Below are 224,198 nucleotides of genomic sequence, written 5' to 3' on the forward strand. Positions count from 1 at the left end.
ACAAACAAGATACCATTAAAATTAAAAGCTATAAAAGAACAGACCGTTTCAAAGCTAGCTTTGAAACGGTCTGTGAATCTATTAACTTAGTCCAATAATCTGTAACGCTTATTTAGGACTAGTCATAGTCAATCTTAAAAAATATCCAATTCTCAATATTGAATGTAAAATATCCAACAAAATCCGGAAGAATGGACATTGGGAATTCTGGATTGGATATTCTGCTTTAAAAATTAAAAACAAATCCCGGATAGCAACATGCATTTTAACTTTCATTTCTGTTGGTGATTCCCCGGAATCATGATTGTTCTGTATGGAGTTATTTTAAGCCCAGATTCTTTTTCTCCAGTAAAAGTTCAATCGATTGTTTTACACGTCTTGTCCTCGTTTCCGGTCGCTTGGCCGTTTTTATCCACAGGAGGTATTCCTTCTGATGTCTTTTGCTGAGCCCGTTAAAATATTCTGCTGCTGTTGTATGTTTTTCGAACTCTTCCTTAAGTTCCTGTGGAATTGTCAGGTCTATTTCAGGAGGAGTGTTTATCTTGGCCCAATTGCCGTTTTGTTGGGCAGCTTCAATCTTTTTTAAACCCACAGGTTTTATTTTCCCTTCTTTTAACAATGCGGCAACGCGTTTTTTATTGGATTCCGACCAGACACTGTTTTCTTTTCGGGGAGTGAATTTTCGGGCATAGCGGTCTTCATCCAGCTTTTTTACCAAACCGTCGATCCAGCCCCAGCATAAAGCTGATTGAACGGACTCTTCGTAAGAAATTCCGGGAACGTCTGTGTGTTTTTTTAAATAAACCAGCCACAATTCAGTTTCTGTATCGTGGTTTTGCTCCAGCCAGCTTTCCCATTGTTCGGATGTTTCAAAAAACATTGTTTTCATTTCTTTGAAATTGAGTTGTCTTTTGCAAGATACAAAAAACACCCGCAGACTGTTTTGTATAGATCTACGGGTGTAAAGTTATTTTTCCTGTTTTCTGTTACTTGAACTCAACCGGAAGCAGGTATTTAACGGGAACTGCTTTGCCGCGTTGTTTCCCGGGTTTCCACTCCGGCATTTCAGAAGCAATAATTACAGCTCCTTTTCCGGCGGCATCATTTTCTTTTTCAACTACTTTAATGTCGGTAACTTTGCCCGCAGCATTTACGGTGAACGCGACTTTTGCTTTTCCTTTTATTCCTTTTTCCCGCGCTATTTTCTGTTGCATTTTGTAAACATAGTCACCCAATGCCTCTGACCTTCCGGGGTATTCAGGCATATCTTCTACTACTATAAATACTTCTTTTTCCCCACTAGCAGGTGGCGGTGGAGTTAACTTTTCCTTTTTTCCTGGAGGAGGTGGGGGAGGTGGCGAGGCAGGTGCTGCCGGACCAATTAAAATAACCGCATCTCTCAGAACGTATTTTTTATAAAATGCTCCCTCTTTCATTTCCCCGGAAGTAATCTGAGTGTAGTGTTCCACCAGGGTTTCTTTTCCGACAAATGACAATACAATACTCGATTTTTCAGGGACATCCAGTGAGAATGTGCCATCTCTGTCAACTACAGTTCCAACAGTTCCTCCCTTAACAACTACCGATGTTCCGGGCATTGGATCACCATTTTCATCCGTAACCATACCATTTAGCTTGATGGTTTTTTGTGAAATCAACTTGCTTGCTTCTACTTCACCGGTCTCCTGTTCTTGAATGGGAGCTTGATATTCCGGTTCAGCAAAAGCAAACAACAGAAGCGCAAGGGCAGGTAATGCCCACATAAATTTTACTCCGCGTATGTGCGGCGTTCTCTTTTTCGTCATCATTTTTAATCGATTTGCGTTAAGGGCGAAATTCAGGTTGTTGGTGATGCCAATAATCTGCATGCCCATTAACTGGTTTACTAATAAAGCCTGGTAGCGGGCTACAGTGTGTCCCTGCGCAAGAACACCTTTGTCGGCCAGGTACTCGTGGTTTTGTTTAATGGATCGTTCAAAGAACCAAATAAATGGGTTGAACCAAAAGATGACTGTTAACAGTTCTATAAAAAGCAGGTCGAACCAGTGATTCTCACGAATGTGCACTTTTTCGTGAGCCAGAATTTCCGGCAGGTCGTCCTGTGTGTGAAATTTCGGATTGATAAATATTACATTGAAAAACGAGAAAGGGAGACCGTATTTCTCATTTTCAATAATTCTGACACCTTCCAGCGATTTCATCCGGTGTCTGATCATCAGCGACAATAACACGCCGGTTTGTATGATTAGTCGTAGCATGAAAATGGCTGCTCCGGTGAGATAGACAATCAGAAGTGCGTGTTGCCAACTGAAAACCGTACCACTATCGTTAATGGCTTCTGTAATGGGGATATTTTTAAAAGTGTCGGCAATGGTACGAACCGGTGCATTGGTGCCGGCCTGGGCTAAAACGTTATATTGGAGGGGGAAAACCGGCAGGAGCGCCGCGGTAGCCAGGGCCGCCAAAAGATAAAAGCGGTTAGCCTGGTGGAAAGTTTCTTTTCGAAGGAACAGCCAGTAAACTGAATAGAACAGTACAATACCGGCCGAGGCACTGACTAAATAAGTTAATAGCGTTTCCATGGTTTTTCTTCCTTCTCTTTTTTGATCTCCTCTTCTGTAATTTTCATAATTTCTTCCAGTTCTTCGAGGCTCAGGTTGTTCTCTTTGGCAAAAAAGGTGGCCATTTTAGGGAACGAGCCGTTGAAGTAGTTTTTCAGTAAAGAACCAAACTGAACGCGGGTGTATTCCTGTTTGCTTACTTCGGCATAAAAGAGATTTACATTGCCTACTTTTTTGCTTTGCACAAAACCTTTTTTCTCCAACACCTTTAGAACGGTAGCGACGGTGGTATAAGCCGGTCTGGGCTCCTCAAATTCGTCTACAACTTGTTTTACTACTGCCTCTTTTAGTTTCCAGAGGATATGCATAATTTGCTCTTCGGCTTTTGTAAGTGTCTTCATTCAAAAAAATATTAGCTACTACAAATATAGTAAGTAAAATTAATTCTCAAACTATTCTTTTAATAAAAATACTAGAAAGATAGTAGTTCGGATTTGGAGAATAAAAAAACCAGCTGAATTTCAGCTGGTTTTATGCTCGTTCTTTTGTGGTGTCTATTCCCAAACAAAATTCTGGCTTGCAATTGAAATTTCTTCAATGTTGTACCAGTAATTAGAAGCCGTTGCTGTACTTTCATATTGGATAGCCTGCAGTTCGAGAGTGTATGTATCTCCCGAAACCAGTTGTTTGGCGAACGTTCCGGTGCCCGCAGCTATTTGGAATGTTACAGCAGAGCTCGACAAACTCGTGCCGACAAATGCAATAGCGCCTTCGTCGTCTTTTAAGCGAACGACATAATTGTCCGCATCTGTTACTTTATCCCACTTTACGGTTATAATTCCTGAACCGGTAGTTACAGTAACTTCAGTAATTTCAGGAATTTCGAGTGTTCCCATTTCTGTGGTTTCGGCCAGTGTATGTTCAATACCTTCGTTAACAACGGTAAACGAGAAATCACCAAATTCCAGTGCGTCCTTTGAATAGTCAGCTGCGGCAGGTTCTTCATAGTACGTTTGCTTGTTGGATTCATAGCTCGTCAGATCCTTTGTTCCTCCCTCGGGGAGTGTAATGGTGGCTGAGCTCATCGGATAGTTGCCGTAAACATAATATGCCCTGGCATAATGTACTGTGTCGTTTACCAGTTTTTTAATTGTCAGTACTTCTCCGTAAGCAGTAAAAGGTTCGGTTTCGTCATCATTACAAGAAGCCATTCCTGCAACAATCAGGAACATCATTAATAACTTTCCAATTTTCTGAATAGTAATCATTTGATTAAGATTTTATTTAATTACAAATTAAGTAAGAATTATCTTACATTTCCAGTCTCTGCATACACAGATGCACCAATTGAGATATGGTTGCGTAGGAATAACCAATTTTTCGAGAAAAAATTTTTCAGTACCGTCTAACTGCTTGGGAAAACGTCACTAATGATCTCTTTTAGAATGTAGTCGGCCGTTTCAATGTTGGGGATGTTGGCAAAAGTAAGCGTGAGCTTTCCGTTGGCTTCTTTCATTTTGCCCTTTGATTTTCCCTTTTGGATGTGTTGAACGATTCTGACAAATGTATCCGACTGGTAGAACGAGGAACGTTGATCGGAAACAAAATAGCAGATCATTTTTTTCTCTTTCAGGATGATTTTTTCCATGCTGAGTTCAATCGCTTTCCAACGTAATGGGAGCACGTCCAGCAATTCACGGCTCATGGCGGGCAGGGCACCAAACCGGTCGATCAATCCCTTTTTGTAGAGTTCGAGTTGTTCATGATCTTCGATGTTGTCGAGTTCGCGGTACAACAGCATTCTTTCCGAATTCCCAGGAATGTAATCGCTCGGGAAAAGTAATTCCATATCGGTGTCGATTACGCAGTCGTTCACGTATTTTAGCTTCAGGAAAGCCTGTGATTGATTGTCATCCTGTTCGGCAAATAAATCGCTGAATTCTTCCTGTTTCAATTCCTGAATAGCTTCGTTCAGAATACGGTGATAGGTTTCAAATCCAATGTCGGCGATAAATCCGCTTTGTTCGGCTCCCAGCATGTTTCCGGCCCCACGAATATCGAGGTCCTGCATCGCAATATTAAATCCGCTGCCCAGTTCCGAAAACTGCTCAATGGCCTGAATTCTTCTTCGGGATTCAGGACTTAAGGAAGACAGCGGAGGTGTGATGAGGTAACAAAATGCTTTTTTATTCGATCTTCCAACCCGTCCGCGCAACTGGTGCAATTCGCTCAATCCGAAGTTTTGGGCGTTGTTAATGATAATCGTGTTGGCATTCGGAATATCGAGTCCCGATTCGATAATGGTGGTTGCGATCAAAACATCAAACTTGCCGTTGATGAAATCGAGCATCACTTTTTCCAGTTTCGGGCCTTCCATTTGCCCGTGGCCAACCACTGTTTTCACGCCCGGCACAATTCGCTTGATCACATCTTCCACCTCAAAAATATTTTGTACGCGGTTGTGGATAAAGAAAACCTGCCCGTTACGGTCGAGCTCGAATTCGATGGCTTCGCGAATCATTTGCTCGTTAAAGCCATGAGCTTCTGTTACGATGGGATAACGGTTGGGGGGAGGCGTTTGAATGATGGAAAGATCGCGTGCTCCCATCAGCGAAAATTGAAGGGTTCTTGGGATTGGAGTAGCAGTAAGTGTCAGTGTATCAACATTTACTTTTATTTCTTTCAGTTTTTCTTTTACCGAAACTCCAAATTTCTGTTCTTCGTCGATAATCAGCAGGCCAAGATCGTTGAACTTCACGTCTTTGCTTACCAGTCGATGTGTTCCGATGATAATGTCGGTCTTTCCGCTGGCTACCTCTTTGAGTGAATTCTTTATGTCGGCAGTCGATTTTAAGCGGCTTACGTAATCAATTTTCACCGAGAAATCCTGCAGACGTTCAGAGAAGGTTTTAAAATGTTGTAGCGCCAGAATGGTGGTGGGAACCAAAACAGCTACCTGTTTACTATCGGCTACTGCTTTAAATGCAGCACGAATGGCGACTTCTGTTTTTCCGAAACCCACATCGCCGCAAACGAGGCGGTCCATCGGGATCGTTTTTTCCATGTCGCTTTTTACCGCCGAAGTTGCCTTTTCCTGATCGGGCGTGTCTTCGTATATAAACGAAGCTTCGAGCTCGGTTTGCAGGTACGAGTCGGGCGAAAAGGCATAGCCTTCTTCGGCTCTTCTTTTGGCGTACAAGGCAATCAGCTCCTTGGCAATGTCTTTCACTTTTGCCTTGGTGCGGTTTTTCATTTTTTGCCAGGCACCGGTTCCCAGTTTATTGATGTTGGGCTCGGCCCCGTCTTTCCCTTTGTATTTCGAGATGCGGTGCAGCGAATGAATGCTCACCAGCAGCGAGTCGTTATCGCGGTACACCAAGCGGATGGCTTCCTGCATTTTGCCATTTACGTCGGTTTTTACCAGTCCGGCAAATTTTCCGATTCCGTGATCGATATGAACCACATAGTCTCCCGGGTGAAGCTTGTTTATTTCCTGTAGCGAAATCGCTTCGCGCTGCGCTTTCCTGGTTTTAAGCTTAAACCGGTGGTAACGCTCAAATATTTGATGGTCGGTATAAAAACAGGCTTTTATGTCGTGGTCGATAAATCCTTCGTGCAAAATAAAATCAACCGGATTAAAGTGCACACGAATATTGGTATCCCTGAAAATGGCTTGCAGTCGGTCGAATTGTTTTTCCTGGCTCGACAAAATAAAAAGTTCGTAACCGTTGCTTTGGTGTTCCACCAGGTTGGCGCCCAGCAATTCGAAGTTTTTATTGAAAACCGGCTGAACCGAGTTCGAGAAACTGATGATTTCGTTGGGTTTGAAGGCCCGGGCAATTCCAAAATCAAAAACCGTCGACGCGGCCAAATCTTTTTCCAGTTCATTGCCTGAAATGATCAGCCCGGAGAAATCCTCTTCTTCGCGGCTGACAAGGGTTTGCCGGTGAATGTCGGACATACGGTCGAAAAAAATGTTCAGATCGTTGCCAAACCACAGCGGATTATCCTGGATAAATTGAGCCAGCGACACCCTGCTTCCTTCAATTTCAGCGTTCTGAATATTGGGGACAATGGTTATTTTCTCGAGTCGTTTTTTCGAGAGCTGATTTTCGATGTCGAAACTGCGGATCGAATCAATCTCGTCGCCAAAAAAGTCGATGCGGTAGGGATCCTCGTGCGAAAAAGAGAAGATGTCAACGATGCTTCCACGTACCGAAAATTGTCCCGGTTCGTACACAAAATCAACGCGTTCGAATCCGTATTCATACAAAAACTCATTCACAAATTCAATCGAAAGTTTGTCTCCGATTTTTACCTGTAAGGTGTTGCTTTCAAGGCTTTCGTTCGAGATTACTTTTTCAACCAAAGCTTCGGGGTACGACACCAGCACATACGAATTCTCCTTTTTCGATAAAAGGTTGAGCACTTCGGTGCGTTGAACAATATTTTCCTGCTCGGGCTGATCGTATTGCACCGAACGCTTGTACGATGAGGGAAAAAACAGCGTTTGCTCCAACAGTCCGAGGTTGTTCAGGTCGTCGTAAAAGTAGGCTGCCTCTTCGCGGTCGTTGAGCAGTACTACAAAATTTTTACCGGTGTTTTGAAAAAGTTTGGCGAGTAAAATGGTTTTGGCAGAGCCAATAAGCCCCTGCAGGTGAACTTTCTCACCCGGGGGGACAAGCAGCTTTTTTTCTACTTTAGAAAAGCCGGGATGCCCTTCGAAATATTTAAGAAACAGGTTGGTTTCCAAAACCAAAATTTTTCGCAAATATAGTTTTTACCTGAAAGCTGGGAACAAAAAAAGGAGCAATAATGCTCCCTGAGTATCTAAATATAAAATTAGCTTTTACCAGCTCCAGTTCGGAAAAACATTTCCGGCACCGTTCGAATGAAACCTCACCCGGAACTCTCCTTTACTATTGATTTTTACATTGTCGTCAACCATATATGCAGTGACTTTTCCTTCGTCATCGAGTGTTAGCGGATGGGTCAATGCGATGTAATTCATGCCGTTTTTCGGGATCAAAAAATGACCTTCCGGCAATTGAAAGCAGGCTATTTTTGTAATGTTCCCTGAAGCCGATAAAACTGTAGTGTAACTTTGGGCAACAAATGGTTCTTTATCTGCTGAACCTTTGGAGACAGGAAGCCACACAGTTAACGTTTTTGAGAAATCTACTTCGGCCTGGGATTTTGCTTTGTACGAAAACATCAATACAAAGCCAAGCAAGAATAGGAATGCTAGTTTTTTCATTATCACAATCTTTAAGTGGGTTTGTAAATCAATTCCTAAGTTAAGAATTGTTTTTGATGAATTCTAATATTTGTTGGGTATCCTTTGTGGCATCCACTTCGGTGTTCTTGTAAACGATCTTTCCGTTTTTGCCGATAACAAAAGTCCATCGGCTGGCGGTAACTCCCCTGACAAGGTCAACATCGTGTCCGTCGATTTCGCGGGTAATGCTGCCTCCCTCGCGGGTGGGTACCCCAAATTTTTTTGCAATTTCGCCACCGGCATCCGATAGAAGAGGAAAGTTCAAATCGTTTGCTTTTTTGAACAGTTTTAATCCTTCCACGTTGTCGCCACTAACACCCACTACCATGGCATCAGCCGATGCAATTTCACTTTTAAAATCGCGGTAGGCGCAGGCTTGTTTGGTGCAACCGCCTGTCATGGCTGCCGGGTAGAAATAAACCACTATAAATTTTTTGCCAACATAGTTTTTCAAATCCCAGGTCAATCCATCGTCGGCCTGCGTTTTAAACTCAGGAGTTTTGTCTCCCACGTTCAACTCCTGTGAGCGGACGTTTGTGGAAACAATGGTCAATAGCATCATGGCTGTAAGTATTGTTTTCATCGATTTCAAATTTTCAGTTTTTGAATGTTAGTATTACTACAAATTTAAACTCAAAATGTTCTGGCAAAATACTGTTGTAAAACTACTTTCAATGTAGTTGAATGGATTTTTTAACCGCCTTAAAATGTTTAACTTTAGGAAAATCATCGTTACATGGGACAAGCTTATTCTTATCAGTGCGATCACTGCGGCTACGAAGAGAATTTTAAACAGGGGCACGGTTTTTTAGTGCACTCCCAACCGCTGCGCGACTACCTGAAACAACCCATGCAGATATTTCACTATAAAACGCACCGTTTACTGCAAAAACTGGCGTCGGAGACCCGACCTTTATTTCTAAAAGCCGGATTTCAGATTTACAAATGTCCGCGCTGTAAAACGCTGCACGATAAAATTGAAGTAACGGTTTACGATGAAGAAAATGTGGTGCACAAAACAGAATTCAGGTGTTCCCAGTGTAAATCGCGGCTAAAGCTGACCAATATTCACCGGCTTAAAAAGGCAATTTGTCCGAAATGTCGTCGCCGCACGTTTCACCGCAATCATACCTATCTGGCTTTGTGGGATTAATTTGTCGTTTTGCTGATGCATTCGTCGTACAGTTCCCTGAACTTTTGATTATCCGGATAATGCATGCTAAGCGATTTAAAATGAAAGGCTCCCTTGTCAAACTGTTTTTCGTAACTCAGGTAAATTTTTCCTAAAAAGTAAGCAGAAAGGGTAGATGTAATTGTGGCCGACGAACTGGAAAGTTTTTCCAGTTCGGTAAGTGCTGCCAGCATGTTTTCGTCTTTGTCGTTACTGAAAAATGGTTTTAAATAGTTGTCGAAATATAGAATCAAGGCGCTGTACAAGTCAAATAATTCGCGTTGATCTGAATGGAGTGCCGAGGCATGATCCTTTAACTCGAAGAAAAGCGTTAATGTTTTCTTCCGGGTAGAAATGGCATTGAAAATTTTAAAGCGCTTCAGCTCATAACGTAGCTGATACGAAAGCGTGATTAAACGAATGGCTTTTTGATGAAAGGTTTCAGCCGCTTCAATGTTGTATTTGTTCAGCGTTTGTTCAAAGGCAGAGTAGTTGGGTTGGTTGGTGCCGGTAACATTTTTCCAATAACTCAAATCAATTTCGAGAACGGCCCGGTAATAGTCGTCGATTGTGTTATTTTGAGCAAGCAGAACCGACGCCGAGTCGTAATGTTGGTTATAAATGAGGTTGAAAATATGATTCGTTGGTTCATGCTGAGCGCTTGTCTTCAGCTGAACGAAAATCAAAAGCAACAATACAGGAAGTAAACTCTTGGTCATGTATCACTGTTTTTTGTATTCCAGCAACATCCCGAAATGAGGGATTCCGTCCTCCAGGTATTCTTCGGTGATGACGACAAAACCAAGATCTTCATAAAATTTCTGCAGGTACTTTTGGGCGCTGATTTTGATTTTATCGGCCTTCCATTCTTTTAAAATGTAAGCTTTGGCTTCCTCCATCATCTCAATACCTATTCCTGTTCCGCGCTCCGACTCTTTCACAACAACCCGCCCGATGGAACAATCGTTAAAACGCGAACCCGGTTTTAGAAGCCGTGAACAAGCAACCATAATGCCGTCTTTACGCAGAAACTGGTGAATCGCTTCTTTGTCGTGACTGTCCAGATCGTTGTACACACAGTTTTGCTCCACTACAAAAACTTCGGAACGAAGCTGTAGTAAGTCGTAAAGCTCGTCGGTGGTCAGCTCGGAGAAATGTTTGAATTCGAATTTCATGAATAAACTTTTTTAGGACTGTGTTGCAAATTTAAACGAATAAACTTGCAAGCAAGGTAAAAGCCAACCCGCATAATGCAATAATCGTTTCCATCACGGTCCACGATTGTAAAGTTTGTTTTTCGTTCATCCCGAAATATTTGCCGACCAGCCAGAATCCGCTGTCGTTGACATGCGACAACAAGGTAGCGCCAGAAGCAATGGACAAAACCACCAACGCTCTTTGAGGATCATTCAATCCCAATTCGTTAATTACGGGTGCAATAATTCCTGCGGCTGTGATCATCGCCACGGTAGCAGAACCCTGTGTTACCCGAACAATGGCTGCAAGAATCCAGGCCAATGCGATAGGTGGCAAGGCAGAATTTGCCATCGATTCTGCCATCATTTTACCGATTCCTGAGTCCACCAGTATTTGTTTGAGAACTCCTCCTGCTCCGGTTATTAAAATGATAATTCCTGCCGGGCCAAGCGCTTTGGTGCTCAGATCGAGTATGGTCTGTTTGGGCATTCCTCGTTTCACGCATAAAACATAAATCGCAATTAAAGTGGCAATGATCAAAGCAGTAAACGGGTGGCCGATAAATTCAACACCATCGGTCAGCATCGATTTTTGGATCACTCCTTTTTCAACAAGAAGTGAGGTTAAGGTATTCAGTAAAATTAATACGAGTGGTATTGAAATGATCAGGGCAACAACACGAAACGAAGGCAGATCTTTGTCTTTTTTTGTTTCGTCGAAGGAATTTAAGAATTCAGCAGGTGGCAAAATGTGAATTTTCTTTGAAATGTATTTTCCCCAGAAAGGCCCGGCGATAACAGCCGTTGGAAATCCCAGGATAACGCCAAAAAATATCACCCAGCCCAACTGGGCATTCAGAATATCGGAAACAGCTACCGGACCGGGAGTCGGAGGAATGAAGCTGTGAGTAACCGCAAGCCCGGCTAAAAGCGGGATTCCATAGTAAAGCAGCGACTTGCCGGTGTCTTTGGATAAAGCATAGATAATAGGAACCAGGATGATAAAACCCACATCGAGAAAAACAGGAATGGCAACGATAAAACCGGTGATCACCATTGCCCAGGTTGCCTTTTCTTTACCGAACTTTTTCACCAGCGAATGGGCGAGCGATAAAGCTCCTCCCGAACTTTCAAGCATTTGGCCGAAAATGGCGCCCAGTCCAACCACTGTGGCTACAAAACCCAGTGTGCTACCCATTCCGCCCTGAATGCTCTGAAGGATATTTTTCACTGGCATTCCGGTCAGAACTCCAACATAGATCGAGATGATTAGCAGGGTGATAAAAGCGCTTATTTTTAATTTGAGCACCATGAAAAGCAAGAGTGCAACTGCCGAGGTGACCAAAAAAAAGATAAAAAATGTCGACATCGTTTTTAGGTTTAGTTTGCTTAAAATTAGTTAGATCAGCCGGCCGTCCATATCTTTTCGTTCTTTTTCAGACTGAAGTGGAAATTTTACCGGCTGATTATCACGTGTTGAGCGGTAAATAGCCGTAAACAACTCAACTGTTTTTCGTCCTTCTTCACCGGTTACCAATGGTTCGGTGTTCTTGCTTAATGCCGTCAAAAAATCTTCAATTTGTTTTTGCATGTAATAAACCATTGGATCGACAGATTGGAAAAATGCAGCGTCTTCTTCTTTCCATTGATTTAGGAGTTGTTCTTCGCCGGGAACAGTCCAGATATCGTTTGCCGGAGGTTCCAGTATTCCCGACATGCCCGCAATAAACATGGCCCCGCCATCGGTTTGAACACCCACCGAAGCACCATTGTCGCCATGAATGTGTACTTTCCCGTAAATTCCGGGTTTGGTTGAATTGCTAACGATAATGTTGCCAATTCCGCCATTTTTGAATTTTATAATCGCCAGTGCCGTATCTTCCACTTCGATATACGGGTGATTCAGGTTTTTCCAGATGCCATAAACTTCATCGATTTCGCCCATGTACCAGAGCAGGATATCCAGCTGATGCGGCGCCTGGTTCACCAGAACACCGCCACCTTCCATCTTCCAGGTTCCGCGCCAGGCATCTGCATCGTAGTAAGCTTTGTCGCGCCAGCCGAGAATATTTACGGTTCCAAAAACCGGTTTACCGATTTTGCCGTCTTCAATCGCATTTTTAATTCTTTTAACCGGTTCGTACCAACGCCGCTGACTAATAACTCCGAGTTTAACACCGTGCTTTTTACAAACACTTATTATTTCATCGGAATCGGCAAGTGTTGAGGCCAGCGGTTTTTCAACCAAAACGTTTGCTCCGGCTTTGGCAGCTTCCAGCGTTGGCCCGAGGTGAAAAGGATGAGGCGTACAAACAATAGCCAGATCAATTTTCTTATCAGAAATGAGTTTTGAAATATCGGTAAATGCTTCCACGTTGTATTCTGAAGCAAAGTTTTTCGCCGTTTCAAGTGTTCGGCTCCAAACACCTGAAAGTTGGGCATTGGGCAGATTCTGAACGGCTTTCGCATGAAGATGAGCTACTTTTCCGCAACCCAGAATGGCAATATGGTATAGTTCTTTTTTCAAGTTGATTGAAGTTTTAGGATTTATGTGATTTTGGCATTTTCGAATAGAACGGAAGAACTATGGAACAAGAATAACTTTCTTTAACCCGGGTTCTTTGTTGTACAACCGTTTAAACCAATCAGCGCCTTCCGAAAGCGGGGCAACAGCCGAAATCATGTCATCCACCTTAATTTTGCCGGCGGCAATCAGTTGAAGCACGGTTTCGTATTCTCCCCTGATGGCGCAACTTCCCTGTACTTTAATTTCGCGGGTAACGACACTTTGAAGCGGAAAATCGATGGTGGGCGAGAGGTTTCCAACCAACACCACTTTTCCTCCCTTTCTGACGATTTCGATCGCATTATTAACGGTCGGGCTAATTCCAACGGCTTCAAAAACATGGTCGACTCCGCGATTATTCGTGCGGGCTAAAACTTCCTTTGTCAATTTATCTTTATTTGAATTCAAAATCACTTCAGCGCCAAATTTTTTTGCCATTTCCAGTTTCGAATCGTCAATGTCGATAGCAACAAGCGGTGAAGGATTTGAAAGCGCCAAAAGTTGAACGAGGAACAAACCGATCATCCCGGCGCCAACAACAGCAGCACTATCTCCCAGTTGAATTCCAGACTGATGAATGGCATGCCGCGCAACAGCAGCGGGTTCCACCATGGCTGCCTGTTCAAAACTGACATTGTCCGGAAGTTTGTAAAGAATGTGTTCAGGCACCGTTACATATTCAGCAAAAGCTCCATGTTTTTTGTAAGTCCCGGGCGACACGCCAAGTACTTGCCGGTTCTCGCTCAAATTATAATGACCGTTCAAAGTGTACCAGTCGTTTAGCGGATAAATCGTTGAATCGAAGGTCACCCTGTCGCCAATATTCCAGCCTGATACTTCGCTACCAAGAGCCGTGATAATCCCCGAAGCTTCGTGCCCCATAATAATCGGGGGTATTCTCCTGCCGGTACTGCCATCCATACCATGAACATCAGAACCGCAAATTCCGCAGGCTTTTACTTTTACCAGTACTTCATTTTTTGCAGGAACAGGTTCAGCAACATCTTTGTAAACCAACTCATTGTAGTTTTCCAGTATCAGTGCTTTCATAGTTTAGGTTTGATAATTGGAATTAAATATAGATATATGAAAGGACGTTAACAAGTGGATCAACGAACTCTTTTGTTTGGGGAGCTGTCCGGACTGTTGTACCTTTTGTTTCATTTTCAGAGATTTTAGGATGGATAGAGTGAATGATTGAAGGGGAGCAGGCATTTTAGTGCGTTCTGGTTGTGTTTCAAAAGATTTTAGTTCAGAAAATATGTGTCAGATGTTAGCCGGTAAGCGTATACGGTAATAATTTCCATTTTTGTCGCGGAAATAGTACTTTTCGCGGTGGATGTGGCTATTGAATTTGTAGACATCAGATACAAAACTTTTGCAAGTAAGAACTATGAAAGAGATTCTTCAGAAAATTTCGGAGTGCATTGAAATGGGAAAGATCAATCGGGAAGCGCCTTTCCCGGTGGAAATGAAGGGACAAGACGGAGTTGACGAGCTTACACAGCAGGCACTGATGGAAGGGATAAGTACACAGGAAATTCTGAGCCAGGCACTGATGCCCGGCATGGAGAATGTTGGGATAAAGTTTCGCGAAAACAAGGTTTTTGTTCCCCAGGTGTTGATGTCGGCCAAAGCGATGAGTAAAGCGCTTGTTCATCTCAAACCCTATTTTTTATCGGGACAAGTCACCCAAAAAGGAACCTTTATAATCGGCACGGTGGAAGGCGATTTTCACGATATCGGCAAGAGCCTGGTTTCGATGATGGTGGAAGGAAACGGTTGGGAGGTTATTGACCTGGGGACGAACGTGAAAGCAGAAACGTTTATCGAGGCGTTAAAGAAACATCAGAATGCAATTCTCGGGCTTTCGGCGCTGTTAACCACGACCATGATGAGTATGGAGAGAATTACAAAGGCGATCAGAGCCGAGATTCCGGATGCTATTATTGTAGTGGGCGGTGCGCCGGTGAACCAGGACTTTTGTGACAGAATCGGAGCAAACGCTTATGCTGCCGATCCGCAGGGACTGGTGGAATACCTGAATTCGGTAGTACGCTGAGAAAATGGGCAAAATCGTTGAGCAAATAAAGCAAGGGAAAATTTTGGTGTCGGATGGCGCCTGGGGAACCTTTCTTCAGCAAAAAGGATTAAAGCCCGGTGAATGTCCGGAAGAGTGGAACCTCTCTCATCCCTGTGATGTGACCGACATTGCGGCGAGTTATATCAGTGCGGGAGCCGATATGGTAAAAACCAACAGTTTTGGGGGCAATCGTTTCAGACTCGAGAAGTATGGGTTAGGCCATAAGGTTTTTCAACTGAATAAGCGCGCTGCCGAATTAAGTCGTAAAGCGGCCGGCGATAAGTTCGTGCTCGGATCAGTTGGGCCAACCGGGAAAATACTCATAACCGGTGACGTGAGTGAAGAGGAGCTATATGAAGCTTTCAAAGAACAGGTGTTGGGCCTGGAAGCGGGTGGCGCCGATGCGATTTTGATTGAAACCATGACCGATCTCGACGAAGCACAAATTGCGATCAGGGCGGCAAGGGAAAATACACGGTGTGAAGTTTTTTGTACGATGACGTTCGGGAAAACGGCAACCGGGGAATTTCGCTCAATAATGGGTGTAAGCCCTGAAGAAATGGTTAACCCATTGATTGAAGCCGGTGCCGATATGATAGGCGCCAACTGTGGTAACGGAATGTTCAGTATGATCGGAATTGTTGAGGAAATCAGAAAAGCAAATCCCGATATTCCGGTGTTGCTAAATCCCAGTGCGGGGATTCCTGTTTACCGGGACGGTGAAACATTTTTCCCGGAAACTCCCGAAGAAATGGCCAGGCTGGTACCGGAGTTACTAAGGGTCGGTGCGAATGTTATCGGCGGTTGTTGCGGAACAACGCCTGAACATATTTGGATGTTGGGGGAAGAGAGGTTAAAAAATAATTTGGTGTAATTCTCTATGCTCTCTGTGGTAAATAAAAGAAAATTAACCACAGAATTATCAGAGAACTCATGTAGAAACACAGCGGTAAAAAGATGAATAAAATTCCACTTCATATTGTTTCGGGCTTTTTGGGAAGCGGAAAAACCACCTTTCTGAAACGGATCATCGAACAAAATGCGTCGAAATTAAAAATCGGGATCGTTCAGAATGAATTTGCCCCTTCGAATATCGACGGGATGGAGCTGAGAAAATGTGGAGGAAATTTTCAGTTGCTGGAGTTCAAAAACGGATCGGTGTTTTGCGATTGTCTGCTGGGGGATTTTTCCCGTTCGCTTGAACGTTTTGTTGATGAACATCAACCGGATGTGGTAATTGTGGAAGCGTCGGGGCTTTCGGATACTACATCGGTGGCGGAAGTGCTTTCTTCGGGACAGCTTGCTGAAAAGGTATTTCTGGCGTCGAACTGCTGTATTGTTGATGCCGGGAATTTTGGGAAGGTGGGCTTGATGAGGCAGCGCGTGAATCATCAACTTCGGATGGCCGACCTTGTTGTGGTGAATAAAACTGATCTTGCCCGGAATGATACAGATAATCTTCTCGAAGAAATCAAAAAGATAAATCCCTTTGCAGAAATTAGATCGACTTCGTTTTGTCAAATCGATTTTCAATGGGGAGTTGGTACAATTAGCAAATTTTATCCTGACGAAGTACAGGGAATGCCGCGTCCTGCTGTAAATTCGATGGTTATAAAAACGAAGAAAGAAGTATCTGAGGCAGCCTTGCTTGCGTTTTTGAACGAATGGGCGCCCAAAGCCTATCGAATAAAAGGCTATGTGAAGATGCCGGGGCAAAAAGTTGCGGCAGTTCAATGCACATTCGATAAGGTTTCGGTAACCAAAGTCGACGACGATTTTCTCCCGACGGAACTGGTTGCTTTAAGTGATCAGTTTTCCCTGCGCGATTGGAGCCGGGCCTTTCGGGAACTCCCCCGAAAATAGTGGAGAAAAGCGTTTTCCCTGTGCGGGATTAGCATTCAATTTTCATGAAATCAAGCATTGGTTCTTATGCCTCCGTACAAAAACCAGCGGCTTTTGCGCTTGTTTAACCGACTTCCGGCCTCCAATTTAAACCGAAAATTAAATTGTTTGTAGAAACATTTTAAATTAGCTATTTTAGAACGCCTTTTTTGCGGATAAAAAGGTGTTCGTCTACATTTGTGTTGCTCTTTTAAAGAGTTATTAAATCAACCAAAATATTAATAGATTATGAGCAAATTTTTAACTGCCTCAATTGGAAGAAAGTTCATAATGAGTTTGTCAGGGCTCTTCCTGATGGTATTCATTGCGGTCCATTTGGGGCTCAACCTGTTACTTATTTTTGATGACAGTGGTGATCTGTTTAATCAGGGAGCTCATTTTATGGCTACCAACCCACTTATCAAGGTAATGGAACCCATTTTAGGATTGGGATTCATAGTTCACATCTTATGGTCGTTCACGTTGGAGTACCAAAACTGGAAAGCACGTCCGGTAAAGTATGCCAAAAAGAACATGAGTGGAGCCAGTTCATGGGCATCGCGCAACATGCTGGTGCTCGGAGCGCTGGTGCTGGTTTTCCTGATCATCCACATCCTCGACTTTTTTGTGAAGATTAAATTTACCGGCGATCCTTCACTCACTGAAGTACTCGTTGCCGGGGAGCATATGGAGAATACCTATGCCCTTGTTTCGGGAGCTTTTATGAGCAGTACTGCCCTGTGTGTATTGTACATCCTTGGTGGTATTTTGTTGGGAGTGCACCTTTCACACGGATTCTGGTCGTCATTCCAGACACTGGGGTTAAACAACAAATACTGGTTAAAAAGATGGCAGATTGTTGGCCAGATTTATGCCGTAGTAGTTGCCCTTGGTTTTGCGATTATCCCGCTTTATTTCATGTTTGGATTGTACAATTAAAAAGGAAAGAATTATGAGCATTTTAGATAGTAAAATACCTCAGGGGCCATTGGCAGAAAAGTGGACCAAGCACAAGGCGACTATTAAAGTGGTGAGCCCTGCCAACAAGCGTAAATTGGAAATTATTGTGGTTGGTACCGGTTTGGGTGGTGCTTCTGCAGCTGCCTCACTGGCCGAACTTGGATATAAAGTAAAAGCATTTTGTTACCAGGACAGCCCGCGTCGTGCGCACTCGATTGCCGCGCAGGGTGGTATCAACGCTGCAAAAAACTACCAGAACGACAACGACTCGGTTTTCCGTCTGTTTTATGATACCATTAAAGGTGGTGACTACCGTGCACGCGAAGCCAACGTTTACCGTTTGGCCGAAGTTTCACCAAATATTATCGACCAGTGTGTGGCACAGGGTGTTCCGTTTGGTCGCGAATACGGTGGTTTGCTCGACAACCGTTCTTTTGGCGGGGTGTTGGTAAGCCGTACGTTTTATGCACGCGGACAAACCGGACAGCAGTTGTTAATCGGTGCTTACCAGGCGCTGAACCGTCAGATTGCCAAAGGCGCTGTTGAAATGTACAACCGTCACGAAATGCTGGACGTGGTTAAAATTGACGGAAAAGCACGTGGTATTATTGCCCGTGACCTGGTAACCGGAAAAATCAAAAGATTTGGAGCACACGCCGTAGTGGTGGCAACAGGTGGTTACGGAAACGTATTCTTCCTTTCAACCAATGCAATGGGAAGTAACGGATCGGCCGCTTGGCAATGCTACAAAAAAGGAGCTGTAATGGCGAATCCTTGTTTTGTGCAGATTCACCCGACCTGTATTCCGGTTCACGGCGATCAGCAGTCGAAACTGACGTTGATGTCGGAATCGTTGCGTAACGACGGTCGTGTTTGGGTTCCAAAGAAAAAGGAAGATGCAGTAAAACTGCAAAAAGGCGAAATTGGCCCGAACGATATCGCTGACGAAGACCGCGATTTTTACCTCGAAAGAAGATATCCATCATACGGTAACCTTGTTCCGCGTGACGTTGCTTCGCGTGCTGCAAAAGAACGCTGCGATGCAGGTTTTGGTGTAAATGCCGAAGGAAAAGCTGTATTCCTCGATTTCAAATATTCAATTGAAAGACTGGGTAAAGATGTAATTACAGCCCGTTACGGAAACCTGTTCCAGATGTACGAAAAGATCACCGATACTGATCCGTATAAAGAGCCGATGATGATCTATCCGGCTATTCACTATTCAATGGGTGGAACCTGGGTTGACTACAACCTGATGACAACTGTTCCGGGTTTATACTCGATTGGTGAAGCCAACTTCTCTGACCACGGAGCTAACCGTTTGGGCGCTTCTGCACTGATGCAGGGACTGGCTGACGGATATTTCGTATTGCCTTACACCATTGGTGATTACCTGGCAGATGAAATCATGACTCCAAAAACCGATGTAAATGCGAAAGAATTTGCTGAAGCAGAAAAAGCAGTTACCGATCGGATTGAAAAACTATTCAATATTAAAGGTTCAAAACCGGTTGATTATTTCCACAAGAAACTTGGACACATTATGTGGGAATACGTGGGAATGGCCCGTAATGCAGAAGGCTTGAAAACAGCCATTAAAGAAATTCAGGAAGTGCGGGCTGAGTTCTGGAAGGACGTTAAAATCCCTGGAGAACTGGATAACCTGAACCCTGAGTTGGAAAAAGCAGGACGTGTAGCCGACTTTTTCGATATTGGTGAACTGATGGCTCGTGATGCGCTCGACAGGAACGAATCGTGTGGTGGTCACTTCCGCCTGGAATCGGCAACCGAAGAAGGCGAAGCAAAACGTAACGACGAGCAGTTTACTTACGTTTCGTGCTGGGAATATAAGGGAGAAGGCAACGAGCCGGTATTACACAAAGAAGATTTGGTTTTTGAGAATGTGAAACTCACACAACGTAGTTACAAGTAGTCTCACTACTCAAATCTATTAATCTTAAAATCGAAAAGAAATGGCTGATAAAATTCTGAAACAACTCAAAATAAAAGTTTGGAGGCAAAAGAATGCCAAATCCAAAGGAAGATTCGAGACTTATACGATCGAGAATATTTCGACCGGATCTTCTTTCCTTGAAATGATGGACATTTTAAACAACGACCTGATTGAAAAAGGAATTGACCCGATCGCTTTTGACCACGATTGCCGCGAAGGTATTTGCGGAACCTGTAGTCTGTACATCAACGGACGCCCACACGGACCAGATACAGAAGTAACTACTTGTCAGTTGCACATGCGTAAGTTCAAAGATGGCGAAACCATCACTATTGAACCCTGGCGTGCCCGTGCTTTCCCGGTAATTAAAGACCTGGTAGTAGACCGTAGTGCATTTGATAAAATTCTTCAGGCCGGTGGTTTTGTATCGGTTAATACCGGTGGTGTGCCCGATGCCAATGCAATTCCTGTAGCCCGCGAAGATGCAGAAGAATCGATGGATGCTGCGGCATGTATCGGCTGCGGCGCCTGTGTGGCTGCGTGTAAAAACTCGTCGGCAATGTTGTTCGTTTCTGCTAAAGTTTCTCATTTGGCAAAATTGCCACAGGGAAAAGTGGAAGCTAAAACACGCGCCATGAGCATGGTAGCAAAAATGGATGAACTTGGTTTCGGCGGTTGTACCAACACCCGCGCTTGCGAAGCTGAGTGTCCGAAAAGCATTTCTATCATGAATATTGCCCGTCTGAACAGGGAGTATTTAAAAGCCCGTTTGAGCAGATAGTTTGTTAACTTATTATAGACAAAAGGCCTTCTCTTCATCCGGGAAGGCCTTTTTTTGCACATAATTCACAACCGGATGTGTATAAGTTAGAAGGCGAAGACCTGCATTTGGATTGCCGATTCTTTAAATTCGCAGAAACAAGTAGGACAAATGCCATACAGAAGATTACCCACAACGGACAAAGCACGACTTCGTGCACTGGAAGCAGCACTAAATAAGGTAAGTACAATTACCACCCGAAATATTCCTTTTGCCAAACATTCGATAGAAGAGCTTCAAAACGTGAAAACCCAGTTTGAAAATGCTCTGAAGCACTACGAACTGAACATTAAGCAGCAGTCGGATAATAACAAAAATTACAAGGCAACGCAGGAAACTGCACGTTTATATCTTTCCCATTTTATTCAGGTTTTGTTATTTGCTTCGGAAAGAGGTGAAATAAAAGGTGGACTAAAATTTTACGGGAATTTACAGGAAATGGGTGGAAAACTTCCTTCACTCAACACCGAACAGGAAATACTGGAATGGGGAAGGATTGTGGTGAATGGTGAGCAAAACCGGGTTCGTCAGGGCGGAAGCGCTATTTACAGTCCGTCAATCGCGTTGGTAAAATTCAAATTGGAAGAATTTAGCGATGCAGCCATATTTCAGCAAAACCTGAAACGAAATACGCTAAGGGCTTTCGAGAAAATGCAGCAGTTGCGTAAATCGACCAACGACTTTATCTCTCAATTGTGGACCGAAATCGAAACTCACCTGGAACTGGAAGCAGGTTCAGAAGATGAAAAACGCAATCTGGCCGAAGAGTTTGGTATTGTTTACGTGTTGCGCCGGAAAGAGAGAAAATTGCTACAGAAGCAAAACGTTGAACAAACAAAGGAGACAGAAAATGAGGTTTCTTTGACGGAAAAAGCAGAAGAAAAACCCAGGTTTGTTCAGCGCGATTTGTTTATGCAGTTTAACTAAAACACCATGTCGCGGGCAACAATCGCGTTGGCATTGTTTTCCTTTTTAATCAGGTATAAAATAGCAGCGATAATCAAAAAACTGAAGGTTGCGGCAAAATAGCTTGTAGCGCCATAATCTTCCATTCCTTCTCCAATGGTTCCGTTGTTCACCAAAAACATGGCAATAACAGCCATTGCATTGTTTAAGAAGTGTCCCAGCATCGGGAGCCACATCGATCCACTCCATACCAGGAGGTATCCAAAAACAGCACCGAGAAACATGCGTGGAAAGAAGCCAAAAAATTGCATGTGCATGGCACTGAAAAGAATGGCCGATATCCAGATTCCCCAGTGATGATTTCGGGTCATCCGGGTGAATATCTTCTGAATAACTCCGCGAAACAGCAATTCTTCACCGATAGCCGGTAAAAAAGCTACCATAAAAAGATTGAATGCAAGTCCGGGAATGGTTTTTACATCCAGAAACGCTTCGGTTAGACGGGCCGCTTCATCTTCCGAGTTCCGCATCCATTCTTCCACGCCCGATAACCACCCGGGCAACGACAGGCGGCTGTTTAATTCTGCGGTGAAATTGATAAAGGGCATCATAAAAACCATTAGTACAATTACCAACAGGAAAGTTGAGCCCCGGAACGATGTATTCAGATAAAGATATTTTGATACACTTCCCTGGTAAAGATAAGCGAGAATGAGCGGCGGAAGCACAAACAAACCGATCGCCTGAACGGTTTGAAAGTATTTCAGGAAGTTCAGACTTTCAGGATTTTCCAGGTCGGTAAGTGTGGGAAGATTCAGTAGCGAATCGAACCCAAAAACAGGTACAGCAATTATCAGAGACAGGATCAGGAAGGTTAAAAAACAAACCAGAATTACAAAAGCTGAAAACAAAAGTTGAGGGAACGGCTTCATTCCCCTGAATGCGGTAATTGCCATATTTTACGATTTTGGGGTAAAGATAAAAGAATTGTAATTGATGGTAACAGATAGTAATTTGTTGTTTTTCATTTACGAAAACAACTATTAATTACAATGAATCACAACAAGTCGCTAAAAATTACTCCTTAATTTCCCTGATTTTCATATTCCGGAACATGGTTAAGCCGCCGTGGTCCTGCAGTCCGATGTGACCACTTTTGCCCATCCCGTATTCAGGGGCATCTGCCCATTTGCTGTTAGCCTTTCTGGCGTTCCAGTCATCCGACCATAATTCGTAAGTAACTACTTTCGTGCCGTTTAGCCAGTGTTCTACATGCGGACCATTCACAATAATACGGGTGGTATTCCATTCTCCCACAGGTTTTACTTCAGCATTTTCGGGCGCATTCATCGCATAGTTCGCTCCTGTGTATTGGTCATTGTGAATCTTGTTGGGCCAGCCTTTGTCGTCAATTAGCTGGTATTCAGGGCCTGATTCATAGATGGAGTTGGTCAATCCTTCCTGAACATGATAAAAAATACCGGAATTACTTTTGGGAGAAATTTTCCATTCCACGTACAATTCGAAATTGGTATATTCTTTTTTGGTAACAATGTCGCCACCATGATCGGAGCCAACGCCTGAATTTTGTAACTCATCATTTACGATCTTCCAGCCGGCAACCGGGCCCCCGTTAAAGGTTTTCCAGTTGTCGAGCGATTTTCCGTCGAAAAGGAGTTCCCAACCCTCTTTTATTTCTTTTTTGGTGAGGGTGTTGGTTTTTTGTTCTGTCTGGCACGAGGTAATCAGTAGGATGATTCCCAACGCGAGTAATCCGCTAAATGTTTTCATTAGGCAATTGAATTTAGGATTTAGATTGTCTTTCAAAAATACAAATTCAGCCTGAAACAACTCAGACAAAATCACTTTCTTTTTTGTCTAATAATGAGGTATTTTAGTGGATTACGTTTAATTTTAACCGATATCAAAAAAATACTCCTTGAAACTGAACAAAAGCATAATTGGGATGGTGCATGTGGGGGCTTTGCCCGGAACACCTAAAAGCGATGCATCTATCTCTGAGTTGATAGCCAATGCGCTTGCTGATACGGAGATTCTTCAGGAAGAAGGTGTGGATGCCATCATGATCGAAAACATGCACGACCGCCCTTACCTGAATCGCGAAGTGGGGCCCGAGATTGTAGCATCGATGACAGCCATTGCCTGTGCACTTCGTTCTGTAGTAAAAATACCGCTGGGAATTCAAATTTTGGCTGGAGCCAACAAAGCAGCACTGGCCGTAGCACTGGCTGCCCGATTTGATTTTATTCGTTCAGAAGGTTTTGTTTTCGGGCATTTAGCCGACGAAGGAATGATGAACAGCGATGCCGGAGCGTTGCTGAGGTACCGGAAACAAATTGGTGCCGATCGGGTGAAAATATTCACCGATATCAAAAAGAAGCATTCGTCGCACGCAGTGTCGGCTGATGTTTCGATTGCGGAAACAGCTAAAGCAGCTGAGTTTTTTCTTTCGGACGGAGTGATTGTTACCGGGAGTTCAACCGGGGAGAAACCATCGTTGGAGGAGTTGAAACAGGTGAAAAGCTCGGTAAAAATTCCTGTACTTATTGGTTCGGGTATCGACGCCGGGAATATCCACGAATACTGGAACTGGGCAGATGGATTTATTATCGGATCGTCGCTGAAAAAGGACGGAAACTGGAAGAATGAGGTAGACCGGGAACGCGTGAAACATTTTATGCTTACTATAAACCAACTCAGCAGATAGCTTATGGAATTTGATACCTGGCACTTGTGGATACTTGCTGCCATCGTTTTTCGACTTAACCGGTAGAATTTCTTTCTATTCTTTCATCAGGTCTTTGTCGTAATCTGTTTTATTCACCCAGCCCGCCGGAACATTTTCGCCTCCCATGTAACGGTTGTAGTAATTTCGCACGGCACCCGAATACTCGTAATTGTCAAAAATATCGCCGTTTCCCAAAATTCGTGGGTCGTTTTGTTGAGTAAGTTTTTCTTTCATTTCTGTTTCCAGCCGGGTTTTTATTTCCAGGTAATTAGTGTCGGCGGCCAGGTTGTTCATGCAATACGGATCTTTCAAAACATCATACAATTCCTCCTCTTCACGTTTGCCAAAATTAAGTTGCCAGTATTCCATCACACCTTTTTTTCTGCGGGTATCCAGAATGTAAGTTTTGGTTGGACTTCCGTCGCAGTTCAGATAACCGGTTTCCGGATTTCCCAGCGGCCAGCGATCGGGTTCGAAATTGTGGAGGTACAAAAACCCGTCGCTAAGAATACCTCTGACGGGATATCCTTCATCGTTCGGACGGCCCACATCGTGGCGTTCTTTTCCCACCAAAACAAAATTGCGATTGGGGTTTACCGTTCCTTCTTTTTCTGAATTGAAAATATCGGTCAGGCTTTTTCCTGATATTGGCTGCATTCCTGCGTTACCCGGATCAACACCGGCAAGCTCGAAATACGTAGGCGCAAAGTCGATAAAATTGACAAAGTCGTCGACCACTCGTCCTGGATTTTTAATGCCTTTGGGCCACATAATTGCCAGGGGTAAGTGGTTTGAGTATTCATATACTTGTCCTTTTATTCTTGGGAAAGGCATGCCGTTGTCGGCGGTAACCACCACAATTGTATTTTCCAGTTCACCCAGTTCTTCCAGTTTTTCTAGCATTTTCTGAAGGTGCGAATCAAAATACTCAATTTCAAAAGCATAGTCGAGCAGGTCTTTTCGAATGATATCTACATCGGGCCAAAAAGCCGGGACTTCATCAATTTCAGCGGTATTTTTTCCACCCTTTTTTATTCCCGATTCAAATTCGTAGCCGCGGTGTGGTTCGGTGCTTCCGTACCAAAAACAAAAAGGTTGTCCTTCGGGTTTTGCTTTCAGGAAAGCTTCAAAGTTACGGGCATAATCATTTTTGTTGATTTCGCTGGTTGGTGGCGTGGTAGTAAATTCATCAAATTTTGGGCCGGTAAGTTGACGGTTTTTTCCGTCTGTTTTTCCGGGATCTCCGGGTGCCCATCCTTTGGCAACACTTCCCACAAAATACCCGTTTTCACCCAAAGCTTCGGCATAAGTTTTAAACTTGACCGGGAAATGAGGAGAGTGGTTACAGGCTTCTTCGAGTTGCCAGCTGTTGCGACCGGTTAAAATACAAGCCCGCGACGGCGCACATTTGGCATTGGGAGTATAGGCGCGGGTAAATAAAATTCCGTTGCTGGCCACCCGGTCAAAAGCCGGAGTATTCACCCATTGGCAGCCATAAGCGCCGAAGTGTTTCCACGAAGCATCGTCGGCAATGGCAAACAAAATGTTGGGTTTTTGAATTTTTTCTTTACTGGGTTGACAGCCTTCAAAACACAAAAAAAAGGCGCTGAAAAGAAAAACTTGAAGAAAAATAGTTTTCATGGGTTTAGATTTTTGGATGATTGTTTTTCCTTTAAAAGTTTAAATGTACTTTTAACTTTCCGTTCAAAATTCAATTATTTGTCAATAGTAACGATTAAAAAAATGAAGATGAAAGTAGCTCTGATAAATTGAGCGAACTTCATCGAATACCTTCACAATTTAAATTTAAACAAATGAAAAATACCTGGTTTATTTTCGCACTGATGTTGCTTTTCTCTTGTTCGCAACCACAACCCAAACAACCTGTTTTGATCGACAAAGCAAACTTCGAAGTCGAGCACGACGGGAAACCGATTGATCTTTACACCTTGAAAAACAACCAGGGAATGGTCGCGCAAATTACCAATTTTGGCGGGAAAGTTGTTTCGTTATGGACTCCCGATAAACAAGGGAACTTTGGTGATATCGTTTTAGGCTTTAATACAATAGATGAATATTTGAAAACCAGCGAGAAGTACTTTGGCTCGTTGATTGGCCGCTATGGAAACCGCATTGCCAATGGTCAGTTTACGATTAATGATACCGTTTATACACTTGCCAAAAACAATGGTGAAAATGCATTGCATGGTGGAATTGTTGGTTATAATAATGTGGTTTGGGATGTCGAGCAACCCGATGATCAAACACTGGTGCTGACTTATCATTCTCCCGACGGGGAAGAGGGTTATCCCGGAAATCTGGATGTGAAAGTTCAGTATAAACTTACCGATGCGAACGAAATTAAAATCGAATATTGGGCAACTACCGATAAGGCTACCCCGGTTAACCTGACCCACCATTCGTTTTTTAACCTGAAAGGTGCCGGACAAGGTGATGTAAATGAGCACGTGGTACAGATCAATGCTGATAATTACACTCCGGTAGATGCAGGGTTGATTCCAACCGGCGAAATTGCACCGGTAGAAGGAACTCCGATGGATTTCAGAACTCCGATAGCTATTGGTGCCCGCCTCGGCGACGATTTTGAACAGCTGAAATTGGGTAATGGTTACGATCACAACTGGGTGTTGAACCAAGCTGCCGACGGATTGACTTTTGCGGCAAAAGTAGTTGAGCCGCAAACCGGTCGTACGATGGAAGTGTATACCAACGAGCCCGGCATGCAGTTCTATGGCGGTAATTTCCTGGATGGAAAGGCGGTTGGAAAAGAAGGTGTTCCGTATGTATTCAGAGGTGCTTTCTGTATGGAAACACAGCACTTCCCTGACAGTCCGAACAAACCCGAATTCCCATCGACTATTTTGGAGCCGGGAAGCAAATACTACTCAATTTGCGTCTATAAATTTGGTGTAGAATAATACCTTGTTTCAAAGATATTGAGAAGGCTCGGAGGTTTCCGGGCCTTTTTGTTTTTTAAGGCTCGATCTGATTCGGATGCTCATCGAAAAAGGATTAGGTAACATTCTGCCATTAAGCTCATTTTTGAGTTCAGCCCCTAAAAAAATTTCTATATTTGCATATTTTTTAAAATCAGCAGATTAGGAAGGTGATTATATGAGGAATAAATTTCAGGAATACAAACAATTAGATTTATCGCAAATCAACAAAGATGTGCTGGAGCGTTGGGAAAACGATGATACTTTTCACAAGAGTATTTCCACGCGCGAAGGGCACCCCACTTTTGTATTTTACGAAGGCCCGCCATCGGCAAACGGAATGCCCGGCATTCACCACGTAATGGCGCGTGCGATCAAAGATATTTTCTGTCGTTACAAAACCATGAAAGGATTTCGTGTTCACCGCAAAGCCGGTTGGGATACGCACGGACTTCCGGTGGAACTGAGTGTTGAAAAAGCGCTCGGTATTACCAAAGACGACATTGGCAAAAAAATTACCGTAGAAGAATACAGCCAGGCCTGTAAAAAAGAGGTGATGAAATACACCCGCGAGTGGGAAGAACTCACCCGTAAAATGGGCTACTGGGTAAATATGGACGATCCGTACATTACCTACGACAACCGCTATATTGAATCGGTTTGGTGGCTGCTGAAACAGATCTACCAAAAAGGATTGTTGTACAAAGGGTACACCATTCAACCCTACTCGCCGGCCGCCGGGACAGGTTTGAGTTCGCACGAGCTGAACCAGCCGGGTTGTTACCGCGATGTAAAAGACACCACGGCTATTGCGCAGTTCAAGGCAATTCGTAACCAACGGTCAGAGTTTCTTTTCGAAGGACTGGATACTGATCTGTACTTCCTGGCGTGGACGACCACTCCGTGGACTTTGCCATCGAATACGGCACTGTGTGTTGGACCCAATATTAACTATGTAAAAGTTCGGTCGTTCAATCCGTATACCGGTTTGCCTGTTACGTTGATCCTGGCTAAAGATCTTTTCCCGGTGTACTTCTCTGCAAAAAATGCCGAAATGGCATTGGAAGAATACAATCCGGGCGATAAAAATATTCCTTACAAAGTGCTGGCTGAATATACGGGCGGGCAACTCAAAGGTGTTCAGTACGAACAGCTGATCGAATGGGTAAAACCCGAAGGAAAAGCTTTCGAAGTGATCACTGGCGATTTTGTGACTATCGAAGACGGTACCGGAATCGTTCACATTGCTCCTACTTTTGGTGCGGATGACGACCGCGTGGCCAAACAACACGGAATTTCTCCGTTGGTTGTGAAAGACGCCGATGGAAAAATGCAGGCGTTGGTAGATAGAAAGGGACGTTTCTACCCGACCATCGACCTTGATCCCGAGTTTGTTGAAAAATATGTCAACACCGAAAAATACCACGGCTTTGCCGGTCGCCCGGTAAAAAACGAATACGACGATAAACTGGATGAGGATGATCCGACAGTGGACATCGACATTTCGGTGATGCTGAAACAAGAGAACAAGGCTTTCAAAATAGAAAAGCATGTTCACAGTTACCCACACTGCTGGCGTACCGATAAGCCTGTTTTGTACTACCCGTTGGATTCATGGTTTATTAAATCCACTGCTGTGAAAGACAAGATGGTGGAGTTGAACAAAACCATCAACTGGAAACCGGTTTCAACGGGTACGGGGCGTTTTGGAAACTGGCTCGAAAACCTGGTGGACTGGAACCTTAGCCGTTCACGTTTCTGGGGAACTCCACTGCCGATCTGGCGCACCGAAGATGCTCAGGAAGAATTGTGCATTGGTTCGGTAGAGGAGCTGATGAATGAAATTCAGAAATCAGTGGAAGCCGGTTTTATGACCGAAAATCCGTTTGATGGATTTGAAGTGGGGGACAACTCGTTGGAGAACTACGAAAAGATCGACCTGCACAAATCACATGTGGATCCGATTGTTCTGGTTTCGCCAAGCGGACAGAAAATGTACCGCGAATCGGATCTGATCGACGTTTGGTTTGATTCAGGTGCGATGCCTTATGCGCAGCGTCATTACCCATTCGAGTGGAAGGAAAATTTCAAAAGTGTATTCCCGGCCGACTTTATCGCCGAGGGAGTGGATCAAACCCGTGGTTGGTTCTTTACTTTGCATGCCATCGCTACCATGATCGACGAATCGGTAGCATTCAAAAATATTATTTCAAACGGGCTGGTGCTCGACAAAAACGGCATGAAAATGTCGAAACGTCTGGGTAACGCAGTCGATCCGTTCGAAACCATCGAGAATTATGGTTCCGACCCGCTGCGCTGGTACATGATTACCAATGCGCAACCGTGGGATAACCTGAAATTCGACATTGCCGGAGTAGAAGAAGTAAAACGTAAGTTCTTCGGAACACTTTACAATACGTATAGTTTCTTTTCGCTTTATGCCAATGTTGACGGCTTTAAATATGCCGAAGAAGAAATTCCGGTGGCTCAGCGTCCGGAGATCGACCGCTGGATTATTTCGCTGCTCAACTCACTGGTAAAAGAAGTGGGCGAAAGCTACGAAAGTTACGAGCCAACCCGTGCAGGCCGTGCCATTTCGGAATTCGTGACTGAAAACCTGAGTAACTGGTTTGTGCGTTTGAGCCGCAAACGTTACTGGGGAGGCGAATATTCACAGGATAAAATTTCTGCATACCAGACGCTTTATACTTGTCTGTCAACAGTGGCTAAACTGATGGCGCCAATCGCACCGTTTTATGCCGATCTGCTTTTCAGTGACCTGAACAAAGTGACCGGAAAAGAAGCCGATCAGAGTGTTCATTTGCTGGATTTCCCTGGGTACGACGCAACACTGATCGATAAAGACCTGGAAGAAAAAATGGACATCGCTCAACGAGCTTCGTCGATGATTCTGGCATTGCGCCGTAAAGAAAAACTGAAAGTGCGTCAGCCGCTGGCGAAAATTATGGTGCCGGTATTAAATCCGCATTTTAAAGAACAGTTCGAAGCAGTTTCGAGTATAATTCTGGCAGAAGTGAATGTGAAGGAAGTTGAATTTCTGACCGACACTGCCGGGGTGATTAAAAAGAAGATCAAGCCAAATTTCAAAACTCTTGGGCCGAAATACGGTAAGATCATGAAACAGATCGCTGCAGCGGTAAATCAGTTTGATCAGGCCACCATTTCAGGCATTGAAAGCACTGGTGAATACGAACTGGTCGTTGGCGACGAAAAAGTGATGCTGGCGCTTGAAGATGTTGAAATTCAGACAGAAGATATTCCGGGCTGGACAGTAGCTACTGAAGGGCAGATGACCATCGCTTTGGATATCAATGTTACTGAAGAATTGAAACAGGAAGGAATCGCCCGCGAATTCATCAATAAAATTCAGAATTTGCGCAAGGAAAGTAACTTTGAAGTAACGGATAGAATTAAGCTTTCGATTGAGAAAAATGAAGCCTTTAATGAGGCGTTGGAAAACCATCGTGAATACATCTGTACACAAACACTTGCCGATGCGTTGAAGCTTGTAGATAAAGCAGATGAGGTATTTGCAAAAGAGGTGGAAATCGACAAAGATGTAAATGCCAAAATCGAAATCGAAAGGTTGTAGAAATATAATGTTTAGAAGCACCTGATATGATAGGTTTTTTTTTTACTTTAGGAGCTTCTTGAAAAATAGAAAATGAACTAAAACCCAACAACTATGGGAGTTAAAAACAGATATTCGGATGAGGAGTTGATGGAATTCAAAGAGATCATCCTGAAAAAGCTTGAAAAAGCACAGGCTGATTACGAAATGTACAAGAATTCGATTACTCAAGGAGATGGGAATGACATCTCGGACACTTCGCCAACGTTTAAGGTATTGGAAGAAGGAGCAGCTACCCTCTCTAAAGAAGAAGCAGGGAAACTGGCTCAACGCCAGCAGAAATTCATTCAACATTTGCAGGCTGCTTTGGTTCGTATCGAAAACAAAACATATGGTGTTTGTCGGGAAACAGGCAAACTGATTTCAAAAGAAAGATTGCGGGCTGTTCCTCATGCAACGCTTAGTATCGATGCTAAAAACAGTCAAGGCTGAGGAAGTGAAAAAAGATTTTAATTTGCTCTTCGAAACCAGCGTGAACTGACATTCGGAGAGCTTTTTATTTTAATGAAACAGACATGTCGCGGACTAAAAAAGCGCTACTAATCATTTTTTTGATTTTGATAGTTGATCAGGTTTTGAAGATCTGGATCAAAACAAACCTGGCCATAGGTGACGAAATCGTCATTTTTAAAGATTGGTTTATCCTTCATTTTGTGGAGAATAACGGAATGGCCTTTGGCTTCGAGTTTGCCGGTGAATACGGGAAAATGTTTTTGAGTGTATTTCGCATTCTGGCAGTGGTTGCCATTGGTTGGTATCTTTTTAAACTGGCGAAAAGCAAAGAAGTACCGTTTGGTTTCATCGTTTGTATTTCGCTGATTTTTGCAGGTGCCATCGGAAACATCATCGACAGCTTATTTTATGGACTCATTTTTAACGATAGTTACGGGCAGGTAGCATCGCTTTTTCCTGCTGAAGGTGGCTATTCCAGCTTTCTGCATGGCAGAGTGGTGGACATGTTTTATTTTCCTTTGATCGAGGGGCGTTATCCGGAATGGGTACCCAGTGTGGGAGGAGACCCTTTCATTTTTTTCCGCCCGGTGTTTAATATTGCCGATTCGTCGATTACAGTTGGCATTTTCGCCATTTTGTTATTTTACCGCAAGTATTTCAACAAGGTAGAGGTGTCAAACGAAACAAACACAACTGCTGAAGAAACTACTCAGGGGTAAGGAGATTGCAGTACATAGATTTGACCTGAAAATCCTTCATTTATCTTACCTTTGCACCATTATTCGATTTCATAAATATTATGGGAAATCAATTATTTATTTACAATACTTTAAGTCGTAAAAAGGAAGAATTTAAACCGCTGGTGGAAGGGAAAGTGGGACTTTATGTTTGCGGTCCTACGGTTTACAGCGATTCGCACCTCGGACATGCCCGTCCGAACATCACTTTCGACCTTTTGTTTCGCTACCTTACTTTTTTAGGTTACAAAGTACGTTATGTCCGGAACATTACGGATGTGGGTCACCTGGAAAACGAGTCAGAAGAAAGCGGCGAAGATAAAATCGGCAAAAAAGCGAGACTCGAACAATTGGAACCCATGGAAGTGGTTCAGAAATACATGAACTCGTTTGTTCACAATATGGAGAACCTGAACGTGTTGCCTCCGAGCATCGAACCGCGTGCGAGCGGCCACATTATTGAGCAACAACAAATGGTTCAGGAAATCCTCGACAATGGTTTTGCTTACGAATCCAAAGGGTCGGTGTATTTCGACGTGGAAAAATACAACCAGAAATATAGGTACGGGATTTTGTCGGGCCGTAACCTGGACGATATAAAAACCAATACGCGCGAGCTTGACGGACAAAGTGAAAAGAAAAACTCTTTCGATTTTGCTTTGTGGAAAAAGGCATCGCCGGAGCACATAATGCGCTGGCCGTCGAAATGGAGCGAAGGTTTTCCGGGCTGGCACCTCGAATGTTCGGTGATGAGTACCAAATACCTCGGCGAACAATTTGATATTCACGGGGGAGGTATGGATTTAACTTTTCCGCACCATGAATGTGAGATTGCACAAAACGTAGCCTGTAACGGCCGGGAAGCGGTAAGGTACTGGATGCACAACAATATGATTACCATCAACGGGCAAAAGATGGCGCGTTCGCTGGGGAATTTTATTACGCTTAAAGAGCTGTTTTCGGGAAAACACGCCATGTTGCAGCAGGCGTATTCGCCCATGACGATCCGTTTCTTTATTCTGCAGGCGCATTACCGCAGCACCATCGATTTCTCTAACGAAGCTTTGCAGGCGTCGGAGAAAGGTCTGGAGCGATTGATGAGCTCGCTTAAAACTTTGGGCGAATTAAGTGCTTCCGATGTATCGACTGTGGATGTGGCCGCGTTAAAAGAAAAGTGTTTTGCTGCCTTAAGCGACGATTTGAACAGTCCGATTGCGATTGCTCATCTTTTCGATGGCGTCAAAATGATCAACTCAATAAAAGCCGGAAACGAGAAGATTTCGGCAAACGATCTGACAGAGCTGAAAAGCTTTTATCATGCCATTATCTTTGATGTGCTGGGTTTGAAAGAGGAACAAACCTCCGATTCGGGAGATAACCAGGTTTTGGCAGGAGCAATGGAGTTGCTGATTAGTTTGCGTACCGAAGCAAAAGCGCACAAAGACTGGGCAACAGCAGATAAGATTCGTAACGATCTGAATGCGCTCGGGATTGAATTAAAAGATACCAAAGACGGGGTAGAGTGGAGCCTTAAATAAAGGCAGATTTTAGAATGATGATTAACGATTGATGATTGACGAAGGTATTTTATTCGTTGTAACATTGAAAAAATAAACTGAGTAAGAGAGTCTCTGAACTTTAAACTCTAAACTTTAAACTAGTTATGTTTTCAGGAATAGTTGAAGAATACGGAACAGTAGTAGCCATCGAAAAGGATCAGGAAAACGTTCATTTTACGCTGACCTGTTCGTTTGCCGATGAATTAAAGGTAGATCAGAGCTTGTCGCACAACGGCGTTTGTTTAACCGTTGTTTGGATTGATAAAGCGGAAAAAAAATACAAGGTGACAGCCATTAAGGAAACGCTTTTGAAGTCGAACCTGGGTTTGCTGGACGTCGGTTCGAAAGTGAATCTTGAACGCAGCATGATGATGAATGGCCGTTTGGATGGGCACATCGTGCAAGGTCATGTGGATCAGACAGCTGTGTGCAAAAAAGTAGAAGAAGCTGATGGCAGCTGGTACTACACTTTTGAATACGATTTCGATATTGAAAAGGCAAGACAGGGTTACATGACCGTTGAAAAAGGATCGGTAACCGTTAACGGAGTAAGCCTCACAGTGGTGAATTCAAAAGACAATTCTTTCCAGGTTGCAATCATTCCGTTCACGCACGAAGTGACTAATTTTCATACTTTTAAAGAGGGATCGGTCATCAACATTGAGTTCGATATCATTGGAAAGTATCTGAGTAAACTGAACTCATACAACAGCTAAGAAATTTCAAATAGAATAGAGAGGTCCGTTTTTCGGGCCTTTTTTTGAACCAAGAGGAGAGATGCCTGTTATTTTGCCGAAGATTGGGTAACTTAGAGACATGAATCCGACAGCACTCATAACAGGCGCATCCAAACGAATTGGTAAAGCTATTTCGGAACATCTGGCCGCAAACGGATGGAATGTAATCATTCATTTTAATCGTTCGGCAGAAGAGGCCATTGAGCTTGTGCAGGAACTTGGTGATAACTATCCGACACAGCTTTTTTCGTCGGTTACTGCCAATTTGAGCAATAACCATGAGGTGGAAAGCCTTATTCCGAATATCGTTGCAAAATCGGGGCCTTTTGATTTGCTGGTCAACAATGCTTCCGTTTTTGATAAAAGCTATCTGCGCGAAACATCCGAAAGGCTTTATGATAGCCAGATGAATGTGAATCTGAAAGCTCCTTTTTTCCTGACGCGCGATTTTTCAGTGTACTGTAAAAAAGGGAACATCATCAATTTTGTGGATACCCGAATTACCGGAAACACTTCCAATTTTGCTGCTTACACCCTGTCGAAAAAGGCCTTGTGGGAATTAACCAAAATGGCTGCGTTGGAGTTTGCTCCCGAAATCAGGGTGAATGCCATTGCTCCAGGTGTTACCTTAGCGCCGGCAGATGAGGATGAAAACTACCTGCAAAATCTGGCTAAGAGTATCCCAATGAAACAGCCGGGTGGCGTGGACCCGATTCTGAAAAGTATTGATTTTATTCTGGAGAACAATCATTTAACCGGGCAACTTTTATTTGCTGACGGTGGCGAAAATCTTGGAAAAAACATTGAATAAATGGCGATAATACGTGTAAAAAACCTGCTGATAAGAACCTATATCGGTTTTAATCCTGAAGAGTTGGTCAACAAACAGGATGTGGTGATTAATATTGAAATTGAAACGGATATACCGGCTTCAGCGCTGGAGTCAGATGAACCTGACGGCATTTTTGATTACAAAACCATCACCAAAAAAATAATTGTATTTGTTCAGGAGGGTAGGTTTAAATTGCTCGAAGTGTTGACCCGCAATATTCTTGATCTGGTAATGGAAGACGAACGCGTGATCCGGGCAAAAGTGGAGGTGGATAAACCGCATGCGCTTCGCTTCGCAGAATCAGTTTCGCTTGAAATGGAGGCAAAAAGATGAATACGGTGATTATCGGTATCGGTTCCAACATCGATGCTGAGACCAACATCCCCAAAATGATGGAGATACTTCGCGCAAAGGTGGAGGTGGTGAAAGTGTCGGAAATGATTCAAACCAAAGCCGTGGGGATTGTCGATCAGGCCGATTATACCAATGGTGCGGTGAAAATTAATACGGAACGTAACCGGAAGGATCTGACGAAGTTGTTAAAATCGATTGAAGATCAACTCGGACGCGACCGGACCGGGCCAAAATTCGGGCCCCGAACCATGGATCTCGACATTGTGGTTTGGAACGGTGAAATCGTAGACCAGGATTACTATACGCGTGATTTTTTGCAGAAAAGTGTAGAAGAAGTTCAGTAAACTTCTTTTGCTAGGCCTGGTTTTTTAGGAAGAGTTGGTTCAGGCCAACTATTCCGTTTATTTCTTCCAAATCGCTTACCACGAAATCGGCTCCGTTTTCGGCGAGTTCCTTTTCATTGTTTTCGCGTGCAATTCCCAGTGTCAACCCAAAATTACCTTTTGCGCCGGCCTGAACTCCTGACACAGCATCTTCAACGACAATCGATTTTGCAGGAGTTGAACCCAGCATTTCGCAGGCGGTGATAAAAATATCGGGTTCCGGTTTTCCGTGTAATCCCAGTTCTGCCGAAACTACACCATCAACACGGGCTCCAAATGTTGATAATAAATCAACCGCTTCAAGAACCGGTGCACAGTTTTTGCTCGATGAAGCCACTCCCAGCTTTATTCCAGCTGCTTTAAGATCTTCCAGTAGCTTTGCTGTCGATTCGTAGACCTGCACACCATCGCGTGCAATCACCTCGTTAAAAGCGTGGTTTTTGCGGTTTCCAAGGCCACAAATCGTTTCTGTTCCGGCTTCGTCGGCAGGATCGCCAAACGGTAAGGAAATGCTTCTGGATTCGAGAAAGGAGGCAACGCCTTTGTAACGGGGTTTTCCGTCAACATAAGCGAGATAATCATTTTGGGTGAATTCCTCAAAACTTTTGTTGTGTTCCGCTGCCCATTTCTGAAGAAATTCGTCAAACATCTTTTTCCATGCCGCTGCATGGGTAATGGCTGTTTTGGTGATCACTCCGTCCATGTCAAAAATTACCGCTTCGAATGCCAGTTTTCCCATTTTCTGTAGTTTTTAATTCCTTTCGCAAAAGTAGTGGTTTTTTTAGATGATGTTCAAATACTTGTAAAACTGATATTTGTCCTGTTAGAATTGCCTGAAAGCTTTTTACCTTTGGGCATGTTTAAGTTTTTACTTGCCATATTTCTTCACAACCGCAGCTACCTGAATATTAAAAACAGGGATGCGTTTCCATGTTTATAGCATTCTTTTTTTCTATTATTCCCTCATTCATCCTCTAAAGTTTAATATTTAAAAGAATTCAGACATGGAATTACCTTTTGCAGAGTCGTACAGAATAAAAATGGTGGAACCCATTTACAGGAGTACCCGCGAACAGCGCGAGGAGTGGATAAAACAGGCACATTACAATTTATTTAACCTTAAAAGTGAGCAGGTTTTTATCGACTTGCTTACCGATAGCGGAACCGGCGCCATGAGCCATAACCAGTGGGCTGCCATGATGACGGGGGATGAAAGTTATGCCGGTTCGTCATCGTATTATCATCTGAAAAATGCCATCCGCGATATTTTGGGATTTGAGTATTTTCTTCCCACACATCAGGGGAGGGCAGCCGAAAATGTTTTGTTTTCGGTATTGGTAAAAGCCGGAGATGTAGTTCCCGGAAACAGTCATTTTGATACCACCAAAGGGCATATCGAATTCAGAAAGGCTTCGGCAATTGATTGTACTATTGATGAGGCTTTTGATACTGAATCGCTTCATCCGTTTAAAGGAAATGTCGATCTCAGAAAACTGGAGAGCGTTTATTCGTCGTACCACCAGGAGGAGATTCCGATGGTCATTGTAACGCTCACCTGCAATACTTCGGGTGGTCAGCCGGTTTCGATGCAGAATTTGAAAGATGTTTATGAGCTTTCCAAACGATACGGGATAAAAGTGGTATTCGACTCGGCACGTTTTGCTGAAAATGCCTGGTTTATAAAAGAAAGGGAGCCGGGATACGGCGATAAGTCGATTCGCGAAATTGTGGCTGAAATGTTTTCGTATGCCGATGCAATGACGATGAGCAGCAAGAAAGATGGCATTGTAAATATTGGTGGTTTTATTGCCATGAAAGACGAGAAGCTGTTTCAAAATGCTTCGGTTTTCAATATTATGTACGAAGGCTTTAATACATACGGAGGAATGGCAGGCCGCGATATGAATGCTCTTTCTGTAGGTTTGAATGAAGTAACCGACGATCATTACCTGGAGAACCGCGTTAAACAGGTAGAGTATCTGGGAAACAGGTTGATTGGGTGGGGAATTCCGGTTCAGAAGCCGATTGGCGGACATGCGGTGTTTGTGGATGCCCGCAAGTTTTTGAAACATGTCCCGAAAGAAGAATATGTAGCGCAGACCTTGGCAATAGAGCTTTATTTGGAAGCCGGCGTGCGCGGTGTTGAAGTAGGAACATTGTTGGCTGACCGTGATCCTAAAACCGGTGAAAACCGTTACCCAAAACTTGAAATGTTACGACTGGCGATTCCTCGACGCGCATACACCAACAATCACATGGACGTGGTGGCTGTGGCACTCAAGAACATTTTCGACCGCAGGGAAAAGATCACTCACGGGTTTAAAATTGAAAAAGAAGCGCCCATCATGCGGCACTTTACAGTTGAACTCGAAAGAATAGTATAACAACTAACTTTTAATGGCATGTTCTTCAATGAATTCGTTGAAGTTCATGCCAAAGTTTTCTCCCATACTTTTCTTGTAACGCGAGCAGAAAGACTCGAACTGGAATTTGGCCAGATGAACGTTATTAACTTGTTGATGTGCCCAAACTTGCAAAAAAACAGCTTCTTCGCTTAGTTCGTCGTAGTCGAGCATGCGCTGGGCAACCTTTTCGACTTCATGAATACGGTTCTCTTTTTGCAGAAATGTGGCCAGCTTTAACAGGTTGTCCATTACCTGGTTGCCAATGAATCCGCGAATATCGTCGAGCCAGGGCCAGTCAATCCCTTTTAAAAGGCTTCCGTTTTTCACCAGTAAATAAAAGCTGTCAAGCTGCTGGCGGTTCATCCCTTCCGGGATCATGCATAACTTAAAGGCCTCGAGGTAATCACAACTAAAGCTTCCGGTAGTTTTAATCTGTAAAAAGCCGTTGTTTAATACCACTTCAACGCTGTCGAGCAGAAGAAGTAATTTCCTTAATTTATTGAGCGTTACCGCACGGTTGTTCGCGATTTTGCGGGTCTGGATTCCTTCCCATAAGATCGAATCTACTTCGGCAATGGGAACACCCATTTTATTTCGTGCCGATCCGATGAGAATGAAAACAAACAGTTCCTTTACTTTGGGCGTAAACAAGCTGGTGATATCCTCTCCTTTTGTGTCGAGCGCCATAAACTCTCCAAAAAGGCGAATGTGATTCGTTGCGGCGGTTTTGGGCGTTTCCAGTCCGCGGTAATGTTTTTTAGAGGTTTTCCGGGTAATAATCAACCAGGTAAGAAGGGCTAGAAATAACAAAGTCATTCCGATGAACCCAATGTATAGCGGCCGTATAAGGCTTTCGTCTTTCTTATCCCGTTCTGGCAGAGCAAGAATTTCTTCATCCAAGGCCAAACGGTTAATTTCCTCGTTTCCTAAAGGACGGTTCCATATGTTTAGATTGTCGATATAACCACGCATACTTGCACCGTCGGAGAGCGCGCTTCCAATATGTAAGTCGCTTGTTCCCGAGTAGGGAGGATGTCCGTCTGACCCGCCAACATTTTTCCCGTTCAGAAAAATAGCTTGTTGACCGGTTTCGATAATATAGCGCCAGGTAAGATGGTACCAAACATTGTTCTTCAGTACTTCTTCCGACATGAAGTCGTTCGACCATAAGCCAAAATACGGATGTCCGGACCGCAAAACGAGGTGCATCCCACGGCGGTAACCCTGCTCGTTGTTTCCGAGGATGGCATTGTCGCCAAATTCAAGAATATCAGTGAATTTTACAAAGCAACTAACGGTGAAACTGCTGTTTTGCAAGCCATACAGTCCCGGCTCTCCAATCAGGATATTAGCGTTTTCAGGAAGCTTAAGTACAGTTCCCCGGTCGATGTCCTGGCTAAAAGAGTAATTGGTTCCTGTATAATCTCTGTCCGGATTTACGTTGTCAGTTAAGTTCCCGTCGAAGTTGAACTTGGCTGTCAGTCCCTGGTTCAGGTTAAGGGGAGAGGCCAGGATCGAATATTCTTCGGGTAAGGCCATTTCAGCCGTCACAATTATTTGAGAAGGAGTCATGTTGTACCCCGGAGCAAAGGGAGACAGGATCATTTCTTCTCCTCCACGGATCGGAAAACTGAATTTCCCTCCGGAAATCAGTATCTCGGGATTTTTCCAGTAAACCCGTTCCAGGTTTTTTCCCACTGTCCGGACTTGTCCTTTTATATCGTTAAAAGAGTTGAGCTGCGCTATAAGAAAATCGAAACTCATAACGGTATTGCCAACGCTGATAAAATTAGGTTTCTTGCCGTATTTGGTCCAGCTGTCGAGCAGAAAGTTCACATAATCCGGGACCTGGTTTTTCCCCAGCTTGTTAGACACAACGCCTGTTGGGAGGTTCTCAAAATCATTGATTTTAAAAAGTTCCTTGTTAATGTTTGATTCCGAGCTTAGTATAACCGAGTTCGGCGTAATCTGGCTTGCCGATATTTCCAGCGCGTAGTTTTTAATAGGGTGAAGGATTCTGCTCTCGTTGGTAATGTTGCCATCTACGAAAAAAATTACCCGGCGATTCGCCTGTACCAAATAATTGGTTGACGGCCATGTTTCTCCCTGAGGTAAAAAGAAAATACGGTCGGAAATAGAAGAAGCATTAATGACAGAATCCAAAAAGTGAATATTCCCGTCGAAATGTATAAAAACCGGAACAATTTTCGATTCTTTGTTGTCGATTATACTTCGTATTTTGGCCAGAACAGTTGTCAGCTCCAGGGTGCTGTTCTGAATATAGGCATAGCGCTCTGTCGATTCAATATCCAGTTCAATTCCCACCCAATCTCTGGATTCGATAAAATCCCATAAACGGCTATTGGAGAAATCGTTGTTGGCGATTTGGGCAATAAGATAGGTATTGTCTGCAAATTCAGAAGCTTGGGTTGGAGTAGTCAAAAACATACTCATCCAAACAAAAATAACTCCCCAAAAACAGCCCGTTTTGTTCATTTCAGCCTTAAATAGTTCCTTAATTTGCTATTATTTTCTCCTCAAATATATCAAAAATGAATAGAATGAAAATATTTCATGAGAAAAGTTTGGAATTTATAATCTATTTTATTTCAGAATATTGTAAAAAAAATTAAGATTAAATTAAGAGGTGTTTAAGTAGTCGATGAGGTTTTGGTTAATACTGTGCTAATAGCACGCACTTATCTTGTGCATCTTTTAAATTCAGGATGACAGATAAGACAATCAAACGAAGGCACTACCTTATTTTTATAGCAGGAGGATTAAGCGTTATCCTTTTTATTTTGTTATTCAATAAAACGGTTGAATATACTTCCAGCAACGAATTTTGTAACAGTTGCCATATTCATACCCATGCCGAAGCGAGTTGGAGGTTATCGGTTCATAACAATACATCAAGTGGAGTTTCGGTAAAATGTGTCGATTGTCACTTACCGCCTGAAGATCAAACAGCCTATTTTCTATCCCGGAAAGCATATCATGGAGCACACGATCTTTATGTATATCTAACTAAGGATGCAGATGAGATTGATTGGCAGGCAAAACGATCAAACGATGCAGCTAAGCGATTTGTGTATGAAGACGGATGTTTAAAGTGTCACACCAATCTGTTTCCTTCCACTTTGAGTAGTCAGGGAGGACAACAGCATCTAAAATACATTCGTAACCCTCAGAGCAGCTCTTGTTTGCAGTGCCATCACGAAATGGGGCATTACCGTGGAGAGCAGTCTGGATTTGCTGATGAGGAGAGTGAAACACCCAAAGAGGTTTTCAAGGAACTTACGGTTGTAAATGATTTTAAAACTTTTGAAGAAAAGATTCCGGGAACAGCGGTTTCGTTTAAAATGATTGCGGTTCCGGGAGGAACATTTAAAATGGGCAGCCCGCAGGATGAACCTTATCGACGAAACGATGAAGGACCGGTGCGTGAAGTGGCCGTTGATAGTTTGTGGATGGCTGAAATTGAAGTTTCGTGGGACGAATACCTGGCCTTTTTCTCTGCAACAAGTTCTCAGGGAAGAAAGGAAGCCGTTGAATTGGACGAGGAAACCGATGGTGTATCGGGAGCAACACCGCCCTGGGGAGCGCCCGATCAGGGCTGGGGAAAAGGAAGCCGCCCCGCAATAACCATGAGTCACCATGCTGCCGAAACCTACTGCCGCTGGTTGAGCCAGGTTACCGGAAGAAAATACCGTCTGCCCACTGAAGCAGAATGGGAATATGCTGCGCGAGGCGGCACACAGACTCCCTATTTCTTTGAAGGTTCTCCGAAAGATTATGAAGCCGATGGTTTCCTGAAAAAATTGCTGGGCGCCAATACCGGGTTATTTAGCCAATATGTGGTTTGGAACGGAAACAGCCCCGGAAAAACACAACAACCCGATGTGGTGGAAAGCAATCCTTTTGGTCTGAAAAATATGCTGGGGAATGTGGCTGAATTCTGTCTCGACTACTACGATCCTTCGGTGTACGGAAAATATCCGAAAGGTGTAATCCGTAATCCACGGGGGCCACGAAGTGGCAGCGAACATGTAGTTCGCGGAGGGTCGTTCCAAAATACACCAAAAGATTTGAGGGTTGCCCGGCGTGATTTTACCAGAACCACCGACTGGCTGGTAACGGATCCGCAGATTCCGAAAAGTATCTGGTGGTATTCCGATGTAAAAAGCGTCGGGTTTAGGGTGATTTGCGAGTATCATCCGGAAGAACTTAAAAACACAGAAAAATAAAAAGATCAACCATGGATAAGAATCAACTATCACGAAGGAATTTTCTTGGGAAATCGGCCATTATTGGGGCGGCCGGTGTAATCGGGATGAGTGCACTCAGCTCTTGTTCCGGGAAAACCAAAGCGGTTGATTATGAATTTCCGCCTTTGCTCGATCAGGCACCTGATGGGAAGCCGTTAAAAGCAGGTCTGGTGGGTTGTGGAAACCGCGGAACAGGCGCGGCACTTAACTTTCTGGCGGCTGGCAACGATTTGCATTTGGTCGCTTTGGCCGATGTTTTTGAAGATAAAGTGTGGGACTGCCGGAATAAGTTGATGAAACAACGGGTTGAAGTTCCTGAACAGAATTGTTTTTGGGGCTTTGATGCTTACAAAGAATTGTTGGCGCTGGATCTCGATGTGGTAATTCTGGCAACGCCACCGCATTTCAGACCGATGCATTTCGATGCTGCCATTCAGGCAAAAAAGAATGTATTTCTCGAGAAACCGGTTTGCGTTGATCCGGTGGGAGCCCGGCAAATTATAGCCACGGCTAAAAAGGCGGAGAACATGGGATTAACTGTAATCACCGGAACGCAGCGGCGTCATCAGCGCGATTACCTGGAAACCTACAAACAGGTTGCCGGAGGTGCCATTGGCGATTTGGTTGCGGCAAAAGCTTTCTGGATGCAGTCGCACGTTTGGTTTCGTACCCGTGAAGAAGGCTGGAGCGACATGGAATACATGCTGCGCAACTGGAATAATTTCTGCTGGCTTTGTGGCGATCATATCCTGGATACGCATGTTCATAACATTGATATCATAAACTGGTTTATGGGAAAACATCCGGAAGAGGCGGTCGGTTTTGGGGGCCGCGCTCACCGGTTGACCGGCGACCAGTACGACTATTTTTCCATTGATTTTGATTTCGGAAACGGTGTTTTTTCGCACAGTTTTTCCCGGCAGGTGGATGGATGTGCCAATCAGCTGGGCGAATTGATAATGGGTACCGAAGGCTACACCAACTGTAAAAACACAATTTACAATCCGGACGGATCGGTGAAGTGGACCTATGAATATCCGAAAGATAAAGATGGCCGCTCAACCGGTGTAGTGAAAGTTTCTCCATACGTTCAGGAGCATATCCATCTGGTTACAGCTATCCGTACAAATGCTCCTGTAGTGGAAGCTGAGCGTACTGCTATTTCAACGTTAACGGCAATTATGGGGAGAACTGCAGCTTATACCGGGCAGAAAGTGACCTGGGATGAGATGATGACATCGAATATGAAATTAGGTCCCGAGAAATATGAAATGGGACCGGTGGATATGGAATTTCCGGTGCCTGTGCCCGGAACTGCGCATAAAGCTTAAAAACGATAAGTATGATTTCCGTAGTTATACCACTTTACAACGAAAGCATTTTGGTTGACCGTCTTTTGGAAGCAGTAACCCAAAATGTGAGGGCGCTAAATGAGCCCTTCGAGGTGGTGTGTGTCGACGACGGAAGTACAGATGAAACGCTGGCCAAATTGCTACAGTTCAGAAAGGAAGTTCCGGAGGTAAAAGTGATTTCGCTGTCGAGAAACTTTGGCTTACAGGCTGCAATTACCGTCGGGCTGGAATATGCCAAGGGCGGGAAAGTAATCATCATGGACGGTGATCTGCAGGATCCGCCTGAATTGATTCCGGAGCTACTTCAAAAAATGGAAGAAACAAACTGTGATGTTGTTTCTGCAGTGCGTAACAAACGGATGGAGAGTTTTACCAAGCGTTTCTATATTAAGGTTTTTCATAAAATATTTGCCAGTATTTCTGAAGGCAATCAGGTGGAGCAAAGTGGGAATTTTTGCCTGTTAAACCGCAAAGCCGTGAATTCGATTCTGGCTTTTTCGGAACGTAACCGGTATTTCCCGGGCATCCGGAATTTTATCGGATTTCAGCACGAGTTTGTAGTATACGACCGGGCCGATCGTGTCGAAGGAAAAGCTAAGATGACTACCAGAAAATTATTCTCGCTGGCTGCCGATGCGATTTATTCCTTCTCGAAATGGCCGATAAAAGCCTGCCTTTATTTGGGCTTGCTGGGCGTTGTTGTTTTCCTGCTTGCCATTGTTTATACGCTGGTCTCGAAATTTACCGGACTGGCACCTTTCGGATGGTCTTCCACATTCTTGGCCATCAGCTTTTTTGGCTCAGTGCAGCTTACTTTCCTGGGCTTAATCGGCGAATACATTTTTCGCATTTATAAGGAAGTTCAACGACGGCCGGTTTACCTGGTGAAACAGGTTTTCGGCGATACTGAAAACGACCATGAAGTCAATAGTAAAATAAATCCAACAAAAAGATCTGATGCATAATACATCCAAAATATTCACTGCACGCAATGTGTTTGTCCTTAGCCTGGTTTTGGCTGGGGCAATACTGGCATTGCTGGCTCCAAAAGCTGCGGTGAATGTGGATGAAATGCTGCACTATCCTCACGCTCAAAAAGTAGTCGAGTGGTACTATACGGGCGGTAAGGATGTATCGTGTATGGAAACTCCGGTTACCAATTTGAAATATTACGGGCAATCGGTTGACAATTTCACGGCCTTGTTTAATCGTATATTCTCCATCGAAAACGAATTTCTCACCCGGCATTTTACCGGTGCTTTCTTCTTTTGGTTGTTGCTCTTGGTGGCGGGACTACTGGGAAAAGAGATCAGTGGCTCATTCTGGGTTGCGGCACTTGTGGTGCTTTCGCTGATGGTAACACCGCGTCTTTTCGGTCAGGCCTTTGGTAACCTGAAAGATATTCCCTTTGCCACCGGATATGTAGCCGGTATACTTTTTATCATACGTTTTCTGAAAGCGTTGCCTCAACCGAAATGGAGAACCGCAATTCTGTTGGGGTTAAGCATCGCATTTACTTGTTCGGTGCGCATTGGCGGGCTCATTCTCTTTGCGTATTTGGGAGTGGGCTTACTCGCTATCTTGTTTGTAAAGCCTTTTTTACTTAAATATTTTATTTCAACTAAATCTTGTTTTGTGAGGCTGACGGGCCAGTTGTTAGTAATAGCGGTTTCCGGTTATTTTATCGGGCTGTTATTCTGGCCCTTTGCCTTGCAGGATGTCTGGCGTCACCCGCTCGAAAGTCTTTCGGTGATGGAACACTACAAAGTGAGCATCAAGCAGATTTTTGAAGGATCGGCGGTCTGGAGTTCGCAATTGCCGTGGAATTACCTGCCACGCTGGTTTTGGATAACAACACCCGAATTTGTTTTACTGGGCTTGATATATTTTATCGCCTTTTTAACCTATATGTTTACTAAACTATTTAACGAACAACTCTTTTTAGAGTTGTTCGTGTTTTTTACACTTGCCTTTCCTGTTTTCTATGTAATTATAATTAAATCGAATTTGTACAGCGGAATTCGTCAAATGCTGTTTGTTGTTCCGGTTATGATTGTTCTGAGTTCACTCGGTTTTTATAAGATGATTCGTTCACAAAAAAAAACGGGACGTAAAATTCCATACCTGTTGCTTTTCTTTGGTTTAATGGTATTGCCGATAGTGCATCAGGCCAGTACTTTTCCGGTTGATTATGTTTATTTCAACCATGTGAATGGCGGGAATAAAAAGGCCTGGAGCAATTACGAATACGACTACTATTTTCATGGGATGAAGGAAGCGACCGATTATCTTTTAACTGAAATTGGCGATAAAAATGCTGTGGTGGCGATGAATTGCCAGTTGCCCAATTATTTCGAAAAGGTACCTAATGTTTCGTTTCAGTATACCCGCTATCTTGAGCGAAGTTCAGCCGACTGGGATTACGCTTTGTTTGGTGTTAACTACATTCATCCCTGGCAGTTGAAACATGATACCTGGCAGTCGGCAAAAATCAAAAAAGTATTTTACCACAAGGGAAATCCATTGGTGGTATTACTCGAAAGAGGAGATAAAAAGGATCTTCGCGGAATACAAGCCGTTAAAAACGGTAAGTGGGAAGAAGGCGAGGATTTATTAAAAAAAGCATTTGAAGTTGAGCCAAACAATGTTTGGATCTGTGTAAATTTGGCGAATCTTAATTTAGCCCGGAGAAATTTTGCAGAAGTGGATGATTGGCTTCAAAAGGGAAGGGCAATACATCCGTTTTACGAACCGTTGTATTTGATCGAAGCACAAAAATTTTACGATCAGGGGGAATACGAAAAAAGTATGACGGTTCTCGAAAAGCTGATTGAGGTCAATCCCCGGTATTTAAATGCCGGCCCGTTATTGAAGAAAGTAAAAGAAAAAATAAGTATAAAACAGAATTAAAAAACGTTGAAAATGAAAAGAGTAATTGCATTGATCGGATTGTTTATGATGAGTTTGCCCACTTTGTTAATGGCCCAGGAACAGGGAACTTACATTGAAAACCTGGGAGCTCAGGACAGTTCTTATATGGATGAGGGATTAGTTACTTCCACTCAGCAATCATCGGGTTCAAATTCAACCGTAATTATTGTGATTGTGGTTGTGGTAATTGTGGCTGCTGTTGCGTTTTTCCTGTTGAAGAAAAAGAAAAAGTAAATAATTATTTCTTTATCAAGTGATTGAAATGAAAAACCCGGTTTTTAAGACCGGGTTTTTTATTGAATTATAGTTGATTATCCAATTTTTTCGATGGCAGTTTTTATTCTGTCGATGGATTCCTGCTGACCAAGAAGCTCGCAAATTACAAACAAATCGGGTCCCATGTTTCCTCCAACCAGGCACAGGCGAAGCGGGTTCATCACCACGCCAAAACCCCATTCTTTTTCGTTCATAAATGCTGAAAAAGCTTCTTTTATCGACTCGGCTTTCCATTCCGATACCGTTGCAAAAACGTCGGCAATAGCCAGCAGTTTTTCAGGAGTATCCTCTTTCCACCGCTTGCTGATGGTCTTTTCGTCGTACGATTCCGGAGCTAAAAAGAAATATGAACTCTGCTCCCAAAGGTCGGTAACAAATTCGCAGCGTTCCTTCACCTCGGCAACTACGGCGAGTATCTTTTCGTCAGATGCAACTACTTCTTTTTTCTCTAGTATAGTTTTAAAAAGTTGAGCGAGTTCGTCTACCGGTTTTTGCTGAAAATAATGCTTGTTGAACCATTTCGCTTTTTCAGGATCAAAACGTGAACCTGATTTTACGACACGATCAAGACTAAAAATTTCTCCCAACTCTTCCAGCGAAAAGAATTCCTGATCGTTGCCCGGGCTCCAGCCCAGTAAGGCCAGCAAGTTGATGAATGCTTCCGGGAAATAGCCATCTTCACGGTAACCACGCGAAACGTCTCCTGTCTCAGGATCGGTCCAAAGCAGCGGAAATACCGGAAAGCCCATTTTATCACCATCGCGTTTGCTAAGTTTTCCTTTGCCTACCGGTTTCAAAATCAAGGGTAAATGGGCAAAGCGCGGACGTGTATCTTCCCATCCAAAAGCCTTGTATAAAAGGACGTGAAGCGGCATCGAAGGCAACCATTCTTCTCCGCGAATCACATGCGTAATTTCCATCAGATGGTCATCCACCACATTGGCCAAATGGTAGGTTGGCATTCCGTCGGATTTAAAAAGAACCTTGTCGTCGAGACTTTTTGTTGTGTTAAATGTTACGCTGCCGCGAATTAAATCTTCCTCTGTTACGTCGGTATCTTCGGGCATTTTAAAACGAATAACATAGGCTTCACCAGCTGCAATTTTATCTTCAACTTCTTTTGCTGAAAGATTTAGTGAGTTGTTCAGTTTTTCGCGCGTACCAATTCCGTATGAGAAGGTTTCCTTGTTGGCTTCTGCTGTATTTCTTAAGGTTTCAATTTCTTCCGGAGTGTCGAAAGCATAATAGGCCCAACCACTGTTTATCAGCTGATCAGCATATATTTTATAGATTTCTTTGCGTTCACTTTGTCGGTACGGACCAAAATCTCCTCCAATTCCGGGGCCTTCCACCGGATTCAGACCACACCACCTCAAACTTTCAATAATGTAATCTTCGGCGCCCGGTACATAACGGTTTTGATCGGTATCTTCAATACGAAGGATAAAATCGCCTCCGTGTTTTTTGGCAAACAGGTAATTAAAAAGGGCTGTGCGAACACCTCCCATGTGCAAAGGTCCTGTAGGACTGGGGGCAAATCGTACCCTCACTTTTCTTTCGCTCATTGTGTTGATATTAATTCGGGGCAAAGATAAAAAATTAGGAATGATTCATCGATTGAATCTTGTTTGTACTTCAAAATGAACTTGTATTGCCCCGGATTTTTAGTACAACTTGTTTGAAGTTTATTTTCTGTCTTTTATCACTTTTTATTCTTTCTGTATGTTTTTACTTTGTAGTACTTAATTTTTAAAAAAATCCGAAAGATGTACGGCAAAATGAAACAGGATCTTCAGCAAACACTCGAGCAGCTGAAGGAGCAGGGTTTATATAAAACTGAGAGGATCATTACCTCTTCTCAGAGTTCAGAAATTAGTGTATCCGGCGGTCAGGAGGTTTTAAACTTTTGCGCCAACAATTACCTGGGGCTGGCGAACAACCCTGAAGTGGTGAAGGCGGCTCAGGATATTATGAATGAATGGGGTTTTGGACTTTCGTCGGTGCGCTTTATTTGCGGAACCCAGGATATTCATAAGCAACTGGAGCAAAAAGTTTCTGAATTTTTGGGAACTGAAGATACGATCTTGTATTGTGCCTGTTTTGACGCTAACGGTGGTGTTTTTGAACCGCTGTTGGGTGAGGATTCGGCTATTATCTCTGATGAATTAAACCACGCTTCGATTATTGACGGAGTGAGATTGTGTAAAGCGCAGCGCTTTCGTTACAAACATTCCAACATGGAAGAGCTGGAACAATGCCTGAAAGATGCAGCTGGTGCAACCTATCGTTTAATTGTTACCGACGGTGTTTTCTCGATGGATGGCGACCTGGCAAAATTGCCTGAGATTGTTGCCCTGGCCGAAAAATACGACGCATTGATAATGGTGGACGAATCGCATGCTACGGGTTACATCGGAAAAACCGGTCGCGGAACTGCCGAACATTATGATTTGCTCGGAAAAATAGATATCATCACCACTACTTTTGGAAAAGCCATGGGCGGCGGAAACGGCGGTTGTACTTCGGGTCGGAAAGAGATCATCGATATGTTGCGTCAACGCTCGCGTCCGTATTTGTTCTCCAATACGCTTGCACCGGCAACTGTTGGCGCTACATTAAAAGTTATTGATATGCTTTCGGGTTCATCTGACCTTCCGGCCAAAACAATGGCAAATGCCAATCGTTTTCGCTCGAAAATGGAAGCAGCTGGATTTGATCTTGTAAAAGGAGACACTGCCATTGTTCCGGTAATGCTTTATGACGAGCCTTTGGCCATCAAATTTGCCGACGAATTGTTAAAAGAAGGAGTTTATGTTATTGGATTCTGTTTCCCGGTAGTACCTCGCGGTAAAGCCAGAATTCGTGTTCAACTGTCTGCAGCTCATTCTTTTGAGCAAATCGATAAAGCAGTTGATGCCTTTGTAAAAGTGGGTAAAAAACTGGAAATTATATAGTCCTATATAAGTTGTGTTAAAACCGGGGACGCTCTTTTTGGGCGTCCTTTTTTATTGCTTTTTTTACTATTTGCAGCATCAATTTACGATTTAACGGTTTTTTTGGGCCTAAAAAAATCAAATTTGTATTGCTGATTTAGCGCTTTTCTTCGTCAAAAGCATTATGAAGATATCCGGAATAGAACGTTATGTACGGACTGATTCCGACCCCAAGGAATGAAACTAAATGTAAAAAAGGTGGTCTCTGAAAAGAGCCACCTTTTTTGGTTTATGATTGAGTAATGCTATGCTTCAAACGAATCTACCTTACGGTAAGCTTCAATAAGGGCCAGTTCGCCTTCTTTTCCACCAATGCTTTTTCCATGTTCGCAACACAAGGTCCCGTTGTAACCTTTATCGTAAATGTGTTTGAATATATTTTTGTAGTTGATCTCTCCGGTAGTAGGTTCTTTTCTGCCCGGATTATCGCCAATGTGGAAAGCTCCGATATAATCCCAACAAAGATCAATGTTCATAATCAGGTTTCCTTCAGTAATTTGCTGATGGTACATGTCGTCCACAATTTTGCAGCTCGGATGATTTACGGCAACGCAAATCATTTTTGCCTGCGACATTTTAGTTAGGAAAAGTCGTGGATGATCTACCTGATGATTCAGCGGTTCAAGAACCAGTTCCAATCCTGTTTTGCCGGCAATTTCACAGCAGGCACGCATGTTTTCAACAACATTGAGGGTTTGGTAATCCCAGTCCATCTTTTCGTCGTAAATTCCCGGAGTGATCAGCCCGGTCTTAGCACCGGTTCTTTTCTGAACTTCAACAGCTTCGGCTGTTTTTGTTTGCAGTAACTTTCGGACTTCCGGATCGTTGGTTACCATGTATTTAGCCCCATGATCAGCATAAACGATAAACGGACCCAAATCCAATCCGAGTCGGGCCAGCTCGTTCGCAATTTTTTCCTGCATTTCAGGTGTTCTGCCGGCCAGGCCATTGTCGAAAACTGCCCGGAAGCCCTGATCGGCAATGAATTTAATGTTTTCAATCGGATCGTTTCCTACATGGTTACTGAACATGCCAAGCCCCGGAGCATACTTTAATTTGAATTTTGCAGCATTCGAACTTTCGGCGGCTGTCGCAGAAGTGCCTAACATGGTGCCCAGGCCACTCAAAGCTATACTACTGGCGGCAGTGTTCTTGATAAAGTTTCTTCTTTTCATCGTAAATATGGTTTAAAAATAATTCACTGGTCAATTAGCTTTAAAAGTAAAGAATATTCTCAAAAGAACTTCAGTTACATCGCTTCTTTGATGCGAAAATGCAAATCTGAACCTTCTGTTTATTATGCTTCATTTTAGTGGTAATTATTTAGAGAAACAGCGGATTTGCCGGATCGGCTTTGGAAGATGTTGATTTGTATGCCTTTAAGTTGATTTCAAAAGCAATTGGTATATCCGCGCCCGGCTTTGCCTCTGTCCCGGGATGCTCTATCGCATCCCGGTAGCTAAATTAACAATACTAAATTTAGTAGGTAAGAGCGTGTAAAAAGTTTGATTACTGGAACAAACTATTTGCATTCATCGAACTCACCGTTCATCACTTTTTTGACAGCATTGAGGTATCCGTATCCGTTTAACATATCGGGCAACAGGTAGCTGCCTTCCACCCATTCGTTCCAGGCGTTAATGGTAATCAGCCTGGGTTGTTCGGGGTGACTGTCGGCATATTTTTTAGCTTTTGAAAGTAAGGCTGCAAAACTTTCAGGCGTATTGTGGTAATGTACCACGTCGTTTATGCCTTTTGCAGGAAAGCGTGGGGTATCGTCCCAGCCAATGGAAACACAGGGGAACAGGGGCACGTTTAGGATCGAATCCATTTGTGTTCTGATTTTTACGGAGTTGGCGCCGTAAGCTAAATAATCTTCTTTCATCCCACCCATATTGTACATGGCAACACTGTTGAATCCCATTTTAGTTACGTTCTCTGAAAATTGATCAGCAGCCTCTTTCGACATGATGGAGCCTCCGCCTTGATTCCACTGAATATGCAGCCCCGGGAATCCGGCTTTTTTTACTTCCTCCCTGAAATAGTCGAGCGCTTTTCGGGCTTCTTCCACGCTTCCTCCAAAACCTTCGAGCAAGTTGCCGATACTGAAAATAGAAAATACCGGTTTGCCATCGATTTTGAAATAATTGGGCTGGTTGAAATATTGCTTAATTACCCTGTCAACAATAATTTTAAAATTGTCCCAGTCTACGGCACCGTCCCATAGCAGCGAGGTATCGTCTTTAAATTTGTGCACATTCCAGTAGTTGCGTTTTACATCGTGGTTGGCCCACATGATATAAAACTGCATGTCGGAATTGTTTTTTGCTTTCAGGAAGCCATCGTTGAGGGCGCTTTCCAGGAAAGGGCCTCCATCGAACCAGTACCAGTCGAAAACAAAAATATTTACGCCATGACTGGTTGCTGCATCAATCCATTTCTCCATTACGCGAGGGTCGTTGTCCAGTTCGTACCCCCAAAGCGGTTGACGCGGCTGGTAATGTCCTTCGAAGCGCGGATTTCCTTTTTTTATTACTTCCCACTCGCCAGTTCCTTCGGGCCACAGCATATCGCCAAAGCGTTCATCGTGGTGGCACGACGGCCAGATGTAAGCAGCTACATAATAGTCGTTGTTCTCAGCCGTTACGTTAGCCGGTTTTTCGGGTTGGCTGCAATTTATCAGGAGTGCCGAGCTTAAAAAAATCAGAGCAAAGAGGAAGTACTTCGGGTTTAGTCTTGTCCTTTTCATTTTTTGGTTTAGTTTTTAATGATGATTCAGGTATATATAGCGCCTGATACACGGTTGATTAAACACTGACAGTATTTTGTGTTGTGCAAAATATAGCAGGCACCTAAATATACTTAATATAATGTGAGTTCGATCTGAGCGAATGTATAAATTTCTATTTGATCGAGGATTTCCTTTATTCTCAGGCGAGCTTTCTAGGTGAAAGCGAACAGGTAATCAGATGTTCCGGAACAGCTTGCGACTCCTGAATATTTTTCATAATTTAGACATTAGTTAAAAACCACAGCACGATTAATCCCGTTTATCGTTTCAATTTTTAACTGGCTCTGTTCACCTTATCCTTGAGGAGGTATGTACACCGGCCTGTATAAGACAAGCGATAAAGAGGCCGCCCCTGGCCTTCGAAACTTCGGACGGCCCACAGTTGACAACGAAACTCTTCGTTATGGTAACCGCCTAAATTAATAATTCGTCCATCCTCAACAATCTTATGGAAGATCATGATCATCTGACGAAAGATGATGATTCTACCCTGGAGGTAAAAAACGCTGAAAGTCACGCTTGAAATTTTCAGAGAAGTATATGTCTTTTAGTCGTTAATAATTCTGCTTCCCCACCAATTATTTCCCGGATTAAAATCAGGCGACAAGAATTCGAGGCGTTGTTTTTCGAGCTGAGGCCATCGCTTTTTGATAACCTGTTGCAGGTATTGCTCTCCCTTTTCTGCCGTCCACTCCGGGTCGCGCGAAGGGTATTTGGCTCCCATCTCATTCAACTGAACGAAAAGCTCTTCATTCAATTGTTTAACCAGCCCGGGATGGTCGGCGGAAACATCGCTGGTTTCAGCCTTGTCATCCTTCAGATTGTAAAGTTCTTCGTGCCCGTCTTCGTAATAATGGATCAGTTTCCAGTCGCCCTTTCTAATAATCGACGACGGTTCTCCTCCCTGGTTTCCGTAGTGTGGGTAGTGCCAGATGAGCGCCCGTTCGGCAATGCTTTCTCCTTTTAACAAAGGGAGCAAACTCACGCCATCGGTATGTTCTTCGGGCTTAAGATCTGCTCCGGCAAGTTCGAGGAGGGTAGGGTAAAAATCGGTTCCGCTAACGGGAGTGTTGCATGTTTGCCCGTTGCCCATTCCCGGGACTTTTATAAAATAAGGTTCGCGGATTCCGCCTTCAAACTGGTAGCCTTTGCCTGCACGAAGCGGCAGGTTTGAGGTAGCGAAAGCATCGCCGGCAGCGACTCCTCCGTTGTCAGAGGTAAAAATTACGATGGTGTTTTCTGAAAGCCCCAGTTCATCGAGTGTATTCAGCACATAGCCAACTGCGTCGTCCATCGATTCAACTAAACCGGCATAAACCGGATTGTCTTGAATCTGCCGGATCGGGAAGAAATGGCCCATTTCGAATCCACTTTCAGCAATACCCAAATCTTCGGCTTTCTGACGGTACTTGGCCCACTTTTCCTGCGTAGTTTGAATCGGTCCGTGAACGGCGTAGAATGAGAGGAAGGCAAAAAAGGAAGTGTCGCGGTTACTTCTGATAAAATTAGCTGTTTCTTTTGCCAGTCGCATCGTCAGGTTTTCTCCGTCGGGGCCGTTTTCGAGGTTGGGGTTGGTCCACGGGGCAAAGTAGCCGCCAATCGGGCTTCCTTTGTCCCAGCCCCCCTTGTTGATGTCAAAGCCATGGTCTTCGGGCCACGAGCCCTTGTCGCCCAGATGCCATTTTCCTGCAAAAAAGGTTCTGTATCCGGCTTCTTTCATGGCTTCAGGTAAAGTTATGTAGTCTTTGTTTAAAGCGTGATTGTACTCCGGAGGAAGCAATTGATTGGAACGTCCTGCATTTCTCCAGTCTTCTCCTGTAGGTGCGCCAATCCAGTCGGTAATTCCATGGCGTGCGGTAAATTTCCCCGTCATGATGCTGGCTCTCGACGGACTGCAAACCTGGCAGGCAGCATATCCATCGGTGAAAATCATACCTTCATTGGCAATCCGGTCGATATTGGGCGTTTCGTAAAATTTACTTCCGGTTACGCTCAAATCGTGATAGCCATAGTCATCGGCCAGAATAAACAACACATTGGGTTTTGCTTTTTCCGGTGTTTGGTGTGAACAGGAAATGAGCGAGAGTGTCGTTATCAGTATCCCAATTCCCGTTTTCCAGTATGAATTTCTTAGTATCATCGCATTTTATTTTTGAAACGGGAATACTTCAGAAGGCGTACGGGCATTTTCCATCAGCGCTTCGAGTTCCTGAACCACCTCCGGGTGATCAGCTGCTACGTTGTTTTCTTCTCCCGGATCACTTGCCAGATTGTAGAGCTCAGTGGTCATTTTTTCGGGATGATTGACATTGTAATGTATAAGCTTCCAATCGCCTTGTCGGAGAGCTTTCCGGCCTCCCATTTCGTGGAATTCCCAATAAAGATAATCGTGTTCTTTTTGATCTTTGCCAAGAAGGGTGGGCAGGAATGATATGCCATCGATGTTTTCAGGAACCTCGGCTCCGGTTAATTCACCCACGGTAGGAAATACATCCCAAAAGGCTGAAATGTGATCGCTTTTGCTTCCGGCTTTAATTTTATTGCCCCAAACGGCAATCATCGGGACACGGATTCCTCCTTCATACAAATCACGTTTGTAGCCTTTAAAAGGTCCGTTGGAGTTAAAGAAGTCCGGATCGGCGCCACCTTCCATGTGTGGGCCGTTGTCGGAGGTGAAAATGATGAGTGTATTGTCGTAAACTCCCAGTTCTTTGAGCTTGGCAATAATCTCGCCTACCTGCATATCGAGGTAATCAACCATGGCAGCGAAAGCCGCATGGGCCTCAGGTTGCGAGCCATATCCTCCTACTTTGTAATTATCTCCGTCATCCACGCCCTTGAAATTTTTTTCGGGATCAAATTTTCCCCTGAATTTTGCGATGTATTCTTCCGTGGCAAACAGTTCTGCATGAGGAATAATAGAGGGATAATACATAAAGAAAGGCTTGTCTTTGTTGTCGTCCAGGAACTTTAGCGCTTGTTTGTGAATGACTTCAGGCGCATATTCCTTGGTTTGTTTACCGGCATTTCCTTCGAGTATTACTTTCTCCTGATTGTGCCAAAGGTGATAGGGATAATAGTTGTGCCCCATTCTTTGGCAATTGTATCCGAAAAATTCATCAAAACCCTGCATGTTCGGATCTCCTTCGGAGCCGGGATAACCGAGTCCCCATTTACCGAATGCGCCAGTTACGTATCCGTCATTTTTTAAGGCTTCAGCCATGGTAATTGCGTCGGCTTGCATGGGGTATTGCCCCTCCGGTTTCCATTCTTTGTTGCCCCGGATGAATGTGTGCCCGGTGGTTTGTCCTGTCATTAACGAAGAACGAGAAGGTGCGCAAACCGTACAGCCTGCGTAATGTTGGGTAAACTGCATTCCCGATTCTGCAAGCTGATCAATATTGGGAGTCTGAAAATGTGTTTGACCATAGCAGCTCAAATCTCCCCAACCCAGATCATCGGCCAAAATGTAAACAATATTAGGTTTTGTTACCTCTGAACTTTCTGGTCTGGTTTGGGTTGTGCACGAATTCAGGAAAACTGAAATCAGAAAAATGAACAGGATTGACTTTTGCATTTTTTTGAAAATTATAGTTGAATTTATATCGATTTTAATTCAACAGTTCCCGTTTCCAGGTTCTCACCTGTTACCTCAAGGGTGATGGCTCCGGCTTCTTCCAGCGACTGAACGGTTACCACCAATTTTCCGTTGAAAGCTTTCATCGTTGGCAGGTGAAACATCTCTAAGGATGTGGCATCGCCGTTACATGCCACTTTGTATTTTCCGGCTCCGCTTACCTTAAAATGAAGTGGGTTTCCGGCATTCGGGCAAAGGTTTCCATCTTTATCAACTATCGAAACGGTAACATAGCTGAGATCCATTCCATCTGCAGCAATCTCCTTTCTGTCGGCTTCCAATACGAGGTGATGAGGCGCTCCGGCAGTGTGTATTTCCTTTTCCAATGCCGGTTTCCCGGAATCATCAAGTGCTACTACTTTTATTGTTCCCGGTTCGTATTTTACATCCCTCCACATCAGCCGATTCCGCTTAAGAAGGGAGTCTTTGTTTTTATGTTGTACGCCCATGCTTTTGCCGTTTACAAATAACTCGGCACTGTTGTAACTGGTGTATGCGAAAACAGGAATTGTTTCGCCTTCGCGGCCTTCCCAGTTCCAGTGCGGCAGGACATGAAGGGTGGGTTCTTTGGTGTTCCATCGGCTGCGATAAAGGTAGTATCGGTCTTTGGGAAGCCCGGCCAGATCACAGATTCCGAAGTATGAACTTCTCGATGGCCAGTATTCATCATAGGGAGTGGGTTCGCCCAGATAGTCGAAACCTGTCCAGACAAACTCTCCGATTACCCAATCAAAGTCGTCCTGCCAATAGAAATCCTCATCTGGAATATTTGACCACCAGCAGGCTTCGAGGTCGTACGACGAACATTGACCGTCGGGATAGGTTTTTTGCTTTAATTCTTCCACCGGGAATTTGTATACTCCACGTGAACTAACCGTGGATGCGGTTTCGGAACCCAGAATAAATCCTTGCGGGAAACGTTCGTAAGCTTCGTTGTAAAGCGGCAGGCGATAGTTTAACCCGGGAATATCCCAAATGGCGCCAAAACCGTTTTTCAAGGTGTTGGCCACCTGGTCCATCCCCACGGTAACCGGTCGGGTAGGGTCTTCGCGATGAAAAATATCCTGAAGCCATTTTCCCCGTTTTATTCCTTCGTTTCCCCATTGGTCGGGGACTTCGTTGCCGGCACTCCACATAACAATACAAGGGTGATTACGCGTTGCGCGAACCAGGTTTACCACATCTTTTTCGGCATATTCATCAAAAAAGCGATGGTAGCCGTTTTTTACTTTTGGGCGTTTCCATTCATCAAAACTTTCAGCGAGGAACAAAAATCCCATTTCGTCGCAAAGCTCGAGCTGTTCGAGTGACGGCATGTTGTGTGACGAACGCATGGCATTGCAGCCCATGTCCTTTAAAATCGTGAGCTGGCGTTTTAGTGCAGCTTTGTTAACCGCGGCACCCAACGGTCCCAGGTCGTGATGAAGGCAGACTCCTTTAAACTTGGTGGCTTTGCCGTTTAATATTAGTCCTTTGCCGCGTTCGTATTTTACATCGCGTATTCCAAAGCGAATCGTTTGTTCGTCTTTTAGTTGGCTTCCCGAGTAAAGCTTCATGGAAGCGTAATACAGGTGAGGAGTTTCGGTGTCCCATATTTTGGGTTGGGTGACGGCCAGGTTTTGCGCGGTCTTGTTGCCAAATAGCTGTTCGGAACTGGCTGAAGCAACCATTTTCCCGTCTTCGTCCCTGATTTCGGTAACCACTTTAATATCCTTGCCGTCAATTTCAGAGGTGATATTCACTTGTGCATGGTCTTCCGACACAAAAGGAGTGGTGATAAAAGTGCCCCATTGCTTAAAGCTGGTGTCGTTTTTTACAATGAGCTGAACTTTGCGGTACAAGCCTGCTCCGGGATACCATCGGGAAGATTCTCCCTGATTTTCGAGTCGCACCGCCAAAAGATTTTCTGTGCCTGGATGGAGGAACTGCGTAATATCGAAATAGAAATAGGCGTAGCCGTACTTCCACTCGCCCACTTTGTTTCCGTTAACAAACACTTGCGGTTCGGCCATGGCTCCGTCGAAAACCAGCAATACTTTATTCCCTTTTTGTAATTCGGGGACTTCGAAACTATTGCGATACCAGCCTACGCCGATATATGGCAGAGCACCTGTTCTTCCGGTTTTTTCGGTGGCTGTTTTTTCCTGATTTTGCTCAATTTGAACGGTTTGTTTGTCGATTTCCTTATCGAAGGGACCTTTGATTGCCCAATCGTGCGGAATTCTCACTGTTTCCCAGTCGTCGGTATTCAACCCTGCGGCCTGGCCGTTTTCAATATCCTGGTTGATGAATTTCCAACCTTCATCAAGCGTGTAAACTTTACGGGTGGCTTGATCAGTGGCACATGCAGAAAGCAGGCAGATGATAGCAAAAAAGTATATTATTGGTTTCATTGGATGATTCGTTTTAGTTTTGGTTTTATTTCAATTTTGAACGTTTCGTTTTCAAAAACAAATAGTGGAACGGATATTCACCGATTAAAATTTCGGTACGAAATTGATTAATGGCAAATATGGGAACTTTCCGTGAAACTATCTTCCGATTGCACTATTTCATTAAGAGGAAACGTCTTATCCCGATCAACGCGGGAAAGGCTGAGACGCAAGTTCTCAGGCGCGTTTAAGCGGCAGGCTAAAAGAAAAAAGACTGCCCTCTCCCGGTGTGCTGCTCACCCGAATTTCTCCTCCGTTTTTTTCAACAAACTCTTTGCAAAGAATCAAACCAAGGCCGGTTCCTTTTTCATTGGCGGTTCCGTCTTTCTGAATCGAATATTCTACTTTGAATAACTTTTGCAGGGTGTTTTCATCCATTCCCATTCCATGATCGCGGATGCTGCATTCCAGCATTTTCCCATTTGCCGAGACCGATACGTCGATTGTATCTCCTTCGTAAGAGAATTTGATGGCATTGTTCAGTAGGTTGCGAAATATAAAATTCACCATGTTAAAATCGGCCACTACCATTTCGCGGTTTGATGGCCAGTTTATCGTCAGGTTTTTTGACTTGGCGGCTTCTTTAAAAAGAATTTCGTTGGTCGACAGTACTTTGTTGATATAAAACGGCTGTGGATCAAACTGGAGGTTCCCGGTTTGCGTACGCGACCATTCGAGGAGATTCTCGAGTAGATTGTAGCCGGAAGTAGCGGTTTGAAACATCCCTTCTATCAATGTTTCAAAGTCTTTGGAATTTTTGATGTCGCTGTTGGTGCGCAGCAGGTCGGAAATTCCGATCAGCACGTTGAACGGATTTTTCAGATCGTGCGCAATGATGGAGAAAAACTTATCTTTGGTAGCGTTAAGCTCTTTTAGTTTCTTTTCATCTTCTTCCAGCTGTTTCAGGTTTCTTTCCAGTAAAATCTTCTGTTTGTTAATGGTTTTGTAGTTTTCGTTTAATACCGCTGCATGTTTTTTTCTCAGCCAGAGGTAGTAGGCCAGGATAATAACCACAATTACGAGCAATACTGCAGCAAGTGCTGCAAAATAAAATTGAATACGGCTTTTGAATCTATCGTGTCTGTTTTTCTCTTCGGCTAATTTTGCATGCAGCTGATTTTGTTGCTGCTGTTCTTTTACGAGTTCCTGATGTTCGAATTCACCCAGTACCTGTGCAATTTTATTGGGTTGCAGCAACTGGTTCGTTTTTTCTTCGAGGTGTTGCATCTGGTAGGCTTCTTTGTACCGCCCAAGTTCGGCCAGCGCTTTTGTTTTCTCGCTAAAAATGTCGGTGTCAAGGTCGTGCCGGTCCAGCTTTTCACAATATTTCAGTGCCGTGTCAAAATAAGTCAGGGCTTCAGCATAGTTTTTTTGTTTTAAGGCCAGGCTTCCATGGAGGTAGACTACTTCAGCCTTAAGGCGCTCAAAGTTTTGCTTTTTGACCATCTTTTCTGCTTGCTCGATATTTGTTTCAGCTTCGTCCAGGTTGTCGGTTTCGAGGTAATAATAGGCAGATAAAATGATCGCATATGTTTCCATATGCGGGTCTTTCATTTCGGGTAACAACTTCAAGGTTCTTTCCAGGTTGTTCAGCGCCTCGTCCAGGTTTTTAAGTTTTATATTGACATAACACAAGCCGGTTGACAGCACTGCAATGTTGTCTTCCTGGTTTAGCCGTTCGGCAACATTCAGCGCCTTCATGTAGTAGCGGTAAGCGCTTCGGTAATCTTTTATGTATTCATAATACCAGCCAATGTTGGTGTAAGCTTCTGTTAACCCGGCGCTTTCGTAGTTTTGGTTTTCAGAAAGATTTTTAGCGATGATGGTATATTCGAGTCCTTTTACGAAGTCGGAACCATAGGAATACAAAAGACCAAGATTCAAATAGCTGGCAACCAGAAAAGTAGTGTCTTTTATCTCTTCAAAAATAACAATGGCTTTTTCAAGATTTGTGATGGCCTGTTTCCAGTTTCCGGTTAGGTCGTAACTGTAGCTGATTCGAAATAATGCAACTCCTTCTCCCTTGGTATATCCGGTTTGTTGGGCCAGATTTAATGCTTTTTCTGCGTAAAACAACGAGCTGTCATGACTTGAAAATGCAAAATAACCCGCCAATGAATTGTAATTATCGATCAGTTTGCTGGTATCGGTTTCGGTACGGCATACAGTTTTTAGTGAGTCGATCTTTTCGGTAAAGGCAAATGATGAAAAACTAAATAGCACAGCCAAACAGAAAAAAAGGAACTGTGTCGCGTGTATATATTTAATTTTCATTTAGTCATGTATTTCGGCCAAATATAACAAAATCGTAAAAATACAGGAAGCGATGACTTACGATTATAACCAATATAAATAGAGTTCAAATAACATTGTTATTTTTGCGTTTTTACAGAAAGAATTTAATTCGGGCAATAATTTGGTAGCTTACCGATTGATGTGGAATATGGCCTATATTCTTTTGTGGTATTTATAAAGAACTAAACTTTTTTTACCTTGTAGTCTGTAAAAGAAAGCAAACTGTAAATTTATATGGGAAAACAGCTTCGCTATCTGCTTTTTATAACGCTCATTGTTTTTACTTCTTGTGGGCTTTTTCGCGACAGGAAAGCTGAGAAGGAGAGAGAAATAAAATTAAAACACGACTTGCCCCAAATCCTTGATGACGGTGTGCTTAATGTAATTACATCCTATAGTGGCACCAGTTATTTTTTGTACAAGGGCCAGCCAATGGGGTACGAATATGAACTCCTAAAGCGCTTTGCAAAACATCTTGGCGTTGAGGTCAATATTAGTGTGTCGAATAATATCGACACCATGTTTTACCAACTGGGTGAAGGGAATGTGGATTTGATTGCTCACGGTCTGACCGTTACTAACGAAAGGAAGAAAAAAGTCACCTTCTCCGATTATCTTTATCTCACACACCAGGTGTTGGTGCAGCGAAAACCCGAAAATTACCGGAAAATGAAGTGGAGCGAGGTGCAGGCCTCGCTGGTTCACGATGCCATTGAGTTAATTGGAGACACGGTGTCGGTTAGCGCTAATACTTCTTATTTTGCCCGGTTGGCCAATTTGAGTGAGGAGATTGGAGGGGAAATCCATATTGATACTTTACCCGGCGATTTATCTACCGACAAGATTATTGAAATGGTGGCCAATGGTGAAATAAAGTACACCGTTGCCGACAATAATATTGCGAGTATTAACGCGTCCTATTACCCCGAACTGGATATTCGTGTACCCATAAGTTTTTCGCAACGCATGGCCTGGGCGCTGCGACCCCAAAGTAAAGAGTTGGAAAAAGCGTTAAACGAGTGGATCAAAACCATGAAAGACGGAGTGGCTTATTATGCCATTTATAACAAGTATTTTAAAAACGAACGCGATTTCAGAAGTCGTGAAAACAGTGATTTTTACAGTTTGAACAACAACCGCGTAAGTGTTTACGACGAATTGATTCAGGCCAGCGCTGACACCTTGGGGTGGGATTGGCGTTTAATGGCTTCGATGGTTTTTCAGGAATCGAAGTTTAATCCGAACCTCGAGTCGTGGGCCGGTGCGAAAGGATTGATGCAACTGATGCCTGCCACTGCCGAACGGTTTGGGGTGAAAGACCGGGCCAATCCGGAACAGAGCATTGAAGCTGCTACCAAAATTCTAAAAATATTGTGGGATCGTTTTGAAGAAATTCCCGACTCCATTCAACGCATAAAATTTACCATGGCGGCGTATAATTGTGGCTACGGTCATGTGGAAGATGCGCGTAATCTGGCCATTTTGGAAAAGCTCGATCCAAAAGTTTGGGATAAAAATGTGGAGGAGACAATGCTGAAACTGAGTTATCCTGAAAATTACAACAAGCGGGTGGTTAAATACGGGTATGTTCGTGGTGTGGAACCCTATACATACGTAAAAGAAGTTTTTGACCGGTTTGAGAATTATGTATTATTTCTTGAATAAACCGATTTATTCTATTGGTCAGGAACAATAATTTGAATAAAAAAAGCGGAGAGGTAATCTCCGCTTTTCTGTTGTATAGCTATTTGTTATTCTTTTGTTGGGTGTTGTTCGGGAAGATTTCCGGTCCATTTCCGAAGGGTATAATTGATCCGGATGGTGATCATATACATCACCGGTGAGATGATCAGGGTAAGTATGGTTGCAAAAGTTAATCCAAATACAACCGTCCACGACATGGGGCCCCAGAAGGCTACGCTTTCCCCACCTACCGAAATCTGAGGATCGAAATGTGTGTACAACGAAAAGAAGTCGAAGTTAAGTCCGATAGCCAAAGGCAGCAATCCAAGAACAGTGGTAATTGCCGTCAGTAATACCGGTCGTAAACGGGTACGTCCGGCTTCAACCAGCGCTTCACGTTGTACATCTTTTGGTAAAAATGCATCTTCAGGTAAGCCCAATTCTTCGCGTTTTCGTTGTCGGGTCAGATCGATATAGTCGATCAGTACAATACCGTTGTTGACCACGATGCCGGCCAGCGAGATGATACCAATCCCGGTCATGATCACCACAAACTCCATCTGGAAGATTCCCAGTCCAAGAAATACCCCGATGGTACTGAAAATAACGGTGGCAATAATAATTGCCGGGCGGATAAACGAGTTAAACTGTGTTACCATGATGATCATGATCAAAGCAATGGCAATCAATAAGGCAAACACCAGGAATTGCATACTTTCGGCTTGTTCCTGTTGTTCACCGGTAAACGCATAGGTATAACCTTCCGGCATCTGATAGTCTTCCAGTATCTGTGCAATACGGGCATTGATTTCGTTGGCATTGTATCCTTCGACCACTCCGGATGATATGGTGATTTCGCGTTTAAAATCGATGCGGCTGATTTTATCATAGGTAGTGGCATACTTAAAACTTGCTACCGATGAAATGGGGACGCTGTGTTCGTTTACTTTAATTCGTTGGTTCATTAAGGTTGAAACGTCATTGCGATATGCCTCGGCTAAACGCACAAATATGTCGTATTCATCTTCTCCGTCTTTGAATTTACTGGCTTCGTAACCATACAGAGCATTTCTGAAGGCCAGGGCAATTTCCTGTGTCGAAAGTTCATACAAACGGGCTTGCTCACGGTCCACTTCAATCAGCATTTCCGGCTGGTTTACATTGATGTTGAGTTTCAATTCATCAATTCCCGGAATATTATCGGCTTCAATCAGGCGAATAAAATCATCCGTTATTTTTATGAGCTGATTAAATTCATCTCCCGAAACATCTATGTTGATGGGTGCTCCGGTTGGTGGGCCGTCATCGTTTTTCTCGACATAGATTTTGGCGCCAACAAAACCATCAAGTTTTTTGCTGATTTCCTGCATGATTTTGCTGGTGTTGATTCCTTCTCGCTTTTTGTACTCTACAAACGAAACTGAAGTAAGTGATTTGTTTGGGCTCGAGTCGTTTTCGAACATCCCGCCTTTACCTACTCCCACGTTGGTGGTTACCGATTTTAGAATGCCCTTAAACGGTTCAATGGTTTCTTTAATGATGCCTTCCACCTGTCGTGACACTTCATCGGTTTTTTCAATCGAAGTTCCGAGCGGCAGTTCCATGGTGACAAAAATGGTGCTGGGATCGGTTTCTGGGAAAAAAACCATCTTTGGGTTTCCTCCAAAATAAAATCCCATGGAAAAGAACAAAAGCAGCACTGTTCCTCCCAGATAAATGTAGGGCCAGCGACCTGTAAGCGCATGACGCAGCTGACGGGTATAAACATTTTCGAGCCAAACCAGGAATTTAGTCTGAAACCAGCGTGCCAGTGGTCGCAATGCAACAAGGTTAAGCGCCATTAAGAAGGCGACTGTAATTGCCAGGTTGCCTAGCAAATAGATTTTCAGCACATAAAACACTACAGCGATTACCGCAAAAATTCCGGCGTTTCTTAGTATTTTTTTGTGATTGACTTTTTGCATGATATCCTCAATCTTCATAAAATTGGCGATGAAGGGAGGATTAAGAATCAAGGCAACAAACAAGGACGAGGCAAGTACCACGATCAAGGTACGAGGTAAAATGGCCATAAACTCACCTACCATTCCTTCCCAGGCAAGCAGCGGAAAAAACGCAGCCAGCGTTGTTAATGTCGATGAAATGATCGGGAATGCAATTTCGCTCACCCCTCTTTTGGTTGCACTCATTAGCGAATATCCCAGGCTGTAAAGCCTGTAGACGTTCTCAACTACAACTATGGCATTATCCACCAGCATCCCCAGGGCCAGTATTAGTCCATACAACACCATCGAGTTTAGCGTAACGCCCGACTGCTGCAATATCACAAACGACAGGAACATCGAGAGCGGAATAGCCAAACCTGCAAAAAGTGCGTTTCTGAATCCTAAGAAAAGGAAGAGGACAAAGGTCACCAGGATCATCCCCAGAATAATGCTGTTTTCGAGATTGGAGATGGTGTCTTCAATGTAAGTGGTCATGTCGTCGGTGACAATTACATCAAGGTTTTTGGGAATGCGGCCGCTTTCTTTCAGTGTTTCAATCCCCTTGAAAATGTTTTCAGATGCCGACAAAATGTTTTCGCCTGATTTTTTCGTGATGGAAAGCGTTACAACCGGTTTGTTGTCGAGACGGGCGATCGTGCTTTGTTCCTTGTAGCCATCGGTTACCGTTGCAATGTCGCGGATATAAACGGGTTTGCCATTGTTTACTTTAATGATGGTGTTCCGGATCTGGTTCATGTCGGTGTAGTTCGCCTCGGTGCGAATGGTACGCCTGATTTCGTCAGCGGTAAACTGCCCGGCCCCCATGGTAACGTTCTCCAGTTGAATGGCCAGCGAAACATCTTCAAAAGTAAGTTCGGTGGCGTCGAGTTTGTAGGGATCGATTTCAATCTGGATTTCTCTTTCTTCAACGCCGCGTATGTTGGCTTCTGAAACTTCGCGGTAGCTTTCAAATTCATCCTGAAGTAACTCGGCGTATTTTTTTAGCTCCCGCATACTGAATTCCCCCGAAATGTTGACGTTCATAATCGGGAATTCCGAGAGGTCAAAATCGGTTACATACGGATCACTTGGCAAATCGTCGGGTAACTCCGATTTTGCTTTGTCAACGCGGTCTTTAGTGTCCTGAAGTGCCTGCTTGATGGTAACATTGGTGTTGAATTCCACCATGATGGTACTTACATCCTGAAACGAAGCCGATGAGACCTTCTTTACGCCTTTCAGCCCTTTCAGCTCCTTTTCGATGGGGCGGGTACAAAGGTTTTCAATATCAACCGGGGAGTTTCCCGGGTACAGGGTCTGTATAAAAATATACGGAACCACAATCTCGGGCATCGCTTCGCGCGGCATCTGCTGGTACGAAAAAATACCAAAGAACACCAGCAAAAAAGTGAAAATGTAGATGGTGGTTTTATTCTTTAACGCAAGATAAGTTGGTTTGAACTTCCGCGTTATTTCGTCTTTTAATGCGTGTTTTTCTTTCTCCATTTGAATAGAATTTTTGGAGTAATTAGTTGATGGAGACCAGCGATCCGTTTACAATCTGGTTGTAACCCTCCGAAACGACCTGCATGCCGGTGTTTAATCCGCTGACCACTTCTGTAAGGTTGTTGTCTGTCACTCCCGGTTCAACATAGACTTTTTTGGCTATTGTTTTTCCATCTTTTTGATCGACAATGTAGGTGTAGTGGCCGGTAAAATCTTCTTTAATAAAGAGTGTCGGAACAACTATGGCATTTTTGTTCAGGTAGTCGCGGAACTTCAGTACTGCCACCAGGTTGGGTTTAATCAGTTTTCCCGGGTTTTCGATGTTGATACGTACCCGGAAAGTCCGGCTGGCCTGATCGACGGTGTTTCCGACCTGGTAGATGGTTGCCATAGTGTTGGTGTTTAAGGCCGGGAAATAGATTTTTACCGAATCTCCCCGGTGTACCTTAGTGATGTAGGATTCCGAAATGTCGCCGTAAATTTTTATGTGGCTCACATCAACCACTTTGGCAAACGGAGTCTGCGGGCTACCAATGTTTCCTTTCTTTTGGTAAATCACGTCGACAATACCATCAGAAGGAACTTTTACTTCGGCCAGTTCGATCTGGGTTTTCAGACTTTTGATGCGGGTTTCAAGGCTTTCTTTGTTGTTTTTGGCCTGTAAATATTGCATTTCGGAGCCAATATTCTGATCCCAAAGGTTTTTCTGCCGCTCATAGTTGGTTACAGCCAGGTCGAGTTGAACCTGAAGTTCATCAATCGAACGCTCCAGTATGTCGGTGTTAAGCCGGGCCATAATCTGGCCTTTGGTAACCTGTTGACCTTCTTTTACAAGTACTTCTTTAATTACGCCTGAAGTTTCGGGACTAACATCGACATCGTGCTCGGCTTCCACCTGTCCGGTCACTTCAAAGAAATGTTCAAATCGTTTTTGGGTCAGTGTTTCTGCCTTAATTTTTATGGTTTCTTCTTCCTGGTTGGCTGAAAGCTCTTTTTCCAGTTGGGTAATTTGCTGTTCAAGCGTATGAACCTGTTGTTTCAGCTCCTGTAGTTTTTCTCGTTTCGTGTTGTCGTCTTCCACCGACGTGCTTGCGCAAGCATAGACGAACAGTGCTGTAGTAAGAATGATCAAAATCTTCTTCATGGTATTGCTGTTTTTTATTTTTCGGTTTTATAATGCGCCGGCTGCTTTTCTGAGTTTTAAGTCGGCCTGTAACAATTGAAGGGTGGAGGTGACCAGCGCCTGGAATGCATTGATGTATTGCGTTTCCTGTTGTGAAAGCTCTGCGCTGCTGATCATTCCGTTGTTGAATTTAATGTGTGTTTTATCCAAAATGCTTTGTGCCAGATCACGGCTCTCCTGATCGTTCAGATAACGTTCGCGTGCAGTTTGCATGTCTGCTGAAGCCGTCAGGTAATCTTTTTGCAGCGTAATTTCTGCTAATTTCTGGTCGGTAGCAGCTTTGTCTCGTTCGAGCTGAGCCTGCTGGACTTTCGAACGTTTTTGACCCGAGTTGAACAAATCTATTTTTGCCTGTAATCCAACCAGTGACGACGGAAACCAGTCTTGTTTAAAAACGTTGGCGCTGTTACTGTAAGCAGTTTTCGAATAGCTGTAAAATCCACTCAAACTGGGCAGGTACGTCGATTTCTCGAGTTTCAGTAGTTTTTCAGATACCTGAAAATTGGCCATCGCCAAACGGTAGTCGATATGGCTGTTCAGGTCGAGCGGGATTGTTTTTTGCTGATTGACCAACGGAGATACGAATACATCCAGTTTGTCCGACATATCGATCGCTGTGTTGAGGTCGTAACCCATGGCGTATTTCAACACAATTTTTGCGACTGAAAGCTCACGTTCTGAACGCAGGACTTCGTTTTCAGCATTTTTCACCAGTATTTTCAGCTGATCCACATCCTGCGATTCACGAAAACCGTTTTCGTAATAAACTTTGGTTTCTTCATAAAGCCGCTTGGTATTGTCCAGGTTTTCGAGCATTACCTGTTTGTAGCGTTCGCTGATCAGTACCATGTAATAAGCTTGCGAAACGGCATCGCGGATATCGATCTCTGCTTTTTCGTGGGCTTGTTTGGACAGGCTCAGGTACAATTGCGCCGAGCCAACACCTACGATCCATGATCCATCAAAAATTTTCTGCGATACGTTGATTCCAAAATCAGAATTATAATCCTGACCGAACTTCACCGGGATATAGGTTCCGGCATCTTCACCAAAAAACTCACCCGGAATAAGCGATACAGGTAGATTTAGAAATTTGTTGTAATTCGCGCTTCCCGATACCTGTGGCAATCCTGATGAAATGGTTTCCCACACTTTTTTTTGCGCAATCGTAATGTCCTGGTTCGTGTTGTGCAGAACATACGAATGTTCCATCGCAAAACCAATCGCCTGTTCGAGCGTAAATGATTGTGGCTGATCCTGTGCTTTTGCCGAAACCGTAAGCACTAAAATAAGACTCAGCAACAAAGGAATTTTTTTTGTTTTAATTTTCATCTTGTTATAGTTGTCCGTTTTCTATCGTGTAAAATGGAACGCCTCCCTACTGCTGGGGATTTGTTTCATTCTGAACATTAATTATTAATTTTTTATAGTATTCCAATCCTGCAGGCGTGCAAATGGCATGCATGTGGTAATCGAGTATTTGGTCGTACAGGGAAGTTGAATGCACTTCGTATTCTTCAAAAATTTTGTATTCAGGATTAATGGTGTAAAGAAATCTCCCGAGGAGTAACTTTGAAATAAAATACGGATCAATGTCGTTGCGGTATAAGCCCTGTGCCATTCCCAGTTTTAGGTTCTCCATCGTACTGTCGAAAATTCTTTTTCGCTTGAATTCGTATACCCGCCGGAACAAAACCGGGTAAGTTTTTTTTAGTTCGGTTTCCATGTTGTGATGGTACATTCTCAGAATGGGCGAAATGCTTTTCCGAAGCTCAAAAGTCATATCGATGGCATTTCCTACTGCCGGATCATTGAATTTATAGTGCTGCGATTCAATCAAAAACTCGATGACTTCAGTAACCAGCGCCTGTTTATCAGTGAAGAATTGATAAAGCGTCTTTTTTGAAATGCCAAATTCTGACGCCACGTCATCCATGGTCACATTGCGTATGCCTCTTTTCAAAAAGAGAAAGGCAACGTTCTCAACGATGTATTCTTTTTTTTCTTCCATAGTTTGCAAAAATAGGAGAAAGTACGATGGAAACTACACTGGTGTTAAAAGTTTATTTTGTGCATTAAATAAATTTATGACTCTTAATATTTAAGTGGTTAACTTAAAAAGTTGCGTAAAACTATATTATATGATGAAGTTTCCGATCAAATTTTCGGTGAATGGAGAAATATAATCTACGAATGGTTTTTTTTGGTCCAGTAAACCGGGCGATTGGCGCTTTTTATCTGGTTGATTGTAATAACAAAGTGGCAATCCGAAGATCTTCCGGAAAGGTGATTTTAATATTCTCCCGGTTTCCTTCAACCGTAACAATGTTCGTTCCCATGTTTTCCAAGACCGATGCATCGTCGGTAAACAATTCGGAGTAAGGTTGTTGATAGGCCTTTTTTATCAGCGAAAGGGTAAAGGTTTGCGGTGTTTGTACCAGGAAATATTTTGAACGATCGAGCGAAGTGTTTTTGGAACCATCGATATACCGAACCGATTCCGAAACCGGAACCACGGGTAAAGCATTGCCTTTTACACGGGCAGTATCCAGGCAGTTTTGCAGGGTTTGTTTCGATACGAGCGGACGCACACCATCGTGAATAAAAACAATGCCGTCTTCGGGTATGCAGTCGAGCCCGTTTTTTACCGACTCAAAACGACTGGAGCCCCCGGCTGCCAGGTGATGATTGATATTGAAGTGATGTTTCTCACACAATTCTTTCCAGCGTTGGAACTCGCTTTCGGGAAGTACGAGTACAAACCGAATGGCAGTGTCGAAAGAATAAAATGCTTCGAAAGTATGCATCAGTACCGGCTTCCCGGCGAGTTCGAGGAATTGCTTCGGAACTTCGTTGTTCATTCTGGATCCGCTTCCTCCCGCCACTATTAATGCAAACTTGTTAGGCATTTTACTGTCAATTTTTGTATTTTCCGTGAGTAAAAATAGACTAAAATATTACCACATGAATAGTGTTTTGCAATTTTTGGAGGAGTTGGCTGCCAATAACAACCGCGAGTGGTTTCAGTCCAATAAAAAATGGTACGAAGAAAGCAGGGATAAAGTGTTGTTTCTGACCGATGTGTTGATCAATGAGATAGGCCAGTTTGATTCGGAAATAAGAGGACTGCAGCCCAAAGATTGTATGTTCAGGATTTTCCGCGATGTTCGTTTTTCTCCTGATAAACGTCCGTACAAAACAAATTTTGGAAGTTTTATCTGCAAAGGAGGCCGTAAAAGTATGAATCCGGGGTATTATTTTCATTTGGAACCAGCGGGGTGTTTTATGGCCGGTGGAATTTATATGCCTCCTGCAGAACCGCTGAAAACGATAAGAACCTGCCTGGCCGATCATGCTGAAGAGTTTCTGGAGATAACAGAAGCGCCTGATTTTAAAAGGGAATTTCCGGCAATGTACGATGATCAACTCAAGACAGCTCCCAAAGGATTTCCCAAGGATCACGAGCATATCGGTTTGCTCAAGTATAAGTCGTACATCTTTTCAAAAGATATAGCGGCTTCTGATGTAGTTGGTGAAAAATATGTGGAAAAAATGGTGGAAGGATTTGAATCCCTGTATCCGGTGAATCGCTTTCTTTATGAAGCACTTGCCTGAGCTTTTTCCTTTTTCTTATTTCAACCCTGGAGGATGTCCTGTTCAGGGTTACTTTTTCAACTGAAAAGGAATATAATTATATAGACCCTTATTTTTTATCTTCCCGATTTCAATGAAATGCCCCGGAGGTTCTTTCCGGGGTTTTATTTGGGCCAAATTCAAGCAGAAAATGCCTCTTTAATACAACTGAATATCACCTATGTTAACACTGTTTATATATTATTAACAAATTGTTTTTGCCAACCGAACATAAGTGAAAGAAATAAGTATTTTTACGCCTTGTTTTAATCATTTATTATTAATCCAATTATGAAAAGAATTCTACTTTTATTTTCGTTGATTGCTTTCGCGGCATCGACTTATGCACAGAACGTACAACTTCACTACGACATGGGCAAGGACCGGAAGTTGTTAACTTCTACTGTCGAGATGTTTCGTCCTGACAAGTACGGTTCAACTTTTTTCTTTATCGACATGGACTACAGTTCAGATCCTCGCAATGTAGAGAACGGTGTTTCTTTGGCTTACTGGGAAATTGCCCGTGCATTTAAGTGGAAAGAAACTCAAAGTATCATGCCTCGTGTTGAATACAATGGAGGTACAATGTCGGTTGGCGGAAGCACATTTATCCCAATTGAAAACTGCTACCTTGCTGGTCTGGAAAAAACCTGGGCATCTGCCGATTTTTCAAAGATTTTTACGCTGCAAGCCAACTATAAATACATTCAAGACAAAGAAGACGCTTCATTCCAGCTTACTGCTGTTTGGACCGTTAATTTCCTGGATGGAAAAATGTCGTTCCTCGGTTTTGCTGACTTCTGGAAAGAAGAAATGTTTTGGGGCACTGACTTCCGCTTCCTGAGTGAACCACAGTTGTGGTATAACTTCTGCAAAAATTTCTCGGCAGGTACTGAGATTGAAATCAGCAACAACTTTGTTGGCGATAAATTCCAGATTAATCCGACATTAGCTGTAAAATATACTTTCTAATCTAACAAATCCGGAGTTATGCTTGATAAATTTTTTAGTATTAGCGAACGCGGGTCATCGTACAAGAAAGAAATCATTGGTGGAGCCACTACGTTTCTTACGATGGCTTATATCATTTTTGTAAACCCGAATATTTTGGGCGATGCAGGAATGGATAAAAATGCGCTGATTACTGTTACCATTCTGGCCTCAGTAATCGGTACTGTTCTGGCAGGTGTTTGGGCAAGAGTACCTTATGCTATGGCACCAGGTATGGGACTTAACGCTTTTTTTACCTACTCGTTGGTGTTGGGAGCCGGTGTTGACTGGCAAACAGCTTTGGGCGTGGTATTCATCTCAGGTGTGATCTTCCTTGCACTTACCGTTACCGGAATTCGTACTAAGATCATTCATACTATTCCTCTCGCGTTGCGACTGGCAACCGGTGCAGGTATTGGTTTGTTTATTGCCTTTATCGGCTTTAAGGGGATGGGCCTTATTGTTGCAAACCCTGCAACTTTTGTGGGTTTGGGCAAATTCACTCCAACCTTGCTGATTGGTATTGCAGGTTTGGTGATTACTTCTATTCTCGAAGTTAAAAAGGTGAGAGGTGGTATCTTTTATGGTATTATTATCACCACAATAATCGCTATTGTTGTAGGGGAAGTGAAAGCGCCCGAAGCGTTTGTTTCAATGCCTCCTTCAATCAGCCCGTTGGTATTCAAGCTTAATATCATGTCGGCTTTAAGCTTTGGACTGGTAGGAGCAATTTTCTCGTTTATGTTTGTCGATCTTTTCGATTCAGTAGGTACAATTGTAGCCTGTTCGTACGAGGCGGGTTTTGTTGACAAAGATGGTAAAGTTGAACACGTTGACCGCATTCTGGAAGCTGACGCTGTTGCAACTGTAGCCGGTTCGTTATTAGGAACCAGTACTACCACTACTTATATCGAGTCAGCTGCAGGTATTGCCAACGGAGCCAAAACAGGTTTTGCTTCGGTTATTACAGCGGCTTTGTTCTTACTGGCCTTGTTTTTTGCTCCGCTTATCGGAATTGTTCCCGGATATGCTACTGCTCCTGCATTGATCATCGTTGGAGTGTACATGTTTAAAAATATCAGGCAAATCGATTTTGCTGATTTTTCTGAATCAATTCCAGCTTTCCTGACAATTGCATTAATGCCGTTGACATATAGTATTTCCATTGGTTTGTCATTTGGGTTTATCTCATATGTTGTATTAAAAACCGTAGCCGGAAAATACAAGGAAGTTTCCTGGTTAATGTGGGTAATTGCCGCATTGTCGGTAGTTAACCTTTGGATGGGCGTATAATCAGTTTGCCTTAATACTTTCAAGAGGGTATTCGATTCAAAAATGCGCTTAAGGGAAAAGTATTAGAAGAAAATTTGATACAAAATTTAAGAGGTACAGAAATGTACCTCTTTTTTATTATTTTTGGCGACAAATGAGGCATTAGCTCAGTTGGTTTAGTCCGTCAGCTGACGGATGACAGGATAGGGGTCGTTAGTTCAGTTGGTTCAGAACGCATGCTTGACAGGCATGAGGTCACTGGTTCGAATCCAGTACGACCCACCAAAACTTCAGGTACATGTATTTCATTTATGTGCTGTATTCCGAAAAGTTTGATAAAATTTATGTCGGTTATTCTTCCGATCCACAAAAGCGACTTGCAATTCATAATTCTCCCGAAAATACAGGTTGGACGAAAACATTTCAACTGTGGAAGATAATTCATTTGGAGCATTTCGAAACCAAAACTGAAGCCCCAAAAAGGGAGAAACAATTGAAAACTTCACGCGGGAGAGCTTTTGTAAGAAACCTTTTGAAAGATTAGCCTTTCGTATAATTACTCACAAAAAAGGAGTTCGATATTTTCGGACTCCTTTTTTTATCGGTTGGTTTACTGCCTGTCGAGATGGTTGGTACTGTAATACGCTTGTTCTGAAACGACTTTCCCGTCGTCGTTAAACGAATGTGAGAGCATCAGCGGCATCACTACTTTTTTCCCGGTTTCAATGTAGGTAAACGAGTATTCCCACCAGGAATAAACGACAAACTGATTGTTTTTGGCGTAGTAAATACAGTCGGGATAACCGTTTTGTTTGAAATGAATATCTTTTATTTTCTCAAACGTAGCTAAAACGCCCTCTTTTCTGGTTTCCAGATCAATCGATTCGTTCCATTGCTGTTCCATGTTTCCGAAGCGGGCATTGTCGGCATAAAAGCTGCTTAATGTTTCCATATCCTTGTTGGCATATGCATTAACCAGCTTGCGTACCGTAACTATATACGGGTGATTGATAAAGACTTTCCCGTTTTCTTTTTCCAAATTGCTGTTGTTGATGTCTTCAAATACATCATCATCGAAGTATTGAATCAGCATTGCAATTTTTCCTTCCTTGTTAAAAGCGTAAAGATTGTGGAGCCGAAGTTCAAGGTTAATCGCCGAAGCTTTATGTGTTCCTGTAACCAAAAGCCAATCCTGTACCCACATTCCCCCGTCGCCATACTCTATAGCATCGGGATACGCCGGGGTATCATCCTTTATGCTAAGGTTTTCAATGTTGTTTTTCCACCAGGTGATGTTGTTCCCAAAATTTTTGTTGGCAATTTTCCGGTACTGCCCGTTTCTCATCAGTCCAATACTATCGGCAAAAAAACTTTTGTAGGTATCAACATCACCGTTCACCAGCGCTTTCCATGCCTGCCTGGTTTTTTCAATGTCAGGATGTTCGTTGAAAACGGTTCCGTTTTTCTTTTGTGCGAACGAGGTCGTGAAAACAAAGGCTAGAATCAGTAAAACTGCAAAATTCTTCATAGTGGTAATTTTTAGTTAATAAATAGAAATGTTGCTGGTTTTATCCTGACTCTTACACGGGCACTTATATTCAAGTTACAAAAAAGTTGCATTGAATTTGTTTTTATGATATTTATTGAGGATTAGTAGTCAGCTTGTTATGTTTAGTGTATGTTGTTGAATTATGCTCCATATCGCATTCTGTGGTATTTTCAAGGGTTTTGAACGAATTTGTCCGCGAGCTTATTGATTATTAAATTATTATACGTATTGTTCTAAAAATTAAGGAATATCAGGGTAGGTTGGAAGAATCAATATTGCGAAACTGCTGGCAGGAAATTTTATTAATGCACTTTTTCTGCTAATTTTAGTACGAACTAAATCAACGAAAAACATCAACAAATGAAATTACAGGCAAGAAGAAATTTTATAAAAACGAGTCTTGTAGCAGGTGCCGGAGCACTTTTGATTCCGAATATAGTGAAGGCGAGTGTCGGGAGGATGTCTCCATCTGCGTTGAAAGGAAAGAAAGTATTGTATGTATACGGTGGTTGGGAAGGTCATGAACCCAAACAATCGGTTGACACATTTGTGCCCTGGTTACGGTCGGTAGGGGCTGAGGTTACGGTTTCCGATACCCTGGATTCCTACTTGGATGAAGGGCTCATGAGTGCTGTTGATTTGATTATTCAGATCTGGACGATGGGAACCATCAGCGGGGAGCAGGAAAAGGCTTTACTGGCTGCCGTAAAACGGGGAGTAGGTTTGGCCGGATGGCACGGTGGCACTGGTGATGCTTTCCGAAACAATACCGAATTCCAGTTTATGGTAGGCGGGCAGTGGGTGGCTCATCCCGGAGGAGTAATCGATTATTCCGTTCAGATTACCGATAAAAAGGATCCGATAACCAAAGGGTTGAATGATTTTGCGATGCATTCGGAACAGTATTATATGCACGTTGATCCGAATGTGAAAGTATTGGCTACCACCAAATTTTCGTCGGAACATGCGGCCTGGATTGGTGATAGTGTAATCCCGGTTGTCTGGAAGAAGTACTACGGAGACGGACGTGTTTTCTATTCTTCGCTGGGGCACGTGATGAAGGATTTTGAAGTTCCCGAAGCGTTGGAGATCATGCAGCGTGGTATTCTTTGGGCGGCAGAAAGTAAATATCAACCAAAGGAAAAGTGGGTGAGCCCGGTTTACGGTAAATAAAAAAAAGACCAGTTCTGTGATGAAGAGCTGGTCTTTTTCATTATAACATTGCTTTTTATCCTTTCAATGCTTCAGCGCCACCCACAATTTCCAATATCTCGCCGGTAATCGTTGCCTGACGGGCTTTATTGTATTGCAAGGTAAGATCGCCCAAAAGTGTAGTTGCATTATCGGTAGCCTGATGCATTGCCGTCATACGGGCACCGTGCTCGGCGGCGTGTGAGTCGAGCAATGCTTTGTAGAACTGAATCTTCAACGATCTTGGAATAAGTTCCGTGATAATGTTTTCTATTGAAGGTTCGTAAATAAAATTGTGCTGTGTTGAACTGCCGGTTTCTTCAGGCATTTCTACCGGAAGGAATTGTTCGGTAGCTTGTACCTGAACTGCCGCATTTCTGAATTGATTGTATACCAGTTCGATGCGGTCGTATTGCTTTGTTTCAAAAGCTTTCATGATTTCTTCCGCAACTTTGGATACGTTATCAAAAGTGAGTTCATTGTACAGGTCGTTTTCGTCGGCAACTACATTGTAACCTCTGTGTTTTAGCTGTCGTTGCCCGATTTTTCCAATACACATAAAATCGAGTGTTCCGGTCTTTAGTTGGTTGGGGTAGCTAGTATTGGCCAGTTCAATTGCTTTTTTGGCAATGTTGGCATTAAAACCACCACACAAACCGCGATTGGATGAAACCAGTACTATCAGTACCTTTTCAGGATCTCTGTCCTGAGTATAAACCGAATCTTCTACATTTTCGAGGCTGGCACTCAACGAGGTCAGAATCTCGTGCAGTTTTTCAGCATAAGGTCTGATTTGCAAAATGGCATCCTGCGCTTTTTTCAGCTTGGCCGCCGAAACCATCTTCATGGCGCTGGTTACCTGCCGCGTAGTTTTTACCGATGCTATCCTGGTACGTATTTCTTTTAATCCAGCCATATTGTTTTGATTGAATGATTGATTTGGAGAAGGACTGAATTCAGTCCCTCAAACCCTCAATAAATCAGTCCTTATTGTTTATATTTCTCTGCCGTTTCTGCTGCTACTTTCCGAATCACTTCTTCGATTTCGGCATTGATGTTACCGGCTTTTAATTCATCCAGTGTTGCCCGGTGCGACATTTCCATGGTTTCCAGGAAATCAACTTCAAAAGCTTTTACTTTTTCCACCGGAACCTGGCGAAGCAATTCTTTTGTTCCGCAGTAAATAATCGCCACCTGGTGTTCAATTTTCATCGGCGAGTACTGTCCCTGTTTCAGGATTTCCACGTTCTTGCGTCCTTTGTCGAGCACGCGTTTAGTGGCAGCATCCAGATCGGAACCAAACTTCGAAAACGCTTCGAGTTCGCGGAATTGAGCCTGGTCAAGTTTCAGCGTACCTGCAATTTTCTTCATCGCTTTGATCTGCGCATTACCTCCAACACGCGACACCGAAATACCCACGTTGATGGCCGGGCGGATACCCGAATTGAACAGGTTCGATTCCAGGAAGATCTGTCCGTCGGTAATCGAAATTACGTTGGTCGGGATATAAGCCGAAACGTCACCGGCCTGTGTCTCAATAATCGGAAGAGCGGTAAGCGAACCTCCTCCTTTTACTTTGTCTTTCAAGCAATCAGGCAGGTCGTTCATGTTTTTCGCAATATCATCTGAATCGATGATTTTTGCAGCGCGCTCCAAAAGACGTGAGTGCAGGTAAAATACGTCACCCGGATATGCTTCACGGCCCGGAGGACGACGAAGCAGTAATGAAACTTCGCGGTACGAAACGGCCTGTTTTGAAAGGTCGTCGTAAATGATCAATGCGTCGCGGCCGGTATCGCGGAAATATTCTCCGATAGCGGCACCTGCATAAGGTGCGTAAAACTGCAATGCTGCCGGATCTGCAGCGGTGGCAGCAACAATTACAGTATATTCCATGGCTCCGGCTTTTGTCAAGGTAGCCGCAATGTTGGCAACTGTTGAGCCTTTTTGCCCGATAGCGACATAGATACAGTAAACCGGCTTTCCTTTTTCAAAATTTTCGCGTTGGTTAATGATGGTGTCGATGGCCACAGCTGTTTTTCCGGTCTGGCGGTCGCCGATGATCAACTCACGCTGGCCACGTCCGATCGGGATCATAGCGTCGATGGCTTTCAGCCCTGTCTGAAGCGGTTGTTTTACCGGCTGGCGATAAATAACCCCCGGCGCTTTGCGTTCGAGCGGCATTTCAAAAAGTTCGCCCTGTATGGCTCCTTTCCCGTCAATCGGTTCGCCGATGGTATTGATAACGCGGCCCAGCAAATTTTCACCTACCTGAATGGATGCAATGCGACGTAAACGTTTTACGGTGTCGCCTTCCTTGATTAATTCGGTAGGTCCCAAAAGTACGGCTCCCACGTTGTCTTCCTCAAGGTTCAGAATGATTCCTTTAACACCACTGTCGAACTCGATCATTTCGTTAGCCTCTACGTTCGACAAGCCATAAATACGGGCAATTCCATCGCTTACTTGCAAAACGGTGCCCACTTCTTCCAACTCGGCAGCCGATTTAAATCCTTCTAATTGTTGCTTTAGAATTTCAGATACTTCAGCAGGTTTTATATTCGCCATGTTCTATTTTGTTTTTCTTTTTTTGACTAAGTTTTATAATTCAGTTTCCAAAAGGCTTTGCTTGATTTTCTTTAATTGTGAAGCCACACTGGCATCGTATTGTTTGTCATCGAGGCGCAAAACCATACCTCCCAGTATTTCCGGATTCACCTGAGTGCTCAACTCAATGGTGGCATCAAGCTCTTTCTCCAGTAATTCCTGAATTTTTTGGATGGTAGCCGGACTTACTTCTGAGGCGGTAGTAAGCAGAGCTGACCTAATATTCTGATCTTTTTTGGATAAATCAAGGAAATTCCTGCAGATGCCGGGAATAAAAACTTCGCGTTTATTCTCTACAATCAACAGTAAGAAATTCAGCGTAAGTTGATCTACTTTGCCTTCAAAGATCTGCCTGATCAACATTGCTTTTTTGGAAGTCTTTACAACCGGACTTTCCAGAAGAAGGATGAAATCAGGTACCGAGTGGCAAATCTCCAAAACCGATTGAATATCTGCTTTGAGCGGATCGAGCAGCTTTTTTTCTTTGGCCGTGGAAAAGAATGCCTTGGCGTAACGAACGTTTATTGCACTTTGATCCATAACCTTAATTCAGCTTGATATCGTCGATTAGTCCATCTACCATTTTTTCCTGCTCGCCTTTTCCTGCCAGTTCTTTCTTGATCACTTTTTCTGCGATCATCACCGAAAGTTCAGCGACCTGTTTTTTGATAGTATTGATGGCGGCCGTTTTTTCAGCATCGATTTGCTGACGGGCTTCGTCGATGGTTTTTTGTGCTTCCTGGGCGGCTTTTTCTTTCGCCTCGGCCACAATCCTATCTTTTAACTCTTTGGCCTCTTTCAGAATAGCATCTTTTTCACGACGGGCTTCGGCAATAATTTTTTCATTGTCAGCCTTTAATCCTGCCACTTCTTTTTTGGCTTCTTCCGCCGAGTTTAAGGCATTGGCAATCGACTCTTCGCGATCTTTCAGCGCATTCAGAATCGGTTTCCAGGCGAACTTTTTCAGGATAAAAAGTACAATCGCGAAAATGATAATCATCCAGATAATCGTACCCGGATTCGGCATTACTAATCCCATAGTTTCTTCTTTTTAAAAGTCTCTATTCAACTTAGTGTGTTGACTCCCGAAATTCGACTCACCCTGATCCGTCTGCCGACGAATATTCCTTCTCTTTGAAAGAGAGGGATTAAGGAAGAGTTATCACAGCGAAACCATCACTTTTTTTATGCTTTAATACAAATGAATTGTTCATTGCGGCAACTGCATCCCGGGCAATCCCCGGGATGGCTGCCAAAGTTTTTTGCTATACAAAAACGATCAGGATACAAACAATAACGGCAAAGAAGGCTACACCTTCAATCAATGCTGCCGATACAATCATGTTTGACCGGATGTCACCGCTGGCTTCGGGTTGACGGGCGATAGCTTCCATGGCACTGGCACCGATTTTACCGATACCCATACCAGCTCCAATTGCTGCCAAACCTGCACCAATTGCTGCTCCCATTTTACCAACCGTTGCTCCGGCGGCCGCTTGTAGCAATACTGTTAAAATAGCTGATAACATAGCTTTTTACTTTAAGTATTAATATTAATGATGATCTGAAGTCGCCATTCCAAAATAGAGCGCCGACAACAGCGTAAAAACATAAGCTTGTATAAACGATACCAACACATCGAGTAAGAGGATAAACACCGAGAATGCGATGGATACCGGGCTTGCTCCGAGTCCTACTGCAGGACCAAATAAACCTCCGAAAACGAAAATCAGGCTCACAAACACCATCACAATGAGGTGACCAGCCAACATGTTGGCAAAGAGTCGGACCATTAAAACGAACGGTTTTGTCAACATACCCGAAAACTCAACTACCTGCATTAACGGGAAAAGCGGGAACTTAAGCCAGACAGGTACATCGGGCCAGTAAATTTCCTTCCAGTAATGTTTGTTTCCGTTGATGGTGGTAATCGCGAACGTGAACAGGGCCAAAACCATGGTCACACTTATATTTCCTGTTACGTTTGCTCCAAATGGAATAATCGGGATAAGTCCCATAAAGTTGTTGATCAGAATAAAGAAAAACAACGACAACAGGAAGGGCATGAATTTCTCGTATTTGTGCTCCCCGATGGCGGGTTTTGCCACTTCGTCGCGAATAAACAGGATGATCGGTTCCAGGAGGTTCTGAACGCCACTCGGAGCCTTTCCTTTGTTTCTTTTGGCTGATCGTGCTGTTGCCAGCAATAACCAAAACAACAGAATAACGGAAACAAAAACACCTGCAACAGCTTTTGTTATCGATAAGTCGATGGGTTTTTCCAGCTCGTGCCCGTGTGCATCCAGCTCTACTATCTTTCCTTTGAATTCTTCACTGGTTGAAATTTTGAAACCGTTATAAGCATCGTGTCCGTGATGGAATTTTGAAGACATAAACACATGAAATGCTTTTCCGTCGTGCAGTTCCGGATGTTTACTGTAAAGAATAACCGGTAGGGGAATGCTGATATGGGTTTCGCCCCACGAAGTGATGTGCCAGTCGTACGAGTCAGATACATGGTCGATTACAAAATCTCCGGCGCTGAACTCTTCCTGATGTGATTCGGCTGCATGACTTTCCGATGCCCCGGCATGATTTTCTTCATTTGTATGTTGCGCAAATAAAGTTCCAATACTGAAAAACAGAAATGCCACGGTTATCACGTAGCTTTTGGAAAGTTTAAGCATGGTCTATTCTATTATCTTCTTTATTCAATCTGTCTGTTGACACAGAAACAACCATCATTCAAGAGATTTGTTCTGTTCTGTCGCAAAATTTTTTGTGCCATTTTTTACTTCACCCACAAATTTAACAGAAATTTTTGACCATAGATTGAAATTCAAAATTTTCAAGGCAGAATTAATAATGTTTAAAAACCTGTTCTTAAGTGAATAATGGCTATTGGTATCGTTCTGATAATGGGCTATATCAGTCGTTTTTTTTCTGGTTTATTTTTGATATTTCTTTTACTTCAAAAAATGAATAAACGAGATACAGGAACATCAGTCCGACAACAAATTGTATGGCATTTTCCCGCTCTAATGCAATGTAAATTACGGCTAAAATTGAATAGGTCATTAGTTTAAAAAAGGTGATCAACATGTTGCTGCGGGCAAATTTCCCAATGTCTTTTTTTGCCATTTTTAGCTGATAGGCATGTATGCCCCAGGTAACAATAAAAAAGAAGGCCAGCAAAATCGGAAAAATAGGGAGGTAATACTCCGGCAGAAACAAGCTAAAAACAAGCCAGCCCAGCAGGGCGATAGCAAGTGTGAGCGCCGTTAATTTTGTAATAAAGCTTTTCATTTTATTTAACCTCGGGCCATGAGCCATGAGCTCAGAGCGTTTAACCGTTCATTTCTTTTTTAACAGACTTCGGGTTCCGTATACAATGGCAACAATCACAGATAAAATCGCCAGTGTCAGTGTAAATCCTTTAAAATCATTTTTCATCCACTGGTCAATTTTATAGCCCAGAAAAGTAAAGCCTCCGATTATGGCCATCATTTCGAAGCCAAGACTGGAATAGCGGACGAAATTATCGAATGTATTCTTTGATTTATTTGACTGTTTCTGGCTCATTTGCCGGTTTTGAAATTCCCATGCTACAGGTACCTGTAAATGCAGCCCCGGGTTCAACCGAAAGTTTTCCGGCACTGATATCTCCTTCAATTTTAGCCGAAGATTTCATGTTTAACATTTCTTTCGCCGTAACTTTTCCTTTGATAAAGCCGGAAACTTCGATGTTGGTGGCCTGCACCTGGCCTTCAATTTTGCCATGTTCTCCGATTACGACTTTTCCTTTTGCTGCCAGGTTTCCCACCATTTCGCCATCTATGCGAATGTCCCCATTCGAGTTGATGTCGCCTTTTATTTTTGTTCCATCGCTCAGTATGTTAATAAGTTGCGATGTGTCTTCTCCGTTAAAACGTGTTACTTGTTTTGCCATGCCGTTTGTATATCTACTTCTTTTTGCGTATTCCCAAATTAATGGGCGCTTGAAGATACAATAAAATAAAGCTTGTACCAATGAAATGCCCCCACGAAAAATGAGCTAAACAGAAATTACAAAAACGGCCCTGAAAATGTTCAAGACGAAAGGGAAGAAAATAGTTTAGCGTTTATTGGGGATCGTAAGCCCATTTCAGATAGCAGCTGCCCCAGGTAAAGCCTGCACCAAAAGCTGCCAGTACAACGTTGTCGCCTTTTTTGAGTTGCTTTTCGTAATCGAAAAGACACAAGGGAATAGTGGCTGCAGTGGTATTTCCGTATCGCCTGATATTGATCATCACTTTGTCTTTGGAGATGTTCATCCGCTTGGCGGTGGCTTCGATTATTCGCATGTTGGCCTGATGAGGAACCAGCCAGGCAATATCGTGTGCCGTGAGGTTATTTTTTTCCATGATTTCGGCTGCAACATCTGCCATGCTTGAAACAGCAGCTTTAAACACCGCCTGGCCTTCCTGATACAGGTAATGTTCTTTGTTTTGAACGGTTTCCATTGATGCCGGTTTTAGCGATCCTCCTGCTTTAATGTGCAAATGGTAGCGTCCCAGTCCATCAACGCGGTTGATATAGTCAACAACGCCAAGGTCTTCGGTGGTGGGTTCAACCAGAACGGCTGCTGCCCCGTCGCCAAAAAGCGGACAGGTAGTGCGGTCTTCATAATTAATGATCGACGACATTTTCTCGGCTGCCACAATCACCACTTTTTTGTATCTGCCCGATTCAATAAATTGGGTAGCGGTTGACAGTGCGAAAATAAATCCCGAACAAGCCGCATTCAGGTCAAAACTCCAGGCATTGTGAATATTGGCTTTGTGGGCAATAATGTTGCCAGTGGCAGGCAGTACCATGTCGGGAGTAATGGTGGCACAAATCAGCATGTCTACTTCTTCGGGGGCGGTGCCGGTTTTTTCCAGCAGATTTTGAACGGCCCAGGCTCCCATATCGCTGGTAGCCTTTCCTTCTTCTTTAAGAATACGTCTTTCTTTTATTCCGATTCGTTGCATGATCCACTCATCAGAGGTATCAACCATCTTGCTGAGTTCTTCATTTGTTAATCTGTACTCTGGTAAATAGGCTCCAACACCCGTTATTGCTGCTCTCACTTTAGCCATCTTTCACTAAAATCTAAGTTTCTTCTGTTTTGTGTTTCTGAAAATCGGGGATGAATATAGAAGCAAAAGCATACTCCAGCAAAGAATTGGGATCGTATGTGTATTTCGTGCGGCTATTTTTATGTGTTGAGTACGAACAATTAACAGGCATGTTCGAAAAATCTGAATTCGTGAGCGATAAGCCCCCAAAAAAAATTCCATCTCCGATATTACGAAGATGGAATTTTCCCACTATAAAATCAAAATGGCTATTTAGCCATCAATGTCTTATACAGCTATTTCTTTTTCAATAACCTGTTTGCCTCTGTAGTAACCACATTCCGGACAAACGGTGTGATATTTTACAGTAGTTCCGCAGTTTGAACAAGTAGCCAGAGTAGGAGCAACAGCTTTGTAGTGCGTACGTCTCTTGTCCCTTCTCGTTTTCGATACTCTATGCTTTGGATGTGCCATTTTATAAGTTTTTAATTGTTATTTTTCAAATTTTTCAATGCTGCCCAGCGAGGATCTATCTCTTTATCATCCGGTTCTTCCTCCTCATCCTGCAGCAAATATGTTTTTAACTTCTTGAGCATTTCTGGATCACAACTGTTTTCTCCTCCGTCAGCTGACGAATTCGGATGAACATGTTTCAACGGAATACTCAATACGATGTATTCATATATTACCTGACTAAGGTTGATTACGTGTTCTTCGGGTAAAACCCAAATTACATTGTCGCCTTCATCAAACTCATTTTCTTCGCCAAATTTAACAAAGATATCGGTGTCAAGTTCAATGTCTTGCTGATAAGGCTCCAGACATCGGTCGCAGATGAGTTCTACCCAACCTGAAAATTCGAAATTCAATTTTAGAAATGAACTTCTTTTTTCGAGTTGAACTTTGATCTGAACCTCGCCGGTTTCAACCAACCCTTCGTCAAAATGTTCAAAGAACTTTCTGTCAGCTTCAAATTCGTAATCGTGAAGGCCTTCACTAAGGCCTTTAAACTCAATGCTATATTTTGTTTTCCAGCCCACGATCCCAAAAAAGTGGATGCAAAAGTATAAATTTTTTATTAACACTTAAAGAAATGCGACAAATATTTCCGATTTCTTTTTATTCAAAACATTTCTACATGAGCCATTTGCATTTGCGGGAGCTTTCGCTACTTTGCTTTGCGTTATGGGTGCTTTTTCCACTTTCCCGATGAACAGTGTATAAAGTCTGGCAAGTTTGCTGCATATTCAAAATGAATAAAATGAAGTGGCCGAATTCTTTCCTGAGCCGAGATATCTGCCCCGGGGCGCCTGCAGCTACACAGCGGAATTTGCATTTATTTGTTAAGAATAATTCTGAAAGTTGTGCCTTTCCCTACCTCCGACCATTTGATAAATATTTTGCCGTTGTGGTAAATCTCAACGATTCTTTTGGCCAACGATAAGCCAAGTCCCCAGCCACGTTTTTTAGTAGAAAATCCGGGTTGGAAAATGGTCTTGTGATTTGATTTCGGAACGCCGCAACCTGAATCGGTGATATCAATCAGAACGTTTTTTTCTTTTTCCTTGATATCGACTGTTATGCTGCCTTCGTTCACCATGGCATCGATGGCATTTTTGCAGATGTTTTCGATTACCCACGAAAATAAGGCTGCGTTTAAAGGAGCTTCTATGCAGGACGTTTCATCGTAGCTTGTTACGAATTTTACTTTGCTCGACGATCGGGTTTTAAGGTAGCTGACAGCCGAGTGGACCACTTCAACCACATTTAATGGTAATAATTCGGGTTTGGAACCAATTTTAGAAAAACGTTCGGTGATGCGCTCCAGTCGGGAGGTATCGCGTTCGAGTTCCTGTAAAAGGTTTTCATCCACATCTTTCATTTTGAGCAACTCTATCCAGGCCATCAGCGACGAGATGGGTGTGCCGAGCTGATGTGCCGTTTCTTTCGACATTCCCACCCAAACCTGGTTTTGTTCTGCCCGGTTGGTAGCCAAAAATGCAAAATAGGCCACCACAATAAACACAATAATTACGATTAACTGAATAACCGGGTAAAGGCGAAGATTTCGGAGAATGCTGGATTCGCGATAGTAAAGAAGCTGGTAGTCGTTGTCGACCAAATCAATATGAATCGGCTCAACGCGCTCTTTCATTTTGATCAGTTCTTTTTGTAAAACTTCTTCTTTTCTTGTTTCGTTGTAATGGATGTTTGCATCTGAATTGATGGAGCCATCTGCATTTACCAAAATAATCGGAATGGTTTTGTTTTTTTGAATGACCTCCAGCAGAAAGTTGATATACCCGGTATTAATATTTTTTGAACTGCTGATCTGGCGCGTTGCCTCTGCCCACAATTCTACTTTGTTTCGCTCTTCCCGGGCCATTTTTTGAGTGAGCCAGTTGGTATACAAAAGAGAAGCAACACCAATGATTATTGCTGTCATAAGCAATAGAATCTTTCCCCGCCGTCTTTTCAGATAGATGTCCAATGTAAGTGGTTTTTAATACACTGTAGCAAACGATTTAAAGATAAAAATATTATACTGAATTATTTTGGATCAAAAAATGAGAATGGCAAAGGCTGACGCAGCTTGGGTTATTTCTTCAACATTTCGAGTACGGCATTTTTAATTCCTTTGGCATCGATTCCACATTCACTGTAAAGGTCTTCAGGGGTGCCGTGTTCGATAAAATGGTCGGGAATACCCAATAATTTTACTTGCGAAGAATAGCCCTTTGTTGCCATAAATTCCAGGGTTGCCGATCCAAAACCGCCCTGAACAGCACCGTCTTCAACGGTAATAATTTTGTCGAATTTTGTGAAAACTTCGGTCAGCAGTTCCTCATCGAGCGGCTTTACAAAACGAAGGTCGTAATGCGCAGCTGAAATGTCTCTTTTTGCAAGGCTTTTTACTGCTCTCGATGCAAAAATCCCGGTTTTTCCAATGGTTAGGATGGCAATGTCGGTTCCATCGGAAATCTTCCGGCCCTTTCCGATTTCAATTTCTTCAAACGGCAATTTCCAATCGGGTTTAATGCCATAGCCTCTCGGGTAACGGATCGAAAAAGGTTGTGCGTTTTCTTTCTGCTGGGCGGTGTACATCAGGTTGCGCAGGTCTACTTCGTCCATTGGTGCGGCAACAATCATGTTCGGAACGGTGCGCATGTAGGCCATGTCAAAAACACCGTGATGCGTTGGCCCGTCTTCTCCCACCAGTCCTCCGCGGTCGAGACAGAAAATGACGTGCAATTTTTGAATGGCCACATCGTGGATCACCTGGTCGTATGCCCGTTGCATAAAAGTGGAGTAGATGTTACAGAAGGGGACCATCCCTTGTGTGGCCAGTCCGGCAGAGAAGGTTACGGCGTGTTGCTCGGCAATACCCACGTCGAAAGCACGATCGGGCATTTGTTGAAACATCAGGTTCATGGAACAGCCCGTTGGCATGGCTGGTGTAATTCCTATGATTTTATCGTTTTGTTCGGCCAGTTCAACCAGCGTTTCACCAAAAACATTCTGGAACTTAGGCGCTTTCTCAAGATCACAATCACATTTGTAGATCTCGCCGGTTTCTTTATCAAAAAGACCTGGAGCATGCCATTTTATCTGGTCCTTCTCGGCAAACGGGAAGCCTTTCCCTTTCTGTGTAATTACATGCAGCAATTTGGGCCCCGGAATTTCGCGAAGGTCTTCCAAAACTTCAGTAAGATATTCCACATCATGCCCGTCAATCGGTCCGAAATATCGGAAGTTAAATGCTTCAAAAAGATTGTTTTCCTTCAGTAGCATGTTTTTTAGGGCATGCTGGTTTTTTTGAATAAACTTTCGTGTTTTCTTTCCGATCCCGTCTAATTTTCCCAAACCTTCCCACACATCTTGCTTGAAGCGGTTGTAGGTGTTCGATTTGGAAATGTTAAGCAGGTATTTGTTTAGGCCTCCAACACTTGGGTCGATGGCCATGTTGTTGTCGTTCAGGATCACGAGCAGGTCTGAATTTTCGCCTCCGGCGTTGTTCATTGCCTCGAAAGCCATTCCTCCGGTCATGGCGCCATCGCCAATAACGGCTACTACTTTTCGCTCGGTTTCGCCTTTAAGTTTTGAGGCAACGGCCATTCCCAGTGCTGCTGAAATGGAAGTCGACGAGTGTCCTACCCCAAAAGCGTCGTATTCGCTTTCGCTGCGTTTGGGGAAGCCACTTATTCCTTTGTATTTCCGGTTGGTGTCAAAATTATCGCGCCGGCCGGTTAGTATTTTATGTCCGTATGCCTGGTGGCCTACGTCCCAAACCAACTGGTCGTAGGGCGTATTGTAAACATAGTGTAAAGCAACTGTAAGCTCAACAACGCCAAGGCTTGCACCAAAATGTCCGGGATTGGTCGATACAATATCAATAATATAATCGCGCAATTCCTTGCACACTTCATTTAGCTCGCCTTTCGAAAGCTTTTTCAAATCAGCCGGGCTGTTAATTTTTTCCAGAAGGTTCCCCTTTACACTCTCCATCACCTCAAAAATAATTGCAAAGATAACATTTAGTTACCTACTGTTTGTTCATTCATGCGATGAACAAAACGAATTAAACACTGTAAATAAAGCATTTTAAAATGGAAGAAACAATGAGTACAGGTGTGTTCAACTGGGCGTTTAAGCGGTGCCGGTTAGTGCTGAAATCAAGACCAGACCATCCAGTGTCAGCATTGGCTCTATGGTCGAGATGCGCGATGTAAGCGGAGCTATCACTGAACTTAGTCCACCTGTGGCCACAACGGTTAAGCTTTCATTAAGTTCTTTTTCAGTTCTGTCTACAATGGAGTCAACCAGTCCGGTGAAGCCATAAACCACACCCGACTGAATCGCATGGATTGTATTTTCACCCAGAACAGATGGTGGCGGTGTCAGATGAATCTGCGGGAGTTGTGCTGTTTTTCCGGCAAGTGCACTAACCGCTGTTTGTAAACCTGGTGCAATGGCTACCCCTTTAATGGTCTTATCGGCCCCAATTGTGGTAAAGGTGAGTGCAGTTCCAAAATCGATTACCATTGTGAGCGGACCGTATTTCTGGTAAGCTGCCACTGCATTTGAAACCAGGTCGGTTCCGATTTCAAAGGGATTGAGAATTTTTATCGGCAGCTTGTGGTAGATCGACGGATTGACCGTTTCGATGCGGGCCGACTCGAAAATACCATTTAGCATTTGCTCAAAAGGCCGCACCAGCGAGGGCACAACACTACTCAGAATAATTGAATGTACTTTGTTTTTATCGATCTCACCGGCGGTAAGCAACGAGCGAAAAATAACTTCATATTCATCGGCGGTTTTTAACGGATCGGTTTGTATTCTCCAGTGGTTGAGCCAGGTTTCGTTCCCGTATACTCCAAAAACTATGTTTGTATTTCCGATGTCGATAGCCAGTAACATGTTCGAATTATTTATGTTTTTCAATCTTAAAGCACTTTATTACAACAAACAAACTTACGTGTTTCTCTTTTTTTGCTGTGTTTTTTCTGTCATTTTCTGCAAGAATTTAATGAGATATTATGATAGCTTTATCTCAGTCTACGGTTTGGTTTGAGTACACCTCTTCTTTGTGTTGATCCTGAATGTCAGTTACAAACGATGTTTCTTGTTGATCTTGCGGGTTGAGGACTTGTGCCAAACATACGAAATACATAATAATTACGTTAATAAAAGTGCGTTATTGGCATGATTGTTTTGTTTGAAAAAAGTATTATTTTTAAACCTGTTGCGAAGAAATCAATAGTAAGGTTATGCAAAAAACAAAAAATCCACTGATTTTCATTATTGAAGACAGTGTCGTCTATAAGGATTTGATTGTTGGTTATTTACAGTCGAAGAAATACACGAATCTTAAGGTATATCAAAAGGGGGAGGAATGTATAAGAGACCTGCATCTTAAACCCGACCTTATTATTCTTGACTACCTTGCCGCTAGTATGACCGGATTGGATCTGATGGTGAAAGTCAAGAGAGAACATCCCGAAGTTGATTTCATCTTTTTAAGCGGGCAGAATGATCTGGAGATTGCTGTTCAGATTATGAAAATTGGAGCTGCTGATTATATTGTAAAAAATGATAAAGCGCCTCAAAAACTGGTAAAATCGATAGAAAGTCTTTCTCAAATAGCCCGACATGAGAAGCAGGCGAAAGGATTCAAGATTGGGGTAGTGGGTTTCTTTGTGTTGCTTTTCCTGTTTATTATGGTCATCATTTTTATGTCAATATTCCTGGATTTTGAATTTTAATATCCAGTCCTTTTACTTCAAAAAACTCATTTTTTAGGTTGTAGAGACAGGTGTCTTTACCTAAATCACTATGTCAGGCAGTATTGTTTGGTTTCATAGTAATTGATTTTTATTACCTTCCCGCCTTCAAAAAAAATACGATCATGGGATTTATTGCTGTAATTAAAAAGTACAACCGCAGTTTCTGGACCTCCAACACTATTGAACTTTTTGAACGATGGGCGTGGTACGGTTTTTATTTGGCCTTCCCGATTTTTCTTGTGGGATCGACCGATACCGGTGCACTTGGCTTTACCAATGGACAAAAAGGAGCCATAATGGGAACAGGCTCGGCCTTGTTGTATTTTTTGCCGGTAATTACAGGGTCAATAGCAGATAAACTGGGGTACAAACGTATTCTGCTTCTTGCTTTTGCGATCTACATCTCCGGATATTACATGATCAATATTTTTCATTCCTACGAGCTGGTTTATTTTGCTTTTATCTGGATTTGCGTAGGAGGTGCATTCTTTAAACCAATTATTTCAGCAATGATTGCCAAAACCACAAACGAAGAAACCGCTTCCATCGGATTCGGTATCTTTTACATGATGGTAAACATTGGCGGATTTATTGGCCCTTTTCTGGCTGGCGCCTTGCTGAAGTTAAGTTGGGAATATGTTTTTTATATGTCGATTGTAGCGATTGGGGTGAATGTGTTACTCACTCTCTTTATGTTTAAAGAACCTGGTCGCCACAAAGATGGCTCTTCGTTACTGAGCAATATTGGCAAAGCCTTTTATAATATCTACCTGACCTTATTGAATTGGAAGTATGTTCTTTTCCTGGTCATTATGATTCTTTTCTGGACTGCTTTTAACCAGTTGTATTATTCGTTTGGGATTTTTATCGACCAATGGATCGATACCACCCAGGTTTACAACGGACTACACAATGTTTGGCCCTGGCTGGCCGAGACTATTGGGGAGAACGGTACCATCAATGCGGTTTCGATGACCAGCATGGATTCATTCTTTATCATTGTTTTTCAATTGATGGTTTCAGCTTTTGTGATGCGCTTTCGTCCGCTGGCCGCAATGATGGGAGGGATTCTGGTTTTAGCAGGAGGTCTGGGTATCATGTTTTCCACCCAAAGTGGATGGCTGATTTTGTTGGGCGTACTGATTTTTGCCTTAGGAGAAATGGGAAGCTCTCCAAAGTTTACCGAGTATGTGGGCAAGATTGCTCCTGCCGATCAGAAGGCGCTTTATATGGGAACTTCTTTTTTACCAATTGCAGCAGCTCACAAACTTGCCGGTTGGCTTTCCGGTGATTTTTATGAAGGGATTGCGGATAAATATTTCCTGTTGCACACAGAAGTGGCAAAACGCGGGCTTCAGTTTCCTGCAGAATATACCGACACGTTTACCAAGAACGACTTTTTCAGTCAGGCTGCAGAAAAAATGAACATGAGTCAAACGGAGTTAACACATTATTTATGGCAGAATTATCATCCTTCGAATATATGGATGGTGTTCTCGGGAATTGCAGTTTCAGCTGTTTTATTTCTGTGGTTGTATAATCGATTTATAATTGGGAAGAAATAAATGCGGTAGATATGGAATCTCCAATATTCAATGCTGAATATTCAACGGGCATTTTGTTGGATATTGATTATTCTATATTCAATGTCGTTTACTTAGGAGAGAAGTGAAACAAACTGAAAATAATACACCCTTCGACTCCGCTCAGGGTGACTGTCAGACTGAGCGGAGTCGAAGGGTGTTATCGTTAACTAAGCGACATCGATTCTACATTGACTATTTCTCTGCAACAAACCGCCAGTGCTTGCTGATCCAGGGCTCTCCGGCGTAGTTTATGCCAATGCGGGGAGTTGTGATGTGCCGCGGAATTATATCGGATTCTTCAAGCCATATTCGCTCCGAAGTGGATAGGTCTTCCCCGTAAAACGATTTATCGAGTTGCAGGGTGCGTCCGACCCGCCCCGGGCCGGAAATTCCTTCCAAGCCGCGGATGAGAACAGCGGTCGGTTCATTTTCTGTTCCGGTGACAAAATTCAGCATCCAGTACATGCCATAGATCAGGTAAACATACACAAGCCCTCCGTTGTGAAACATCACTTCGGTGCGGGCCGTTCTGCCTTTGCTGGCGTGGCAGGCCAGATCTTCCGTTCCGCGATAAGCTTCTACTTCGGTAATCATAAATTTTCCGATAGAGCCGTCGTCAAATTTCCGGACCAGTGTTTTCCCTAATAACTGCGGAGCCACCTCGGTTACTTCTTGCCGGAAAAAGGAGGGAGGAGTTCTTTGGCCAATCGACATAATTACGAAATAATTATTCTTTTCTTAGTAGATAGTAAGCACAAGTGGAAAAATAGTTTCTGAGATATGGAATAGCACTAATTGCTTTTAGTTGGATGCGTGGATTTAGTTTGAATTTGATCTCATAATTAGGATTGATGAGAAACAACGTCCTGTTTAAGATTTTAAATCCATTATTTTGGCTGAAAGTTTCAAAACGTTCGATGGAAATTCCCGTCTCTTTAATTTCCAGGAACTCTTTAATTTTTTCTTTATTCGGTTCAAATAATTTCAGTATAAACCTGTATAACGGAACAGGCAATAAATGGAAATATGGAGATTTTGACAAAATTTTACTTGTACACATTTGCTGGTGCCCGCCAAAGGGATTTTGCCAGGGAGGAAACCCAAAATAGACAATACTTTCAGCGTGGAAAAAGCACTTGAAATAAGCCATAAAAAAGTTCTGGTCGGGAATGTGCTCAATCACATCACGAAGGATGATAACATCAAAGACTCCCAAATCATCCCGGTTGTAGATGTTGTCGGCAATAAGCGTAAGATTTTCCCGGTTTGTATGGTCGGAGAAAAACTCAATACCCTTTTCAATCTTCCCTTTGGATAAATCGATTCCTGTAATCTTACAGCCCAATTCCATAAAAGGCAACAGGTTTCCACCTTCTCCACATCCGATCTCAAGTACAGTTGTTTCCTGTGTGATCTTACGATGTTTTTGAATGTAGGGAATCACATACTTTTTTGTGGTATAGGCCTGTTCGTTAAAGTATTGCCACTTGTCACGATGTCTGTCATGCATGTTCTTCTTCGTGTTTAGTGCCTGGAATAAGCTTGTTCTTTTTTATAGATATTCCGAGATAAGCCAGTGCGAGTATGATAAAAATAATCGAGCTGATATAGGATATCTTGTTCCCAACAAAATACGATCGGGGTTCAAATTTAAATTCGATGGTGTGTTTTCCTGCCGGAACCGACATGGCTCTCAGTACGTAGTTTGCCCTGAAATAAGGCGCTTTCTGGCCGTCAATATATGCATCCCAGCCTTTGTCGTAATATATTTCAGAGAATACGGTTAGCTGTTCTGAATCTGAATGAAAGGCATACTTCAGGTAATTGGGATCGCTGACTTCCAGTTCAATACTGCCATTTTTCTGATAAGTTTTGCCCGAAACGTACTGTTCAAAACGCTTATCGATAATTGCTTCGTTTGCAGGATTGAACCCGGTTAACGCATCAATCTCGGCATCGGCATTTTCCACAATGTCATAGTTTCCGACAAACCAGGCGTTTCCAAGCGGTGCCGGATCGCGAACAGGAGCTCCGTTCGGATTGATGATCAGGTATTTGGTGTCCAGCATTTTTAATACGGGGGCATCGTTGAAAAGGGTGCCTATCTGATCCGGATTCAGTCCTTTATTAAAAGCGCCGGCGATTTTTTGGATCTCCGGACTAATCTGAAAGTCGATCAACTCCTGGTAGCGTTTCAGTTTGGCTGCATGATAGCCACCAATTGATTTATGAAAGTACGAAGTAGAGGCATCGGTAAAAGGATTGACGGTTAAGTTTAATACCCGGTACGACAGTGTTTTGTCCTGAAGAATGGCTTCGTCGGCTTTCGACATGGTATATGGATTTGCCATTTTACGAGGACTTACAAAACTGTCGTTGTTCAGATAACGTTTGTTGGTAGGCCACATGTCGGCCAATATTAGAACAATCCACAATATGAGTGCATATTCGGCCTTTAGTTTCTTTTTCCAGAACGCCCAGAGTACCCCGGCAGCTAATGCCACAAAAATAAAAGTGCGGAAAGCGTCGGTTTGTGCCACCATTTTACGATCGGCATGTAAAGCATCGATCAGCTGTTCGGGCCAACCGGCCTGTGCCAGGCGGGCATCAGAAGCTGCTGCAAAATTCCCCGCAATTCCCGGCATAAGGGCTAAAATAAGTGCCAGACCGCCCGCAATGGAAAAAGAGTACAGCAAGGCCTTGTTAAATTGTTTATCGCTGATTTCCCGTTTGTATACACTGTGTACAGCAAGTATACCCATAAATGCCATGGCCAATTGCTGTATAACGATAATGTTTTTTACATCCCTGAATTTATTGTATAGCGGGAAGTAATCGATCATCAGGTTCGAAAGCGAGGGGAAATATTTCCCTAATGAAAGGGCGAAAGAGACAACCACGGCGGCGACAATCCACCATTTGTCTTTTCCTCTCACGATAAACAAACCAAACACAAACAAAAAACACAATATGGCTCCAAAATAAAACGGTCCGCCCGCAATGGGTTGACTTCCCCAATACAGCGGCAGGCTATTGGCAATCTGTAAGGCATTTTGCTTGTTTTGACCGCGAGCCAGTAATTCGTAAACATTCGATTTTTCACCCAGCGGTTCCATCATGCTTCCTCCCTTTAGCCGGGGAATGAAAGCCGTCAGCGCTTCACCCACGTCGTAGCTGTAATCAAGAATGTAATCCCGGTCCAGTCCATCCGATTTTTTATGGAGATCGCTGGTCAGTTCCGATTTTCCGCGGATGGTATCTTTGCTGTATTCGTAGATGGGCCATAGTGTTGAAATATTCATTCCCAGGGCAAGCACTGCTCCTGCAGCCAGCACCCCTGAACTTTTCAGAAAGGGAACGATTGTTTTTTCGCGAACCGCATAAATGAAATAAACAATGGCAATAATGACGATGAGTATCCCTGCGTAGTAGGTCATTTGAAGGTGGTTGGCAGCAATCATCCAGGAAAGTGCCAATGCCGAAATTAATGCGCCCGCCATGTGTTTTTTCCGATAAGCCATTATTACTCCGGCTACCAGTAAGGAAATAAATGTGATGGTAAGACTTTTGGTGTTATGTCCGGCTTCGAATACCACAAAAAAGAAAGACGTAAAGCCATACGCCAGCGAACCGGCTAAACTGAGCCACGGATTAACACCCAACAAAATACATGCGAGATAAAATAAACTCAAAAGAAGCAGGTGATAGCTCAGTGGCCTGGGAATTTTCAGGATAAAATCGCTGATTGATTCGGAAATGTTTCCTTTAAAAAGGGTGGATATTAAATACGCCGGCATCCCGCTAAACATGGAATTGCTCCACAATGGTTCTTCGCCTGTTTCATTTCTGAAATCGCTGATGGATTTTGACATGCCCTGGAAATGTACAATGTCTGATTGTTGCACCACTTTTCCTTCGAAAACGGGTAAAAAGTAGATGGAAGAGGTGGCCAGTAACAATAAAACAGGAAGAATGTAACGAACAATTTTTTTCTTCATTGGGACGGGTATTTGATTGTAAGGCAAATATAGCCATTGAAACGGGCATGACAATACTTTTTACATATGACGAGTATTAAAATGATATGGGTTTGCTGTTGGCTGTCTGAAGCAAAAAATCAGTTGGCTTCGTAGTCTCGATCTCCTTGCCATGACGAAGGTTGCGGTTGTAAAAGGCAGCGGACAAAAACAAACATTTTCTGAAGATGTAAATCATCGTCCGCTGCCTGGTTTGCTAAAGGAAAGTGAGTCATTGCGATCCCGAGCACTCGGGAGAAGCAATCTGGCTTGCCCCTCGTTTGCAATGAGGGGCAAATAACGGGTCGTTTGTAACGACAATCACGCCAACATCAATCTGCAGCTGTCTTATGGTCGATACAATCGACTGAACAACATTGCTGTGCTGGGGCGTGCTTATCCTGATCCGCTCACTGCCATTGGTTTTGATCTCGATCAGCTCGACCTTGCAGCCACCCGTTCTGACGAACTGGCCGACTTGCTGGCTGAAGCCAACGGCGACAAAGCCGATCCCAACCACTCGAAACTGATCCGCGACAAAGCTTATATGTTGATGAAAGGGCTGGTTGATGAAATTCGCGAAGCCGGTAAATAAGTGTTCCGTAACGACACCCGACGGTTTAAAGGCTATGTAAGCGACTACTGGAGAAAGCAAAACCGGAAGAAAAGTGAAAATAGTAGTGAAGTGACTGAATAGCGGTGTTCTGTTACAGTTTGGGGCGCCCTGTTGGTTGCAGGCCCTCCCTGTTGCAAATATCCGTTTCCAGTTTAATTTTCGGCGCTTCCTGTTAAACCGGGAGCCAAAAAAAGAAACTAAGCTTCAAAAAAATTACAACAGGCTGTGGAAAAAGATAACAGGGCGCCGAAAAAAGCGACAGGAAATCGAAAAAATGCTAAAAGGAAGTAAAAAAGCAACTGGAACCCGTAAAAGTGCAAATGGGAGGCAAAAAAGGCTACAGGGACGGGAGGACGAGGGTTTTGCACGTTCGGATAAAAAGGCCTTAGTTGGCTTCGTCGCCTTTGAATCGATTGAAAAATTCCTGGTTGATCTTTTCCAAAACTTCGAGGCTTCGAAAATCCCGGAGGTGTAGTCGTTCCCGATTAATTTGCTCTTCTGGCCTAATTGCAGTCAAAAAATGAAAATGATTTTTCATCAGGCCCATCTGGCGCAAGTCCGAAAACCAGAGGCAGAGGAGAAACCGGTTTTCTTAGTCTGTTATTATTGTTTTTTAGTTATCAATTGTTTAATAAAATCGATGTCTGATCTTTTGAAGAATAGAAGCATAACTAAAGGAAGCACAACCACCTTCACTGCGAGTAATATTAGATAGTTAATTTCAGCAACATTTAATACGTGAAACAAAATTCCAACAATTGTTAACACAATCAAATACTTTAATATGAGATTGAAGCCAAGAAATCCTTCTTTTATTGTTTCCGTCGATTTTTTTACAGATAGATAAGTTAGTACAAATAACAGGATGTATGAGACCAGGGTAGTTACAGCTGCTGCAATGATTCCATAAACTGGAATGAATAAAATATTGAGTACAATGTTTAAAACTCCTGCAGCTATAGTAAGAATCGGAATAAGCTTTGTTTTTTCTATGTAATACAGATAACTGACATAGATGGTAAAGAGAAATGTAAAGCTGATTCCTAAAACGATAGAGGGAACTAGATTAATTGCTGAATAAAATTTCTCATCAGCCAGAATCCAGATCGCTTCCTTTGAAAAAATAATCATTAAAGCTGAGATAAAAAGAATGAGTTTAACATATGAGATCATCTTCATCTTTACAAAGTCGTATTCTTTGTTTTTTAGATTTTTATAAAAAATTGGCAGCCATGCCGCATTTGTTGAGGCAAACACAGCATTTAAGATTGAGCCAAGAGAATAACCAAACGAATAGATTCCTGTCGCCGAAGAATCTATAATCTTATTGATGGCAATTCTGTCAAACTGAACAAGGATAAAAGTTGCCAGGAAATGAGGTAACAATGGAAGACTAAATTTTAATGCTCTTTTTACATGGTTGATCTTCAGTGTGAATTTTGATATTTTTATCAACGAATAGCTGGAATAAATTGCCAAAACACCAGTTATTAATACTTGAGGAATAATTCTCCATAAGTATAATTCTTTATTCGCTTTCAGTATGAGCGGTATCGCAATTAATGGTATAAAAAGAGCGGATATGACCTGAATAAGCATAAACTTCTTGCTTTGCTGTGATGCCATTAGATACATATTGTAGATTGCATTTGCTCCGCCAAATAAAATGTTTAATAAAGCATAGAGAAACAGTCCTTTTTGAAGTTCAAAAATATTGACTACATCTTTTTGAATCATCCATAATATGCCAATGAAAAGGATATTGAAGAGGAGTAAGAAATTTAGTACACTTCCAGTAAACTCTTTAAATATGTGTTTTTCCCGCAAATAGATATGCCTTACTGATTGTTCGAGACTAATAGTGGCAACAATAATGAATATATTAACGAATGTTTGGTAAATGGCGATAATTCCATAATCGGATGTCGATAAAATTCGTGTAAATATGGGCATCAAAAGTATGTTTATCCCTTTTGAAAACAGGTTGCCAACAAAATAAAATTTTGAATGTTTTATGAAATTTATGGAGTTGAAACGTTTTAAAATTGTAGTTAACCTCATGTTGAAAATATAAAATGTCAATTCCGGTTTTTCGACTGCAATATTATAGATGATTTTTGTGTTGATGCATAAATTCCTTCTTTAAAATGTAAAAGATAAATAATGAAAATCATTTTATTACTTAATAGAAGAATTTGGGTTAAGTTTAAATTCATCGGTATGAATAGTCACACTATAAAATATTACCTTGCGGCACAATCAAGAATTTAGTTAATAGTAATTTAGTATAATTATGGCGGAAAGAGCGCATCCAAAAGAATTTACCAGATTTAAGAAAATTAAAATATTTGGATTAATTCCGTTTTTAAAAGCTAACCCTTATTGGAAAGCACTTCATTGGCGTTATGAATTAGCAAATAAGTATTGTAAATCAAAGAATGTTTTAGATATACCTTGCGGGATGGGGTGGGGAACATCGCTGCTTAAAAATGCAAATCATGTAACTGGAATAGATATCTCTGAAGAAGCGATCTCAGAAGCCAAATTATTATATGGTAATTTTGCAAAATTCGAAGTGGGTAGTATGAATGCTATTGGCTATCCTGAGGAAAGTTTTGACACGATTGTTTGTCTAGAAGGCTTTGAGCATGTCAGTGAAGAAATTGGTGATAGATTTTTAATAGAAGCAAGCAGAGTTTTAAAGAGCAAGGGAACCTTAGTCTTATCTTCACCATATCCCATTGTAGGGACCCATAGTGGTAATCCTTATCATATCAAAGAATATCGCCCAGAGGAAGTAAGGGAAAAATTGAATAATTGTGGATTTATAGTTCTTAAAGAAAATCAAAGAAAAGTAGATCAGCTTATAATGTCGATTTTCGTTGCTCAAAAAAATTAAGTGATGGATGGTAAAGTTTTGGATTATTTGCATACCCTGAAAATAGAGGATGAAGGGTACCTTTTTTCCAAATACTCCAATGCAACGTTGCTTTCAACAAGCTTTGGCGTAATGGTTGATTATTTGTTGACAGGCCAAGCAGGTACTGACGCAAGCGAATTAAAGGATTATTATAGTAACAGACTGGATAATGGAAAAGGTCAAGTTATACTAACGGGCTTTGATAGTTCACAGTTAACCGGGGGCCACAAAGCTGACTATGTTGAGATGCAACTAAGCTATTTTAGTTTAATCGCAGCAGATACTCTGGGAGTTAGGCTAAGTGGTATTGACTATGTAACGAATTTTCTTAATGACGAAACAAAGCTGGAGGACTGGTTTTATTCGCTGGATTTATCCCAGTTTTGGTACGAAAGTAATAAGATCATGTTTATTCTCTATTTTTTGTTTTACCAGGAGAAATATGGGGAAGGTGATTTGTCTGCCAGAGCGGGTTCTCTAATTCCCGAATTTATAAACCTACTGAATAAGAATCAGGATAAGAACACTGGTTTTTGGGGAACAAATCTCAATAATAATGACTTGTACGATGGTTGTTTTGGGGCAGCACATATCTATTTTTTCTATGATTATTTAGGGGCGGAAATTCAATATGTAAATAAGATAATAGATAATACCTTGTTGTTGCACAACGAAAAGGGATTGTTAAAAAGTAAATATGGTGGGGCCTGCGAAGATTATGATGCTATTGATATTTATTTGCGTTGTTTAAAACAGACTGACTATCGGAAACAGGAAATATTTGACATATTGGGAAAAATGCGTAGTACCATTGGTAAAAGTCAAAACCCGGATGGGGGTTTTTCGTATCGGATAACTGACTCATTCTTGAGAAAGACGGTTTTTTCCCACATCTTAAAAAGGGAATATTCTTATAGTGGATGGGATAGGATGAAGACCTTATCATTTCAACCTGATTTATGGGCGACCTGGTTTCGCGCACTCAGTTTAAAAGTGATTGATCTTATATTGGAGAATAGAAAAGACTTTTATTCATATAATTTGCCTGCGTGGGGCTATATTAATAAGTAAATATGGCAACTCAACCATTGGTATCAGTTATAATGTCGGTCTTTAATGGGGAAGTCTATTTAAGACAAGCCATTGATTCGATTCTCAGTCAAACCTACACGAATTTTGAGTTAATAGTTATTGATGACTGCTCTACAGACAAGTCATGGGATATCCTTTCATCGTACAATGGCAGCCGGGTAAAGTTATACAGAAACGAGAAGAACCAGGGACTTGCTTATTCTCTTAATCGGGCAATTGAATATTCAATAGGCGAATACATTGCCAGAATGGATTCTGACGATATTGCTGTTCCTGAAAGACTTTTGACACAGGTTAATTTTATGCAAAAGAATCCTGAATTGGATTTTTCAGGAAGTCAGGCATATTATCTTTTGGGGAATAATAAAAGCAATAAAATATTTAAGATCCCTTTAAAGGAAGATGATATAAAGGCAAAGTTGCCCTGGAATCCTCCGTTTATTCATCCAACCGTTATATTTCGATCTTCTTTTGTAAAGAACTTACTTCCGTTATATGATACCAGTTTTAGAAATGCACAGGATTATGAACTTTGGGAAAGATTAATTTTTGATAATCGGGCGAATTCAGCAAATCATCCAGCAAAGTTGATATATTACAGAATTCATTCGGAGAGTGCTTCTCGTGAATATAAGCAAAGACAAACTCAATTTGCAGATAAGGTAAGGGGTAGATTTCTTCGGCGTCTGGGAATCAATAATCTTTCAAGCATTAAAGTATACAACGAATATATCAATGATATTCCGATGTCAGCTTTTTCCTTAGTTAGGCTTGGAGTAACATTAAGGAAAGTAAAAGAGGCCAATAATCGAATGAATCTGATTCCCTATTGGAAGCTAAGACAACTTCCAGTTTATGAACTTGGTGTAAAAGGAATAGTCCTCTACAGAAAACTTAGGATAGATTCTTTATTTCCGGTAAGTAAAAGAATCGCTTTTTATATCAGAGCATTGTTGAAATTGGGCATTAAACTCCAATTTTTTTTATTTGTCGTTTGAAGAATAAGTAAAATAGCAGCATTTGTTTTGCTAATCCAATGAGGTTTAAATTCAAAATAAAATATATACCCCATTTTCTAACAAATGGTATGTCAAGTGATATAAAGTCGTGTTTTACTTGAGGCCATAAATTTAACGCCACGGCAGTAAGTTCTTTAAACGAATCTTTTCCCTCATTTGCCAAAAGGAGATCGGACACAGCAGCTTCAATTCTTTCTGCAATAATTCTCCGAATTACATTTTTAGATTCAGGGGAAGTGGCTTTTGTCAGCTCATTTGACAAGAATTGAAGCAGATAATTCCTGTCTTCAATATGTTTTAGTGTCTTCTTTTGACGAGTAATGGAAAGTGGATTAATATATTGAAAGTAAAAAGGGAAATTAATCTTACATATTTTTTTTGCTTTCAACGAGGCCGGAAGTGACATGTAAATATCTTCAAAAAAACGATCTTCCTTATTTCTTAAGTCGTTTTTTTGAATAAAATTCTTTTTCCAGAACTTATTACAAACAGAAGGAATAAATCGTTGTAAGTTCAAATAAGTAGAACCAATTGAAATGTCTAGGTTTTTAGTAAGATCGTCGAAGTTGGTGTCAAAGTCAATAAGTTTTCTAGACGTCACGGGATTCAATAGTCCTTCAATAATATCCGTGTTGTATTCTTCTGCAATCTGAAAGAAATATTCACAGGTTTTGGAATGAATCCAGTCATCACTATCCAGAAATAAAATGTATTCCCCTTTACAATATTTTATAGCCTTGTTCCTGGAAGCACCCAGCCCCATATTGGTTTCATTTGTGATAGCTGTAATTCTGCAATCTTTCCTGATAAATTTGTTAATTATTGATTGAGAATCGTCGGGCGATTGATCATTTACAACTATTATTTCAATTTCTTTTAAAGTCTGTCCAATAACTGAATCTAAACATTTTTCCAAATACTGTTCGGTATTGTATACAGGAATAACTATGGATACTTTTATTTTATTCATTAGGGTGATAATTCCAAATTATCTTAAGGTTCTAGAAATTATATCTGTTAATAGAAGATTTCTTCTCTCAATCGAATAAGTTGTTTGAATAAATGTGGCAATAGATTCAATTTTGCTGTCATGATTCGTAATCGTTCTGTCAATTGTATTTGCGATCGAAGAAATATTTCTTTTGGTTTTAAATCCATATACATTGACGACTTCCGGTAATCCTCCAACATTTGTCACAATTGGACTGCATCCGAAATACATCGCTTCTGCCAGGGCCACGCCAAAAGATTCGGAGCGCGACAACTGACAGTATATTTTTGCTCTTTGGTAGTAAGCGATGAGTTCTTCATGGGGAACCTTACCTTTAATGGTTATATTGGCAGGTAGATCTTTTAATAAATGAGCCAGTTTTTCCCAGTTTAAGCCGACAATAAGAAACTTATATTCCGGAAGCAGCCGGGCGACTTCAATAAAGGTATCAATTCCCTTTATGTAAAATGTCTGTTCTTTTTCAATAATGCCAACAGTTACAGTTAAGTCTTCTTTTTCAATACCGTCTTTTGCAATATCTTTATTAAGTGTAACACAATTGTAAATTAACTCCGTATTTGCTTTTTTAGCAATCCAGTTTACTTTTCGTTCAACATATTTTGAAACCGTGAGGTTCACAGTACAATTATTCATGGAATACAAGGCAAAAAATCCTCTGAGTTTAGATGTAAAAACGCCGTATTTAAGATGTTTGATTCTGGCAACATCATATCCCCCAATGACAAGAAATGATTTTTTCCTGAAAACTTTGGCAAATAAAACCGGAAGAAAAGAGTGGTAATCGCCGAACCAGATATAAACTGCATCGAATTTTCTGATATTAACCGTTAGGTAAAACATCTGTTTGATAAACTCCAAAGCGTTTTTATAGAGTCCCTTCACTGGCTTGTATTGGTACTTCTCAACCTCGAACTTGGCAGATAAGATATCGAAATCTGTTTTTACGAATGTGGAAAAGTTATTATAAACCAGCAGGATATTCTTTTTTCTTTCTTTGTTCATGTTTCCAGTTAATTTATCCAGCTTCTGATGTTGTACAAAGTAAACAAAAGAAGTATAAGCAAACTTAAAATGCGTAATTGAATTTTATTAAACTTCATTGAAACATGCTCGTGTTCAGTCCTCTCGTATTTTTTAAGTCCTCCGTTGCTTAATAATCCAATTTTACAGTTCTCTTCATTGAGTTAATAATATTACTTTTGACTGTATAACAGAAATTACAACATGCAAACCATTCATATGTGCGACCTTTACGGTCAGTACCTTACCATGAAAGAAGAGATTGATGGGGCTATTCAGGGCGTCATCCAGTCTACTCATTTTATTAAAAGCGGTAAGGTACTTGATTTTGAGCAAAAACTGAGCGAATACCTTGATGCACATGTGATAAGCTGCGGTAACGGTACCGATGCCCTCCAGATTGCCTTTATGGCGTTGGGGCTCGAGCCGGGAGATGAAGTAATAACCACTCCTTTTACTTTTGTGGCAACAGTGGAAACGGCCGTGTTGATGGGACTCAAACCTGTTTTTGTGGATGTGGATCGGGATACCTTTACGATCGATGTTTCGCAAATTGAAGAGCTAATCACGCCGAAAACAAAAGTAATTTTACCTGTAGATCTTTTTGGGCAGTGTGCGAACCTGGAAGAAATCAGAGCACTGGCTGAAAAATATAATTTGTACGTTGTGGAAGATGCCTGCCAGGCTTTGGGAACGGATTACATTTTTAAAAATGGTACAACGCAAAAGGCGGGGACGATCGGGAACATCGGATGCAATTCGTTTTTCCCGTCGAAAAACCTGGGCGCTTTTGGCGACGGGGGTGCTATCTTTACCAAAGATGATGAGCTGGCTGCGGTGATTCGTTCGATTGCCAACCACGGAATGAAAGCCAAATACCAGTACGAACGCATTGGGGTAAATTCGCGTCTCGACAGTATGCAAGCCGCCATTTTGGAGGTAAAACTGAAATACTTTGACCAACACATTGCGGCCCGGCAAAAAGCAGCAGCCTATTACGATCAGCATTTGGCCGGTATCGATGGACTGGAAATTCCGGAACGGGTGGATTACAGCACACATACTTTTCATCAGTATACACTGAAGGTGGAGAGAAGAGACGAACTCCAGGAGTTTCTGAAAACAAAGGGGATTCCGAGCATGGTGTATTACCCGGAAGTGTTGCATTTACAGGAAGCCTACCAGTTTCTGGGGTATAAGAAAGGTGATTTCCCGGTAAGCGAAAAGCTGGTAAAATCGGTTTTGTCGCTGCCCATGCACACTGAGCTGGATGAGGAGCAGTTGGAATATATTGTAGAAAGTATTAAAGAATTCTTTAATCTCTCGCAAAGGCGCTAAGACGCAAATGGAAAGAAAATTTTCCTGCAAAGTTGCAGAGGCGCGAGATTACATACTTTAATACAAAAACTAATGAGAGAAAACTTAGCGTCCTCGCGTCTTGGCGAGAAAAAAATTAAAGCCGATGAATGAAAATGAAATAGCGAAAATAGTAGTCAATACTTGCTATGATATTCATATGTCATTAGGTCCCGGTTTATTGGAATCGGTGTATGAAGAAATTTTATTCTATGAGTTGACTGTGAGAGGGCTTTCGGTTGAGCGACAAAAGGCGATACCGGTGATTTGGGGTGAACGAAAGATGGAAATTGGATTTCGGGCGGATTTGGTTGTAGAAGGGAAAGTGATTATAGAGTTGAAATCGGTTGAGGCAATCGCTCCTGTGCATCCGAAGCAATTATTAACCTATCTGAGAATAACCGGTTTAAAATTAGGATTGCTGATTAATTTCAATGAGACGTTAATAAAAGATGGAATACACGTATTGTAAACAGATTATAGCAATTACTTAGCGTCCTGGCGTCTTTGCGTGGTAATTTTTCTCGCAAAGTCGCAAAGTCGCAAAGAGGAGAATAATATGGGAAAAGATTATTACGCACACGAAACAGCCGTTGTTGATGCAGGAGCAAAGATTGGTTCCGGGACAAAGATCTGGCACTTCTCGCATGTAATGGGAACGGCGGAGATTGGAGAAAACTGTGTTCTGGGGCAAAATGTGTTTGTTGGGAACAAGGTGAAACTCGGAAACAATATCAAAGTACAGAACAATGTTTCGCTGTATGAAGGCGTAATATGCGAAGACGATATTTTTCTGGGACCGTCGATGGTATTTACCAATGTAATCAATCCGCGCAGCGCTGTGGAACGGAAAAACGAATTTAAAACCACATGGGTTAAGAAAGGTGTTTCCATCGGGGCGAATGCCACCATAGTTTGTGGTGTCACCCTGGGAGAATATTGTTTTGTGGGAGCAGGGGCTGTGGTAACCAAAGATGTAAAGCCCTTTGCATTGATGGTGGGGATTCCGGCCCGTCGGAAAGGTTGGGTGAGCCGAAGCGGAGCCATTCTTGGAGACGACCTGGTTTGCCCGGAAACCGGTGAAAAGTATAAGTTAGCAGGCGATTATTTAGAGCTTATCAACAATGAATTATAAAGATACATTTCTGCAAAAGTCCGAAAACAAGGAGCTGGTAGTTGGCGTAATTGGTTTGGGCTATGTGGGTTTACCACTGGCAGTAGGTTTTGCTGAAGCGGGGCTTCATGTCCTTGGCTTTGATAAAAACGAGGGCAAGGTCAGTAAAATCAACAATGGGGAGAACTACATCAAAGACGTGCGTGACGCTGCTTTGCGCGAGGTGGTCAACAATGTGACTTTTCATGCCACTACTGATTTCTCGCAAATGAGGGAGTGCGATGCTTTGTTGATTTGCGTACCCACTCCGCTCGATCGGTTTAAAAAGCCGGATATGAGTTACATTCAGTCGGCATGCGAAGAAATTGGCCGTAACATGAAACCGGGAACTTTTATTAGCCTGGAAAGTACTACTTACCCCACTACCACCGAAGATTTTATGCTTCCGATTATTGAGCAGGTATCGGGTTTAAAGCACGGAGAAGATTTTTGGCTGGCTTATTCGCCTGAAAGAGTAGACCCCGGGAACAAACAATATGTTACCAAAAATACACCCAAGGTATTGGGAGCTCTGACTGAAGAGGGCCTTGAGATAGGAAAAGCCGTGTATCAGTTTGCCATCGATAACATTTATCCCGTTAGTTCTCCTCGTGTAGCAGAGATGGTGAAGATTCTCGAGAATACCTACCGGCTGATCAACATTAGCCTCATCAATGAACTAGCCTTGCTTTGCGGGAAAATGGACATTAATATTTGGGAAGTGATTGATGCAGCGAAAAGCAAACCTTTTGGTTTCCAGGCTTTTTATCCCGGGCCTGGAATTGGAGGGCATTGCATTCCTTTAGACCCGTTTTACCTGGAACATATTGCCAAGAAATTTGACTTTGATCTCAGTATGATTCATACCGCCGGGCACATTAACCTTTTGATGGCCCACCGGATGACCTTAAAAATCACTTCGGCGCTTAACCGGCAGAAGAAATCGATTAACGGGAGTAAGATCTTTTTCTTAGGGGTTGCTTACAAACCTGATATTGATGACGAACGGGAATCTCCTGCTTTAAGTATTATTGATGAAGTCATTAAAAAAGGAGGGGATGTAAGTTATCACGATCCGTTTATATCGTCAATCACCACTGAAGGTGAAAATACGCTAAACTCTGTGGAATTAAATGCAGAGACATTGTCAGATGCCGACTGCGTAGTAATCACGACCAACCATTCGGCATTCGATGCTGACTTTATTATTGAACATTCCAGGTTGATAGTAGATTTACGGAATGTGGTAAAAGAAGCATCACAAAAAGTATATAAACTGTAATAATTGACTCTCGCCAAGCAAAGAATTTTAGAACAGATTAATAAACTTAGCGCCTTTGCGAGAAAAAGTAATAAAATGAAACGATTTGCATTAATAGGGGCGGCAGGATACATTGCCGACCGGCACATGAAAGCCATCAAGGAAACCGGGAATCAACTGATTTGTGCCACTGACCGTTTTGATGTGATGGGACGTATCGACAGCTATTTCCCGGAAGCAGAGTTCTTTCTTGAACACGAAAATTTCGACAAGTATATGGATGACCTGTCGATGCAGGGTAGTCCGATTGATTTTGTAAGTATTTGCACACCCAATTACATGCATCCTTCGCATATACGGTTTGCTCTTCGCAACGGAGCAGATGCCATTTGTGAAAAGCCATTGGTCATTTATCCGGAGGATATGCACATCATTAAAGACATTGAAGCGGAAACAGGCAGGCGTGTTTATACGGTTCTTCAGCTACGTTATCATCAAACCATTCTTGATCTGAAAAAGAAGATTGACGAGGGAGATACTGACAAAGTGTATGATATTGATCTAAGTTATATTACCACGCGTGGAAAATGGTATTTCAAAAGCTGGAAAGGCGATGTTCAGAGGTCAGGAGGAGTGGCAACCAATATTGGTATCCATTTTTTTGATATGCTTACCTGGATTTTTGGGGATGTTCAGGAAAATGTTGTACATGCATACGAAGCCAATAAAGCGGCCGGTTTTCTTCGCCTCGAAAAAGCACGGGTGCGTTGGTTTTTGAGCCTGGATGCCAATGATCTGCCCGAATATGCCACCAGTCGTGGTATGCGAACATTCCGCTCGATAACAGTAAATGGCGATGAGGTGGAGTTTAGTGGCGGATTTACTGACCTGCACACCGTAACCTACCAAAATATATTGAACGGGAATGGCTTTGGCATTGACGATGCACGCGAAAGTATTGTTTTAACCGATTATGTCAGGAATACTAAACCCATAGGATTAAAAGGTGATTATCATCCGTTTCTTAAGTAGGAAGACGTTACAATAGTTTTATCAGCTCTTTGGTAAGTGTGATTCGGGAGTATTTTAAAGAAGCTGAGCTTGGCAGCGGTTCATCAATTATATCTTTTGATCGCTGAGAAAGTATTTGAATGCTATTTCTAATTTTCGAGCTATCATAATAATCGCATGTTACTCCACTATTGGTTTCCTGAATGATTTTTGCGGCATCTCCTTGTTCCGGCCCAATTAAAAGAATTGGACGATTCACGGCCAGATATTCGTACAGTTTACCTGTTAATATCCCCAGGTTATTTACGATGTTCGGAATTACAAGTAGCAAGATGTCACTGGTGTACATAAATTCGATGGCTCTTTTATGATTTACATAACCGATCGTTTCAACTTGTGAAGCCAATCCCGCCAGGATAAAAGATTCATTGATTTTATCTGACATCTTTCCAACAAATCTGATTCTAAGCTTGTTTTTTATGGAACTATCGAGCATGTTGATCCCATCGATAAAACCATTAATGGTATAGTCTTCCGACATTGTTCCGATGTAAGAGATAGTGATTATGTCATTCTTCTCAGGGAATATCTTAATGTCAAAATCATCAGGATCGTAACCGTTTGGCAAAACGTGAACTTTGTTTGAAATAGTGCTGTCTTTTTCAATAAACAGTTTCTTTAATGCATCGCTAACTGTCAGTAATTTATCACACTTTTTAATGACTCTTAGCTCGTATTGTTTTTGGATTGCAGTGGCCAGCCAGGTCGGGTATAATTGCTTGTAATAATAGATGTCAGTCCATGGATCGCGAAGGTCAGCAATCCAATTTATCTTTAATCTTTTTTTTAATTTAAGTCCAATCAGTTGAGTTGAATGCGGTGGGCTTGTTGTTATGACACTATCAATGTTATGATTTTTTATTATTCGCGTTGCCTCTTGGTATGCAAATTTGTTCCAGCCTTTTCGCGGATCGGGAAGAAAGAAGTTCCCTCTAATAAAACGAATGATCTTTTCTTTAAAATCCAGGGTTTTTGTGTTCGCAAATCCACCGTAAGGAATTTCCTTATTGGATGATACTTTTTTGTAAACAGAGTATAATTCAAAAGATTTAGTCAAATACACTTTAACATTGCCCGGTACGTCTTTGCAAAGCGTTTCGTCTTTTTGAGGATAAGAAGCATATTTCGGATCAACAGTCAGAACGATGGGAGCCAATCCCATCTGTGACATATATTTGACAAATTTAACCCAACGCTGAACACCGGCTCCTCCACTTGGGGGCCAGTAATAAGTTATGATAAGAACCTTTTTCATATTCTTTTACAAATTTTGGGCAAGGCTCAGCAAATTCTTGACAAACACATCCCACGAATATTTCTGCTTTTCTATTTCCGCGTTTTTGCTGAAATCAGCCTCCTTGCCGTTTTTGTAAAACCGCAGGATAGCTTCCGCCAGTTCATGTTTATCGGGATTTACCACGTAACCCACTTTCTCATTCGGGATTAGTTCAGATAGACCACCCACGTTGGTGGTAATCATCGGTTTGTTAAAATGGTAGGCTACCTGTGTAATCCCACTTTGAGTAGCGGTTTTATACGGTTGCACCACTACATCTGCTGCGCAGAAATACTTATGAACGTCGGTATTTGGAATAAAATCGGTACGTAATTCGATAACGTTTTCGAGACGATTGTTCTTGATAATCTCGTAGTATTTATCCGGTTTGGAGTAGAATTCGCCGGCAATCAACAGTTTTACCGGCAATTCACGCAGGCGTTTATCGGAGAAAGCTTCCAGTAAAAGGTCAAGGCCTTTGTAATCCCGAATAAATCCGAAGAACAAAATATAGTTAGTGTTATCAGCCAGTTTTAGCTGCTTCTTTGCTTCTGTTTTCGGAATAGATTCTCCAAAATTATCGTACAACGGGTGTGGAGTATAGAGCTTTGGTTTTTGTGAATCGAATGAGTTTAAATCATTCAATACACTTTTCGACATGGTGACAAAAGCATTGACACTTCGAACAAAGTACCGGGAAAAAAGCTGATCTCCCGGTTTGTGCTCGTGTGGTATAATATTGTCAGCGATCGCAATAACCTGAGTTTTTTTATTTTTTCGCGCGATCCGGGCGATTGTTCCCAGGCAAGGGGCCATAAAAGGTATCCAGTAACGAAGGACAATGATGTCTGGAGCCAGTTTCTTCAAATACCGTCCGACTTTTATCCAGTTAAACGGGTTAATGGAATTTACCAGTACCTCAATGTCCAGATCTCCAGGCGGTGGTTCTTCCGAATACTGAGTTTTGCCAGGAAAAAGAATCGATGGATATTGTAAGCTAAAGGTGTAAATCTTTACTTCATCGCCGTTGTCGATAAAAGCTAAGGCCATGCGCTCGTTAAAGGTTGCAATACCTCCGCCTCGCAGTGGGTAGGCAGATCCCACGATAGCTATTTTTCTTTTTCCCGGCATTTGTTTATTCTCCTGAACTACCTTGTTGTGACTCCCGGTACCGCTTCTTCTTTCCTCTTTATTTCTTCTCGGTTGCTCTACAGTTATTTTCTACTTGTCCTTTTATTTTTGTTGTCTCGAGAGTGAGAATCTGTTTTATATTTTCCCAAACAAATTCTTCATACTTACCTGTGCGCCAATAATCTTTCCAAGGTCGGCAATGGCAACACGTTCCTGTTCCATGGTGTCGCGGTAACGGATCGTGACGGAGTTATCTTCAGCTGTTTGATGATCGACAGTAACACAGAACGGTGTTCCGATGGCATCCTGACGGCGGTAACGTTTCCCGATCGAGTCTTTTTCGTCGTACTGGCAGTTGAAATCGAACTTCAGATTGTCAATAATTTCGCGGGCTTTTTCAGGCAGACCGTCTTTTTTTACCAGCGGCATAACGGCCAGTTTTACCGGAGCCAGTACCGCAGGAATTTTCAGTACAACGCGTGAATCTTTTTCCAGTTGTTCTTCGCAGTACGAAGCCGAAATTACCTGCAGGAACATACGGTCCACACCAATCGAGGTTTCAACAACATAAGGAACGTACGACTCATTCAGTTCAGGATCGAAGTAACGAATCTTCTTGCCCGAGAATTTTTCGTGTTGCGAAAGGTCGAAATCGGTACGCGAGTGAATTCCTTCCACTTCTTTAAAGCCAAACGGGAATTTATATTCTACGTCTACCGCAGCATTGGCGTAGTGTGCCAGTTTTTCGTGTTCATGGAAACGATAATTTTCATCGCCAAATCCAAGGGCACGGTGCCACTTCATACGTGTTTCTTTCCATTTTTCGAACCAGTCGAGTTCGCTGCCCGGACGAACAAAGAACTGCATCTCCATTTGTTCGAATTCGCGCATGCGGAAAATAAACTGACGGGCTACAATCTCGTTGCGGAAAGCTTTTCCGATCTGTGCAATCCCAAACGGAATTTTCATACGACCGGTTTTCTGAACATTCAGGTAGTTCACAAAAATTCCCTGTGCAGTTTCCGGACGAAGGTAAACTTTCAGCGCACCGTCGGCAGTCGATCCCATTTCGGTGGCGAACATCAGGTTAAACTGACGAACATCGGTCCAGTTGCGGGTTCCTGAAATCGGGCAGGCAATCTCTTCATCAACAATAATTTGGCGCAGTTCGTCCAAATTGCCATCATTCAAAGCCTGTGCAAAGCGGTTGTGCAGTGCATCCCATTTTGCCTGGTTGTCCAACACGCGCTGGTTGGTTTCGCGGAATTGCTTTTCGTCGAAAGCATCGCCAAAACGTTTTTTGGCTTTATCAACTTCCTTGTTGATCTTTTCTTCGATTTTGGCCAGTTGCTCTTCAATCAAAACGTCGGCACGGTAGCGTTTTTTCGAGTCTTTGTTGTCGATCAGCGGATCGTTAAAAGCATCCACGTGTCCCGATGCTTTCCAGATGGTAGGGTGCATAAAAATAGCTGAGTCGATTCCCACTACATTTTCGTGCAAAAGCACCATGCTGTCCCACCAGTATTTTTTGATGTTATTTTTTAACTCAACGCCGTATTGTCCGTAATCGTACACTGCTCCCAGCCCGTCATAAATTTCGCTCGATTGAAATACATATCCGTATTCTTTGCAGTGCGCAACCAGTTTCTTGAAAATATCTTCCTGTGCCATTTCTTGTTAAAATTCTGAATTGAAGCACAAATGTAAGCGATTTTTTTTATTTGAACAGGGATAAGAAGAGAGTTCGGGATTCTGACTTTAAATACTGCAGTGGCGGGTTCAAAACAAAAGCTTTTTTACCACAGCGTCCACAAAGAAGCCACAGAGTAACGCAGAGTTTTCATCTCAATTTAGTTTTGATGAGAATTGAAGAATCACTCATTCCCACATTCTAAAATTCTAATCTTCTAACGTTCCAACCTTCTAATCTTCTAGTCTTCCCGTTTTCCTACTCGTCTACTTCCTCAAAGTCAATGTATTCTTCGTTGCGGTTGTTGTTTTTCTTGTTTGGATTGGGTTGTCCTTCAATGGTTACTTCTCCTTCGGGGCGGCGCGGACGTTGCTGACTACGCTGTTGATCCTGCATTTTCTGCTGCATGTTTTTTACCCCTTTGTCGATCAGCAAGGGAAGGATGTAGCGCGATACAAAACGGATCGCATAGTAAATCAGCACGATAATGAATAGCGTACGCAGGAAGTTTACCAGGAACAGCGTTATAAAAAGGATCATTTCTCTTCTAGTTTTGAAAGGTGGAAAATAAAAAATTCACACCAAACGACAAATTTAAGCTTTTTGCGGAGGTAGGTTTTAAAAGTCCGGTAATATTATTGGTGCTCAGAAAATATTGCGCACGGCGGCCGGTATAACTGGCTCCAAAACCGGGTAAAATATTTTTCGTGTTGAACAGGTTGACTGCTCCCGCGAGGTTCCAGTGTTCTCCCAGCTCGGTGTGGTAAAAACCTGTGAGGTAATGATAAGAATTGCCGGAATAACCCGTGTATTGGCCCGATACGCCAATCTCCGATTTTTTATTCATTTGCGTTTTTATTCCCACAATCATTTTTAAGGGAAGTTGTTGTACTGCCCTTTTTTTAACCGGTTGGGCTGAAATAATGTACGGGATTCGATCCGAAAAATTATTTAAGGCCCGGTGTGGTGGCTTGTAATTAGTAGGATCGTCGGGATTATTCGATTGGTAAAGTTGATTCTGCCGGTAAACAAGCGAACCCACAAACTCAGCTTCATAGGCGCGATGTTTAAAGCCAACATAACCCAGATCGAGCACCGATACAGCCAGTTCGGTTTCCTTGTTGACGCGATAGGTAAGTCCCAGGTCAATTGCCGGGCTTAAGTTGTGGAAATTGAAAAAGTAATCGCCGGGTTTGGGATTCGGACGTATAAATGTGGCTTGTTCTTCTGCGTTGAGAACAACCTCAATCGGCCCCGAAATGGTATACTTTCCTTTGGGTGTGACAAGCAACTGTTGCTGCTCGGTATTGGTTTCCACTTCAAATTGTAGTTCAGGGATGTCGTAATAAAAACGGGCAAACAAAAGTTTTGGACGAATTCCAATAGTCAGTCCGTCCCAAATTTCGGTGGAGTAGCCCAGGGCCACTTCGCGATAATAAAATGCGTTGAACGACAGGGGGCCCAATTCTTCTTTAGGCTGGCCATAATAGGGAAGCGTTCCCAGATCGATGAAATGCAGAAGATCGTGGTCGAAGTTAGTTGTAGCTACAGCTTTTTCCGAAACAGAAAAGCTGAAGTTTTGCATTCCGCTTCTTTTGCTGATATAGAAAACGGGCACAGTTACTGCTGGAAATGCATCGCCGGGTTCTCCCAATTGGTTATAAAACCGTTCGAAGCTGTAGGAAAAATCGCTATCGAAAATATAGTCGGGTGCAAAATTGGCTTTCCAGTCGAGGGTAAAGCCGGAAAGAATTGGCAAGCCGATCACCATTCGTTCATCCTGGTTTTGAAAGGCGGGATTGGCATTCGCCGATTGGCTGACACTCCGGATAAACTGGAGCACATTACCTTCCTGAGACCACAACGACTGCGATCCGGCGAAAAGAACGATTAAAGTGATACTAATGCTTTTTAATGCTTTGTTCATACCCGTTAAAACGCAAGCGCAAAATAAGTTATTATCTTGAAAACGACAGAAACAGCCACAAAAAAAGGCGGGTTGTCCCGCCTTTCGTTATCATAGTTTTCTGAAATTATCGCTGCCTGACGTCGCCGCCGCTGGATTCATCAATGTCTTTTGTTTTTGGATTTCCGGAATAAACGATGTCGCCACCGCTGCTTGCTTTAGCCTGAATTTCCTCGGTAACGGAGAGGCTGATGTCTGAACCACTGCTGGCTTTTGCCTTGCAAAAAGCTGCTTCCAGGTCGCTGGCGTTGATGTCGCTTCCACTGCTGGCCTCGGCATTCAGGTATTTTACACTTCCGCTAAGTTTAGCATCCGAACCACTGCTGGTATCAATCGAAAAATTCTTGATATGTAATTGAAGTTTTACATCGGCTCCGCTGCTGACATTTACCTCGAGTTCATCGCCTTCGAGTGTCGTTTCAGTTTCCACGTCCGATCCCGAAGATGCATCGAGCGCAACCAACTCTTTTACGGTTACATAAGCTTTTCGTGATTGATTGCCATTCCAGTTAAACCAGCTGTTTTTCTGCTTCATGTAAATGAGCAGAGTACCGTCTTTTACCTCGGTTTTTATATCATCAATAATATCATCGTCAGCAACAATTTTTACCGACTCATCATTTCCCATCGAGAGGTAAAGATCAATTCCGGTGGATACTTTAATAGCATTAAATCCTTTAACGTTTCTTTCTTGTGATTCGTTGCCCGCTAAAACGGTTCCCACTCCGGTAAAAGCGATCATGACCAGGAGCAACATTGTTCTGAGTGTTTTCATCTGATTAAAATTGTTTGTTTGCTTTTTGTATTTGTAATGACGCCAGGTTCTCCGAAAAGTTACAACCTGCTCAGTTTTTTATCACATTTCCGCCTGAAGATTTGCTGATATCGGTTTCTGACGGTTCTCCGGCATAAAATATATTTCCTCCGCTGCTCGCTTTTGCTGTTAAGCTTTTGGAGGTAGCTGCCCACACATTAGCCCCACTGCTGACTTTCAGTTCTCCTTGTTTGCAATTTAAATCGCCGGCTTTTATGTTCGAACCCGAACTGGCGGTTGCGTTTAGTGAATTTGCTTTCCCTTCCAGAAAAATATTCGATCCTGCCGATGCCGATGCGTTGACAGCGTCCGCGTTCAGCCTAAGTTTAAGGTTGGCGCCTGCCGAAGCTGAGAGTTCAATGTCGCCTACTTCCAGGACGTTTTCAGAATAAATGTTACTTCCGGCTGTTGATTTTAACGATTCGATTTCGGGCAGTGTAATGTATACTGCTTTTGATTTGGCGTTTCGGATGTTGGCGGTGCTTCTGACGATCAGCATGTCGCCTTCCAATTCCGTTTCAATGTATTCAAGCAGATTTTCATCGGCTTTCACCACTACTTTAAAATCGTCGCCAATGGAGATGAATGCATTCATTCCGCGGGTTACTTTTACTTCATCGAAATCATTTAATTGACGTGTTTCTTCTACTACATTGCCATTTCCTTTTATTGAAAGAGAGAACATGCAGGAATTCATTACGATGGAGAGAATGAAGAGGCTCAGAATTAAGGTTTTTTGTTTCATGATATTTCTGTTTGGCTTATTTTCAATAAAGTTAGCGGAAACGAATTCGGGGTGAAGAATTAAATCGTTGAACAAAGGATTTTTATCGGTAAATGCAAAAAATGAATGTTTTATGGTGGAGGTGGACAAAGCAAAAAAGGTTGACTCATCCGGTCAACCTCTCTTGTATGTATCATCACTGATTAAACTATCCGGCATTCGGACGTGGCGCTTTTTCGCCCCTGAAACCGTTGTTGCGGTGGTCCGTCATCCAACCTTTCATGGCATCAAATTTTAGCAGTTGCTCTTCGGTAAGCAGCGAACGAATTTGCTGGTGTTGTTTCGCCATGATTTTCTGAATTTCAGCTTTTACTTCCGACATTTTATCAATGTTCTGGTAAATGGCATCCAGATCGGCTTTTTCGGCAGTAGTCAAGGTTTGCTGACGGGCTTCAAGTTCTCCCAATTCGTTGCGAAGTGGTTTAACTTTTTTGGCCGTTTCCAAACGAATGGTTTTCATTTGTTCCTGTTGTTCTTCTGTAAAGAAATGATTCATGCGATCGGCAAATCGCTCATTACGGGGCATAAAAGCTTCACGCGGTTCCCGATCGCCTTTTTTAGTTTCAGGGTTCTGGGCAAGTGCCATAGAAGTTACTGCGAAAACAGTAATCAGTGTTAAAGTTAAGAATCTGATTTTCATAGCCTTTATTTTTATGTTATTGAACTCGCTTTTTGGACAGGGAATCATTTTTTCGGTTTAATCTCAGTGTCGATTTTTTTTCATGAATTTGTTGGATGGAAATAGCTAAGTGTCAGATAGACAAGTTGCTTTGATCGAATGTCGTGTCAGAAAATAACCGGCTTTTAATATAAATTAACGTAACGGAATTGAGAATTGGTTAACTTATATGAGGTAAGAATTGTTACTTTTGACGTTCAACATTGAGTTACAGCTCAAATAATTGCAGAAAGGAAAGAAAAGATGAAGAAGAAAATTTGGATAGGAGTGATGCTGGTCGTGGTGATGGGAGCCATGGTTTTGGGTTTCACCCGCGACGAGAAAAATTTTGAAATAGCCAAGAATCTGGATATCTATCATACCCTTTTCAGGGAACTGAACATGTTTTATGTGGATGATATTGATCCGAATAAACTGGTAAAAACCAGTATCGATGATATGCTGATGTCACTCGATCCCTATACCAACTACATTTCGGAAGACCAGATCGAAGATTTTCGTTTTATGACTACCGGCGAATATGCCGGAATTGGTGCGTTGATCGGTCAGCAGAACGGGAAAATCGTTATTTCAGAACCTTATGAAGGGTTCCCTGCACAAAAATCGGGTTTGAAAGCTGGCGACATTATTCTCGAAGTTTCGGGAAAAGACACCAAGGAAATGACAACCGAAGATGTAAGTAACCTGTTGAAAGGTCCGGCCAACCAACCTGTGACGATAAAACTGCAACGCCCCGGCGACAAAAAGCCGTTTACAGTTGATGTGGTGCGTGAGAAAATTTCGATTGATCCTGTGCCGTATTACGGAATGCTCGATGATCACACCGGATATATTCGGCTCACTCAGTTTACTGCCGATTGCGGTCAGGATGTTCAGGAAGCTTTCCTTGAGCTGAAAAAAAACAATCCGGATGCGCTGGTGCTCGATTTACGCGGGAATCCGGGCGGCTTGCTGATGGAAGCAGTAAACATCGTTAACTTATTTGTTCCGAAAGGAGAAGAGATTGTAAGCACCCGCGGAAAAGTAAAACAATGGGATAAAACCTACACCGCTACTTCCGCACCGATTGATACTACCATTAAAATTGCGGTACTTGTAAACCGGGGTTCCGCTTCGGCATCAGAAATTGTAGCCGGTGCCATCCAGGATCTGGATCGTGGAATTGTTGTGGGGACACGTACCTTTGGAAAAGGTTTGGTGCAAACCACCCGCGACTTAAGTTACAATACAAAACTGAAAGTGACCACTGCAAAATATTACATTCCCAGCGGACGCTGTATTCAGGCGCTGGATTACTCGCACCGGAACGAAGATGGCAGCGTCGGTCATGTGCCGGATTCACTGATTACGGAATTCAGTACGAAACACGGGCGCAAAGTTTATGATGGTGGCGGTGTTGTTCCCGATCTGAAAATTGATAGCGACCAGTTGAGTATACTTGCCATCGAGCTGGTTACGCGTTTCGCGGTTTTTGATTTTGCGACCAAATATTCGAACGAAAACGCAACCATTCCGCAACCCGAAGATTTTGTGGTCACCGATGATATCTACAACCAGTTTATGGACTATGTAAAAAGCAGCAACTTTAAATACGATTCCGAATCGCAGGAAGAATTTAAATCGTTGCTCGACGTTGCCAAAAAGGAAAAATATTATGGTTTGGCCGAAGCTGAATTTGAGGCCTTGAAAGCAAAACTGGAACCCAATCTCGATAAAGACCTGAAGGAATTCCGTAAAGAAATAAGCGAATTGTTGGAAGACGAGATCGTTTCTCGTTATTACTATCAGAAAGGTGCCATTCGTGCAGCGATTAACGACGACGAAGGCATTAAAAAAGCAGTGGATGCCCTGCATTCAGAGACTGCCTATGCTGGGTACTTTACCCCGGGAACAGTAATTAATATGAATTAGTTTTAAAAGCTGGATAAAGAGAGGAGGTCAGATGGCCTCCTCTCTTTATGTGAAAGTCTATCGAAAATCAATAGCAAAATAAGTTTCAATATTGTCTGACTCACCCTGATCCGCGAGTACTCGGGATCTTCCCTCTCTATGCCTAGAGAGGGAGCGAGGGAGAGTAAAAGTCATTAATTTCATATCTGTTTGTGATTCCTGAGAATCATGATTGTTTTATGGTTTGAATTCAACATATTTCGAAGCTTTCTGTTAGGTTTTTAGAACCCAAACCAATCGCGAAATCGAATCACACCTAAATTTTGTAATTTAAAGGCCCGGCCATGCGATTTGATATTTAGCAGAAAGCTGAAGATTTTAAGGTCCAAATCATTTAATTGAAAGCAGATGAAACACTTCAAAAGATTTATTTTACCGATTTTATTACTTGCCGTATCTATTTTCCTGAAATACTTTATTGAGAAATATGATTTCACCTATGAAGCATCGTATCCCATATTCGATATCATCGGCTCAATCCTGATGATCACGAGTATTGCATGGATATTAATCTCATCATTAAGGACGGTTAAACGTATTTTCCTTGAAAATTTTGATACTTCGCAGGAGAACAACCTGCGGTCGCGTAAGCTCCATACGCAGTTTAATATTTTGGAAAGCGTTTTTATCGCAATAATAGTGGTGATCGCCATTGGAGCCATTCTGATGTTGTTTGACGATGTTCGTAAACTCGGACTTAGTTTGTTTGCCTCGGCAGGAGTAGCCGGGATAATTGTTGGTTTTGCTGCGCAGAAGTTTATCGGTGCTGTAATTGCCGGATTACAGATTGCCATTACTCAACCTATCCGGCTCGACGATGTGGTGATTATTGAAGGAGAATGGGGGAGAATTGAAGAGATTACATTAACCTATGTGGTGGTGCATATTTGGGATAAACGGCGGTTGATTGTTCCCACTACTTATTTCTTTGAAAAACCCTTTCAAAACTGGACCCGTACAACAGCTGAAATCTTAGGAACAGTATTTATTTATACCGATTACAAAGTTTCGTTTGAAGCGTTGCGTGAAGAATTGACGCGTTTGTTGGAATCGACTCCGCTGTGGGATAAAAAGGTTAATGTCCTTCAGGTAACCGATGCCAAACCCAACGGAGTGGAAGTGCGGGCGCTGATGAGTGCCAGGGATTCATCAACAGCCTGGGATCTGCGGGTTTTTGTGCGTGAAAAACTGATCGAATTTCTTCAGAAAAATTATCCCGAAAGTCTGCCCAAAACACGTATTTTGATAGAAGGTGACGGTAGCGCCTTGAAATTTGAAAAGGAAAAAATATCAAATAAATAAAATGAAGATCTATTTTGCAGGCTCTATTCGCGGAGGGCGCGAAGATGCAGCTTTGTACGAACAATTAATTTCTTATCTGAAAAACTTTGGTGAAGTGCTTACCGAACATGTGGGCGACCAAACGCTTTCTGCTTTGGGCGATGACGGGCCAACTGATCGTTTCATCCACGACCGCGACCTGGAGTGGTTACAGGCTGCCGATGTATTGGTAGCCGAAGTGACAACCGTTTCAATGGGAGTGGGTTACGAAATTGGTCGAGCAGTTGCAGCCGGTAAAAAAGTATTGTGTTTGTTTCGCCCCGGTAGCGGAAAGAATCCTTCAGCCATGATCGCCGGTTGTTCAAGCCTTACATGGGTTGAATATACTTCTCTTTCAGAAGCGAAAGAAGCTGTTGATCTGTTTTGGAAGGCGATTTCCTGATGGTACTTGCCCGACTTAGATGGCTGAAAACTTAGCGATCCAGCCGTCGCTTCGGGGATTGAGATTATCGTAAAATCCGGGACCGATAACCACAAAACCTCCGTCTTTTGTATTGAGAACTTTGCAAACTCTCGAAAATCTCATGTTGAGTAAAAGTTCGTTCAATACTTCGCCGTTTCCATCCACTTCCATTATCCATGGACCAACTTTTCCGGCAAACGAACTTTCTTTGGTGCCGGCCACGATAAAATGACCATCGGGACGAATGGCAATGGCGTATCCTCCTTCAGAGCCTTCAGCATCAAAGTTTTTGGCCCATTTTACTTTACCGTTACAATCCACTTTTTTCAAAATAAGGTCAAAATCAAAGATCGGGTATTCATCATTCATGTCGTTCAGACAGTTACCACCCCAACCCACCAGCATAAAGCAACTGTCGGGAGAACAACAAACACACTCTGCCCATTCTTTGCTTTTGGGTGAATCCATGCGGTTAGTCCAAAGGGCGTTTCCTTCGCTGTCGGTCCGGATGACGATCATATCGCAATCATTTTTGGCCTTACCTGCCACTTGCCCTCCCAGCACAAAACCTCCGTCGGGAAGATGTTTTATGGTTGAAAAGCAACCTTTCGTTGTTTCATTAAAGGTTTTCTCCCAGGCTACATTTCCTTTTTCATCCAATTTGGCCATCCAAAGCTTCGGATGTTCTGCGTCTGTTCCTTTTGCTCCCGCAACTACCCATTCGTTTTCGTTTAAAACTGCAATATCTGCACCCTTAAAATACATTCCGTTTAAAGAGCTTTGGCTGATTTCCTTTCCGCTGAGATCGGTTTTCCGAATCAGGATTTCTGACTGATCAGCAGGATTTTTTTGAGAAAGTATAACCAGGCTACCTTCCGGAGTGATTGCAATTTTAGCCGGAAGCTCATTGTCTGCAGATTCGAATGTTTTGTTCCAGGTTAAGTCGCCTGAATCGGTAAAACATAATAGACAAACATTAGTAGGATTGGTGTTAACAGCGCCCAGCACTGCGAAGCCACCTCCCGGAATTTCCAGCACATCAGAATAATAATCCTGGTTTTTATTGGCAGATACTTTTTCCCATTGTTCGTCCCAGGTTTGCGCAGGGCTGTATATGGCCGCGAAGGCGAACGTTAGTATCAAAAAAAATAATGGTTTCATCTGGTTAATTATTGTTTTTTTATGGGTATACGTTTTTCAGAAAAACAAGTTATGTTCAGTTTGTGAAAAAATTATGCTTCTGCAATCAGATCATTTGTTCAGTTAGATTGCGGGATGAATCTATAATCGCAGGAGACACAGAGCTTTCTTGTGCAGAATTGAATCTGCCAGAAGAACTTTTTGTATATTCGGACATTGCTTCAGTTTGATCGGATATATCGACAATTTTGGAAGTAAATTTTGAAAAATATTAATCTAAACCAATGAGTTTAAAGGAACCAAATCAATTAAGCAGGAGAAACTTTCTGGGGCTTTCTGCTTTGGGACTTACAGGTCTCACCATTCTCCCAAGTTGGGTTGTCGACGGAGTGAAAATAGCACCAAGCGATCGTGTTGTTATGGGCTTTATTGGCCTGGGGCAGCAAGGAATGAACGATTTCCTGAGTTTTTCGAAGGTACCCGGCGTGCAGGTTGTTGCCGGTTGCGATGTCGATTCAATGAAAACCGAGCGTTTTAAACGACGCGTGGAAGAATGGCAGAAATCACTGGGCCTTGCTCCACGTTGTGACAAGTACGAACAATACGAAGAACTGCTTGAACGTAAGGATATTGATGCTGTTGAAGTTTGTTCTCCCGACCACTGGCATGCACTGATGACCATTCATGCCTGCCAGGCTGGAAAAGATGTATATGTGCAAAAGCCACTCTCGTTTACGATAACCGAGGCACAAAAAATGCTTCGCGTGGCCAACGATAATAAAAGAATTGTTCAGGTGGGAAGCCAGCAGCGTTCGAGCGGCGAATTTCAGAAAGCCATTGAGTTGGTTCAGTCTGGCGCCATCGGGCACATTGATAAAATTTATGCACGGGTAGGTGATCCGCCAAAACCACTGGATCTTCCTGAAGATATCGTTCCCGGAAACCTGAATTTTAATTTATGGATGGGGCCGTTGAACGATCCGAAAATTCATCATCACCCCGATCTTTGTCCTCCTATTTCGCTTGATCCGCCGGAAAGAGAAAAATTGTGGGGAGCCTGGCGCTGGTACCTCGAAACCGGTAACGGTTTCACTGCCGACTGGGGTGCGCATATGTTCGACATTGCCCAGGCAGCCATTGGTATGGATGGTTCGGGCCCGGCAGAAATTATTCCCAAGGGATACAACGGACAGGAATACCTGACGTTCAAATACCTGAACGGAATTGTAATGACTGAACAACCTTATCTCGATGATGTCCCGAAAGCTCAGGGAATCAAGTTTATCGGCGATAAAGGTTGGATCGAAGTTGCACGTGGTTACCTTGCTTGTTCCGATGCTTCGCTTGTTCCGGAAGCACTCGCTGGTGCTCGTCCGGGCGATTTGAATGCTGCAGAAAAGGCCCGAAAATTCAAAGAAATGCAGAAAGCGCAGTCAAAAGGGAAGGGCAGTTTCGAGATCAGTTCGCCACATATGCAGAATTTTGTGGATTCTGTTCGGTCGCGCGAAAAAACGATTGCACCGATTGAAGTGGGCGCCAGTACTGCTATTGTGTGTTGCTTAGGGAACATGGCCACCGAATTGCAACGTCCGGTGAAATGGAATCCGGCTACCCAAAGTTTTGGTGCCGACAAGGAAGCCTGGAACCACCGTTTATATCATTACGATTACAGAAGACCTTATAAATTGTAATACACCAACTTTAATACCTAATGAAGAAAAGAGAATTTTTAAAAAGCTTGGGTTTGCTTACCGCTGGCGGAGTAGTTAGCAGTGCAGTTAATCCTGCATCCGCTGCTTCGTTGATGAGCAGTCCGGCAGCCAAAAAACAAATTGGCTTGCAGTTATATTCGCTAGGAAAAGAATTAACCGACGATGTACCTGAAGGACTTAAAAAAGTAGCCAAAATTGGCTATACAAATGCTGAAGCAGCTGGTTATCGCGATCGGAAAATGTATGGATTAGACGTTACCGAGATTAAGAAAATGGCCGACGATGCCGGTCTAAAGATGAGCGGCTCGCATGTGAACCCTCCGGTTCGTAAGTATTCGAAAGATAACAAAGCTGAAATTGCTGATTTTTGGAAAGCAGCCGTTGAAGATCATGCGAAACTTGGCGTAACAACTCTTGTTCAGCCAGGAATGCCACAGGTAGAAACAGAATCGGATGTTGCATTGGTGGCTGAAATATTCAATAACGCCGGCGAAGCTGCCAAAGCAGCCGGAATTAAATGGGGATATCACAACCACAGTCACGAGTTTGAACGCGTATCGAAAGATGGCGACAATTCAAAAAAAGGTGGCGTTTTTTACGATATGGTCCTCAACGGAACGGATCCGTCACTGGTTTTCTTTGAAATGGATGTTTACTGGACGGTAATGGGGCAGTGCGATCCGCTGGAATATTTTGCCAAATATCCTGGCAGGTTTCCTGTTCTTCACATCAAAGACCGTAAAGTATTGGGACAGTCAGGAATGATGAATTTCGAAAACATCTTTACAAAGGCTTACGAAAACGGGCTGGATGAATTTTTTGTTGAATTGGAAGGTATCCGCAATGGAATGACCCAGTTCGAGGGAGTAAAAGAATGTTTCGACTACCTTAACAAGGCCAAATTTGTGAAATAAGAAATTTGAATCAAATGATAAAAGAACGGGTGCAGTTTTGCATCCGTTTTTTGTGCCGGGTATTTTCCATTAACATTTATTTATATTGCTTTTTAGGTCCTTTTGTTTTGAAGTAATTTGAATTATAAACTATATGCTTTATGAAGAATATATTGAATTTTAAAATATTTCTTTTAAAGAATAATTTAATACTTGTCATAATTAGTATATTATTAACGACAAGTTGTTCCATTAAAAAGAATTGCAGTCATTCTTCGAGAATAAACAATGAAGAAACTATTTTATTGCACCAACCTGGTGCGAGTATTGTTTATCCAATATCCGGGAGCATTTTTAATTCCATCGATCCTCGGGACATTGCAAATACTCATGGTTTTACATTATCGGTACGGTCTGACGGAGAACGTATAATTACGCAAAAAACTTTTGAATTAATTTCTAGTGGGGGGGCGATTGCTTTGGAAAGCGGAGTCGTGTCATCCAACACCAGATACTTGAAATCGTGGAATTATTACATAAATGATAAACTTATGCCATATTATTCACGTACTCTTGCAACTACATTAATGCCTCAAGCAATTGATGAAGTAAAATTCGTCAAAAATGATTCTTTAAAAATGGTGTACGTTTCTGATGCAAAATTATCAGATAAAATTGACCAAGGTGTCTCTGCTATAAAAATTTATACTCGAAATTTCATTCCCAATGAAATTTCTAATAACTCAATTATTTATACAATTAACAATACTGTGATTACACAGAAAATATTTGAAGCTCTTAATCCGGTTTTCATTAAGACATTACAACGCAGTACGAATAAAAAAGATTTAGCCTCCTATGAAAAAAAAGGACTAAAAGAGGTTGTTAAGATAGAACTTTTCACACTAAAAGAGGCATTATCTATCTTTACAGCAGATGGAGGAAATACAGCTTTACTGGTTGATAATATCGAATTACCACTTGATACAAAGGAAATGTTAAAAAAAGATTTTTTTAAAGAAATCAAGTATATTTCCGCTGGGGATGAAGGAGCCAGCATTTATGAACAAAAACATCCAGGCAAAAAGCATTTTATACTTATCTCATTATAAGTAAATATGCAGTAGATTTCCTTTTAACCGTGAACCCAAATTAATATGAATTAAAAAACAAGCCGATGTTAAGGATCTTTCTGGGAAGCTTTGCAAATAATTAGTTCTCAGGAAAAAGGGTGCATTGATTTGATCAGATGCACCCTTTGTTTTTTGATTCATTTAATGCTTGTGTTCTTCTTTCGCATCTTTGGCTTTTTCAGCCTTTCTGTCGTAGTGACAACATCCGGGAAGTTTTTCGTAAACTTCGTTAGCGGCCTTGTAATGCGGCGTATCGTGACCAACCTTTGCAACAGCCTTTTCAATTTTGTCGGTATTTGCTTTTGTGTCGTCAAAAGTTACTTCCAGCATTTTGGTCTCTTTGTTCCAATCGGCTTTTGTAACTCCTTCAACGGCGCTGGCTGCTTTCTCGATGCGTTTCTCACACATTCCGCAGTTTCCGTACACTTTGAATTTTTCCGTTTTATTTCCTGCAAAAACGGTAACAGCACCCATCATAAACAGGGCAACTAAACTTAAAACTTTTGTTTTCATTTTTTAAAATTTTAATGGTTAATAAATCAATTTTTTAAAATGTATCTCAATAATTATGTTTTTCGTAATCGAAGCGCATTTGAAATCACCGATACAGAGCTAAAACTCATGGCTGCCGCAGCAATTAATGGGCTGAGTAAAACACCAAAAAACGGGAATAAAATACCGGCTGCAACAGGTACTCCCAATGCATTGTAAACAAATGCAAAAAACAGGTTTTCTTTAATGTTTCGCATAACTTTATGACTAAGTTCACGAGCCCTCATTATGCCATTTAAGTCTCCTTTTATCAATGTAATTTCGGCACTTTGCATGGCAATGTCGGTGCCGGTGCCCATGGCAATTCCAATGTTGGCCTGCATAAGTGCCGGCGCATCGTTTATGCCGTCACCTGCCATGGCAACAATGTGTCCTTTTTCCTGAAGTTCTTTTACTTTCTTGTATTTGTCTTCAGGTAAGCAATCAGCCTCAAAACCGTCGAGGTGTAACTCCTCTGCCACGGTTTTTGCAGTGTACCTGTTGTCTCCGGTAAGCATGTAAACTTTAATGCCCATTTTTTGCAAAGAATGAATCGCTTTAGCTGAAGAACTTTTGATGGAGTCGGCCACGCTTATCAAACCTTCGACCCTGTTTTCAACTAAAAGATACATCACCGTTTGCCCGGTTGATTGCCAGTTTTTTGCAACTTCGGTTACGGTTTCATCAGTAGTTACGCCAAAATCTTCCAATAAGCGATGGTTACCCAATCCCACTTTCTTTTTTTGGTAAATTGCCTGGACTCCCTTCCCGGTAAGCGATTCGAATTTTTCCAGTTTTTCAGGATGAATATTCTTTGCTTTGGCCCCATCCACGATAGCGTCAGCGATGGGATGTTCGCTGTTTGCATCAATAGATGCAGCAAGCCGAAGCACTTCTTTGTCAGTCATTTTTCCAAGCGACCGGTAATTTCTTAATGAAGGTTTTCCTTCAGTGATGGTGCCGGTTTTATCGATAATAAGTACATCCACCTTGTTCATTTCCTCAATAGCACGTGCATCTTTTACAAGTACTCCGGATTGCGCCATTCGGCCGGAACCCACCATAATTGACATAGGCGTGGCTAGTCCCAATGCACAAGGGCAGGCAACAATCAGCACCGCAATGGCATTTACAAAAGCATAAACATAAGCTGGTTCAGGCCCCCAGATGGCCCAAACAACAAACGTGATAAGAGCCACGCTAACAACAATCTGAACAAAATATCTGGCGACTATATCGGCCAGTTTTTGAATGGGAGCTCTTGAACGACCCGCTTCGTTGACCATTTCCACAATTTGCGAAAGTAAGGTATCAGCACCCACTTTTTCCGCTTTCATTTCAAACGCGGTTTTCCCGTTAATGGTTCCGCCGGTTACTTTGCTGCCCTCCGATTTGTCGGCCGGAATGGGTTCTCCGGTAATCATGCTTTCGTCGATTACGGCGTTTCCTTCGGTTATGGTTCCGTCGACCGGTACTTTCTCACCGGGTTTTACCTTCAGAATATCGTCAACCTGTACTTCTTCAAGGGGGATCTCTACCTCTTCGCCGTTGCGGATTACCCGTGCTACGGGTGGCACCAAACCAAGCAATGCTTTAATGGCCGAATTGGTTTTGCTGTGTGCGCGTAATTCCATTACCTGCCCAAGCAATACAAGGGTTAAGATGACGGCTGCTGCTTCAAAATATACATGGACATTTCCATGGATATCTTTAAATTGTGCCGGGAAAACCCCCGGAATTAGAATCGCCAGTACGCTGAAAATGTAAGCGGCTCCCACACCGATGGAAATCAGTGTCCACATATTTGGATTGCGTAGCTGAATAGAGCTCCAGCCTCGTTTGAAAAAATCCCAACCGGCGTATAAAACGACAGGTGTGGCCAAGATAAATTCTATCCAGTTCCAGACTTTTGTGGATGCGAGCTCGTATAATCGTAAAAAAGGAAACATTTCTGACATGGCGATAATAAAAACGGGAACACTAAAGGCGACAGCCAGCCAGAATTTACGAGCCATTTTTTTGTAGGCTTTTTCTTCGTCGCTTAATTTTTCACCTTTTTCCGGAACCAGATCCATCCCGCATTTGGGGCAATTTCCCGGATGATCCTGCTTTATCTCAGGATGCATGGGGCAGGTATAAATTGTTTTGTTCTGGTTAACTGGTTTTTGAGTTTCAACTTTTTTCAAATCCATGCCACAAACCGGGCAGTTTCCGGGTTCATCGTACATTTTGTCACCTTCACATCGCATTGGGCAGTAATACTTGCCTTTCCCGTTCGATGATGTTACTTTTTCATGTTTATGTTCTTCGTGGTGATGAGGATGATTGTACAAATTACCGGCCCGGTGCTTATCCTGTTTTTTCTTTCCTTCTTTTTTCTGAGGAACGAGGTGCATGTTACACACCGGGCAATCACCCGGCTGGTCGTATCTTTTATCGCCTTCGCAGTGCATCGGGCAGGTATATTTCTTTACTTTTTCCATATTCATGTTTTTCTTTCTCTATGGATTAATGTGAAAGAACGCTTTTCTTTTCTTCGAACTCATCTTTGTTGATCTCGCCCCTTGCATAGCGCTCTTTTAAAATGTCGAGAGCCGATTTTCTTTCTGTTGGAACTGAGTTGCCTGAATTGATACTTTTGATGACCGCCCAGATAATAATTACCAGAATTACCAGACCAGCCAACCAGCCAAAACCCATTCCCCAACTCATTCCATTCATTCCTGTTCCAATCATTCCGTACATGATGTGTCTCCTTTCTAAATTTTTACTACTGTAAAGTTACAATGCCGGCCTCCCAAATGTGTTACATCTTTTTTAAAATGATTTACACTATTTTAAGTCATACGTCGTCGATTGAATTGCGTTTTTTTTCTCCAAGTTTTTTGAAATATGAAGGTGTAAAACCGGTCACTTTTTTAAACTGGCCCGACAAATGTGCCACGCTGCTGTAGCCCATTTCCCAGGCAATTTCACTCAAGGTTTTCTCGTCGTATACCAGCAGTTCTTTCACCCGTTCAATTTTCAGATGAATAAGGTACTTTTCAATTGTGGTGCCTTCTACCGACGAGAACAATGAACTCAGGTAAGGGTAATCGAGATTCAATTTTCCAACCAGGTAATCCGAGAAATTCAACTTTTTTTCTTCGTTGTGTTGATACACATATTCGATTGAAATGGTCTTTATTTTTTCGATTAACCGGCTTTTGGCATCATTGATGATCTCAAAACCAACTGTTTTTAGCCGGGTATTGATCTTTTCCATTTTTCCCGGAACCAGTTCACTTTTTAGCGTCACAGTTCCGAGTTGCATGTTTTCTGTCTGGATACCGGCTTCTTTAAAAATCTGCGAAACCACCATGATACAGCGGTTGCAAACCATATTCTTAATGTTGATTTTCATGGATCATTCTTTTTCATTTTAACGACAGCGATGCATGTACGTTTTTATCGTGTCAAAAACAGAAGGCCAAAGTTTCTTCCCTTCAACCAACATCCTGCTTTGGCCTTCGGAATTTCTTTCATTTAGCTTTCTTCCTCCAGACAGTTGGCGATGTCTTGAATTCCGCAACCAGCGCGGGAACCGTCTTGGTTTAAATTTCCCTCATCAAAGGAACAGGCATGCCCGGTAAAAGAAGCGCCTTTATCAAAGAGCATTTTTATTCCCAGAGCCAGCATTACGATAGCAACCAGGATTACCGTTACAATAAGTGTTTTAATAATCATGATCTTTTTTATTTAATGGTATCCTTGTTTTCCCCGCAATTCAGCATCATGTCTCCGAAATAGGGATTTCGGATTTCCTCGGTTTCGCTAATCCAGTAGGCGCCTTTATCCTCCAGTGCCATTGGGCAGTACTGGTAATAGGCAGTGTCGTTGCTCAAGCCAAACATCTTCAGGCTTTGGTAAAACGCATTGCTGAAATATGAAAATGCAGACCGTTGTTTTTCAATGTCGCTTTCTGTACTGATATTTTCTACAGAGTTGTTCAGTGTTTTTAGCTGGTTCATCCAGGCCATGTGCGCATCGCCTTTCAGTAATTCCATATCAACCGATTTTAGGGATTCTTCTACCTTTTTTGCTTCTGAACTTACTTTCCCCGGATCGGATTCAACAAAAGCGTTTTTCATTTTCAGGTACGCATTCAGAACTTCTGTAAGCTGGCTTTTAAATTTTGGATCCGTTTCAACTGCTTTGACTTCACGACTCTGGCTTTCACTCATATCCATTCCACCATGATTATGCCCGGTTGAACCGGCGCCACCCTCGGGATTCATCATACTGGGTTTCCCGGCGAGTTGTGCTGCTGCATCGATACTGAAAGTTCCGTGAACAGCAATCTCTTCTCCTTTCTGCAAACCGTTCTCAACAACATAGCTTTCACCCAATGCAGGTCCAAGTTCTACCTCGCGCATCTTGAAATACACGCCCTGGTCGTTTGTCGATTTTACATACACCAGCGAACGTTTGCCGGTCCACATCACCGCTGTTTTGGGTATCACCACAGCGTCGGTTTGAGGCAGTTTGGCCTCCACTTTCCCCGACACAAACATTTCCGGTTTCAGCTTTAATCCGGGGTTGGATTTTACAATTCGAGCCTTGGCAACACGGGTTTTCGGATTGATGACAGGATCGAGGTAATCGATGGTTCCGTCAAACGTTTCGCCCGGAAGCGATTCAACCGTAAACGATACTTTATCACCTTTTTTAACCCAGGACATTTCCGATTCATACACATCAAAAAGGATCCACACTTTTGACAGATCGGCAATTTCGTAGATGGCTTGTCCTTTCCGAATATAGTCGCCTGTATTTACCATCTTTTTAGTTACATAACCCGAAACATCGGCTCTTACATCGAATGTTTCCTGTGCTTTCCCCGAAGCCAGAATTTGCTCAATCTGTTCATTACTTAATTTCCAGTTTCTGAGTTTTTCCTTGGCGGCTTCGAAAAGCTGAGCCTGTGTAGCTTTTATTTTTTGTGCTTCCAGCAACTCTTCCTGCGCAGTAACCAAATCGGGTGAATACACAGAAGCGATCACCTGTCCTTTTTTCACGTAATCGCCGGTAAAATTCACCATCAACTCTTCAATCCTGCCCGGAATGTGCGACGACTGCGAAAAAACCAGGCGTTCATCTTCCTGAACTTTGCCATCGAGCCTGATAATTTTTACAGGTTCTGCTGATCCGACAACAGCTGTTTGAATGTTGGCCAGTTGCATGGCTGTGGCCGACATGCTGATCGCTGAAGGATCGGTTTCTCCGTGTTGTTCGTCTTCCAGAGGAATTAAATCCATACCGCACAACGGGCAGTCGCCGGGTTCGTTTTGCCTGATCTGCGGGTGCATGGAGCAAGTCCAGATAGTTTCTCCGGCTGCCTCCTCGTGGGCGTGTTCATGCTGGTGTTCGTCGGTGGTTTTGGCTTCTGAGCCTCCAAATATTAACCAGCCCAGTAGCAAGCCGGTTGCCAGCGTGGCCAGAATGATGACGATTGTTTTTTTATTTGTGTTCATCGTTAATATGTTTTTGCGGTGATGTAATTTAATTTTGCCAAAGCTGTCTGGTATTGAGTTTCTGCCATGGCTTTCATTTTCTCGTATTTCAGTAGTTGCTGTTGCATGCGCAGCACTTCCTCAAAGTCTTTGCCTGAGTTGGAATAGGCGCTGAACAAGAGATTCAGCGTTTGCCCGGTTTCCAGCATTTGCTGATTGTACAGATTGATCAACTCTTTTTGTTGTTCAATCTGAAACCAGGTCATTTCGTAATCTGAAGTGAGCGAGTTGATGGTTTCCTTTTTCTGATACGAGTAACTTTCCTGCATCAGTTGTGCTTCTTTTGCAGCAGCATTGTACTTTTTGCGGAAGATTGGAATACTAACCGAAATCATCGGCATGAGAATGTTTTTACCATTATCCGCCATTTCCATATCGGTTCGTTTTCCTACGATGGCATAATCAAGCCCGACTCCCAGTTTGGGAAGTCCTTCGCGTTCTGCCGCGGTTTCAGAAGCTTCGCTGGCTTTCACTTTTAAATCCAGAGCATTAAGCATCGGATTGTTGGCCAGCAACGAATCTTTTCTGAAATTTTCGGGAATGGCTTCCATTGCCAGCGAGTCTGTTACGATCACCGTTTCACTTTCGTCCCTGTTCAGCAAATTATTGAAAGCTGTAAGCAGCGGTTTTTCTTTCTTTTCGAGAATGACGAGGTTGGTTTGGGCATCTTTCAACATGATATCTGCCCGCAACACATCTGTCATTGGCGAAACGCCGTTTTTAAACTTGGTGTTGGCAATGGTTTTATACGATTGAAGAATGTCGATATTTTCCTGCTCAATCTTTTTCATCCGGTTCAACTCATACAAGGGATAATACGAAGCAGCAACATCGAAGTACAAGCGGTTCCGGGCATCCACAAACGACTGGTATTTTGCCTGTGCCATTAGTGAAGCGGCATCCGCTTTGGCTTCCAGCGTACCAAACCATGGGAACATCTGGGTAAGTGAGAATTTGGCGCGTTGTGGTCCTACGCGTGTTTCCACCGGCGATACAAAGTAGCCAAACGAAAAGGTGGGATCGGGCAAAGAGCTTACCTGCGGAACCTTTTGCAGGGCCGCTTCAAAGTCCTTGTATTTGGCTTGCAGCCCGGGGTTATTGGCAGCAGCCATTTCAAGGTAGCTGTTCAGTGTCTGTGCCTGGACAGCGCCAATCGCTGATGCGAACAGGATTATTAGTGTGATTATCTTCTTCATGACTGACTCTTTTTAAGTTTTCGTTCTTCACGATAGCTGTACAGCACCGGCACAATGAAATAAGTAATAGCGGCAAAAATCATCCCTCCAAAGGCCGGGATAGCCATCGGAATCATAATGTCGGCACCGCGGCCTGTTGAAGTTAAAATTGGCAGTAAGGCAATAATTGTCGTGGCAGAAGTCATTACCGCGGGTTTAATCCTTCGTTGCCCGGCCTCCACTACCGCTGCCCTGATTCCTTTCCTGGTGTCGGGGCGGTTTCTGGTAAAGCTTTGGTCGAGGTAAGTCCCCATCAGCACGCCGTCGTCGGTGGCAATACCAAACAATGCGATAAATCCCACCCATACGGCCACACTCAGGTTGATGGTGTGCATCTGGAACAATTCGCGCATATTGGTTCCCAGGATGGAGAAATTAACGAACCATTCCTGTCCATAGAGCCAAAGCATCATAAAACCACCACTGAAGGCCATGGCAATTCCGGTGAATATCATCAGCGAAGTAGTGACTGATTTGAACTGGAAATAGAGAATCAGGAAAACGATGGCCAGCACCAGCGGTACGATAATCGACAGCCGTTTTTCGGCGCGTACCTGGTTTTCGTAGCTTCCTGAAAACTTGTAGCTCACACCGGCCGGAACAGTCAGTTCCCCGGAATCGATTTTTGACTGGATCACATTCTGGGCATCGTTGACCACGGTAACTTCCGAAAAGCCTTCGCTTTTATCAAAAAGAACATAGCCTACAAGAAAGGTCTCTTCGCTTTTGATGGCTTGCGGCCCGCGCTGGTATTCGAAATTTACCAGCTGACTCAACGGAATTTGTGCACCGGTTGGCGTTTGCATCAGAATTTTTCCGAGCGCTTCGGGGTCGTCGCGTAACTCGCGTGGGTAGCGTACCCTTACCGGGAAACGTTCGCGTCCTTCCACGGTTGATGTGATTTTCATGCCACCCACAGCGGTTTCTATCGTTTGCTGCACATCTTCCACATTCAATCCGTAGCGCGAGATTTTATCCCGGTCAATATTGAACAGAAGATAAGGTTTACCCACAATCCGGTCGGCAAAAACGGCTTGTGCTTTTACCGAGGGAACGGTTTTGAGTATCTCTTCCAGCTTTATCCCAAAGTCTTCGATGGTTTGCAAATCGGGCCCGTACACTTTAATTCCCATGGGGGCGCGCATCCCGGTTTGCAACATCACCAAACGTGTTTCAATGGGCTGTAGTTTCGGAGCCGAGGTAACGCCCGGAATTTTGGAAACACGTACTATCTCGTCCCAAATATCGTCGGGCGATTGAATGTTTTCACGCCAGTTGCGGAAATAATTTCCATGTTCGTCGGGAATTAGATCCTCTTGCAAAATACCCTGTTCCAGTGCTTCCTGGTTCGAAAGTTTGTCTCCGGAAGTCAGGATGAAACGCCCTTCATGGTCGGTTTTGAAGCGCACGCGGTGCCCGCGTTCATTGAGCATATACTCCGGTTTGTAATTGATCACATTTTCATACATGGAAATGGGAGCCGGGTCAAGTGCCGATTCCACGCGGCCAAGCTTGCCGACGGTGAGTTCAACTTCGGGGATATTTGAAATGAGCATGTCGAGCTGACCTAAAACTTCACGGTTATAAGCAATGCCCGAATGTGGCATTGAAGTTGGCATCAGCAGGAAACTTCCTTCACCAAGTGACGGCATAAATTCTTTACCTATTCCCGGAAATTCATGTGTTAAATTGGACCAGACACTGGTAGTCCGGATGTTCCATCCAAGTTTGTCAAAACCACGGGCGGCAAATCCAAAAAGATTACTAAAGCCCATCCAGATGGTTACTCCCAGGATAATAAGAAAGGTTGGGATGGAAAGAAATGCAACTTTGTGGTCGAGACACCAGCTCAGTATTTTCTTGTAGAAATATTCAAGCAATGAAAAGGCCCCCAGGATAATGGCCAGCAGTATGGCCACAAACACTACATTCATCACCAGGCTTTTTGTTGGGCCGAGGGGCAGCCAGTACCTTGCCAGAAGCCAGGTTACCCCGATCAGTACAATAACTATTTCAATATACTCCAGGAGCCAGTTCCCGGCTTTTTGAATGCGATACGACAGGCTCTTGTTTCCCGGCTCCTGTTTTTTGTCGCTTGCTTGTTCCCGTTTGAATTGTTTGGCTGTTCCTGCTATTCCAAACGCAAGTATCATCATTCCGCCCCAAACATGTCCCATAGTTAGTAGAATTATGCCAAGCGGGATGAGGATGATGTTCACCCATTTCCGGATAATTTTACTGTTAATGCGCGCTCCAAAGAACCAGTGTGCCAGCGTCGGCATAATAAACAGCGAAACAATCAGTGCTGCAATCAGTGCAAAGGTTTTGGTAAAGGCCAGCGGTATAAATAGTTTTCCCTCAGCGGCCTGCATGGTAAATACCGGGATAAAACTGACAATGGTAGTCGAAACGGCCGTCAGGATAGCAGAACTTACTTCAGTCGAACCGTTGTAGATGGTGGTTATAAGTTTTTGTCCGGGGGGTGCTTCTTTGGTATGTTTTATTATGTTCTCCGAAAGAATCACCCCGAGATCGACCATGGTCCCGATGGCGATAGCGATACCTGAAAGCGCTACAATGTTGGCATCAACGTTAAAATAACGCATGGCAATAAACACCATTAAAACGGCTATTGGCAGCAAGCTCGAAATAAGCAGGGATGCCCTGAGGTTGTATACCATAATAATCACCACCAGGATGACAATCAGCACTTCGAGAGAGAGTGCTTCTTCAAGCGTTCCCAGAGTTTCGTAGATCAAACCCGATCGGTCATAAAAGGGTACAATCGTGAGCTGGCTTTCCACTCCGTCAGGTAGTACTTTTGATGGTAGACCCGTTGCTATTTCAGTAATTTTTTCTTTTACATTGTTGATGACTTCAAGCGGATTTGCACCATAGCGGGCCACCACCACGCCTCCAACCACTTCGGCGCCGTCTTTATCAAGCGCACCACGCCGGGTAGCCGGGCCAAGACTAACCACTCCAACATCTTTGACGCGGATCGGAACGTTATCCTGAACTGCCACCACCGCTTTTTCAATGTCGTCCACATTTTTTACATAGCCTAGTCCGCGAACAAGGTATTCAGCCTGGTTGATCTCAATGGTTTTGGCTCCCACATCGCGGTTCGATTTTTGCACCGCCTGCATTACCTTGTGCAGCGGAATATTATAGGCTTTCATGGCATCGGGATTCACATCTATCTGGTATTCCTGTACAAAACCTCCAATCGAAGCTACTTCGGAAACACCTTCTGCCGAATTCAGCGCATACTTTACAAAAAAGTCCTGCACGGTGCGAATCTCGTGCAAATCCCAGCCTCCGGTAGGATTACCGTTTTTATCCCGGCCTTCAATGGTATACCAGTAAACCTGGCCAAGTGCGGTTGCATCGGGGCCAAGTGCCGGCTGAACTCCTTCGGGCAACAATCCGGATGGCAGCGAATTCAGCTTTTCGAGTATGCGGGAACGCGACCAGTAAAATTCCACATCTTCTTTAAAAATGACGTAAATGCTGGAAAATCCGAAAATGGAAGAACTGCGGATCGATTTTACGCCCGGAATGCCTAACAGGTAAGTAGTCATAGGATAGGATATTTGGTCTTCTATATCCTGCGGCGAACGCCCCGGCCATTGTGTAAATACAATTTGCTGGTTCTCGCCAATATCCGGAATCGCGTCGACCGGAACCGGGTCCTTGGGCAATATTTTAGTGTCCCAGCCAAACGGTGACGTAATAATCCCCCAGCTAACCAGGAGGGTTAAAACCAGCATGGTAACCAGTTTGTTTTCCAGAAAAAAAAGTATGATTTTATTGAGCATATCTTTTATCTATGAGATTAATACAATAAAGAATCAGGACCTGGTAATTACAAGATCCAATCACTTATCATAATAATTTCATAAACGATATACTTGTTGTTCTGCAAGCCTTTCCATCACGGTGAGCGGCGGTGGTGAATGATCGGCAAAGGTGTTTTCTTCTTCCTGTTCTGAAGGAAACAAAGATGCTGCCTGCCAGAGTTGCTGGCTCAGTAAATGAATTTCGGCACTTAACGGAACTGAAAAAACAGCCGGAGTGGAAAAATCATCTTTTACCTGGTAGAAATGATTTTCGTTGTTGCAGCAGCCGCCGTTATCACAACAGGAAGCTGCTTTATGGAACATCGAAACGGACACTAACTGACCTCTACAATAATGTTTCGACACCATTAACCCCACGGTAGATACCAGGAGTAATATGGCAAAAACAATATGTAAGACCTTTTTTATCATTCTTTTATAAAAACAGTTGTTCCCCGGTAAATGTTTACTTTGGTTTACGGGCGATGAAGTTACAGTTTTTTAGCCTGATAACCAGCATTTTTAAAATCCGAGATCAAAGCGTCGATATCCGCGCCTTCCGATGAAAGGGTGAGCAGCTTATCCGGATGCTCCAAATCAATCTTGTAGTCAATAATTCCTTTGTCCCTTTTAAGAAGTGGTTCCACCTTCATTACGCAATGTTTGCAACTCAAGTTGGTTTTTATCTTTATCAGTTCCATGGTTTTCAATTTTAAACAAAGGTAAGCCGGATGACCCGGTAAGTTTTTATACAATTTTTGAAAATGCTTACAGTATTTTGGGCGAAAGTGTGGTTGTGTCCAATGGGCTGAAATGAAGGACTGTATTTGTTGCTGACCCCGAAATTAATTCTCTTTAACAGTATGTTTTAGCAAATAGAATTTAGTATTTTCGACAACATAACTTGTCATCATTAAATTGGAGTTATTCCTAAAAACCATCCTTATGAAAAGATTATTCACTTGCATACTTTGTATTCTATTAACGATTGTCGGGATTAATTCCAGCGGTGCCAACGGGAAATCGTCGAAAAAGCATCCGAAAAAATCAGGTGTTGAATTGTTTAACGGGAAGAACTTAAGCGGCTGGTATACCTTTTTAAAAGACCGGGGTAAAAATAATGATCCGAAACAGGTATTTACGGTTGAAGATGGTGTGATTCGGATTTCGGGTGAAGAATGGGGATGTATTACCACCGAGAAGGAGTATGAAAACTACAAGATATTGGTGGAATTCAAATGGGGCGAAACGAATCATCCGCCGCGGCAGGAGAAAGCACGCGACAGCGGTTTGCTCGTACATTCTGTTGGAGAAGACGGCGCTTATAGCGGCATTTGGATGCGTTCCATCGAGTGTCAGATGATTGAAGGCGGAACCGGCGATTTTATTGTTGTCGGCGATGGTTCCGACAATTTCAGCATCACTTCAACGGTTGCAGCGGAAAAACAAGGCAACTCGTTTGTTTTTAAGCCCGATGGACAAGAAGAAACCATCAACGGAGGCCGCATCAATTGGTTGCAACGTGACCCGGAATGGAAAGATGAACTTAATTTCCGGGGAAAAAACGATGTGGAAAATCCACGGGGTGAGTGGAACACCATGGAATGTATTGCGGATGGTGACGAATTAACTGTTTTTTTGAATGGAAAACTGGTGAACCGGGCCACGAATGTAAAACCGTCAAAAGGGAAAATTCAGATTCAATCCGAAAGTGCCGAATTATTTATCCGTAAAGTAGAACTCACACATTTATAGTTAATAATATCTGAGTTGAAATCGGTTTCTACGGTGATCAAACTAAACATTCCCAACCTGATCCAATGGATTGCGATTCTTGTCTTTGAGGTTTTTGTATTGCCCGGGTGTCATTCCCGTTTCTTTTTTGAATTGCGATGACAGATGCGCGGCACTGCTGTAACCTGTTTTAAAGGCAATCTCACTGGATGTAAGTTCGCCGTACGACAACAACTCTTTTACACGTTCAATCTTCTGAAGAATGGCAAATTTTTCGATGGTGATCCCTTCGGAAGCCGAAAACAGGTGACTGAGAGAAGAGTAATCGGCCCCGATTTCGCGAACCAGGTATTCCGATAGGTTCAGGTTTTGTACCGGATCTTTTTCCGAATAATGGACCCACTGAACAATGGCCGCTTTTATCTGCTCAACGGTCTGGCTTTTTTTGTCCTGAAGCAGTTCAAAGCCTTTTGCTGTTAAGGCTTCCGACAGCTGCAACGTTTGAATTTCCGAAGGCGTCGGGTCGATTTCGACTTCTCCCAGTTTGATCGACAGTACCTTGAACCCTTGTTCTTTCAATACACTCCTGACTGTTTCAATACAGCGCTGACAAACCATATTTTTAATGTGCAGAATCATTCAATAAAATTGCTATCAAGCATCTAAATTAACAATTCAAATGCGAAATTGATTGAAATGTTGTGAATACGGATTTTTTGTGAATTAGAGCTTAACAAGATGCTGAAAAATAAAAGAGCCGATCTGTCATCGACGGACCGGCCCTTTTGAATATGTATGTAATCTAATTGGATCAGTATCTAGCCATCATGGCAGAAATGCCACCTCCGTTGGTGACGTTTGAAAATCCGCGGCTCATCAACACCTGTTGAGCGTAGGCCGAGCGGGCGCCTGAAGCACAGTAAACTATAATTTCACGTTCCGAATTATCGCCCAAATCGCATTTGCCCTGCATCAGGTCATCCAGCGGAATGTTAATGGCATCGGGGAAAGCACCACTTCGGAATTCTCCCGGTGTACGCACGTCGATCACCAACCTTTTCAGTTCCTGGGCGCTGATATTCTTGTTGGTTTCCGTTTCTTCCATCACTTTTTCGCCAATGCTTTTTTTCCCGATTGGCAATGGAAGCATGTTAATATTCCGGAATCCAACTGCTGCTGCATGACGTTGCAACGATGTATTTCCTCCCGAAATATTCATTACCTCTTTACAGCCTGCTCCAATGAGTGTGCGTACAGCCTGATGGCCTTTTTTCCCGGTTTCGTCGTAAACCAGAATGGCAATATGTTTTGGAATTCTGTCGAGATTGGGTTGCAGCATTTCGAGCGGCAAATGATGAGCGCCGTTCATTTTGCTTTTCTGGTGGGCAAATACATCGCGGATATCCAGAACAATGATCTGTTCTTTTGTTTCGATGTAATCATCAATATCCGATACAAGAATGCTGGGACCGTACCCCGACATTTTGTTTTCTGCCGCGTAAGCGGCCATGTTCATGGCATCGTTTGCTGTGCCGATGGGTGGCGAATAGGCAAAGTCGATATCCGCCAGGTCGCTAACGGTAAGTTGAGTGGCACAGGCTGTGGCAATCACATCCAAACGTTTGTCGGCACCTTTGTAACCTGCAGTTTGACCGCCCAGTACAACGCCGGTTTTTTTATCGAAAATCAGCATGACACTCACGGTTTCAGCTCCCGGATAATACGAAGTGTGATGTTCTTTATGCACCACAACCGCATCGGCATCGATACCGGCGGCACGGGCCTGTTTGAGTGAAAGACCAGTGCTTCCTGCAACTGCATCAAAAACACGAACCACCGAAGTTCCGATCGAACCTTTGTAGCTGTGATTTCCTCCCAGCGCGTTTTCTGCGGCAATTCTTCCTTGGCGGTTAGCCGGGCCTGCCAACGGAATGCGTACTTTTTTGCCGTTTACACGGTGTTCAATTTCCACCATATCGCCTGCGGCAAAAATATCAGGATCAGAAGTTTGCAGTTTATCGTTTACCAGCAAACCTCCGGCTTCGCCAATTGCAAGTCCGGCATCTTTTGCCAGTTGCAAAGTTGGACGAACACCCACAGAAAGCAGCACCATGTCGGCTTCCAGCGTTTTACCGTTGTCCAGTTCAACAGAATTGGCGTTTATTTTAATAACCGCAGTTTCGGTGTGTATCCCCACGCCAAAAGCATGTAATTCGCGGGTGATAAATCCTGCAGTTTCGGCTTCCATGAGTGGCATTACATGTTGCATTTTTTCAACCACATGTACTTTCAGCCCTCTTTTAACGAGCGCTTCCACCATTTCGAGACCGATAAATCCGCCACCAACAACTACCGCTGTTTTTGGGTCGTTGTTTTTCAGGTGGTTATCGATTTTGTCCATGTCTTCCAATGTCCACAAACTGAAAACATGGTCAGCAACTGCTCCGGGTACGTCGGGTTGAATCGGGCGTCCTCCCTGTGCAAGGATCAGTTTGGTATATTCAAAAGTTCTTTTCTGTCCGTTTTCGCTGTTGAGCGTAAGAACCTGTTTATTTTCTTTGTCGATGGCTTCCACCACCGTGTTGATGTGTACTTCCACCTGGTATTGTTCGTTAAAACTCTCAGGGCTTTGGAGAATCAACTTTGAGCGGCTGTCGATATCGCCGGCGATATAGTAAGGGAGACCACAGTTGGCAAAAGAAATGTCGGGCCCTGCTTCGAGCATGGTAATGTGTGCATCGGGCGATAAGCGGCGTGCTTTGGCTGCTGCTGTTGCACCTGCCGCTACACCTCCAATGATCAATATTTTTTCCATTTTCCTATTTATTGTTGGTTTAATGACTTTATCAATATGCATACATCTAGATAATTCGATGCGAAAATAATTAAGTTTTCAAATGTAGGATTCATTTCGCTATCAATGTTAATTTAATGTTGATCAAATGATGTTTAAAGCGCTTTTTAATATTCGTAAAGTGAACATTAGTTCGGCTCATTTTCAATAAAAATACTTTTTACTCTTAAAAATGAATTTCCGGCACAAGTATTTTTAAAATGGTGTGTCAAAAACTACGAGTGATTATAAAATAGTCAATAAGAGAACGAAGAAAATACTGAAATGAGTTGCAGATATTTTAATAACCAAATAGTTACAATTTACAATTACTATACATAACTTTACTAAAAACAAAATTCTAACCATGCATATCCGGGATTTGATTTTGATCCTGTTCGCTTTCTTATTTTTTCAGAGCTCCGGACAGGAAAACTTGCTAACCATTGAACAAGCCGTAGAATCGGCTTACAACCGTAACACCGAATTGCAACAAATGCGGGCGCAGTTACGGCAGAAAGAGAACCAGTGGAGGACAGAAACCGGCGTTTCTGCTCCCGAAATCAGCTACTTCAAGGAGGGAATCAGCTCGGGGCCGGGCGATGCCTTTGATGAACAACGTATTACGATCTCGCAGGAATTTGATTTTCCGCTGACGACTTCTTACCGCTTAAAAGCTTTATCGCAGGAGGTAAAAGCGATTGACTTAAAGGTAAAAGCCAGGGAAAATGAAATAAAGGCGGAGGTAAAAAGTAAGTATGTGGAAGTTTTGTATGCTTTGTATCTTCAGCGATCGAGGCAAAACCAGGTAAAGCTGGCGGAAGAACTTTACAATGCTGTTTATACGAAGTTTGAAATGGGAATGGGAAATGGAATTGATCTGGCCAATGCTGAACTCCGGCTCGAACAATCAAAAAACGATCTCGATCAAACAGAGTGGGTACTGCACCAGGCGCGCTATGGTTTGTTTTACGCCATGGGCTTGCCGGTGGATGATCAGAAATACAGTATCCAGTTTTCAGATACTTTACGTGCCGATGATATCGAAATATCCCAGATTTTAACGCTTTCGGTGCAGGAAAGTCAGCCCGCTTTTCTGGCATCGCAACACGAACTGGAAGCCTCCGGTTTTTATATAAAAGAAGCCAAAAGCAATATTTTGCCTGACATTCGCCTGAATTTATACACGCAGGATTACGGCACCGGTTATGATTTTAAAGGTTTTGAAGTGGGTTTGAAAATCCCGATCTGGTATCCGTTCGATCAGAAGGGAAAGATAAAAATAGCTTTGGACAAACAGGAAGAAATCCAGTGGAAACAACAGGAAATCAGGCTCGATACCAAAAAACAGATCGAATACGCCTGGCACAATTATTCGGTCAGCCAGTCGATCATAAAAAGATATAATACTACGATGAAAGAGAAAGCTGAACATTTGCGCAGCCTTTCTCTGAAAGCCTATCAACTGGGTGAAGTTGACCTGCTGAATCTGCTGAATGCCCAGCAAACCTATCTCATGAGCGAAGAGAGGTATCTGATTGCCCTGCGCGACTATTACCTGCAACTTGTAGCGCTCGAAAAATTTCTTGACCGCGACTTAGTCTATTAATCTGAAAACAAGCGTAAAACACATAAAACATGAAGAATACTTTATCCCTGGCAGTTTTAGTAGGATTGACCGCAATGTTGTTTTCCTGCGGATCGGGGAAACCAACGGATCAATCAGAAAAAAAGGAACAAACTGAGCTTCCGCCCTCGTTGAAAACTGAAAAGGAAGGAAGCGTGAAGATGGTTCAGTTAAATGAAAAGGAACAGAACGAGTTAAAAATCCAAACGCAGAAAGTGACCAACAATTTTATCGATTACACGGTTACTGCGCCCGGTGTTGTATTTCCTGCACCCAATCACGGAAGTATTATCAGCACTCCAATTAACGGACAAATCAGCAAAGTGAACAAATTTGAAGGAGCGTGGGTGAAAAAAGGAGAGGTGCTGTTTGAAATACAAAGCCTTGAATTTGGCACCTTGGTTTCGGAATATTTACAGGCTTATGCTGAAGAACGTTTTCAGACCAACCGCCTGAAAAGAGTGAAACAACTGGTGGAAGAAACGATATCATCAACCAGTGAGCTGGAACGCGCGACCGCAGAGTACGATCGTGCGTCGGCCAGTTCGCGTGCCGCTTATTCACGCTTAAGGGCTGTGGGTGTGGCCGATCCGGAAATCAAATCCTTCACTGACGGTGAAAATATCGATCCGGTACTAAAAATTCATTCGCCCATTGACGGAATTATCGAAAAGAATTTTGTGGAACTGGGACAGTCGGTAAATGCGCTGGAGAACCTGTCACGGGTGCTGGATACAAGGGATGTGTTGATTCGCGCTTATCTTTCGCCGGATGATGCGCGGCTAATCAATACCGGCGATTCGGTGATGGTTTCAAAGCGTGAAAAAGAAGAGAATATTTTATCTGCGACGGTAACCTCAGTCAATCCCGGGCTCGATGAAGATACCCGTTCGGTGATTGCAAACATTCTGGTGCCGGCTCGCGACGGGTGGCCAAAACCCGGTGAAAACGTGCGGCTTTCGATTGCCACTTCAACCAAAAAGGAAATAATTGCACTTCCGGTGCAGGCGCTTACCTACGACGGAAACAACCCGGTGGTTTTTGTGAAAAAAGGAAATGGAATCTACGAAAAGCGTTTTATCGGTGTTTCCGAAATTCGTGATCAGTATGTTTTTGTGGATAATGGACTCAGCAATGGTGAAGAAGTGGCTGTGTCGAATGTATTCAGTCTGAAAGCGCTTTCCCGTTTCGATATTATCGCTGAAGAATAATCAAGAAAGGAAAAAATCATGTTAAAAGAAATCATAACTTTTAGTGTCCGGCAGAAGTTTGTAGCCCTTTCGTTGGTTATTCTGATGGCTGTTGCCGGCTATTTTTCGCTGATTCAGTTACCCATCAACTCTCTTCCGGATGTTACTCCGGTGCAGGTGCTTGTCATCACCAAAGCCGGAAGATATTCGCCTTACGATGTGGAGAAACTGGTGAGTTACCCGATTGAAACGGCGGTGAATGGCTTACCCGATGTGGCAGAAGTTCGTTCCATTTCTCAGTTTGGACTATCGGCTGTAACCGTGGAGTTCGAAGAAAAAACGGATATTTATTTTGCCCGCCAAATGGTAAGCCAGCGTTTGCAATCGATTACCGACGAGCTACCTCCCGATGTTTCCAGCCCGCAGCTGGGGCCAATTACCACGGCTTTGGGGGAAATTTACCAGTATGTGGTCAGCGGTGAAAATTACTCGCTGACCGAATTACGTGAAATTCAGGACTGGCTGATCGCTCCCCAGTTGAAAGTGGTAAAGGGTGTTACCGAAATCAACTCTTTTGGAGGTTTTGTAAAACAATACAATGTGGTTGTTCAACCCGGGCGTTTGCGCATGTTTGGCATTGGTATTTCGGAGGTGATCACTGCCATTTCGACCAACAACAGTGTTTCGGGCGGGAATTACCTCGAACACAACGGCGAGCAGTTTATCATTCGTGGAGTGGGGCAGATCAACAAAGTAGCTGACCTTGAAAATATTGTGGTTACCAACATCGACAATAAACCCGTTTTTATCAAGGATGTGGCTTCAGTTGAAATTGGTACGCAGATCAGACAGGGCGGTGTTACGCAGGACGGAAAGAGAGAAGTGGTAACCGGGATTGTGATGATGTTGCGGGGTGGCAACGGAAGAAACGTAATTGCCGATATCGAAGATAAAATCGACAACATCAACCAAAACCTGCCGGAAGGCGTGAGTATCAAAAAGTTTTACGACCAGTCGGATCTGATCAGCCGGACAACAGCCACCATTTCAACCAACCTGGTAGAAGGAGGTTTTTTGGTAATTGTGGTGTTGTTGCTTTTGCTGGGCGAAATTTCAGGTGCCCTGATTGTGGCGATGGTAATCCCGTTTTCCATGTTGTTTGCCTTTATCGGGATGCGCGAGTTTGGTCTGGCAGCCAACCTGATGAGTTTGGGTGCGATCGACTTTGGGATGGTGGTTGACGGTTCGGTGGTAATGGTCGAAAACATTGTTCACGGTCTTCAAAAAGATAAGAGCAAAAACAAAGATGAAATTATACGAACATCGGCACAGCAAGTGGTGCGGCCGATCTTTTTTGGTGTGTTGATCATTTTGATGGTGTATGTTCCAATCATGACTTTTAGCGGAATGGAGGGCATCATGTTCCGCCCGATGGCGATCACTGTGGCAGCTGCAGTGTTGGGATCATTACTGCTTGCGCTCATTTTTGTGCCGGCCATCGCTGCCATCGTTTTCCGAAAAGGCGTGAAAGTACGGAAGAATCATCTGATTAACTTTTTACGACCGAGGTACATCAGTTCGCTCACAAAATACATGGATCGCAAATGGTTTGTGGTTTCAATGGCTGGGATACTTTTTACAGCATCAGTATTTTTGATGACACGGCTTGGAAGTGAATTTATTCCGGAGCTGGATGAAGGTTCCATTTTGATAGAACAGGTGAGGATGCCTTCGGTAACGCTCGATGAATCGATTGAAAATGCCAACTGGCTGGGTGGAAAACTGGTTCAGAATATACCCGAAATACAAACCGTGGTGCCCAAAACCGGGCGTTCGGATTTGGCCAACGACTGGATGGGCGTTCACCAGACGGATGTGTGGGTGATTCTTAAACCAACCGAAGAATGGCGAAAAGGCCTCACAAAAGAAGATATTATTGCAGAAATTGAACCTTATCTGCAAACCGAGCCCGGACTGGTTTACAACTTCACACAGCCCATTGCCATGCGTGTGGATGAGCTGACAAGTGGAGTAAAATCGGACCTTGCAGTGAAAATCTACGGCGAAGATCTGGACGTTCTGGCGAAGATCGGAGAAAATATATCTGCACTTCTTCCGCAATTGAACGGGACGGATAATTTTTATGTAGAGCAAACTGTTGGACAGCCCTATATTACGATTGAAATCGACCGCGAAGCAGTTGCCTCGTTTGGATTAAATGTGGACAATGTTCAGCAGGTGATCGAGGCTGGAATCGGCGGACAGGAAGTGGGGCAGGTTTACGAAGGACAGCGCCGCTTTGGAATTGTGGTTCGTTATCCGGAAGATGTGCGCGACCAGTTGCATAAAATTCAGGAGGTGCCGGTGCATTTGTCCAATGGCGGATATGTTCCGTTAAAAAGGGTAGCAAAAATAGTGTTGCAGGAAGGCCCGCGCGAAATTCAACGTGAAAACGGCTGGAGGCGTCTGATTGTCGGAATCAACATCAAAGAAATCGACCTGGGGAGCTACGTTGCCAGTCTTGAAAATGAGATCAGGGAAAAAGCAGAAATCCCTGCGGGTTATTTTATTGATTATGGCGGTACTTTTGAGAATCAGCGCCGGGCAATGCGGCATTTGCTGCTGGTGGTCCCGCTCTCCATTTTCATCATTATTGGCTTGTTGTACCTCAACTTTGGCAAAATGAAATACGCCATTCTTATTTTGCTGAACCTGCCATTCGCCTTATCCGGAGGAATCTTCCTGTTGTGGGTGAGGGGAATGTATCTGTCAGTTTCGGCAAGTATTGGTTTTGTAGCCTTGTTTGGGGTGGCGGTGCTCAATGGTATTGTGTTGATCGATCATATTAACGAATTGCGAAAGGAGCGAACGGGAAATCTGAAGCAACTGATTGTGGATGGCTCTGCCGACCGCTTGCGACCGGTTCTGATGACCGCACTGGTAGCCAGTCTTGGTTTTATACCGATGGCGTTTAACACCGGCCCCGGATCGGAAGTGCAGCGCCCACTGGCAACGGTTGTGATTGGCGGCTTGGTAACTTCAACCTTGTTAACACTGATGGTTTTGCCCATTATTTACCATTGGTTGGAAAAACGTTCAAATAAACCTGAAATACAAACAGAAGAACCCGAAAGCTGAGCTTGGTTTTAGTAAAAAGAAAAGGATGCTCTCTGAATGGAAAGCATCCTTTTTTATGTAGGTTAAGATCGATGAAAAGTTATTCTGATCTTGTTTTGCTGGGCGTCATTTTAGTCTCGCGCCGCATTTCAAAAATATCGGTACTGATGGAGTAATCGCCTATAAGATGTTTGCAGAAATAGTCAGCCTTTAGCCAGAAAAAGTATTCGGTGTAGTCGCCAAATCCGTGTCGCTGGCCGGGCATCAGAAAAATGTCGAAACGTTTTTTTGCTTTCATCAAGGCATTGGCCATTCTGATGGTGTTTCCGGGATGAACATTGTTGTCCATGTCTCCGGTCACTAAAAGCAATTTCCCTTTCAGGTTTTTGGCCAGTTCCGAGTTCTTTTCAATATCATAAATAAATTTCGATTCACCATCGTCGTTTATTTCTTCGGTTACACCGTGATGTTTTTCACTCCACCAGCGGTTGTAGATGTTATTCTCATGGTTTCCGGCGGAAGAAACGGCAACTTTATAAAAATCGGGATATTGTAAAAGTGCGGCTGTTGACATAAAACCTCCACCCGAGTGGCCCGAGATTCCCACCTTTTCAATATCGATGTATTTGTGTTGGTCGGCCAGTTGTTCCAGTACATATTTTTTGTCGGCCAGACCATAGTCGCGCAAATCGTTGTAACCGTAGTTGTGGTACCATTTTGATCGGCTCGGATGTCCGCCTCGGTTCCCAAGAGTTACGATAACAAAACCCAACTGTGCAAAACGATCGGTTCTGTCCATTCTTGCCGAGAACGATGTATTTACCGCTTCGGTTTGCGGGCCCGGGTAAACGTATTCCAGAACCGGGTAAAGTTTGGTCGAATCAAAATCGAAAGGTTTGTACATTACGCCGTAAATATCCGTAATTCCATCGGCAGCTTTGGCTTTGAAAATCTCAGGAAATTTGTACCCTGCAGCAAAAAGATTGCTCAGATCAGCGGTTTCAAGCTGCATGACCAGTTTTCCCTGGTTGTCTCTGATTTCTGAAACGGGAGTTGTATTTACTCTCGAAAAGTTATTGATGAAGTAACGGTAAGAATCGCTCATTTCGGCACTGTGGTTGAAATCACCGGGATTGAGCAGCGTTAATCCAGAACCGTCGAAGTTTACTTTATACAAATGCTCGTAGTAAGGATTCTCGTCTTTTTCGTGCGCATTGGCTGTAAAATAAAGCACCCTGTTTTTTTCATCCACTTTCAGAATTTGGTTGCAATGCCAAGGACCCGAAGTAATCTGATTCTTCAGGTTTCCTTCACCATCGTACAAATAAAAATGGGCCCAACCATCGCGTTCCGACCAGTGAATAAATTCATTCCCGTTATTAATCAGGTAAGGATCCTGAATTTCAACGTAGGTGTTTAGCCGTTCCTCAACAAGAGTTTTGATCTCACCGCTTTGTGCATCGGCAACACAAACATCGATTTTGTGTAAATCGCGGCTGGTGCGGGTGAAATATATTTTATCCGAGGACTCTGAAAGCCATCTGCCTGGGACGTATTCTTTTAAGCGTTCTTTATTGCTTAAGTTCGCGCGGCAAATGTTTATGGTTTGGTCGGCAAAAGCTGAAACATCAATTTGTTTGCCTTCTTTTTTAAGCATGTCGAAAACCCATAATTCGGCTTGCGGGGCTTCTTTTTCGCCCGGCATCTGGTATTTATAGGTTTCCAAATCGGGGCGGGGCTGGTTCAAAACGTTGATCACCCAGAGAGCTTTTACTTTACGGCTGTCGTTACGTTCCAGTGCAAATTTTTTCGAATCGGGAGACCATAAAACATACGCTCCCCTGCGTTTCTCACTTTCTTTTTTGATGGTTTCCTCATCGTCGTTTTCTTTCGGAGTATAACCACCTCCGAATGCATAATTGTTTTCACCGTCGGTGGTGAGTTGGTGCTCAACAATAGTAGAGTCTTTTTTGTCTTCCTCTTCTTTCAGCGCTTTCAAGAAATTTTCCTTGTCCATCCAGTAAAGGTTGTAGTCGCGCGCAAAAACAACAAACGAACTGTCGGGCGAAATGGATGCCCACGATGGATGATCTTTTTTCTCTTTCCAATCTTCCTGTTCGTACAATTCGCCACTTGTAATATTGTATTCAAAATGAAAAACCTTCTTTTTAGGCTTTTCCTTTTTGGGCTTTTCTGCGGCTTCTGTTTTTGTTGAATCTTGTGTTACCAACGTATCTGCTGCTATTTCTTCTGTTTCCTCGAACTGAGTGCTTGTAACGTCAAATTGGAAAACAGTGTCATTTTTTTTGAATTTTGGTTTTATGGGTGGCAGATGTTGTGCATCGTAAGGATCCTTGGTTATTCGGGTTAACATGGCAGCCATTTTAACGTTGTCCAAAAGGGCTGTTTTGGTTTTTTTGTCGAAATCAACCAAATAGAAAAATTCGCCTTTCGATGTTTTATAGGAATACCAGAATTTATCTCCGGTTTCCAGCCAATTGGGATTTACAGAAGTGCTAAAAACCATTCGGTTTATTTTTTCGGGGGAGAAGCGTTCAGCCAAACGATAATTGGCTGTGGTAATTGGTTCGTTTTGAGCAACCGCCTTACCGGTTACCAGCAAGATTGCGATTAAGAAAACAAGTAGATTTTTTCCGTGCATTATTCTGATTTTAAATTGAGTATTCCAATTGTTTGTTTTAATGGTCCGTCAGCTGACGGATGTAACTCGTCCCGAGCACTCGAAACTCGTTTTATCTGAAGCGAGGCAAAATAAAAAATTAAATCAAAGCGAAAGCTTTCAAAGATCAGTAATTGTGGTTTGGAATCAGGGACGTAGAGATCTTTACCCACAAGTTGCCGGGTGTTATTGAAGGTCTCTGGATGTATGAAGGAAAGTAAAAATACATATAAAACGAAAGTTTTGTGAAGTAATGTCTATGGCTGGGATTAGAAAAGGAAAGAAATTCTGCAAAAATGTCTTCGAGATTACATGTTAATTGACTAAACCCTGTAGAATAATTGTTTTCAGGTAGTCATTGATTTGGGTGTTGAGTTAATCCAAAAACTCTTTTTTTATCAGGTTCTGCCCTTGTCAGCAACTTGGATTTAGTTAATGCGATTATTGTGAGGGGATTTGGACGATTTGAAGGTTTTCTTTTCAGGCTGTTTCTGAAACTGAAATAGCAAGAACGGATAAATAAAAAACAACTTCTCAGAAGTAAATGGGGGAATGGTAGGAGTGAAATTTCGATTTTATTTCAAATCCATGAAATGGGTGGGGTTCATTTTTAGTGATTATGCTTGATTTGATCGTTGGGGGTGAATTTCTTTAGAAGTGTAGGCTAAGAAGTAGCAAAAGTAGTTGAATCGGAGCAAATGTCGCTGCTTGATGTTTTCTTTTGTTTGCTTTGATATTTATTTTGTTTGTTTTTTGATATTTATTTTCTGTTTTGTTTGTTTTTGTTTGTTTTTTATTTAATCTTAGCGAATAATTAATAATCTAAACTTAACAATAATGAAAGCGAACTTTAATCTCCCTGTAATATTAATGATCGACTTTTGAGCTCTCAAATTTAGTAGAGCCAAAATTCGCAACAATAATGAAAAAAATCTTCTCTATCTCTTTATCCATATTTGATAAGAAAGAAATCTGATCTGAATAAGAAAAGGTTATTTAAACTTTTAATCCAGAAGCAAGGATTGCTAAGCTGGTTATTCGGCTTTATGGTAGTATAAAGTAGTCAAAGCTCAACAAGCGAAATTTTAGTAATCAATAAAATATTAATTTTTACAATTCATAGTTATGAAGGTGTTAATTTTTTATCGAAAGAAAATGTTGTCGTACATTGTTTCGACTTCTATTCTCCTCCTTTTATTGCTATCGTGTAATGATGATTCGGAAAGTCCTTCCGGAGAGCCGCACGACCCATCGAAACCTATTGTAGTGACCACTTTCTCTCCAACTGAAGGTGGCGCTAAGGATAAGATTTTATTAGATGGCGCGAACTTTGGCACTGATGCCAGCAAGATTGAGGTGTATTTCAACTTAAAGAAAGCTGCTGTGATTTCGTCCAGCGGAAATCGAATTTATGCCATTGTGCCTCGTCTTCCGGGTGATAAGCCCGTAGTCAAAGTCGTAATAGGTGAAAATTCTGCCACTTACGATTCTACATTTTTGTATACGCCTCAGGCTCAGGTTACCACTGTTACCGGAAATGGCAATGCAGATTTTCTGGAGGGAACACTTGATCAGGCTCATGTATATGGAAAATATCTTGATCTGGATGCTGAGGGCAATCTGTTTATGTCACAGCGTGATGGCGGTTCTTTTGGGATAGCGCGGATCAGTGAAAAGGAAAATATCGTTACTCCTTTGATTATGGTTACAAACACTGCTGACCGTGTTTTGTATGCCAATGGTCTCACTGTAGATCGTAAAACCGGTATTCTGACTGCGTCTCACGAATCAGTACCGGAGGTGTTTTTCTCTTTTGACCCGAGGGAAGCCTGGAACCCACGTCAGCGAAATGCCAAGTTTTCAGAGTCGGACTATGCTTCTATTGTTTGGAATGACCGCTATGCAAACTTTATTACGTTCTGTCCTTATGACAATATGCTCTACACCCGGTTTCGGGATGGCAAGATTGCCAGGATCGATCCGGATACCTATGACGCGGAGATTGTACATCAAGGCCCTTACGGATCGCAATACGGGCAGGGAATAAACCCGTTAAAACCGTGGGAGCTCTATATTACCTTGCATTCCAATGCCAGTCCGGTTGAATTCAGACAGGGGATTATGATGCTTGATCTTCGTGATATGGATAGTGGATTTAAACGTCTGAATGCTCCGGGCGGAAGTGGATTTCGCGACGGTCCTGTGGAAGACGCTTTGTTTAACTATCCAAAAGACATCAAGTTTGATAATGATGGAAACATGTTTATTGCTGATTATGGAAACCATTGCATTCGCATGCTCTCGGCTGATGGTATTGTCTCTACGGTGGCCGGCCAGCCCGGAACATCCGGTTACAAAGATGGTGGTCCGGTAGAATCACTGTTTAAAAATCCCTGGGGTGTCGCAGTCAATGAGCTGGGAGAGATTTACATTGCTGATTGGGGAAATGCAAGGATTCGCAAATTAGTAATCGAATAATTAACCTATGTATAAAATGAAGATCATTCGCATTATGTGCCTGTTGCTGTTATGTTTGACGCATATGGCTACTTTCGCACAGCAAAAAGAAGAACTAAAGATCGCTGGAAAGGTGGTCGACGAACAAGGTGAGCCGCTTCCCGGTGTAACCGTATATGTAAAAGACAGGCCCACTGCAGGGACTTACACCAATGCTGACGGGGAGTTTACGATAAACGTATTGTATGGTGACCGTTTGGTATTCACTTTCGTAGGTTACGAGCCAATTGAACATGTTTCAGTGAAGTCTGTCGATAATCTGCAGATACAATTTGCCCAAAAGGGGGTAGCACTGGACGAGTTCGTTGTGGTTGGCCTCGGAGCAAAGGAACGAAAAATCAGTTCAGTAGGTGCGATTTCTACAATAGACGTCAAAGAATTACAGGTACCTGCCAGATCTGTTGCCAACTTGCTTGGTGGTCGTGCCGCGGGGATTATCTCTTTGCAAACGAGCGGAGAGCCGGGAAAGAATATTTCAGAATTTTGGGTACGTGGTATCGGTACATTTGGAGCCAATAGTAGTGCTCTGGTTCTCATCGATGGTTTAGAAGGTGACCTGAATACGATCGACCCGGCAGATATTGAGAGTTTTTCAATCCTGAAAGACGCATCGGCTACTGCTGTTTATGGGGTTAGAGGGGCAAACGGCGTAGTGTTGGTTAATACCAAAAAAGGTCTCGTGGATAAGACCCAAATTACGGTCAGAGCCAATTCTACCTTATCTCTTATCAATCGCTTGCCCAACTATCTGGATGCCTACGAATATGCACAATTGGCCAATGAAGCCAATATTATTCGTGGTCAAGCACCTTTATATAACGAAACCGAGATGGGGATTATCCGGGATGGTTTGGATCCGGATATGTATCCCAATGTAAACTGGCAGGATGAGATACTGAATAAAAGCTTTTGGTCTCACAGTATTTATGTTAGTGGCCGAGGTGGTAGTGAAGTTGCCAAATATTTTCTGAGTTTGGGGGCAAACAGCGAAACAGCTGCTTACAAAGTGGAAAAAAACAGTCCGTATGCTTCAAACGTAGGGTATAATACTTATAATTATAGAGTCAACCTAGATCTTAACCTGACTGAGACCACAGGCGTCTACGTGGGGTCAGATGGTTTCTTTTCGCAGTTGAATCAGCCGGGGGTTGCAAATACAGAGTATATTTGGAATGCGCAGGCTCGCCTTACCCCGTTGACTATCCCTACTGTATATTCAAATGGTTTGTATCCCGGAATTGGTGCAGGTTCGCAATCTTCACCTTATGTAATGATTAACCAGACTGGACAGGCTTCTGATCAGGTATTTAAAGGGAAAGCTACCCTCGCTTTAAATCAGGATCTCGCTTTTATAACTAAAGGTTTAAAATTCAGGATACAGGGAGCTTACGATATTCATAGTTTCTTCAAAGAACGCAGAAGGATCCAACCGGCGCTATACGAAGCTACCGGGAGGAGTTATGACGGTACTCTCATTATGATTGAGCGTGTACAGGAACAACAAGCATCGTACAGCAGATCGACTTCGCAGTATCGCAAGTATCACCTTGAGGCAACTTTAAATTATGACAAGGTATTTAAAGAGGACCACCGTACTTCTGCCTTGGTATATTATTACCTTAGTGACGCCAAAGATACAGAAGATGCGACCAGTAACCTGGAAGCCATCCCACTTCGCTATCAGGGCGTTTCCAGTCGGTTTACCTATGGATACAAGGATACTTATCTGTTGGACGTTAACTTTGGTTACACCGGATCTGAAAACTTCCAACCTGGAAGACAATATGGATTTTTCCCTTCTCTGGCTCTGGGTTGGGTGCCAACAAATTATGAGTTTGTTAAAAAGGCGGCTCCATGGCTGGATTTCTTTAAAATCAGAGCCTCCTACGGTACAGTAGGTAACGACCGAATTACCAGTATCCGTTTCCCGTATTTAACTAAAGTGAACGAAGGTACAGGAACCATCTGGGGCGTACCAGGTATCGAAACGATCGGTGAAACCCGTATCGGAGCAGATAACCTCGCATGGGAGAGAGCAATCAAGTCTAACTTAGGGTTTGAGGGTAAACTTTTCGATAATAAAGTAGATTTTGTTTTTGAAATGTTTAAAGACCAGCGAAATGGGATTTTCCAACAGAGGGTGCAGGTTCCTGAATATGTGGGAGTGATTTCTAATCCATATGCTAACGTTGGGCGAATGAAGAGTACAGGTGCTGACGGTAATATTAGCTATACAACTGAGATTACACCCAAATTTGGTATTACGTTACGGGGTAATTTCACGTATTCCAAAAACACTGTGCAGAATTGGGAACAGGCTTATTTGGAATATCCCTATCTGGAGTATAATGGATTTCCTTACGGTTCCATACGAGGATATCAGGCTATCGGGCTCTTTAAAGATGAAGACGATGTGAAATACAGTCCTCAACAGACTTTTGGAACGGTTATGCCCGGAGATATCAAGTATAAGGATGTAAATGGTGACGGGGTTATAAATACTATGGATAAAGTGCCATTGACCCACAGTAACTATCCGTTAACAATGTTTGGTTTTGGTGGTGAGTTCCGCTACAAAAACCTAACACTTGGTGTGTTATTTAAGGGAACCGGAAAAACTTCCTTCTTCTACGTGGGGCAAAATACAACTGTGAACGGTGTGTCAGAAACAAACGGAATGGGTTATATGCCCTTCTTCCAGGGGAATGAGGGAAATGTGCTCACTTTGGCTGCCGATCCTAAAAACCGATGGATTCCGATGGATTACGCCCTCGAGCATGGTATAGATCCGGCTTTAGCTGAAAACCCGAATGCCCGTTTCCCGCGTTTGCAATATGGAAATAATGCCAACAACAGTCAGTTGTCTACCTTTTGGCAGGGAGATTCACGTTATTTGCGATTGCAGGAAGTAACATTGAATTACCGGGTTGATTCCAGTTTCCTGAAGCGTTTAGGCGTGTCTTCAATGGATGTACAGCTTGTAGGTACCAACCTTTACATATGGGATAAGGTGAAGATCTTTGATCCGGAACAAGCCGTTTGGAATGGACGAAAGTATCCGATTCCTCAGACCTATGCGGTGCAAGTCTATTTTAACTTATAGTAATACACTAATATTTAATGAGATGAAATCATTTGTAATTATAAAAAGAATAACTATAGCGTCTGTTGTAGGCTTGATCTGTGCGATGACGACATCATGTAAGGATTATCTGAATATCGATGATTACTTTGACGATGAATTCAACATTGATTCAGCATTTGTAAACGCGCGGTATATGGAAGCATACATGTGGGGTGCGGCAGACATGTTCCCGGACGAAGCTCAAACCGTCAGGTATGGATATACGCCGGGGCCTATGGCCGCTGATGAAGCATTCAACGGATTAACGGGTGGCGGTTCAAGCAACGTTTATTACGGGATGGATTTTGCTACCGGAAGGATCACTCCTGACTTTTTTGGAGATTCCTCTCCCAATCTTAATCAATGGGGCAAGTATTATAAAATCATTCGTAAAACGAACAATATTCTACAAAATCTCGACGTACCCAAAGATTTAACTACAGCTGACAGGCTTCGAATCGAAGGCTATACTCGTTTTATTCGTGCCTATGCATATTACAGTCTCCTAGTGGATTATGGTCCTCCGATTATTCTGGGCGATGAAGTTGTTAATACCAACGAATCGCTTGAATATTATGATCGTCCGAGAGCAACGTATGACGAAGCGATGGAATATGTTTGTGAAGAATTTGAAAAAGCAGCCGAATTAATGCCCAAAGAAGTAGGTATTCTGGATTTTGGACGTCCTACAAAAGGTGCTGCCTATGGTTTGATTGCCCGGTTAAGATTGATCCATGCCAGTCCATTGTTTAACGGAGGTTCGGTGGCCAGTTCATATTTCGGTAACTGGAAACGTTCTACAGACAATGTGTTCTATGTTTCTCAGGAATATGACGAAAGCAGATGGGCACTTGCTGCAGCAGCAGCGAAAAGGGTTATGGATCTTGGTTTGTATCAGCTGTATACCGTGAAAGCAGACGTGAATACACCTGCACTTCCCGAAGGTGTAGTTTCTGATCCGAACTTCTATGGTAGCTATCCGAATGGTGCCGCTGGCATCGATGCCTTCCGTTCTTATTCTGATATCTTTACCGGTGAAGCGGTAGCTGCTATCAATAAAGAATTGATATGGGGTAGAAACACTTCATACATAAATGATTATATCAATCAAGGTGCCTTTCCTCCCTCTCTTGGTGGATGGGGGCGTTTTTGTGTGACCCAAAAAGTAGTTGATGCCTACCTGATGGAAGATGGTCGTACCAAAGATGAAGCGCGTGGAGATACCTATTTTGAAGCAGTTGGCGACCTCCCGGCAGGTGGTACGTTTGACGACCTGTTTACCGAACAACCTAAATCTTTCTCTGGTTATCCTATGAATGCAGGCGTGTTTAAAATGTATGCCAATCGCGAAATGCGGTTTTATGCATCGGTCGGTTTCAATGAAGCCATTTGGCAGGCTTTGTCGAGTACTACTGTTAATATGCACACTGCCAAATACTATTATCAGGATGAAGATGGTCGGGGTGGTGTGACCGCAACCTCACCTAACTATCCGATAACCGGTTATGTGATCAAGAAATATGATCACCCTTATGATGCGATTAGTGGTACAGGAGCCCGCCGTATTCCGAAAGCATATCCGATCATCCGGTATGCAGAGATTTTGTTGTCGTATGCTGAGGCAGTTAATAATTTGACTAGTAGTCATACTGTTCAGCTTGGCGATCAGCAATATACAATCAGCAGAGATATCGAAGAAATTAAAAACTCCTTTAACCTTGTACGTTACCGTGCCGGACTACCTGGCTTGTCGGCCAATCAATTGAATAATCCGACTGATGTACAGCAAGCGATTGAGCGGGAACGCATGGTTGAGTTTTTATATGAGAACAGACGTTTTTATGATGTGCGTCGCTGGGGTATCTATGAAGAGTCAGAACGGGAACCTATTCGGGGCATGAATCCGGATGGTGCTGACCGGGAAAGTTACTACAGACGTACCATTCCGGCTACTTCGTCCTATCTTACTCGTGCGGTTGACAAGAAGTTGGTTTGGGTGCCGCTTCCTCGCACTGAGTTGCGCCGGTTGCCTTCGCTGGATCAGAATCCGGGTTACAATTAAGATTATGCAGAACAAGTAGGAAAAACGACACAAATGAAACAAAGATTAATATTAATAATAGCCTTGCTGGGAGCGCTGGTGGCATGTAATGACGACGCGATCTTTGAAAAGGAAATGTATAAAAATGTAGTTGCTTTGATTAGTAGCGATTACTATAATACTTTTGAGGAAGTGGTGAAATTGACCAATGAAGAGGTGATTATTGGCTATGTAGCAGCCTCTGTTGGGGGGACCGATGCTCCTGCTCAGGACATGGTAATCGGTCTGGAAGAAGATTCTACGCAGTTGGGTTTGTATAACTACTCGCTTTATGATGCCGATTCAACATTGTATGCCAAACCATTGCCGAAAGATAAATATGAGATTGTTGAATACAAAATCACGATTAAAGCAGGTGAGCGTTCGGGCAAAACAATGGTGCGATTGCGCCCGGATGGATTGTCGCCTGATTCAACCTATTTTCTTAGTTTGAGGGCTACCGATATTTCAGGAGTGGAACTAAATCCAGAGAAGAGTACCATTCTGTATCAGGTTTTATTGGAGAACGATTATGCGTCTCAGGCAGAAAACTCCCTGTACACCATGACCGGAATGGTTAATGGAATGGTAACAGCAGCTAATAAAGAGCTCTTCCCTCTTTCGTACAATAGTGTGCGGATGGTTGCCGGGAATGAGACTTTTGTATCTGCTGTTGACAAAATAAAAGAGTCTTCGATTATTCTGGAGGTAGCAGAAGACAATAGTGTTACGATCAAACCTTATGGTTCAATTCAGGTAAATCAGTTGGATGGTGATGATAAATATCCAAATGTATTTATGGTTGAAGATTATTTTGGCCAGAAAACCAATGTATTTTTATTGTCATATGAGTATACTATTGGCAATACTACCAAGGTGATGCAAGAACGCGTTGAAATGCAAATCAGGAATTAGTGATTTAGTTTGTAGTTACACAGAGTTTAGTTATTTCTGAGTAATATTTACACATCGCATCTTATGCTGATTATCCATCTGCATAGGTGCGATGTTTGTTTATGGAAAACTGCAGGTAAATTGGTGTGTGGGAATGTCGAAGGTGATGAGTGCCTAAAAATGTTGGATACCTTTTTGTCGCAGAAACAACTTAGGGGAATAATGGTTACTGTGGTGCTACCGGTGATGGCCAGTCTGCAAAATATACTCGGGAAAGAGAAAAAGGTGTAAAGTGAAAATTGCAGAAATTAGCTCACCAGGTCGTCGAGTCTTACCTGTTTGTCGATAAGGTCTTGCAGCGTGGTTGCTTTAAGGTATTCAATAATTTGGTTATTGAGTTGTCCCCAGAATCCTTTTGAAGCGCATCGGTCGTCGCGTTTGCAGGAATGTTGGTGCGACAGGCAGTCGACTACGCAAACACCGGGTTCAAAAGCATTGTGAATGTCGTTGATCGTAATTTCAGAAGGCCTGCGTGTAAGAATGTAACCGCTTTTTCGTCCGGAAGCCTTGGTGACAAGTCCGGCAACTTTTAAAGCAGTTATTATGTGGTCAAGGTATTTATAAGGAAGATTTTGGTTCTCAGCAATTTCTTTTTGATAAATACCATTTTCACATTCGTTCATAGCTATTTCAAGAATAGCACGAACACCATACCTGGTTTTTGTACTGAATTTCAAAGTGGTTAGTTGAAAATTTTCCTAAAGATAGCTAAAAGAAAAAGTAATGAAAACCTCGTTGTCTACTTTTACTGCGCCAAGTATTTTTTGTGGCGGATCAATATCAAAAGTGGATAACAATACTTCAAGACTACCTTTTAAAACCGTTCCTGAAGTTTCGCAATAAATTACATCGCACGGAATTAGGTAATCGTGCGTTTTCCCTGCAATGGTAATCTTCGTGTCCAGCAGTGTACTGCCCGATTCTTCGTCAAAATCTTCCGAATTGTAGGCTTCAATGTTTATCTTAATATCGGGATACTGATCTGCATTCAGCATCTTGTAAAAATCGTTGAGCATTAACTTGTTCGGTCCCGAAAAATCGCGTATCGGGATGCGAATGGATTGCGAGAGTTTATTTTCCCCGTTGTCGTGGTTTCTTTTGGTGAAGTTGGGATTCTTATTGACGAATTCAAATTTATTGATGTTCGACGAGCCTTGAATAAGCACATAGCTTTTGCATTCCTCCGGATTCGTTTTATTCTTGTCGTGTGCTGATAATTGAAGAACCGCGAAACAGAGCAGCAACAAAAAATAATATTTTGGACTAAAAATATGCAAGTGTCGAATTTGCTTTTTAAAGAAGATTGTCCGGCGAAAGCCGGACAATCAGTTTACTTCGTTCAATTCATTAGAATGAAATAGCAGCTTCAAGAACTACTCCATTGAATTTTCCTCCATCAATCGCTCCATGAGCCGGTCCATCGTATTTTTGATTAACGTAGTCGAGTTTAACCAATACATTGTTGGTCATAAACCAGCCACCACCAAAATTGGTGCGGTTTACTTTCGACCCGTCGTTGTTGTCAACGTGGTTGTAACGGGTTCCCAGGTAGAAACTTCCCAGGCGGTACAGCGCTTGTACAGCAGTTTGTGTAAAATGCTGGTCAGCGTCGTTGCGTACACCTTTCATGTTTTCATAGATTCCGAATACTTCAAGTCCGTGGAATTGAACAAAAACGTTAGCCATGTAGCTGTTCATTTCTGATTGACCACTGTTTGGATCCCAGCGGCCTGAGCGGAAGTTGTCGCCTTCGGCAGCAGCTGTTTGCATTACGTTGTAGTAACGGGCACCTGCACGGTCGCCGGCCCACAGGTACGATCCGCTGTGTCCTTCGCCTACATGGTAGCCTGACAATGTTGCTCTTACTCTAAGATCTTCGTTAATGTTTTTGTCGTAACCCACTTTCCAGTTAAATACCAGGTCGTCTCCAAGGTCTCCGCCACGGCCATAGTTCATACGTCCGTTGTTGGCGCCTACCAAGGCAAGGAATCCTTTGTCGCGGAACATCACTTCCAGTCCGGGATTGGCTGTATAGGCATCCATCACCCAGTTTCCAACAAAAGGGTTGTTAAGTACACTGGCATTGTTGCTGCGGAAATAGTGAGCATCGCCATAATCCGGCATCATAACCCCTGCTTTGATCGTAAGGTATTTCATGATGTTGTTGGCGGCCGGCAAAAACGGCATGTTGTCGATAATCAGATAACCTCCTTCTACCCACGCCTCGTTGTGGTGACGTGAAGAAAGGTAAGTGTTCATGTACAATTGAATACCGGGAGCTAAATCTGTTGTAATGCTTAAATTGGCAGTAGGCAGATTGAAGTTATTTTTTAAATCAATAAGCTCAACATCTGCTTCATGATCTAACATTTGCAACTGAAGGGCAAAGTCAGCTCCAACCTTAACTTTCACATCTTTAAAAGTGCTTGGATCAAGCTTGGCTTGCTCGAATTGCTGCCCAAAAGAGATCATGCTAACAAATGCAGCGGTGATTAAAACAATAAATCTTTTCATTTTAAAATAGAATTAGATGTTCTTACTTGTTTATTGTGCTGATCAATCAGCTATTTTTATTTTTTAGTGAGTACGATGCTGTATGCAATTTCAATGTCGTCGCCGGTTTTCAGGGCGCCCATCATTGCTGTTGGAGGATCGATTTTGAAATCGCTCATTTTTAACGGCACTTTACCCTCGATTTTGATGGTCGAACCATTTTCGGAAACAAGCTTGAAGGGCAGTGAAACTGCTTTTGTTTGGCCGGCTATGGTTAACTGGCCTTTTACGGCAGACTCAGTTCCGTTCGCTACATTTACTGCATCGGCAACTTTAAAAGTGATTTGCGGATGGTCGTCTCCTTCGAGGGCCTTGTAGATTTTTCCGGTCATGATTCTGTTGTCGCTTTCAATGTTTTTCACCTCACAGATCACATTTACACCCGAAACTGCTGCGTTGCTGTTGTCGTCCAAGGCAATCGACACGTCGCACTTAAATTCGTCAACTTCTACGGTCCAGTCGTGTACCGAAGAGGTACCTAAAATGGTGATTTTGCTGGCGTCTTTCGCCAATTGATAAGTTGTCTGTCCTGAAACAGTGGCCTGAATGGATAATAGCAGTAAGCTAACAATCAGGCTTTTAAAAGTAATTTTTTTCATTGTTTTCATTATTCCTATTAATCCTATTGAAATGGTAGGACAAAGAAGGAGTGATTTTGGAATTGAAAACCTGAGAAAAATCATGAATCTGTGTAGTTTAAATAAACATAATCAGTCTTATTACAGTTTTGGAGGAAGAAAAATATTGTTTTCGATAATCTGTTTTTTCCTGGAAAACAAATTATTGCGGAGGAACATTTTGAAATTAAATTCGTTTACTCTATCCAGATAACACTGGGAAAATGAAGAGGAAAAATTTCGTTATTTATATTCATTGTGTTACCATTTTCTTAACAATGAGCGTTTCGGGGCAGGATAATAGCTACAACAGAGAACGTTACAAAATGATAAAAACGCAGTTGCAGTCTCGGGGGATTACCGATAATAAAGTTTTAAATGCTTTTAGGATTGTTCCCCGCCACGAATTTGTTCTGCCTGAGTATCTCCGCTATGCCTATACCGATCAGCCTTTGCCGATTGATGAGGGGCAAACCATTTCGCAACCGTTTATTGTAGCCTACATGACCGATGCTCTTCAGTTAAAAAAATCGGACCGGGTGTTGGAGGTCGGCACCGGTTCGGGATACCAGGCAGCTATTCTGGCCCAACTTTGCGATTCGGTATTTACGGTGGAAATTTTTGAATCGCTTGAAACGAAAGCCAGCAAAATTTTTAAGGAGTTGAAATACCATAATATTGTTTGTAAAGTTGGCGACGGGTACCTGGGGTGGAAAGAAAAAGCGCCCTTTGATGCCATTATCGTTACCTGTGCCCCAAGCCATATTCCAAAACCGCTTCAGGACCAACTGGCCGATGGTGGCAGAATGATTATTCCGGTGGGGGAAGGGCAGGTTCAGCACCTTATTTTAATGCAGAAACAAAATGGAAAAAAAGGTCAGAAAAGCGTGTTGCCGGTTCGCTTTGTTCCCATGCTCGATGATGAAGGCCTAAAATACTAAAGAAGAAAAATATGTCTTTTGTTTTTCATCCTGCCGGCTTCTTCTGACAACAAAGTGGTCGGTTGTGGTTTTCTCCAGCTCGAAATTAAGATTTTGTAAAAAGACTCTAAATTGCGGGATCCACAAGTATCTGCTTTTTATTAATCGGAGATTTGTACTACTTTCGTCAGGTTATTTAGAACAGAAAGCATGTGGATTAAGCTATCCCGGGTCATCCTTAGAAATAGGATTTTGCTACTCTCAATACTGGCGGTTATCACCGTCTTTTTTGGATATCATGCACGTAAAGTGGAAATGTCGTACGAGTATGCATCGTTGCTTCCGAAAAAGGACCCGGCCTATGAAGATTATCAGAAATTTGTAAAGGTTTTTGGAGAAGAAGGAAATCTGATCATTGTGGGAATCCAGGATTCCAGTTTTTTTCGTCTCGATCATTTTAACCGTTGGAGGAGGTTATCGAACGAACTTTCGAAAGTCGAAGGTGTCGAAAATCTGCTCTCGGTTACCAATACCTATAACCTGGTTGCCAACCGCGAAGAAAAAAAGTTTGAAGTGGTTCAGACTTTTCCTGACACCATTGCATCGCAGGCAGAGCTCAACCGGTATGTCGAAAAATTTCATGAACTGCCCTTTTACCGAAAGCTGGTTTATAACGATGACACCAACGCTTACATTCTTGCCATTACGGTAAATAAAGATAAAATGGCAACCAAGGAGCGCGAAGATCTGGTTCGGAGTATTCAGGCGGTGTGCCATGCTTTTGAACAGGACGAAAATGTAAAGCTCCATTACTCGGGGCTGCCCTATATTCGGGTAGTCAACTCGGTAAAGATCAGAGGCGAGTTGTACATGTTTAGTGCACTGGCTTTGGCCATCTGTATTGTTGTGCTGTTTTTGTTTTTCCGATCGTTTAAAGCGGTTTTTGTACCGGTACTTATAGTAATTACCGGCGTAATTTGGGCCATGGGAATGTTGTCGCTCTTTGGCTATAAGATCACGCTGCTCTCGGGGATGATTCCTCCGCTTTTGATAGTAATCGGTATCCCGAACAGTATTTACATGCTGAACAAGTTTCACCACGAGTTTGTGAGTCATGGAAATAAGGTAAAGGCCCTGCAACGGGTGATCATAAAAATTGGGAATGCAACTTTTCTGACCAACCTAACCACCGCTTCGGGCTTTGCCACTTTTGTGATTGTAAAGAGCGATCTTTTGCGTCAGTTTGGAATTATTGCATCGTTGAATATATTGGCGCTGTTCATTCTTTCGCTGTTGTTGATTCCGATTATTTTCAGTTTTATCGGTCCGCCTTCTCCGCGTCACTTAGGTCACCTCGACAACAAAAAGGTCAACTGGATCATCGAAGGTTTGATTCGTCTTACGCAACGTTACCGCAGGCTGGTTTATCTTTTTACGCTGGGTATTGTGGCGGTTGGTATTTTGGGAATTTCGCTGATAAAAAGCTCGGGCTACATGGTCGAAGACATTCCCAAAGACGACCCTGTTTACATCGACCTGAAATTTTTCGAAGAGAACTTTAACGGCTTGATGCCTCTTGAAATTATGGTCGATACCAAACGTCCGCAGGGCGTAATGCAGCTTAGTACTTTCGAAAAAATCGATGAACTTGAACATCGTTTAGCCGAATATCCCGAATTATCGGCATCTACCTCGTTGCTGAACCTGCTGAAATTCTCGAAGCAGGCTTTTTATAACGGAAACGAAAGGTATTACAGCATCCCGAATAACCGGGAAAAGAACTTTATTTTGCAGTATGCGCAAACGGGCGAAGATAACGCCAATATGCTGCATTCGTTCATGGACAGCACCCGTCAGTCTACGCGTATCAGTATTCGTGTAAAAGATGTGGGCACCAAACGAATGGAACAGCTTTATGCCGATTTTATGCAGGAAATCGATTCGATTTTCCCGTCCGATAAATACGATGTAACTGTAACCGGATCAAGCATTACCTCGTTCCGGGGAACACAATATTTACTAAAAAACCTGGTTTCAAGTCTGGGGCTGGCCATCTTACTGATTTCAACCTTTATGGCCATCATGTTCTCGTCGTGGAGGATGGTAATCATGTCGCTGACACCAAACGTTATTCCACTGATATTTACCGCAGCAGTGATGGGTTTCATCGGTATTCCCATAAAAGCTTCCACCATACTGGTGTTTAGTATTGCCTTTGGTATATCGGTCGACAATACGATCCACTTTCTGGCAAAATACAGGCAGGAGTTGAATCTTACCAACTGGGATATCAGCAAGTCGGTAGAACTGGCGCTGAAAGAAACCGGGGTAAGCATGCTTTACACGTCGGTGGTATTGTTTTTTGGATTTGGAATTTTTAGTATTTCAAATTTTGGAGGAACACAGGCCATGGGAATTCTGGTGTCGTTAACGCTTTTGGTAGCCGTTACTTCCAACCTTATTCTGTTGCCTTCGTTACTTACCGGACTGGAACGAATTACCACCACTGAAGCTTTCAAGGAACCTTTGCTGCATATTTACGACGAGGAGGAAGACATTGAACTAGATGAGCTCGAAATCGTTTCTGATGAAGAACTTAAAATAGGTAGCTGATGTATTCTGTAGAAGAATTGCAAAAGATAGTGAGCGAAGCAGTGGCTTTACGCTCGAAACAATTGCTTGATAAGAAACCGGTTGAACTCTACCGGCCCATTCATTATTCGCTGGAGATGGGAGGAAAGCGACTGCGCCCGGTGTTGGTCTTACTTGCCTATAATCTTTTCGATGAGGAGATTGAAAAAGCGGTACCCGCAGCGCTTGCCATCGAGGTATTTCACAATTTTACACTGCTTCACGACGATATTATGGATAAGGCCGATGTTCGGAGAAACCGGCCAACCGTTCATGTAAAATTCAGCGAAAACCACGCTATCCTTTCCGGAGATGCCATGGCTTTTGAAGCGTATAAATACCTGCTCGAAAGTTCTGCACGACGCCTCCCCGAAGCCATGAAACTGTTTACCGATACCGCTATTGAAGTTTGCGAAGGACAGCAATACGACATGGATTTTGAGAACCGGCCGGACGTAAAAGAGGAGGAGTACCTCAACATGATCCGTCTGAAAACAGCCGTTTTGCTGGCATGCAGTTTAAAATCGGGGGCAATCCTTGCTGATAGTCCAAAGGCTGCGGCAGATCAGCTCTATGAATTTGGGATCAATCTTGGTCTCGCTTTTCAATTACAGGACGATTTACTGGATACTTTTGGCGATCAGGAAACCTTTGGGAAAAAGATCGGCGGCGATATTCTGGCCAACAAAAAAACACTGCTACTCATTAACGCATTGGAGCATGCCAATCCGGAACAGCGCGCATTGTTGATGGAATGGATCGGGAAAGAAGATTTTATTCCGGAACAAAAAATACAGGCTGTGACCCAGATTTATCGTGAGATCGGGGTAAAAGAAATGGCAGAAAGGAAAGTAGACGATTATTTTAACCGGGCAATACGGATCCTCGGCGAATTGGAGCTGGAAGATGTTGTAAAACAGCCTTTGAGGGGCTTGGCCGAGAAAATGCTGACACGTAAAAACTGATACGGGTTTAGTGTTGGAAACGATTTTTCTTAAAAAGAAAAAGGCGTTGGATAAAACTAAAACAATGCTAAATTTGTTAGCGTTTAAGTTTTTTTGATAAATCTTAAGATCCGATATAAAAATCAAATCCAATATGGCTCAGAATACGGGAAAAATAGTACAGGTCATTGGTCCTGTTGTGGATGTTAGTTTCGAAAAAGAAGGCGGTGAATTACCAGCCATTTATGACGCACTTGAAATTCTTCGCGAAGGAAAAGAAAGTCTGATTGTAGAGTGTCAACAACACATTGGTGAGAATACCATTCGTTGTATTTCGATGGATTCAACCGACGGCTTAAAAAGAGGTACCGATGTGAAAGCGTTGGGAAGTCCGATTACAATGCCAAAAGGCGAAATTGCCCTGGGGCGTTTGCTCAATGTTGTTGGCGACGCAGTAGATGGTTTGGAACAGTTGCCTAAAGAAGGTTTGAAGATCCATAACGAGCCACCAAAATACGAAGACCTTACTACCGAAACGGAAGTATTGTACACAGGTATTAAAGTAATCGACCTGATTGAACCTTATGCGAAAGGTGGAAAAATCGGTTTGTTTGGTGGTGCCGGTGTAGGTAAAACCGTATTGATTCAGGAATTGATCAACAACATTGCCTTGGCGCACTCCGGATTGTCGGTGTTTGCGGGAGTGGGTGAACGTACCCGTGAGGGGAACGACCTTCTGCGTGAAATGATTGAAGCAAACATTGTTGATTATGGCGAGGAGTTTAAAGAATCGATGGAAAAAGGAAGCTGGGATCTTTCAAAAGTAGATCCGGAGCGTCTGAAAAAATCGAAACTTGCCATGGTATTCGGACAGATGAACGAACCTCCCGGTGCACGTGCACGTGTGGCACTTTCCGGATTGACCATTGCCGAAAGTTTGCGCGATGGCGACGGTTCTGCCGGAGGCGGACGTGATATCCTGTTTTTCGTTGACAATATTTTCCGTTTTACTCAGGCCGGTTCAGAGGTTTCAGCGTTGTTGGGCCGTATGCCTTCTGCGGTGGGTTATCAGCCAACGCTGGCCACCGAGATGGGTATCATGCAGGAACGAATTACTTCGACCAAAAACGGATCGATCACTTCGGTTCAGGCGGTTTATGTGCCTGCCGACGACTTGACCGACCCGGCGCCTGCAACTACTTTTGCCCACCTTGATGCGACAACGGTATTGAGCCGTAAAATTGCTGAGCTGGGTATTTATCCAGCTGTGGATCCACTCGATTCCAGTTCGCGTATTTTAACACCCGATATCGTTGGCGAAGAACATTATAATTGCGCACAGGATGTAATTATGTTGTTGCAACGTTACACCGAACTTCAGGATATTATTGCGATTTTGGGTATGGACGAACTCTCGGAAGAAGATAAACTGGTTGTTCACCGTGCTCGTCGTGTACAGCGTTTCCTTTCGCAACCGTTCTTTGTTGCATCGGCATTTACCGGACTGGAAGGAAAACTGGTATCGATCGAAGACACCATCAAAGGTTTCAGAATGATCATGAACGGAGAAGTTGATAAGTATCCCGAAGCTGCATTCAACCTGGTCGGAACCATTGAAGAAGCGATCGCAAAAGGTGAAAAAATGCTGGCTGAAAATTAATTCAGAAAAGAAAAACCATGTACCTTGAAATTATTACACCCGATAAAAAAGTTTTTGAAGGAGAAGTAAAACTGATCCAGCTTCCCGGAAGTAAAGGGACGTTTGAGATCCTGAAAAACCATGCTCCGATTATTTCCACACTGGGAAAAGGAACGATCCGGATTCAGGAGGAAAACAATACTGAACATAGTTTTGAAGTGAGCGGAGGTGTAATCGAAAACAAAGCCAACAAGATCATCGTATTGGTGGAATCGGTTTGAAATAAATAGCTGAATGATATACCCCGCAGAGTTTTCTGCGGGGATTTTTATTTTTAGGCCATTAGAATCCGATAGATTGAGATATCTTTGAATGCATTGGACGAAAGGAAAGCAAAGCTGTTTTTATGAAGATAAAATTCCTGGTTATACGTTTTAGTTCCCTTGGCGATATCGTTTTGACTTCGCCGGTTGTGCGGGGACTTAAACAACAGGTGGATGATTCGGAAATCCATTTTGTAACCAAGGAAAAAAATGCCGGACTGGTAACTTCCAACCCATACATCGACAAAGTACATTTATTGGGTGAAAACATCAACGACCTGATTTCTGATTTGGAGCGTGAAAACTTTGATTACATCATCGACCTTCATCAGAATTTCCGCAGCAATAGGATAAAACGAACCTTAAAAGTACCTTCATTCACGGTAGATAAGCTTAATTTTCAGAAATGGCTGATGGTTAAGTTCAAAATCAACCGGCTGCCTCATCAACATATTGTGGAACGCTACCTGGCCACAACTTCGGTTTTCGATGTGAAAGACGATGGCGAAGGCCTGGATTTTTTTATTCCTGCAGAAGAGGCTTTCAACCCGAAGGAACTTCCGGAGATGTTCAGAAGCGGATATGTAGCTTTTGTAATTGCCGGAACTTTTGCCACCAAGAAACTTCCGGTAGCCAAGATTGTGGAAATTTGCCGGAACACTTCCTATCCCGTAATTCTTTTGGGTGGAAAGCCCGAAATGGAAGCTGGAGAGCAGGTGCTGGCACAGTCGAAGGGGAATGTGTTAAACTATGCCGGAAAGATCACCTTAAACCAGTCGGCTTCGCTGGTGCGCGAAGCCAACCTTGTTTTATCGAACGATACGGGTTTGATGCACATCGCTGCGGCTTTTAAAAAGAAAATCCTTTCGTTTTGGGGAAATACCATCTCTGAATTCGGGATGGTGCCTTATCGCACAAACAATGCATCGCTGCAATTGGAAGTAAAGGATTTAAAATGCCGCCCCTGCTCAAAATTGGGGTATCAGAGATGTCCTAAAAAGCATTTCAAATGCATGAATGATATCGATACAAGTCTGGCGGTTCGGTGGATACAAGAAAATTTTAACTAGAAAACCTGCTCCGCATTCTCTGCTAGATCTGGTTTACGCAGAAAGTTCATCGATCAGGACAACGAAAAATGCCGGATTCAGGAAAAGAAACAAATCTCAAGATATTTTATTTGTAAGTTTGGTAGCTACTAAATACTAAACTTAAAACAATGAAGACCGGAATCTACCTTTTTACAATCTTTCTACTTGTGCCATTCTTTTCATGTACCGTCTATACGGCACCTGAAAAAGAACTGGATCCTTCGCGGGTTCTTTGGTACGATAACCCGGCAGAAAGCTGGACCGAAGCGCTTCCGATCGGAAACGGGCGTTTGGGTGCCATGATCTACGGAAAAACCGGGAATGAAATCATCCAGTTTAACGAAGAGACGTTGTGGACGGGCCAGCCACACGATTACGCGCACAAAGATGCTTACAAAGTGCTCGACAAATTACGACAGTTGCTTTGGGAAGGGAAGCAGAACGAAGCGCATCAACTCGGTAACGAAGCTTTTATGTCGGAGCCGCTGGGGCAACTTTCCTACCAGCCTTTTGGTGAGATTTTACTTGCTTTTCCGGAACACGAAAATGCTGCCAAATTTAAAAGGAAACTGGATTTGGAAGATGCTGTTTCAACAGTAACCTACGATCTGGACGAAGTCAACTACAAACGTGAGATTTTTGCCTCAAGTCCGGAACAGGCGATTGTGGTAAGATTGTCAGCTTCCAAAAGAGGGAAACTCCATTTCACTGCAGGCCTTGGTTGTCCGCACGATGATTTTACGGTTTCGGTGAAAGGCGATCAGGTAATTTTGCAGGGAAAGGTAAATAATTATCCGGCGCAAAACGTAAGACCCGGCAGTCCTTACCCCGAAAGCAAGCTGACTTTTGAAGCCCGCCTGAAAATCGTTAACGAAGGGGGCGGCCTGGTTGAAGAAGACGGAAAAATAAGGGTGACCAACGCCAATGCGGTAACACTTTACCTGGTGGGAGCGACGAGTTTTGTCAATTATAACGATATCAGCGGCGATCCGACTGAACGTTGTGAAAACTACCTGGCGGGTCTGGAGGGGAAATCATACGAGCAGATCAGGCAAAATCATATTGCCGATTATCAAGAATATTTTAAGCGAGTCAACATTGATCTTGGAAAGTCCGAAATATCTTCACGTCCTACCAAAGAACGTTTGGCAACTTTTAAGCAAGATGAAGATCCCAGCCTGGTGGCCTTGTTGTATCAGTACGGCCGTTATTTACTGATTTCTTCTTCGCGTCCCGGGACACAACCTGCCAACTTGCAGGGCATCTGGAACGACAAGTTGGAAGCACCATGGGATAGCAAATACACCATCAACATAAATACCGAGATGAACTACTGGCCGGCTGAAATCACTAATCTTTCGGAGTTGGCGGATCCGTTGATCAAGATGGTGCAGGATTTGGCAGTTACCGGGCAAAATGTTGCAAAAGAGCATTACAACGAAAAGGGCTGGGTAACGCATCACAACACCGATATCTGGCGGGGAGCAGCGCCCATCAACAATGCCAATCACGGAATCTGGCCGACGGGCGGTGCCTGGTTGAGTCAGCATTTATGGTGGCATTATCAGTTTAATGGCGACAAAGAATACCTAAAGGGAACGGTTTACCCGGTTTTGAAAGAGGCGTCACGTTTTTTTGCGGCTTACCTGGTTCCCGATCCCAAACATCCCGAGTGGCTGATCAGTGGTCCGAGTAACAGTCCTGAAAATGGCGGACTGGTGATGGGACCAACCATGGATCACCAGATTATTCGCAACCTTTTTGCCAATACAATCGAAGCCGCCGAGATTTTGGGTGTGGACGATGATTGGGTTGCGGAACTAAAATCAAAAAGAGAAAAAATTGCACCCAATCAGATTGGGCAATACGGCCAGTTGCAGGAGTGGCTCGAAGATAAAGATGATCCCAATAACCAGCACCGGCATGTTTCACATTTGTGGGGCCTGCATCCCGGGAATGAAATTCATCCTTTAACAACACCCGAACTGGCTGAGGCTTGCAAAACAACGCTGGCCCAACGGGGTGATGGAGGAACCGGATGGTCTCGCGCCTGGAAGATCAACTTTTGGGCGCGTTTGCTCGATGGCGATCATTCATTTTTATTACTGAAAAACCTGATGGTGCCATCCGTGAATCCCGAAAACGGCAAAGACGAGGGTGGTTTGTATGCCAATCTTTTTGATGCTCACCCGCCGTTTCAGATCGACGGAAACTTTGGCGCTACTTCCGGAATTACCGAGATGCTGCTGCAATCGCATTTGAGGGATTCAAAAGGGATTTATTTTCAGGATATTCTTCCGGCTTTGCCTTCGGCGATTTCCAGCGGAAAAATTAGCGGGATAAAAGGCCGCGGCGGCTTTGAATTGTCCATCGAGTGGGAAAACAATGAGTTAGTAAAGGTGGAAATAAAATCGCTTATCGGAAATCCGTTGAATGTGCGCTATAAAGGTGTGACCGTTACAACGCCGACAGAAAAAGGAGAAATATATACTTTTGCAAAGGACGTATTTAAAGGTTAATCAAAAGAATTCCCCTGATTTCACCGGAGATGTTCCGGAGATCCGGACAGAGGGGTAAAAGTAAAAACAGAAAACGAAGTAAAATGAGGATTGGAGGAAAACATTATCATACGATCTGGGTAAAGGAAAACGATGCCACAATCGTTCAGGTGATTGATCAGCGGAAGTTGCCCTTTGAGTTTGAGGTAATGGATTTGACGACAGTGGAAGAAACTTTTTTTGCCATTCGAGAGATGGTAGTGCGGGGTGCGCCGCTTATTGGGGTAACCGCTGCTTACGGAATGTACCTGGCGCTGCTCGAATTTAACGGGGGTAATCTCGAACGGCACCTTTTGGAAAAGGCTGCGTACCTGAAATCTTCTCGCCCCACTGCGGTTAACCTCGCTTTTGCGGTAGATGAAATGCTGGATTTTATCCTGCAGTACAAAACAGATGCTGATTTGGTTCAGATGACACTGGAGAAAGCTCATCAGTTCAAGCAAGCTGAAATTGATTTTGGGGATAAAATTGGCGAAGCAGGTCTGAAACTTATAGAAAAGATATATGCCGAAAAGCAAGGAACGGTCAATATTTTGACGCACTGCAATGCCGGATGGCTGGCCTGTATCGATTGGGGAACTGCCACCGCGCCGATCTACAAAGCACACCTAAAAGGAATTCCGGTGCATGTTTGGGTGGATGAAACCCGGCCACGAAACCAGGGCGCACGGCTCACTGCTTTTGAGCTGGGGGAAGAAGGTGTTCCGCATACAGTGATTCCCGACAACACCGGGGGGCATTTGATGCAGCATGGTATGGTAGACATGGTAATTGTTGGGAGCGACCGGACAACCGTTGCAGGGGATGTGGCCAATAAAATAGGCACTTACCTAAAAGCACTGGCGGCAAATGACAATGGCGTTCCTTTTTACGCAGCACTTCCGTCATCAACTTTCGACTGGGAGATGGAAGATGGGATACGTGAAATTCCAATTGAACAACGGGCGGGTGAAGAAGTAGCCGAAATTGACGGTTGGAACGGACAAGCGGTGCAAAGTGTGCGTTTAATCCCCGAAAAAAGCCAGGTTGCCAATTATGGTTTTGATGTGACCCCGGCCCGGCTGGTAAGCGGATTAATCACCGAGCGCGGCGTGTGTGAAGCCAACAAACAAAGTATTTTAAATCTTTTTCCTGAATACAAAAAATGACAAAAATTGCAATAATCGGAGGCTCTGGTTTGGAAGATCCGGCCATCCTTCAGAATCCAATAGAAGTAGAAATGGAAACCCCCTATGGGAAACCGTCGTCGGCGTTTAAATGTGGAAAAATCGGTGGTACTGAAGTGGCGATTTTGTCGCGTCACGGGCGCGATCATTCGATTCCGCCAACGCAGGTGAACAACCGCGCCAATATATGGGCGATCAAAGAGTTGGGGTGCACACATATAATCGTTACCACGGCTTGCGGTAGTTTGCGAGAAGAAATTGGCAGAGGCGACATTGTAATTCTTGATCAGTTTATCGATTTTACCCGGCACCGCGGAATTACTTTTCACGAGAGCTTTGAGAACGGGGATTTAAACCATACGCCCATGGCCGATCCTTTTGATGGTTCGTTGCGTAACAGTCTGATCGAAAAAGCCGCGGAGCTAAAATTGCCTTTTCATCCGCAGGGAACGGTAATAACCATTGAAGGGCCACGGTTTTCGACACGGGCCGAATCAAAGATGTTTCGTAGCTGGGGAGCCGATGTGATCAATATGTCGGTAGCGCCCGAATGTATCCTGGCCAACGAAATTGGAATTCCGTATGCCGCAGTTGCACTCAGTACCGACTACGATTGCTGGAAAACCGATGAGGCGCCGGTTACCTGGGAAGAGGTTTTAAAGGTATTTAACCGGAATGTTGAGAATGTTATTGGCTTACTGGTAAAAACAATTTCTTCTTTTTCCTGAAGTAAAAGATCACTTTAAAAACAGGTTATAATGATGTGTTTTGGCATGGCATTTGTAAAATATCAAACAAATGCTTCAAAGCCATGAAAGCATATCGTTCTTAACCGTTCAGTTAGTACTATTATAAGTTAAACCAAGCTGCTTGGTTTGGCTGTCAAGTTTCCGGCGGCATCCTTTTTCAGATGCCGCTTTTTTTGTGTTCAAAAGCAAAGAAACACGCCCAAAGGAATTGATTTATGAGTAGGAACACAATTATTCATTCTCACATTGATTTGACTTATACCTTCATTTCGCAAGCTGAATCCAACAGCACGCAGATAACGCAGATTTACGCAGAAAATACTTTCACCCATTTGGGTGAAATAAAATTTGCGGTAATCGGCGCAATCAGCGTGAAATAAAAAGTACTTGCGGAATGAAGGTAGTAATCAAAAGCAAAATGCAGGGCTTTTCTGACCATGCTCAGAGAATGTGGGGTTCTAAGTTGAACTAAAAAGCGCTAACAGAAATCCCCGTCAGCGCTTTTTGTGCTTAGCCCTCGTATTTAAACGAAACTTTCATTTTTACCCGGTAGAACTCAATCACACCGTCTTTCAGGTGCATGTCCATTTCACACACTTCGGCAACTCTCAGGTCGCGCAGTGATTTCGATGCAAGGCTGATAGCATTCTGTGCAGCTTTTTCCCACGATTCGGGACTGCTTCCTACCAGTTCAATGACTTTGTAAACGCTGTCTGGCATAGCTTCTCGTTTTATTGGTTAATAATGAAGTAATTGAAAGTGCGTTCTTTTACGAGGATTTTACGGAATTGTTAGGAGAAACTAAGCGGGATTGGGAATGAAGGTTTAAAATCGAGCCGGGTTTGTCCCGAATTTCCCGACGGAATTATTGCATCCCGTGAAATGATTTCAGACTCTTCATCCCTGGCTTTTTCACGGGTACATCGTTTGCCATGAACCCTGAATGTATCTCTTTTTAGCTGAAACGGCAGCTTTCTCCCATCCCTGAAAAGATTCACTTTTCAGGTGTGAAAAATCACGTGCCACATCAAAACGAGGGCAAGTATAGTTTTCCTTCAAATACTTTTTTTGAATGAAAGTGAAGGTTCTTTTCCTATTTTTCCAACACCCAAACTCCTGAATTCGGATTGGTTGCTGTGTATTCGTCCCGGGCTTTCAAAGCTTCTCTTTCCGTATTGTAGCGGCCAATCCCAACAATATAATAGGTTCCGTATTTGCCCAAATGGAAGGGTTGATATCCGTCGTCTTTTAGTTGTTGCAAATAGGTTTCCGCATTTTCCTCTTCCTTGAAACTTCCACCGACCAGGAAAAATCCGGTAGTATCAGTAAGCGCTGTTTTTTCAGCTTTAGTTTCGGGAACGGTAAGACTGTCGTTTGCCGTCGAAATGGTGCTGTCGGCCTGGATCGAATCAGTGATAATGGCAGGAGCCTCTTCCTGAACAGTGGTTTCAACCGGCGGAGTGCTTGTAGCCGGCACGGCAGGTTGCTTTTCTTTCATAAAAAGAAAAACAGCTACCCCGATCAAGGGAATTAGTATCAGCAAAAGCCACCACGAGCCTCCTTTGCGTTTTTCTTTTGCTGGCTCCGAAGTTACAACAGGAGCAGGCTCGGGAATCTTTTCCTCTTGCGTCTCCACTGTTTCTTCCTGCTCTGCTTCAATCACCGGCGCTATTTCTTCCTGAATCTCTTCGTTTTCCGATTCTGTTTCCTCGGTTTCTGCAGGTTCTTCTTCCTGAATTTCTTCTGTTTCAGGCTCTGATGTAACTGCTGGAATTATCTCTGGCTCCACTTCCGGTTCGTTTGTTTGTTCCGGTTCCGAAGCAACTTCTCCTATTTCCTCAACCGGTTCCGTTTCTTCTGTTTCGTGGAGCGAAGTGCTTTCCAGGCCATAAGATTCAAGCGAATGTTGCTGATCTTCCTCCGAAATAAAAACCAGTTCGCCTTTTTCGTTGGTTGAAAAAGTTCCGATTCCTTCGAGTTTTACTTTTTCCCCCTTATCCAGTTGATACAACCAGTTATCGCGTTCTTTTTCGATTTTTTGCAAGGCTTCGAAATGCGAATCGCGCGTATTTTCGGCCAGGTGTCCTACCAAAAGCCCGTCGTTGTTGCGGATTTGGGCATTGAAGATCAGGCGGGTAGAGGGGGGTTTTATTTCGTCACTGTCTTCGCTGATTTCAGCGGGTTGGTACTCCTGAATAAACGCGCCAAAACCCGGGACGATCACCATCTCGTTGTCCAGCAAAAGTTGTTGTATAAACTTGTGTAACTTCACGGTTGATAATTTTTCAGGCGTAAAATTAATAAAATCATTGGTACCGTCTTTTTATCTTTTTCAGGTTAAATTTTATCCTGTGCATTTATTCCCTTCTTTTATTTTGATCGTGTAAAAGCATGTTTTTGTACTTTTGAAGTTCAAAACCAAAAAGCATTATGGCAGATAAAATTTTAGTGACCGGCGGAACCGGTTATATTGGTTCGCACACGGTGGTTGAACTGCAGGCATCGGGCTACGAGGTGGTAGTGGTGGATAACCTTTCCAATTCAAGCATCGATGTACTGGATAACATTGAAAAAATCTCGGGTATCCGGCCTGATTTCGAACAGTTCGACCTGGCGGATGGAGCAAAAACCGACGACTTTTTTAACCGCAACAAAAATATTGCAGCCATTATTCATTTTGCGGCATCGAAAGCCGTGGGCGAATCGGTGGAAAAACCTTTGCTGTATTACCGCAACAACCTGGTTTCGCTGATGAACCTGCTCGATTGCCAGATAAAATACGATGTGCCAAACATTGTTTTCTCTTCATCGTGTACGGTTTACGGTCAGCCCGATGTGCTTCCGGTGACTGAAAAAACGCCGCGAAAAGATGCCGAATCTCCTTACGGAAATACCAAACGTGTTAACGAAGATATTCTGAACGATACCATTCATGCCAATCCGCAGTTGAAAGGTATTGCGCTTCGGTATTTTAACCCGATAGGTGCACATCCGAGCGCGTTGATTGGTGAACTGCCCCTGGGTGTTCCGCAAAACCTGGTGCCTTTTATTACGCAAACGGCTGCCGGGTTACGCGACGAATTGAAAGTTTTTGGCGACGACTATGATACCGTTGACGGATCGGCTGTTCGCGATTACATTAATGTGGTTGACCTGGCCAAAGCGCACGTGGTGGCAATTAACCGCTTGCTGCAAGGGAAAAACAAAGCCAATTACGAGATTTTTAACCTGGGAACAGGCACCGGACTTTCGGTGTTGGAAGTAGTTACCGGTTTTGAAAAAGCAACCGGCGTAAAACTCAACTATAAAATCGTAGGCCGCCGTGCAGGCGACATCGAAAAAATATGGGCCGATACCACTTATGCCAACGAAGAGCTGGGGTGGAAAGCCGAAAAAGGAACCGAAGAAACATTGCTTTCGGCCTGGAACTGGGAGAAACGCGTTCGCGGAATTAAATAATTCTTCGGAGCCCGAATAAAGGGAAGAGGAAGGTGCGTGCTGTTTCAGCATTCTCCTTCCTCTTTGTGTTTTTATACCTTTAGTTGGATTGACGCGAAATGACGTTGGTTTGGTAAATAGACGAGCAGAAAAGTGTTTGTGTGATTCAGTAAGTTATCCGAAATAAAACGATTGTCAGCTGTTTTCCGGTCAATTCTCCTATTTTTGTTTTAAAATCAGACACAGATGAAAAAAACAATATTGGTTACAGGTGGTGCAGGATTTATCCTGTGAAATAATGGCAAATTTAAAGGATACATATTATTGGGTTTACGTACTTCAAAGTAAAAAAGACGGTAAAAAGTATACCGGGTATACTCAAAATTTGCCATTAAGATTTGAGGCTCATCAAAAAGGTAAAGTTCCGTCCACCAAGCATAGGCGACCTTTTGAGTTGATTTATTTTGAAGGATGTTTAAACAAAGAGGATGCTCTGAAACGTGAAAAATACTTGAAATCATATTATGGAAAAATGTATTTGGGCAACCGCCTCAAATCTTATTTCACTGGACAAGTGGTCGAATAGAAATACTCTAATAAAATGAAAAGCATGAAAAAAACAATATTGGTTACAGGTGGTGCAGGATTTATTGGCTCGCACGTGGTTCGTTTACTGGTAAACAAGTACCCCGAATATAAGATTGTCAACCTCGATAAACTAACGTATGCCGGGAATTTGGCTAACCTGAAAGACATAGAAAACCAGCCCAATTACGAATTTGTAAAGGGCGATATTGTGGATGCTGATTTTATACAGAAGTTGTTTGAAGAAAAGCAGTTCGATGGTGTGATTCACCTGGCTGCCGAATCACATGTAGATCGCTCGATTTCAAACCCCACCGAGTTTGTGTATACCAATGTAATCGGTACGGTTAACCTGCTGAATGCGGCGAAATTTATCTGGAAGGATAATTTGGAAGCAAAGCTTTTCTATCATATTTCTACCGACGAAGTTTACGGATCGCTGGGCGACGAAGGTATGTTTACCGAAGAAACGCGTTACGATCCGCACAGTCCGTACTCGGCTTCAAAAGCCAGTTCCGATCATTTTGTGCGGGCTTACTGCGATACCTTTGGGCTACCGACCGTGATTTCAAACTGCTCGAACAACTATGGTTCGTACCAGTTTCCCGAAAAACTGATTCCGCTTTTTATTCACAACATTAAAAACAACAAACCGCTGCCGGTTTATGGTAAAGGCGAAAACATTCGCGACTGGCTGTGGGTGGTGGACCATGCACGGGCTATTGATGTGATTTTCCACCAGGGAGTAATTGGCGAAACCTATAATATTGGTGGTTTTAACGAATGGACCAACATCGACCTGATCCGCGTGATGTGCCGGAAGATGGATGAAAAACTGGGGCGTCCGGCGGGTGAATCAGAAAAGCTGATTACGTTTGTGAAAGACCGTGCCGGGCACGATCTGCGCTATGCGATCGATGCCACAAAAATTAAAAACGAACTGGGCTGGGAACCTTCGCTTCAGTTTGAAGAAGGCATTGAACTGACCATTGAATGGTACCTCGAAAACACCGAATGGCTGGAGAATGTGACCTCGGGCGACTATCAGAAATACTACGAAGAACAATACGCGAAACGATAGCCGCGCTGTTGTTTTTTTCGAATAAGAAGGAACTAGGATGAGGAGTTCATTCTGCCAAATTTCACGCAAAGCACGCGAAGTTGTTTTTAAGAACGCAAAATCAAATATTGACAATCAATAATCTGCGAGCTTTGCGCTTCCTTTGCGTCTTTGCGGGAACTCGATTTTGTCAAATCTTGAGATACGATCTTTTATGGTTGATTCGATAAAATTCAGGGTATAACTTTCAGGAACAGAAATTTATACTATCTTTGCGCCACATTTTTCAAAAACAAATAAAGTAGAGTTATGCCAGTAAAAATGAGACTCGCGCGACACGGTCGCAAACGCTACGCATACTACCACATTGTAGTAGCCGATAGCAGGGCGCCACGAGATGGCAGGTATATTGAGCGGATTGGCACGTATAATCCGAATTCTAATCCTGCTACTATTGATCTCGATTTTGACAAAGCCTATGATTGGCTGGTTAAAGGCGCACAACCTACCGACACCGTTAAGGCTATTTTGTCTTACAAAGGTGTGTTGTACAAAAAACACCTGATGGGTGGAGTGAAAAAAGGAGCTTTTGATCAAGCAGAAGCTGAAAAACGTTTGGACAAATGGATGGCAGAAAAAGATGCCAAAATCCAGGCTAAAGTTGATCGTTTAGAAGGCGAAGTTGTTTCAGCCGCTAGAAAACAATTGGAGGCTGAAGTTAAGATCAAAGAAGACAGAGCTGCTGCTATTGCTGCTAAAAATGCAGAACTGGCCGCTGAAGCTCAAGCTGCTGCTGCCCAGGCAGAAGCAGAAGAAGCTCCTGAAACTGAAGCACCTGAAGCTTCAGCAGAAGAACAAGGTGCGGAATCTTAAGAAAGACTCACATCTTATGATAGAAAGCCATCCGTCAACTGACAGATGGCTTTTTTTCTGAAAGTCAATTTTTAAAAATGTCCAATTCTCAATGTAAAATATCCAACAAAATCCGGAAAATTGGATATTGGGAATTCTACATTGGATATTCTGGATAAGAGTAACCATTTTCACTTTCATTTCTGTTGGTGATTCCCCTGAATCATGATTGTTTTGTTGGATTAAACGGAAATACTCCTTTTAACTTTGTGTGTCTTTGTGAATTCTCTGTGGTTCTTTGTGTAGTCTTCTTCTGATGTATAATGAGCAAAGTACTTCAAAGAAAGGAAAGAGTACCTCAAAGTTTTTCTTCACACGATCGCTCTGTTTATATTCAACACAATTTGTCTATTTTTGAAGTATGGAAACAATACCAAAAACCGATTGCGAAAAAATAGGATTCTTCCGCAAAACACATGGTGTACACGGCGAAGTAGTGCTCGAATTCGAAGAGCATTTTGAATATTCGGTGGAAGAGGCTGAACGTTTTTTTGTGGAACTGGACGGTTTGCTGGTACCGTTTTTTATTGCTGAAGATGGCTTGCGCTTTAAGTCGTCGAAATCGGCGATCGTAAAATTCGACGGGGTAGATACCGAAAAATACGCCAAACGCCTGATTGGGGCTTCGGTGTACCTTTACCTGGATGAAATTGTGGATGAGCCGCTGGAAAACGAATCACTTCTAAAAGGCTTTGTTCTTTTTGATGAAGAAAAAGGGGAAATAGGAGAAATCGAACACGTTGACGATTATTCTGGAAATATAGTCCTGACCGTTCAGTATGGCAATGAAGAATTGTTGATTCCCTTTCATCCCGAGTTTGTGGTGGAAATCGACGAAGAACAAAAACGCCTTACCCTGAAACTTCCGGAAGGATTAATTGAGGGTTAAGCCCGGCTCGTAAGTTTCAATCTTCGTTCTCCACTCATTTGGAATAAGCTCCGATTTCTTGTGTTGCATATGGTAGCATACCAAAACGGTTGTGCATAACGCGGTAGGTTCGGTACCCCCCGCTTTAAAGAGTTGCTGTGTCATTTCCAGGCTCTTTTCGCCCAGCGACGAAATATGCGTGCGTACTTCAATTTCATCTTTGAGGTAAATGGGTTCGATATAATCCACTTTTACCGATGCAATTACCAGCCCCGTTTCTTCCCAGCTGATTAAGTTGCCCAATACGTGCTCAAAATAATTCAGCCGGGCCAGGTCAAAAAATTCCTGGTATTTTCCGTTATATACGTGCCCCATCAGGTCCACATCATTAAAACGAAGCTGAATAGCAGTGGTATGTATATCGCTCATATTTGTACGTATTTAACACAACAGATCGGAAATGTTGCCCGATTAAAATCCCTTTATTTGAAAAGAAGGATTAAAATTGAACTTTTTTTTCGATGTAATGCAACTTTGTGCCTGTTTGTCCGTCATTAGTGAAGTAATATTTAAAAATCAGAAATAATCACAAAATGAGATGGGTCTCGTTGAATAGATGCCGGGACCAGTTTCATTTTTTAGTTGAATAAATAACTTTATTGATATGAAAGCCAGAATTTTATTTTTTAGTCTGCTTGTTGCCGGACTATTTATTGCAAGTTCAGTAAAAGCTGAAGAGGAAACCCGCGATGTATCATCGTTTTCAGAAATTTCACTTCGTATTTCAGGGAAACTTTACCTGAAACAGGGAGAAAAACAGAGTGTAAGAGTAATTGCCAAAGAATCGGTTTTGAAAGACCTTATTACCGAAGTAAAAGGAAATGAGCTGGTGATTCGTTTCCCGAATTCCAATTTGTTTCAACGTAATTTCAATCCCGGGAAAATAGAAATCTATGTTACTGTTCCTGATGTTAGTGCATTGTCAGTTTCAGGTTCAGGCGATATTATTGCTGAAAAACTGGAAGCCCGGATTTTGAATCTGTCGCTGAGTGGAAGTGGAGGAATTCAAATCGGTTCGCTGGAATCGAGCAAACTGAAAGGCAGCATTTCCGGTTCGGGAAATATTGAAGTAGGTAGCCGTAACAAAGCTGATGAACTGAGCGTGACCATCTCTGGTTCAGGAAACTTCAACTCTGCAGGTTTTGAAGCCGAAGATATAAGTGTTACCATTGCCGGTTCCGGTAATTGCAATGTATTTTCGAACGGAACGATTAAAGCACGCATAGCCGGTTCGGGAAGTGTGTTTTACAAGGGAAATCCGAGTATCGATGCCTCCACTGCGGGTTCAGGAAAAGTAAAAGAAATGTAGCGTAAGCGTACATCATAATTTTCAAAAGCCATTGTAAGTTTTACGATGGCTTTTTTGTACAATAATTGACCATAATGTCTTAAATTGCTAATCAATTGTTCTAACTGTTAACTTAATTTCAACAACATGGGATTTTTAAAAGAATTTAAGAGTTTTGCAATGAAAGGCAATGTGCTCGATTTGGCCGTTGCTGTAATTATCGGTGGTGCTTTTGGTAAGATCATCACCTCGTTTGTAAACGATGTTTTGATGCCGCCTATTGGATTGCTTCTGGGGAATACCGATTTCAGCGACCTTCGACTTGTTTTGAAAACAGGTAAAGAAGCTGTGATGAATGGCGATCAGTTAGTAAGTCCGGCCGTTGCCGAAGTAACCATTAATTACGGTGTGTTTGTAAACACTGTGCTTGATTTTCTGATTGTTGCCTTCTCCATTTTCCTGGTGGTAAAGGCGTTTAACAAAATGAAAAAGAAAGAAGCAGCTGCTCCGCCTCCTGCTCCACCGGCACCATCGAAAGAGGAAGTATTGCTCACCGAGATCCGGGATATTTTAAAGGAAAAGAAATAAGCTTGTTTCAGCAATTTAAAGAAACTGCTTCTCCGTCATTCAATGGGAGGAGCAGTTTTTTTATTTCCGGATAATCTCGATTTGTCCGCCCGGCCCGAGTTTGATAATGCTCGAAGGTTTCGACGGAGTGCGGTCGTCTTGCCGGTATTCCACAATATAATCCACTGCATTTTTTATTTCTTCTGAAATCTCATCGAAGAAGGCAGGCGATTTTTCGCCGCTTATGTTGGCTGACGTAGAAACCAGCGGCCGGCGAAAACGTTGTAGCAACTGGCTTGTAAATGCTTCTTTGGTAAACCGTATCCCTATGCTGCCATCTGCTGCAATCAGGTTCGAAGCCAGGTTCTTTGCCTGCGGGTAAATCACCGTAAGCGGAGTGGTACTTATTTCCACCAGGTCCCAGGCTACTTCCGGAACTTCGCTCACGTAGCGGTCGAGCAAGGCCGGATTTTCCATTAATACCAGCATGCTTTTCGAGTCTTCACGCTTTTTTAGTTCGTAAATGCGCTTCACCGCTTCCGGGTTGGTAGCATCGCAACCAATTCCCCAAATGGTATCGGTGGGGTAAAGAATGATTCCCCCGCTTTTTAATACCTCCAGTGCTTTTTTTATATCTTCCTGCATCTTTCCCTTTTTTCAGAAAAACCTGTTTACTATTCTCACGCAAAGAACGCAAAAACTGTCATAAAGTTTGCCTGAGAATGATCTGGTGAGTGCGATTTATTATTTAGTTGAAATGTATTTTGTGAAAATCTGAATCAATTTTTATTCGCTATTTCAGTATATAAAGCCAGTAATTTCTTTGCATGCTCTTTGGCCTGAAATTCATTTGCTCTCTTTTTCCCTTTTTCAATCAGATTTAGCCTGAAATCGGTATTATTCAATATTTCGTAAATCGAATTTCCCAGTTCTTTTATGTCACCTGGAGAACACAGTACAGCTGCATCTCCAGCTGTTTCGGGTAAACAGGAAACATTCGAGGTGATCACCGGGCATCCGCTGGCCATGGCTTCGATCACGGGCAGGCCGAAACCTTCATATACCGAAATGTAAACCGATAACGTGGCAAGCTGATAAAAACCCGCCAGATCTTTTTCAGGAATATTTTTCAGGATGATTACGTTTTTCCGAAGGTTTTTCGCAGCCACGTATTTGTGAATGTCGTTGCAGTACGAGGTTGGATTGCCAATCATTACCAGCGGAATCTCCAGATTCTTTGCCTGTAGCGCCTTTAAAATGGAAAGCTGGTTTTTGCGTTCTTCGATGGTACCCACTGCCAGAATAAACTGATCGGGGAGGTGGTATTTTTCTTTTATTTTCCCGGTGTCAACTTTTTCAAAAAACAGCGGAGAAATCGCCTGGTGAATTACTTCTATTTTTTCGGGTGGTGTGCCGGTGTAATTCACAATATCTGCTTTGGTTTGCTCACTTATGGCAATAATCTTTGTTGCCGCTTTGCAGGCATATTTTACCTTGTAGCGATAGAGTAGCCGGTCAAAAAACTTATAGAACTCGGGGTAACGTATGAATACCAGATCGTGAATGGTAACCAGCGAAGGGATTGCGGTTTTGTGAATTCCGCGGGGTAACTCGTTGCTCAGTCCGTGGTATAAATCCACCTGACGTTCTTTCAGCTCGCCACTTATTTTAAAGTTTCTCCAATAAGCTTTCTTCAGTCCCGATAATTTTCGGGGCGGAGCCACAATTTCATAAGCTTCCTGCTGTTCGAGCATGGCAATTTTTTCCTCGGGGGTGAAAAGCGTGTAGTGGTTTTCCGGGAAATATTTAATAAGACCGTTTAGGGTGTTCCGGCTGTAATTTCCCAATCCTGAGGTGTTTAAAAAGGCTCTTTTTGCGTCGTATCCTATTTTCATAACGTTTGATTGGCTCTGTCTAAAATAGCAAAAAAAAGGCCGGGTTAACTCCCGGCCTTCATGATTTATGCGAATAAAAATGCTATGTATTCAATAATCAGCTGAAATACTGGATCTTTGCTTTTGCCGATTATTTAAAATCTTTTACCCCGCTAAAATCCAGTGTGGCAAAATAATCTTCCAGCGTTTCTGCGCGGCGGATTTCAATCACGTCTCCGTTTTCGCGCAGCAGAAGCTCAGCCGAACGAAGTTTTCCGTTGTAGTTAAAGCCCATCGAATGTCCGTGAGCACCGGTATCGTGAATCACCACAATATCATCGGGATCAATCTCCGGTAACATCCGGTCGATGGCAAATTTGTCGTTGTTTTCGCACAGCGAGCCGGTAACGTCGTACTTGGTGGTGGCAGGTTCGTTTTCTTTCCCCATCACTGTAATATGGTGATAAGCTCCGTAAAGTGCCGGGCGCATCAGGTTGGCCATACAGGCATCAAGTCCTGCAAACGATTTGTATGTTTTTTTAATGTGGCGAACTTTTGTAACCAGGTATCCGTAAGGTCCGGTAATAGCGCGGCCGAGCTCAAAGAATATCTTCAGCGGAGCCAGACCTTTGGCAACGATCATTTCGTCGTACAGCTTTTTAATTCCATCGCTCACAAAATTCAGATCAACGGGTTGTTCTCCCGGTTTGTAGGGAATACCTACACCGCCGCCGAGGTTGGCAAATTCGATGCGAACACCGGTTTTCTCGTACACCTCATCGATCAGGTTAAAAAGAATTTCAGCGGTTTCAACAAAATATTTCGGATCGAGCTCGTTGGAAGCCACCATGGTATGAATACCAAACCGTTCCACACCTTTTTCTTTCAAAATGCGGTAACCTTCGATGATCTGTTCGCGGGTAAAGCCATACTTGGCTTCTTCCGGATGACCGATGATCAGGTTGCCCTGTTTCAGGCTTCCCGGGTTGTAACGCATACAAATGGTTTTGGGCAGCCCCACGTGTTTTTCGAGGTAGTCGATGTGCGAAATATCATCGAGGTTGATAATAGCTCCCAGGTCTTCAGCCAGTTGAAATTCGTAGGCTGGCGTGTCGTTCGAAGTCAGTATGATTTCGTCGCCACTCATGCCAACTTGTTTGGCCAGCTCCAATTCGGCAACTGAACTACAATCGATTCCAAAACCTTCTTCCCGCAAAATTTTCATGAGGTAAGGATTCGGTGCCGATTTAATCGCGTAATATTCCTTAAAACCTTCGTTCCACGAAAATGCCTTGTTAAAATATCGTGCGTTTTCCCTCATCGCCTTTTCATCGTAAATATGAAACGGAGTGGGGTGGTTGGCAATAATTGTTTCCAGTTGTTCTTTGCTGAATGGTAGCTTTTTCGCTGTCATAATGTATTTTCAGTTTTGAGCTTACAAAATTAAACTTTCTGACTGATTTTTATAGAATTGATCTAAATAATGCAATTTCGAATTAACCGGAAATTTACATATTCCGGAAGCTACGAGTTGAGAGCCACGAGCTTTGTGCTTTTTGATCGCCTAAATACCCCGGGAGGGACTTACGTAGACTAACTTTTTTCTTCAGACTTCAAGCTTATATCTTAAATCCCAAATGACCGGTGACCAATGGCTAACTTTCTTCCACCAAACTCATGGCTGCGCGAATTCCGTCGGCAGCGCTGGAAACAATACCTCCCGCGTAACCGCTTCCTTCTCCAACCACATACAGATTTTCGAAACCTTCGCAAAGTCCGTTTTTTTCGCGAATCACCTGGATGGGTGAAGACGTTTTGCTTTCGAAACCCAGCAGGTTTCCCTGTTCAAAACCACGCATCTTTCGGATAAAATCCTGCAATCCGGCCTGCATCGATTGAACCACGGGCGCGGGAAGCAGGTTCCAAAGTGGCGCCTGTACCAGCCCAAGCGGATAGCTACTTTCCAGTTGGGTGGGTTTGCTTTTCTGATTCAGAAATGCTGCAATACTGCAAGCAGGAGCTGAGTAACCTCCAGCAAAATTGTAAAAAAGCTCTTCCAGTTTCTGCAGCTGGTCGAGGGCTTCAACGGGAGAAACCGTTTTCCCGGCGATTTCATCGGGATGGATGCCTGCCACGCAGGCTGCATTTGCAAACATTCCGTTGCGTTTGTAATAGCTCATCCCGTTTACAATGTTGGTATTTTCGTAGGCTGCTGCCGGAACCACGGTTCCTCCCGGGCACATGCAAAACGAAAATACCTGGTGCGTTCCGTCGGCCGGAGAAGTGAGCCGGTACTCGGCGGCTTTTACTCCCGGAAGCACGGGTTTTCCCCATTGTGCAATGTTGATGATTTCCTGTTTGTGTTCCATGCGGCTGCCAATCGCAAAATTCTTGGTGCGGAAAGGAACTCCACGGCGAATCAGCATTTTATAGGTTTCGTATGCCGAGTGTCCCGGGGCAATAAAAACGGCATCGGCCTCCAGGTTCCCGGCAGAAGTGACGACCTCGCTTACTGTACCGTTGATGATTTTCAGGTCTTCCAGCTGTGTTTCGAAAAGCATGCGGCCTCCCAGTTCTTCAAAGTCATGTCGCAGGTTTTGAACGATTTTTCGCAGGTTGTCGGTACCCAGGTGCGGATGTGTCATGTAGATGATCTCGGCAGGTGCTCCGGCTTTTACATAGCTTGAAAGAATAAAATGTTTCTCCTTGGAAATGTGCTTTGAACGCGAAGTCAGCTTTCCGTCCGAGAAAGTACCGGCGCCGCCTTCGCCAAAAGCATAGTTGTTTTGGGTGTTGAAAATTCCGCTTCGTTCGAAATGCGAAATCGCTTCACCGCGCTTTTTAACGTCGGAGCCGCGTTCGATCAGTGTAACAGCAAAACCGGCTTTCTGCAAAACAAAGGCATTAAAAAAACCTGCCGGGCCACTGCCAACCACAACAATCTTTTTGTTTCGTTTTTTGAACGGAATCAGCAATTCTTCCTGGTCTGGAGAGTCGTCACCTTTTATGTGAGGTGAATTAACCAACACTCTTACCAGCCAGAAAATATTTTTTTTATTCCGGGCATCCAGACTTTTACTTTCTGTTTGAAAAGTAAAATCCCGAATGTTCAGTTGACGAGCTATTTGCTCTTTTAGTTGTTCTTCTGAGTAATTAGTGGGTAGTTTTAAACTGATCGCCTTTGTTCCCATACCATATAATTTCGACTCAAAAGTAGGTATTCGACAGGTTATTTGGAACAATCCGGGAACTTCCTGTAAAATTTAATGTAACTGATTCAGGTTTCGTGCGTCTGTTCTTATGTGATGAGAATCAATCGAAATACCGAAAGCGGAAAACGATAATTCATTCACCGGAGATAACGCTTCGTTCGTCGAATAATTAATGCTGATTTCAGGTGATTTCATCACTTTTAATGCAGAAAACAAAAAACAAAAGCAATTCAAGCCATGATTAGTCTTAAAAATGTTCACAAATCTTATGTTACCGGCAGCAATTCGCTTCATGTGCTGAAAGGTATCGATCTGGAAATTCAGAAAGGCGAGTTTGTTTCGATTATGGGCTCTTCGGGTTCGGGAAAATCGACCCTTTTGAATATTCTGGGAATTCTGGATAACTACGACGATGGTGCCTACTATCTGAATGGTTCGCTGGTGAAAGATATGTCGGAAAAAAAAGCTGCTCAGTTGCGGAACGAACTGGTTGGTTTTGTGTTCCAGTCATTCAATCTCATTTCCTTTAAAAATGCCATGGAAAATGTGGCGCTTCCGCTTTACTATCAGGGAGTGAACCGCAAAAAACGCAACAAAATTGCCTTGGAGTATCTCGATAAAGTAGGGCTTCTGGATTGGGCAGAACATTTGCCCAACGAAATGTCGGGTGGACAGAAACAACGTGTGGCTATAGCCCGCTCGCTGATTTCGCAGCCCAAAATCATTTTTGCAGATGAACCAACCGGAGCCCTCGACACCACTACTTCGTACGAAGTGATGGAGATACTGAAGGAGATCAACGCAGGAGGAATCACTGTGATTCTGGTGACGCATGAGCACGATATAGCTGCGATGACGCAAAAAATCGTTCGGTTGAAAGACGGCCGTATCGATCAGATCATCAAAAACGGCGATCTGAAACACTTTCAGCATCAATATGCCAAGGAGCTGGAAACCGCATAAAGAGTATCCAGTCGCAGTCTCAGTTTTCAGTTCGTTTCGCTGAACTTTGAATGCTAAACTTTAAACTAAAAAACAATGTTCGATATCGATAAATGGCAGGAGATCTTTGCCACCATCAAAAAGAATAAAATGAGAACCTTTCTCACCGGGTTCAGTGTTGCATGGGGGATTTTCATGCTAATGATCCTTCTCGGGTCGGGAAATGGTTTGAGCAACGGAGTTTCTGAAAATTTTATGCGCGATGCCGTAAACGCCATGTGGTTGTGGAGTGGTCGCACCAGTATCCCATACCAAGGATTAAAAGAAGGCCGCGACATTCGTTTTACCAATGCCGATTACGATGTGCTAAAGGATCTGGAAGGAATTGAATATACATCGGGGCGCTATTACATTGGTGGAAATAAATTTTCGTACGGAAATGAATACGGCGAATACACGGCCATTACCTGTCATCCCGATTTAAGAGAAGTAGAGAATATTGAAATTGTTGAAGGCCGGTTTATTAACCAGGTCGATATTAATGAAACACGAAAATCGGTGGTGCTGGGCAAAGATATCTACGATGCTTTGTTCAAAAATAAAAATGCCATTGGTGAGTATGTGCGTGTCAACAACATTCCGTTTAAAGTAGTGGGAATTTGCAAGGAAGGCGGTGGCACGCGTCACCGCAATGCTTACATTCCGGTAAGCACCGGGCAAAAAGTATTTAACGGCTCCAACCGCCTGCATAATTTTGCATTGACGATTAATGCTACAACCCTGGAAGAAAGCCAGGCCATTGAGCAACGGGTTCGTGAAACGTTAGCCCGTAAACACAAATTCGAAGCTTCGGACGAATCGGCAATGGGGTCGTATAACAAGTTGGAAGATGTTATTCAAACCATGAAAATATTCCAGGCCATCAAGATTTTTATCTGGATTATTGGTACAGGAACCTTGATCGCCGGCGTGGTGGGCGTTAGCAATATTATGCTGATTGTGGTGAAAGAGCGCACCAAGGAAATTGGAATTCGCAAAGCGATTGGTGCAAGCCCGTCGTCAGTAATTGGTTTGGTTTTACTGGAATCGATTCTGATCACAACGGTTGCCGGGTACATTGGTCTGGTAATGGGAACCGGCCTGATGGAGCTGATCAACCTGGTGGTTGAAAAACAGTACGAGATTTCTGCTGCCACTAACGGTGGTAATGGTGAAACCATATTCCGGAATCCGACGGTTGACCTTGGAGTTGCGATGACTGCGACGCTTTTGTTGGTGGTTGCCGGAGCTATTGCAGGCTATATTCCTGCAAAACGTGCTGCGCGTATTAAACCCATTGAAGCGCTGCGGGATGAATAAAAGAGACTCTCTGAACTTTGAACTTTAAACACTGAACTAAAATGTTTGATTTAGATCTTTGGAAAGAAATACTGAGCGCCCTGAAAAAGAACCGGATGCGAAGTTTTATGACAGCTTTCGGGGTGTTTTGGGGAATATTTATGCTGATCATCATGTCGGGAGCCGGAAAAGCTTTGGAGAATGGAGTAATGGACGGGATCCGGGCATTTGCTTCCAACTCTGCCTTTTTCTGGACCGAGCGTACGAGCAAGCCTTACAAAGGATTTCAGCGCGGAAGGCAATGGAATTACACCAACACCGACATTGAATACATAAAAGCAAATGTAAAAGACATTGAATACCTCTCACCGCGTTTGTTTGGCCCAAGAGGCTATGAAGGCGACAATACCATCAGAGGCAAGAAAACAGGTTCGTTCAATATTTACGGCGACTATCCTGAATTCTTTAAGATTGATCCGTGGACACCGCTAAAAGGGCGCTTGATCAACCAAATCGATATTATACAAAGCCGCAAAGTGGTAAACATTGGCGAACGTGTTGTGGAAGTAATGTTTGATAAGGACGAAGACCCGATCGGGCAGTATCTGAAAATCAACGGGGTTTATTTCCAGGTAGTAGGAGTGATAAAGGGTGAAACACGCGTAAACATTGGCGGTGGAAGAAAAAACGAAACCATTATTATGCCTTTTACTACGATGCAAAAGACCTACAATTTTGGCGACGATGTTCACTTCTTTTCAGTTACATCGGCTCCCGGAGTTCCGGTTAGCAGGGTTGAAGCACGCCTGAAGGAACTTCTGAAAAGCAAGCATAAAATTGCACCTGATGATATGCAGGCAGTGGGTTCGTTTAACATTGAAGTGGAGTGGAAAAAATACATGGGCCTTTTTACCGGGATTCAGATTTTAACCTGGATCGTCGGAATCGGTACCCTGATGGCCGGAGTAATCGGTGTCAGCAATATTATGCTGGTGATTATTAAGGAACGTACGCAGGAAATTGGAATTCAACGAGCCATTGGAGCTACACCGGGCAAAGTGATAATGCACATCGTGGCCGAGAGTGTTTTTCTGACGGTGATGGCAGGTTACATCGGGCTGGCGCTGGGTGTTGGTTTGCTCGAATTGCTGAATATGGCGCTGGAAGCCGCCAGTTCGGATGCCGATTCGATTTTCTTCCGTTCACCCGAAGTGAGTTTCCAAATGGCAGTAGGGGCACTTTCGGTACTGGTGATTTCCGGAATACTGGCGGGATTGATACCCGCCAAAAGAGCCGTTAGTATCAAACCGATCGATGCGTTAAGAGACGAGTAAAATAAACATGGAATTAATTAACTGAAAACAAAAAACAATAGCAACATGAAAAAGATTGTAAGATACCTGGGAATTGCGATTTTGATCGCAGCGTTTGGAGGAACCCTTTTCTTCCTGTATAACAAGTCAAAAAAGAAACAGGATTTCTTTGAAAACAAAAATCCGTTTTACAGCGATGTAGTAATGAAAACCGTGGCAACCGGTTCGGTTGTACCACGTTACGAAATTGAGATAGTGCCACAGGTTTCGGGGATTATCGACGAGCTTTATGTGGAAGCCGGAGATAAAATTGCCAAAGGACAGGTAGTGGCCCGTATCAAAATTATTCCGGATATGGTTACGTTAAATGCCGCTGAAACCCGGTTAAACAGGGCAAAGATTAGTTACGAAGATGCCCAGATTGATTACGACCGCCAGCAGAAGCTTTTTGACAAAAACGTAATTTCTTACGAAGAGTTTAAAGCATCTAAAGTAACGTTCGATTCAGCCAGGGAAGAATTGTCGGCAGCAGAAAATAATCTCGAATTAATTCAAAATGGTGTAACAAAAAAGGCAGCAACGGCTACCAATACGCTGGTGCGTTCAACTATTGATGGCATGGTACTCGATGTTCCAATAAAAGTTGGGAACTCAGTTATTCAGGCCAACACCTTTAATGCCGGTACCACCATTGCTTCGGTTGCCGATATGAAAGACATAATTTTTGAAGGGAAAGTGGACGAAACCGAAGTGGGGAAAATTAAGGAAGGAATGCCGATTGAGCTGGAAATTGGCGCCATCGATAAAGAAAAATTTGATGCCGTACTGGAATATATTTCACCCAAGGGTGTTGAAGAAAACGGAGCCATTCAGTTTGAAATAAAGGCAAATGTGCAGCTGAAAGAGGGGCAGTTTATCCGTGCCGGTTATAGCGCCAATGCCAACATCGTTCTGGAGAAAAAAGATCATGTGATGGTGATTCCGGAAGGCTTGCTGCAGTTTGATAACGACTCGTCGTTTGTGGAAATTAATACCGGAACTGACGAAGAACCGGCGTATGAAAAACGCATGGTAAAAACCGGTTTGTCTGACGGGATTAATATTGAGATTACAGAAGGTCTGAAAATGGAAGATAAAGTGAAGGGTGAGAAGATCGATCCAAAGGCGATGAAACAAAACAACAGTAAGGGCTAGGCTTAGTTAGTTCCAAAGGTTTATGTAAATTAGTCGAAACAAAAAACAATAAAAAATGAAGAATCTTTTAACCTTACTGATCGGAGTGATGGGGCTTTTGTTGGTGACAACTGTAAATGCTCAGGAAGCGTGGGACCTGCAAAAGTGCTTCGATTACGCTATTGAGAACAACCTCCAGATCAAAAGGCAGGTATTAAATACGCAGTATTACCAAAATCAAGTCAGTCAGGCAAAGTCAGATAAGTTGCCCAATCTGAATGCTCAGGTCGGAAATGATTTCAGCTTTGGCCGGTCGCTGACCTACGATAACACTTACGATAACATTAATTCAACGGGTCTTTCAGGTGGCGTAAGTACGAATTTGCCTCTTTTCAGTGGAATGACGCTTACTAACACCGTGAAACAGCGCGAGCTGGATCTTCTGGCAACGATTCAGGATTTGCAAAAAACAAAAGATGACATTATGCTATCTATTGCAGCCGAATATCTTCAGATTCTTTTTGCTGAAGAAGTACTGCTGGTGGATTCCGCAAACATTGAAGTAACCAAACAGCAACTTGACAGGTCAAGGCAATTGGTAAATGCTGGTAGTCTGGCCAAAGGAGCGATGCTCGAAATTGAAGCACAGCTGGCTCGCGAGGAGTTACAATTGGTAAACGATCAGAACAGTCTTCAGTTGGCATATCTGAATCTCTATCAGTTTCTGGATCTGCCGATGGCTGAGAGTTTTAAAATTGAAAAACCAACCCTTCCCGATATAAAGGCCAACCTTACGATGATGAATGCCTTAGATGTATTTAGCAATGCCATCAATGTGAGGCCCGAGATTAAAGCCGCTCAATTGCGTGTTGAAAGTGCAATGAAACAGTTGGAGATTGCGAAAGGATCAGGAATGCCATCATTAAGTTTTGGGGGAAATCTTTACGACAATTACAACAATAAATACTTTGATCTGAACGGAGAACGCATCGGTTTTGGGGAACAATTTAAAAACAACTACCGGGCCAGTGTTGGACTTACGCTGACGATACCGATTTTCAACCGCTTCCAGGTGAAGAACGGCATTGCCAATTCCCAAATACAGATTTCTGATTACCAATATCAGTTGCAGATGGCGCGTAATGTTTTGAGAAAAGATATCGAATTGGTTTATACCAATGCTTTGGCAGCGCTTAACCGTTACCTTTCTACGCAAAAGGCTGTAACTTCCATGAAAGAAGCTTTTCGTTATACCGAGGAAAAGTTTAATGTGGGAATGATCAATTCCGTGGAGTACAATCAGAGTAAAAATAACCTGGCAACCGCGCAGTCGGATCTGATACAGGCCAAATACGAGTACATTTTCCGTGCTAAAATATTAGATTTCTACAACGGTGTACCCATCACCTTGTAGTGAATCATGCTTGAACATTGTTTTTTGTGCCCTGGCGGTTTCCGTCAGGGCTTTTTGTTGCCTGATTGTTGGGTTGAAAACGAGGATTGGCCGGGAATTGATACAGATCATCCGAATAATTATTTGCAAGCTTTATTGTGTTGGGTATATTGTAAGTGAAAGAAAACGGCGGTTTAAGCATGGATTGCTCTGTGGTCGGGTATTGCGTTAAAATTAATTCTTAGCCGTTTTGTTCCTGCCAGCTGTTTTAATGATTATTTTGGGACGACTTAAAACAACTAAATCGTAATGCTATGTTCAAAATTAAATTATTAGCCTTTCTTTTTATATTCAGTACTTTTTATGTTTTTGCTCAGGATGACAACGGCGTTATGTCGATGAGTGAGTTTAGATTTCCGAAGCAACGCCACATCATCCAAATTCCCGGATTCGACGGATACCAAACACTCAAAGGCGATTTCCACATGCACACCGTTTTTTCTGACGGACAGGTTTGGCCTACGATCAGGGTGCAGGAAGCCTGGCAGGAAGGGCTGGATGTAATGGCCATCTCGGATCATATCGAATATACGCCACATTCGAAAGACGTTGTGGTGGATTACAACCGTACGTATGAAATTGGCAAGGGTATGGCCGCCGAAAACAATATTATACTAATTAAGGGCAACGAAATTACACGCAACACTCCTCCCGGCCACTTTAATGCCATTTTTATCGGAGATTCTAAGGATTACATTGCAGACAGGGATAATGCGAAAGACAAAGACGCTGTGATGAAAGCTGCCGATCAGGATGCTTTTATTTTCTGGAACCACCCCGGTTGGAAAGTGAGTTCGATTGATGGTTCTTACGAATGGATTGATCTGGTGGATGAGTTGTTCAAAGAAAAAGTTTTGGGGGGAATTGAAGTTTTTAATGGCTTCGGATTTCATAAAAAAGCACTCGACTGGTGTGTTGATAATGACTTGACAGTGATGGGATCGACAGATAATCATAACGTTATAGCTTACAATTATGATTTCGAAGGAGGAGCGCACCGGACCATGACACTGCTTTTTGCAAAAGATCGGACTGCAGAGTCGGTGCGTGAAGCGCTGGAAGAAGGCCGCACCGTAGCCTGGTCGACAAAATACATTGCAGGAAAGGAAGAATGGGTGAGCAAACTGTTTTATGCCAGCGTGGAAATTGGCCCGAGCTTTCATTCAAAAGAAGGGAAAGAAAAAAGCACTAAGTTCTACGAGATAAAAAATAACAGCGATTTGTATTTTGAAATGGAGCTTAAAACAGGTAAGGGGACCAAAAATATTACGCTATATCCGCAATCGTCTCAGGTTTTGACCGCACCTGAAGGACAGGATAAGCTGACCTACGAAGTGGTGACTGCCTTTGTGCGCAGCGACAAAAATCTTGTGGTAGATATTCCGTTAAAGTAAAGGAAGAATTATTCTTCTGCGTGTTTTGGGACTTTTCCTGAAAATATCAGAAACAGCCTGTAAGTTATGTATTTACAGGCTGTATTAATGGTGCACGCATTGGGTCGATCTTTTCTTATTCGGTTATTTGAGGGTTTGGTGGCAAAAGTCCCGAATGTCCGTTCGGGTAGTTGCTTTGCTCTACATTTGTATAATAGCGGTATTGCCATATTTTCTGAACCATCGCGTTAGTGCCCCGGGAGTAAACATTGAAAATTTTGGTTAATCTTGTAATACGCAATGTTTTATTAAACTGACTAACAAGGATTATATGCAAAAAAACATTCTTCTTTTACTCGTAATTTTTGTATCACCCGTGCTTGCCATGTGTCAGCGAGGCGAAAAAAAGGCTTCTGAAACCCATGCAATAGTAATCGATCCCGGCAAAACCATGCAAACTGTTGAAGGCTGGGGAAGTTCACTTTGTTGGTGGGCCGGCCAGGTTGGCGATTGGGAAGAGTCGAAAGTTGATAGTATCATCGATATCATCACCTCGCCCGATCACCTGAACATGAACATTTTTCGGTATAACATCGGAGGTGGCGATGATCCTTCTCATGCCGACGGGCACATGGTAAAAGGAAAAGGGAAACGTGCTGAAATGGAGGGTTTCAAAGCAACTGAACAGTCTGATTATAACTGGGAGGCAGACAAAGCACAACGAACCATTATGCTGAAGATTCGGGAGAAAAGGCCCGATGCTGTTTTTGAAGCTTTTAGCAACTCACCTCCTTATTGGATGACTTACAGCGGATGTTCGGCCGGGAATGACGATGCGAACAAGGACAACCTGAAACCCGAATATTACGAAGCGTTTTGTAACTACCTGCTCGACGTTTGTAAGCACTATAAAGAAGTTTACGGTATCGAATTTAAAACACTGGAGCCGTTTAACGAGGCTACATCGAACTATTGGTACAATCAGGGTAGCCAGGAAGGTTGTCATTTTGAGCCGGAAACCCAGATGAAGATCATCCGCATGCTTTATCCAAAATTGCAGGCAACAGGAATGAAAACGGTCATTTCTGCATCCGATGAAACCAACATCGCTTCATTTATTCGGGTGTTGAAGGCGTATTCTGAAGCTGGGGATATTTTGGATAAAGTTGGTCAGTTAAATACGCACACGTATTCGGGTAGCAACCCCGAAAGAATAAAAGCGAATCAACTGGTACGTGAGATCGGGAAAGAATTCTGGCAATCGGAAACTGGACCCGGAGGGTGGCCGGAACGGGCAGGGGGATTTAAGAATAACCTCTTGCTTGCCCGTAAAATGTTTGACGATCTGAACCTGATGCAGCCGCAAGCCTGGCTCGACTGGCAGTTAATGGAAGAGAACAACGATGTTTGGTGTTTAATGCGTTGTGATTTTAAAACTCAGGAATACGAAATAGTGAAGAACCTGTACGTTAGAATGCAGATTACCAGATTTATCAAACAGGGATACACTTTGCTGAGTACTGATTGTGAATCGGCACTGGTTGCTATCAGCCCTGATAAGAGCGAAATTGTTGTGGCTGTGAATAACCCGACAGAGAATGAAAACCGGTTTTCAGTCGAGCTTGGTAAACTAAGCGGGCAGTTAAAAGCAGCAGAAGCATACAGAACGGGTACGGGCGAGAATTGCCAGAAACTTCCCTCTCTTCCGTTCGACGGGAAAACAGTCAATTATCTGGCGCCCGCAATTTCTTTAACCACTTTTGTCTTTACCTTGAATTAAACAGTAGCAGTATTTCTGAGCGGATAAAAATGAGGAAGACATTAAATCTATTGTTGTCATTCAATTAACTATACTAAAAAGATATATTTGTTTGTGTGTTTAACCTGAATCAATAAACTAAGCTCTATGAAACCGACATTGGTAGGATTACTTTTATTTTTCGTATTTCCCTCAGTCGCAAACCAACTTTTTCATGCAAAAAAAGATTCCGTTATCAGTACTTTTAATAAGGACTATGTGTATCATGTGAAAAAGGCCCGTTCTGAAATCAGGATCGATGGTGTTATTGATGAGGCAGACTGGCTGGCTGCGCAGAAGGCCGACAAATTTTTTAAGGTTTTGCCGGTTGATACCGGTTTGGCATCGCAACCCTCAACCATGATGATGACATACGACGACAAGGCTTTATATGTGGCGCAGATTTTTTATGATACCATTCCCGGGAAAAGGGTGATGGAATCGTTCCGGCGCGATTTTGTTTTTGGAAACAACGATAATCTCCTGATATTTTTCGATACGTTTTTGGATCAGACCAACGGATTTTCGTTTGGCGTTTCAGCTTCCGGAGCCAAATGGGACGGCACGATGAGTAACGGCAGTGCGGTGTCGCTCGACTGGGATTGCAAGTGGGAATCGAAAACCAAGCATTACGACGACCGATGGGTGACGGAAATGCGAATTCCTTTCAAGTCGGTTCGCTATCCGGCCGGAAGTAAAAGGTGGTATACCAATTTTAGCCGCCTCGATTTGAAATCGAACGAAAAATCGGCATGGGCACCCGTTCCGCGGCAATTTCCTACGGCTTCGCTAGCATATACCGGAGTGATGGAATTTGAAGAACCGCTTCCAAAATCGAAAACACAATTTTCATTTATTCCGTACTTATACGGAGGTGTTGCAAAAGACTATGAGGCAGGTACCGGCACCGACTACCGGAGCGATTTTGGCTTTGATGCCAAAATTGGATTGTCTTCGTCGATGAATCTTGACCTGACTTACAATCCCGATTTTGCACAGGTAGAAGTCGATCGTCAGATTGCCAACATCGATCGGTTTGAGTTATTTTTTCCTGAAAAAAGACAGTTCTTTCTCGAAAACGGAGATCTTTTCTCGAATTATGGAAACCAAACAGCCACTCCTTTTTTCTCCCGCCGGATTGGATTGGATGCTCCGGTATTGGCCGGTGCACGCTTAACCGGAAAAATCGGCAACGACTTTCGTTTGGGATTGATGACGATGACCACCGAGAAAACCACCGATTTCCTGTCGCGCAATTTTACTGTGGTTTCTCTGCAAAAGAAAGTTTTTGCCCGGTCCAATATTGGTTTTATTGCCGTAAACAAGCAGTATTTCGATGTCCCTTCCGATACCAGCATGTATAACCGCGTGTTAGGTGTTGATTACAACCTGGCAAGCGCCAATAATTTCTGGGCCGGTAAGTTCTACTACCACCGGTCTTTTCAGCCCGAAAGTCCGGATAAACAATATTCTCAGGGGGCATCAGTTACCTACAAAACCAAGCATCTGGTGCTCGCCTTGAACGAAACATCCGTAGGCGAAAATTACCGGGCCGAGGCCGGTTATGTGACACGAAGCGGTTATAATTTCCTGGGAACGCAAACCCAGTATAACTTTGTGCCGAACAGATGGATCGTAAGTCACGGTCCGGATATTCAGATTGAGAATTATTTCGACAAAGACTACGATAAAATTGAGCACGAGTACGACTTCTCTTACAATTTTGTATTTCAGGACCGTTCAGAGCTCGAATTTTCCTATCAGAACTATTTTGTGGAATTACAAACCGATTTTAATCCCACCAGCGATGCGGTGAATTTCCTTCCCAAAGGATCAGCCTATCATTTTGGAGCGGTAACGGCTGAGTTTACTTCCACCCGCAAAACACTTTTTAACTGGAAGGCTGAAGCCACAAAGGGATCGTTTTACAGTGGCGATATTCAGTTTGTGCAAGGAGAAATTGGTTACCGCTTTCAACCGTATGTGAACCTGACCATGAATTTCAACTACACTGACATGGACTTGGGAGATACTTTCGACCGCGAACAGTTTTTTCTGATCGGTCCGAAGATGGATATTACATTTTCAGATAAAGTCTTCTGGTCGACATTTGTTCAGTATAACGAACAGATTGATAACCTGAATATTAATTCGCGGTTTCAGTGGCGGTATCAGCCGGTTTCAGATATTTACCTCGTTTATACCGACAATTATTTTACCGGAAACTGGAACTCTCGCAATCGCGCCATCGTACTCAAAATGACTTATTGGTTCAATTAAAAAAGTGTGTTTTAACAGCGATTAAGAAATTTCTTACCTTATTGTTAAACCGGATTTCGGGACTTTCAAAAATTTCCGGGTGTGCGAAAATAGATTATCTTTGCGATCCTTAAACGGTTTGACAATGAATTGTTTAAGTTTATAAATTTTGTAACTATAAAACTCAATTAAAATGAAAGTAACAGTAGTTGGAGCAGGTGCAGTGGGAGCAAGTTGTGCCGAATATATTGCCATTAAAAATTTTGCAGATGAGATTGTATTGATCGACATCAAAGAAGGTTTTGCCGAAGGTAAAGCAATGGATTTGATGCAAACGGCATCGTTAAATGGTTTCGACTCTGCCATTGTTGGTTCTACTAACGATTATTCAAAAACTGCCGGAAGCGATGTGGCAGTAATTACAAGTGGTATTCCGCGTAAACCGGGTATGACTCGCGAAGAGTTGATCGGTATTAACGCCGGAATTGTAAAAGACGTGGCTACAAAATTAATTGCCGAGTCACCCAATGTAGTCATTATTGTAGTGAGCAACCCGATGGATACAATGGCGTACCTGGCACACAAAGCTACAGGTCTGCCTAAAAACCGTATCATTGGTATGGGTGGAGCATTAGACAGCGCCCGTTTCAAATACAGACTGGCTGAAGCAATCGGTTGTCCTCAGTCGGATGTAAGTGCAATGGTAATCGGTGGTCACAGCGATACAGGTATGGTTCCGTTGATCGAAAAAGCAGTAGTAAACAGTGTTCCTGTTTCTGAATTCCTGTCGGAAGAAAAAATGGCTGAAGTAGTGGAAGCTACGAAAGTTGGTGGTGCAACACTTACTAAATTACTGGGAACAAGTGCATGGTATGCACCCGGAGCAGCTGTATCTGAATTGGTAAAAGCAATCGCACTCGATTCTAAAAAAGTATTCCCTTGCTCAGCGCTTCTTGAAGGTGAATATGGATTAAGCGACATCTCAATTGGTGTGCCTTGTGTAATTGGCAAAAACGGTATCGAAAAAGTATTGGAAATCGAACTTTCTGATGCAGAGAAAGCTAAACTGGTTGACAGCGCCGAAGGTGTTGCAGCAGTTAATGCTCTTCTGTAACAGCGATAAAAAATTATTAGTATAAAAAGGCGGTTGATCCATTCGGGTCAGCCGTTTTTTATTATGTTCGTTTATTTTTATACCATGCGAACTAAAATTCCAATAAAAATAATTGAACTCGAACACAGCAACTTTCATTTGCTGGTAAGCAGTAATTTTTACGATGAAACCGAAGGGATGTGGGTTATTGATACCGGCGCTTCCAAATCGGTGTTTGATCAGAATCTTGAAAAATACGTGGCCCGGGTTGAGGAGCGTACCGAAGATCTGCATTCGGCCGGAATAGGCGCCGAGCCTATGAAAAGTAGCTTGTGCACACTTAAAGACATCAGCTTTGGCAAGCTAAAAGTGACTGCAATGGGCGCGGCTTTGCTCGATTTAAATCATATTAATGAGTTGTATGCCAATGCAACTGATGTGCAGATTTGTGGTTTGCTTGGAGGCGATTTTCTGATGAAGTACCGTGCTGTTGTCGATTACAAAAGGGAGCTGCTGATATTAAGGTCGTAAGGCTTCAAATTCCATCCTGGTTTCGGGCGCTACTTCGCTGATATAGGTTTCGAGTAAAGTTTCCCGGAAATGATTTTCGCTCCAGTTTCCGTTTAGTCGCTCTTCTGTTTCTTTCCAGACAAATACCAAGGCTTCTGTTGTTTTATTTTCAACATTAATGGAAGCGGAGATGCATGCGTATTCGTCTCCTTCATAAAATTTCAGAATTTCCAGTGAACGATCGTCTACATTCAGCAAAATTTTCCCCTTAACCGTTGATCCATTGTTGAATACAATTGCCGGATAGTCTGCTCCCGAAATTGCAAAACGCCTGAAATCGGGCAAAATCCCGTCTTTCATCGGAAAGGTTGTTCCGGTGAGCGCTTCAACCACCTCGGGAAAAAGAAGAGATCCGTAAACAAATACATGTTGCATAAAATATCGGTATGAAAACAACTGCCTCAAATTTAATAGCTTCAGATTTGGAAACCACAGGGATTTCGGTATATTTGCTCCGCTAATTTTTAACGTGTTGAAGATAAGACTGAACATATCGAGGAAGTTACTGATCAGGCTGGCATTTTTTGCCGCATTGATCGGAGCTGCCGTTTTGATGGATGCTTATCTGGAAAAGAATCCGGCGCAACTGGACGATATTCAGGCCAGCTCTGACAGTCATAGTACCAATCAGGGAGAAGTTTACGTTTTGGCACAGGCCAATCCGATTTCGGCAAAAACATTTGTTCAGAAAACACCAACACGGAAGCAGCATTCTGAAGCACACGATAAATTTCTGCGGCAATTTTATTCGGTCCGGAATTACCAGGTGCTTAAAGCTGAGGTGGTTCAGCAAACATCACCCTTAATTGCTGCGTATCATTACCTCATTTATCAGAGCCATTCGCTTTCCCCCGACGAAGATCCCTTGGCTTAATTTTCAGACCTTACATGCGGGAAAGCCCGTAGATGGAGTCGATCTGTCGTGTTGTAAACGACATGTTATCCTTATTAATTCAAGAAATAAACAATAAATCAAACATTTAAAATTTAATTGAAATGCAAAACAAAGGTGCAATTTTAACTTTTGCAATTCTGTTGGCAGCTGTTAGTTTCTACCAGTTATCTTTTACCTGGAAGTCACAGCAAATCAAAAAAGCCGCTGTAGAATATGCACAAGGCGATCCTGATAAGGAATTTCATTATCTGGATTCAATGGCCGGAGAAGTAGTGTATAACTTTTTCGGGCTGAAAAAATTTACTTACAAAGATGTTCGTGAGCTGGAGTTAAACCTGGGTCTTGACCTTAAGGGAGGTATGAACGTAACCCTTGAAGTAGAGGTGAAAGACATCATTCGTGCGATGGCAAACTATAGTACGGATGAAACTTTCGTTAAGGCTTTGGCCAAGGCCGATGAAAAGAAAACGAATTCACAGGAAGATTATGTGTCGCTTTTCGGAAAGGCTTTTGAAGAGATTGATCCGAATGCAAAACTGGCATCTATCTTCAATACGCTTGAATTGCGTGACCGTGTGAATTTCAGTTCAACCAATGCCGAAGTGCTTGACGTTATCCGCAAGGAAACCGATGCCGCGATTGATAATGCATTCAACATTATCCGTACCCGTATCGACCGTTTTGGGGTAGCTCAACCCAACATTCAGCAGTTGCAAACCCGTGGCCGTATCCTGGTTGAACTTCCGGGAGTGAAAGACCAAAACCGTGTTCGTACGCTGCTGCAGGGAACCGCCAACCTGGAATTCTGGGAAACCTACGAAAACCAGGAAGTTTATCAGTATCTTCTGCTGGCTAACGAAAAAATTCGCGAGTTGGATGCCGTAAAGGTTGAACAAACCACTAACGAAGACGTAGCTGAAACTCCTGCTGCGGAAAAAGATACTACTGCCGCAAATGCATTGCTGGCAGAGATGCAGGACGAAAGTGCCGCAGATACTTCGGCTGCCGGAATCGATAACATGGCGAATTTTCAGAAACAATATCCGTTGTTTGCCGTGCTGAATCCAAGCACCGATCAAACCGGACAGTTATTCAAAGGTCCCGCTGTGGGTATTGCACAGGCGAAAGATACTATGGCTGTAAATGCCTATCTGAATAATCCACAAATCAGAAGCCTTTTCCCACGAGACCTGAGATTTGCATGGACTGCAAAATCGATGGATCAGGCAGGTACGCTGTATCGTCTGATTGCACTAAAAGTGACAACACGCGACGGACGTCCTCCGCTGGATGGCGAAGTAATTACCGATGCCCGTCAGGACTTCGATCAAATGGGATCGAACCCGGAAGTTTCGATGCAGATGAACAGCGAAGGAGCTAAAATCTGGCAGCGTATGACCAAGGAAAACGTGGGTAAATCTATCGCTATTGTTCTTGACGGGTATGTACGCTCGTTCCCGACAGTTAACGGAGAAATCCCCGGCGGTCGTTCAAGCATCACCGGTTTGGAAAGTATTGAAGAAGCAAAAGACTTGGCTAACGTGTTGAAATCGGGTAAAATGCCGGCTCCTGCACGTATTATCCAGGAAGATATCGTTGGTCCTTCACTGGGACAGGAAGCGATCAACAGTGGTTTGATCTCGTTTGTGATTGCTTTTGTTTTGGTACTGGTTTACATGTTGTTCTTCTATAGTAAAAATGCAGGTTTGGCAGCAAACATTGCACTGGTTGCCAACATGCTTTTCATTTTTGGTGTTCTGGCTTCACTGGGAGCCGTTCTTACATTACCCGGTATCGCCGGTATCGTACTTACTATCGGTATGTCGGTGGATGCCAACGTACTGATTTACGAACGTGTGCAGGAAGAACTTCGTGCCGGTAAGGGCATTAAACTGGCAATTACCGACGGTTATAAAAACGCTTATTCTGCCATTATCGACGGTCAGGTAACAACCTTGTTAACTGGTATCGTACTTTACCTGTTTGGTTCAGGTCCGATCAAAGGTTTTGCTACCACGCTGATCATTGGTATCCTTACTTCGTTGTTCTCAGCTATCTTCATCACCCGTTTGATTTTCGAATGGCAATTGAAAAAAGGCGGACGCATTTTGTTTACATCTTCGATTACCGACAACTGGTTGCGCAATACACATATTAAGTTCCTGGAAAAAAGAAAGATTGCCTACGTTATTTCGGGGGCATTGATTGTACTTTCGATTGGTTCGTTGGTGGTTCGCGGATTAAGTTATGGGATTGACTTTAAAGGAGGTAGAACCTATGTAGTTCGTTTCGATCAGGATGTGAAAGTTTCTGATGTACAGAACGCTTTGGCCGTTGTGTTTGATGGTGCGCCTGAAGTTAAAACTTATGGCGAGTCAAACCAGGTAAGAATTACCACAGACTATAAAATTGAAGATAATAGCGAAAACATCGACAATGAGGTAGAGGCTTTGTTGATGAAAGGACTGAAAGATGGAGGATTACTTGACCAGGGAGTAACGCTGGAGCAATTTACCGATAATTACCAGCAGAGTTCACAAAAAGTGGGACCAACCATTTCTGATGATATCCGTAAAGAGTCGGCCATTGCCATTGGTTTCTCCCTGCTTATCATCTTCCTGTATATTCTGGCTCGTTTCCGGAACTGGCAGTACGGTCTTGGTGCTGTTGCTGCTTTGGCACACGACTCACTGATTGTATTGGGTATTTTCTCTTTGCTCGCCGGTGCACTTCCATTTTCACTGGAAATTGACCAGGCTTTCATTGCAGCTATTTTGACGGTGTTGGGATACTCGATCAACGATACTGTGGTTGTTTTCGACCGTATCCGTGAAGTGATGGGGTTACATCCGAAACGTCGTTCGGAAGAAAACATGGACGAAGCGATGAACAGTACACTGCGTCGTACATTCAGTACTTCGTTGTCAACTTTCGTTGTTTTGCTGGCGATCTTCCTCTTTGGCGGCGCCACCATTCAGGGCTTTACTTTTGCCTTATTGATTGGTGTGGTTGTTGGTACCTATTCATCAATTTTTATTGCAACACCTATTGCTTACGATACACGTAACCGGGTGAATAAAGTAATTGAAAAGAGAAATAAATAGTTTGATCCACTAAGACTAAATATAATTGCCGGAAGTTGGAAACGGGCAGGTGTTTTTCTGTCATCTTCAACTTCCGGCTTTTTTCTTTTTGTATATTTGTGAACTAAATTTAGAAGAATGAGTTGTCTTTTATTCATAAGCGGCGGAGAGTTGGTTCTGGTAATGTTGTTAGCTTTGCTGTTTTTCGGTTCGAAAGCTATTCCTGACATTGCTAAAACACTTGGAAAAGGTATGCGTGAGTTCAAAAAAGCCACCAACGAAATTAAACGCGAGCTGGAAGCCAACACCTCTGATATAAAAAAGGACATCAACGATGTCACTTCAACGGTAACGAAAGAAACCTCTGAGATAAAAAAAGGAATTACTGATAATTTCCAGGATTAATCACATTCAAAATACACCTCCTTGGCAATAGCCTTTTATATCTTTTTGTTGCTGCTGAGCTTTGTTTTGCTGGCGCGAATTGTGGATTTGTTTTTTATCGCATCGCTCGATAAAATATCCAGAGATCTTCGTATGTCAAGCGATGCAGCCGGTGCAACTTTGATGGCAGTGGGGTCGAGTGCTCCCGAGCTTTTTGTGGCCCTGTTTGCTGTACTAAAACCTGGCGAACACCAGGTAATTGGTATTGGCAGCATAGTAGGAAGTGCCATTTTTAATCTTCTGGTAATTGTAGGTGCAGCTGCTTTGGTAAAAAGCACGAAACTGAACTGGAAACCGATGTTTCGCGATATACTTTTCTATACGCTTACGGTTATATTATTGGTTGTTTTTATTTGGGACGGCCATTTTTCGCTGCTCGAAGCCATTGCTTTTTTGGGATTGTATGTGATTTATGTGATAGCTGTTATCTACTGGCACCGCATTATGCCGTATAACGATGTGGAATTCGAAGAAGGAGTTGAAGATGCACACGGGGAGCACAACAAGATCACTCGTCCGTTGGACCAGTTTTTGAAATTTATTTTCCCCAGGGTAGAACGGTATTATCTCGTTTTCTTTTTCTCGATTTTATTGATTGCAGCACTTAGTTATGTGCTGGTAGAAGTAGCGGTGAAAACAGCCCATTTGATGAATATTCCCGAAGCGATAATCGCGTTGACGGTGTTAGCGGTTGGTACGTCTATCCCCGATTTATTTTCGTCGATTATTGTCGCGAAACAGGGCAGAGGAGATATGGCCGTCAGCAATGCCGTAGGTTCAAATATTTTTGATATACTGGTAGGTCTTGGTCTCCCGTTCCTGATCGTCATGTTGCTTTCGGGCGGGACCATTGATGCAGGCGGCGATCTTGTAAACTCTGTATTGATTTTATTCGGCTCAGTGATTTTGCTGATCGGACTTTTGCTTGTTCGGCGTTGGAAAGTTGGAAAATTCACCGGGTTTGTTTTGGTTGCGGCATATTTAGCTTATGTCATCTACGAGATTATGAAACTGTAAATTTGCTGTTTTGATAAGAGCTCAGAATATACATAAATCGTTTGGAAACCTGAAAGTATTGAAGGGCATTGACCTGGAAATACCTCAGAAGAAAATCTATTCGATAGTGGGAGCCAGCGGGGCAGGCAAAACTACCTTGTTACAGATATTGGGCACATTGAGCAGGCCCGACGAGGGTGAAGTTTATTTCGGTGAGAAGAAAATTTCTGCTCTGTCCGAAAAACAACTAGCTGCCTTTCGGAACAAGGAAATCGGTTTTGTTTTTCAGTTTCATCATTTATTGCCCGAGTTTACCGCACTCGAAAATGTTTGTATCCCGGCTTTTATTGCCAAAACGGCCAAAACAAAGGCAGAAGCTAAAGCCAAAGAATTGCTTGATTTTTTGGGGCTTACCGAAAGAATGGAGCACAAGCCTTCCGAGCTGTCAGGTGGCGAGAAGCAGCGGGTGGCTATGGCACGGGCGCTGATTAACGATCCTTCCGTAATTATGGCCGATGAACCTTCGGGTAATCTCGATTCGAGCAACCGTGACGAGTTGCACGATTTGTTGTTTAAATTACGCGACGAACTCGGCCAGACCTTCATCATTGTAACCCACGACGATCATTTTGCAGAACGTTCCGATCGCATCATTCATATCAAAGACGGAGTGATTGAATAAAACCATGGATTTTGATACGTTAAAAGCCTTTTTGGACGAAAAGGTGGAGAAATTCTATCGCCCCGAATTTATCGAATCCGATCCGATCCAGGTTCCACACAGGTTTTCAAAAAAAGAAGATATTGAAATTGCCGGGTTTCTGGCTGCTACCATTGCCTGGGGTAACCGGGCGGCTATCATAAAAAATGCCTTGCATTTAATGCAACTGCTGGATGAAGAACCACACAGTTTTGTCCTGAATGCGTCTTCGGGTGAGCTAAAGCGGCTGAAAAAATTTGTACACCGCACCTTCAACGGCGACGATTGTATTTATTTCATTCAGTCTCTGCGAAATATATACGCCAATCATGGTGGGCTTCAAAAAGTATTTGAAGATGGCTTTTTAGGTGATCAAACGGTTTGGGCTTCACTGGCACATTTTCACAGGGTGTTTTTTGAACTGAAAGGTGAACGCACGCAAAAGCATGTATCGAATGTAACAAAAGGAGCATCGGCCAAGCGCTTGAACATGTTTTTGCGATGGATGGTGCGGGAAGATAAAGCCAAAGTTGACTTCGCGCTGTGGAAAGGAATTCCGGCTTCGGCACTTATGTTGCCTTTGGATGTTCACACCGGGAATGTAGGACGAAAATTAGGCTTGCTCGAACGTAAATCAAGCGACTGGAAAGCGGTGGAGGAGATCACTGCAAATCTGCGTCGTTTCGACCCTGATGATCCCATAAAATACGACTTTGCCTTATTTGGGCTGGGTGTATTTGAAAAGTTTTGATTTCATAACCCGTTACACAAAGAACCTCGAAGAATGCACAAAGAATCTCTGAGGATCTTTGAGTTAACTCTGTGAAACTTTGTGTAAATTAATAGCTCAATCCAAAGCACATTAAAAATGACAGAGAATGAAATTTCTAACCTCGTAATCGGAAAGGCCATCGAAATTCACAAAGCACTTGGACCCGGCTTGCTGGAATCTGCCTATAAAGAATGCCTGTTTTACGAATTGACTGCGGCGGGTTTAAAAGTGGAAAAAGAGAAGCCTGTGCCAATTATTTACAAGGAAATCAAACTTGACCATGGTTACAGAATTGACCTACTGGTAGAAAACAAAGTGGTAGTGGAATTAAAAACCGTAGAAACTTTTACAGATGTACATTTTGCCCAAGTTTTGACCTATTTGAAAATTGGAAACTTCCACTTAGGTTTGCTGCTTAATTTTAATGTGCTTCGATTAAAAGATGGTATCAAACGTTTTATAAGGTAATGGGCAGAAACAACTATTTTCAATTTAAACAGTTTAAGATTCTTCAGGAAAAATCTGCTATGAAAGTGGGTGTCGACGGAGTCTTGTTAGGCGCCTGGGTTCAAGTAAATTCAGCAACGCAAATACTTGATGTGGGAACCGGAACCGGTTTGATTGCCCTGATGCTGGCTCAACGTTCTGACGCGCAAATTACTGCCATAGATATTGAAGAAAAAGCCGTTAGTGAGGCAACGATGAATGTAAATGCTTCAGTATGGAAAGATCGCATTGAAGTATGCCATGCTTCTTTGCAGGAATTTGCCAGATCTGATCGGCAGAAGTTTGATCTGATCGTATCCAATCCTCCCTTTTTTAGCCGCGCAACCCGTGCTGCCTTTGCCGAACGAACCATTGCCCGCCACAACGATTTCCTACCGTTTCCAGAGTTGATAAGCTGTTCTGCCCAACTACTGACGGAAAATGGAAGGATCGCATTGATTTTGCCGTTTGAAGCCATGGACGAAATCCGGAAAGTGGCCACTAATAATGAGCTGTGGTTACAGCGCAAAACCGATATTTTCCCCAAAACAGGTAAAAAAGCAAACCGTGTATTACTGGAGTGGGGAATGAAAGAAACTGTCCTCAACGAAGACAGTTTGACGATATATGATGCTGATGGTTCTTTTACAAAAGAATATGTAACGCTGACACGAGACTTTTATCTGAAATTTTAGGCCAGAAAAAGAAAGGGATTAAAGATTCGGTCCATGCGGTTCGAGAATTTCCGAATAGCCTGTTTGTCCATTTTCGATGCACTGTGATCGATTTTGGCAACTTTCCGAACAATAAACTTTTCCAGGAAATTCATCTTTTCAAAATTAAATTCGCCACCCAAACAAGCAGTAGCTTTGGCATGGTTGAGCAAATCTTCGGGATACGCATTCGAAAGATGAGTTTGAGCTTCCTCTCCCTCGTCCATGCAGCAAATAAAAAGGCCCAGTTCTTTTTCTTTCAGATCAGCGGCATGTTGTTTACAAAACGATTTGATGCGTTTTTGAATTTGTCCTGCGTGAATAGAACCTCCTACAATGATCCGGTCAAAAGATGAAAGATCGGGCGCTTTCTCCTTTTTCAGGTTGCAAAGCACGACATCCTGCCCCAGCAATTGTTGTAATTCACGGGCTATTGTTTCAGTGCATCCATGTGTGGTGCAATAGGTGATTAAAGTTTTCATACTGTATCTTGTTTATTTTCAATGGTCCGACAACTGAAGGATGGAATTTACCTGTTTAACGTCACGAATTACAGCTATATGCTCATTTCGCTGGTAATTGTTTTGGCTTTTCCCCGATAAAGAATGTTAATGTGCTTTCAATAATTTCTATTTAAAATTAGGCACTTATGGTAAACAATGGTGTTAAGAATCGGTTAATTGTCTGTAATTATCGGTCAAAATAAAATACTAAAAAGTATTTAAATAAAAAAGTTCTATTTTTGCACAAAATATTAAGGATAACACCATGACAATTGATATGAAACCAGAAATACAGATTGATGCGAATTATTACAAGATTGCTGAAATTCGTAGGTTAACCGAACACGCATTTATACTTTCAATGCCCCGAAGCCGTTTTAAATTTGTGCCCGGGCAGCATGTGTCGCTGTCTATTCCGGGCGATTATCAAAGCCGGGAATATTCCATTTACAGCTCGGAAGAAGGAACCCATCTGGAAGTGCTGGTAAAGGAAGTAGAGGGAGGTTATTTTTCACCCAAATTGTCGCATTTGAAGGAAGGCGATATGGTTGAAGTACATGGGCCGTTTGGTAAATTCGGATTGGACGAAAAGAACCTGAAAACGAACAAGCATGTTTTTATTGCCAGCGGAACCGGCATTGCGCCATTTCACAGTATGGTTCAAAGTAATCCAGGATTGGACTACCATTTGATTCACGGCGTTCGGTATGCTGACGAAGCTTACGAAAAAGAGGCTTACGAAGCAGATCGGTTTACGCTTTGCACGTCGCGTGACGACAGAGGAAATTTTAAAGGACGTTTGACCGAGTACCTTAAGAAAACGGATTTCGACAAAAACACTTCGTTTTATCTTTGCGGAAACAGCGATATGATTTTCGACTCGATGGAGATCCTAAGCGAGAAAGGATTTGGAAGAGAAAACATTAACGTAGAAGTTTACTTCTAAACCGATGATATCTTTTACTGCTTGAAGCAGTTGTTGAGAAAGTTGAGAATGCCATCTCTCTGATTGATCAGAAGGGGTGGCATTCTTGCTTTTGATTATTTTGAGTCGATTTTTTCGCCAAAAGCGAGGTCTCCGGCATCGCCCAATCCCGGAACAATATACGAGTGTGGTGTCATCTCCGGGTCTACAGCGCCCAGCCACAAGGTAACATTGTCGGCTTTTATTTTTTCTTTTACATAGTTAACACCTTCTTCGCTGGCAATAATCGCAACCAGATGAATATGTGATGGTGTTCCTTTGCTGAACAATGCTTCGTACCCAATTTCCATTGATTTTCCCGAAGCCAGCATGGGGTCAGAAAGAATAACTACTTTGTTGTTGAGCGACGGCGATGCCATGTATTCAAACTCAATTTCAAATTTTCCTCCTTCGGTATATTTTCTGAAAGCCGAAATAAAGCAGTTTTCCGCCCGGTCGAAAACCCGGAGAAGCCCGTTGTGCATTGCGAGTCCGGCGCGCAGGATGGTCGCCAAAACAGGCTGGTTCTTTAATTTCGGAACTTTTGCCACACCCAACGGCGTTTGTACGTCTTGTACTTCGAATGCCATTTCCTTACTGATTTCGTAAGCAAATAGTTCCCCAATGCGGTTCAGGTTATCACGAAAACGAAGCGGGTCGGTTTGAATGTTAATGTCACGGATTTCGGCCAGGTATTGGTCCAGTATAGAGTGGTTGTTGCCTAAAGTTTTTATGTTCATATTCTACTATCGCAGTTTATAAAAGTGAGTTTTCTTTTTAAATTTGGTTTCGCGTTTTTCAAGAGAAAAATCCGCGATCTTCTTTGTTGTCAGATGCTGGCTAAAACTGGTTTGAGGGAATAAAAGTGGCTTTAAATCAGGGGAAGCTAAGATTTTTTGATATAAATGACTAATTGACAACATGTACAGTTTATGATAAAACGTATCTATAAAAACCTGTTTTCGGAAAAACTGCGCGTAAAAGTAAGGATTTATTTCAATATACTGATTTCTCCTTTCTATTCAGGTGACCGGTTTTACTGTAATTGTTGTCAAAAATCGTTTAGAATTTTTTTCTCAAAAGGAAATATAGAACGAGAAAATGCCCAATGCCCTTTTTGTGGCTCCCTGGAACGGACGCGGGTTTTGACACTGTACCTGAGAAATGAAACCGGAATTTTTACCATGAAGAGGCCTAAAATTTTGCACATTGCCCCGGAATATTCTCTGTTTCGTATTCTTAAAAAACTTGACGCTGAATATGTGGACGGCGATATCGATCCGGCTTATGCACGGAACGTGGTTGACATTACAGCTATTCATTACCCGGATAACTATTTTGACCTGATTATTTGTTCGCATGTTTTGGGGCACGTTCCTGATGAGGCAAAGGCTGTAAAAGAGCTGTACCGGGTACTTTCTCCGGGTGGCGAGGCAATTATTATGTCTGTTTTAGCCCTCGATTCTCGTGTTACTTTGGAGGATAGCAAGATCGTTTCGCCCAAAGACCGTTTGGCCCGTTACGGAGAACGCGATTTATGCCGTTTGCACGGTCTGGATTTTCAGGAGCGGTTGGAAGCAGGCGGTTTTAACGTGGAAACAATCGATTACCGTACGCATTTCACAGCCGCTGAAAATGCAAAATTCCGCATGGGCGATGGTAAACGAGAGTTGATATTCAGTTGTATAAAATAGCAGGCGTTTAGTGATTCACTTTTGCTTTTCCCACCCATTTTCTCAGAAAGAAGTATAGAAACTCTGCTTTTAGGTTGTTGGCAAAATCGCCTGGCATTTCAACCGGGTACCGTTGAAAGTGCGCACTAACACTGTCGAACTTGAGGCCGGCCGTACCAAAAGTAAGGTCGCAAATCTGCTTTTTTACCAATTTGTTTAGCAGCTTTCCCGAAACTCCGTGGTCGGTAAAAGGGAAGGCGAAGGCTTTTATTTTTGGTTCGAAGTGGCGGTTGATCCACTCCATATTTTTCTCAATTTCATCGAATTGTGCATTTTTTTTCATCAGCCAGAACTCGGGATGGGAACACGAATGGCCGCCAATCGTAAATCCTTGTTTGTGGAGCTGCTTTAGCTGACTTTTGGTCATGTAGGGTTGTTGTTCCTTTAAAAAGGCAGCAAAATCGATTTCGAGCAACTCGGCTGCCTGGTCAATTAGCTCCTTTTGGTGATAAGGCGTTTTTAACAGGTTGTTGCGGAATATGCCATGTTTGGCTAAAAAACTTTCGGTTTCAGAATCGGGGTCTGTCAGTAAGCCGTTTAACAGCAGGCTGGCTTTGTAACGGTGAAAAAGCGCCTTGTTGCCCACAAAATCAGAATTGATAAAGAAGGTGGCCGGAATTCCTTTCCGCGATAAAATGGGGGCAATTATTTCGGCACATTCGCTGAGCCCGTCATCAAATGTCAGATGAAATTTTTTCCCGGAACCGTGGGGGTTTTCATGAAACTCCTCCAGCGAAACGGGCGTAAAATATTTTAATAAGTAATCGAGTTCGCTTTCGAATGTGTTGGCATCTCTGTACGGATAGTTCAGAACATGGGCCAAATGACTGTTGCTTACTGTGTGGTAAAAGGGCAGAAAAGCGGGAGTGTTTAGCCCGAATAGAGTTTTTCCCGGAACAATCCGCGCCATTTGTTTGCATATAAAACGAGGAATATTTGGCATGTGAACTCAGGATTTGATCCACCGAAGTGGCAAAGGTAAACCATTGTATTTAACCCGGAAATAGGTTTCGGGGTAACTTCCGAAGCCGCTGAAAAAGTGAGCAATGCCCGGCACTGTGGAGCCCTCAAAATCAAGCATCGTTTTTTTTCCTGCATTTTCACGGATAAAGCCGTCGATCAGAAGCCGCATTGCACCCGATTTCTTGCCCGTTTTGTTGGATACAGAGTCGTGGAAGGTAACGCGGTTGCCGTATTGGCAAAAATAACCGGCCGCACATAATTCGTTGGCAGCAGTGTATATTCCGTAAATTCTCCCAATCCCTTTGTACAGCCCAAATGCGATCAGTCGTTTGGCGGTATTCCAATCTTCTTCCGTGATTTCCCGCCAGGGGTTTTCGGCTTTGAGTTGTAAATAATCATCCAGTTGTATCCCTGCCACAAAGCTCAGGTTTTTTTTATGTGCTTTTTTCAGGTTTTTTCTGGTGTCGGGTGAATACCCCGAAAACAACCCGGCATAATTCATATTTAAAGAGAGAATATAGTTGGTACGGGGCGAAACTTTTAAGTGGACACTGGTATTTTCTACAGGCGTTTTGGTGTTCACCTGTGTATCGCAGTATTTAAACAACTGTGAAATTTTCTGAAAGAAATGCCTAGTAATTTCTTCCGAAGGAGCCGGAAATATTCCCAGTTGCTGGCAGTAATCGGGTTGATAAACATAGGAGATCCCCCATTTTTTTCGCACGGGCAGTGGCATAATAAAATCATAATCGCCCATTACCAGCGCATCCCAGTTGTCGGTAGCGCGGTCGAGGTACCAGGAGGCGGCATAAATGTGCTGGTTGGGGGAATTGTTCAGGCAGTTATCCCACTTATTGTAATCAATGTCCGTATTTTTTATGTACCTAATGTTGGGTTGTTCTTTCATTTGCCCAGCTAAATCCCAGTTTGTTCATTTTCTCAAACACCTCTCTGAATCCCTTCCAGATTCCTTTGTCGTTGACTGTTTCGTTGTGCCAGATACTCACAAATGTACCACCTACATTCTTAACTTCTGTCATGATTTTTTCAATTTCTTCAAAAGCTTTCTCTGGCGACAGTTTAAGGTAGTGGGTAAAAGTTCCGTCCATCACCTGGAAAGGAACCACGAGCAGGTTGGTCGTTGTTTCGCGCTCCAGGTCGTAAAAGTAAAACGGGGTGCAAATTCCAGCCCTGAAACCATGCAGGCAGGAGAATCCCATTGTATAGTCTTCAACGATTCCGCTTTTGATCAACCTTCGGTACGATTTCGGGAATTCAAGACGCAGGAAATGCTGCCGGCTTTTCAGGATATTGCTTTTAAGAATTTTTTCCAGACGAATTCGTTCGGTCCGGGTTTTCTTTCGGTTGCCTTTTTTACTGGACGCAAACGAGGGATGCAGGGCCACATCGTATTTTTCTTTGGTTGCCCTGATCAGTTTTTGATACTGTTTGTTCCGGTGTGAAATATTTTTGTCGTAACGGCCCCAGTCTCCCAGTAAGAAAAAGAACTTCACTTTTTCTTCGTTGCCGTTGAATATGGTATCCAGGTATTCGTAGGTATCATATGGGTCCTTGATTTTTCCGGTAAGTACGTTTAATCTTTCTTTAAATTCCTCCCGGTCTTTAATAAAGGCTCTTGCCAGGGCAGCGCTTGTTCTCCAGCATCCTTTGTTTTTAAAGGCCCATGCATTGTCAATATCAATGGTGGAGATAAAGTTAAACGTACTTTTGGAAAAGCTAAGTGTCGGGTATTTTTCTTTTAGTTTATGGCTGAGCAGGTGAGCCCAAATGTTGACAACCGGTTTTTGGGACAGGTTATATTTTACCAGAATGCTGTTTTGTGGCGTATAACGATCCAGTTTATCGCGCGTTTTATCTGTGTACTCTTCGTGGCGGGTAACCAGGTAGAAGGAGGCGGCCAAAGGGTCGAAAGGCAAATCAGAGTCCTGCGAGCTTTCACAAAAATATTTGTTCCCCTCGTGCCAAACCGGCTGAATGGTTGGTTTGATCATTGCCTTTTGAAACATCAGCCGATGCGGTTTAATGTAGAACTCATCGCCAAATTTCTGAAACGAATAGTTGAACTTAGGCCCGCCGTGTTCCTGGAACTCTTTTGAATTTTTGGTAAAGGCGACCTCGGTTTGCAAAATAGTCGTGAAAATGAGCTTGAAAATGTACTCGATTCGGGGGGTAATTTTTTCGGAGTAGATCAGTATCATTTTGGTTCAGTTTAAAAGTTTAGCATTCCTTCGTCGGCAAAACTGAGGTAATTGTTGTGCCCGATGATAATGTGGTCGAGCACGGCAATGTCCATCGTTTCTGCGGCGGTTTTGATTTTTTTGGTAATTTTTTTGTCGGCATCCGAAGCCTGCATGGTTCCCGACGGATGATTATGGCACAATATAATGGAACTGGCTAGTTTCTCGATAGCAGGTTTCAGAATAATCCTTACGTCGATTACGGTTCCCGAAATACCTCCCTGGCTGATCATAAAAGCATCGATTATTGTATTTCCACGGTTTAGCAGCATCACCCAGAATTCTTCATGGTTCAGGCCTTCGAGTAAAGGAAAGAAATAATCGGCCGCGTCTTTGCTACCCGTAATTTTATTGTTGATGAAGACACCGGCCTCTTTCCGGCGTTTTCCCAGTTCCAGAGCTGCTGCAATGGTTACGGCCTTTGCTTCACCTATGCCGTTAAAGGTTTTTAAAAATTCGATATTTCTTTTGCCCAGTTCATTGAGGTTGTTGTTGGCAGCGGCCAGAATCCGGCGCGATAGTTCAACGGCGGTTTCTTCCAGGTTCCCCGAGCCGATGAGTATGGCAATCAGCTCGGCATCGCTAAGCGAACGGGCGCCTTTCGAGAGCAGTTTCTCGCGTGGCCGGTCTTCGGCTGCCCAGTCTTTAATATTAAGTTTTTTGTAGTCGCTCATGCCTCGGAACTTCTCTTTTAAAAATAAACAGAATAAATGATTTGTAAAAGATGAATTTCATTGTTCCGGAACATATGAAAGTTTGGGGTAAAAAAAAACCTCCCCGCAATGCGGAGAGGTCTTCTATCTTGTGAAATTTGCTTCTTACAGTTGATTCACTTTTAAAGCCAGACTTGATTTCAAGTTCGATGCTTTGTTTTTGTGAATGATGTTGCGTTTTGCAAGTTTATCAATCATAGCAACAACGCTAGGGTACAGTTTTGTAGCTTCTTCCTTGTCAGTAGCATTACGCAGCGCTTTAATTGCGTTACGAGTAGTTTTAGCGTAGTACTTGTTGTGTACTCTCTTTTTTTCGTCCTGACGGATTCTTTTTAATGCTGACTTATGATGTGCCATTTTTTTGTTTCCTCTGTTAAAAAATTAGTAGCCCGTAGGGGATTCGAACCCCTGCTACAAGAATGAAAATCTTGCGTCCTAACCCCTAGACGAACGGGCCATCCTGTTTTGTTCCCTTTATTTTGGGATTGCAAAAATACTTCATTTTTGTTATCCACCAAATTTTCAGGATTTTTTTTCAGCTAAAATCGGATCTCTTTTCGTTTAAAAAGCCGTTTTTATTTTAGCGCTGCAAAGAAAAGCAAGTTTTTTGGATTTGCAAATAAAAAAATGCAAAAAGTTTATTTTTATCGCAGTTCGAAGTTCTGTCCGAGGTAAACCCTCCTTACATCTTCGTCGGCTGCAAGTTCTTCTGCGGTTCCGGCTTTCAGGATGTTACCTTCAAACAACAGGTACGAACGATCGGTTATGGTGAGCGTTTCGTGTACGTTGTGGTCGGTAATCAATACCCCGATATTTTTTTCTTTCAGCTTCATTACAATCTCCTGGATGTCTTCCACAGCAATCGGGTCGACACCTGCAAAAGGTTCGTCGAGCAAAATAAATTTCGGATCGATAGCCAATGCGCGTGCAATCTCCGTTCGGCGTCTTTCTCCTCCCGATAATTGAATTCCCTTGCTTTTTCGAATGTGTTGCAGGCTGAATTCATCCAAAAGTGTCTCCAGTTTCTCTTTCTGGTATTCTTTGGTGTAATCGGTCATTTCGAGTACTGCCCTAATGTTGTCTTCGATGCTGAGCTTCCGGAATACCGACGCTTCCTGTGCCAGGTAGCCAATGCCACGTTGTGCCCTTTTGTAAACAGGGAGTTTGGTGATTTCCTCGTTGTCCAGATAAATTTTTCCGGAAAAGGGCTGTATCAGGCCCACGATCATATAAAACGAAGTTGTTTTGCCCGCTCCGTTTGGTCCCAGCAATCCAACAATCTCGCCTTGTTTTACCTCGAAACTAACACCTTTTACAACGGTTCGTTTCCGGTATTTCTTGACAATATTTTCTGCGCGTAAAATCATTTGTGTTCAAATAACGGATTTTTTCCGGATGAATTATGCAGGATCCATCTCCATTTCACGTTTTTTAACCACCCGGCGCGAGATGAAAATACCGACTTCATAAAGAATGATCAACGGAATACAAACCATGATCTGGCTGAAAACGTCAGGTGGCGTAATAATCGCCGACAAGAGCAGCATCACAACATAAGCATGCTTGCGATACGTTTTCATGAATTTTGGCGTCAGGATTCCAACCTTGCTCAAAAAGAAGGAGAAGATGGGTAAAAGAAAAACCACTCCACCTGCCAGCGAAATTGAGGTTACGGTTGATATGTAGGACCGGGTATTGATTTGATTGGTTACCGATTCTGAAACACTGTATGTTCCTAAAAACTGAATGGAAAGAGGTACGATCAGGAAATAGCCAAAAAGTACACCCAGCATAAACAGAACCGAGGTATAAAATACAGCGCCTCCGGCATATTTTTTTTCTTTTTCGTAAAGCGCGGGTTTTATAAACCGCCAGAATTCATAAAAAATAACCGGCGAAGACATTACGATACCGGCGATGATCGAGATCATGATGTGCATCATAAACTGATCCGACATTTTTATGGAAATCAGATGTAGCGGCTGCTGGTTGATATTGAGCGCATCGGTTCCCACCAATTCTCCGAGTTTGGCCAGCATTCGGTTGGTCCAGAAACCCGGGGTCATCGGTTTCATGATTATTGTATCGAAAATAAAACTCTTGAGCGCAAAGGCTACTATTGCAAAAAGAAACACCGCAATAAACGACCGGATGATGTGCCATCTTAATTCTTCGAGGTGTTCCAGAAACGACATTTCTGTTTCTACTTTTTGAGCTTTGCCCTTTTTGGTGCTTTGTTCTTCTCTTGTATTTTCTCCGCTCATTGACTTTCAGTCTTTAAAAACTTCACAAATGTACACGAATTTTTGGCAATTGAAATTTCGCGTTTCTGAAATCTGCAACGCCCTGAATTCTGAGGTTTCGAATATACATATTCTATAATAAGAAGGCGGTAATCGATTAATTTTGCGGTACTGAATTTAAATTGAAGTCATATTTCTATCTGTTTTAAATAGAAAACTTTTCATATTTGTAGTGAGAGAACGAAATGAGGGAAGGTATCGGGCTCCGGACAGATTTTGTGAAAACAAACGACTAGCTTTAAAAATCATTAAAAAGCATTGCTGTTTTATTTACTTTTAATAAATTAGAAATCGCTATATCAACAAGAGTATATTGCGGAAGAGTTAGTTATGGATAAGGATATTGATTTACTGGAGCGATTGCAGTATTTTTTTGGGTTCGATCGTTTCAAAGGACAACAGGAAAATGCTATCAAAAATGTGTTAGATGGGAATAACACGTTTGTGTTGATGCCGACGGGGGGAGGAAAATCGCTGATATACCAGTTACCCGCTTTGATTATGGACGGGACTGCCATTGTTATTTCACCACTTATAGCTTTAATGAAGAATCAGGTCGACTCGATTCGGGGAATGAATGCCGAAGATAATGTGGCTCATTTCCTGAATTCATCGTTGTCGAAAGCGGCTATTACGCAGGTGAAAGAAGATGTAATCGCGGGAAAAACCAAGTTGTTGTATGTTGCGCCTGAGTCGTTGACAAAGGAGGAAAATATTGAGTTTCTGAAACAAATCAATATATCGTTTTATGCGATAGATGAAGCGCACTGTATCTCGGAATGGGGGCATGATTTCAGGCCTGAATACCGTCGGATTAAACCTATCGTTGAAGAAATCGGAAAATCGCCGATTGTTGCTTTAACTGCAACCGCAACCGCCAAGGTTCAACACGATATTCAGAAAAACCTCGGGATTCTGGATGCACAGGTTTTCAGGGCTTCGTTTAACCGCGAAAATCTATACTACGAAGTACGTCCGAAGGTGAAGACGGTTAACCAGATCATAAAATTCATCAAGCAAAACGAGGGGAAATCGGGTATTATTTATTGTCTGAGCCGGAAAAAGGTGGAAGAGCTGGCCGAAAATCTGCAGGTGAATGGAATTAAGGCGCTGGCCTACCATGCAGGGATGGATGCCAACACGCGCTCTACCAACCAGGATAAATTTCTGATGGAAGAAGTGGATGTGATTGTGGCCACGATTGCATTTGGAATGGGGATCGATAAACCCGACGTGCGGTTTGTTATTCACTACGATATTCCCAAAAGCCTGGAGGGGTATTACCAGGAAACCGGGCGTGCCGGCAGGGATGGCGGAGAAGGGAAATGCATTACCTTTTATGCCTACAAAGACATCCAGAAACTGGAGAAGTTTATGCATGGCAAACCGGTGGCCGAGCAGGAAATCGGAAAACAGCTTTTGCTCGATACGGTATCTTATGCCGAGTCTGCAATTTGCCGGAGAGTAATCCTTCTGCATTATTTTGGTGAAAAATATGAGCCCGAAAATTGTGGTAACTGTGATAACTGTTTGAATCCGAAAGAACAGATTGAAGCTCAGGAAGAAATCGTTACTGCGTTAAAGGCCATTTTGGAAGTCAACGAAAAATACAAAGGCGATCACATTGCCAATATTCTGATCGGGAACAAAACTGCCGCCATAAAGTCGTTCAAGCATTACACGCTGGAATCGTTTGGCAGCGGAGCCGATCACGACGAACGTTTCTGGAATGCAGTATTCCGCCAGTCGATGGTTGCCGGTCTGATTAATAAGGATATTGAAAACTACGGATTGTTAAAAGTTACGCCTGCCGGTCACGACTACCTGGCAAATCCGACCAGTTTTATGCTGGTAAGAAATCATGATTACGAGGAAGAGGCAGAAAACGAAGGGGGAGCTCCTTCCGGAGGTTCCAGCGGCGACCCACAGTTGTTTTCGATGTTGAAGGACTTGCGAAAACGCATTGCGAAGCGGCACAGCCTTCCACCGTTTGTGATATTTCAGGATCCGTCGTTGGCTGATATGTCTATTCAATATCCGGTAACCATTGAAGAGTTACAGAATATACAAGGCGTGGGTTCAGGTAAAGCCCGCCGCTATGGTCGCGATTTTGTGGAGCTGATTAAGCAATATGTCGAGGATAACGATATTGAACGACCCGAAGATATGGTGGTGCGTACCGTAGCCAACAAGTCTAAAATGAAAGTCTTCATTATTCAAAGTATCGACCGCAAATTATCCTTCGACGACATCGCCGAATCGCAGGGAATCGAAGTTTCGGATGTAATCAGCGAAGTGGAGGCGATTGTTAATTCGGGAACGAAGCTAAATATCGACTACTACATTAACGATGTGCTGGACGAAGATCACCAGGACGAAATTTTTGACTATTTCAGGGAAGCCAAAACAGATTCGGTTCAGGATGCTTTGGATGAGCTGGGAGAGGATGAATATTCCGAAGATGATATCCGGCTGATGCGTGTCAAGTTTTTCTCCGACATGGGGAATTAATATACCGGGAAACATATTCAACTTTTTATTTGCAAAAATGTTACTTTTGCAGCGCTAATTCATTTTGTGTCAATTAATATAATACTATATGACTGTTGCAGTTAACGAAAAAATGGCCTACAAAGTCGCAGATATAACACTGGCTGATTTTGGGCGAAAAGAAATAGAGATTGCGGAGAAGGAAATGCCGGGCTTGATGTCGATCCGGAGAAAGTTTGGTCCGGCGAAGCCATTAAAAGGAGCCCGTATTATGGGGAGTCTTCATATGACCATTCAAACAGCAGTGTTGATTGAAACACTGGTTGAACTGGGGGCAGATGTGCGTTGGGCAAGCTGCAATATTTTTTCGACACAGGATCATGCGGCAGCGGCTATCGCCGAGGCCGGGATTCCGGTATTTGCCTGGAAGGGTGAAACGCTGAAAGATTACTGGTGGTGTACCGAGCAGGCCCTGGATTTTGGAAATGGCCTTGGCCCAAATGTAATAGTAGACGACGGAGGCGATGCAACCATGATGATCCATCGTGGATATGAAGCAGAAAGAAACGCTGCTATTTTGGACGAACCGGTGGGAGGTGAAGATGAATTGCAGCTTAACCTCATACTGAAGCAAATTCTGGAAGAAGACCCAACACGCTGGCAGCGGGTGGCCAAAGAGGTAAAAGGAGTTTCGGAAGAAACCACTACCGGGGTTCACCGTTTGTATCAGATGCAGGCAGAAGGGAAATTGTTGTTTCCGGCGATCAATGTGAATGACTCGGTTACCAAATCGAAATTTGATAATCTGTATGGTTGTCGTGAATCTTTGGCCGACGGTATAAAACGCGCCACCGATGTAATGATTGCTGGTAAAGTGGTGGTAGTTGCAGGTTACGGTGATGTGGGTAAGGGTTGCGCACACTCGATGCGTAGTTATGGCGCGCGCGTAATTGTTACCGAAATCGATCCCATTTGTGCGCTTCAGGCGGCCATGGAAGGTTTCGAGGTAAAAACCATGGAAGATGCCTTAAGTGAAGGAAACATTTATGTTACCACTACGGGTAATAAAGATGTGATCACCGGCGAGCACATGGCTAAAATGAAAGATCAGGCCATTGTGTGCAATATCGGGCACTTCGACAATGAAATCCAGGTCGCTCGTCTTGAAAAATGGCAGGGTATCCGGAAAACAAACATTAAACCGCAGGTTGATAAGTATACATACGAAGACGGACATTGTATTTATTTACTGGCCGAAGGACGTTTGGTCAATTTGGGTTGTGCCACCGGTCATCCTTCGTTTGTAATGAGTAACTCATTTACCAACCAGTCGCTCGCACAAATCGAACTCTGGCAGAAGGATTACGAAGTGGGAGTATATACCCTTCCGAAAAAACTCGACGAAGAAGTAGCTCGTTTGCATCTCGAACAGATTGGCGTAAGGTTAACCACGCTTACCGATGCCCAGGCTGCGTATCTGGGTGTACCGAAGGAAGGGCCTTATAAATCGGAGCATTACCGCTATTAATCGAAAGAAAGATAAAATAGCAACGGGTCTCAGTTTTGGGGCCCGTTTTTAGTTGTATACCCTCAGCATGTCGCCAAGAAGCGATACATTATACTGCTTGAGCGGCGCTGAAGCCGGGCCCTTTACAACGTTGCCGCCAACAAATACAAATTCTGACTGGCAGCAGGAACAGGTCCCCACCAAGCCTTTGTTTTCTACCCGGCAGTTGGTATTGATTTCGTTGGTACAGGCAGCATCGAAAGCATAATACGATCCTTCGAGTTCACAGTAGACAACAACTCCGCCAAAGCCCGCCTGAGGAAAATAGGCAGAGTTCCCCGGGACTCTCAGTTCGTTGTAGATGTTTAGATTGACCTGGAAGGAAACAGGAACTTCCGGAATCTGCGAATCAATCTCTTTACACGACAGGGAGGATAACAATACCAGCATGAAAAAAAATAAATACTTTCCACTTCTTAAAATCAACTGCTTCATTTTTATTATTTTTACTGGAAGTATCAAAAGTAGTATTTTATTGTTTAGGCTGTGATGCATGGATGATTTGATCGTCATATTATTAACGATTCTGGTTGCGGTGGTTGGGGTGCTCAATCAACGAAAAAAGAAAAAAGAAGGACTGCGACCGGGAGCAGAAAGTGCGGGTCAGCCTGCCGATTTCTGGGAAATGCTCATGCAGCAGGAGGAACAAAGGCCCGTGTATCAACCGTTCGACGAGGAGGAAGAGCCTGCAGAAGAAGTGGTGGTTGCGGTTCCGAAACCCGAGCCTGTTTATTCGTTTAAGGCAGAAGCCGAAGGCAGTTCGGAAGTGGTTGAGAAGATGAAAATTCTTCAGCGTCCGCAGAAAAAGAAGGTGTTGATTGATGGGGAGAGATTTTCCATTCGAAAGGCGGTTATCTATAATGAAATCATGAATCGGAAATATACTTAAGCGGCTATAAATCATTCATTATGAATAATTTTTCGCTGGGATCATTTCCGAATTGAATAAATTTTTTACATTTGCAGTAAAGGAAGGGTCCCGGATAACCGGGATTCTTTCTATTTTTTTGTACACTATCATAATATTAAATTGAAAATTGAGGAGGATAAGAAATGTCCGAAGTAACATATTTAACGCAAGACGGACTGAATAAGCTAAAGAAGGAGCTTGAGCGTCTGGTAACGGTAGAAAGACCGAAGATTTCAAAGCAAATTGGAGAGGCCATCGAAAAGGGCGATATCTCTGAAAATGCAGAGTACGATGCAGCAAAAGATGCACAGGGAATGTTGGAAGCCAAAATTGCCCAGTTGCAGTCGAAAGTGGCCAGCGCACGTATTCTTGACGAGTCAAAAATTGATACATCAAAGGTTCAGATTTTGAATAAGGTAACGATTCGCAACCAAAAAAATAATGCAACCATGCAATATACACTGGTGCCTGAGAGCGAAGCGAACCTGAAAGAAGGAAAGATCTCTGTTCAGACACCTATTGCAAAAGGATTGATTGGGAAAAAAGTAGGTGATGTGGTGGAAATTAAAGTTCCGTCAGGTGTCATTCCTTTCGAAATTGTAGAAATCTCAATTTAGTAATACAATGGCAAGCATTTTTACCCGTATTGTAAACGGCGAAATCCCGGCTTATAAAGTTGCTGAAGACGAAAACTTCTTGGCTTTTCTGGATGTTTTTCCAACAGCAAAGGGACATACTTTGGTGATCCCCAAAAAAGAGGTAGACTACCTTTTTGATTTGGACGACGAATTGTACGCCGGATTGCAAATGTTTGCCAAAAAAGTAGCGATTGGATTACAAAAAGCCATCCCCTGCGTAAAGGTAGGTGTTATGGTTTTAGGCCTCGAAGTGCCGCATGCACATATTCATCTCGTCCCGATGCAGAGCGAAAAGGATCTGCTTCAGTTTACGGAGAAGACGAAATTTCCGCCGGAAGAGATGGAGGCCATCGCAAAATTGATTGCCGAAATGACTAGTCCTAAATAAGCGTTACAGATTATTGGACTAAGTTAATAGATTCACAGACCGTTTCAAAGCTAGCTTTGAAACGGTCTGTTCTTTTATAGCTTTTAATTTTAATGGTATCTTGTTTGT

The 224,198-nt window shown here is 43.0% G+C and carries 193 protein-coding genes and 2 tRNA genes; 99 read left to right on the forward strand and 96 right to left on the reverse strand.

All coding sequences use genetic code 11. The features are described from left to right. Positions 1 to 319: 319 nt before the first annotated feature. The 7 genes from MR764_RS06030 to MR764_RS06060 form a co-directional block, all read right to left on the reverse strand. Positions 320 to 889, reverse strand: a complete 570-nt coding sequence (locus MR764_RS06030; RefSeq protein WP_247978503.1) for a YdeI/OmpD-associated family protein — start codon at positions 887 to 889, stop codon at positions 320 to 322. Positions 890 to 986: 97 nt separating this feature from the next. Continuing rightward, on the reverse strand, positions 987 to 2,582 hold the full coding sequence (locus tag MR764_RS06035; RefSeq protein WP_247978504.1) for a M56 family metallopeptidase: 1,596 nt from the start codon (positions 2,580 to 2,582) through the stop codon (positions 987 to 989). Next, the gene (locus MR764_RS06040; protein WP_247978505.1) at positions 2,567 to 2,962 is read right to left on the reverse strand and encodes a BlaI/MecI/CopY family transcriptional regulator; all 396 of its coding nucleotides are present in this window, start codon (positions 2,960 to 2,962) and stop codon (positions 2,567 to 2,569) included. Before MR764_RS06040 ends, MR764_RS06035 begins: the two co-directional genes overlap by 16 nt. A gap of 153 nt (positions 2,963 to 3,115) precedes the next feature. Continuing rightward, positions 3,116 to 3,829 (reverse strand): hypothetical protein, encoded by a 714-nt coding sequence (locus tag MR764_RS06045; RefSeq protein ID WP_247978506.1) that lies wholly within the window; start codon positions 3,827 to 3,829, stop codon positions 3,116 to 3,118. Between the two features lie 137 nt (positions 3,830 to 3,966). Further along, positions 3,967 to 7,314, reverse strand: coding sequence for a transcription-repair coupling factor (gene mfd, locus MR764_RS06050; protein WP_247978507.1), 3,348 nt, complete (start codon positions 7,312 to 7,314; stop codon positions 3,967 to 3,969). 96 nt (positions 7,315 to 7,410) lie between these two features. Continuing rightward, positions 7,411 to 7,818 carry a hypothetical protein gene (locus MR764_RS06055; RefSeq protein WP_247978508.1) on the reverse strand — a complete coding sequence of 136 codons (408 nt, stop codon included), beginning with the start codon at positions 7,816 to 7,818 and terminating at the stop codon, positions 7,411 to 7,413. 40 nt (positions 7,819 to 7,858) lie between these two features. Then, entirely contained in the window at positions 7,859 to 8,422 is a 564-nt protein-coding gene (locus tag MR764_RS06060) for a peroxiredoxin (protein WP_247978509.1), read from the reverse strand. 153 nt (positions 8,423 to 8,575) lie between these two features. Between MR764_RS06060 and MR764_RS06065 the strand changes: the two genes are divergently transcribed. Then, the gene (locus MR764_RS06065) at positions 8,576 to 8,992 is read left to right on the forward strand and encodes a hypothetical protein (protein ID WP_247978510.1); all 417 of its coding nucleotides are present in this window, start codon (positions 8,576 to 8,578) and stop codon (positions 8,990 to 8,992) included. Here MR764_RS06065 and MR764_RS06070 read toward each other — a convergent pair. From MR764_RS06070 to MR764_RS06090, 5 genes are read right to left on the reverse strand one after another with little or no spacing between them, the layout of a single operon-like run. Then, entirely contained in the window at positions 8,989 to 9,729 is a 741-nt protein-coding gene (locus tag MR764_RS06070) for a hypothetical protein (RefSeq protein WP_247978511.1), read from the reverse strand. The genes MR764_RS06065 and MR764_RS06070 overlap by 4 nt on opposite strands. Before the next feature lie 3 nt (positions 9,730 to 9,732). After that, positions 9,733 to 10,185, reverse strand: coding sequence for a GNAT family N-acetyltransferase (locus MR764_RS06075; protein ID WP_247978512.1), 453 nt, complete (start codon positions 10,183 to 10,185; stop codon positions 9,733 to 9,735). A gap of 31 nt (positions 10,186 to 10,216) precedes the next feature. Then, complete coding sequence (locus tag MR764_RS06080) at positions 10,217 to 11,575, reverse strand: gluconate:H+ symporter (protein WP_247978513.1); 1,359 nt, start codon at positions 11,573 to 11,575, stop codon at positions 10,217 to 10,219. Positions 11,576 to 11,605: 30 nt separating this feature from the next. Further along, complete coding sequence (locus MR764_RS06085) at positions 11,606 to 12,733, reverse strand: Gfo/Idh/MocA family oxidoreductase (RefSeq protein ID WP_247978514.1); 1,128 nt, start codon at positions 12,731 to 12,733, stop codon at positions 11,606 to 11,608. A 57-nt stretch (positions 12,734 to 12,790) separates the two neighbouring features. After that, positions 12,791 to 13,822, reverse strand: coding sequence for a galactitol-1-phosphate 5-dehydrogenase (locus MR764_RS06090; protein WP_247978515.1), 1,032 nt, complete (start codon positions 13,820 to 13,822; stop codon positions 12,791 to 12,793). 343 nt (positions 13,823 to 14,165) lie between these two features. Between MR764_RS06090 and MR764_RS06095 the strand changes: the two genes are divergently transcribed. From MR764_RS06095 to MR764_RS06125, 7 genes are all read left to right on the forward strand, one after another. Next, the gene (locus MR764_RS06095; protein WP_247978516.1) at positions 14,166 to 14,834 is read left to right on the forward strand and encodes a corrinoid protein; all 669 of its coding nucleotides are present in this window, start codon (positions 14,166 to 14,168) and stop codon (positions 14,832 to 14,834) included. Positions 14,835 to 14,838: 4 nt separating this feature from the next. Then, positions 14,839 to 15,729 carry a homocysteine S-methyltransferase family protein gene (locus tag MR764_RS06100; RefSeq protein ID WP_247978517.1) on the forward strand — a complete coding sequence of 297 codons (891 nt, stop codon included), beginning with the start codon at positions 14,839 to 14,841 and terminating at the stop codon, positions 15,727 to 15,729. A gap of 83 nt (positions 15,730 to 15,812) precedes the next feature. Next, positions 15,813 to 16,718, forward strand: a complete 906-nt coding sequence (locus MR764_RS06105) for a CobW family GTP-binding protein (RefSeq protein ID WP_247978518.1) — start codon at positions 15,813 to 15,815, stop codon at positions 16,716 to 16,718. A 267-nt stretch (positions 16,719 to 16,985) separates the two neighbouring features. After that, positions 16,986 to 17,675, forward strand: a complete 690-nt coding sequence (locus MR764_RS06110) for a succinate dehydrogenase cytochrome b subunit (RefSeq protein WP_247978519.1) — start codon at positions 16,986 to 16,988, stop codon at positions 17,673 to 17,675. A gap of 13 nt (positions 17,676 to 17,688) precedes the next feature. Continuing rightward, the gene (locus MR764_RS06115; RefSeq protein WP_247978520.1) at positions 17,689 to 19,629 is read left to right on the forward strand and encodes a fumarate reductase/succinate dehydrogenase flavoprotein subunit; all 1,941 of its coding nucleotides are present in this window, start codon (positions 17,689 to 17,691) and stop codon (positions 19,627 to 19,629) included. Positions 19,630 to 19,669: 40 nt separating this feature from the next. Then, positions 19,670 to 20,431, forward strand: coding sequence for a succinate dehydrogenase/fumarate reductase iron-sulfur subunit (locus MR764_RS06120; protein WP_247978521.1), 762 nt, complete (start codon positions 19,670 to 19,672; stop codon positions 20,429 to 20,431). Between the two features lie 150 nt (positions 20,432 to 20,581). After that, on the forward strand, positions 20,582 to 21,397 hold the full coding sequence (locus MR764_RS06125; protein WP_247978522.1) for a hypothetical protein: 816 nt from the start codon (positions 20,582 to 20,584) through the stop codon (positions 21,395 to 21,397). Here the strand turns inward: MR764_RS06125 and MR764_RS06130 are convergent. Further along, positions 21,394 to 22,332 carry a CPBP family intramembrane glutamic endopeptidase gene (locus MR764_RS06130; RefSeq protein WP_247978523.1) on the reverse strand — a complete coding sequence of 313 codons (939 nt, stop codon included), beginning with the start codon at positions 22,330 to 22,332 and terminating at the stop codon, positions 21,394 to 21,396. The two genes, MR764_RS06125 and MR764_RS06130, sit on opposite strands and share 4 nt — an antisense overlap. 121 nt (positions 22,333 to 22,453) lie before the next feature. Beyond that, positions 22,454 to 23,167 carry a DUF1080 domain-containing protein gene (locus tag MR764_RS06135; protein ID WP_247978524.1) on the reverse strand — a complete coding sequence of 238 codons (714 nt, stop codon included), beginning with the start codon at positions 23,165 to 23,167 and terminating at the stop codon, positions 22,454 to 22,456. 148 nt (positions 23,168 to 23,315) lie between these two features. Here MR764_RS06135 and MR764_RS06140 point away from each other — a divergent pair, with 148 nt between their 5' ends. Beyond that, positions 23,316 to 24,104: a BtpA/SgcQ family protein gene (locus tag MR764_RS06140; RefSeq protein ID WP_247978525.1), complete on the forward strand. Its 789-nt coding sequence runs from the start codon at positions 23,316 to 23,318 to the stop codon at positions 24,102 to 24,104. A gap of 75 nt (positions 24,105 to 24,179) precedes the next feature. On the opposite strand, the gene MR764_RS06145 is transcribed toward MR764_RS06140, so the two are convergent. Further along, positions 24,180 to 25,766 (reverse strand): sulfatase, encoded by a 1,587-nt coding sequence (locus tag MR764_RS06145; protein ID WP_247978526.1) that lies wholly within the window; start codon positions 25,764 to 25,766, stop codon positions 24,180 to 24,182. A 173-nt stretch (positions 25,767 to 25,939) separates the two neighbouring features. Between MR764_RS06145 and MR764_RS06150 the strand changes: the two genes are divergently transcribed. From MR764_RS06150 to folK, 9 genes are all read left to right on the forward strand, one after another. Then, complete coding sequence (locus MR764_RS06150) at positions 25,940 to 27,064, forward strand: aldose epimerase family protein (RefSeq protein WP_247978527.1); 1,125 nt, start codon at positions 25,940 to 25,942, stop codon at positions 27,062 to 27,064. A 196-nt stretch (positions 27,065 to 27,260) separates the two neighbouring features. After that, on the forward strand, positions 27,261 to 30,695 hold the full coding sequence (gene ileS / locus MR764_RS06155) for an isoleucine--tRNA ligase (protein WP_247978528.1): 3,435 nt from the start codon (positions 27,261 to 27,263) through the stop codon (positions 30,693 to 30,695). A gap of 93 nt (positions 30,696 to 30,788) precedes the next feature. Beyond that, complete coding sequence (locus tag MR764_RS06160) at positions 30,789 to 31,166, forward strand: TraR/DksA C4-type zinc finger protein (protein ID WP_247978529.1); 378 nt, start codon at positions 30,789 to 30,791, stop codon at positions 31,164 to 31,166. 83 nt (positions 31,167 to 31,249) lie between these two features. Then, positions 31,250 to 31,906 (forward strand): lipoprotein signal peptidase, encoded by a 657-nt coding sequence (locus tag MR764_RS06165; RefSeq protein WP_247978530.1) that lies wholly within the window; start codon positions 31,250 to 31,252, stop codon positions 31,904 to 31,906. 80 nt (positions 31,907 to 31,986) lie between these two features. Continuing rightward, entirely contained in the window at positions 31,987 to 33,462 is a 1,476-nt protein-coding gene (gene cysS, locus MR764_RS06170) for a cysteine--tRNA ligase (RefSeq protein ID WP_247978531.1), read from the forward strand. A gap of 125 nt (positions 33,463 to 33,587) precedes the next feature. Then, positions 33,588 to 34,199, forward strand: a complete 612-nt coding sequence (locus tag MR764_RS06175) for a riboflavin synthase (protein ID WP_247978532.1) — start codon at positions 33,588 to 33,590, stop codon at positions 34,197 to 34,199. A gap of 100 nt (positions 34,200 to 34,299) precedes the next feature. After that, positions 34,300 to 35,031, forward strand: coding sequence for an SDR family NAD(P)-dependent oxidoreductase (locus MR764_RS06180; RefSeq protein WP_247978533.1), 732 nt, complete (start codon positions 34,300 to 34,302; stop codon positions 35,029 to 35,031). Further along, positions 35,032 to 35,385 (forward strand): dihydroneopterin aldolase, encoded by a 354-nt coding sequence (locus MR764_RS06185; protein WP_247978534.1) that lies wholly within the window; start codon positions 35,032 to 35,034, stop codon positions 35,383 to 35,385. Next, complete coding sequence (folK, locus tag MR764_RS06190) at positions 35,382 to 35,750, forward strand: 2-amino-4-hydroxy-6-hydroxymethyldihydropteridine diphosphokinase (protein WP_247978535.1); 369 nt, start codon at positions 35,382 to 35,384, stop codon at positions 35,748 to 35,750. The genes MR764_RS06185 and folK overlap by 4 nt, the downstream gene beginning before the upstream one ends. Positions 35,751 to 35,760: 10 nt before the next feature. On the opposite strand, the gene MR764_RS06195 is transcribed toward folK, so the two are convergent. Beyond that, complete coding sequence (locus MR764_RS06195; RefSeq protein ID WP_247978536.1) at positions 35,761 to 36,528, reverse strand: beta-phosphoglucomutase family hydrolase; 768 nt, start codon at positions 36,526 to 36,528, stop codon at positions 35,761 to 35,763. 265 nt (positions 36,529 to 36,793) lie between these two features. Between MR764_RS06195 and MR764_RS06200 the strand changes: the two genes are divergently transcribed. Beyond that, the gene (locus tag MR764_RS06200) at positions 36,794 to 38,173 is read left to right on the forward strand and encodes a tryptophanase (protein ID WP_247978537.1); all 1,380 of its coding nucleotides are present in this window, start codon (positions 36,794 to 36,796) and stop codon (positions 38,171 to 38,173) included. A gap of 3 nt (positions 38,174 to 38,176) precedes the next feature. Here MR764_RS06200 and MR764_RS06205 read toward each other — a convergent pair whose 3' ends face one another. Next, a complete protein-coding gene (locus MR764_RS06205) occupies positions 38,177 to 40,690 on the reverse strand; it encodes a LamG-like jellyroll fold domain-containing protein (protein WP_247978538.1) in 2,514 nt (837 codons plus the stop codon). Between the two features lie 230 nt (positions 40,691 to 40,920). Here MR764_RS06205 and MR764_RS06210 point away from each other — a divergent pair, with 230 nt between their 5' ends. Genes MR764_RS06210 through MR764_RS06230 form a run of 5 tightly spaced genes read left to right on the forward strand, consistent with a single transcriptional unit; the run spans position 40,921 to position 46,979 of the window. Beyond that, positions 40,921 to 42,441 carry an SUMF1/EgtB/PvdO family nonheme iron enzyme gene (locus MR764_RS06210; RefSeq protein WP_247978539.1) on the forward strand — a complete coding sequence of 507 codons (1,521 nt, stop codon included), beginning with the start codon at positions 40,921 to 40,923 and terminating at the stop codon, positions 42,439 to 42,441. 11 nt (positions 42,442 to 42,452) lie between these two features. After that, positions 42,453 to 43,793 carry a Gfo/Idh/MocA family oxidoreductase gene (locus MR764_RS06215; protein WP_247978540.1) on the forward strand — a complete coding sequence of 447 codons (1,341 nt, stop codon included), beginning with the start codon at positions 42,453 to 42,455 and terminating at the stop codon, positions 43,791 to 43,793. An 11-nt stretch (positions 43,794 to 43,804) separates the two neighbouring features. After that, a complete protein-coding gene (locus tag MR764_RS06220) occupies positions 43,805 to 44,779 on the forward strand; it encodes a glycosyltransferase family 2 protein (RefSeq protein WP_247978541.1) in 975 nt (324 codons plus the stop codon). Further along, positions 44,772 to 46,724 carry a tetratricopeptide repeat protein gene (locus MR764_RS06225; protein WP_247978542.1) on the forward strand — a complete coding sequence of 651 codons (1,953 nt, stop codon included), beginning with the start codon at positions 44,772 to 44,774 and terminating at the stop codon, positions 46,722 to 46,724. Before MR764_RS06220 ends, MR764_RS06225 begins: the two co-directional genes overlap by 8 nt. Positions 46,725 to 46,736: 12 nt before the next feature. Further along, the gene (locus MR764_RS06230) at positions 46,737 to 46,979 is read left to right on the forward strand and encodes an LPXTG cell wall anchor domain-containing protein (protein ID WP_247978543.1); all 243 of its coding nucleotides are present in this window, start codon (positions 46,737 to 46,739) and stop codon (positions 46,977 to 46,979) included. 77 nt (positions 46,980 to 47,056) lie between these two features. On the opposite strand, the gene gltX is transcribed toward MR764_RS06230, so the two are convergent. Further along, positions 47,057 to 48,586 carry a glutamate--tRNA ligase gene (gene gltX, locus MR764_RS06235; RefSeq protein ID WP_247978544.1) on the reverse strand — a complete coding sequence of 510 codons (1,530 nt, stop codon included), beginning with the start codon at positions 48,584 to 48,586 and terminating at the stop codon, positions 47,057 to 47,059. Between the two features lie 201 nt (positions 48,587 to 48,787). Between gltX and kbl the strand changes: the two genes are divergently transcribed. Continuing rightward, complete coding sequence (gene kbl, locus MR764_RS06240) at positions 48,788 to 49,975, forward strand: glycine C-acetyltransferase (RefSeq protein ID WP_247978545.1); 1,188 nt, start codon at positions 48,788 to 48,790, stop codon at positions 49,973 to 49,975. Positions 49,976 to 50,259: 284 nt separating this feature from the next. Here the strand turns inward: kbl and MR764_RS06245 are convergent, their stop codons facing one another. The 6 genes from MR764_RS06245 to MR764_RS06270 all read right to left on the reverse strand — a co-directional run bounded on the left by MR764_RS06245 (position 50,260) and on the right by MR764_RS06270 (position 61,148). Further along, positions 50,260 to 51,189 carry a TIM barrel protein gene (locus tag MR764_RS06245; protein ID WP_247978546.1) on the reverse strand — a complete coding sequence of 310 codons (930 nt, stop codon included), beginning with the start codon at positions 51,187 to 51,189 and terminating at the stop codon, positions 50,260 to 50,262. Between the two features lie 347 nt (positions 51,190 to 51,536). After that, positions 51,537 to 52,763, reverse strand: coding sequence for a glycoside hydrolase family 99-like domain-containing protein (locus MR764_RS06250; protein ID WP_247978547.1), 1,227 nt, complete (start codon positions 52,761 to 52,763; stop codon positions 51,537 to 51,539). Positions 52,764 to 53,352: 589 nt separating this feature from the next. Continuing rightward, positions 53,353 to 54,945 (reverse strand): sulfatase, encoded by a 1,593-nt coding sequence (locus tag MR764_RS06255; RefSeq protein WP_247978548.1) that lies wholly within the window; start codon positions 54,943 to 54,945, stop codon positions 53,353 to 53,355. A gap of 6 nt (positions 54,946 to 54,951) precedes the next feature. Continuing rightward, the gene (locus tag MR764_RS06260) at positions 54,952 to 56,382 is read right to left on the reverse strand and encodes an arylsulfatase (protein WP_247978549.1); all 1,431 of its coding nucleotides are present in this window, start codon (positions 56,380 to 56,382) and stop codon (positions 54,952 to 54,954) included. A 23-nt stretch (positions 56,383 to 56,405) separates the two neighbouring features. Further along, positions 56,406 to 58,835 carry a glycoside hydrolase family 2 TIM barrel-domain containing protein gene (locus MR764_RS06265; protein WP_247978550.1) on the reverse strand — a complete coding sequence of 810 codons (2,430 nt, stop codon included), beginning with the start codon at positions 58,833 to 58,835 and terminating at the stop codon, positions 56,406 to 56,408. A gap of 216 nt (positions 58,836 to 59,051) precedes the next feature. After that, complete coding sequence (locus MR764_RS06270) at positions 59,052 to 61,148, reverse strand: HAMP domain-containing sensor histidine kinase (RefSeq protein ID WP_247978551.1); 2,097 nt, start codon at positions 61,146 to 61,148, stop codon at positions 59,052 to 59,054. A 255-nt stretch (positions 61,149 to 61,403) separates the two neighbouring features. Here MR764_RS06270 and MR764_RS06275 point away from each other — a divergent pair, with 255 nt between their 5' ends. Further along, a complete protein-coding gene (locus tag MR764_RS06275) occupies positions 61,404 to 62,834 on the forward strand; it encodes a transporter substrate-binding domain-containing protein (RefSeq protein ID WP_247978552.1) in 1,431 nt (476 codons plus the stop codon). Positions 62,835 to 62,920: 86 nt separating this feature from the next. Here MR764_RS06275 and MR764_RS06280 read toward each other — a convergent pair whose 3' ends face one another. The 5 genes from MR764_RS06280 to MR764_RS06300 form a co-directional block, all read right to left on the reverse strand. Then, entirely contained in the window at positions 62,921 to 66,343 is a 3,423-nt protein-coding gene (locus MR764_RS06280; protein ID WP_247978553.1) for an efflux RND transporter permease subunit, read from the reverse strand. Positions 66,344 to 66,365: 22 nt separating this feature from the next. Further along, positions 66,366 to 67,487 carry an efflux RND transporter periplasmic adaptor subunit gene (locus MR764_RS06285; protein ID WP_247978554.1) on the reverse strand — a complete coding sequence of 374 codons (1,122 nt, stop codon included), beginning with the start codon at positions 67,485 to 67,487 and terminating at the stop codon, positions 66,366 to 66,368. 27 nt (positions 67,488 to 67,514) lie between these two features. Continuing rightward, the gene (locus MR764_RS06290) at positions 67,515 to 68,858 is read right to left on the reverse strand and encodes a TolC family protein (protein ID WP_247978555.1); all 1,344 of its coding nucleotides are present in this window, start codon (positions 68,856 to 68,858) and stop codon (positions 67,515 to 67,517) included. Between the two features lie 46 nt (positions 68,859 to 68,904). After that, positions 68,905 to 69,537 carry a TetR/AcrR family transcriptional regulator gene (locus MR764_RS06295; protein ID WP_247978556.1) on the reverse strand — a complete coding sequence of 211 codons (633 nt, stop codon included), beginning with the start codon at positions 69,535 to 69,537 and terminating at the stop codon, positions 68,905 to 68,907. A 223-nt stretch (positions 69,538 to 69,760) separates the two neighbouring features. Beyond that, on the reverse strand, positions 69,761 to 70,435 hold the full coding sequence (locus MR764_RS06300) for a 2-C-methyl-D-erythritol 4-phosphate cytidylyltransferase (RefSeq protein ID WP_247978557.1): 675 nt from the start codon (positions 70,433 to 70,435) through the stop codon (positions 69,761 to 69,763). 55 nt (positions 70,436 to 70,490) lie between these two features. Here MR764_RS06300 and MR764_RS06305 point away from each other — a divergent pair, with 55 nt between their 5' ends. The 4 genes from MR764_RS06305 (at position 70,491) to MR764_RS06320 (ending at position 73,706) form a co-directional block, all read left to right on the forward strand. Beyond that, positions 70,491 to 71,141, forward strand: coding sequence for a DUF2461 domain-containing protein (locus tag MR764_RS06305; RefSeq protein WP_247978558.1), 651 nt, complete (start codon positions 70,491 to 70,493; stop codon positions 71,139 to 71,141). A 309-nt stretch (positions 71,142 to 71,450) separates the two neighbouring features. Further along, positions 71,451 to 72,131, forward strand: coding sequence for a DUF5020 family protein (locus MR764_RS06310; protein WP_247978559.1), 681 nt, complete (start codon positions 71,451 to 71,453; stop codon positions 72,129 to 72,131). 18 nt (positions 72,132 to 72,149) lie between these two features. Continuing rightward, on the forward strand, positions 72,150 to 73,442 hold the full coding sequence (locus tag MR764_RS06315) for an NCS2 family permease (protein ID WP_247978560.1): 1,293 nt from the start codon (positions 72,150 to 72,152) through the stop codon (positions 73,440 to 73,442). 186 nt (positions 73,443 to 73,628) lie between these two features. Further along, positions 73,629 to 73,706, forward strand: a tRNA-Val gene (locus tag MR764_RS06320). A gap of 325 nt (positions 73,707 to 74,031) precedes the next feature. Here MR764_RS06320 and MR764_RS06325 read toward each other — a convergent pair. Beyond that, positions 74,032 to 74,949, reverse strand: a complete 918-nt coding sequence (locus MR764_RS06325; protein WP_247978561.1) for a nuclear transport factor 2 family protein — start codon at positions 74,947 to 74,949, stop codon at positions 74,032 to 74,034. A gap of 381 nt (positions 74,950 to 75,330) precedes the next feature. On the opposite strand from MR764_RS06325, the gene MR764_RS06330 reads away from it, so the two are divergent. Continuing rightward, on the forward strand, positions 75,331 to 76,143 hold the full coding sequence (locus MR764_RS06330) for a ThuA domain-containing protein (RefSeq protein ID WP_247978562.1): 813 nt from the start codon (positions 75,331 to 75,333) through the stop codon (positions 76,141 to 76,143). Positions 76,144 to 76,198: 55 nt separating this feature from the next. Here MR764_RS06330 and atpG read toward each other — a convergent pair whose 3' ends face one another. The 15 genes from atpG to MR764_RS06405 all read right to left on the reverse strand — a co-directional run bounded on the left by atpG (position 76,199) and on the right by MR764_RS06405 (position 89,312). Next, positions 76,199 to 77,077, reverse strand: coding sequence for an ATP synthase F1 subunit gamma (gene atpG, locus MR764_RS06335; RefSeq protein WP_247978563.1), 879 nt, complete (start codon positions 77,075 to 77,077; stop codon positions 76,199 to 76,201). A gap of 71 nt (positions 77,078 to 77,148) precedes the next feature. Further along, positions 77,149 to 78,729 (reverse strand): F0F1 ATP synthase subunit alpha, encoded by a 1,581-nt coding sequence (gene atpA, locus MR764_RS06340; RefSeq protein WP_247978564.1) that lies wholly within the window; start codon positions 78,727 to 78,729, stop codon positions 77,149 to 77,151. A 33-nt stretch (positions 78,730 to 78,762) separates the two neighbouring features. Further along, positions 78,763 to 79,308 carry an ATP synthase F1 subunit delta gene (gene atpH / locus MR764_RS06345; protein ID WP_247978565.1) on the reverse strand — a complete coding sequence of 182 codons (546 nt, stop codon included), beginning with the start codon at positions 79,306 to 79,308 and terminating at the stop codon, positions 78,763 to 78,765. Between the two features lie 4 nt (positions 79,309 to 79,312). Then, the gene (locus MR764_RS06350; protein ID WP_247978566.1) at positions 79,313 to 79,807 is read right to left on the reverse strand and encodes a F0F1 ATP synthase subunit B; all 495 of its coding nucleotides are present in this window, start codon (positions 79,805 to 79,807) and stop codon (positions 79,313 to 79,315) included. Between the two features lie 226 nt (positions 79,808 to 80,033). Then, on the reverse strand, positions 80,034 to 80,297 hold the full coding sequence (gene atpE, locus MR764_RS06355; RefSeq protein ID WP_247978567.1) for an ATP synthase F0 subunit C: 264 nt from the start codon (positions 80,295 to 80,297) through the stop codon (positions 80,034 to 80,036). Between the two features lie 24 nt (positions 80,298 to 80,321). After that, the gene (atpB, locus tag MR764_RS06360; RefSeq protein ID WP_247978568.1) at positions 80,322 to 81,455 is read right to left on the reverse strand and encodes a F0F1 ATP synthase subunit A; all 1,134 of its coding nucleotides are present in this window, start codon (positions 81,453 to 81,455) and stop codon (positions 80,322 to 80,324) included. A 241-nt stretch (positions 81,456 to 81,696) separates the two neighbouring features. Continuing rightward, a complete protein-coding gene (locus MR764_RS06365) occupies positions 81,697 to 82,074 on the reverse strand; it encodes a hypothetical protein (protein WP_247978569.1) in 378 nt (125 codons plus the stop codon). A gap of 48 nt (positions 82,075 to 82,122) precedes the next feature. Continuing rightward, positions 82,123 to 82,350, reverse strand: coding sequence for an AtpZ/AtpI family protein (locus MR764_RS06370; RefSeq protein WP_247978570.1), 228 nt, complete (start codon positions 82,348 to 82,350; stop codon positions 82,123 to 82,125). Further along, complete coding sequence (locus MR764_RS06375) at positions 82,328 to 82,717, reverse strand: polymer-forming cytoskeletal protein (RefSeq protein ID WP_247978571.1); 390 nt, start codon at positions 82,715 to 82,717, stop codon at positions 82,328 to 82,330. The genes MR764_RS06370 and MR764_RS06375 overlap by 23 nt, the downstream gene beginning before the upstream one ends. A gap of 172 nt (positions 82,718 to 82,889) precedes the next feature. Next, a complete protein-coding gene (locus MR764_RS06380) occupies positions 82,890 to 83,888 on the reverse strand; it encodes a beta-ketoacyl-ACP synthase III (RefSeq protein ID WP_247978572.1) in 999 nt (332 codons plus the stop codon). 267 nt (positions 83,889 to 84,155) lie between these two features. Continuing rightward, the gene (gene rpmF, locus MR764_RS06385; protein WP_247978573.1) at positions 84,156 to 84,341 is read right to left on the reverse strand and encodes a 50S ribosomal protein L32; all 186 of its coding nucleotides are present in this window, start codon (positions 84,339 to 84,341) and stop codon (positions 84,156 to 84,158) included. An 11-nt stretch (positions 84,342 to 84,352) separates the two neighbouring features. Then, positions 84,353 to 84,907, reverse strand: coding sequence for a DUF177 domain-containing protein (locus tag MR764_RS06390; RefSeq protein WP_247978574.1), 555 nt, complete (start codon positions 84,905 to 84,907; stop codon positions 84,353 to 84,355). A gap of 296 nt (positions 84,908 to 85,203) precedes the next feature. Continuing rightward, on the reverse strand, positions 85,204 to 86,313 hold the full coding sequence (locus MR764_RS06395) for a HAMP domain-containing sensor histidine kinase (RefSeq protein WP_247978575.1): 1,110 nt from the start codon (positions 86,311 to 86,313) through the stop codon (positions 85,204 to 85,206). 152 nt (positions 86,314 to 86,465) lie between these two features. Continuing rightward, positions 86,466 to 88,373 carry a 1-deoxy-D-xylulose-5-phosphate synthase gene (gene dxs, locus MR764_RS06400; protein WP_247978576.1) on the reverse strand — a complete coding sequence of 636 codons (1,908 nt, stop codon included), beginning with the start codon at positions 88,371 to 88,373 and terminating at the stop codon, positions 86,466 to 86,468. 141 nt (positions 88,374 to 88,514) lie between these two features. Continuing rightward, entirely contained in the window at positions 88,515 to 89,312 is a 798-nt protein-coding gene (locus tag MR764_RS06405; protein ID WP_247978577.1) for a type III pantothenate kinase, read from the reverse strand. Between the two features lie 326 nt (positions 89,313 to 89,638). Here MR764_RS06405 and MR764_RS06410 point away from each other — a divergent pair, with 326 nt between their 5' ends. Further along, positions 89,639 to 90,133 (forward strand): response regulator, encoded by a 495-nt coding sequence (locus MR764_RS06410; protein WP_247978578.1) that lies wholly within the window; start codon positions 89,639 to 89,641, stop codon positions 90,131 to 90,133. A 143-nt stretch (positions 90,134 to 90,276) separates the two neighbouring features. Beyond that, positions 90,277 to 91,719: an MFS transporter gene (locus MR764_RS06415; protein ID WP_247978579.1), complete on the forward strand. Its 1,443-nt coding sequence runs from the start codon at positions 90,277 to 90,279 to the stop codon at positions 91,717 to 91,719. A 213-nt stretch (positions 91,720 to 91,932) separates the two neighbouring features. Here the strand turns inward: MR764_RS06415 and MR764_RS06420 are convergent, their stop codons facing one another. Genes MR764_RS06420 through MR764_RS06430 form a run of 3 tightly spaced genes read right to left on the reverse strand, consistent with a single transcriptional unit; the run spans position 91,933 to position 95,738 of the window. Then, on the reverse strand, positions 91,933 to 92,454 hold the full coding sequence (locus tag MR764_RS06420) for a DNA-3-methyladenine glycosylase (protein WP_247978580.1): 522 nt from the start codon (positions 92,452 to 92,454) through the stop codon (positions 91,933 to 91,935). Positions 92,455 to 92,467: 13 nt separating this feature from the next. Then, positions 92,468 to 93,250, reverse strand: coding sequence for a class I SAM-dependent methyltransferase (locus MR764_RS06425; RefSeq protein ID WP_247978581.1), 783 nt, complete (start codon positions 93,248 to 93,250; stop codon positions 92,468 to 92,470). Continuing rightward, a complete protein-coding gene (locus tag MR764_RS06430; RefSeq protein ID WP_247978582.1) occupies positions 93,243 to 95,738 on the reverse strand; it encodes a YfhO family protein in 2,496 nt (831 codons plus the stop codon). Before MR764_RS06430 ends, MR764_RS06425 begins: the two co-directional genes overlap by 8 nt. 400 nt (positions 95,739 to 96,138) lie before the next feature. Between MR764_RS06430 and MR764_RS06435 the strand changes: the two genes are divergently transcribed. Both MR764_RS06435 and MR764_RS06440 read left to right on the forward strand, forming a co-directional pair. Further along, a complete protein-coding gene (locus MR764_RS06435) occupies positions 96,139 to 96,351 on the forward strand; it encodes a hypothetical protein (protein WP_247978583.1) in 213 nt (70 codons plus the stop codon). A gap of 295 nt (positions 96,352 to 96,646) precedes the next feature. Continuing rightward, entirely contained in the window at positions 96,647 to 96,847 is a 201-nt protein-coding gene (locus MR764_RS06440; protein ID WP_247978584.1) for a hypothetical protein, read from the forward strand. A 128-nt stretch (positions 96,848 to 96,975) separates the two neighbouring features. Here the strand turns inward: MR764_RS06440 and MR764_RS06445 are convergent, their stop codons facing one another. After that, positions 96,976 to 98,433 (reverse strand): oligosaccharide flippase family protein, encoded by a 1,458-nt coding sequence (locus MR764_RS06445; RefSeq protein ID WP_282189151.1) that lies wholly within the window; start codon positions 98,431 to 98,433, stop codon positions 96,976 to 96,978. A gap of 232 nt (positions 98,434 to 98,665) precedes the next feature. On the opposite strand from MR764_RS06445, the gene MR764_RS06450 reads away from it, so the two are divergent. Genes MR764_RS06450 through MR764_RS06460 form a run of 3 tightly spaced genes read left to right on the forward strand, consistent with a single transcriptional unit; the run spans position 98,666 to position 101,382 of the window. Beyond that, positions 98,666 to 99,271 carry a class I SAM-dependent methyltransferase gene (locus MR764_RS06450; RefSeq protein ID WP_247978586.1) on the forward strand — a complete coding sequence of 202 codons (606 nt, stop codon included), beginning with the start codon at positions 98,666 to 98,668 and terminating at the stop codon, positions 99,269 to 99,271. A gap of 3 nt (positions 99,272 to 99,274) precedes the next feature. Further along, positions 99,275 to 100,363: a hypothetical protein gene (locus MR764_RS06455; protein ID WP_247978587.1), complete on the forward strand. Its 1,089-nt coding sequence runs from the start codon at positions 99,275 to 99,277 to the stop codon at positions 100,361 to 100,363. 2 nt (positions 100,364 to 100,365) lie between these two features. Then, the gene (locus MR764_RS06460) at positions 100,366 to 101,382 is read left to right on the forward strand and encodes a glycosyltransferase (protein WP_247978588.1); all 1,017 of its coding nucleotides are present in this window, start codon (positions 100,366 to 100,368) and stop codon (positions 101,380 to 101,382) included. Here the strand turns inward: MR764_RS06460 and MR764_RS06465 are convergent. Further along, entirely contained in the window at positions 101,351 to 102,373 is a 1,023-nt protein-coding gene (locus MR764_RS06465) for a glycosyltransferase family 2 protein (RefSeq protein ID WP_247978589.1), read from the reverse strand. The two genes, MR764_RS06460 and MR764_RS06465, sit on opposite strands and share 32 nt — an antisense overlap. An 18-nt stretch (positions 102,374 to 102,391) precedes the next feature. After that, positions 102,392 to 103,417, reverse strand: a complete 1,026-nt coding sequence (locus tag MR764_RS06470) for a glycosyltransferase family 4 protein (protein WP_247978590.1) — start codon at positions 103,415 to 103,417, stop codon at positions 102,392 to 102,394. Between the two features lie 222 nt (positions 103,418 to 103,639). Here MR764_RS06470 and MR764_RS06475 point away from each other — a divergent pair, with 222 nt between their 5' ends. From MR764_RS06475 to MR764_RS06495, 5 genes are all read left to right on the forward strand, one after another. Further along, positions 103,640 to 104,773 (forward strand): DegT/DnrJ/EryC1/StrS family aminotransferase, encoded by a 1,134-nt coding sequence (locus MR764_RS06475; RefSeq protein ID WP_247978591.1) that lies wholly within the window; start codon positions 103,640 to 103,642, stop codon positions 104,771 to 104,773. A gap of 124 nt (positions 104,774 to 104,897) precedes the next feature. Further along, on the forward strand, positions 104,898 to 105,263 hold the full coding sequence (locus MR764_RS06480; protein ID WP_247978592.1) for a GxxExxY protein: 366 nt from the start codon (positions 104,898 to 104,900) through the stop codon (positions 105,261 to 105,263). A gap of 87 nt (positions 105,264 to 105,350) precedes the next feature. After that, on the forward strand, positions 105,351 to 105,926 hold the full coding sequence (locus MR764_RS06485; RefSeq protein WP_247978593.1) for an acyltransferase: 576 nt from the start codon (positions 105,351 to 105,353) through the stop codon (positions 105,924 to 105,926). Then, the gene (locus tag MR764_RS06490) at positions 105,916 to 107,226 is read left to right on the forward strand and encodes a nucleotide sugar dehydrogenase (protein WP_247978594.1); all 1,311 of its coding nucleotides are present in this window, start codon (positions 105,916 to 105,918) and stop codon (positions 107,224 to 107,226) included. Before MR764_RS06485 ends, MR764_RS06490 begins: the two co-directional genes overlap by 11 nt. Positions 107,227 to 107,301: 75 nt before the next feature. Beyond that, positions 107,302 to 108,237 carry a Gfo/Idh/MocA family oxidoreductase gene (locus tag MR764_RS06495; RefSeq protein ID WP_247978595.1) on the forward strand — a complete coding sequence of 312 codons (936 nt, stop codon included), beginning with the start codon at positions 107,302 to 107,304 and terminating at the stop codon, positions 108,235 to 108,237. A gap of 7 nt (positions 108,238 to 108,244) precedes the next feature. On the opposite strand, the gene MR764_RS06500 is transcribed toward MR764_RS06495, so the two are convergent. From MR764_RS06500 to MR764_RS06535, 8 genes are all read right to left on the reverse strand, one after another. After that, positions 108,245 to 109,531 (reverse strand): glycosyltransferase family 4 protein, encoded by a 1,287-nt coding sequence (locus MR764_RS06500; RefSeq protein ID WP_247978596.1) that lies wholly within the window; start codon positions 109,529 to 109,531, stop codon positions 108,245 to 108,247. Between the two features lie 6 nt (positions 109,532 to 109,537). Continuing rightward, complete coding sequence (locus tag MR764_RS06505; protein ID WP_247978597.1) at positions 109,538 to 110,683, reverse strand: glycosyltransferase; 1,146 nt, start codon at positions 110,681 to 110,683, stop codon at positions 109,538 to 109,540. A gap of 135 nt (positions 110,684 to 110,818) precedes the next feature. After that, positions 110,819 to 112,354: a glycine--tRNA ligase gene (locus tag MR764_RS06510; RefSeq protein WP_247978598.1), complete on the reverse strand. Its 1,536-nt coding sequence runs from the start codon at positions 112,352 to 112,354 to the stop codon at positions 110,819 to 110,821. Between the two features lie 277 nt (positions 112,355 to 112,631). Beyond that, entirely contained in the window at positions 112,632 to 112,913 is a 282-nt protein-coding gene (locus MR764_RS06515) for a DUF4834 family protein (RefSeq protein ID WP_247978599.1), read from the reverse strand. A 7-nt stretch (positions 112,914 to 112,920) separates the two neighbouring features. After that, entirely contained in the window at positions 112,921 to 114,300 is a 1,380-nt protein-coding gene (locus MR764_RS06520; RefSeq protein WP_247978600.1) for a DUF5723 family protein, read from the reverse strand. A 106-nt stretch (positions 114,301 to 114,406) separates the two neighbouring features. Continuing rightward, positions 114,407 to 115,114: a head GIN domain-containing protein gene (locus MR764_RS06525; protein ID WP_247978601.1), complete on the reverse strand. Its 708-nt coding sequence runs from the start codon at positions 115,112 to 115,114 to the stop codon at positions 114,407 to 114,409. A 70-nt stretch (positions 115,115 to 115,184) separates the two neighbouring features. Continuing rightward, a complete protein-coding gene (locus tag MR764_RS06530) occupies positions 115,185 to 115,898 on the reverse strand; it encodes a head GIN domain-containing protein (protein WP_247978602.1) in 714 nt (237 codons plus the stop codon). Between the two features lie 187 nt (positions 115,899 to 116,085). After that, positions 116,086 to 116,577, reverse strand: a complete 492-nt coding sequence (locus MR764_RS06535) for a periplasmic heavy metal sensor (RefSeq protein WP_247978603.1) — start codon at positions 116,575 to 116,577, stop codon at positions 116,086 to 116,088. A 282-nt stretch (positions 116,578 to 116,859) separates the two neighbouring features. On the opposite strand from MR764_RS06535, the gene MR764_RS06540 reads away from it, so the two are divergent. The 3 genes from MR764_RS06540 to MR764_RS06550 all read left to right on the forward strand — a co-directional run bounded on the left by MR764_RS06540 (position 116,860) and on the right by MR764_RS06550 (position 120,289). Next, positions 116,860 to 118,527: a S41 family peptidase gene (locus MR764_RS06540; RefSeq protein ID WP_247978604.1), complete on the forward strand. Its 1,668-nt coding sequence runs from the start codon at positions 116,860 to 116,862 to the stop codon at positions 118,525 to 118,527. 387 nt (positions 118,528 to 118,914) lie between these two features. Next, positions 118,915 to 119,868, forward strand: a complete 954-nt coding sequence (locus tag MR764_RS06545) for a mechanosensitive ion channel domain-containing protein (protein ID WP_247978605.1) — start codon at positions 118,915 to 118,917, stop codon at positions 119,866 to 119,868. Between the two features lies 1 nt (position 119,869). Continuing rightward, positions 119,870 to 120,289, forward strand: a complete 420-nt coding sequence (locus tag MR764_RS06550; protein WP_247978606.1) for a nucleoside 2-deoxyribosyltransferase — start codon at positions 119,870 to 119,872, stop codon at positions 120,287 to 120,289. A gap of 15 nt (positions 120,290 to 120,304) precedes the next feature. Here the strand turns inward: MR764_RS06550 and MR764_RS06555 are convergent, their stop codons facing one another. Beyond that, positions 120,305 to 121,471, reverse strand: a complete 1,167-nt coding sequence (locus tag MR764_RS06555) for a hypothetical protein (protein ID WP_247978607.1) — start codon at positions 121,469 to 121,471, stop codon at positions 120,305 to 120,307. Between the two features lie 263 nt (positions 121,472 to 121,734). Between MR764_RS06555 and MR764_RS06560 the strand changes: the two genes are divergently transcribed. The 3 genes from MR764_RS06560 (at position 121,735) to MR764_RS06570 (ending at position 125,167) form a co-directional block, all read left to right on the forward strand. After that, the gene (locus MR764_RS06560; protein WP_247978608.1) at positions 121,735 to 123,141 is read left to right on the forward strand and encodes a Gfo/Idh/MocA family oxidoreductase; all 1,407 of its coding nucleotides are present in this window, start codon (positions 121,735 to 121,737) and stop codon (positions 123,139 to 123,141) included. Positions 123,142 to 123,161: 20 nt separating this feature from the next. After that, entirely contained in the window at positions 123,162 to 124,076 is a 915-nt protein-coding gene (locus tag MR764_RS06565; RefSeq protein WP_247978609.1) for a sugar phosphate isomerase/epimerase, read from the forward strand. A 140-nt stretch (positions 124,077 to 124,216) separates the two neighbouring features. Beyond that, positions 124,217 to 125,167, forward strand: coding sequence for a hypothetical protein (locus MR764_RS06570; protein WP_247978610.1), 951 nt, complete (start codon positions 124,217 to 124,219; stop codon positions 125,165 to 125,167). Between the two features lie 162 nt (positions 125,168 to 125,329). On the opposite strand, the gene MR764_RS06575 is transcribed toward MR764_RS06570, so the two are convergent. The 10 genes from MR764_RS06575 to MR764_RS06620 all read right to left on the reverse strand — a co-directional run bounded on the left by MR764_RS06575 (position 125,330) and on the right by MR764_RS06620 (position 137,049). Beyond that, a complete protein-coding gene (locus MR764_RS06575; protein ID WP_247978611.1) occupies positions 125,330 to 125,701 on the reverse strand; it encodes a cation transporter in 372 nt (123 codons plus the stop codon). Between the two features lie 53 nt (positions 125,702 to 125,754). Beyond that, the gene (locus MR764_RS06580) at positions 125,755 to 128,202 is read right to left on the reverse strand and encodes a copper-translocating P-type ATPase (protein WP_247978612.1); all 2,448 of its coding nucleotides are present in this window, start codon (positions 128,200 to 128,202) and stop codon (positions 125,755 to 125,757) included. Positions 128,203 to 128,227: 25 nt separating this feature from the next. Next, positions 128,228 to 128,464 carry an SHOCT domain-containing protein gene (locus MR764_RS06585; protein ID WP_247978613.1) on the reverse strand — a complete coding sequence of 79 codons (237 nt, stop codon included), beginning with the start codon at positions 128,462 to 128,464 and terminating at the stop codon, positions 128,228 to 128,230. Positions 128,465 to 128,561: 97 nt separating this feature from the next. Then, positions 128,562 to 129,122 carry an AraC family transcriptional regulator gene (locus tag MR764_RS06590; RefSeq protein ID WP_247978614.1) on the reverse strand — a complete coding sequence of 187 codons (561 nt, stop codon included), beginning with the start codon at positions 129,120 to 129,122 and terminating at the stop codon, positions 128,562 to 128,564. Positions 129,123 to 129,244: 122 nt separating this feature from the next. Next, positions 129,245 to 129,445, reverse strand: a complete 201-nt coding sequence (locus MR764_RS06595) for a hypothetical protein (protein ID WP_247978615.1) — start codon at positions 129,443 to 129,445, stop codon at positions 129,245 to 129,247. An 8-nt stretch (positions 129,446 to 129,453) separates the two neighbouring features. Beyond that, complete coding sequence (locus tag MR764_RS06600; protein ID WP_247978616.1) at positions 129,454 to 131,232, reverse strand: efflux RND transporter periplasmic adaptor subunit; 1,779 nt, start codon at positions 131,230 to 131,232, stop codon at positions 129,454 to 129,456. A 2-nt stretch (positions 131,233 to 131,234) separates the two neighbouring features. Then, complete coding sequence (locus tag MR764_RS06605; protein WP_247978617.1) at positions 131,235 to 132,467, reverse strand: TolC family protein; 1,233 nt, start codon at positions 132,465 to 132,467, stop codon at positions 131,235 to 131,237. Continuing rightward, a complete protein-coding gene (locus tag MR764_RS06610) occupies positions 132,464 to 136,327 on the reverse strand; it encodes an efflux RND transporter permease subunit (RefSeq protein ID WP_247978618.1) in 3,864 nt (1,287 codons plus the stop codon). Before MR764_RS06610 ends, MR764_RS06605 begins: the two co-directional genes overlap by 4 nt. Before the next feature lie 78 nt (positions 136,328 to 136,405). Then, a complete protein-coding gene (locus MR764_RS06615; RefSeq protein ID WP_247978619.1) occupies positions 136,406 to 136,780 on the reverse strand; it encodes a hypothetical protein in 375 nt (124 codons plus the stop codon). 59 nt (positions 136,781 to 136,839) lie between these two features. Then, complete coding sequence (locus MR764_RS06620) at positions 136,840 to 137,049, reverse strand: heavy-metal-associated domain-containing protein (RefSeq protein ID WP_247978620.1); 210 nt, start codon at positions 137,047 to 137,049, stop codon at positions 136,840 to 136,842. 244 nt (positions 137,050 to 137,293) lie between these two features. Here MR764_RS06620 and MR764_RS06625 point away from each other — a divergent pair, with 244 nt between their 5' ends. Then, entirely contained in the window at positions 137,294 to 138,103 is an 810-nt protein-coding gene (locus MR764_RS06625) for a DUF1080 domain-containing protein (protein ID WP_247978621.1), read from the forward strand. Between the two features lie 42 nt (positions 138,104 to 138,145). Here MR764_RS06625 and MR764_RS06630 read toward each other — a convergent pair whose 3' ends face one another. Then, on the reverse strand, positions 138,146 to 138,721 hold the full coding sequence (locus MR764_RS06630) for an AraC family transcriptional regulator (RefSeq protein WP_247978622.1): 576 nt from the start codon (positions 138,719 to 138,721) through the stop codon (positions 138,146 to 138,148). A 172-nt stretch (positions 138,722 to 138,893) separates the two neighbouring features. After that, positions 138,894 to 140,897: an FAD-dependent oxidoreductase gene (locus MR764_RS06635; RefSeq protein WP_247978623.1), complete on the reverse strand. Its 2,004-nt coding sequence runs from the start codon at positions 140,895 to 140,897 to the stop codon at positions 138,894 to 138,896. A 385-nt stretch (positions 140,898 to 141,282) separates the two neighbouring features. Between MR764_RS06635 and MR764_RS06640 the strand changes: the two genes are divergently transcribed. The 3 genes from MR764_RS06640 to MR764_RS06650 are packed head-to-tail and all read left to right on the forward strand — an operon-like array spanning position 141,283 to position 146,870. Beyond that, complete coding sequence (locus tag MR764_RS06640; protein WP_247978624.1) at positions 141,283 to 142,524, forward strand: TolC family protein; 1,242 nt, start codon at positions 141,283 to 141,285, stop codon at positions 142,522 to 142,524. Positions 142,525 to 142,553: 29 nt separating this feature from the next. Then, the gene (locus MR764_RS06645; protein WP_247978625.1) at positions 142,554 to 143,753 is read left to right on the forward strand and encodes an efflux RND transporter periplasmic adaptor subunit; all 1,200 of its coding nucleotides are present in this window, start codon (positions 142,554 to 142,556) and stop codon (positions 143,751 to 143,753) included. Positions 143,754 to 143,771: 18 nt separating this feature from the next. Continuing rightward, positions 143,772 to 146,870 (forward strand): CusA/CzcA family heavy metal efflux RND transporter, encoded by a 3,099-nt coding sequence (locus MR764_RS06650; RefSeq protein WP_247978626.1) that lies wholly within the window; start codon positions 143,772 to 143,774, stop codon positions 146,868 to 146,870. A gap of 79 nt (positions 146,871 to 146,949) precedes the next feature. On the opposite strand, the gene MR764_RS06655 is transcribed toward MR764_RS06650, so the two are convergent. Further along, complete coding sequence (locus MR764_RS06655) at positions 146,950 to 149,511, reverse strand: DPP IV N-terminal domain-containing protein (protein ID WP_247978627.1); 2,562 nt, start codon at positions 149,509 to 149,511, stop codon at positions 146,950 to 146,952. Between the two features lie 1,143 nt (positions 149,512 to 150,654). On the opposite strand from MR764_RS06655, the gene MR764_RS06660 reads away from it, so the two are divergent. From MR764_RS06660 to MR764_RS06675, 4 genes are read left to right on the forward strand one after another with little or no spacing between them, the layout of a single operon-like run. Further along, positions 150,655 to 152,007 carry an IPT/TIG domain-containing protein gene (locus MR764_RS06660; RefSeq protein ID WP_247978628.1) on the forward strand — a complete coding sequence of 451 codons (1,353 nt, stop codon included), beginning with the start codon at positions 150,655 to 150,657 and terminating at the stop codon, positions 152,005 to 152,007. Positions 152,008 to 152,023: 16 nt separating this feature from the next. Continuing rightward, the gene (locus MR764_RS06665; RefSeq protein WP_247978629.1) at positions 152,024 to 155,149 is read left to right on the forward strand and encodes a TonB-dependent receptor; all 3,126 of its coding nucleotides are present in this window, start codon (positions 152,024 to 152,026) and stop codon (positions 155,147 to 155,149) included. A 22-nt stretch (positions 155,150 to 155,171) separates the two neighbouring features. After that, on the forward strand, positions 155,172 to 157,232 hold the full coding sequence (locus MR764_RS06670) for a RagB/SusD family nutrient uptake outer membrane protein (RefSeq protein ID WP_247978630.1): 2,061 nt from the start codon (positions 155,172 to 155,174) through the stop codon (positions 157,230 to 157,232). Positions 157,233 to 157,265: 33 nt separating this feature from the next. Beyond that, positions 157,266 to 158,165, forward strand: coding sequence for a DUF4361 domain-containing protein (locus tag MR764_RS06675; protein WP_247978631.1), 900 nt, complete (start codon positions 157,266 to 157,268; stop codon positions 158,163 to 158,165). A 287-nt stretch (positions 158,166 to 158,452) separates the two neighbouring features. Here the strand turns inward: MR764_RS06675 and MR764_RS06680 are convergent, their stop codons facing one another. The 4 genes from MR764_RS06680 to MR764_RS06695 all read right to left on the reverse strand — a co-directional run bounded on the left by MR764_RS06680 (position 158,453) and on the right by MR764_RS06695 (position 161,356). Continuing rightward, positions 158,453 to 158,881, reverse strand: a complete 429-nt coding sequence (locus tag MR764_RS06680) for an Rrf2 family transcriptional regulator (protein ID WP_247978632.1) — start codon at positions 158,879 to 158,881, stop codon at positions 158,453 to 158,455. A 21-nt stretch (positions 158,882 to 158,902) separates the two neighbouring features. Beyond that, a complete protein-coding gene (locus MR764_RS06685; RefSeq protein WP_247978633.1) occupies positions 158,903 to 159,451 on the reverse strand; it encodes a YceI family protein in 549 nt (182 codons plus the stop codon). A 100-nt stretch (positions 159,452 to 159,551) separates the two neighbouring features. After that, on the reverse strand, positions 159,552 to 160,718 hold the full coding sequence (locus MR764_RS06690) for a hypothetical protein (RefSeq protein WP_247978634.1): 1,167 nt from the start codon (positions 160,716 to 160,718) through the stop codon (positions 159,552 to 159,554). A gap of 56 nt (positions 160,719 to 160,774) precedes the next feature. Continuing rightward, positions 160,775 to 161,356 carry a YceI family protein gene (locus MR764_RS06695; protein ID WP_247978635.1) on the reverse strand — a complete coding sequence of 194 codons (582 nt, stop codon included), beginning with the start codon at positions 161,354 to 161,356 and terminating at the stop codon, positions 160,775 to 160,777. 242 nt (positions 161,357 to 161,598) lie between these two features. Between MR764_RS06695 and MR764_RS06700 the strand changes: the two genes are divergently transcribed. The 10 genes from MR764_RS06700 (at position 161,599) to MR764_RS06745 (ending at position 173,775) form a co-directional block, all read left to right on the forward strand. Continuing rightward, on the forward strand, positions 161,599 to 162,315 hold the full coding sequence (locus tag MR764_RS06700) for a protein-L-isoaspartate(D-aspartate) O-methyltransferase (RefSeq protein WP_247978636.1): 717 nt from the start codon (positions 161,599 to 161,601) through the stop codon (positions 162,313 to 162,315). Between the two features lie 231 nt (positions 162,316 to 162,546). Beyond that, positions 162,547 to 164,907: an MMPL family transporter gene (locus MR764_RS06705; protein WP_247978637.1), complete on the forward strand. Its 2,361-nt coding sequence runs from the start codon at positions 162,547 to 162,549 to the stop codon at positions 164,905 to 164,907. Then, positions 164,907 to 165,890 (forward strand): polyprenyl synthetase family protein, encoded by a 984-nt coding sequence (locus tag MR764_RS06710; protein WP_247978638.1) that lies wholly within the window; start codon positions 164,907 to 164,909, stop codon positions 165,888 to 165,890. Before MR764_RS06705 ends, MR764_RS06710 begins: the two co-directional genes overlap by 1 nt. 133 nt (positions 165,891 to 166,023) lie before the next feature. Next, positions 166,024 to 167,529 (forward strand): F0F1 ATP synthase subunit beta, encoded by a 1,506-nt coding sequence (gene atpD, locus MR764_RS06715; RefSeq protein WP_247978639.1) that lies wholly within the window; start codon positions 166,024 to 166,026, stop codon positions 167,527 to 167,529. Positions 167,530 to 167,546: 17 nt separating this feature from the next. Next, complete coding sequence (atpC, locus tag MR764_RS06720; RefSeq protein ID WP_247978640.1) at positions 167,547 to 167,789, forward strand: ATP synthase F1 subunit epsilon; 243 nt, start codon at positions 167,547 to 167,549, stop codon at positions 167,787 to 167,789. A 125-nt stretch (positions 167,790 to 167,914) separates the two neighbouring features. Further along, positions 167,915 to 168,901, forward strand: coding sequence for a glycosyltransferase family 9 protein (locus MR764_RS06725; RefSeq protein WP_247978641.1), 987 nt, complete (start codon positions 167,915 to 167,917; stop codon positions 168,899 to 168,901). A gap of 149 nt (positions 168,902 to 169,050) precedes the next feature. Further along, positions 169,051 to 171,441 carry a glycoside hydrolase family 95 protein gene (locus tag MR764_RS06730; protein ID WP_247978642.1) on the forward strand — a complete coding sequence of 797 codons (2,391 nt, stop codon included), beginning with the start codon at positions 169,051 to 169,053 and terminating at the stop codon, positions 171,439 to 171,441. A gap of 83 nt (positions 171,442 to 171,524) precedes the next feature. Continuing rightward, complete coding sequence (gene mtnA / locus MR764_RS06735; RefSeq protein WP_247978643.1) at positions 171,525 to 172,628, forward strand: S-methyl-5-thioribose-1-phosphate isomerase; 1,104 nt, start codon at positions 171,525 to 171,527, stop codon at positions 172,626 to 172,628. Further along, positions 172,625 to 173,374, forward strand: a complete 750-nt coding sequence (gene mtnP / locus MR764_RS06740) for an S-methyl-5'-thioadenosine phosphorylase (protein ID WP_247978644.1) — start codon at positions 172,625 to 172,627, stop codon at positions 173,372 to 173,374. Before mtnA ends, mtnP begins: the two co-directional genes overlap by 4 nt. Before the next feature lie 236 nt (positions 173,375 to 173,610). Further along, positions 173,611 to 173,775, forward strand: a complete 165-nt coding sequence (locus MR764_RS06745) for a hypothetical protein (protein ID WP_247978645.1) — start codon at positions 173,611 to 173,613, stop codon at positions 173,773 to 173,775. A 130-nt stretch (positions 173,776 to 173,905) separates the two neighbouring features. Here the strand turns inward: MR764_RS06745 and MR764_RS06750 are convergent, their stop codons facing one another. Beyond that, positions 173,906 to 174,115 carry a dodecin family protein gene (locus MR764_RS06750; protein WP_119436469.1) on the reverse strand — a complete coding sequence of 70 codons (210 nt, stop codon included), beginning with the start codon at positions 174,113 to 174,115 and terminating at the stop codon, positions 173,906 to 173,908. 373 nt (positions 174,116 to 174,488) lie between these two features. Then, on the reverse strand, positions 174,489 to 175,667 hold the full coding sequence (locus MR764_RS20350; protein ID WP_247978646.1) for an SPOR domain-containing protein: 1,179 nt from the start codon (positions 175,665 to 175,667) through the stop codon (positions 174,489 to 174,491). A 158-nt stretch (positions 175,668 to 175,825) separates the two neighbouring features. Here MR764_RS20350 and galE point away from each other — a divergent pair, with 158 nt between their 5' ends. The 5 genes from galE to rimM all read left to right on the forward strand — a co-directional run bounded on the left by galE (position 175,826) and on the right by rimM (position 180,279). Further along, the gene (gene galE, locus MR764_RS06760) at positions 175,826 to 176,854 is read left to right on the forward strand and encodes a UDP-glucose 4-epimerase GalE (protein ID WP_247978647.1); all 1,029 of its coding nucleotides are present in this window, start codon (positions 175,826 to 175,828) and stop codon (positions 176,852 to 176,854) included. Positions 176,855 to 177,131: 277 nt separating this feature from the next. Continuing rightward, positions 177,132 to 177,419 (forward strand): GIY-YIG nuclease family protein, encoded by a 288-nt coding sequence (locus tag MR764_RS06765; protein WP_247978648.1) that lies wholly within the window; start codon positions 177,132 to 177,134, stop codon positions 177,417 to 177,419. Positions 177,420 to 177,443: 24 nt separating this feature from the next. Continuing rightward, positions 177,444 to 178,499, forward strand: coding sequence for a dTDP-glucose 4,6-dehydratase (gene rfbB / locus MR764_RS06770; protein WP_247978649.1), 1,056 nt, complete (start codon positions 177,444 to 177,446; stop codon positions 178,497 to 178,499). A 288-nt stretch (positions 178,500 to 178,787) separates the two neighbouring features. Next, positions 178,788 to 179,351, forward strand: a complete 564-nt coding sequence (locus MR764_RS06775; protein WP_247978650.1) for a 30S ribosomal protein S16 — start codon at positions 178,788 to 178,790, stop codon at positions 179,349 to 179,351. A 400-nt stretch (positions 179,352 to 179,751) separates the two neighbouring features. Next, positions 179,752 to 180,279 carry a ribosome maturation factor RimM gene (rimM, locus tag MR764_RS06780; RefSeq protein ID WP_247978651.1) on the forward strand — a complete coding sequence of 176 codons (528 nt, stop codon included), beginning with the start codon at positions 179,752 to 179,754 and terminating at the stop codon, positions 180,277 to 180,279. Here the strand turns inward: rimM and MR764_RS06785 are convergent. After that, on the reverse strand, positions 180,265 to 180,687 hold the full coding sequence (locus tag MR764_RS06785; RefSeq protein ID WP_247978652.1) for an acyl-CoA thioesterase: 423 nt from the start codon (positions 180,685 to 180,687) through the stop codon (positions 180,265 to 180,267). The genes rimM and MR764_RS06785 overlap by 15 nt on opposite strands. Positions 180,688 to 180,922: 235 nt before the next feature. Between MR764_RS06785 and MR764_RS06790 the strand changes: the two genes are divergently transcribed. Together MR764_RS06790 and mscL are read left to right on the forward strand one after the other, a co-directional pair. Then, positions 180,923 to 181,627, forward strand: a complete 705-nt coding sequence (locus tag MR764_RS06790) for a head GIN domain-containing protein (RefSeq protein WP_247978653.1) — start codon at positions 180,923 to 180,925, stop codon at positions 181,625 to 181,627. A gap of 126 nt (positions 181,628 to 181,753) precedes the next feature. Further along, complete coding sequence (mscL, locus tag MR764_RS06795; RefSeq protein WP_247978654.1) at positions 181,754 to 182,194, forward strand: large-conductance mechanosensitive channel protein MscL; 441 nt, start codon at positions 181,754 to 181,756, stop codon at positions 182,192 to 182,194. Positions 182,195 to 182,254: 60 nt separating this feature from the next. Here the strand turns inward: mscL and MR764_RS06800 are convergent, their stop codons facing one another. The 4 genes from MR764_RS06800 to MR764_RS06815 form a co-directional block, all read right to left on the reverse strand. Then, positions 182,255 to 182,818 (reverse strand): L-threonylcarbamoyladenylate synthase, encoded by a 564-nt coding sequence (locus MR764_RS06800; RefSeq protein WP_247978655.1) that lies wholly within the window; start codon positions 182,816 to 182,818, stop codon positions 182,255 to 182,257. A gap of 134 nt (positions 182,819 to 182,952) precedes the next feature. Next, positions 182,953 to 184,068, reverse strand: a complete 1,116-nt coding sequence (locus MR764_RS06805) for a glycosyltransferase family 1 protein (protein ID WP_247978656.1) — start codon at positions 184,066 to 184,068, stop codon at positions 182,953 to 182,955. Positions 184,069 to 184,198: 130 nt separating this feature from the next. Then, positions 184,199 to 185,461, reverse strand: coding sequence for a diaminopimelate decarboxylase (locus tag MR764_RS06810; protein WP_247978657.1), 1,263 nt, complete (start codon positions 185,459 to 185,461; stop codon positions 184,199 to 184,201). A gap of 241 nt (positions 185,462 to 185,702) precedes the next feature. Further along, the gene (locus tag MR764_RS06815) at positions 185,703 to 187,238 is read right to left on the reverse strand and encodes an FAD-dependent protein (RefSeq protein ID WP_247978658.1); all 1,536 of its coding nucleotides are present in this window, start codon (positions 187,236 to 187,238) and stop codon (positions 185,703 to 185,705) included. 258 nt (positions 187,239 to 187,496) lie between these two features. On the opposite strand from MR764_RS06815, the gene MR764_RS06820 reads away from it, so the two are divergent. The 10 genes from MR764_RS06820 to MR764_RS06865 all read left to right on the forward strand — a co-directional run bounded on the left by MR764_RS06820 (position 187,497) and on the right by MR764_RS06865 (position 200,532). Next, positions 187,497 to 188,222 (forward strand): ABC transporter ATP-binding protein, encoded by a 726-nt coding sequence (locus MR764_RS06820; RefSeq protein ID WP_247978659.1) that lies wholly within the window; start codon positions 187,497 to 187,499, stop codon positions 188,220 to 188,222. A 75-nt stretch (positions 188,223 to 188,297) separates the two neighbouring features. Next, complete coding sequence (locus MR764_RS06825) at positions 188,298 to 189,560, forward strand: ABC transporter permease (RefSeq protein ID WP_247978660.1); 1,263 nt, start codon at positions 188,298 to 188,300, stop codon at positions 189,558 to 189,560. 41 nt (positions 189,561 to 189,601) lie between these two features. Continuing rightward, positions 189,602 to 190,873, forward strand: coding sequence for an ABC transporter permease (locus MR764_RS06830; protein ID WP_247978661.1), 1,272 nt, complete (start codon positions 189,602 to 189,604; stop codon positions 190,871 to 190,873). Between the two features lie 45 nt (positions 190,874 to 190,918). After that, entirely contained in the window at positions 190,919 to 192,046 is a 1,128-nt protein-coding gene (locus tag MR764_RS06835; RefSeq protein ID WP_247978662.1) for an efflux RND transporter periplasmic adaptor subunit, read from the forward strand. 55 nt (positions 192,047 to 192,101) lie between these two features. Next, on the forward strand, positions 192,102 to 193,439 hold the full coding sequence (locus tag MR764_RS06840; protein ID WP_247978663.1) for a TolC family protein: 1,338 nt from the start codon (positions 192,102 to 192,104) through the stop codon (positions 193,437 to 193,439). Positions 193,440 to 193,732: 293 nt separating this feature from the next. Continuing rightward, on the forward strand, positions 193,733 to 194,872 hold the full coding sequence (locus MR764_RS06845) for an Sb-PDE family phosphodiesterase (protein ID WP_247978664.1): 1,140 nt from the start codon (positions 193,733 to 193,735) through the stop codon (positions 194,870 to 194,872). A gap of 310 nt (positions 194,873 to 195,182) precedes the next feature. Continuing rightward, complete coding sequence (locus tag MR764_RS06850) at positions 195,183 to 196,631, forward strand: glycoside hydrolase (RefSeq protein ID WP_247978665.1); 1,449 nt, start codon at positions 195,183 to 195,185, stop codon at positions 196,629 to 196,631. 126 nt (positions 196,632 to 196,757) lie between these two features. Then, positions 196,758 to 198,929, forward strand: coding sequence for a DUF5916 domain-containing protein (locus MR764_RS06855; RefSeq protein ID WP_247978666.1), 2,172 nt, complete (start codon positions 196,758 to 196,760; stop codon positions 198,927 to 198,929). A gap of 172 nt (positions 198,930 to 199,101) precedes the next feature. Next, complete coding sequence (locus tag MR764_RS06860) at positions 199,102 to 200,022, forward strand: malate dehydrogenase (RefSeq protein WP_247978667.1); 921 nt, start codon at positions 199,102 to 199,104, stop codon at positions 200,020 to 200,022. An 84-nt stretch (positions 200,023 to 200,106) separates the two neighbouring features. Continuing rightward, positions 200,107 to 200,532 carry an aspartyl protease family protein gene (locus MR764_RS06865; protein WP_247978668.1) on the forward strand — a complete coding sequence of 142 codons (426 nt, stop codon included), beginning with the start codon at positions 200,107 to 200,109 and terminating at the stop codon, positions 200,530 to 200,532. Here the strand turns inward: MR764_RS06865 and MR764_RS06870 are convergent. Continuing rightward, a complete protein-coding gene (locus MR764_RS06870; protein ID WP_247978669.1) occupies positions 200,521 to 200,946 on the reverse strand; it encodes a gamma-glutamylcyclotransferase family protein in 426 nt (141 codons plus the stop codon). The two genes, MR764_RS06865 and MR764_RS06870, sit on opposite strands and share 12 nt — an antisense overlap. A 97-nt stretch (positions 200,947 to 201,043) precedes the next feature. On the opposite strand from MR764_RS06870, the gene MR764_RS06875 reads away from it, so the two are divergent. The 8 genes from MR764_RS06875 (at position 201,044) to MR764_RS06910 (ending at position 208,642) form a co-directional block, all read left to right on the forward strand. Further along, complete coding sequence (locus MR764_RS06875; protein ID WP_247978670.1) at positions 201,044 to 201,445, forward strand: hypothetical protein; 402 nt, start codon at positions 201,044 to 201,046, stop codon at positions 201,443 to 201,445. 122 nt (positions 201,446 to 201,567) lie between these two features. Next, a complete protein-coding gene (gene secDF, locus MR764_RS06880) occupies positions 201,568 to 204,570 on the forward strand; it encodes a protein translocase subunit SecDF (RefSeq protein WP_247978671.1) in 3,003 nt (1,000 codons plus the stop codon). A 117-nt stretch (positions 204,571 to 204,687) separates the two neighbouring features. After that, positions 204,688 to 204,954: a twin-arginine translocase TatA/TatE family subunit gene (locus tag MR764_RS06885; RefSeq protein WP_247978672.1), complete on the forward strand. Its 267-nt coding sequence runs from the start codon at positions 204,688 to 204,690 to the stop codon at positions 204,952 to 204,954. A 21-nt stretch (positions 204,955 to 204,975) separates the two neighbouring features. Further along, on the forward strand, positions 204,976 to 206,010 hold the full coding sequence (locus MR764_RS06890) for a calcium/sodium antiporter (protein WP_247978673.1): 1,035 nt from the start codon (positions 204,976 to 204,978) through the stop codon (positions 206,008 to 206,010). A gap of 10 nt (positions 206,011 to 206,020) precedes the next feature. Further along, positions 206,021 to 206,671, forward strand: a complete 651-nt coding sequence (locus tag MR764_RS06895; protein ID WP_247978674.1) for an ABC transporter ATP-binding protein — start codon at positions 206,021 to 206,023, stop codon at positions 206,669 to 206,671. 4 nt (positions 206,672 to 206,675) lie between these two features. Continuing rightward, positions 206,676 to 207,440 carry a TIGR02757 family protein gene (locus MR764_RS06900; RefSeq protein ID WP_247978675.1) on the forward strand — a complete coding sequence of 255 codons (765 nt, stop codon included), beginning with the start codon at positions 206,676 to 206,678 and terminating at the stop codon, positions 207,438 to 207,440. Between the two features lie 117 nt (positions 207,441 to 207,557). After that, positions 207,558 to 207,929 carry a GxxExxY protein gene (locus tag MR764_RS06905; protein ID WP_247978676.1) on the forward strand — a complete coding sequence of 124 codons (372 nt, stop codon included), beginning with the start codon at positions 207,558 to 207,560 and terminating at the stop codon, positions 207,927 to 207,929. Continuing rightward, entirely contained in the window at positions 207,929 to 208,642 is a 714-nt protein-coding gene (locus MR764_RS06910; protein ID WP_247978677.1) for a tRNA1(Val) (adenine(37)-N6)-methyltransferase, read from the forward strand. The genes MR764_RS06905 and MR764_RS06910 overlap by 1 nt, the downstream gene beginning before the upstream one ends. Here MR764_RS06910 and MR764_RS06915 read toward each other — a convergent pair. Continuing rightward, the gene (locus tag MR764_RS06915) at positions 208,639 to 209,142 is read right to left on the reverse strand and encodes a flavodoxin domain-containing protein (protein ID WP_247978678.1); all 504 of its coding nucleotides are present in this window, start codon (positions 209,140 to 209,142) and stop codon (positions 208,639 to 208,641) included. The two genes, MR764_RS06910 and MR764_RS06915, sit on opposite strands and share 4 nt — an antisense overlap. 298 nt (positions 209,143 to 209,440) lie before the next feature. On the opposite strand from MR764_RS06915, the gene MR764_RS06920 reads away from it, so the two are divergent. Then, positions 209,441 to 210,109, forward strand: coding sequence for an FAD-binding oxidoreductase (locus MR764_RS06920; RefSeq protein ID WP_247978679.1), 669 nt, complete (start codon positions 209,441 to 209,443; stop codon positions 210,107 to 210,109). Positions 210,110 to 210,204: 95 nt separating this feature from the next. On the opposite strand, the gene upp is transcribed toward MR764_RS06920, so the two are convergent. Next, positions 210,205 to 210,867, reverse strand: coding sequence for a uracil phosphoribosyltransferase (gene upp, locus MR764_RS06925; protein ID WP_247978680.1), 663 nt, complete (start codon positions 210,865 to 210,867; stop codon positions 210,205 to 210,207). A 444-nt stretch (positions 210,868 to 211,311) separates the two neighbouring features. Here upp and MR764_RS06930 point away from each other — a divergent pair, with 444 nt between their 5' ends. Beyond that, the gene (locus tag MR764_RS06930; protein WP_247978681.1) at positions 211,312 to 211,821 is read left to right on the forward strand and encodes a class I SAM-dependent methyltransferase; all 510 of its coding nucleotides are present in this window, start codon (positions 211,312 to 211,314) and stop codon (positions 211,819 to 211,821) included. A gap of 7 nt (positions 211,822 to 211,828) precedes the next feature. On the opposite strand, the gene MR764_RS06935 is transcribed toward MR764_RS06930, so the two are convergent. The 8 genes from MR764_RS06935 to tatC form a co-directional block, all read right to left on the reverse strand. Continuing rightward, positions 211,829 to 212,803 carry a polysaccharide deacetylase family protein gene (locus tag MR764_RS06935; protein ID WP_247978682.1) on the reverse strand — a complete coding sequence of 325 codons (975 nt, stop codon included), beginning with the start codon at positions 212,801 to 212,803 and terminating at the stop codon, positions 211,829 to 211,831. A 6-nt stretch (positions 212,804 to 212,809) separates the two neighbouring features. Then, positions 212,810 to 213,730 carry a hypothetical protein gene (locus tag MR764_RS06940; protein WP_247978683.1) on the reverse strand — a complete coding sequence of 307 codons (921 nt, stop codon included), beginning with the start codon at positions 213,728 to 213,730 and terminating at the stop codon, positions 212,810 to 212,812. Next, positions 213,708 to 215,042, reverse strand: coding sequence for a polysaccharide deacetylase family protein (locus MR764_RS06945; RefSeq protein WP_247978684.1), 1,335 nt, complete (start codon positions 215,040 to 215,042; stop codon positions 213,708 to 213,710). Before MR764_RS06945 ends, MR764_RS06940 begins: the two co-directional genes overlap by 23 nt. 11 nt (positions 215,043 to 215,053) lie before the next feature. Then, positions 215,054 to 215,755 (reverse strand): DNA repair protein RadC, encoded by a 702-nt coding sequence (gene radC, locus MR764_RS06950; protein WP_247978685.1) that lies wholly within the window; start codon positions 215,753 to 215,755, stop codon positions 215,054 to 215,056. Positions 215,756 to 215,899: 144 nt separating this feature from the next. Further along, a complete protein-coding gene (gene rpsT / locus MR764_RS06955) occupies positions 215,900 to 216,151 on the reverse strand; it encodes a 30S ribosomal protein S20 (protein WP_247978686.1) in 252 nt (83 codons plus the stop codon). A 28-nt stretch (positions 216,152 to 216,179) separates the two neighbouring features. Then, positions 216,180 to 216,251 (reverse strand) — tRNA-Glu (locus MR764_RS06960). 187 nt (positions 216,252 to 216,438) lie between these two features. Further along, positions 216,439 to 217,161 (reverse strand): LPS export ABC transporter ATP-binding protein, encoded by a 723-nt coding sequence (lptB, locus tag MR764_RS06965; protein WP_247978687.1) that lies wholly within the window; start codon positions 217,159 to 217,161, stop codon positions 216,439 to 216,441. Positions 217,162 to 217,194: 33 nt separating this feature from the next. Then, positions 217,195 to 218,058 carry a twin-arginine translocase subunit TatC gene (gene tatC / locus MR764_RS06970; protein ID WP_247978688.1) on the reverse strand — a complete coding sequence of 288 codons (864 nt, stop codon included), beginning with the start codon at positions 218,056 to 218,058 and terminating at the stop codon, positions 217,195 to 217,197. Positions 218,059 to 218,427: 369 nt separating this feature from the next. On the opposite strand from tatC, the gene recQ reads away from it, so the two are divergent. Both recQ and ahcY read left to right on the forward strand, forming a co-directional pair. Continuing rightward, positions 218,428 to 220,608: a DNA helicase RecQ gene (gene recQ, locus MR764_RS06975; protein WP_247978689.1), complete on the forward strand. Its 2,181-nt coding sequence runs from the start codon at positions 218,428 to 218,430 to the stop codon at positions 220,606 to 220,608. Between the two features lie 88 nt (positions 220,609 to 220,696). Beyond that, positions 220,697 to 222,115, forward strand: coding sequence for an adenosylhomocysteinase (gene ahcY / locus MR764_RS06980; RefSeq protein ID WP_247978690.1), 1,419 nt, complete (start codon positions 220,697 to 220,699; stop codon positions 222,113 to 222,115). A 48-nt stretch (positions 222,116 to 222,163) separates the two neighbouring features. On the opposite strand, the gene MR764_RS06985 is transcribed toward ahcY, so the two are convergent. Beyond that, a complete protein-coding gene (locus MR764_RS06985; RefSeq protein ID WP_247978691.1) occupies positions 222,164 to 222,589 on the reverse strand; it encodes a Rieske 2Fe-2S domain-containing protein in 426 nt (141 codons plus the stop codon). A 58-nt stretch (positions 222,590 to 222,647) separates the two neighbouring features. Here MR764_RS06985 and MR764_RS06990 point away from each other — a divergent pair, with 58 nt between their 5' ends. The 3 genes from MR764_RS06990 to MR764_RS07000 all read left to right on the forward strand — a co-directional run bounded on the left by MR764_RS06990 (position 222,648) and on the right by MR764_RS07000 (position 224,090). Further along, the gene (locus tag MR764_RS06990) at positions 222,648 to 223,043 is read left to right on the forward strand and encodes a hypothetical protein (protein WP_247978692.1); all 396 of its coding nucleotides are present in this window, start codon (positions 222,648 to 222,650) and stop codon (positions 223,041 to 223,043) included. A 164-nt stretch (positions 223,044 to 223,207) separates the two neighbouring features. Beyond that, positions 223,208 to 223,681, forward strand: a complete 474-nt coding sequence (greA, locus tag MR764_RS06995; protein ID WP_247978693.1) for a transcription elongation factor GreA — start codon at positions 223,208 to 223,210, stop codon at positions 223,679 to 223,681. A gap of 7 nt (positions 223,682 to 223,688) precedes the next feature. Next, positions 223,689 to 224,090 carry an HIT domain-containing protein gene (locus MR764_RS07000; RefSeq protein ID WP_247978694.1) on the forward strand — a complete coding sequence of 134 codons (402 nt, stop codon included), beginning with the start codon at positions 223,689 to 223,691 and terminating at the stop codon, positions 224,088 to 224,090. Positions 224,091 to 224,198 lie beyond the last annotated feature (108 nt).

It is taken from the genome of Maribellus sp. YY47 (assembly GCF_023111095.1).
Taxonomy (GTDB): Bacteria; Bacteroidota; Bacteroidia; order Bacteroidales; family Prolixibacteraceae; genus Draconibacterium.

Coding starts and splice junctions, on each gene's coding strand:
- cysS (WP_247978531.1), top strand. CDS start 31,987: ATGGGAAATCAATTATTTATTTACAATACTTTAAGTCGTAAAAAGGAA.
- MR764_RS06840 (WP_247978663.1), top strand. CDS start 192,102: ATGAAGAATCTTTTAACCTTACTGATCGGAGTGATGGGGCTTTTGTTG.
- MR764_RS06070 (WP_247978511.1), bottom strand. CDS start 9,729: ATGACCAAGAGTTTACTTCCTGTATTGTTGCTTTTGATTTTCGTTCAG.
- MR764_RS06590 (WP_247978614.1), bottom strand. CDS start 129,122: ATGAAAATCAACATTAAGAATATGGTTTGCAACCGCTGTATCATGGTG.
- gltX (WP_247978544.1), bottom strand. CDS start 48,586: ATGAGCGAAAGAAAAGTGAGGGTACGATTTGCCCCCAGTCCTACAGGA.
- MR764_RS06750 (WP_119436469.1), bottom strand. CDS start 174,115: ATGCCAGACAGCGTTTACAAAGTCATTGAACTGGTAGGAAGCAGTCCC.
- atpH (WP_247978565.1), bottom strand. CDS start 79,308: ATGGATCAAAGTGCAATAAACGTTCGTTACGCCAAGGCATTCTTTTCC.
- MR764_RS06460 (WP_247978588.1), top strand. CDS start 100,366: ATGGCAACTCAACCATTGGTATCAGTTATAATGTCGGTCTTTAATGGG.
- MR764_RS06375 (WP_247978571.1), bottom strand. CDS start 82,717: ATGGCAAAACAAGTAACACGTTTTAACGGAGAAGACACATCGCAACTT.
- MR764_RS06485 (WP_247978593.1), top strand. CDS start 105,351: ATGGGAAAAGATTATTACGCACACGAAACAGCCGTTGTTGATGCAGGA.
- MR764_RS06550 (WP_247978606.1), top strand. CDS start 119,870: ATGAAGATCTATTTTGCAGGCTCTATTCGCGGAGGGCGCGAAGATGCA.
- MR764_RS06380 (WP_247978572.1), bottom strand. CDS start 83,888: ATGGCTAAAGTGAGAGCAGCAATAACGGGTGTTGGAGCCTATTTACCA.
- MR764_RS06640 (WP_247978624.1), top strand. CDS start 141,283: ATGCATATCCGGGATTTGATTTTGATCCTGTTCGCTTTCTTATTTTTT.
- MR764_RS06930 (WP_247978681.1), top strand. CDS start 211,312: ATGAAGAGGCCTAAAATTTTGCACATTGCCCCGGAATATTCTCTGTTT.
- atpE (WP_247978567.1), bottom strand. CDS start 80,297: ATGTTATCAGCTATTTTAACAGTATTGCTACAAGCGGCCGCCGGAGCA.
- MR764_RS06275 (WP_247978552.1), top strand. CDS start 61,404: ATGGGAAAACAGCTTCGCTATCTGCTTTTTATAACGCTCATTGTTTTT.
- MR764_RS06660 (WP_247978628.1), top strand. CDS start 150,655: ATGAAGGTGTTAATTTTTTATCGAAAGAAAATGTTGTCGTACATTGTT.
- MR764_RS06605 (WP_247978617.1), bottom strand. CDS start 132,467: ATGAAGAAGATAATCACACTAATAATCCTGTTCGCATCAGCGATTGGC.
- MR764_RS06855 (WP_247978666.1), top strand. CDS start 196,758: ATGAAACCGACATTGGTAGGATTACTTTTATTTTTCGTATTTCCCTCA.
- atpG (WP_247978563.1), bottom strand. CDS start 77,077: ATGGCTGGATTAAAAGAAATACGTACCAGGATAGCATCGGTAAAAACT.
- lptB (WP_247978687.1), bottom strand. CDS start 217,161: ATGATTTTACGCGCAGAAAATATTGTCAAGAAATACCGGAAACGAACC.
- MR764_RS06105 (WP_247978518.1), top strand. CDS start 15,813: ATGAATAAAATTCCACTTCATATTGTTTCGGGCTTTTTGGGAAGCGGA.
- MR764_RS06325 (WP_247978561.1), bottom strand. CDS start 74,949: ATGAAGAATTTTGCAGTTTTACTGATTCTAGCCTTTGTTTTCACGACC.
- MR764_RS06915 (WP_247978678.1), bottom strand. CDS start 209,142: ATGAAAACTTTAATCACCTATTGCACCACACATGGATGCACTGAAACA.
- MR764_RS06500 (WP_247978596.1), bottom strand. CDS start 109,531: ATGAAAAAGGTTCTTATCATAACTTATTACTGGCCCCCAAGTGGAGGA.
- MR764_RS07000 (WP_247978694.1), top strand. CDS start 223,689: ATGGCAAGCATTTTTACCCGTATTGTAAACGGCGAAATCCCGGCTTAT.
- ileS (WP_247978528.1), top strand. CDS start 27,261: ATGAGGAATAAATTTCAGGAATACAAACAATTAGATTTATCGCAAATC.
- tatC (WP_247978688.1), bottom strand. CDS start 218,058: ATGAGCGGAGAAAATACAAGAGAAGAACAAAGCACCAAAAAGGGCAAA.
- MR764_RS06445 (WP_282189151.1), bottom strand. CDS start 98,433: ATGAGGTTAACTACAATTTTAAAACGTTTCAACTCCATAAATTTCATA.
- MR764_RS06245 (WP_247978546.1), bottom strand. CDS start 51,189: ATGAAAAGAAGAAACTTTATCAAGAACACTGCCGCCAGTAGTATAGCT.
- MR764_RS06595 (WP_247978615.1), bottom strand. CDS start 129,445: ATGATTATTAAAACACTTATTGTAACGGTAATCCTGGTTGCTATCGTA.
- MR764_RS06095 (WP_247978516.1), top strand. CDS start 14,166: ATGAAAGAGATTCTTCAGAAAATTTCGGAGTGCATTGAAATGGGAAAG.
- folK (WP_247978535.1), top strand. CDS start 35,382: ATGAATACGGTGATTATCGGTATCGGTTCCAACATCGATGCTGAGACC.
- radC (WP_247978685.1), bottom strand. CDS start 215,755: ATGAGCGACTACAAAAAACTTAATATTAAAGACTGGGCAGCCGAAGAC.
- MR764_RS06835 (WP_247978662.1), top strand. CDS start 190,919: ATGAAAAAGATTGTAAGATACCTGGGAATTGCGATTTTGATCGCAGCG.
- rimM (WP_247978651.1), top strand. CDS start 179,752: ATGGAAACAATACCAAAAACCGATTGCGAAAAAATAGGATTCTTCCGC.
- MR764_RS06115 (WP_247978520.1), top strand. CDS start 17,689: ATGAGCATTTTAGATAGTAAAATACCTCAGGGGCCATTGGCAGAAAAG.
- MR764_RS06150 (WP_247978527.1), top strand. CDS start 25,940: ATGAAAAATACCTGGTTTATTTTCGCACTGATGTTGCTTTTCTCTTGT.
- mtnA (WP_247978643.1), top strand. CDS start 171,525: ATGAGGATTGGAGGAAAACATTATCATACGATCTGGGTAAAGGAAAAC.
- MR764_RS06305 (WP_247978558.1), top strand. CDS start 70,491: ATGAATAGTGTTTTGCAATTTTTGGAGGAGTTGGCTGCCAATAACAAC.
- MR764_RS06710 (WP_247978638.1), top strand. CDS start 164,907: ATGTATTCTGTAGAAGAATTGCAAAAGATAGTGAGCGAAGCAGTGGCT.
- ahcY (WP_247978690.1), top strand. CDS start 220,697: ATGACTGTTGCAGTTAACGAAAAAATGGCCTACAAAGTCGCAGATATA.
- MR764_RS06545 (WP_247978605.1), top strand. CDS start 118,915: ATGAAACACTTCAAAAGATTTATTTTACCGATTTTATTACTTGCCGTA.
- MR764_RS06600 (WP_247978616.1), bottom strand. CDS start 131,232: ATGAACACAAATAAAAAAACAATCGTCATCATTCTGGCCACGCTGGCA.
- recQ (WP_247978689.1), top strand. CDS start 218,428: ATGGATAAGGATATTGATTTACTGGAGCGATTGCAGTATTTTTTTGGG.
- MR764_RS06690 (WP_247978634.1), bottom strand. CDS start 160,718: ATGAAAAGATTTATTGTTTTAATCACCGCTGCATTTGTTAGCATGATC.
- rpsT (WP_247978686.1), bottom strand. CDS start 216,151: ATGGCACATCATAAGTCAGCATTAAAAAGAATCCGTCAGGACGAAAAA.
- greA (WP_247978693.1), top strand. CDS start 223,208: ATGTCCGAAGTAACATATTTAACGCAAGACGGACTGAATAAGCTAAAG.
- MR764_RS06225 (WP_247978542.1), top strand. CDS start 44,772: ATGCATAATACATCCAAAATATTCACTGCACGCAATGTGTTTGTCCTT.
- rfbB (WP_247978649.1), top strand. CDS start 177,444: ATGAAAAAAACAATATTGGTTACAGGTGGTGCAGGATTTATTGGCTCG.
- MR764_RS06585 (WP_247978613.1), bottom strand. CDS start 128,464: ATGTACGGAATGATTGGAACAGGAATGAATGGAATGAGTTGGGGAATG.
- MR764_RS06810 (WP_247978657.1), bottom strand. CDS start 185,461: ATGACAGCGAAAAAGCTACCATTCAGCAAAGAACAACTGGAAACAATT.
- MR764_RS06535 (WP_247978603.1), bottom strand. CDS start 116,577: ATGAAAATCAGATTCTTAACTTTAACACTGATTACTGTTTTCGCAGTA.
- MR764_RS06200 (WP_247978537.1), top strand. CDS start 36,794: ATGGAATTACCTTTTGCAGAGTCGTACAGAATAAAAATGGTGGAACCC.
- MR764_RS06030 (WP_247978503.1), bottom strand. CDS start 889: ATGAAAACAATGTTTTTTGAAACATCCGAACAATGGGAAAGCTGGCTG.
- MR764_RS06310 (WP_247978559.1), top strand. CDS start 71,451: ATGAAAAGAATTCTACTTTTATTTTCGTTGATTGCTTTCGCGGCATCG.
- MR764_RS06220 (WP_247978541.1), top strand. CDS start 43,805: ATGATTTCCGTAGTTATACCACTTTACAACGAAAGCATTTTGGTTGAC.
- upp (WP_247978680.1), bottom strand. CDS start 210,867: ATGAACATAAAAACTTTAGGCAACAACCACTCTATACTGGACCAATAC.
- kbl (WP_247978545.1), top strand. CDS start 48,788: ATGTACGGCAAAATGAAACAGGATCTTCAGCAAACACTCGAGCAGCTG.
- MR764_RS06370 (WP_247978570.1), bottom strand. CDS start 82,350: ATGAGCCAGAAACAGTCAAATAAATCAAAGAATACATTCGATAATTTC.
- MR764_RS06790 (WP_247978653.1), top strand. CDS start 180,923: ATGAAAGCCAGAATTTTATTTTTTAGTCTGCTTGTTGCCGGACTATTT.
- atpA (WP_247978564.1), bottom strand. CDS start 78,729: ATGGCGAATATAAAACCTGCTGAAGTATCTGAAATTCTAAAGCAACAA.
- MR764_RS06820 (WP_247978659.1), top strand. CDS start 187,497: ATGATTAGTCTTAAAAATGTTCACAAATCTTATGTTACCGGCAGCAAT.
- MR764_RS06465 (WP_247978589.1), bottom strand. CDS start 102,373: ATGAATAAAATAAAAGTATCCATAGTTATTCCTGTATACAATACCGAA.
- MR764_RS06765 (WP_247978648.1), top strand. CDS start 177,132: ATGGCAAATTTAAAGGATACATATTATTGGGTTTACGTACTTCAAAGT.
- MR764_RS06130 (WP_247978523.1), bottom strand. CDS start 22,332: ATGGCAATTACCGCATTCAGGGGAATGAAGCCGTTCCCTCAACTTTTG.
- MR764_RS06315 (WP_247978560.1), top strand. CDS start 72,150: ATGCTTGATAAATTTTTTAGTATTAGCGAACGCGGGTCATCGTACAAG.
- MR764_RS06285 (WP_247978554.1), bottom strand. CDS start 67,487: ATGAAGAAGATTTTGATCATTCTTACTACAGCACTGTTCGTCTATGCT.
- MR764_RS06700 (WP_247978636.1), top strand. CDS start 161,599: ATGAAGAGGAAAAATTTCGTTATTTATATTCATTGTGTTACCATTTTC.
- MR764_RS06080 (WP_247978513.1), bottom strand. CDS start 11,575: ATGTCGACATTTTTTATCTTTTTTTTGGTCACCTCGGCAGTTGCACTC.
- MR764_RS06850 (WP_247978665.1), top strand. CDS start 195,183: ATGCAAAAAAACATTCTTCTTTTACTCGTAATTTTTGTATCACCCGTG.
- MR764_RS06580 (WP_247978612.1), bottom strand. CDS start 128,202: ATGGAAAAAGTAAAGAAATATACCTGCCCGATGCACTGCGAAGGCGAT.
- MR764_RS06180 (WP_247978533.1), top strand. CDS start 34,300: ATGAATCCGACAGCACTCATAACAGGCGCATCCAAACGAATTGGTAAA.
- MR764_RS06670 (WP_247978630.1), top strand. CDS start 155,172: ATGAAATCATTTGTAATTATAAAAAGAATAACTATAGCGTCTGTTGTA.
- MR764_RS06645 (WP_247978625.1), top strand. CDS start 142,554: ATGAAGAATACTTTATCCCTGGCAGTTTTAGTAGGATTGACCGCAATG.
- MR764_RS06675 (WP_247978631.1), top strand. CDS start 157,266: ATGAAACAAAGATTAATATTAATAATAGCCTTGCTGGGAGCGCTGGTG.
- MR764_RS06945 (WP_247978684.1), bottom strand. CDS start 215,042: ATGATACTGATCTACTCCGAAAAAATTACCCCCCGAATCGAGTACATT.
- MR764_RS06110 (WP_247978519.1), top strand. CDS start 16,986: ATGAGCAAATTTTTAACTGCCTCAATTGGAAGAAAGTTCATAATGAGT.
- MR764_RS06940 (WP_247978683.1), bottom strand. CDS start 213,730: ATGAAAGAACAACCCAACATTAGGTACATAAAAAATACGGACATTGAT.
- MR764_RS06135 (WP_247978524.1), bottom strand. CDS start 23,167: ATGAAAACATTTAGCGGATTACTCGCGTTGGGAATCATCCTACTGATT.
- MR764_RS06745 (WP_247978645.1), top strand. CDS start 173,611: ATGAGTAGGAACACAATTATTCATTCTCACATTGATTTGACTTATACC.
- MR764_RS06045 (WP_247978506.1), bottom strand. CDS start 3,829: ATGATTACTATTCAGAAAATTGGAAAGTTATTAATGATGTTCCTGATT.
- MR764_RS06800 (WP_247978655.1), bottom strand. CDS start 182,818: ATGCAGGAAGATATAAAAAAAGCACTGGAGGTATTAAAAAGCGGGGGA.
- MR764_RS06055 (WP_247978508.1), bottom strand. CDS start 7,818: ATGAAAAAACTAGCATTCCTATTCTTGCTTGGCTTTGTATTGATGTTT.
- MR764_RS06495 (WP_247978595.1), top strand. CDS start 107,302: ATGAAACGATTTGCATTAATAGGGGCGGCAGGATACATTGCCGACCGG.
- MR764_RS06865 (WP_247978668.1), top strand. CDS start 200,107: ATGCGAACTAAAATTCCAATAAAAATAATTGAACTCGAACACAGCAAC.
- MR764_RS06910 (WP_247978677.1), top strand. CDS start 207,929: ATGGGCAGAAACAACTATTTTCAATTTAAACAGTTTAAGATTCTTCAG.
- galE (WP_247978647.1), top strand. CDS start 175,826: ATGGCAGATAAAATTTTAGTGACCGGCGGAACCGGTTATATTGGTTCG.
- MR764_RS06090 (WP_247978515.1), bottom strand. CDS start 13,822: ATGAAAGCACTGATACTGGAAAACTACAATGAGTTGGTTTACAAAGAT.
- MR764_RS06575 (WP_247978611.1), bottom strand. CDS start 125,701: ATGAAAACAAAAGTTTTAAGTTTAGTTGCCCTGTTTATGATGGGTGCT.
- MR764_RS06035 (WP_247978504.1), bottom strand. CDS start 2,582: ATGGAAACGCTATTAACTTATTTAGTCAGTGCCTCGGCCGGTATTGTA.
- MR764_RS06520 (WP_247978600.1), bottom strand. CDS start 114,300: ATGAACAAAGCATTAAAAAGCATTAGTATCACTTTAATCGTTCTTTTC.
- MR764_RS06470 (WP_247978590.1), bottom strand. CDS start 103,417: ATGAACAAAGAAAGAAAAAAGAATATCCTGCTGGTTTATAATAACTTT.
- MR764_RS06060 (WP_247978509.1), bottom strand. CDS start 8,422: ATGAAAACAATACTTACAGCCATGATGCTATTGACCATTGTTTCCACA.
- MR764_RS06830 (WP_247978661.1), top strand. CDS start 189,602: ATGTTTGATTTAGATCTTTGGAAAGAAATACTGAGCGCCCTGAAAAAG.
- MR764_RS06805 (WP_247978656.1), bottom strand. CDS start 184,068: ATGAAAATAGGATACGACGCAAAAAGAGCCTTTTTAAACACCTCAGGA.
- MR764_RS06425 (WP_247978581.1), bottom strand. CDS start 93,250: ATGCATGACAGACATCGTGACAAGTGGCAATACTTTAACGAACAGGCC.
- mtnP (WP_247978644.1), top strand. CDS start 172,625: ATGACAAAAATTGCAATAATCGGAGGCTCTGGTTTGGAAGATCCGGCC.
- MR764_RS06420 (WP_247978580.1), bottom strand. CDS start 92,454: ATGTCGATTGGCCAAAGAACTCCTCCCTCCTTTTTCCGGCAAGAAGTA.
- MR764_RS06290 (WP_247978555.1), bottom strand. CDS start 68,858: ATGAAAATTAAAACAAAAAAAATTCCTTTGTTGCTGAGTCTTATTTTA.
- MR764_RS06250 (WP_247978547.1), bottom strand. CDS start 52,763: ATGAAAAGGACAAGACTAAACCCGAAGTACTTCCTCTTTGCTCTGATT.
- MR764_RS06430 (WP_247978582.1), bottom strand. CDS start 95,738: ATGAAGAAAAAAATTGTTCGTTACATTCTTCCTGTTTTATTGTTACTG.
- MR764_RS06480 (WP_247978592.1), top strand. CDS start 104,898: ATGAATGAAAATGAAATAGCGAAAATAGTAGTCAATACTTGCTATGAT.
- MR764_RS06165 (WP_247978530.1), top strand. CDS start 31,250: ATGTCGCGGACTAAAAAAGCGCTACTAATCATTTTTTTGATTTTGATA.
- MR764_RS06395 (WP_247978575.1), bottom strand. CDS start 86,313: ATGACAGCAATAATCATTGGTGTTGCTTCTCTTTTGTATACCAACTGG.
- MR764_RS06215 (WP_247978540.1), top strand. CDS start 42,453: ATGGATAAGAATCAACTATCACGAAGGAATTTTCTTGGGAAATCGGCC.
- MR764_RS06860 (WP_247978667.1), top strand. CDS start 199,102: ATGAAAGTAACAGTAGTTGGAGCAGGTGCAGTGGGAGCAAGTTGTGCC.
- MR764_RS06985 (WP_247978691.1), bottom strand. CDS start 222,589: ATGAAGCAGTTGATTTTAAGAAGTGGAAAGTATTTATTTTTTTTCATG.
- dxs (WP_247978576.1), bottom strand. CDS start 88,373: ATGGAGAGTGTAAAGGGGAACCTTCTGGAAAAAATTAACAGCCCGGCT.
- MR764_RS06440 (WP_247978584.1), top strand. CDS start 96,647: ATGCTAAAAGGAAGTAAAAAAGCAACTGGAACCCGTAAAAGTGCAAAT.
- MR764_RS06450 (WP_247978586.1), top strand. CDS start 98,666: ATGGCGGAAAGAGCGCATCCAAAAGAATTTACCAGATTTAAGAAAATT.
- MR764_RS06125 (WP_247978522.1), top strand. CDS start 20,582: ATGCCATACAGAAGATTACCCACAACGGACAAAGCACGACTTCGTGCA.
- MR764_RS06505 (WP_247978597.1), bottom strand. CDS start 110,683: ATGCCGGGAAAAAGAAAAATAGCTATCGTGGGATCTGCCTACCCACTG.
- MR764_RS06100 (WP_247978517.1), top strand. CDS start 14,839: ATGGGCAAAATCGTTGAGCAAATAAAGCAAGGGAAAATTTTGGTGTCG.
- MR764_RS06415 (WP_247978579.1), top strand. CDS start 90,277: ATGGGATTTATTGCTGTAATTAAAAAGTACAACCGCAGTTTCTGGACC.
- MR764_RS06825 (WP_247978660.1), top strand. CDS start 188,298: ATGTTCGATATCGATAAATGGCAGGAGATCTTTGCCACCATCAAAAAG.
- MR764_RS06195 (WP_247978536.1), bottom strand. CDS start 36,528: ATGGGAAAACTGGCATTCGAAGCGGTAATTTTTGACATGGACGGAGTG.
- MR764_RS06260 (WP_247978549.1), bottom strand. CDS start 56,382: ATGCAAAAGTCAATCCTGTTCATTTTTCTGATTTCAGTTTTCCTGAAT.
- MR764_RS06785 (WP_247978652.1), bottom strand. CDS start 180,687: ATGAGCGATATACATACCACTGCTATTCAGCTTCGTTTTAATGATGTG.
- MR764_RS06330 (WP_247978562.1), top strand. CDS start 75,331: ATGAAATTACAGGCAAGAAGAAATTTTATAAAAACGAGTCTTGTAGCA.
- MR764_RS06410 (WP_247978578.1), top strand. CDS start 89,639: ATGCAAAAAACAAAAAATCCACTGATTTTCATTATTGAAGACAGTGTC.
- MR764_RS06295 (WP_247978556.1), bottom strand. CDS start 69,537: ATGGAAGAAAAAAAAGAATACATCGTTGAGAACGTTGCCTTTCTCTTT.
- MR764_RS06615 (WP_247978619.1), bottom strand. CDS start 136,780: ATGATAAAAAAGGTCTTACATATTGTTTTTGCCATATTACTCCTGGTA.
- MR764_RS06625 (WP_247978621.1), top strand. CDS start 137,294: ATGAAAAGATTATTCACTTGCATACTTTGTATTCTATTAACGATTGTC.
- MR764_RS06160 (WP_247978529.1), top strand. CDS start 30,789: ATGGGAGTTAAAAACAGATATTCGGATGAGGAGTTGATGGAATTCAAA.
- MR764_RS06905 (WP_247978676.1), top strand. CDS start 207,558: ATGACAGAGAATGAAATTTCTAACCTCGTAATCGGAAAGGCCATCGAA.
- MR764_RS06565 (WP_247978609.1), top strand. CDS start 123,162: ATGAAGAAAAGAGAATTTTTAAAAAGCTTGGGTTTGCTTACCGCTGGC.
- secDF (WP_247978671.1), top strand. CDS start 201,568: ATGCAAAACAAAGGTGCAATTTTAACTTTTGCAATTCTGTTGGCAGCT.
- MR764_RS06540 (WP_247978604.1), top strand. CDS start 116,860: ATGAAGAAGAAAATTTGGATAGGAGTGATGCTGGTCGTGGTGATGGGA.
- MR764_RS06175 (WP_247978532.1), top strand. CDS start 33,588: ATGTTTTCAGGAATAGTTGAAGAATACGGAACAGTAGTAGCCATCGAA.
- MR764_RS06655 (WP_247978627.1), bottom strand. CDS start 149,511: ATGCACGGAAAAAATCTACTTGTTTTCTTAATCGCAATCTTGCTGGTA.
- MR764_RS06870 (WP_247978669.1), bottom strand. CDS start 200,946: ATGCAACATGTATTTGTTTACGGATCTCTTCTTTTTCCCGAGGTGGTT.
- MR764_RS06525 (WP_247978601.1), bottom strand. CDS start 115,114: ATGAAAACACTCAGAACAATGTTGCTCCTGGTCATGATCGCTTTTACC.
- MR764_RS06185 (WP_247978534.1), top strand. CDS start 35,032: ATGGCGATAATACGTGTAAAAAACCTGCTGATAAGAACCTATATCGGT.
- mscL (WP_247978654.1), top strand. CDS start 181,754: ATGGGATTTTTAAAAGAATTTAAGAGTTTTGCAATGAAAGGCAATGTG.
- MR764_RS06120 (WP_247978521.1), top strand. CDS start 19,670: ATGGCTGATAAAATTCTGAAACAACTCAAAATAAAAGTTTGGAGGCAA.
- MR764_RS06510 (WP_247978598.1), bottom strand. CDS start 112,354: ATGGCACAGGAAGATATTTTCAAGAAACTGGTTGCGCACTGCAAAGAA.
- MR764_RS06730 (WP_247978642.1), top strand. CDS start 169,051: ATGAAGACCGGAATCTACCTTTTTACAATCTTTCTACTTGTGCCATTC.
- MR764_RS06145 (WP_247978526.1), bottom strand. CDS start 25,766: ATGAAAACTATTTTTCTTCAAGTTTTTCTTTTCAGCGCCTTTTTTTTG.
- atpB (WP_247978568.1), bottom strand. CDS start 81,455: ATGCTTAAACTTTCCAAAAGCTACGTGATAACCGTGGCATTTCTGTTT.
- rpmF (WP_247978573.1), bottom strand. CDS start 84,341: ATGGCACATCCAAAGCATAGAGTATCGAAAACGAGAAGGGACAAGAGA.
- MR764_RS06555 (WP_247978607.1), bottom strand. CDS start 121,471: ATGAAACCATTATTTTTTTTGATACTAACGTTCGCCTTCGCGGCCATA.
- MR764_RS06815 (WP_247978658.1), bottom strand. CDS start 187,238: ATGGGAACAAAGGCGATCAGTTTAAAACTACCCACTAATTACTCAGAA.
- MR764_RS06270 (WP_247978551.1), bottom strand. CDS start 61,148: ATGAAAATTAAATATATACACGCGACACAGTTCCTTTTTTTCTGTTTG.
- MR764_RS06265 (WP_247978550.1), bottom strand. CDS start 58,835: ATGAAACCAATAATATACTTTTTTGCTATCATCTGCCTGCTTTCTGCA.
- MR764_RS06455 (WP_247978587.1), top strand. CDS start 99,275: ATGGATGGTAAAGTTTTGGATTATTTGCATACCCTGAAAATAGAGGAT.
- MR764_RS06665 (WP_247978629.1), top strand. CDS start 152,024: ATGAAGATCATTCGCATTATGTGCCTGTTGCTGTTATGTTTGACGCAT.
- MR764_RS06650 (WP_247978626.1), top strand. CDS start 143,772: ATGTTAAAAGAAATCATAACTTTTAGTGTCCGGCAGAAGTTTGTAGCC.
- atpC (WP_247978640.1), top strand. CDS start 167,547: ATGTACCTTGAAATTATTACACCCGATAAAAAAGTTTTTGAAGGAGAA.
- MR764_RS06900 (WP_247978675.1), top strand. CDS start 206,676: ATGGATTTTGATACGTTAAAAGCCTTTTTGGACGAAAAGGTGGAGAAA.
- atpD (WP_247978639.1), top strand. CDS start 166,024: ATGGCTCAGAATACGGGAAAAATAGTACAGGTCATTGGTCCTGTTGTG.
- MR764_RS06725 (WP_247978641.1), top strand. CDS start 167,915: ATGAAGATAAAATTCCTGGTTATACGTTTTAGTTCCCTTGGCGATATC.
- MR764_RS06255 (WP_247978548.1), bottom strand. CDS start 54,945: ATGATACTAAGAAATTCATACTGGAAAACGGGAATTGGGATACTGATA.
- MR764_RS06040 (WP_247978505.1), bottom strand. CDS start 2,962: ATGAAGACACTTACAAAAGCCGAAGAGCAAATTATGCATATCCTCTGG.
- MR764_RS06775 (WP_247978650.1), top strand. CDS start 178,788: ATGCCAGTAAAAATGAGACTCGCGCGACACGGTCGCAAACGCTACGCA.
- MR764_RS06620 (WP_247978620.1), bottom strand. CDS start 137,049: ATGGAACTGATAAAGATAAAAACCAACTTGAGTTGCAAACATTGCGTA.
- MR764_RS06075 (WP_247978512.1), bottom strand. CDS start 10,185: ATGAAATTCGAATTCAAACATTTCTCCGAGCTGACCACCGACGAGCTT.
- MR764_RS06560 (WP_247978608.1), top strand. CDS start 121,735: ATGAGTTTAAAGGAACCAAATCAATTAAGCAGGAGAAACTTTCTGGGG.
- MR764_RS06205 (WP_247978538.1), bottom strand. CDS start 40,690: ATGAACAAAACGGGCTGTTTTTGGGGAGTTATTTTTGTTTGGATGAGT.
- MR764_RS06845 (WP_247978664.1), top strand. CDS start 193,733: ATGTTCAAAATTAAATTATTAGCCTTTCTTTTTATATTCAGTACTTTT.
- MR764_RS06065 (WP_247978510.1), top strand. CDS start 8,576: ATGGGACAAGCTTATTCTTATCAGTGCGATCACTGCGGCTACGAAGAG.
- MR764_RS06635 (WP_247978623.1), bottom strand. CDS start 140,897: ATGGAAAAAATATTGATCATTGGAGGTGTAGCGGCAGGTGCAACAGCA.
- MR764_RS06530 (WP_247978602.1), bottom strand. CDS start 115,898: ATGAAACAAAAAACCTTAATTCTGAGCCTCTTCATTCTCTCCATCGTA.
- MR764_RS06300 (WP_247978557.1), bottom strand. CDS start 70,435: ATGCCTAACAAGTTTGCATTAATAGTGGCGGGAGGAAGCGGATCCAGA.
- MR764_RS06630 (WP_247978622.1), bottom strand. CDS start 138,721: ATGATTCTGCACATTAAAAATATGGTTTGTCAGCGCTGTATTGAAACA.
- MR764_RS06935 (WP_247978682.1), bottom strand. CDS start 212,803: ATGCCAAATATTCCTCGTTTTATATGCAAACAAATGGCGCGGATTGTT.
- MR764_RS06515 (WP_247978599.1), bottom strand. CDS start 112,913: ATGATCCTTTTTATAACGCTGTTCCTGGTAAACTTCCTGCGTACGCTA.
- MR764_RS06475 (WP_247978591.1), top strand. CDS start 103,640: ATGCAAACCATTCATATGTGCGACCTTTACGGTCAGTACCTTACCATG.
- MR764_RS06280 (WP_247978553.1), bottom strand. CDS start 66,343: ATGGAGAAAGAAAAACACGCATTAAAAGACGAAATAACGCGGAAGTTC.
- MR764_RS06920 (WP_247978679.1), top strand. CDS start 209,441: ATGAAACCAGAAATACAGATTGATGCGAATTATTACAAGATTGCTGAA.
- MR764_RS06365 (WP_247978569.1), bottom strand. CDS start 82,074: ATGAAAAGCTTTATTACAAAATTAACGGCGCTCACACTTGCTATCGCC.
- MR764_RS06990 (WP_247978692.1), top strand. CDS start 222,648: ATGGATGATTTGATCGTCATATTATTAACGATTCTGGTTGCGGTGGTT.
- MR764_RS06695 (WP_247978635.1), bottom strand. CDS start 161,356: ATGAAAAAAATTACTTTTAAAAGCCTGATTGTTAGCTTACTGCTATTA.
- MR764_RS06210 (WP_247978539.1), top strand. CDS start 40,921: ATGACAGATAAGACAATCAAACGAAGGCACTACCTTATTTTTATAGCA.
- MR764_RS06885 (WP_247978672.1), top strand. CDS start 204,688: ATGAGTTGTCTTTTATTCATAAGCGGCGGAGAGTTGGTTCTGGTAATG.
- MR764_RS06230 (WP_247978543.1), top strand. CDS start 46,737: ATGAAAAGAGTAATTGCATTGATCGGATTGTTTATGATGAGTTTGCCC.
- MR764_RS06570 (WP_247978610.1), top strand. CDS start 124,217: ATGAAGAATATATTGAATTTTAAAATATTTCTTTTAAAGAATAATTTA.
- MR764_RS06350 (WP_247978566.1), bottom strand. CDS start 79,807: ATGGGATTAGTAATGCCGAATCCGGGTACGATTATCTGGATGATTATC.
- MR764_RS06490 (WP_247978594.1), top strand. CDS start 105,916: ATGAATTATAAAGATACATTTCTGCAAAAGTCCGAAAACAAGGAGCTG.
- MR764_RS06610 (WP_247978618.1), bottom strand. CDS start 136,327: ATGCTCAATAAAATCATACTTTTTTTTCTGGAAAACAAACTGGTTACC.